The sequence below is a fragment of the Streptomyces sp. MNU76 genome, assembly GCF_020982545.1.
Lineage (GTDB): Bacteria > Actinomycetota > Actinomycetes > Streptomycetales > Streptomycetaceae > Streptomyces.
The window spans coordinates 1-230686 of record NZ_JAJKLK010000008.1 but is presented as its reverse complement, the minus strand read 5'-3'; the positions used below and the strand labels follow the sequence as shown (position 1 = coordinate 230686).

Below are 230686 nucleotides of genomic sequence, written 5' to 3'. Positions count from 1 at the left end.
CCGGCGCTGGCTGGAGGAACTGCTGATGCGTCCGCTGGACATCCTGATCGCCGTCCCGTCGCTGCTGCTGATCCTGCTGGTCGCCACCGTCCTCACCCCGGGCGCCGTCGGCCTCGCGCTGCTCGTCGCGCTGGTGAACGTGCCCGACGCGGCCCGCCTCGTGCGCGCCGCCGCCACGGAGGCCGCGGCCCGGACGGTCGTCGAGGCGCTGCGGCTCCAGGGCGAGAGCTGGTGGCGCACGGCCGTCGGCTACGTCGGCCGGACGATCCTGCGCACCCTCGGCGCCGACGCCGGCACCCGGTTGACCGGGGTGCTGTACCTGGTCGCCACGGCCGCCTTCCTCGGCGTCGGGGTGACCCCGGACGCCGCCGACTGGGCGGTGATGGTCGACCGCAACCGCACGGGCCTGTTCGTGCAGCCGTGGGCCGTGGTCGTTCCCGCGCTGCTGATCGTCGCCCTCACCACGGGCACGAACCTCCTCTTCGACGCGGCGCTGCAGAGGCCCGCCGGCCGCGTCGGCCTCGGCCGCCTCGGTCGGGGACAGGCACGGAAGGAACGACGCTCGTGAAGCGGTACGACGACGGGAGCGGCGCGGCCGTGCGGCTCCCTGGCCGAGCTCAAGGAGCTCCGGGTCGAGGTGGGCGGGCGGGCGATCGTCGACCGGGTCAGCCTACGGGTGCCACCCGGCAGGGTCACCGCGCTGGTGGGATCCTCGGGCAGCGGGAAGACGACCACCGGGCTGGCACTGCTCGGCGAGTTCCCGGTGGGCGCGCGCGTCACCGGCGAGGTCCGACGGGCGACCGCGGTGCTCGGTGCGGCGGACGGGTCCGGCGGAACCGAGGGCCTGGTCGGTTACGTGCCCCAGCATCCGGCCGCCGTCCTCAACCCCGCCCGCAGGATCAGCGCCCTCCTGACCGACATCGCCCGCCCCCGGGTACGCCATCTGCCACGCCGTCTCCGTCGGGACGCCGCTCGGGCCCAGGTGCTCCAAGCCCTGGCCGACGCGCGACTCCCGGACGCCGAGACCCTGTTGCGCCGCCACCCGCATCAGCTCTCCGGTGGCCAGCAGCAACGCGTCGTGCTCGCCCAGGCGCTCCTGCTCGGTGCCCGGATCATCGTCGCCGATGAGCCGACCACCGGCCAGGACGCCCTGACCAAGGGCCTCGTCGTCGAACAGCTGGCGACGCTCGCGGCGCGCGGCATCGCCGTCGTGCTGCTCAGCCACGACCTCGACGTCGTCCGCTCGCTCGCCGACGAGGTCCATGTCATGCGAGCGGGACGGGTCGTGGAGTCGGGCCCGACACAGCACGTGTGGTCGGCGCCCCGCCACGAATGGACCCGCCGCCTCCTGGCCGCTCGGACCCCGCTCCCCGCCCGCACGGCGGCGACCGCGCCCGTCGAGCGACCCGTCCTGCGCGTACGTGATCTCGTCGCCCGCCACCGCGACGGCTCACGCGGCTCCGCGGTCACCGTGCGCGCCCCCGAACTCGACCTACGCGCAGGGGAGTTTCTGGCAGTCGTCGGCCGTTCGGGCAGCGGCAAGACCACGCTGGCCCGCTGCCTCGCCGGGCTCCACCGCGACCACGAAGGCGAGGTCCTCCTCGACGGCACACCGCTGCCCCGTAGCCTGCGCGACCGCACCCGGGGGCAGTTGGCGGCCGTGCAGTACGTCTTCCAGGACGCCCGCGCCGCGTTCGACGAACACCGCCCGGTCCTGCGGCAGGTCGCCCGCACGGCGGTCCGCCTGCGCGGAGTCGACACGGTCATCGCCGAGACCGAGGCGCAGGCGACCCTGACCCGCCTGGGCCTCCCACCGGAACTGGCCCGGCGCCTCCCCACCCAGCTCTCCGGCGGCGAACTCCAGCGCGCAGCCCTGGCCCGCGCGCTGCTCGCCCACCCCCGCGTCCTGGTCTGCGACGAGATCACCTCGGGCCTGGACACGGTCAGTCGGCGGGGCATCCTCGATGTCCTCATGGGCCTGCTCAGCGCCGACGAGGACCCCGGGCCGGCCTCCGTCGGACCGGCGCTGGTCCTGATCACCCACGACCTGGAGACCGCCTCCGTCGCGGATCGCATCGCCGTCGTGGACGCGGGGGAAATCGTCGAACAGGGCCCGGCCCGCCGGCTCCTCACCGCACCACGGCACGCCTTCACGGCGTCGCTCGTCGCCACGGCGGCCCGGCCGCGCGTCCCGCAGGGATGAGGCCCGCGTCAACGGGTCGTGCCGGCGGCTCCCCCCTCGGGCCACCGCCGCCCCGGTCCGGGACCGCGCACCCCGTATACAGGGACACGTCCCGTGAAACGGGGAGCAACGGGGCATGCGGGCGGACGAGCTGAAGGGCTGACGCATGGGCACGGGCAGGGGCCGGTTCGGCGTCGCGGTGGCGGCGTCCCTGGTGTGGGCGCTCACCGGCTGCGGCGGGGGCGGCGTTCCGGACGGCGACGTGGGCGACGGCGGCAGGGACGGGTCACGGTCGGAGGAACGACAACGGCCGACGACGGCCCCGCCCACGGGCCCGGCCTCCGCCCGCCGACGAGCGCGACCGCGACGCGGGACGAGGCACGGCAGACGACACCAGCACGGGCACCGGCACGGGCCGTGGCACCGACACCGGCATCGGCACCGGCACCTGCTTCGACGGCCGGTGCGTACTCACCGTGTCCGGGCCTCGGGAGCGGGCACCGTCCTCAGCTCCTCGCTCGGCGCGGGCGGCACCGGCGGCCTCGACGGCCTCGGCTTCCGTGTGAAGTCGCTCCAGGGCGGCACAGCGGTGCTGGAGTTCTTCCCCCGCGCCTGAACCGTGCGGCGTCAGGCGATCTCGACGAGCAGGTCGCCGCCCTCCACCTGCTGGATCTTGTTGATGGCAAGGCGGGAGACCCGTCCGGCCTTCGCGACCGTGATGGTGGCCTCCATCTTCATGGCCTCGATGGTGGCGACCGTGGCACCGGCCGCGACCTCGTCGCCCTCGGCGACCGCGAGGGTGACCACCCCGGCGAACGGGGCGGCGACATGGCCGGGGTTGGAGCGGTCGGCCTTCTCCGTGACGGGGATGTCGGTGGAGGCGGCCTTGTCGCGGATCTGGATCGGCCTCAGCTGGCCGTTCAGCGTCGACATCACCGTGCGCATACCGCGTTCGTCCGCCTCGCCGACGGCCTCCAGACCGATGAGCAGCCGCACACCGGGCTCCAGGTCGACGGCGTACTCCTTGCCGGGGCCGAGGCCGTAGAAGAAGTCCTTGCTGTCGAGGACGCTGGTGTCGCCGTAGGTCTGGCGGTGGTTCTCGAACTCGCGCGTCGGGCCGGGGAAGAGCAGCCGGTTGAGGGTGGCGCGGCGGTCCTTCTCCAGTCCGGCGCGGTCCTCGGCGGTCAGGTCCTGGACGGGCTTGGCGTCGGCGCGGCCCTGGAGGGCCTTGCTGCGGAACGGCTCGGGCCAGCCGCCGGGCGGGGTGCCCAGCTCGCCGCGCAGGAAGCCGATGACGGAGTCGGGGATGTCGAACCGGTCGGGCGTGGCCTCGAAGTCGGCGGGTGACACCCCGGCGCCGACGAGGTGCAGCGCGAGGTCGCCGACCACCTTGGAGGAGGGCGTGACCTTCACCAGGTGGCCGAGGATCCGGTCGGCGGCCGTGTACATGGCCTCGATGTCCTCGAAGCGGTCGCCGAGACCGAGTGCGACGGCCTGGGTGCGCAGGTTGGAGAGCTGGCCGCCGGGGATCTCGTGGTCGTAGACGCGGCCGGTCGGGGAGGCGAGGCCCGCCTCGAAGGGGGCGTAGATGCGGCGGACGCTCTCCCAGTAGGGCTCCAGGTCGCCGACGGCCTGGAGGTCGAGGCCGGTGGGGCGGTCGGAGTAGTCGGTCGCGGCGACGATCGCCGACAGCGACGGCTGGGAGGTGGTGCCCGCCATGGAGGCCACGGCCCCGTCGACGGCGTCGGCGCCGGCCTGGATCGCGGCGAGGTAGGTGGCGAGCTGTCCGCCGGCCGTGTCGTGGGTGTGGATGTGCACCGGCAGGTCGAACTCGCGGCGCAGCGCGGTGACCAGCTTGGTGGCGGCGGGGGCGCGGAGCAGTCCCGCCATGTCCTTGACGGCGAGGACGTGGGCGCCGGCCTCGACGATCTGCTCGGCCAGCCGGAGGTAGTAGTCGAGCGTGTAGAGCTGCTCGGCGGGGTTGGACAGGTCGGAGGTGTAGCAGAGGGCGACCTCGGCGACGGCCGTCCCGGTGGCGCGTACGGCGTCGATGGCGGGCCGCATCTGGCCCACGTCGTTGAGCGCGTCGAAGATCCGGAAGATGTCGATGCCGGTGTCGGTGGCCTCCTGGACGAAGGCGTCGGTCACCTCGGTCGGGTACGGCGTGTAGCCGACGGTGTTGCGGCCGCGCAGCAGCATCTGGAGGCAGAGGTTGGGCGCGGCGGCCCGGAAGGCGGCCAGGCGCTCCCAGGGGTCCTCGGCGAGGAAGCGGAGGGCGACGTCGTAGGTGGCGCCGCCCCAGCACTCCAGGGAGAGCAGCTGCGGCAGGGTCCTTGCCACCACGGGCGCGACGGCGAGCATGTCCTTGGTCCGGACCCGGGTGGCGAGCAGCGACTGGTGGGCGTCACGGAAGGTGGTGTCGGTGACGCCGATGGTCGGCGACTCGCGCAGCCAGCGGGCGAAGCCCTCGGGGCCGAGTTCGACGAGCTTCTGCTTGGAGCCGGCCGGGGGTTCGGCCGTGGTGGGCCTCGGCAGCTTGGAGGACGGGTCGATCAGGTCGGGGCGCGGGCCGTTCGGTTTGTTGACCGTCACGTCGGCCAGGTAGGTGAGCAGCTTGGTGCCCCGGTCGGCGGAGTGCCGGGAGGTGAGCAGGTGCGGGCGCTGCTCGATGAACGAGGTGGTGACCTGTCCGGCCTGGAAGTCCGGGTCGTCGAGGACGGCCTGCAGGAACGGGATGTTGGTGGCCACGCCCCGGATGCGGAACTCGGCGACCGCGCGCCGGGCCCGGTTGACGGCGGTGGTGAAGTCCCGGCCCCGGCAGGTCAGTTTGACCAGCATGGAGTCGAAGTGGGCGCTGATCTCCGTACCGGCGTGGGTGGTGCCGCCGTCGAGGCGGATGCCGGAACCGCCGGGCGAACGGTAGGCGCTGATGCGGCCGGTGTCCGGGCGGAAGCCGTTGGCGGGGTCCTCGGTGGTGATACGGCACTGGAGGGCCGCACCGCGCAGGGTGACGCTCTCCTGGGAGAGCCCGAGGTCGGCGAGGGTGGCCCCGGCGGCGATCCGCAGCTGGGACTGGACGAGGTCGACGTCCGTGACCTCCTCGGTGACCGTGTGCTCGACCTGGATGCGGGGGTTCATCTCGATGAAGACGTGGTTGCCGTCGCGGTCGAGGAGGAACTCGACGGTGCCCGCGTTGCGGTAGCCGATCTCACGGGCGAAGCGGACGGCGTCGGCGCAGATGCGGTCGCGCAGGGCCGGGTCTAGGTTCGGGGCCGGGGCCAGCTCGATGACCTTCTGGTGGCGGCGCTGTACCGAACAGTCGCGTTCGAAGAGGTGGATGACGTTGCCGTGGCCGTCGGCGAGGATCTGCACCTCGATGTGGCGGGGCTCGACGACGGCCTTCTCCAGGAAGACGGTCGGGTCACCGAAGGCGGAGGCCGCCTCACGGGACGCCGCCTCGATGGACTCCCGCAGCGCCGCCGGGTCCTCGACGCGCCGCATACCGCGTCCGCCGCCGCCGGCGACGGCCTTGACGAAGACGGGGAAGCCGATCTCGTCGGCGGCGCGCACCAGTGCGTCCACGTCGGTGGAGGGCTCGGAGGAGCCGAGGACCGGTACGCCGGCGGCGCGGGCCGCGGCCACCGCCCGCGCCTTGTTGCCGGTCAGCTCCAGGATGTGCGCGCTGGGGCCGACGAAGGTGATGCCGGCCTCCTCGCACGCGCGGGCCAGCTCGGGGTTCTCGGACAGGAACCCGTAGCCCGGGTAGACGGCGTCGGCGCCCGCCAGCCTGGCGGCGCGCATGATCTCCTCGACGGAGAGGTACGCGCGCACGGGGTGACCGGGTTCGCCGATCTCGTAGGCCTCGTCGGCCTTGAGCCGGTGCAGCGAGTTGCGGTCCTCGTGGGGGAAGACGGCGACCGTCCGCGCGCCCACTTCATAGCCTGCGCGGAACGCGCGGATCGCGATCTCGCCACGGTTGGCGACCAGTACCTTGCGGAGCATCCCTGATCCCTTCGAGCTGCCATGAGGACACCATGGTCCCGGCAATGATGCCGTCGCACCACAGGAATCGTGTCACTCAGTGCCATGTGAGCCCCGTCACTTCCCGACCCGGAGTGCACACCAGCCGGACATTCCACCCGCCCGACGCGCGCATGATCAGCCACTCCCCCAGGCTTCCCGCGACTTGTGTGACCCTCAGTGCCACACGAGCCGCCACGCAGATTCCTGAGATGCCGAGGGGCCGGAAGTGACCGAAACCCGGACCGCGGGCCCGCGCTGAGCTAGCCTCAGCTCCAGGGGGCGAACTGACGTACGCCAAAAGTTATTTCGGGGGTGTTGTGTCAGACCAGCGGCCGGGGCCACCGGGATCAGCGGACAGGGCTCCGGCGCTACGGCAGGCGGGGGCGCTGCCGCTGCGTCCCGGCGACCCGGACCGGATCGGCCCGTACGTGTCGCTCGGGCTGCTCGGCAGCGGCGGTATGGGGCGCGTCTATCTGGCGCGTCCCACCGACGGCGGTCCCGACCTCGTCGCGGTGAAGGTGATCCGGCCCGAGTACGCGGAGGACGAGCGGTTCCGCCGCCGGTTCGAGCGGGAGGCGGCGGTCCACGGCCGCGTGCGCACACCGCGCATGCCGCGACTGGCCGGGACGGGTTTCCGGGACGAACTGCTGTGGATGGCCACCGAGTTCCTGCCGGGCCTCGATCTGGCGGCGGCCGTCCACGAGGACGGTCCGCTGCCCGTGGCCGCCGTCCGACGGCTGGTGGCGGAGCTGGGGCAGGCGCTCGCAGCCCTCTCCGCCGCCGGGATCGTGCACCGTGACCTGAAGCCGTCCAATGTCCTGCTGTCCGAGTGGGGCGCGCACGTCATCGACTTCGGCATCGCGAAGGCCGCCGACGCGAGCGCGATCACCGGCACGGGCAACCGGGTCGGCACCCCGGCCTACATGTCGCCGGAGTATCTGCGTACGGGCGACTGCGACACGGCCTCGGACGTCTTCTCGCTGGCCTGCGCGCTGATCTTCGCGGCGACCGGCAGCGCGCCGTTCGGTGACGGCACCGGCGTCGACGTCATGCACCGGGTGGCGTTCGAGGAGCCCAACCCGAAGGTGCTCGCCGAGATCGCGGCGGCCGACGCCCCGCTCGCCGCCCTCCTCGACGCCTGCCTGGCCAAGGAGCCCGGAGAGCGGCCTGCGCCGGAACAGCTGATCGAGGAGATGGCCTCTGGGGGCAGTGGGGCGCAGCCCTCGCTGCCCCCAGAGGGGCGCGGGGACCTGCGCGACCAGCCCCCACAGGACGCGCCCACGGAGGTCACAGGGGCACAGCCCCTGAGGGATGGGACGGGTAGGGGCGGCGGGGGCGAGAGCGTTCCATGGCCCGAACCACTGGGCGGCAAGACCCTCGCCCGACAGCGGGCCTACGAGACACTGCGCAGCCTCCCCTCGAACAGCCCGGCCCCGAGCGGGCCGGGCGGGCACCGGCCGCCGGCCCGCCCCGAGTCCCGCCCCGAGTCCCGCGGGCGAAGCCTCGGCGCAGCCGTCACCGCCCGCACCGCCCCGGTCCCGGCTCCGCCGCAAGCGGGTGCTGGTCGGGGCCGCCGGTGCGGTCGTCTGCACGGCGACCGCCGGTCTCGTCGTCCTCACTCTGTTGAGCCCCTCCACCACGACCGCCTCGCCGCAGCGGGGGACGACACGGTCCGCCGACGCGCTCCCCGACGACGACGCCACGGTGTCGGCGGACCCGGGCCGAAACGGTGCGGACGCCGCACCCGACGGCGGGTCGAGCGACGCGGAGGTGTCCGGCAAGGACGAGCGGGCCTCGGCCGAGGGCGGTTCCGAGCGCCCCGACTCCGATCCCTCCGGCTCGGGCAAGGACACGGGCACGGACGACGACCCGCACCCCGACGCGTCCGCGCCCGCTCCGGGGAGCAGCGCCCCCACCGAGCCGTCCCAGGAGCCGACCGACACGCCCACCGAGCCCTCGACCCCGGCCTGGCTCACGGACTGCACGTACTACTACGGCAACGGACGCACCCGCCTCGGGGACAGCGGCGACCGCGTGCTCCAGGCGCAGTGCATGCTGAGCAAGCGCGGCTACGGCCTGGCCGTCACCGGCGAGTTCGACGCCGACACGGAGGCCGCGGTGCGCCGCTTCCAGCAGGACAAGGGGCTGTTGGCCGCCGACGGCGTGGTACGGCCGCGCGTGTGGAAGGCGTTGCGCTCCACCGAGTGAGCCGCGCCACCCGGTGAGCCGGGCCCGTCCGTCGGCGCGGCCGGGCCCGTCAGTCGACGAACAGGCCGCGCGTGGCGGCTTGGGCGTCGAAGCCCTCCAGGTGGGCCTGGGCGTCCGGCAGCGCGTCGCACATCGCCTCCAGGAGGACCTGGCCCAGGATGTGGGGGGCGCCGGCGGTGTCGAAGACGAGACCGGTGCCCACGGCGGCGGGGAGCAGCACGTCGCTGTGGGCTGCCACCGGGGCGAAGGTGCCGTCGGCGACGGTCACCACCGTCAGGCCGATGGTGCGGGCCTCGGCGAGCGTGTCGAGGAGTTCACGCGGGTGGCGGGGCAGCGCGAAGCACAGCAGCGCGCTCGCGCCGGCCCGGCGGGCGGCGTCGACGCGGTCGGCGAGCAGGGAACCGCCCTCGTCGAGGAGGCGTACGTCGGGGTGGACCTTCGCCGCGAAGTAGGCGAAGCCGCGCGCCTGGGCCGCGGAGGCACGCAGGCCGAGCACCGGGAGGGGCCGGGAGGCAGCGAGCAGACGCCCGGCGCGTTCGACGGGTTCGGGGTCCGTGAGCAGGGACGCCAGGTGCCGCAGGTTGTCGATCTCGGCCTGTACGGCGCGTTGATAGGGGTTGGCCGAGGGCCCGTCGAAGCCGTGCCCCGTGGCCGCGACCGCCCGCAGGTGGTCGCGCAGGGCCGGGTAGTTGTCGAAGCCGAGGGCGACCGCGAAGCGGGTCACCGACGGCTGGCTGACACCGGCCACCCGGGCGAGTTCCACGCTGGACAGGTAGGGCGCGTCCGCGGCCCGCCGGATCAGCCAGGCCGCGATGCGGCGCTGGGTGGGGGTGAGCCGACGTCCTTCGAAGAGCCCCTGAAGCCGCGCGGCCGCGCCGACGGCGTCCGTCATCCGGTCCTCCAGCCGGTCGTCGTGCTCGGTCCCCTCCCCCCGCCCGGCGGGGTGCGCGGTGCCGGGCGGGGTGGGGTGACCGGTGGTGGAGCAGCCGACCCTGTCGGCGCGGCTCACTTCACCAGGCCGGCCGAACTCAGCCACTCCTCGGCGACGGAGTCGGCGTCCTCCTTGTCGTTGACGAGCTTCTTCATCATCTCCAGCAGGTCCTCGGTGGTGAGCTTGGCGGAGACGGCGTTGAGCGCCTCCTTGGCCTTGTCGTCCACCGCGGCCTTGTAGACGAGCGGGGTGACGTTCTGCGAGGAGAAGAGGTTCTTCGGGTCCTCCAGGACCACCAGCTTGTCCGCGACGATGGCGGGGTCGGTGGTGTACAGGTTGGCGGCCTGCACCTTGTCGTCCTTGAGCAGCTTCACCAGGGTGCTCTGTGCACCCGCGTCGAGCGGCTGGAACTTGCCGAACTTGACGCCGTAGACCTTCTCCAGGCCGACACCGCCCTGCGTACGGGTCTTGAACTCCGATCCGGCACCGAGCGTCATGTCGCCCGCGACGGGCTTGAGGTCGGCGAGGGTCTTGAGCTTGTACTTGGCCGCGATCTCGGCGGTGACGGTCACCGAGTCCTTGTCCTCGGCCGCTGCGGAGTCGAGGATCTCCACCGAGGACGGGAGTTTCTCCTTCAGTTCGGCGTTGATGTCCGCGGTGCTGGTCGCGGTGCTGTTCTTGTCGACCGCCACCGACAGCAGGGCGCCGTTGTACTCGGGGAGGACGCCGATGCCGCCCTTGACGACCTGGTCGTAGTAGACCTCGCGGGCCCCGATGTCGAACTTGCGGGTCACCTTCAGGCCCTTGCTCTCCAGGGCCTGCGCGTAGATCTCGGCGAGCAGCTGGTTCTCGGGGAAGTTCGCCGAACCGACGACGATCGACCGGCCGCCGCCGTCGGCGCCCCCGGCCAGCGGGTTGTCGTCGCTGTCGCCGCCCCCGCCGCAGGCGGTCAGCGTGAGCGCGGTGATGAGGCCGAACGCGGCGCCTCGGTACATGCCTCGCATGGAATGTTCCTCTCTGGTTTCAGGACTTCGACGCCGAGACCCGAAGGCCCGGCGAGACGACGACGCGTCGCAACGCGGTGAACACGAGCTGGACGACGAGCGCGAGGACGACGACGACCGTGGAGCCGCCGATGACCAACTCGTAGTCGTTGCGGGAGAGTCCGTCGACGATGTAGCGGCCCAGACCGCCGAGGCCCGGGTACGCGGCGACGGTCGCGGTGGCCACGACCTGGATCGCGGCGACCCGCAGCCCCAGGAGGATCAGGGGCAGCGCCATCGGCACCTCGACCCGCGTCAGGACCTCCCACTCGGTCATGCCGACGCCGCGCGCGGCGTCCCGGGTGGCGGGGTCCACGCCCCGTACGCCCTCGAAGGTGTTGATGAGGATCGGCGGTACCGCGAGCGCGACGAGGGCGACCAGGACGGGCGCGGTGCTGAGCCCGGCGAGCGTGACGACGAGGACGACCAGGCCGAAGGTGGGGATCGCGCGGGCGAGGTTCGCCACGCTGGCCACGGCGAAGGCGCCCCGGCCGGTGTGTCCGACGAGCAGTCCGAACGTCAGCCCGATGAGGGCGGCGAACAGCAACGACAGTCCGCTGTAGGTGAGATGTTCCAGGAGCCGCCGGGGGATGCCGTCGTCGCCGTGCCACTGCGCCGACGAGGCCAGCCAGTCGCCCACGAGCTGCATCTGGTTCAGGAAGTCGTTCATGCCGACGCCACCTTGTTCCGGGACCACGGGGTGAGCAGGCGCTGCGCCAGGACCAGCAACGCGTCGGTGACGAGGGCGAGCAACATGATCAGGGCGATCGCGGTGACGATCGGGGTGGGGAAGTCGAGTTGGAGGCCGCGGGTGATGTAGTAGCCGAGGCCGCCCTGGCCGATCAGCTGTCCCACGGCGACGAGGCTGATCGAGGAGACCGCGGCGACGCGCACGCCGGCGATGACGACGGGGACGGCGATCGGCAGCTCGACCTGGACGACCCTGCGTACGGCGCCGAAGCCCATGGCGGTCGCCGCGAGCCGGACGTGCTCGGGGACCGAGGCGAGGCCGTCGACGACGTTGGGCACCAGCACGGACAGGGTGTAGAGCGTGAGCGGGATCATCACGGTCTGCTCGGTCAGCCCCGTGTACCGCACGAAGATCATGAACAGGGCGAGCGACGGGATCGAGTAGAGGATGTTGGACACGGTCAGCACCGGCGGGTAGAGCCAGCGCCAGCGGTGGCACAGGATGCCGAGCGGCACGGAGACGATCAGTCCGAACAGCACGGGCAGCAGGCCGAGTCTGAGATGGATGCCGGTGTACTCGGCGAGTTCGCCGGTGTGATCGACGATCCACTGCCACCTGACGAGCGGTTCGTCGCCTGTCATCGGTCCTCACCGCCTCGGGTGTCGACGGCGCCGGGCTTGTCGACGGCGGCTGACTTGTCGATGACACCGGGCTCGTCCACGTCCGGGACTTCCGCCCCCGTCGGTCCCTTCGCCGTGGTCGCCGTGGTCGCCGCGGTGGAGAGTTCATGCGCGTCCACGACTCCGGCGACCGCGCCCCGCGCGTCGACGGCCACGGCGAGGCGGGCGGGTGAGAGGAGGGCCGAGTCGAGGGCGGCTCGCGCGGAGTCACCGGCCAGGCTGAACGAGTGGCCGAGGGGGGTCAGGGTGGCGTCGGCGAGGGTGCCGGCCGTCGGGAGGTCGGCGGTGGCGGCCCAGCCGAGCGGTCGTCGCGCATCGTCCACGACGAGCACCCAGGGCGTCTTCGCCGCCCGCGCCTCGCTGACGGAAACGGCGGACGACAGCACCGGGCCGTCGCGCAGCGGCAGTCGGGTCGCGTCGACGAAGGAGAGCCGGCGGATGCCCCGGTCCTGGCCCACGAAGTCGGCCACGAAGTCGTCGGCAGGGCTGCCGAGGAGCCGCTCGGGGGTGTCGAACTGGGCGAGTCTGCCGCCGGTGCGGAACACGGCGATGTTGTCGCCGAGTCTGATCGCCTCGTCGATGTCGTGGGTGACGAACACGATGGTCTTGTGGAGTTCCTTCTGCAGCCGGACGAACTCGGCCTGCAACTCCGCCCGCACGATCGGGTCGACCGCGCTGAACGGCTCGTCCATGAGCAGTACCGGCGGGTCGGCGCCCAGCGCCCTGGCCACGCCGACGCGCTGCTGCTGCCCGCCGGAGAGCTGGTTGGGGTAGCGCTTGGCCATCTCGGCGGGCAGGCCCACGAGTTCCAGCAGTTCCGCGGCCCGGGCCCGGGCCTTCTTGCGGCCCCAGCCCAGCAGCAGCGGAACCGTGGCTATGTTGTCCAGGATGGTGCGGTGCGGGAACAGTCCCGCGTGCTGGATCACATAGCCGATGCCCCGGCGCAGCTCGGGCGCGTTGACCTCGCGAATGTCCCGGCCGCGCAGGCTCACCGTGCCGGCGGTCGGTTCCACCATGCGGTTGATCATGCGCAGGGTGGTGGTCTTGCCGCAGCCGGAAGGACCGACCAGGACCGTGATGCCGCCCTCGGCCAGCTCCAGGGACAGGTCGTCCACCGCTGTCGTGCCGTTGGGATACTTCTTGCTCACCGCGTCGAATCTGATCAAGACTGCCCCTTACCCGACTGCATATGGCCATTCAGAGTTGTCGGTGCCTGAATGGCAGTCAATGGAATTACGTGAACAGCACGTTACGTTCACACCGAACCGCGCTCGACGCGCCCGATTCACCCGCCTTTCACGCCTCTGCCCCGTTGCGCGAAGGGCCACGACGACACGGCAGGGGAGGTACGGTTCGGGGTGGGAGGAGCGTCATGACCAACTGCGACGTGCACCAGCATCTGTGGCCCCCCTCACTGGTGGCGGCCCTCAGGTCACGCCGCGAGCCGCCGTTCCTGGACGACTGGACCCTCTTCCTCGACGGTGAGCCGCCCTGCGAGCTGCCACCCGCCGACCACGACGTCGCCCGCCGCGCCGCACTCGCCGACAGCGACGGCCTGGGCCGGGCCCTCGTCTCGCTCTCCTCCCCCATCGGTGCCGAGTGGCTGCCGGCGGCCGAGGCACGCCCCCTGCTCGACGCCTACCACGAGGGATCCGCCGCGCTCCCCGAACCGTTCGGCGCGTGGGCCGCGGCCTGCGTACGGGACGTCGACGCGAAGGCCACCGCCGAGGTCCTGGAGCAGGGCTTCGTCGGCCTCCAACTCCCGGCGAACGCCCTGGCCGACGCGGTCGGTTACGCCCGCTGCGCCCCACTCCTCGACCTCCTCGAAGAGCGCGACCTGCCCCTGTTCGTCCATCCCGGTCCCGCACCCGGCGGCGCCGAGGGGCCCGGCTGGTGGCCCGCGATGGTCCCCTACGTCCAGCAGATGCACTCCGCGTGGTTCGCCTTCCGCGCCTTCGGCCGCCCCCGCCACCCCCGGTTGCGGGTCTGCTTCGCCCTGCTGGCCGGACTCGCCCCGCTCCACGGGGAGCGCTTCGCCGCGCGCGGCGACGGCCGTGACGCCGAAGTGGACCCGGGCGTCTTCGTGGAGACGTCCTCCTACGGGCCGACCGCCGTCGAAGCCGTGGTCCGCGCCCTGGGCGTCGACGCCGTCGTCCAGGGCTCCGACCGCCCCTACGCCGAGCCCCCGCAACAGCCCGGCTTCGGCCTGGGCGGGCCGACCGCGTACGCCTTCCGCATCACCAATCCCCGCCGCCTGCTCACGGGCACGGCCGACTGAGGCCGACGAGGGTGCCCCTCCAGCGCGTGCCCTGCCGTCAGGGGCCGGTCGGTGCGGCCCGGCGGGGCGCGGGCGGCGGTCAGCGGCCGGGGCGGATCAGGCCCGTGAGGTAGCGCCACAGCGACGACCGCTGGCGGGCGGACGCGTCCGGCGTCACCGTCTCCGCCGTACTCGTGTCCCCCTCCCCCGTCGGTTCCGCCGCCGCGCCGTCCGCCGGTCGTTCGGCCGTCGGCGCGAGTTCGTACCGTACGGGCAGCGAGCGCAGACCCCGCATGAAGGGCGAGGAACGCCAGGGCAGTTGGTCGACGGGGAGGGCGAGGTCCAGGTTGGCGAACCGTTCGAACAGGCGGCCCACCCCGACCGCCGCGACCGTGGAGGCCAGCTCGCGGGCCGGACACTGGCGCGGGCCGGCGCCCCAGGACAGGTGCGCCCGGGTGCTGACCGCGGTGCTGGGGGCCACATGGTCGGCGAACAGCGGGTCCGCGTGCGCGGCGGCGGAGGAGACCCAGACCGGGTCGCCCGCGCGGATCGTGTAGTTGCCGAGCTTGGTGTCCTCGGCGGCGAACCTCGGCACGAAGTTCACCAGCGGCGGCTTGCGCATGACGACCCGGTTCATGGCCTCCCGGACCATGCCGGCGGAGAGGCTGGCCCGCACGCTGTCCTCGCCGGAGAGCACCTCGACGACCGTGTTGGAGACGAGGATGCCGACGTGGTCGGAGGTCATGCCGAGCAGCATGAAGAGTTCGCGGGCCAGTTCGTCGAGCGAGAGGTCGGGGTGGGCGGCCAGCAGATAGGAGGGGAAGTCCTCCCCCGGCGTCCTCAGCTTCAGCTCGGCCAGTTCCGCCAGCGCGCCGAGCAGCCGGTCCAGGGCGGGCCCCGCGTCGGGACCCGCGTCCAGCACCCGCCACATGTCCATCAGGGCGTCGTCGCCCTGGGAGCCGGGGAAGCCCAGCAGATGGCTGGCCACCATCAGCGGCAGGGGCCGGGAGAACTGGGCGGACAGGTCCGCCAGCCCCGTGCCGCCCGCCTGGCCCATCAGGGTGATCAGCTCGTCGGCGTAGACGGTGACGGCCGTCTTCAGCCGCTTGGCCTGGGGGTTGCGCGGGTCCTGGAAGGGCTTGAGCGCCTGGTCCCACGCGGTCCGCAGGGTCCGGTAGCCGGGGCCGCCCTGGATGAGGACGTGGTTGACCTCCAGGGAGGGGCCGAGCGGCCAGTCGGCCGGGACCCGGCCCTCGGTCCTGGCCCGCCAGTTCTCCAGGCCCTTGGGCCAGCCGGCGCCGTCCTGGAGCACCTGCAGCGCCTCGCGGTAGCCCAGCACCAGCCAGGCGGGGACGCCCAGCAGATCCACCGGCGCCACCGCGCCGTGCCGCTGCCTCAGCCGCTCGTACACCAACGACGGACGCGTCTCGTAGTCCCGGGTCAGCAGCGGTTCGGGAGACATCTCCTCCAACCCCGCCCCGTCCAGCTCCACGGACACACCCTCACCCGACTGGGTTTCCCTCACCATGCCGCCCCTCCGACACTCCCCGTACCGGACCACCTTCAGTCGGTAGCCGGGACCGTGGGGACCTTACCCCAGGGTCACTTCTGGGGGAACGGCGGGCGGCACCACTCAGAGCTCCCGTCTCGTGACGCACAGCCGTCGATGTGGCGCCCTTGCCGCCGTCCGTCACCTCGCGGAGCGGGCCGCCTTGATGAACTCCCTGATCAGAGCGGGGTCCTTGACGCCTCGGCGCTGCTCCACGCCGCTGGAGACGTCGACGCCCCACGGGTCGGTGGCGGCGACGGCGTCGCGCACGTTCTCCGGGGTGAGGCCGCCGGCGAGGAGCCATTTGTCCCCGGAGGCCGCCAGCGGCTTGCTCGCCCAGTCCCAGGCGATGCCCGAGCCCGGGACGGGGGCGTCGAGCAGGAGCATGTCCTCCCCGAACTCGCCGCAGCGCGGTACGGCGTCGTCGAACGCGGCGGCGCGGATCAGTGTCCGGTCGTCGGCCGCCAGCTCGTCGTAGTAGGCGCGGCCGTCGGGACCGTGCAGCTGGATCGCCCGGATCCCGGACTCGGCGGCCAGGGAGCGCACGTCGTCCAGGGGCTCCTGCCGGAAGACGCCCACCGTCAGGACGTGCTCCGGCACGCGGCGGCCCAGCCGTGCGGCGGTCGCGGCGTCGACACGACGCGGGCTGGCCGAGAAGACGAAGCCGATGGCGTCGGCGCCGGCCTCGACCGCGGTGTCGACGTCCTGCTCGGTCCGCAGACCGCAGATCTTGATGAAGAGGGAGTCACTGTTGCTCACGGCCCCAGCCTGCCGTATCGCGGACGGCACCGGGAACGGCGGCTGCGGGGTCGGGTGGGTCCGTGGTCAGCGCCATGCTCCCGACTGGTGCCGGGCGACGGCCGCGCTGAGCGCGCGCACCCCCCGGGTCGAGCCCGGGTCCATGCCGGTGAGCTCCCGCACCCGGCGCAGGCGGTAGTCGAGGGTGCGGGTGTGGACGTTGAGGGCGGTCGCCGTGGCGCCGCGGTGCATGTCGTTGCGGTAGTACATGTCGAGCGTGACCAGCAGGTCCGGGCCGGCGGCCAGCCGGTCGGACAGTGCGCGCAGCCAGGCGTCGACGAACGGCACGTCGGCGACGGCGAGTTCGACGAAGAGGTCCGCCAGGGTGTGCGGCCGCAGACGCGCGGAGGCCCGCCGCAGCGGGGCGGCGTCACTGATCCGCCGGGCCCTGTCGAGCGCGTCGGACAGCTCGGGCAGCGGCGCGTCGGCGGTGCCGACGGCACAGGGGCGGCCGAGGGCCTGGGCCACGTCCCGAACGAGGTCCGCGACATGCTCCGGGGCGAGCTCGGGCAGGAGGTCGGGAACCGTGTGCGGTGGCACATTCTCCGCCCGCGCGGCGTCGGAATTCACGGGGACTAGCGCGATGAGCTCACCGCTCCCGTCGCCGCTCCGCGCACCCCATACGATCGGGGCCCGGTGGCTCTTCACCAGTGTTTCGATCTCGTTTTCCAGGACGCGGTCGACCTGGGGAGGATCAGGCAGCCGGAACACCGTCACCGCATACCGGTCCGGCAGTTCCATGTCGACTGCCTCGGCGAGTTCCGCAGCTATGGGATCCCCGTTCAGCAATGACCGGGCCAGCAGGGCGATCTGTTCGACGTACGGCATTCGGCGGCGCAGCACACGGACGAATCCCTGCCGGTAGGCGCCGATGCCGCGCTCGCCCTGTGGGGCGAACCAGGTCATGATCCGCATGAGTTCGTCCACGCCGGCGGCACGCTGGGCCTCGGTCGCCTCGTTGATCTCGCGCAGCATGAGCGCGGTGTGCACCCGCAACACCTGCTGCCGTGCGTCGAGCGACATGCCCGCACCGGCCCGCAGCTCTCCCATGGACGCGATGTACTCGAGATCGCTGTCGCTCAACTCCTTGTTGTGTGGCGAGAGTTCGACGGTTCGATGGCGGAGCCAGACCGCTTGGTCCAGCGTCTGCGCACGCGCCCGGGGGTCCTTGTCCAGGAACCCGAACTCCGCGATCTCACGTGTGTACGTCTCGACCTCCCGGCGGGCGTTGGTCGGCGCCTGACGGGCCAGTTCGGCGAAGAGGCTCCCCATGGACGCGAGCATGTCATTCCGGACGAACGGACCGACAGTCGAGATCCGGACGGCGTTCATCACTCCGCATAAAACGGCGGCAAGTGGGCCGACCGGGTTTTTGTCACCGTGCGCAAAATTCCTGGATCGGGTCGTTCCCGTCATCGCTTCCGCTTGTGTAGGAGTCGTAAAGCGTCCTTAATGAGAGCCGCGTACCCACCCGTGGGGGAAGAACGCCGCATGCATTCCGGCTCCACTCCGGAACCGTTGCGGCTATCAGTACGGGCAGGGGTACGGAAATTCCTCGACCGAGCACCGGACACGGGCGCACGCCCAAACGGGAGGGAAACTCCGATGAAAGCTGGCACGCGAAAGAGAATCATGGCGGCGATGGCGGTCATGGTCACGTCGACCGCGCTCATGCTCGGGACACCGGGCACCGGTTCCGCCGCCCCCGCCGCCGCCCCCAGCCTGCGCGCCTACGGGATCACCGGTGACGGCACCCTGATGGCCGCGTTCTGGACCGACCGGGCGGACGTGCTCAACTGGGTCAGGGCCGTCACCGGCCTCAGCGGCGACACGGCGCTGATCGGCATCGACTTCCGGGTACAGAACGGCACGCTGTACGGCGTGGGCAACAAGGGCGGCATCTACACGATCAAGATCCCGACGGGCACCCAGGACGTCGTGGTCACCAAGGTGTCCCAGCTCCAGTACGCGCTGCACGGCACGAACTTCGGCGTCGACTTCAACCCGGCGGCCGACCGGCTGCGCGTGATCAGCGACAACGGCCAGAACCTGCGGCACAACGTCAACAACAACACGACCATCCAGGACCTGAACCTCACCACCCCGCCGACCGAGGGCACGACCAAGGGCGTGTCGGCCGCCGCCTACACCAACAACGACCTCGACGGGACCACGGCGACCACGCTGTTCGACATCAACACGACCAGCGACCAGGTCGTCATCCAGTCGCCGGCCAACAACGGCACCCTCGCCGCGACCGGTAACCTCGGCCTCGACGCCCAGATCAACGCCGGGATGGACATCTACAGCACGCTGAGCGGCGGCAAGACGGTGGACAACACGGCCTTCGCCAGCCTCACCGCCTACGGCGCGAGCACGCCCTCCCTCTACACCCTCAACCTCTTCACGGGGCAGGCCACGCTCGTGAACGACGCCGCCAAGTCCAAGTTCCCCCTGAACATCACGGACGTGGCCGTCTCCCTCACCGGCACCTGATCCCCCGTCACGCCTCGCCGCGGCCCGGCCACCACCGGACCGCGGCGAGTCCGCGCGTCACCCCGACCGTGTCACCGCGGCCGTGTCACCGCAGCTTCTCCGGATCGAGATCCGACCCCACCACCAGCGTCACCACTCCAGCCGCCGCCTCCGTGGACCGTGCGGCCTTGACGTCGGGCAGCCGTGAGGCGAGCACCCGCGCCTGCTGGGCGAGTTCGGCCGGATGGGCGACCGTGGTGGTGTCGGTGTTCTCGGGCGCGTTTCCCGTGCCGACGACCGTGAAGCCCGCCTCGCGCAGCTTCTCGGCGACCGCGGCGGCCCGACCGGAGACACCGGTGCCGTTGAGGACCTGGACGCGCACGTCGGAGGCGTAGATCAGATCGTTCTTGGCCTGCGCCTGGAGCTTCTTCTTGTCGACCTCCTTGTCGTTGGCCAGGGAGGTGAACAGGTCGGCGGCCTGCGGGTACTGCCAGACGATGTTGGCCCTGTCGGCGGGGACGTCGGCCTCACGGGGGTAGTTGGGGACGGTCAGGAAGGTCAGCCGGTCGCTCGCGATGTCCTTGAGCTGGGAGGCGAGGTCGTAGAGCGGGTCGATACCGTCGAGATCCTCGTCCGTGGTCAGCGACTTGGTGGCGGACTGCAGGAAGTCGTAGAGCGAAGTGGGGCTGGTCAGGCGGGACTTGGCCTTGGCCGCCAGGGTCTCCATGAACTCCTGCTGCCGGCCGATGCGCCCGATGTCGGAGCCGTCGCCGACGGCGTAGCGGGTACGCACATAGCCGAGGGCGGTCTCGCCGTCGACGGTCTGGCAGCCGGCCTCCATGTCGAGGAGGGCGTTGTCGTCCTTGATGGCCTGCTCGGGGCAGACCTCTATGCCGTCCAGGGCGTCGACCATCCCCTTGAAGCCCTGGAAGTCGACGGACATGAAGTTGTCGATGCGCAGACCGGTGTTGGCCTCGACCGTCCTGATCGAGCAGGCGGCCGCGCCGGCGACCTCACCGCTGGAGCCGCCGATCGCGAACGCCTCGTTGATCTTCGCCAGGTGCCGGCCCGACGTACTGCCGTCGCCCTTCTCGCACGCCGCTATCTCGACCCACGAGTCACGCGGGAACGACACCACGGTGGCCCACTCCCGGTTCGCGGGGAGGTGCAGCACCATGAGCGTGTCGGACTGCATGGTGGTCAGGTCCTTGCCGTACTTCGCGTTGGCCCCGTCGCGGCTGTCCGAGCCGACCACCATGATGTTCTTCGAACCCGGGCTCAGATTGACCGGGCGGTCGCCGCCGAGCTTGCCGTCGACGTCGGCGCCTGTGATGTTGTTGTCGAGGTCCTTGTAGACCCAGGCCCCGACGCCGCCGACACCGAGGACGAGCAGGGCCGCGCCGCCGGCGAGCCAGCTCACCGTCCGGCCCCGCCGCGTCAGCCGCGTCCCCGCCTCCGGCACCCGCGCGCCGCCTACCCGTACCACTCACCGGCCCTCCCCACCTCGGCCGCACCCGGCCGGTCGACTGCCCCCCAACACATCCGGCGGTCGTGATCACCGAACCCGCAGGACTCTACATGCAGGTAGATATACGGATCGGCGTCTCACACGACTCACCACGCCCCGCACCCCGGACGTCACAGAGGCGTCGCAGCGTACAGAGAGACGACCGTCGGCACGCCCGAGTTGCCCGGGGACACGAACGGACCGACGGCAACCGGTGCCGGGCGGTGGTGAGTTGGGAACACCCGTGGGCGAATTCCGTCCGCCGGGCGACGCCTTGGGGGCGGCATACGTCCCTCCTCCGTGACGCGACTGTGGCGGCGCGGCACTGTTCGGCCGCGCCGCTCTGCACGAGCTGTCTCCACCGAGGACCGCTCGCTCAGCGGAGCTCGGAGCCGGAATCGTCCCACCTGGTCACGCACAGAGCCCAGATGATGAAGGCCGAGAAGGCGATCATCACGATGGACCAGACGGGGTAGTACGGCAGGGACAGGAAGTTGGCGATGATGATCAGGCCCGCGATGGCGACGCCGGCGACCCGGGCCCACAGGGACTCCTGGAAGAGGCCCAGACTGACCAGCACGGCCACGGCGCCGAGGGCGAGGTGGACCCAGCCCCAGCCGGTCAGATCGAACTGGAAGACGTAGTCGGGCGTGGAGACGAAGACCTCGTCCTCGGCGATGGCCATGACGCCCCGCAGGATGTCGAGAACGCCCGCGATCATGAGTATGACGGCGGCGAAGACCGTCAGCCCCTCGGCGAAGGGCCGTGACCGCTTGGCCGAGTGCATGTGTCCGGTGTGTGTGGTCATACCGTTGCCTCGATTCGGTGTCGTCGTGCGGTGCGTGTCGGATCGGCCCTCAGTGCCCGGCGGCGGTCGGGCCGACGCCCGTGCCCGCCGAGGCTCCGTGGCCGCTCAGGACCAGTTCCTTCGCGCGGCGGAACTCGTCGTCCGTGATGTCGCCGCGCGAACGGATCTCGGAGAGCCTGGCGAGCTCGTCGACGCTGCTGGACCGTCCGTCGCCGCCCTTGGCCGTCTGCCGGATGTAGTCGTCGAAGGCCGCCTGCTGCGCACGCGCCTGCGCCACCTCGCGGCTGCCCATGTTCTTGCCCCGGGCGATCACATAGACGAACACGCCCAGGAACGGCAGCAGGATCGTGAAGACCAGCCAGCCCGCCTTGGCCCAGCCGCTCATGTCGTCGTCGCGGAAGATGTCGACGACGACCCGGAAGAGCAGCACGAACCACATGATCCACAGGAACAGCAGGAGCATGGACCAGAAGACGCTCAGCAGCGGGTAGTCGTACGCGAGGTACGTCGGACCACTCATGTCTCTCCTCCGTCCCGGGCATTCGCCCGGCAGGTGCCCTGCCGTCCTCGGCGCGCCCGTGGGCGCCACGGTCGGCGCCGATCCCAGCGTGCCCACGACCGGAGCCGCCCGGCCTCACCCCGGGCGGGTGAGACCGGCCGCCTCCTCCGGGACCGGGTCCGCCGCGGCGGCGACCAGGACGACCGCGCCGACCGTGGGGCGGTTCCAGAGCAGCAGGGCCAGCGCGCCCGCCCCGAGGACCACACCGGTGGTCCAGCGGGGGTGGGCCGCCAGGCCTCGCCCGGCGCGCCCGGTGCTCAGTCCCGCGCTCCGCAGCGACCGCCCGGCCGCCGCGGTTCCGCGCCGGGACAGGGCCCGCACCCTGCGGGCGAGCCGCCCGGGACCGTACAGATAGGCGGCGAGGGCCGTGGCCAGGAAGAGGACGAGCAGGGTGCGCGTACTGTCGCGCAGGAAGCGCAGGAAGCGCAGGAAGGTGTCGAAGATGGCCGCGGCCGCGTCGGGCGGCAGGGTCGCCGCAGGTACGGCGTCCAGGTAGACACGGCGGACGACGGCCAGCGCGACGAGCAGCACCCCCATCATCAGGCTGATGCCGAGGGACGCGATCAGCAGCATCACCCGGTGACCCGGGGCGGTCCACACCGCCAGGGCGGCGAGGGCGATCGTGATCACGGGCAGCCAGGTGCCGAGGATGTTCAGCAGCCGCATGGCGTCCTGCGCCTTGCCCAGTTCGTCGGTGTGGAACAGGGTGATCGTCCGGTCGCTGTCGGGGATGGCGGCGGCCTTGTCGAAGCCCGCGTCCACGAGACACTCCCGCACCTGGTCGACGACGGCGCCCACGTCGAGCTGGATCGTGTCGCCGGTGGCGCGCAGCGCGCCCTCCCGCTCGCCGGTGAGCATGTGCACCACGGCCGCGTGCGCCCGCCGGTTCGAGCCCTCCCAGACCTGCTGGAAGAGCTCGCTGGTGATCACGCGGGTGACGTTGCGGTCCACGACGGTCCTGACCACGGAGCGCAGCGGGCCGTCGAGAGCCTCGGCGCCGGCCACCACCTGCGGCGGCGCGCCGTTCTCGGCGAGCACCTTGGTGAGAGCGTCCGTCACCGCTTTGACGTCCACGTTCTTGACGACCTCGTCGGTGAGCCGCTCGATCACGACGTTCTGGATCGCCGGGTCGGACGCCAGCGGAGCGACCGTCTCGACGTACCGGTCGGTGTCGGCGACGGTGTCCTCCACCCAGGCCGCGACGACGGCGAGCGGAGCGAGCAGCAGGGTCACCACGAGCAGAACAGCGGCCCCTGCCTTGCGCAGCCGCCGATGCCGCACGCCGGCGTGCCGCCGCAGCCGCTCGTACTCGGCCCGCTCCTCGGCACTGATCACATACCCACCGCCCCCGGCGCCCGCGGCCGCCGGGCCGACCCACCGGCCGCCCGGCCCCTCGCCCGTGCCGGTCCCACCGTCCCCGGCGCCCGCGCCGATCACGCCGCCCGCCGCGGCCCCTCGCCCGGTTCGGGCTCGTCGACTGCGTCGGGCTCGTCGGCTGATCCGGTCGCTCCGCCCGGGCCGCCCGCCGGGTACGTCATCCGGCCCGACCGACGACACCCGCCCGGGTTCGCCGGCCCGACCGGGCTGTCCGCCCCGCTCGGTCCCCACCCCTGGCGGCGGCCCCGCCACCCGAGCCGGTGTCGTCGGTCGGGCCACTGTCGCCGGGCGGGTCGGTGTCGCCGCTCGGGCCGGTGTTGTCGGCCGGGCCGGTTTCGCCGCTCGGACCGGTGCTGTCGGTCGGCGGGTCTGAGTTCGGTGGTACGGAGTCGTTGCCCGGGAACATGGCCTCTCCTCGGGGTGTGCGGGAGGCTCAGACGGCGCCCGTGGTCGGATGGGCGTGGGAGCCCGTGAGGCCCGCCCGGCGGAGGGCGGCCCGCCAGGCGAGGGCGACCGTCGCCTCGGCCAGGCCGAGCAGGACGAGCCACAGGCCGAGCAGCCGGGTCAGTGCCGTGGCCGACTCGGTCGGCAGGGCCAGCACCACGATCCCCGCGACGATGCCGAGCACCGCCACGCCGAGGACGAAGCCCCGGTGGGGCAGGCTCTTGGCGGCGAGGGCGGTGTAGAGCGTGAGGATGCCGGTCGCCAGCCAGACGATCCCCACGATCAGCGAGAGCGCGGTGATGGTCTGCAGCGGGTTCCGCAGGCACAGGACACCGGCCAGGACGTACAGCAGCGCGAGGAGGAGCCCCGGCAGCCGCTCGCCCGCCTCTTCCCGGGCGAAGACGTCGACGAACCGGAACGCCCCGATCGCGAGCAGGTACAGCCCGAGCAGAACCGCGATGACGTGCAGGGTCCCGTCCGGCCAGACCAGGAGGATGACGCCCGGCACGAGCGTGGCCAGCGCCGAGCCGAGGATCCACTTCCAGGACCGGCCGACCCTCCCCAGCGCCTCCGCCGGATCACCCAGCACCGCGGAGGCGTCCCCGCCCGGTATGCGGCCCGCCTCCCCGGCCTACGGTCCGCCGGACCGGGCGCTTCGCCCGCGCCACCGGGCACACCGCCCCCCGCCCGGGACCGGCCCCGGCCCCACCAGGCCTGTAGTCGTCCGCCCGCTACGCGGTGCCGGGCCAGGGGACTCGGTCATGGCTCCTCCTCGCGTCCTCGCGTCGCGTCCTCGCGGCCGAGCGGGCCGCTTCCGCACCGTCGGCGCACGGCGGTGCGGTGACCTCACCGGGCCAGCGTCCCGCCCCCGCCCCGCCGGTCGGATCACCCCCGCGGGTGATCCCCGGGCACGCACGGCCGAGGAGGGTGGACGGAACGCCGGCCCGGCGGTTCAGGAGGTGTGTGTCATGACCAGCGCGAGCGCATCCAGGACGTCACCGACCGTGGCCGAGAGGGCCGCGCACGGCCGGGAGGCACGCAAACGCGCCTCCCGGTCCTGCCACGGCTGGTTCGAGTCGGACGCGGACGCCGACCGGACCGACCCCATCGAGGTGATCGAGCGTCAGTCGGCCACCCGGGTACCGGAGTTGGTGCCCATCCGCTACGGCCGGATGCTCGAATCCCCGTTCCGCTTCTACCGGGGCGCGGCGGCCCTCATGGCGTCGGACCTCGGCCCCCTCCCCAACACCGGCCTGACCGTGCAGCTCTGCGGTGACGCCCATCTGCTCAACTTCCGGCTGCTGGCCTCGCCCGAACGCCACCTCGTCTTCGACATCAGCGACTTCGACGAGACCCTGCCCGGCCCGTTCGAATGGGACGTGAAACGGCTGGCGGCCAGCTTCGTGATCGCGGGCCGGGCCAACGGCTTCTCGACCGAGGAGCAGGACAGGGCGGTACGGACGTGCGTGAAGACGTACCGGCGCCGCATGCGCGAGTTCGCCGGGATGCCCACCCTGGACATCTGGTACGCCCAGGACGACGCCGACCGGCTGCGGGAACTGCTGGCCTCGTCGATGGACAAGGAGAGCCGACGCCGTACGGCCGAGGCGACCGCGAAGGCCCGTACGCGCACCCATCTCCAGGCCTTCGAGAAGCTGACCCGGGTCACCGCCGAGGGCCGGCTGATCGCCCCCGACCCTCCGCTGATCACCCCGCTCCGGGACCTGCTGGCGGACTCCGCCGTGGAGGGCCAGGAGAAGGAGCTGGGGAAGGTGCTGGACCAGTACGCACGGACCCTTTCATCCGAGCGCCGGCATCTGCTGCGCCGCTACCACGTGGCCGACATGGCCCGGAAGGTGGTGGGTGTCGGCAGCGTCGGCACGCGCTGCTGGATCGTGCTGCTGCTCGGCCGCGACGACACCGACCCGTTGCTGCTCCAGGCCAAGGAGGCGCAGGAGTCCGTGCTCTCCGCCCAGCTCGGCGGCGACAGCTTCGACAACCAGGGCCGCCGGGTGGTGTCGGGGCAGCGGCTGATGCAGACGACCAGCGACATCTTCCTCGGCTGGACCCATGTCCTCGGCCTCGACGGACGCGAACGGGACTTCTACGTACGGCAGTTGCGTGACTGGAAGGGCATCGCGCGCCCGGAGACCTGGGACCCGGGACTGCTGCGGCTCTTCGCCCGGGTGTGCGGCGCCAGCCTGGCGCGGGCCCATGCGCGCTCCGGCGACCCCGTCGCCATCGCCGCCTACCTGGGCGGCAGCGACCGCTTCGACCGGGCGCTCGCCGAGTTCGCGCAGTCCTACGCCGACCGCAACGACCGGGACTTCGAGGCGCTGGGCGTGGCCGCGCACACGGGCCGGGTCCGCGCGGAAAGCCTCTGACGTACCAGCGGCCCTTCGGGGTTCATTCCGGCAGCTGACGCATCTCCAGGACGCGCAGCCCCAGGGACTGGCAACGGGCCAGCAGCCCGTACAGATGCGCCTCGTCCACGACGTGCCCGAACAGGACGGTGTGGCCGGACATCACCACATGGTCCAGTTCGGGGAAGGCACCGGTCAGCGCCTTCGACAGCTTTCCCTCGACGCGGATCTCGTAGCGCATGAGCGGTGTACCCCCATTCGTCGTCTCTTCGATCGTCGGTCCTGCGGCACCGGCCCGGCCTCACCCCGGAGAGGTGAGTCAGTGGGTCGGGGAGTCAATGGGTCAGGGAGTCAATGGGTCAGGTAGAGCTTGAACGCGGTGATCAGGAGGCCGAGCAGCAGGTTCACCGAGGCCGTGACGGCGACCAGGCCCCACGGGGCGTGGACGCGGCGGGCCGCCGCCACCGACCAGCCCACCTGTCCGACCACGGCCACCGCGAGCGCCAGCCAGAGGGCGCCCGGCACATCGAGGCCGAGGAGCGGACTGACCGCGACGGCGGCGGCCGGCGGTACCGCGGCCTTGACGATCGGCCACTCGTCGCGGCACACCTTCAGCACGATCCGGCGGTCCGGATACCGTTGCGCGAGCCGCGCTCCGAACAGTTGGGCGTGCACATGCGCGATCCAGAACGCCAGGCCGGTGAGCAGCAGCAGAAGGACGAGTTCGAGGCGGGGGTACTCCCCCAGGGTCCCGGCGCCGATGATCACGGAGGAGGCGAGCATCGATCCGTAGACGCCGCCGGTGTAGTCGGCCCGGGCCCGTCGCTCCGCGTGGCGCTCGTCCCGGGACGCGGCTCGCCCTGTCGTGGACATCGTCCCCACCTCCTCTCGACGCCGGCCGATTCAGTGTTCCGAGCGGCGCGGGGCGGCCGGGTCGCCCCGGGTGCCGGTGCCACGCGGCTGGGACCGGTCCGGCACCGGTGGCGTCTCCCGGTCCGTTCCCGGAGGTACCGGACGGCCGGTTCCAGGTGCTGCCGGACGGTCCGACCGTCCGCCCGGCAGGCCTGGGGTGACCAGGAACGCGGCTAGGGTGATGCCTCCGGTGGCGAGGATCGCCGCCTTCAGGCCGTCCAGCTGGGCCGAGGCATAGGAGTCGGCCAGGGCGTCGACCTCGGCCGGCGGCAGCCCGGCGCGCTCGGCCGCCGTACGCACCTGGTCGGTGGGGACGAAGCTGATCCCGGCCTCGAGCGCGACACCCGTCTGCTGCCTGGCCTCCTGCGACAGCGCCGGGTCGTCCTCGACCTGTGAGGTGACGGCCTGGGCCAGGGCGCCGACGAGCAGCGATCCGATGAGCGCGGTGCCGAGGGCGGAGCCCAGGTTCTGGGCCGTGAACTGCAGACCGCCGACCTCGCTGCGTTCCTCCTCGCCCGCGCTGGACTGCACCACGTTGCCCAGCTGTGAGGCGAGCAGCCCCATGCCGATGCCGAGCAGTGCCATGGCGAGCGCGAACTGGGTGTCGTCGATGACGGGGTCGATGGTGGACAGCAGCCACACGATGGCCCCGGCCAGGGTCGCCAGCGCCAGCCGTACCACCCGGCGCGGTCCGGCCCGCCGGCCCAGCCGGGAGGCCACCAGGGAGGCGGCGAGCATGGCGACGGACACGGGGAGCAACCGGAGTCCGGTCTGGAAGGCGTCGAAACCCTGCACGACCTGGAGGTAGAGCGGGATGGTGAAGAACAGCCCGAGCAGGATCAGGTTCTGGCCGAGCAGGGCCAGCAGACCCGAGCGCAGCGGGGGCCGGTGCAGGAGGGGCAGGTGGACCAGGGGTTCGCTGCCACGGGCCGTGCGTCGGCGCTCCCAGCGCGCGAAGGCGGCCAGGACCAGCACCCCCGCACCGACGACGAAGAGGGTCGGGGCGAAGCCCATGACGGTGAACGGCGGGTTGCGGGGCTGCACCCAGCCCCAGGTGCTGCTCTGCAGCACAGCGAGCACGCCGAGACCGAGGCCCGCCGCCGACAGCGCGGCGCCGACCCCGTCCATCGAGGGCCGGGGCCCGGTCCGGGGTGCTTCGGTGATCGCCCGGCGGAAGCACAGGACGGCCAGGACGACCACGACCTCGCCGGCGAAGACCAGTCTCCAGGTGAGGTACGTCGTCACCCAGCCGCCGAGCAGCGGGCCGACGGCGATACCGGCCCCGGCCAGTCCGCCGATGACGCCGTAGGCGACAGCCCGGTCCCGGCCCCGGTAGGACTCGGCGACGAGGGCGGCCATGGCCGGCAGCACCATCGCGGCGCCGAGGCCCTCGATGACCGACCAGCCGAGGGCGAGGACCCACAGGGTGGGCGCGACGGCGGTCAGGGCCGAGCCGGTGCCGTAGACCACGAGCCCGAGGAAGAAGAGCCGACGGCGGCCGAAGATGTCGCCCAGTCTCCCTCCGATGATCATGAAGGCAGCCATGACCAGGGCGTACAGCGTGATGACGGCTTGGATGGCGGTGACCTCGGTGTCGAAGTCCTCGACCAGTTGACTGATCGAGACGTTCATGACGGACGTGTCCAGCACCATCAGGAACTGCGCCGTCCCGAGGACGATCAGAGCCCGCCACTGCTTCACGGTGTCCTCCTCGCCGAGACCGAGTGGGTCCGGAACGCCACCGCCGCCCTCGGACGACGACCGTTCCACACTCTCCATCGCAGCTCAGAAGCCGTGGCGGCGCCTCACCCGCCACGGGCGAGGCAGCCATGACACGGCCGACGACCACTATCCACCGGAGCTGCGGGTAGGTCCTGCCAACGGAGCCCGCGCGCCCGGCGCAGCGCCGAGCGGGCGCAGTAACGGAGCGTGCCCCTTGGCGACGAGACGCGGGCCCTTTGGCTCGTGGGCCACTCTCGTGCACTGCCTCAGTAGACGGTTGCCCGTCTCAGGACTGAACGGCCGAGCGCAGCTCGGGCAGGGACAGGACCTCGTCCAGCACGTCGACGTAGAGATCCACGTGCTCGCGACGGAAGGTCATGGGCGGTTTGATCTTCAGTACGTTGTCGTGCACGCCATTGGGGAAGACGATGACGCCTCGCTCCTTCATGAGCTCGGTGACCATGAAGACCTGCTCGGTGGCCGGCATCTTGGTGGTGCGGTTGCGGACCAGTTCGACGCCGAGGTAGAGCCCTTCCGCCCGTACGTCACCGATGAGCGGTTGGCGCTGTTGGAGTTCTCGCAGCGACTGGGCGAAGTACCCGCCCACGCTCACGGCGTTCTCCCTCAGCCCGTCCTGCTCGACGATGTCGAGCACGGCCTCGCCGATCGCGCAGGAGACCGGGTTGCCACCGAAGGTGTTGAAGTACTTCATGCCCGTGTCGAACGCGTCGGCGATCTCCCGGGTCGTGACCACCGCCGCGAGGGGATGCCCGTTCCCGAGCGGCTTGCCCATCGTGACGATGTCCGGGACCACCCCCTGGAGCTCGAAACCCCACCAGGGCCCGAGTCGTCCGACGCCGACCTGGACCTCGTCGGAGATGCACAGGGCGCCCGCCCGCCTGGCAGCGGTGAACACGCCGTCGAGGTAGCCGTCGGGGAACACGATGTTCCCACCCGATCCCATCAGGGACTCGGCGATGAAGGTGGCCGGGGGTCGGCCGTCGGCCGTGATCCGCTCGATGACAGCGGCGGCGTCGCGCGCATACTTGGCTCCGGCGTCCGCGTCGTCGTACCCGTAGGTGCTGCGGTAGCGGTCGGGGATGACGACCTCGTGGGTGGTCGCGGGTGCCCCGGCGCCGCCGGGGCCCTTGTAACGGTTCGGGCTGATCCCGGTCACCACGCCGGTGTTTCCGTGGTACGCGCCGTCGATGTTGACGATGTGCCGGCGCCCTGTCACCTGGCGGGCGATCCGCAGCGCCAGGTCGTTCGCCTCGCTGCCGGTGCACACGAGGAAGACGACCTCGAGCGGGTCGGGCAGGGTGGCTACCAGCTTCTGCACGTAACTGGCGATCTGCGGGTAGACGAAACGGCTGTTGGTGTTGAGCTTGCGCAGCTGTCGGGTGGCGGCGGCCGTCACCCGTGGCTCGGCATGGCCGACGTGGGTGACGTTGTTCAACGAGTCCAGATAAGCCAGGCCGTTCTCGTCGTGGAACCACACGTCCCGCCCACGCACGAGGTTCATCGGGGTGCGGTAGTAGTTGCGCTGGGAACGAGCGATGTGGCGACGGCGCACTGAGACGACGTCGTCAATGGTGGGGACCGCGGTGGGGGATTGGGTGAATCCGAGGAGCCGGGCGGGGTCGGGTGACAGGTGGCTCCACACCTGCCGTGCGGAAGGCGGCACGACACGAGGCGGCGGCCACGTGGCCATCCGCGCGGTGCGGTGGACCTGCACCTGGACGCAGGGCCCGAGCGGGTCCTTCTCGTCGCTCGCGCCGACGCGTCCCAACAGCGCCCCGGCCGGGACCGTCGCCGCGACGGGCGGCGTGTGGTCGAGTCCCCACCAGCACGTCCAGAACTCCAGCCCCTCGACCGCATGTCGCAGCACCAACGGCATCCCGGCGCCACCGCGGGCTTCGACGACTCCGGACAGCGGGCTGGCAACCTCCTCGGCGTCTGCCAGGATCAGCGAGCCGCCGACCTGGACCGTCGCGGGCTCGTCGGCTCCCGGACGGCGTCGGCCCCCCAGGAGCAGCGATGCGCTGAGGTGGGGCACATAGCCCCGTCGCTGTCGCCCGTCGAGGACATCGTCGATGCTCGCCCGCACCACCCTGGCGTCGTGCCAGTCGACTTCGTCGAAGAGATCACTTGCGGGTCGCAGGTCGAGCGGCTGGAGGGCCGGTGCGTACGGGGCACCGTCTCGGGCCGCCTCTGCCAGGACCTCTTCCAGACCCCGCTGCTCCCGCGTCGGGGGGAGCCCGCACGCGACCGGGAACGTCGCCTCGGCGACGTCGGGGCAGACCTCGGCGACCTGCCTGATCGCGGGCCAGGTGTGTTGCATGCGGGTCCGCCCGTACGGCGTGTCGCTCTCGGCGACCCGGCGCGTCCACGTCACGGCGTTCATGCACAGCCGGGCGGCCGCCAACGGATAGACAGCCGCCAGTTCCTCAGCCGTGAGGGGGAGCACCGAGTGGAAGCCGGCCACGACTTCGGCCGCCGCAGCGAGCGGGTCGGCCTTGCGGACCATGGCGTAGCCCGCCGCGATCGCCACCTCCGCCGCGCGCACGCTGTAGAGCGAGTCGCCCAGGTCGACGATGCCCGAGATCCGCAGCGCCCCGTGCGCGTCGGCGTCGGCCAGGACGTTGGCGTCATTGAGATCCTGGTGTACGACGCTCCGCGGCAGTCGGTCCCATGCCGGCAGGAGATCGTCGTACCAGCCCATGATCGTGCACACCGACTCCCGCCGGTCCGCATCCTGTACGGCGTGCAGCGACGCCTCGACGATCTCAGCGGCCCGGCGCATGTCCCAGTCGTGCGGTTCCAGGCCCACCGGTGGCTCCATGCTGGAGAGTCCGAGGCTCAGCCGCCCGGCGGCTTCTCCCAGTTGACGTAGAAGCGCCGCGGGGTGGTCGTCGAGTTCCGCCAGGACCCGGCCCTCGAGCCAGCTCATCACGCGAACCACGTGCGTTCGGCCCTCGTGGACGACGGCGGCAAGGAACTTCCCCTCGCGTGTCGGGACCAGCCGTGGCACCGGAAGGTCGGGAACGGTGGCGGCCAGATGCTGGAAGAGCGAGTTCTGCCAGAGGACGTCGGCCGAGTCCGGCTCCGCGCGGGTGACCCGTACGAAGTAGCGCATGCCGTCGTCGCCGGCGATCCGGACGTTCTGGTCGATCTCCCCTCCCAGTGGATGCTGGACATATCCCTCGAGTCCGAAGGACTGCCGCAGCACGTGATCGATGAGCGAGCCCGGCAGTTGGCCGTTGTGACCGGGGACGGTCGTTCCGTCCTGGCCGGTGGTGGACGCTGAGGTCATCGGTCGTTCTCTCTCTCGTCGTCAGGTCGCGATCGATCGCGGTTCCCGGGAGGGGTGACAGGCAGGGCTGCCGCGGCTGTGTCTCGATCGCTGTACGGGCTGCGCAGACTTCGGCCAAGTCGGCGACCGACAGGCCCAGAGCGAACTCCCCCGTTCGGTCCTTCCCCTCGATGCCCCACTCCGACGGCCGCAGGGGCCCGGGCCAGGACGCGCTTCAGCACCTGGTCGGGCGATCAGGTCCGAGGTGGGCCGTCCGTCAAAGGCGGAGGGCCGCGGCGGGTTCCAACGGTCTCCTCATGGTCATCGGCCCTCGCCTTGAGCTCGGCGTAGTCTCTGGGGGAAGTCCTGGGTGATCGCGATCCCGCTGCGCCTGGCGAACCGCCGACACTGACCCGGGGGACGCGGCGCCCATGTCACGAGCTTTCTTCAGGTGATGCGTCAGATGAAACACCGCGGAGAATCCGGCCACAAGGGACGCGAGGCCGCGAGATCGACCCCGTATTTTGTGCCTGTGCACAATTACTGCCAGGGAGCCCCACCGGCATTGCAGCGCCATCACCCGGAAACGGCCCCGGATCCGTGCGGTGACGGCTGTCGCCGGGAGAGGCGGTCCTCGTGAGCGGGCCGGGACGCCGTCAGGGCCGGGCCCGCCACGACGCCGTGCAGGCGATCGCGCGCCGGCTCCTCGATGAGCGGCTCGACGAACTGACCTCTCGCGCTCTCGAACAGCTGGAAGCCGAGGAGCCTGCCTACGCGTCGGTGGACTGGGACCCGGTCCGGAAAAGGGAGGGGATGCGACGAACCCTCGAACTCGCCCTGACCCGGCTCGCCGGCGATCCCGTGCCCCGGACCGTCTCGCGCGCCACCGAGGACGTGGGACGCGAGCGAGCGGAGCAGGCTTTTCCCCTGACCGCTCTGATGCACTCCTTCCAGCTGGACCTCAGGACCCTGTGGGAGGCCGTGCTCGCAGAGGGGCGAGCACGTGGCATCAGCGCCGATCCCGACTTCCTCGACGGGCTGATCCGCGTCTGGGAGGCGACGGACGCCAACAGCGTCGAGGTCGTCGACGCCTACCGCCGCACCGAGCGCGACCTGGCGAGCCGTCGTACGGAGGTGCGCAACCGAGCCTTCAGCCGCCTGGTCCTGGAAGGGGAGCAGGATCCCTCCACCGTCGCCGAGGCCTCCACGTTGCTGGGCTTCTCCGAGAACGTCGCCCTGACCGTGGTCGTGGTCGAATCCGTTCCTACCGGGGACCCGGCTGTGTCCCAGGTCGACGATGCGCTGCGTCGGGGCGGACTGGTACGTCACTTCGGATGGATGGGCGACGAGCTCCTCGGCATCATCGGTCACGGACGGTGCGATGAAGAGGCCATGCTTGCCATGCTCCGGCCGTTCGCCCCGTGGCGCTGCGGCGTCGCGGAAGTCCCAGGGCTGGCGCTGACGGCGCGGGGCATCCGGTTCGCACGTGCCGCGATCCGCAGCTCCGCGCAGCCCGGAGTACGGCACGTGGAGGGCCACTGGATCGGGGCGATCATGTCGACGCAGGAGGAGCTCACCGGTGCGATGGCCGCCGACGTGCTGCGCCCACTGCTCAGGCTGCGCGACCGCGACAGCATCGTAGAGACCCTGCGCTGGTACCTCGACCTGGGCTCTGTCGCCGAGGTGGCCGCACGCACCTACCGTCACCGGAACACGGTGGGCAATCGCCTGCAGGCCGCGGAAGAGGCGACCGGGCTGAAGCTGTCCCGACCGAACGAGGCCGCCCGGCTGGTCCTCGCCCTGGCCTGGCTGGAGACGGACGCCGGCGCCCGCTTCCGGGCGACGATGTCCTGATCCACCGATCGTTGGACGGGCCGGGGCGACAACCGGGCCGGGGCCGCGACCGAGGGAGCTTGAGCCGAAGCGTGACGGTCAGAGGCGATATGCGTTTCATGAGGACTGCAGCCTTGGCCGCCGAGCAGAACTACATCGGAACCCTGACAGGGAGATTGTGCACAGGCACAAAATACGCGGTCGATCTCGCGGCCTCACGTCCCTTGTTGCCGGATTCTCCACAGTGCTTCACTGACGCATCGCCTCGAGCCGGAGAGAGGCTCATCGCATCAGCATTCGCCGTGACAGGTCGCCGCCCCAACGCCTCGGCAGCTCCTGAACTTCCCATGCGGCCGACCTGGCCGCACTCGACCAGATCGCAACTCCCGTTAAAAAGAATGCCCTTTACGCCCGAAAAGAGGTTGAATATCATGCGTCAGATCGTCACCTTCGATGCCTACGGCACTCTGGTCGACTTCCAGCTCGGCCCCACCACCCTGAAGGTCCTGGCCGACCGGTTGGACCTGGACCGTCTGAACGTCGACGAGTTCCTCGACGACTTCCGCATCATGCGGTTCCACGCCGTCCTGGAGGCATACCGCCCCTTTCGCGAGCTGCTGCCCGCCAGCCTGGAAACAGCGATGCGGCTGCACGGCCTGGAGTACCGGCAGTCCGACGGCGAGGCCCTGGTCGCGGCCGTGCCCACCTTCGGCCCCCACCCCGAGGTCCCGGCCGCCCTGCGGGCGCTGAAGTCCCGGTACGAGATCGCCATCATCTCCAACACGGACGACGACCTCATCGCCCAGAACCTGGCCAACATGGGCGTCGAGTTCGACCATGTCATCACCGCCCAGCAGGCCAAGGCGTACAAGCCGTCCCGGCAGACCTTCGAGTACGCCTTCCAGACGATGGACATCGACCCCGCCCACGTCATCCACGTCGCCCAGGGCTGGGAGTACGACCTCATCCCGACCCGCGACCTCGGCCTCGCTCGCCGCGTGTGGATCAACCGCTACGGCCACAACGGTTCCATGGGCGCCCGCGGCAGCGCCGACTACCAGCCCTTCGACGAGCTGCCCGACCTGTCCGGCCTGCCGGCCCTGCTCGGCTGCTGAGCCGGGCCCCAGACAAGACACCCCAGCATGCGCCCAGGGCATCACCATCAGTCCCGCCGAGGCGCGAAAGCGCTGTGGAGGAGCTGACGGTCAAGGAGCAGATCGACTGCGGCTTCCACCGCGTAGGACGTCTGGGCGTCGCGTTCAAGCCGCAGCACTTCGAGAGCATGCGGGCCAAGCAGAGCGACCTGACCGACTACTTCGGCCACGACACCACGCTGCTGAGCAAGAGCGATCTACGTGCCGAGCTGGGCTCCGACTACTACCACGGAGCCCTGCTCGACGCGCTCAGCGCGCATCTTCACGTCGGCACATACGTCCATGGCCTGGCCGAGGCCGCCGAACTCGCCGGGGCTCAGATCCACGAACGCAACGCCGCCACCGCGCTGCACCGCCTCCCCGAGGGCGGTTTCCTCGTCGAGACCCTGCACGGCACCATCCGCGCCACGCAGGTCATGGCGGCCACCCTCAGGCCAACCCCATGCGCGGCTTCGGCTTCCCCAGGGTTCCGGTGCCGTTCTACAACGGCACCGCCTGGTTCCCGCCCTTCGCCGGGGCGTACTACAAGGCCAAGGACCGGCTGCGCTGGCCCTCAAACAAGAGACAGCCCGATCGTGCGGTACCGCATGCCCGCGGCGCTCGAGCCGGGCGAGTAATCGGGCGAACGGCGAAGTCGGTGTCCCCTGACGGCGTGCGCCAGGAGCCCTGACCTGCTGCGCACCCGTGAGCGGCTGATGTCCGCGTTGGAGAGGTTGACCGGGCTCGCAGCGAGGCCGTACCTCGGTCGAGGGGATCCGCCGAGTCCGGCGCCTGATCGCCCAGGTCAAGGCCTACCTCGGCGACCTGAGTTCCGAGGAACGGGCAGAGATTCAGGAGGCCGTCGCCGTGGTCCGGCGCAGCCGCAGCGTGATGCTCGACGTGCCCCGTATCGGAAGCCCCTGCCCGACGTCCGCCCCGGAAGTACGCATGATGCGCCAAGGCCGCCAGGACAGCACTGACCGCCGACAGCAGCGGATGGTCGGCGCCCTCGAAGCAGCGGCCCAGAATGGCTCACCCGTCAGCGTCTCCGGCGTCGCCCGACAGGCCGGGGTGGACCGCATGGAGAGGCTCGGTATCACTGACCTCGCCACCCGCCAACTCGGAGAACTCTCCGGCGGACAGCGGCAACCCGCCCTGATCGCCCAAGGAATCGCCCAGGAGTCGGACCTGCTCCTCCTGGACGAACCGACCACGGGCCTGGACCCCGAAGCAAGGGACCGGATCGCTGCGCTGCTGACGGAGTTGGTCGCCGACGACAGTACCGTCGTTCAGGCCACCCACGACCTGGAAGCCGCACGCTCGGCGGACGCCTGCCTCCTGCTCCACGACGGTCGGCCGGCGGGGCAGGGACACCCCGAGCAACTCCTCACCGCCTCAACGCTCGCCCATATCTGGCAACCGGTGTGAGACGGCGACCCTCTTCCCCTCTCGTGGCGATGGTGCGCAGCGAGCCGGCGCAGCGGAATGGAGTCCTCTCTGACGCGCCGGTAGGCAGCGGGGCGGGACGCCGCTGCCAGCAGTCCAGCCCGCTCGTGGAGACGACTGCCGATAACGCACGTGAGCTGCTCAACAACAACCAACTGAGCGCGTTCCTGGTCATGAAGCACCTGATGCCGCTTGATGCTCCGGTGACACGGCGTTGACGTTCTGGAGTCTCATGTTCGTTCCCTGTCGGGCCAGCACCTGACCGCGGCCCGCCACGGCCTCCGGCCGCAGCAGGTCGGCGAGTGTCTCGGCGGGCAACAGGCCCTTTTCCAAGACGAGTTCGGCCACGCCCCGGCCGGTGGCGAGGGCCTCCTTGGCGATGTCGGTGGCCGCCGAGTAGCCGATGTGCGGGTTGAGGGCGGTGACCAGGCCGATGGAGTTCTCCACGGTCTGGCGCAGTGCCTCGGTATTGGCGGTGATGCCGTTCACGCAACGCTCGGCCAGCGTCAAGCAGGCGGCCCGCAGGTGGGTGATGGACTCCGAGAGGGAGTGCAGGATGATCGGCTCGAAGGCGTTGAGCTGGAGCTGTCCGGCCTCGGCGGCCATGGTGATGGTGACGTCGTTGCCGATGACCTCGAAGGCGACCTGGTTGACGACCTCGGGGATCACCGGGTTGACCTTGCCCGGCATGATCGACGAACCCGCCTGCACCGGCGGCAGGTTGATCTCACCCAGGCCCGCGCGCGGCCCGGACGACAGCAGCCGCAGGTCGTTGCAGCTCTTGGACAGCTTCACCGCGATCCGCTTGAGCACACCCGACATCTGCACGAACGCACCGCAGTCCTGGGTGGCCTCGACCAGGTTGGCCGCGGTGACCAGCGGCAGCCCGGTGATCTCGGCGAGGTGGCGGCGCACCGACTCCGCGTACCCCGCAGGGGCATTGAGGCCCGTGCCGATGGCCGTCGCACCCAGGTTGATCTCATGGATCAACTCGACCGCCTCGGCAAGACGGGACCGGTCCTCCTCGATCATGACGGCATACGCCGAGAACTCCTGCCCGAGCGTCATCGGCACCGCGTCCTGCAACTGGGTCCGGCCCATCTTCAGCACGTCACGGAACTCGACCGCCTTGCGCGCGAACGCGTCCTGGAGCACCGACATCGCCTTGAGCAGCCCGCGCACCGCGAACACCGTCGCGATCTTCACGGCGGTCGGATAGACGTCATTGGTCGACTGACCGAGGTTGACGTCCTCGTTGGGATGCAGGTACCGGTACTGGCCCTTTTCGAACCCCAGCAACTCCAAAGCCCGGTTGGCGACGACCTCGTTGGCGTTCATGTTCGTCGAGGTGCCGGCGCCGCCCTGGATCACGTCGACGACGAACTGGTCGTGCAGCGAGCTGTCACGGATCTCCCGGCACGCGGCGACGATCGCGGCGGCCTTCTCCGCCGCCAGCAGCCCGAGTTCCTCGTTGGCGAGAGCGGCGGCCTCCTTCACGGCGGCCAGGGCGTCGATCAGATGCGGATAGGCGGAGATGGGAGTGCCGGTGATCGGGAAGTTCTCCGTGGCGCGCAGGGTGTGCACACCCCAGTAGGCGTCGACGGGGACATCCCGGTCGCCGAGCAGGTCGTGCTCGATGCGGGTGACGGCGTTCATGAGGCTGAGGGCTTCTCTCGGGGGGCATGGGGGGCCTTCCGCGCGGCTGCGCGGAAGGCCCCGTGGTGTCGCCGGTGTCGGTACCTGCTCAGAGCAGGCGGTCCTTCGCCTTGTAGTAGGCGCCGCCGAACGGCAGGAACCAGGGAGTGCCGTTGTAGAAGGGGACGGGCACCTTCGGGAAGCCGAAGCCGCGCATCGGGTTGGCCTCCGGATTGCCGTCCATCATCTCGGCGACCGCGCGGCCCATGTACGTGGCCATCTGGACGCCGTGGCCGCAGTAACCCATGGAGTAGTACAGGCCGTTGACCTCGCCCGCGTGCGGGATGCGGTCCCAGGAGAAACCGACCATGCCGCCCCACACGTAGTCGATGCGCACCCCCGCCAGCTGCGGGAAGATCTCCGTCATCTCCCGCTTGAGGATGTCACCGCTCTTGACGTCGGACGCCGGGTTGGACGGGGCGAAGCGGGCCCGGCCGCCGAAGGCGAGGCGGTTGTCCGGCGTGAGACGGATGTAGTTGCCGACGTTCTTGTGGGCGACCAGCAGGCGGCCGTTGGGGATGAGCTCCTTGGCGCGCGCCTCCCCCAGCGGCTCGGTGACGATGATGAAGCTGCCGACGTTGATCAGCCGCTTGCGGAACCACGGCATCGACTGGTCAGTGTAGGCGTCCGTCGCCGCCATGACCTGCTTGGCACGGATGGTGCCGCGCATGGTCTCCACCACGAAGCCGCCGCCAGGGAGGCGGGTGAGGCCGGTGGCGGCGTTGCGCTCGTGGATCTCGGCACCGGCACGCTCGGCGGCGTCCGCCAGGCCGACGACGAACTTGCCCACGTGCAGGGCTGCGCCGAGCGGGTCGAGCAGGGCGCCGTGGTAGTGGTCCGAGCCCAGCTCGGCGCGCAGCTCGCTCTTGCTCAGGACGACCGTCTCGTGGCCGAAGTTCTCTGCCAGGTCGCGCTGCTTGGCGTGCATGCCCTCGAGGTGCTTGGGCTTGCAGGCCAAGCCGAGGCGCCCGGCACGGTGGAAGTCGCAGTCGATCTTCTCCTTGACCGCGATCTCCTCGACGAGGTCCACTGCGACGCGGAACGCGTCGTAGAGCTCGCGAGCACGTTCCTGCCCGTAGCGCTGGCGGGCCTGGGCCGGGCTGATGGTGATGCCGGGGTTGCAGTGGCTGCCGTTGCGCCCGGAGGCTCCCGAACCGACCTGGTCCTTCTCGACCAGGACGACCCGGGCACCCTTGCGGGCGGCGTGGTAAGCGGTGGACAGGCCGGTGAGGCCGCCGCCGATCACCACCACATCCGCCTCGTCGGGCAGGTCCTTCCCGGAACGGTCGGGCAGGGCGGGGGCTGTGTCCATCCAGTAGGGGATCTGCTTCATGGCGTGCGTCCTCTGTGTTCTCGGTCTGTTTCGCCGTTGCGCCGTCGGTCAGCAGCCGAGCAGCTTCGGCAGACCCGACAGGTCGGGCAGCTCGTCGTACGGCTGGTAGTCGGCGCTGCCCTTGCGGCCGTAGCGGTTGATCCACACCCGGCGCTTCAGGCCCAGGTCGCGGGTCGGGATGTGGTCGTACTCCCAGCCCTGGGCGACGTGGATGACCTGCGACGACTCGACACCCATGGTCCGGAAGGCGTGCTTGAAGGTCTGGCGGTCCGGCTTGTAGGCGCCGGCCTGCTGGGCGGTGATGACGTAGTCGAACTCGACGCCGATGTTCTCGACGTTCCGCGCGATCAGGTTGTCGTCGGAGTTGGAGATGATGGCGATCTCGTACTTGGTCTTCAGCTGCCGCAGGGCCTCCGGGACCTCCGGCCAGGGGCCGAAGGTGGGGACGGCGTCCACGAGGGCCTCGCCGTCGGTCTCGCGGTACTCCAGGCCGTGCAGGCGCATGGCGTTGCGCAGGCTGGAGTGCAGGACCTCGTGGTAGGGGCGGTAGGCCTCCAGGACGGCCTGGAAGCGCATGACGCGGAAGTCGTCGAGGAACTCGTCGACATCCAGGTTGTCCAGGTCGAGCCGATCCTCCAGAACCTTCAGGGTGGTGGGACCGAGCTCGAAGTTGATCAGGGTGGCGTAGGCGTCGAAGGTGACGATCTCTCGCATGGTGTCCAGCCTTGCTCTCGCGGTTCTCTCAACAGGGGTGGGGACTTCAGACGACGCGTTCGCCAGGGGCGACGATCGCGTCGAGTACGGCCAGGTCGGCCGGGCTCGGTATCCAGTCGGCCGCCGCCGCGTTGGCGGTGACCTGGTCGGGGGTCATGGCGCCGCAGATGACGGAGCCGACGGCGGGGAGGGCCGCCAGTGCGCCGACCGCGACCTGGAGGAGGGTCAGGCCGCGATCGGCGCCGTACTCGGTGAGCGCCTCGACCTTGCCGAGGGCCGCGTCGGTGAGCCAGCCCTGCCGCCAGGACAGCCGGCTGCCCGGCGGGGGCTCCTCACCGCGCCGGTACTTGCCGCTGAGAAGGCCGTTGGCCAGCGGGTAGTACGGCAGCAGACCTACGCCGTGGCGCAGGCAGGCCGGGATCAGGTCCCGCTCCACGCCGCGGTCGAGCAGGTGGTAGCGGTTCTGAGTGGACACGAAGACGTCCGTGACGTACTCGGCGGGGAGGTTGGAGCAGCCGATGTACCGGATCTTGCCCTCGTGGACCAGCTCCTGGAGCGCGGCTTGCGTCTCCTCCAGCGGCGTGACGCCGTCCGGCTCGTGGTACTGGTACAGGTCGATCCGGTCGGTGCCGAGCCGGCGCAGTGACGCCTCCACCGCGTACCTGATGTAGGCGCGGGATCCACGCGGACCGTACAGGTCGGCGTCCCGGCTCATCTCCATGCCGAACTTGGTGGCCAGCACCACGTGGTCACGGCTGCCCTTGAGCGCGGCACCGAGGAGCCGTTCGCCGTCGCCGCGGAAGCCGCCCCGTTCGCCGGCCCCGCCGTACATGTCGGCGGTGTCGAACAGCGTGATCCCCGCGTCGAGCGCGGCGTGGACGACGGCCTTGGTGCCCTCCTCGTCGAGGCGGGCGCCGAAGTTGTTGCCGCCGACGCCGACCGCGGAGACGATCGGGCCGCGCTCGCCGAGCGTCCGGTATCTCATGACCGGTTCCCGAACCCGATGCAGACGTTCTTGGTCTGCAGGTAGCTGGCCAGGCCTTCCAGACCCTTCTCCCGGCCCCAGCCGCTGTGCTTGTAGCCGCCGAAGGGCAGCTCCACGCCGGTGCCGACGCCGGTGGCGTTGACATAGACCTGGCCTGCGCGGATGCCCTCGGCCAGCCGCATCGCCTTGTCGATGTCGCGGGTCCACACGTACGAGGCCAGGCCGTACGGGCTGTCGTTGGCGATCTCCAGTGCCTCGTCCGCGTCGTCGAACTCGATGACCGTGACGACGGGGCCGAAGATCTCCTCGCGGGCACAACGGGCCTGGTTGTCCAGTCCGGTGAGCACGGTCGGCTGGACGTAGTAGCCGTCGGCCAGTTCGGGGTCGGCGGGGGCACCTCCGCCGACTCGCGCCACGGCGCCCTCCTCCCGCGCCAGCTCCAGGTAGCCAAGGACCCGGTCCCGCTGCCGTGCGGCGACGAGCGGGCCGACGTCCGGGTCGGTGAGCCCCGGGCCGAGGCGCAGGGACGCGACGTGCGCGACGAGCTTGTCCAGGAACTCCTCGGCACCGCGCTGGAGGAGCAGCCGGGTGCCGGCCGAGCAGGTCTGCCCGGCGTTGCCGAACGCGGAGGCGGCTACCGCTCCGAGCGCCAGGTCGAAGTCGGCGTCGGCGAAGACGACGACCGGCGACTTGCCGCCCAGTTCGGTGACGGAGGGCACCACGTTGGCGGCGGCGGCCTGGGCGACCTTGATGCCGGTGGGCACGGACCCGGTGAAGGTGACCTGGTCGATGTCCGGGTGCCCGGCGAGGGCCGCGCCGGTCTCGCCGTCCCCGGGGACCACGTTGAGCACGCCCGGCGGAAGGCCGCACTCCAGGGCGATCCTGCCGATCTCCAGCGGGGTGAGCGGCGCCTCGGGGGACGGCTTGAGCACCACCGTGCAGCCGGCGGCCAGTGCCGGGGCAGAGCCCCTCGCCGTGTTCTGCAGCGGGTAGTTGAACGGGATGATGTGGCCGGAGACGCCGATCGGCTCGCGGACGGTGTAGTCGAGCAGGCCGGGGCCGAGGGGGACCGTCGAGCCGCCGAGCTTGTCGGCGACGCCCGCGTAGAACTCGAAGTAGCGGGCGGCCGCTTCGACGTCGGCCTTCGCCTGGCGCAGCGGCTTGCCGACGTCCTGGCTCTCCAGGCGGGCGAGCCGTTCGCTCTGGTAGCGGATGGCCTCCGCGATGCGGAACAGGATCCGGCCCCGGTCGGCGGCACGCATCCCGGACCACTCGGGAGCGGTGAAGGCCGCACGGGCGGCGGCCACCGCCTGATCCACGTCCGCCTTGCCGGCCAGCGCCACCTGGGCGATGGCCGTGTCGTTCGACGGGTCGAGGACCGTGAAGAAGCGTCCGTCGGCGGCCGGGAGGTGCTTGCCGTCGATCAGCAGCTCGGTCAGTTGCAGTCCGGTCGGTTGCAGTTGGTCGCTCATGGCTGGATCTCTCCCAGCACCTCGCCGAAGATGACGACCTCGTCGCCCGGGCGGACCGTGCGGATCCGGCGGACCCAGAGCACGATGCCCTCCTGCGGGGCAATGACCTCTTCCAGCGTGTTGCCGTAGTGGTCGGTGATGGTGGCGATCAGGTCGCCTTCCTTGCAGGTCTCCCCCGGCTCGGCGCGGGCGACGAAGAAGCCGCCGGCGGCGGAGCGGGCGAAGGTGCCGGAGACCGTCGTGTAGGTGTCCCGCAGCTCCGCCTCGCCGTCGATCATGCCGAGGCTGCGCAGGATGTTGCGGATCGAGTGCATGTGGTGCTCGACGTTGGTCTCGCGGTAGGTGGCGCCGCCGCACTCGATGGTGATGGCGGGCTTGCCTGCTTCGAGGACGGGGTGGCGGACCGTGCCGCCCCACTTGCCGCCCTTCCAGACCAGCTCGTGCCCGGCGGCGAGGGCCAGGTCCGTCGCCAGGTCCTCGTAGCCGCCCTGGAGGATGACCAACGGGGCGATCTCGCCGTAGGCGCCACCGGTGTGCAGGTCGACCACGGCGTCGACGGCGGGGACGACCTGCTCGACGAAGGTGGCGGCCAGACGCTGGGAGTAGGAGCCCTCCGCGTCGCCCGGGAAGATGCGGTTGAGGTTGAGGTGGTCGATGCCGCTGGCACGGGCCGCCGCCTCGAAGGCCGGGGTGTTGAGGCAGGGGATGCCGACGACGGTGCCGCGCAGGGTGGCCGGGTCGATCTCGGCGAGCACGCGGCGGATGGCCTCCTGGCCGTCGTACTCGTCGCCGTGCACGCCCGCGTCCACACACAGGACCGGGCCGTCCTGGACGCCGTTGACGACGATCAGCGGGATGCCGAGCTCCACGCCGTAGCTGCTGGTGCCGACCGGGATCAGGCCCTGGGCGCGCTCGCCGGGGGCGACGGTCAGCGGACCGATGGAGTACATGTGGATCCTTTCCAAGATGTGGATCAGATGCGGGCCGATGCCTCGGCGAGGACGCCCGCGATGATCGCGGCGATACGGTCGAGGACGGCGCGGTCGCTGATCAGCGGGGGCGCGATCTGGACCAGCGGCGCGGAGCGGTTGTAGACGCGGGCCAGCAGGCCGGCCTCGCGCAGCCGACGAGGGATCAGGTCGCCGATGAGTTCGGTTCGGGCCTTGGCGCTGAAAGCGCCGTCGTCGAGGTCGCCGACGAGTTCGCAGGAGTAGAAGAACCCGGTGCCGCGGACGTCGCCGACGATCGGCAGATCCTTGAGCGCCGTCATGCGCCTCGCCAGGTTGCCCTGGAGACCGCGGACGTTGTCCAGGATGCGGTCCCGCTCCATGATCTCCAGGTTGCGCAGGGCGATGGCTGTGCTCAGCGGGTGGCCGGCGAAGGTGTAGCCGTGGTTGAGGACCGCGCCGGGCCGGTTGATGACCTCGGTGACCTTGGTACCGACCAGGGTCGCGCCCAGGGGGGCGTATCCGGCGGTGATGCCCTTGGCGACGGTGACCATGTCCGGGCGGGCGCCGTAGCGGTCACCGCCGAACCACTCGCCGATCCGGCCGAAGGCTGTGATGACCTCGTCGGCGACGAGCAGGAAGCCGTACCGGTCGGCGAGCGCCCGCAAGCCCTGCCAGTAGCCCTGGGGCGGGGTGATGCAGCCGCCCCGGTTCTGCACCGGCTCGGCGATCAGCATCGCGACGGTCTCGGGGCCCTCGGTCAGGATCGCGGCCTCCAACTCCGCGAGCAGCCAGGCCGTGTACACCTCGTCGTCCGCGAACTCCGCTGCAAGTCCCATGCGGTTGGTGTTCGACACGAACCTGGTGTCGATCGCCGGCGGGCCGTACGGCTCCGTCAGCCCGGGGTCGTCGTTGAACGACAGCGTGCCGATGGTCAGTCCGTGGTAGGCGCCGCGCCGGGCGATCGCCTTGACCCGGCCCGGCTCCCCGCGCAGGGCGTGGTAGCGGCGGGCGATCTTCCAGGCGGTCTCGACGGCTTCGGCGCCGCCGCTCGAGAAGAAGGTGTGCTCGATGTCGACGGGGGCGATCCGGGACAGCCGCTCGGCGAGCTCGATGGCCGAGGGGTGCGCGGACCCGGTCCACAGCGGGCTGTAGCACAGCTCGCGCAGTTGCCGCTCGGCGGCCTCGGCGAACTCGGGGCCGTAGGAGTAGCCGAGTTGGCAGCAGTACAGCCCCGACAGGCCGTCGATGTAGCGCCTGCCGTCCGAGTCCTCGACGTACGGGCCCTCCCCTCGCCGGATGACGAGGAGGTCTTCGCCCTCGTCGCCGAGCGATCCGTTGGCGGTCATGTGCAGCAGCAGGTGCCGCTGAGCGGTGGCCGCGGTCAGCTGAGCGGCGGCGGTGGTCATACGGCTTCGCCTCCCGGGTTGGCGACGCCGACGGTGTTCTCGACCGAGAGCAGGGATTCCTGCCGTCCGGAGCCGAGCCAGCGCACCAGGGCGACCAGGCCGAGCGCGAGGATGGCGAAGGCGATGAGGATCGCGCTGACCGCGGTGACGCTCGGGTCGATCTCGAAGGTGAGCGAGTTGTAGACCTGCACCGGCAGAGTGACGGTGTCGACCGAGGAGAGGAACTGGGAGATGTAGAACTCGTCGAAGCTGGTGATGAAGGAGAAGATCGCCGCGGCGATCATGCCGGGTGCGGCGAGGGGGAAGGTGATCTTCCGGGCGATGGTGAGGCGGCCGGCGCCCATGCTGGCGGCGGCGTCTTCGAGGCGTTCGTCGATGCCGCGCAGCGTGGCGATCAGGATCAGCACCGCGATGGGTGAGGCGAGGACGGTGTGCCCGAGGGCGATGGCGATCGGGCTGCCCAGCATCGCGGCCGGTTCGAAGAGGAGGAACAGACCCAGGGCGGTGACGATCTGCGGGATGACCAGCGGGCCGAGGACCAGCGCGAAGACCGCGGAACGCAGCGGGAGTTCACTGCGGACCAGAGCAGTCGCCGCAGTCACCCCGATGATCAGGGAGAACACGGTGCTCAGCGCGGCGACCAGGGCGGACAGCGAGAGCGCGGCGGGCCACTTGCTGCCGTCGGCGAACAGGGCCTTGTACCAGTTCAGCGTCCACGCCTCGGGCGGGAACGCCGCGAAGGCGTTGTTGCTGAAGGAGGTGACGAGGATGACGACGATCGGCAGCGCGAGGAAGAGGAGGATGACGGTGGCCACGGCGGTGAGGGCGATGCGGCCGGTGAGGGACTTGCGCAGTTCCATCATGTGGCGCTCCTCTTCTTACGGCTGGCGCCGAGCGAGGTCACGGCCTTGACCAGGAGCAGTCCGGCCAGGGTGAGGACCAGCAGGATCACGCCCTGCGCGGCGGCCCCGTTCCACTGGTTCTCCTTGGTCACCTGCTGGTTGATGAGGGTGGCGATCATCGTCTGGTTGGGGCCACCCATCAGGGCCGGGGTGATGTAGTAGCCCAGCGAGAGGATGAAGCTGAGCAGTCCGGCACTGGCCAACCCTGGGGCGACCAACGGCAGATACACCCGCCGGAAGATGGTCACCTTGCCCGCGCCCATGCTGGACGCGGCCGCCAGCAGCCGGCGGTCCACCCCGCGCATCACCCCGTACAGCAGCAGCACCGTGTAGGGGAGCATCATCGAGGTGGTACCGATGACCACACCCAACTCGTTGTAGAGCAGCTGGAACGGCGCCCCCGGGACCGACATCGCGGCCAGGGACTCGTTCACCAGGCCCTTGTCACCGAGCATGATGATCCAGCCGTAGGTGCGCACCAGCGCGGACACGAAGTGCGGGACGACCACGACCAGCATGGCCAGACCGGCCAGGATGGGCTTGAGCCGGGTGATCGCCTGGGCCAGGACGAACCCGAAGACCAGGCTCAGCACCGCTGTCTCGGCGGAGATCCGCAGCGTGGTGAACAGCACCGACAGGTTCACGCCGGTCAGTGCGTCGGCGTACCAGTGCAGGGTGAACGAGCCGTCGGCGTCCTTCAGGCTGAGCAGCAGCGTGGAGAAGATCGGGTAGACGAACAGCAGCAGCAGATAGACGACGACCGGCAGCGCGTAGAAGATCCCGACCCGCGTCCGACGCGAAGCCAGCAGCTTGCGCGGACGGGCGGGAGCCCCCGCGGTGAGGGTGGCTGCCATGGCTCACCCCGCCTTTTCGTCGGTGGGGAAGAGGTTGACATCCTCGGGGTCCGCACTGATCCCGACCCGCTCACCGGCCACAGGGCCCCGGCCGGCGGGGACCTCCAGGCGCAGCAGCGGCCCGTCACCACCGTCGATCCGCACCCCGGCGCGCACCAGCGTGCCCACGTAAGTGGCGTTCTCCACCGTGCCGGTACAGAACCCGTCATCACTGGCACAGGCCCGCAGCCGGCCCGGCTGCACCGCAACCTTCACCTCGGTACCGGAGGGCAGCTGGTGGCGGCGCGCCTTCAGCAGAGTGCCGCCGGCATCCAGGCGGACCAGGGTGTGCTCGTCGGTGTGCTGCTCGATGCGGCCGGGCAGGAAGTTGGCCGCGCCGAGGAAGTCGGCCACGAAGGGGGTCCTCGGCCGTTCGAACAGCTCGCGGGGGGTGTCGAACTGCTCGATCAGGCCGTTGCGCATCACCGCGATGCGGTCCGACATGACCAGCGCCTCTTCCTGATCATGCGTCACATAGATGACGGTCAGGCCGAGTTCCTGCTGGATGGTCTTGATCTCCACCTGGAGCTGGTCGCGCAGCTTCTTGTCCAGGGCACCCAGCGGCTCGTCCATGAGAATCACCGGCGGGCGATAGACCAGCGCCCGGCACAACGCCACACGCTGCTGCTGACCACCGGACAGCTCACGCGGCTTGCGGCCGCCGAAACCGGACAGGCCCGCGATCTCCAGCGTCTCCCCCACCCGACGGCGGATCTCATCCTTGCCCACACCACGCAGCGTGAGCGGGAAGGCGACGTTCTCCTGCACGGTCATGTGCGGGAACAGGAGGTACTGCTGGAAGACGAAGCCCAAACCCCGCTTCTGCGGCGCCAGCCGCGTCACATCACGGTCCCCGACGGTGATGGTGCCGGAGTCGGGTTCGCAGAACCCGGCGATCATCATCAGCGTCGTGGTCTTGCCCGACCCCGAAGAGCCCAGGAAAGTGACGAACTCCCCCGCGGCAATGTCCATGGACGCCTCGTCGACGGCCACGACATCGCCGTAGGTCTTGCGCAGGGCCACCACCGACAGCGATTTGCCGGTCGCGGTGGCCGGCTTGTTGCCGGCCACCTTCACCGACGGTACGGCGATACCGAACTCAGCCACGAGCCCACTCCAACCAGCGCTTGGTGACGGCCGATTCGTTCTTCAGCCACCAGTCGATGTCCGCGTCGAAGCCCTTGTCGTAGTACTGCGGCGCACCCGCGAGCGCGTTGCGCTCGTCCTCGGTGAGCTTGGCGTAAGCCAGCGGGGAAGCCGGGTTCGACGGGAACGCCTTGGCCAGAGCGGCCTGGCTCTCCGCCCGCAGCGAGAAGTCCATGAGCTTGTAGGCGTTGTCCACGTTGGCCGCGTCCTTGGCGATGGCATAGCCCTGGAACTGCCGACGCATCCCGTTGAGCTGCCTGGTGACCGGGACACCCTGCTTCTCCAGATCGGCGATACGGCCGTCCCACACGGTGGACATCGTCACTTCCTGGCGGCTGAGCAGCACACCGGGGAGCGGGCCGCTGTCCCAGAACTTCTTGATGTCACCCCGCAGCCGCGTCAGCACCTTGAAGGCACGGTCCACATCCAGCGGGTACAGCTTGTCCATGGGAACGCCGTCGGCCAGCAGCGCGAACTCCAGCTCCGGCAGGTCACCGTCCGGGTTGCACATCGAACGGCCGCCCTGGAACGCCTTGGTGTCCCAGAAGTCCGCCCACGACTCGGGCTTCTTGCCCCCGAAAGCATCCGTGCGGTACGCCATACAGGCGCCGTAGAAGCTGTTCCCGATGGCATGGTCGGTGACCTGGCCCTCGGGGATCTTCGCGCTCTTCACGCTCTTGACCCGGTCGAGGTCCAGCGCCTCCAGCGCGTCCTGCTTGACGTACTTGGTGTGCGACATCATCGAGTTGTTGATCAGGTCGCACTGCGGCCGGCCCTGCTTGATCTGCGCCAGCAGCGGAGCGTCGTCCAGGTTCAGCACCTTCACCTGGATACCGGTCTCCTGCGTGAACGGCGTGTAGATCGCCTTCTGCAGCGCAGCGCCGTAGGAACCGCCGCTGTCACGGACGACCACCGTCTTGCCGCCGCCCTTGCCCCCGCCGGACGACACACGGCTGGTGCCGGTACCGCAGGCGGAGAGGGTGGTCGCGGCGGCGACACCCGCCGTGACCCCTCCTATTCCTCGCAGGAACAGTCTGCGGTCTATTCGGGCATCTTTCATTTGGTGCCTCCTGGTGGTACTGGCCGTGAGAAGGGGCGGCTGGGGACGTGGGAAGGGGCGGCTGAAATGGGGGTCTAGGGGCGGGGATCCGCCTCATCGGATCCGGCACCGAGGCCGGGGGCCCGGAAGGTGTCGGCCCGCGCGGCCGTGTCGGGGTCCCACGGGAGCGCGAGGGCGGCGAGTTCCTTGCCGGGGGCGACGGTGAGGCCGTGCATGCCGTAGAAGATCCGTCCGTCGGCCGGGGCGTGGACGGTGTGTTCCGTGCCGTCGACCGGGTCGATGATGCGGCCGAGGAGGTCGCCTTCGGCGACTTCGCCGATGATGTCGGCGTCGAAGGAGAACTCCGGGTACCACAGGCCGGTGGCCTCGGCGGTGACGCCGGCGGACCAGACCCACTCGCGGATCGGTGCCGGAGCGGAACCGTCCTGGTCGAGGACGCCCAGATGGCGCAGTGCCCTCAGCAGGCCGTCGACGCGGCGGAGGGCGGTGGCCTCGTCCCGCTGGCCGAGCTGGCCCACCTCGACGAGGACCGCCGAGATGCCCCGGCGGGCGGCGGCCGCGTGGCTGTTGCCTCCCTCGGGTGTCAGCCCGAGGATGACGTCCTCGATGCCGAAGGAGCCTGCCAGTTCGGCGGTCGCCTTGTCGAGGTCCGGGTCACCGGTGAGGCGGTAGCCGACGAAGTCCCGCAGGACCTGGTCGATGGCGCCGCAGTGCAGGTCGATGTAGACGTCGGCGCCGTCGAGTAGGTGGGCGAAGAGCCAGGCGGCCAGCCGCTCGGTGGGGCCGCCGGCCGCGTCGCCGGGGAAGACGCGGTTGAGGTTGACGCCGTCGACCGGGGAGATGTTGAGCCGGCCCTGGTAGACGGCGGGCGGGTTGGCGACCGGACAGATGATCACCTGTCCGTGCACCTCGTCGGGTTCCAGCCCGTCCGCGAGTCGCACGGCGGCGTCGATGGGCGGGAACTCGCCGCCGTGCACACCCGCGGTGATGACGACCCGGGGGCCGGGGCGGGTCCCGTTGACGAGGGTCAGCGGAATGTCCGCGGTGAGAGTGCCCAGGTCGGCGCGGACGGTGCCGCGGACCTTGGTTCCCGGCTCGGCCACCAGGGTGCCGACGGAGAGCGTGGTGTCGTTCATGGTCATGCCTCCGTACGGCCGACGGTGGAGAGGAAGTCGATGGGCTGGGGCGAAGCGCCGTCCAGCGCGAGGTCCGCGGCGATGTCGCCGAAGGCGGGCGAGAGTTTGAAGCCGTGGCCGGAGAAGCCGGCGAGGAGGATGACGTTCTCGGCGCCGGGCAGGGGGCCGACCAGGGGGCGGCTGCTCTCGGTGTAGCCCTCCATGTAGACGGAGAGGCGGGTGGGGTCCGGGTGCAGGTCGGGCAGGTATCGCCCGATCAGCTCGGAGAAGATGTCCAGCTCGTCCGGGCGCACGGTGCGATCCAGCTGGTTGGGGTCGTCGGCGAGCCGGTGCAGCGCACGGGACAGTCCGAGCTTGACCGAGATGCCGTCCGGGGAGGGCAGGCCGTAGCAGTGGGTGGGGGCGGTGCGGATGAAGGCCGGGCGCTCCTCGCCGAACCAGGCGTCGGGGTCGGTCGGCACGTACCAGGCGCTGACGAGCCGGCGGACCTCCACCTCCCAGGGCAGGTCGGGCAGGAGGTCGTTGACCCAGGGACCGGGGCTGACGACAGCGGTGTCGAAGCGCTCGCTGCCGGAGTCGGTGCGGATTTCCACGCCGTCGGCGACAGGGACGATCTCGCGGACCGTGCTGTAGCGGTGGATCACGGCGCCCAGCTGTTCGGCGCGGCGCGCTGCGGTCTGGATCGTCAGTTCCGGGCGGATGAACCCGGCGCGGCGGTCGAGTACGGCTGCGTCGCCGTCCTCGATGCGGTACTGCGGGAAGCGCTTGGCGAGCGTGTCGGCGTCCAGTACCTCGTGGTCGAGGTCGTGGTCGGCGATGGACTCGAGGACGGTGGCCATCTGCTGGTGTTCGGTCGGCCCCATGAGCAGGCATCCGGTCAGACGGCGCAGCTCGCGGCCGGTCTCCTGCTGAAGCTGCTCCCAGAGGGCGTCGGCGTGCTTGAGGAGCGGGACGTACCGGGAGTCCTCGAAGTGCGCGCTGCGGAAGATGCGGGTCTCACCGCCGGCAGCGCTGCGGTCGTGGCCGGGAGCGTATCGGTCGTATCCGACGACCTCGGCGCCGCGGGCCGCCAGCCGCCAGGCGGCCTGGCTGCCCATCGTTCCGACGCCGACCACCGCGACGCGCTTCCTGGCAGCTGACACAGGACTTTCCTTTCGTATCGCCGAGGCGCATGCTGGCCCTTCGACGTGAGGATTGTTCGATTCGAGATGGTTTGGCGGGAGCCAGGTCCCCCATGTGGACCCGCGGCTCGCAACCGCCGCGTCTCGCAGTCCGGCTCACTTCCGGGGATCTCTCCGAAGGCCGTGCCACCATGTGGAATGCCGTGCTAGAATCTGGCACAGAGAATGACAGCGGCTTCAGCGAGGAGTCAAGAGGGTGTCCAGCAGAAATTTCGAGGATTAACGGGGGGAAACCGGATGGAAATGAAGAGCGTCACCAGGTCGCTTCGGATCCTGGAGGCGGTCGCCCAGCATCAGCCCGTAACCGTAGGGGAGTTGACGAAGCTCTTCGGGCTGCCGAAGTCCACGGTGCAGCGCACCTTGGTCTCGCTGGCGGAGGCCGGCTGGCTGCGCGCCAACCGCAAGGACACCACTCGCTGGGAGATCGGCGCCCGAGTCCTGGCCGTACGGCCCGCCGCACTACAGGGCTCCAGCCTGTTCGCCGCCGCCCGCGAACCCATGATCCGGCTCCGCGACGCGGTGAACGAGACGATCCACCTGTCGGTGCCGGACGCCCTCCAGTGCATGGTCGTGGTGGACCGCGTCGACTGCGACCACCCGGTACGCACCTTCCACACGATCGGCGACACCTCACCTCTGCACGCCACAGCCGTCGGGCGCGCCGTACTCGCGCACCTTCCGAGGCGGGACGTGGAAGACCTCGTCGCGGCCGGGCTGGAGCGGTTCAGCGACACGACGCCCGGTGACCCCGACGAGCTGCGTGCCGAGCTGGACCGGATCCGCACCGACGGCTACGCGGTCAACCGCAACCAGTTCCGTCCGGGCGTCTGCGCCGTCGCCGCCGCCGTGCTCGACGAGGACGGCACCCCGCTGGCGGCCGTGGCCATCTCCATGCCCGAGGCGCGCTACCACGAGGACCAGGCACCCAAGTGGGGCCGCCTCGTCGCGGACACCGCCGCGGAGATCTCACAGCGCCGCCTGGGCGCCTGAACGGCGGACGACGACCGCACCGCACGCCCCGTCGACCCGAGGGCCGGCCTCGCATACGTCAGCGTGCGAGGCCGGCCCTCGGTTGGGAACCCCGGCACACCCCAGGGCCGGTCCACTGATCCACCAGATCCCAGCCGTGTGCCATATTGTGGCATCCTATGCTGGAGTCCGGCACGGATCATGACCGTGACTCCGTGCTGGAGTCGAGAAGTGAGAATCAGGGATCCACGGGTCCGAGGGGGCATCGCATGGAAATGAAGAGCGTCACCAGGTCACTGCGGGTACTGGAGGCGGTCGCCCGACACCAACCCGTGACCGTCGGGGAGCTGACGAAGATCTTCGGGCTGCCGAAGTCCACCGTGCAGCGCACGCTGGTCACCCTCAACGAGGCGGGCTGGCTGCGGGCGAACCGCAAGGACACCACCCGCTGGGAGATCGGCGCCCGAGTCCTGGCCGTACGACCGACCGCACTACAGGGCTCCAGCCTGTTCGCCGCCGCCCGCGAACCCATGATCCGGCTCCGCGACGCCGTGAACGAGACCATCCACCTGTCGGTGCCCGACGCACTGCAAGGCATGGTCGTCGTCGACCGCGTCGACTGCGACCACGCCGTACGCACCTTCCACGCCATCGGCGACACTTCGCCCCTGCACGCCACCGCCGCCGGAAACGCCGTCCTCGCCCATCTGAGGAAGTCCGAGATAGACGAGGTCACCGCGGGGACGCTGGAGGGCTACGGCGAAGAGACCATCACCGACCCGAAGCAACTACGGGCGGAGCTCCACCGCGTGAGAGAGCGTGGCTACGCCGTCAACCACAACCAGTACCTGCAGGGTGTCTGCGCGATCGCGGCACCCGTGCTCGACGGCGAGGGAACTCCGCTGGCCGCCGTGGCAGTCTCCCTGCCCGACTCCCGCTTCGACCCCGTACGGCTGCCCGAGCTGGGCCGGCTGGTCGCCGAGACGGCCGCGGAGATCACCGCCCGGCACCTGGCCTGACGACGCTACCGGCATCACTTCACGATCACGTAGATCTTGCGCACGGTTTCAACGGTCTTCCAGACACCGACGAAGCCCGGCTTCATGACAAAGCTGTCGCCCGCCTTGTAGACCACCGGCTCGCCGCCTTCCGGCGTGAGTTCCACGACGCCGGCGAGGATGTGGCAGAACTCGAAGGCCTCGCCCTTGATCGAGCGCGTCTCGCCGGGCGTCGCTTCCCAGACGCCCGTATGGATCATCTCCCCGCGGGCGATGTCCTGGGGCCAGGTCATGAACGCGGGGTCTCCGGAAACCAGACGCTCCGGGAGCGGGCCGGACTTGTACGGCGCGAAGGAGGGATTGGTGTCGATGGTCTTCAGGAACGACATGTTCTTTCTTTCCTAGGAGTCGAGAATCTGATGGCCGCCCACCCGTGCCCGGCGGCGTGGAAGGCCGGGCACGGGTGAGGCCCGTCGCGGTGCGTGCTGCGGCGCGGTCAGGGCATGACCGCCGTCAGCTCACGGGCACCGCGAGGTACTGGTACTCCAGGAACTCGTCGATCCCGACCCGGCCGCCCTCGCGGCCCAGCCCGGACTGCTTGACCCCGCCGAAGGGTGCGGCCGGGTTGGACACCAGGCCCGTGTTCAGCCCGACCATGCCCACCTCCAGCCGCTCGCTCACCCGCAGGGCGCGGTCGAGGCCCTCGGTGAAGACGTAGCCGACCAGGCCCCAGGGGGTGTCGTTGGCCCGGCGGATCACCTCGTCCTCGTCGTCGAAGGTGAGGATCGCGGCGACGGGGCCGAAGATCTCCGTGTCCATCAGGCGGCTGCCGGGATCGACGTCGGCCAGCACGGTCGGCGGGTAGAAGCAGCCCGGGCCTTCGGGGGTGCGGCCGCCCACGAGCACCTGCGCCCCGCGCTCCACCGCGTCGGTGACGAGTTCCTCCACCTTGGCGCGTCCCCGCCTGTCGATCAGCGGGCCGACGTCGACGCCGTCCCGGGTGCCCGGACCGACGACCAGCGCGCCCATGCGCTCGGCCAGCCGCCGCCCGAACTCCTCCGCCACCGAGCGGTGCACGAAGAAACGGTTGGCGGCCGTGCAGGCCTCGCCCATGTTGCGCATCTTGGCGACCATCGCGCCGTCCACGGCCTTGTCCAGGTCGGCGTCCTCGAAGACCACGAACGGCGCGTTGCCGCCCAGTTCCATCGACGTCCGGACCACCGCATCCGCACTCTGGGCGAGGAGCAGCTGTCCGACGGCCGTGGAGCCGGTGAAGGAGAGCTTGCGAATCCGCCCGCCGCGCAGGAGCGGTTCGCACACCTCCCCCGCACGGGAGGTGGTGACGACGTTCAGCACGCCGTCCGGCAGCCCGGCCTCCTTGAGGATCGCGGCGAGGGCAAGGCTGGAGAGAGGGGTCTGCGGGGCCGGCTTGAGCACCATCGTGCAGCCGGCGGCGACCGCCGGGCCGATCTTGCGGGTGCCCATGGCCAGCGGGAAGTTCCACGGGGTGATCAGCAGGCAGGGGCCGACCGGGCGGCGGGAGAGCAGCATGCGGTTGCGGCCGTCCGGCAGGGTGGCGAGGCCACCGTCGATGCGCACGGCCTCCTCGGAGAACCAGCGGAAGAACTCCGCCGCGTACGCCACCTCTCCCCTGGCCTCGGCCAGCGGCTTGCCCATCTCGGACGTCATCAGGTGGGCGAGCTCGTCGGTGCGCTCGATGATGATCTCGTAGGCGCGGCGCAGGATCTCGCTGCGCACCCGGGGCGCCGTACGCGCCCAGTCCTCCTGCGCCCGCACGGCCGCTTCCTCGGCGAGCTTCGCGTCCTTGGCACCGGCGTCGGCGACGTGGCAGAGGATCTCGCCGGTGGCGGGGTCGTCGACGGGCATGGTGGCGCCGTCCGAGGCGTCCACCCAGGCACCACCGATGAACAACTGCGTGGGCGTGTCGGTCATGAGTTCTCTCCTGGTTGTCCGGGTCGGTCGGCGGCGGGGTCGAGCAGTTCCGCGAGGTGCAGGGCGCGGATGCCCCGGTCTCCGGCGAGGTGGTCGATCTGGGTGGCGCAGCTGAAGCCGTCGGCCACGACGACGGCCGGTGCGCCCGGGTCGATGTCGTCGAGGCGTGGCTTGAGGGCGAGGTCGGCAACGGCCATCGAGGTGTCGTAGTGCTGCTCCTCGAAGCCGAAGTTGCCGGCGAGTCCGCAGCAGCCCTCGGCCTCGTCGACCTTCGCCACGCCGAGGCGGCCGAGCAGGTCGCGGGGGTGGCGGCCCTTGAAGGTGGCGTACTCGTGGCAGTGGGTCTGCAGCACGACGTTGTCCGGCAGCTCCGGGGGCGTCCAGCCGGGCTCGGCGAGGTCGGTGAGGGCTCCGGTGAGGGTGTGGACGCGGGCCGCGACACGCCGGGCGGCGTCGGTGCCGAGGAGTTCGGGCACGTCACGCTTGAGTGCCGCGGCGCAGCTGGGTTCGGCCACGACGACGGGCCGTTCGTCGCCGTTGTCCAGGCGGGCGACGGTACGGGCCATGATGCGGCGCGCGAGGGACAGCTGTCCGGTGCTCACCCAGGTCAGTCCGCAGCACAGATCGTCCTCGGCCGTGCAGGGGATGCCCGCGTCTGCGAGTACGCGGCTCGCGGCCCCGGCCACCTCGGGGCGGAAGGCGCGGGTGAAGCTGTCCACGAACAGCAGCGTCTTCGCCGGTTCGCCGGTCCTCGACGCCCGCAGGGCCCGGCGCACCGCGCGGCGGGAGGCGAAGGCCGGGATCCGGCGCTTGGTGGTCACCCCGCCGAGGCGCGCGAGCAGCTTCCCGGCGGGTCCGCGCAGCAGCGCGTTCAGCGGGCGGGCCGCGTACCCGACGAGCTTGGACGTCAGGGGCAGCCAGCCGAGGGAGTAGTGGGAGCGGGGTCTGAGCCTGCCCTTGTAGTGCTGGTGCAGGAACTCCGCCTTGTACGTGGCCATGTCGACGCCGACCGGACAGTCGCTGGAGCAGGCCTTGCAGGACAGGCACAGGTCGAGGGCGTCACGCACATCCGTGGAGCGCCAGCCGTCCTGGACGGTGCCGCCCCGCACCATCTCCTGGAGCAGGCGGGCCCGGCCGCGGGTGGAGGCGTTCTCCTCCCCGGTGGCCCGGTAGCTCGGGCACATCACGCCGCCCGCGTCGCTGCGGCAGCGGCCGACGCCGACACAGCGGCGTACCGCGCCCGCGAAACCGTCCTCGTCGTGCGGGAAGGAGAAGAGGGTCTCGACGGGCAGCACGTCGGAGGGGGTGTGCAGCGCCAGATCGGCGTCGAGGGGGGCCGGGGCCACGACGACGCCCGGGTTGAGCAGGCCTTCGGGGTCGAAGATCTCCTTGAAGGCGGCGAAGGTCCGGATCATCCGGTGGCTGTACATGACCTCCAGCAGTTCGCCCCGGGCCCGTCCGTCGCCGTGTTCGCCCGACAGGGTTCCGCCGTGCTCGACGACCAGGGCGGCGGCTTCGGAGAGGAACCGCCGGGTGGCGGCCCGTCCCGCGTCCGTGGCGAGGTCGAAGTCGATGCGTACGTGGACGCAGCCCGCGCCGAAGTGCCCGTACAGCACGCCGGTCAGGCTGTGCGCGGCCAGCAGCTTGCGGAAGCCGCGCAGGTAGGCGGCCAGGTCCTCGGGGGCGACGGCCGCGTCCTCCCAGCCGGGCCATGACTCCCCGCCGTCGACGAGTCGGGCGGCGAGCCCCGCTCCGTCCTCGCGGACCCGCCACAGCGAGCGCCGTTCGGCCGGGCTGTGCACGACCCGCCCGCCGGTCATCCGGCCCTGTGCCTTGAGCACGTCCAGCAGTTCGCCGGCGCGGGCGTCGACGGCCGCCTGGTCGTCGCCGTCGAGTTCGACGTACAGCCAGGCACGGCCCTCGGGGAGACCGGTGACGGAGTCCGGGCCCCGCCGGGCCCGCATGGTGGCGACGATCGCCTCGTCCATGCCCTCCACGGCGGTGGGGTTCCAGCGCAGGATCTCGGGCACGTCCTCGGCGGCGTCGACCACGTCGTCGTAGCCGAGGGTGAGGAGGGTGGAAGCCTGTGCGGTCGCCACCAGGCGGACCGTCGCGGCGGTGATGACCGCACAGGAGCCTTCGGTGCCCACCAGCGCACGGGCCATGTCGAAGCCGTGCTCGGGCAGCAGGTGATGCAGCTGGTAGCCGGAGACCTGGCGCGGGATACGGCCCAGTTCGGTGCGGAGCAACGCAAGGTCGGCGTCGATCAGGCGGCGCAGATCCGCTTCCAGACCTGCGACACGCTGGACGGCCTCCCTGTCCTCCGGGTCGGCGGCCCGCAGTCCGGTCCGGTCGGCGACGGCCCGCACGCCGCCAGCCGTCACGATCTCCAGCGCCTCTACGTGCCCGCTGGTGCGCCCGTGCCGCACGGACCGGTTGCCGCACGCGTCGTTGCCGATCATGCCGCCGATCGTGCAGCGACTGTGCGAGGAGGGGTCGGGGCCGAAGGTGAGCCCGTGCAGGGCGGTCGCGGACCGCAGCACGTCCAGGATCACTCCGGCCTCGACGCGCGCGGTACGCGCCTCGGGGTCGATGTCCAGGATCCGGTTCAGGTACCGGGAGAAGTCCAGTACGACGCCGGGTCCGACGGCGTTGCCCGCCATGCTGGTGCCGCCGCCGCGTGCGGTGACGGGGATGCCGGTCTCACGGCAGGCCCGCAGCACCGCGACGACGTCGTCGGCGCTGCGGGGAAACACCACGGCCCTCGGCGGCACCCGGTAGTTGGAGGCGTCGTAGGCGTAGGGACCGGTGGAGCCGGGGCCGGTCTCCACCCGCAGGCCGGGAGCGGTCTCGGCGAGCCGCGCGACCAGCGGCTCCAGGGCCGTGGCGGTGTCCGTCATCGCTCGGCCGCTCCCGATGTGCCGGCCTCGACCGCGGTCGCCCACGCCTGGAGGCCCTCGTCCACCGCGGTCTCGTCGATGACGAGTGCCGGGATCATGCGGACGACCTGGTTCCAGGCGCCGCACAGCAGCAGGAGCAGGCCCTGGTCGACGGCGGCGCGCTGGACTCGGGCGGCGGTTTCGGGGTCGGGGCTGCCGTCCTCGTTGACGAACTCGGTGGCGAGCATCAAACCGAGGCCGCGCACGTCTCCGATGCCCGGCGTCCGGTCGGCGACCGCCTCAAGGCCCTGCCGCAGCCGCTTGCCCATGGCCTCCGCGTTCTCGACGAGCTTCTCGTCGCGTACGACGTCGAGGGTGGCGCAGGCCGCGGCGCAGGCGACGGCGTTGGCGCCGTACGTCCCACCCTGCGAGCCGGGCCACGCCTTGGTCATCAGCTCCTCGGAGGCGGCGATGCCCGACAGCGGGAAGCCGCTGGCCAGGCCCTTGGCGGTGACGAGGATGTCCGGGGTGACGCCGAAGTGGTCGTGGCCCCAGAAGCGGCCGGTGCGGCCGACGCCGGTCTGCACCTCGTCGTGGATGAGGAGGAAGCCGTGGCGGTCCGCGCGCTCCCGCAGGCCCTCCATGAAGGCGTGGTTGGCGGGGACGTAGCCGCCCTCGCCAAGGACCGGCTCGACGATGATCGCGGCCGTGTCGGCGGGCGAGGAGATCGTCTGGAGCGTGTAGTCGAGCTCCTTCAGGGCGAAGCGGGTGGCCGTCTCCTCGTCCCAGCCGTACCGGTACGCGGACGGGAAGGGGGTGACGACGACGCCGCTCATCAGCGGGGAGAATCCGGAGCGGAAACGAGTACCGGAGGTCGTCATGGAGGCGGCGGCGACGGTACGGCCGTGGAAGCCGCCGTGGCAGACGATGACGTTGGGGCGGCCGGTGGCCTGGCGGGCCAGCCGCAGCGCGGCTTCGACGGCCTCGCTGCCGGAGTTGGTGAAGAACAGGCTGTCCAGGCCGGCCGGCAGCACCTCGCCGAGCTTGTCGACGAGGCGGCGCAGCGGCTCGTGCATGACCGTCGTGTACTGGCCGTGGATCAGCGTGCCCACCTGCTCCTGGGCTGCCGCGACGACCTTGGGGTGGCAGTGCCCGGTGCTGGTGACGCCGATGCCGGCGGTGAAGTCGAGGTAGCGGCGGCCGTCCTGGTCGAAGAGGTGGACGCCCTCGCCCCGGGCCGCCACCACGGGCGTGGCCTGGCGAAGGTGCGGCGACAGTGCGGTCATGTTCGTCTCCCGGCCTCGGTGTTCGGTCTGCTGCGGTTCTGCGTCGGTTCTACTGGGGTTCTGCTGCGGTCTGACGAGCATCTCGGCGGACCGGGGCCGCGCCAACGCGCGATCTGTCCGGCCGGGACGCGGTATCCGGACGTTGTGTCAGGCGGGCCGGGCCCTCACCCCCCGCCCCTGCGCCTCGTAGCTGCCGTCTCCGGGCTCTTGCGCAGGTCAGCGACGCTTGTCAGAGTGACCGGGCACGTCCCCAAACTCCGTGGCTGCACCGGAGCCGGGACCCCCATGGAGGCACCGTGAACGAGAACCACCCCACGGCTCCAGGGCCGGGCGCCGACGGCCCCGAGGCCTGCGTGCCGGGCCGCGAGATGAACACCGTCGGCCGCCCGCTCACCGTGGCCGACGTGCTGGCCCTTCCCGTCCTGGCCGCCGGACAGCCACAGGTGGTCACCGGCTTGTCCCGGCTCGACAGGCCCGTCCGCTGGGTCCACATCACCGAGCTGACCGACCCCGCCTCCTTCCTGAAGGGCGGCGAACTCGTCCTTACCACCGGCATGCCTCTGCCCGAGGAGCCGGCCGGCGTACGTCGTTACGTCGACGAACTCGCCGACATCGGCGCGGCGGCCCTGGTCATCGAACTGGTCCGCCGCTACCACCGCCCGCCCGACGCCCTGGTCCACGCCTGCCAGGCCCGCGGCCTGCCCCTCGTCACCCTGGCCAAGGACGTCAACTTCCTGGAGGTCACCCAGGTCGTCCACGCGTTCATCCTCGGCAACCAGGCCGAGGTGATGCGGCGGACCCAGCGCGTCCACGAGGCGTTCACCGCCCTCACCCTGCGCGGTGCCGGGCCCGAGGACGTCGTACGCGCCGCCGCCGAGATGAGCGGCCGCACCGTTGTACTGGAGAACCTGGTCCATCAGGCCCTCGTCTGCGAGCCTTCCGGTGACACGGCAGAGACTGCACTCGCCTCCTGGGAACAGCGCTCCAGGGCAACACCGCCCGCCGACCACACCACCGTCTCCGGCCCCGAGGGCTGGCTCGTGGCGCCTGTGGAGTACCAGGGCGAACGCTGGGGCAGGGTGGCCATGCTCCCGCCTCCGCCCAGCCCGGCCCCTCACTCGCCCTCCGGCCCGTTCGGCCCGGAAGCCGTCACCGTCCTGGGGAGAACCGCGATGGCTCTCACCATCGCCCGTCTCACCCATCCCACGCCGTGGGAACGCGCCGCTCACCGCAGCGTGCTGCGCGACCTCGTCGAACAACGCCACCGCTCTCCCGACGACGCCGGGACCCGGATCGCCGCGCTGGGCCTGCCCACGGCGGACTCCCGCTTCATCGCGGTACTCGCCGACGTCCCAGGCGAGGACGACACGGTCAAGGCGGAGGAACTCCTCTCCGAGGAGCTGAAGAAGAAGGGAACACAGGCCCTCGTCGGCCTCCTCGGACCGACCCGCGTCGGCATCCTCCTGTCCCTGCGTCCCGAGCAACCGTGGCGACCTGTCGTCGAACACCTGAGCCGCACCACACTCGACCTGGTTCCCGGGACAACGGTGAGCACGGGCAGCGAGGCGACAGACCTCCCCGCCGTCGCCCGCTCCTTCCGTGAGGCGACCCGCGTCGCCGAAGCCACCGAGCCCGGTCAGCCTCTCCCTCCGGAACGCTCTTACCACGAACGATCCGACATCGGCCTGCGCCGCCTCCTCTTCGCCCTCCGCGAAGACACCCGCATCCAGGACTACGCCGAACGCCGACTCGGCCGGCTCGCCGACCACGATGCCCGCCACGGCACGGACCTGCTGACCACCCTGCGCCACTACCTGGACGCGGCAGGCAACAAGACGGTGGCCGCCCGCTCCGGTGGTCTGTCCCGCGAGACCGTCTACCAACGTCTGCGCGCCGTCGAGCGAATCCTCGACTGTGACCTCGAGTCCGGCGAACAGCGCACCGAACTGCACGTGGCACTCACGGCCCTCGACGTCCTACGGGTCCGCTGAGGGGTGTGCCGGCCGGTGGACTCGTACGGGCTGGGGTGAACGAGCCACGATCCTGATCGGTCGGCCTGCCGGAACGCCGCGTGCGCCCCCGCTCACCCGTAGCTGCTGCTGGGCCCTGTCGTCACATTCCCGTTGTCGCCCGAAGGGCGGCCCCGCGGCGTCGTGGGGGTACCTCCCGGTCGAGCGCAGCCGAGACTGGGGGAGCGTGCTCTCGGCGTGCCGGGCACTGACCCGCGTACTGGACGTACTCGGGTCAGTGCCCGGTGCGTCGAGAGCGCGTGCATGGCGTCGCGGGGCAGGCGGGAATTCGACGACAGGGCCTAAGGCGAATCGCCCTACGACACAGCAGATCGGCATGCCGTGTGGTCGTTGTGGCATGGAGCAGGTGACAGGCACAGAAGCGAGGCTCTGAGCAGCCGCACCGTGAAGGCGGCGGACTGTGAAGGAGCGATCTCATGGGCCGATACGATCTCGCCCTCATCGGCTTCGGCGGCGTCAACCGCGCGCTTGCCGAGCTGATATCCCAGAGAGGGGAGCGCCTGGCCGAAGAGCTGGGTTTCGCCCTGCGGGTGGTGGCGATCACCGATCTGCGGGCTGGTTCCCTGGTGGACACCGACGGCATCGATCTGACGCCGCTGCTGGCCGCCGAGCCCGGTGAGCTGAGCTTCGCGGGCCTTGCCGGCGGCAGCGCTGATCCGCGCAACGAGTGGGTGATCCGCGAGGTGCCGGCCGACATCGTCGTGGAGGCGACGTTCACCAACCCCGGCGACGGCGAGCCCGCCCTCTCCCATGTGCGCTGGGCCCTGGAATCGGGCAAGCACGTGTGCACCACCAACAAGGGACCGGTCGCGCTCGCCGGCCGGGCGCTGAAGCGGCTGGCCGCCGAGCGTGGTGTCAACTTCGAGTTCGAGGGCTCGGTACTCAGCGGCACCCCCGTCCTGCGCACCGCCGAGCGCATGCTCGGCGGCCTGGAGATCACCGGCGTCCAGGGCATCATGAACGGCACCTCGAACTACGTCCTGGGCCGCCTCGAAGAGGGCATCGACCTTTCGACGGCCATCGCCGAAGCCCAGGAGCTCGGGTACGCCGAAGCCGATCCCACCGCGGACATCGAGGGCCACGACGTCCAGCTCAAGGTCATGATCCTGGCCAACGAGGTCCTCGGCGCCGACCTGCGCCGCGAGGACGTCTTCCGCGAGGGAATCTCCGCGATCACCCCCCACGAGGTACGGGACGCCGCCGCGAAGGGGCTGCGCTGGAAGCTGGTCGGCTCCGCAACCCGCCACGAGGACGGCAGGGTCGATGCCCGCGTCGCCCCGCTCGCTCTGCCCGCCGATCACCCGCTCGCCGGGATTTCCGGTCCGGTCAACGCGGTCGCCTTCCACACCGACCTCCTCGGCACCGTCACGGTCTGCGGGCCGGGCGCCGGCCGCATCGAGACCGCCTACGCCCTGCTGTCGGACATCATCGCCATCCACCAGCGCCACGCGGACGACGACACCGCCCCCATCCGCCCCGCTCTGAAGGAGACTCACCGTGTCTGACACCGCCGTGCCCCCCAGCCTCGAACTGGGCACTGACACCACGCCCGTGCGCAACCCCTACACCGGCGAGGTCATCGCCTCGGTCCCCACCGCCGACGCAGGCGCCATCGACAGCATCCTGCAGCAGGCCAGGTGCGGGCGCCGCACCGCGGCCGCCCTGTCCCGCGCCTCCCGGGCCTCCTTCCTGGAACGCGCCGCCCGGCTGATCGAGCGGCGCGCCGAGTCCTTCGCCCAGCTGATCGTCAGCGAGGCCGGCAAGACCATCACCCAGGCCCGCAAGGAAGTCGCCCGCGCCGTCAACACCCTGTCCCTGTCCGGAGCAGAGGCACGGCGCAACGCCGGCGAGGTCATCCCCTTCGACTCCCACGAGGGCTCGGAGAAACGGCAGGGCTGGTTCACCCGCGAACCGCTGGGCATCATCGCCGCCGTCACACCCTTCAACGACCCGCTCAACCTGGTCGCCCACAAACTCGGCCCGGCCATCGCCGGAGGCAACGCCGTCATCCTCAAACCCTCCGCGCTCACACCGCTGTCCGCACTGCGGCTGGTCGACACCCTCATCGAGGCCGGCCTGCCCGAGGAGATCGTCACCGTCGTCAACGGCGACACCGACATCGCCGCCGCGATCGTCGCCGCCCCCGACGTGCGCATGGTGTCCTTCACCGGAGGATTCGCCACCGGCGAGGCCATCTCCCGCACCGCCGGCCTGAAGAAACTCGCCATGGACCTCGGCGGCAACGCCCCCGTCATCGTCATGGACGACGCCGACCTCGACGAGGCCGTCGCCTCCTGCGTCTCCGGCGCGTTCTGGGCCGCGGGCCAGAACTGCATCGGCACCCAGCGCATCCTGATCGCGGCCGAGGTCTACGAGCGCTTCCGCGACGCCTTCGTCACCCGCACCAAGCTACTGCGCGTCGGCGACCCCCTCGACGAGCGCACCGACGTCGGACCCATGATCACCCAGCAGGCCGCGGCCGCCACCCGCGCCAAGGTCGACACGGCGGTGGCCGAGGGCGCCGTGCTGCTGTGCGGCAACGACGCCACCGGCGCCCTGTACACGCCGACCGTCCTGGAAGACGTTCCGGCGACCTGCTCGATCTGGCAGGAGGAGGTGTTCGCCCCGGTGGTCGTGCTGCAGCCGTTCACGTCCTTCGAGGACGCCGTCGAGCAGGCCAACGCCATCGACTACAGCCTCCACGCCGGCATCTTCACCTCCCGCCTGGACCGCGCCCTGACCGCGGCCCGGCTGCTGGAAGCCGGCGGAGTCATGATCAACGACTCCTCCGACTACCGCCTCGACGCCATGCCGTTCGGCGGGTTCAAGTACGGCAGCATGGGCCGCGAAGGCGTGCGCTTCGCCTTCGAGGAGATGACCCAGCCCAAGGTCGTCTGCGTCAACCACATCAGCGAAGTGGTTCAATGACCGCCTTCCGCACCCGGACGAACCCCTGGACCGCTGGAGCCGGAAGTCGATCGGCAGAGCGAGCATCGGCTGTCCCGGATGCGTCACTCCGAGGGCGCGGACACGGGTCAGCACCGCGCCCCGTGACGCAAGGCCTGACTGCGTGCACTTAAGCCGCCGAACTCACGCCCCCGCGCAGGCCCCGAGGCGCTGGGGAACGGGTCCGCCGTCGAGCTGCCGCGATACGGCGGCGTCATACAACCGACCGGGGTTCGGTTCGCCCGGCACTGACCTTGTCCTCCTCCCCCTGCACACCTCTCCTACGGGACCGACGGGACGTCCGAACCCGGACTGACGTCGGGCGGCGCATAGCCGCGGCGTCCGTGCCGGAGAGGGCGAGGACGGAGAACAGGACGAGTGCGCAGGCCGGGCCGAGTACGGTCCAGGGCGCCAGTTCCGCGTACTGCTGGTTCTCCGACAGGAGGCGACCCCACTCTGCGGTGGGCGGCTGCTCACCCAGACCGAGGAAGCCGAGGGAGGCCAGTACGAGGACCGTTGTGGGCAGGCGCAGGAGCGCGTTGCGCAGGACGCCGGGCAGTACGGCGGGCAGCAGGTGGTGGCGGAGCAGGTACCGCGGGCCGGCGCCGAAGGAGATGGACGCGAGCATGTGGCCGCTGGCCCGTTCCTGTTCCAGCAGGGCCGCGGTCTGGGCGGCGTACGGGGTCCAGCCGACCAGGCATACCGCGAGGGCGGCACCCGGGGCCGACGGGCCTGTCACCGCCGTGGTCAGCATCCCGGCGAGGACCGCCGGCATCGTCGACACCACTTCCGTGAGCCCCGCGCCGACCTGTGCCGCCATGCCGAGCAGCAGCCCGGTGAGCGCGCACAGCGCGGTCACCACGAGGGCCACACCCACCGTGCGCAGCGCCCCGTGGCCCAGCCGTGCCAGCAGATCGCGGCCGAGGGAGTCCGTACCCAGCGGGTGCGCGGCCGAGGGCGGGAGCAGTCGGGCCGCCGTGTCCACGTGCAGGGGGTCGCGGAGCAGTCCGGCGACGACCAGGATGAGGAGCGCGACGGCACAGACTCCCGCGACCCAGCGGGTGGAGCGCCCTCGCGGGAGGCGCGGTGCGTGCAGGGCGGGCAGAGCCCCGTCCCGCAGAGCCGGGCCGAGCAGCGCGCGTCGCAGGGCATGGATGAGGAGGCCGGCGACGACGCCGAGCAGGATGAGGGCCAGGGTCGCGGTCTGCAGGGGTGGGAGGTCCTGGGCAATGGCGGCGTCCAGGGCGAGGCGGCCGAGTCCGGGAATGTTGAAGATCTTCTCCACGGCGACCGCGCCGCCGACCAGGGCCACGACGGTCGGCAGGAGTTGCGGGAGCACACCGGCCAGCGTGCGCCGCAGCGCGTGCCGGGCGACGTGGTTGGGTGGGAAGCCGTAGGCGTGCCAGGTCCGGGCCCACGGTTCGTTGAAGGCGGCGGGCAGCGACTGGTCGAGCAGGCCGCCGATCATCGCCCCGGACGGGACGCCGAGGGCGAGCGCGGGCAGCACCATCGACGATGGTCCCTCCCACCCACTGGACGGGAACCAGCCCAGCCACACCCCGCACACGGTGGCGAGGAGCGAGGCGAGCAGGAACTTGGGCAGCGCGGCGAGTACGGCGACCCCGATGGCGCCGCTCCCCCGGTGCAGCCGTCGCCGGGAGCCGAGATACAGGGTGCGGGCGCTGACCAGTGCGGAGACGGCGATGGTGACGACAAGCGCTCCGAACATCAGCGTGACGGAGACCGCGAAGGCGCTCGTCACCTGGGGCAGAACCGCCTCACCTGACACCCAGGATGTGCCCGCGTCGCCCCGCGGCAGCCCGCCCAGCCAGTGCACGAGGTGCGTGAACGGTCCCTCGTCCAGACCCAGTTGCTCCCGAACGGAGACCAGCTGGGCGGGCGTGGGATCCTGGTCGGCGGAGCGGGCCCGCAGGACGGTCAGTGCGGGGTCGTTGCCGGACAGCCAGGGCAGCAGGGCCACGGCCGTCAGCAGCGCGGCCCCGGCGGTGAGGCGGCCGAGGCCCGCGCGCCACCGGGACGGGCGGGCCTCGGTACCGGCCGACATGACGCTCATCGGCCGCTACTTCAGGTGGGTGTCGACGTCGATCAGGGAGCGCTCGCGCGGGTCGAGGAGCACGCCCTCGACGTCGGCGGCGATGCCCTGGACGACCCTCTCGTGGACCAGCGGGACGACGGCGTCGGTGCGCAGGATCTGCGCCTCGGCGGCCATGATCTTCTGCCGGCGCTTCGTCGTGTCGCCTTCCTCGGCGGCGGACTTGATGGCTTGGTCCACCTTGGAGTCCTTCAGACGGGCGATGTTGTACACGCCGTCGCTCGTGTAGTCGCTCGCCAGGTAGGCGACCGCGTCGCCGGTGTCGAGGAGTACCACCCGGGACATGACCAGGGCGTCGTACTTGCCGGCGAGGAGGTCGGCTTCCATCTGTGTGTACTCGCGGACGTCCTGCTTGACGGTGAACCCGGCCTTCTCCAGCTGCTGCTGCAGCACGGTGGCGGTCTCGGGCAGTTCCGCCCGGTTGGTGAAGGCGGCCAGACGCAGGACCTTGCCCTTCGTCTTGGACCTGACCTGTGCCGGTGTCGCGGCCTTGGCGCGGCCGGTGACCTCGACACGCTTGTCGGCCGCCCAGGAAACAGCGGGTCCGAACAGGCCCTGAGCGGGGTCGGCGTAGCCGCCGAAGATCGAGTCGACGAACGCGGAGCCGTCGACGGCCTCGCGGGCGGCCGCGCGCAGCGCGGGGTCGGTGAAGATGCCGTTGCCGGTGTTGAGGATGAGGCTGTCGGTCCGTACGGACGGCACCTCATGCCGGGTGTTCGCGTCCAGCAGCTTCGCCTGGGCGGTGGGGATCCACTCGGCGATGTCGACATCGCCGCCGCGCAGGGCGTTGGCGCGGGCGGTGCCGTCGGCTATCCACGTCACGTCGATGCCGGACGCCTTGGCCTTGCCGCCCCAGTAGCCGTCGTAACGGTCGAGCGTGGCCTTGGACTTGCCGATGAGCTTCGTGACCTTGAAGGGGCCCGTTCCGGTGCCGATCGCGCTGGCGGTGCCGTCCTTGGCGTAGGCCTTTTCGGAGAGGATGGCCAGCACCGGGCTGGCCAGTCGCAGCGGGAGCACCGGGTCCGCGGCCTTGGTGGTGACGGTGACGGTGTTGGCGTCCTCGACCTTCGCGGTGAGGGTCACGTCGCTGAGGACACGTGGCTTGGGCGTTGCGGCGTCCGCGTGGTCGAGGGCGCTCACGACCGCGTCGGCGGTGACCGGCGTGCCGTCCTGGAAGGTGGCCTTGCGCAGCTCGAAGGTCCAGGTGGTGGGGCTGTTCTGCTTCCAGGACTTCGCCAGCGCGGGAGCTGCGGCGCCGTTCTTGTCCAGGGCGGTGAGGCCTTCGACCACGGAGAGCTTGCCCAGCAAGGTGGCGTCGTCGCTGTATGTGGACAGCGCCTGCACCGGCGGCCGGGCGAGCGCGACCCTCAGCCGACCGGCCGACCCGTCTCCCGTGTCCGAACCGGATCCTGCTGCGCCGGACACGAAGCAGCCGGCCAGCAGCGGAGTGAGGGCAAGCGTCAAGACGAGACCGCGGGAGGTCGTACGCATGGGAGTCCTGTCATGCGGGAGAGAGTGGTACGAGCCCGTGCGCGCTCAGATGGGCCGGGCTCGATCAGCATATAAGGCAACCCTTACTTGATCTACCTCGATAGGTGAATTCTTAACCAATGAGATTGCCGGGTACGAGGTAACCCACCACAGGACAGGGACGAGGCATCGGCGCTGCTCACCCCGGCGCCGTGGAACTCCGCCCTCCTCGCGGGCGGTTGACGACGCTGGACAGCGTGAGCGCCGTGACCGTGTCCCGTACGCCGGGCATCTTGGCGATGTCCTCCCAGATGCTCCGTACACGTTCAAGCGAGGCGGCCTCCAGGCGCACCATGATGTCGAAGTCGCCGCTGAGGATCTCGCAGAGAACGACCTCCGGAATGCGTTTGAGCGCGGCCAGGACGTCGCCGCCACGCATGCGGTCCTGGCGGTAGACGAGGACCAGCGCCGAGACGACATCGCCGGTGCCCTCGCCCGCGCGGACGATGGTGTACCCGGCGATGTGGCCCTGCCGCTCCAACCGTTCGATGCGCTGGCGCACCGCATTGCGGGACAGCAGCACCTTGCCGGCCAGCTCCGAGTGCGGCATGCGGGCGTTGCGGGTCAGCTCGGCGATGATCTTCTCGTCGACGGCGTCCACAGCGGACCATCTCCTTCGCGATCGGTCGAGGTGGCAGACCTCCACGGCAAGCGGGGGTGGCGGCAGACCATGAGGCGCCACGACCGCGACAACCGCGTGGGCCGGCTCACCCGGGGTGTCGAACTGCTCGATCAGGCCTTTGCGCATGACCGCGATGCGGTCACACATGAACCAGGGCTTCTTCCTGATCAGGTGTCACATAGATGAGGGTCAGGCCGAGTTCCTGCCCAAGGCTCATTTCAATCTCCATGGCTGCTCTTCGACGGCGACAGCGTCCCCGCAGGACAGCGCCTTGCCTGTCGCGGTGGCCGGCTTGACGGCGGCTCACCTCGACAGACGCTGTGGCGACGCCGAGTTGAGCCGCGAGTCCACTCCAACCGGCATTGGTGACGACCGCTTCGTTCGTAAGCCGCCAGTCGATGTCCGTGCGTCGTGCCGGGCGCGCATGAGGCCCGTCAGTGGTGCGGGGTGGCGATGGCGGCGAGCTCCGTGCCGGGGCGCACGGTCAGCCCGTTCATGCCGTAGATGATCTTCCCGGTGGCCGTGGCGGTGATCTTGTGCTCGGTGCCGTCGACCGGGTCGACGATGCGGCCGATGGTCTGGCCCTCGGTCACCTCGTCACCGGTCACCGCGTCGGGGTACCAGAGGCCTGCGGCCGGAGATTCGACCTCGCCCGTCCAGATCCAGTCACGCGGCTGCACGGTCACCGGTGCGAGGTGGTGTGGCGCCTCGATGACGCCGAGGTGGCGCAGGAGCCGGCGCAGGCCGTCGAGGAGCCTGCTCACGGCGGCCGGGTCCCGGTCGCCGAGCTGGCCGGTCTCGACGAGGATCGCGGGGATACCCTGCCGGTTCGCCGCGGCGTGACTGTTGCCGCCGTCCGGGCTGGTGCCGAAGATGACCCGCTCGTATCCGACCGCGTGGGCCATTCCCTTGTTCTTCGCGTCGAGTTCGTCGTCGCCGGTCAGGCGGTAGCCGACGAAGTCGAGCAGGTGTTGGTCGATGCCGCCGCTGTGCAGGTCCACATAGGCGTCGGCGCCGTCGATCAGGTACGCGAACAGCCAGGCCGCCATCCGGTCGGTGGGACCGCCGTCCTTGTCGCCGGGGAAGACGCGGTTGATGTTGACGCCGTCCAGCGGGGAGATGTTGAGCCTGCCCCCGTAAACGGCCGGCGGATTGGACACGGGGCAGATCACCAACTGGCCGGCGACCTCGTCCGGTTGCAGCAGCCCGGCCAGGCGGGTGACGGCATCGACTCCGATGAACTCACCGCCGTGGACACCACCGGTGATCACGACCCTGGGGCCCGGGCGGGAACCGTTGACGAGGACCAGGGGCACCTCCACCGTCGTGGTACCGAGGTCGGCGAGCAGGCTCCCGCGGGTCTTCTGGCCGGGCTCGGCCCTCAGCGCGCCCATGGTCAGGGGCATGTGTTTCCTCGTTCGTGCTCAGGCCGCGGTGCGGCCGTGTGTGGTGATGAAGTCGATCGGCTGGGAGGTACGGCCCTCCAGGGCGAGGTCCGCGGCGATGTCGCCCATGGCGGGCGAGATCTTGAAGCCCTGGCCGGAGAAGCCGGCCAGCAGGACGATGTCGTCGCAGCCCGGCAGGGGACCGACCAGCGGGCGCGTGCTGTCGGTGTAGCCCTCCATGAAGACGGACAGGCGCACCGGGTCGGGGTTCAGGCCGGGCAGGTGGCGTCGCACCGCCATGGTGAAGGTCTCCAGTTCCTCCGGTGCGACGGTCCGGTTCAGCCGGTTGGGGTCGTCCACGGGCTTGTGGTGCGGCTGTGGCAGGCCCAGCTTGACGGCCAGGCCGTCCGGGGACGGGATGCCGTAGAAGGGGGTGTGGCCGCAGCGGATGAAGGCGGGACGCTCGGCGTCTGCCGGGTGGTCCTCGTGGGGCAGGAACCAGGCGCTGATCGTGCGGTAGACGCTCACTTCCCACGGCAGGCCGGGCAGCAGGTCGCCCACCCAGGGGCCCGGCGTGACGACCGCGGCGTCGAAGCGCTCGGTGTCGGTGTCGGTGCGGATCTCCACGCCTCCCCCGACGACGGGAGTGACTTCCCGTACCGGGGTGTAGCGGCGGATCCGGGCGCCCAGCTCCTCGGCACGCCGGGCCGCGGTCTGAACCGTCAGCTCGGGGCGGACGAACCCCGCGTGGGAGTCGAGGACCACCAGGTCGCCGCCGTCGACACGGAACTGCGGGAAACGCTTCGTCATCGCCTCGGTGTCGATCACCTCGTGGTCGAGGCCGTGCTCGGCGATGCCATCCATGACGGTACGCATCTCGGGGTCGTCGGCCGGCCCCATGACCAGGGCTCCCGTCAGACGGCGCAGTTCCCGCCCGGTCTCCGCCTGCAGCTGCTTCCACAGGGCGTCGGCGTGCCGGACCAGCGGCACATAGCGGCCGTCGTGGGTCTGCACACTGCGGAAGACGCGGGTCTCGCCGCCTGCGGCGCTGCGGTCGTGGCCGGGCGCGAACCGGTCATAGCCGACGACCTCGGCACCCCGGGTGGCCAGCCGCCAGGCGGCATGGCTGCCCATCGTTCCCACGCCGACCACCGCGACGCGCTTCCTCGCAGCTGACACAGGATCTTCCTTTCGTATCAGCGGGCCGCAAGCTGGACCCCCGAGCATGCGGATGCTTTTGTGGCGACTTGGAGGGGGCGCCCCCTTGGGCCCCAAGGCTCGCGTTCGCCCGGGTTCGGGGATCCACCCCAGCTCCCGGATGGGTTGTGCCACAATGTGGCATGTTGTGCTATTATCTGGCACAGAGAATGGCAGCGGCTCAGGGGGGAGTCAAGAGGCCCAGTGGATGGCCGCGCACTTCGACCTCGCACAGGCAGAGTCGTCGGCACGAAGAGGCCCCAGCGCAGCAGGGAATCTCGCTTCGACATGAAGCGTGGATTCACTTGGCGGCCGAGTCAGAAGGCGGGCGCGGATCGCTCTGCGGGTTGACCCTGTCGACGCGCCCCGAGCACAGCGTTCCGTAGCCGGTCCTGAGCCAAGGCCAGGCACGTGTACACCGCTCCTTGCGCCGTCGACAGGCCGATCACCTGCGTCACCGCCCTGACCTCTGGCACCGCCGGAAGGATCTGGTCCAGTCGCCTGCGCACCTCGGGAAGCACTTCTTCGACGAGCGGGCGCAATCGACCCACGAAGTAGACCGATTCAGGGTCCAGCATCACGGCGACGACGCCGACAGCGGTGGCGACTGCCATGGTGAACGCTTCCAGCACCTCGGCGCGCGGCATCTCTTCGTGCGGTTCCAGCCAGAGGTCTTCGATGCGTTCCAGGTCGAGTCCACGCCCACGAGCAAAGCGCAGAAGACCTCTTGTGCTCAGCACCTCACCCAGGATCTCATCGTCAACCCCGGAGGAGAGCACACCGATGTCCCCGAAGGCAGGTGTCCGCCCGCGGGCGAGCTCGCGATCTGTGCAGCTGGCGAGGTTCAGGTTGGTGCTGAGGCTGAAGAGCGCGGCGTTCCTGACAGTGGCGTCGTCGGTGAGGATCCCGAGCAAGGACGCATTGGCGTCACTGTCGAGGAGCACGGGAGCATTGACCAGGTCTGCGACGGCTCGCTGAAGATCAGAGCCGGCGAAGATTTTCATCGACTCCGCCGGGCCGAAAATCTCCTTGCCGTTCCGGACCCGGCCTGGCACTGCGGCGACGACCTGGCGCAGTGGCCCCTGTGCGGACTCACTGGCCTTCGCAATCAAGCCGACCAGCCATTCTGCGCCGGCCCTGACCTCGTCGTGGTCCGCGGTGGGAACCATCACGTGGTCGACCTCGCGGCCCCTCAGATCGGTCACGAGGACACAGGTGGTCTGCGCTCCGAAGCCGATACCGACGACGTGCCCGGTCGTGGCGGGCACGTCCAGGTAGGTGGACCGTCGGCCACGGCCGACAACCTCGTCGACTCCGCCGTCGATGACGAAGCCATCCGCCCGAAGCTCCTCTACGGCTCGGGACACCGTGGCCTTGCTCAAGCCCGTGAGCTCGATGAGCTCGTTCCGCGTCAAGGGCGCCCGGGTCAGGACCACATCAAGGACCGAGGCCTTGTTGTAGTCGCGCGATGTGGGGTTGCTGGTCACCTCATGACCATAGCGAGCCCGATACGTCGAGCGAGCCGGATCCGGCTTGGGGACCGTTTTTGTTTCAGGTTGGAACTGGAACTAAAAATGGATAGAGTCTCAGCCACAGCAGCGAGCAACTCCGACGGAACCAGGCCGAAAGGTGTGCCCACGATGACTTCGACGGTGAGTCGAGCCCTCGCCCACTACCCCAACCGGTTCGACCCGGGCGGACTGAGCGAACTCTCCGAACACCTCCAGGAGACGATCCGACGCCGGAACAAGGTGCTCGGTCCTGGCTATACGCTCATCTACAAGGAGCCGGTCGAGTTCGTCTCCGGTCACGGAGCCCACCTGATCGACCGCGACGGCAACGACTACCTCGACGCGTACAACAACGTTCCGTGCGTCGGGCACGCCCACCCGCACGTGGCCGAGGCCGTCTCCCGCCAGATGACGGCAGTCAACACCAACACCCGCTACGTCCAGGAGTCGCTGGTCGACTACGCGGAGCGACTTCTCGCAACCTTCCCCGAGGAGCTGTCGAAGCTGAGCCTCGCGTGCAGCGGGTCGGAGGCGAACGACCTCGCGGTGCGGGTGGCGAGGTTCCACACGGGCGGTGAGGGAATCATCGTGACTCGCTGGGCCTACCACGGCCTCACTCGTGAGGTGGCGAGCTTCTCGCCGACCCTGGGCACAGGATCACCGCTGGGACCGAACGTCCGGCTCATCGATCCTCCCGACCCGCGCCTCGTCGCGCCCGGGTCCACGCTCGCCGAGCACATGCGCAACCAGGTGCGCGGCGCGATCGACGACCTGGAGCGCCACGGTTACCGGCTCGCGGCGCTGATCACCGACTGTGCCTACTCCAGCGATGGGATCTTCACGGACCCGGTCGGTTATATGAAGGCCGTGGTGGAGGAGGTGCACGCGTCCGGCGGTGTCTACATCGCGGACGAGGTGCAGTCGGGATTCGCCCGGCTCGGGGATTCGATGTGGGGCTTCACCCGCCACGCTGTGCTGCCGGACATCGTCACCATGGGTAAGCCGATGGGCAACGGATTGCCGATCTCCGGTGTGGTTTTCCGCCCCGAGGTCTGCGAGGCGTTCGGACAGAACGTTCGCTACTTCAACACCTTTGCCGGCAGCTCGATCCCTGTGGCCGCCGGCGCCGCGGTCCTGGACGTCTTCGAGAACGAGAACGTGCAGCAGCGCGCCCTCCAGAACGGTACTGCTCTGCGTGCCGGGCTCCAGGAGATCACGAAGAATTCCCCTTACGTAGCTGAGGTGCGCGGCAGCGGTCTCTACGTCGGTGTGGAACTCGTCAAGGACCGGAAGACGCTCGAGCCCGACCGCTCACGCACCGAAGATGTCATCAACGACATGCGCGACCGTCGGATCCTCATCAGCGGCACGGGCAGGGCGGCGAACGTTCTGAAGATCCGCCCCCCGCTGGCCTTCACCTCCACCGATGTGACCCGATTCCTGGAGACCTTCTCCGAGGTCGCGAAGGACCGTCTGTAGCAGGCTGGCCAAGGAAATGATCATGAACAACTCACTGGCGATGAGAATCGCTCAACGGCTCTTCGAGGAGAGCGGCCTGGCATCGTCTCACGAGCCCATCGACGTCATGCTGGTGAGCGCCCTCCTCGAGAGCCGATACCACATCGGCGGACGTCTCGAGCGACTGGCGACGGAGAAGGATGACACGTTCAGGCTCAGGACCGACTCGGACGACTGCCTCGTGAAGGTTTCACCTCCTGACGAGGCAGAGATGGCTGTCGCTCTACAGACCGCCGTGATGCGTTTTCTCCAAGGTGCCGCTCCGGAAGTGCCGGTCCAGCGGGTGAAGCTGACCGTGGGCGGAGACGACCGCGTGCCCATCAAGACGGACGACGGCAGGACTCGAGTCCTGCGGGTGTTCGACTTCGTCGAAGGTCCGGTCCTGGCGCGAACGAATCCCACCGCGGAACAGCTCGCCAAGGTGGGCGAGATGCTGGGACGAGTCGACGTGGCGCTCAAAGCATTTGAGCACCCTGCGGACCGACGAGGGCTGGTATGGGACATTCGGCATTTCCACCAGCTGACCGGACTCGTGGAACACACGCCGAATACCGAGCACCGTCAGTTGGCTCAGGAGGTCTTCCGACTTTTCGACGGAGCCATCGTCCCGAGGCTGGATGATCTCGAAACGCAAGTGATCCACGGCGACTACAGCCCTTACAACGTCGTGGTGGATCCGCAGAGCGACGACTTTGTCACCGGCGTCATCGACTTCGGTGACACCATGCGCAGTGCCGTGATCTTCGACCCCGCTGTCTCCCTGGCGAACCTGCTCGGCCGCGCACCGGATCACCCCTGGCTGGATGCCTGCGCCTTCGTCGCCGGCTACGAGCGGGCACGCGCCATCGCGGACTGGGAACTTCCGCTGCTGCCGATTGCCGCGCTCGCACGACTCACGCTGCGCGCGCTGATCACGAACTGGCGCGCGGAGCGCGTACCAGAACGGCGCGACTACCTCCTCGGCCACGCCAAAGACGACTGGATCAACGTCGGGCGGGCCATGGCCGTACCCCTGGACGACGTCATCGCGCAACTCCGGGAAGGCCGTCATGACCTCGCCTGAACGTCTGCGTCGACACCCAGGAGTTCCTCAACACCACACCGGATCAACCGACGGCGCCTGCCTGGGGCCCTCCGCCTACCCATCGATCGCCGCTCGGGGCGCGTGTTCGCCGTGGATCGAAGTTCCCGACGGCCTTGTCGCCGGGGCGACGTCGGCTGGGTGACCGGGTGAGCGGCGATGGGAAGAAGGGGGGCCGGAACAGCAGGTGACCGGCGGAGGGGGTGGTCATCAGCAGAGCCGGAGCATCAGCTCCGGTGAGAGATGAAGCAGATCCTGGCCTGCGGCTGCGCGACGGGCCGAGCGGTCCATCGGCCGCGGCGACGTTGCTCGGCAGGTGGCTTCGCGTGGGCCCAGGAAGTCAATCGGTGCCGGGTATCGCATCACGTCACGGTCACGTAGATCTTGCGCACGGTTTCGATGGTCTTCCAGACGCCGACTTAGCCCGGCTTCATGACGAAGCTGCCGTCGGCCTTCTAGGGGGTGTTTCGGAAGTCCCTTCGTCGCCCGAAGGGTGGCTCTGCGGCGAGAGTGCGTGCCGGGCGTCGCAGAGCAGAAGGGACTTCCGAAACACGCCCTAGGGGGTGTTTCGAAAGTCCTGTGCGGTGCCCGCGGTGTCCGGTGCGTGCTCTCGGCGTGCCGGACGAAAGCCCTCGTACTGGACGTACTTGGGGTTTCGGCCGGTGCGGCGAGAGTGCGTGCCGGGCGCCGTGGGTGCTGTGCGGGACTTTCGAAACACCCCCTAGATCACCGGCTCGCCGCCTTCGGGTATGAGTTCGCCAATACGGGCGAGGATGTGGCAGAACTCGAAGCGCTCGCCCTTGATCGGGCGCATCTTGCCGGGTGTCGCTTCCCAGACGCCCGTATGGATCGACTCCCCACGGGCGACGTCTTCAGGGAACGACGTGTTTTTCCTTTTGGCACTCGGGAAATCGGTGGCCGCGGCCACGGTCGATGAGGTGCCGCCCAGCCGCTTCTGACACACGCTCACGGGTACGGCCCGTTCCTGATGTGCGGAGGCCGACGAGGCATCATGGCTGGCGGGCACGATGGTGCTACCCGGCAGGGGGTTCAGCCGGCGGTGTACCCGCCGTCCACGGTCAGGACCGATCCGGTCACGTACGACGACTCCCGCGAGGCGAAGAAGAGCACCGCGTCAGCAACCTCTTCGGGGGTGGCGAGGCGTTGGAGCGGGATCGTGCTCTCGCGCTGGCGGCGGTAGGCCTCGGGGTCGGGCCTGCGCTGGAACGCCGCTTCGATGATCGGGGTTGCTGTCAGGCCCGGAGCGACGACGTTGACCCGGATGTTGCGCGGGGCCCATTCGATCGCGGCGCCCTTGGCGAGCATGATGAGGCCCCCCTTGGCAGCGGAATACAGGACCTGCCCGGACATGCCGACCATGCCCAGCCGTGAGCTGACGCAGACGAACGAGCCGCCGGTCTCGGGCATCAGCGGGGCGAAGTGCTTCATCACCAGGAACGCGCTGAGCAGGTTGCTCTCGAGCACGTTCCTCGCGTCGTCGCAGGCCATCTCGGTGAGCGGACCGTCGGCCTGCAGGCCGTGGTTGAGGACTACGACGTCAACGGTGCCGAAGGACTCTGCGGCCTGCTCGGCCAGGTGCTCGACGAACGTCTCGTCGTTGAGGTCTCCGGGTACGTACAGATCGTCGGGCTCAGCGCTGTGGAGCCGCTCCCTGCGGCCGGTGAGCAGAAGCCGCCCGCCCTCGCGGCGGAAGTGCGAACTCACCGCCTGCCCTATGCCACTGCTGGCGCCTGTCACCAGGGCCGTGACGTTCTTGAGTCTCATGTCGGGCACTCCTCTTGAGGGGAGGTCGGTCGGGGGTGGGGCTTGGGGAGGACGGGGGTCTGGTCCCGTGCCGGTCAGTTGAGGAAACCGCGGGCGTCGACCGGCCACCGCTGCAGCGACGTGCCCGTGCTGTCGGTGACGACCAGTTCCTCGAAACCGAGGACGACCGGGCATACGTGGTTCGGCACCACGGGGACGACGGTGCCGACGCTGGGGCGGAAGTCGCCGTCCGACAGTGCAAGGAACCCGTGGTACTCGTTGACCTTGGACAGGAGCGCCTTCGTGCCGGCGATGCCGCCGTAGCCGATCTCGGGGCTGCCTTCTTTACTGAGGGCCTTGTTGCCCACATCGACGATGACCTGGCCGGGGACCCAGTCACTGACCACGGTCCCGGCGACGAACAGCGCGATCTGGTCCTCCGTGCAGGCGCCCAGCCGGGCGTTGTTCAGATCTCCGAAGACGTACTCGCCGGGACGGATCTCGGTGATCACGCTGCTGCTGGTGGAGAACTCGACAGTGGGCGTGGAGCCCGCGCTGACCACCTCTGCGGTGACACCGACGCCTTCGAGGCTGCGTACCGCGGTGGTGAGCGCGGCCTCCTGGTCCTGCGCGGCACGCCGGCGAGCGTCCCGGTCGGCGCAGCCGTGACCGGGATAGGTGAAGACGCCCACCGGCACCAGACCGCGCTTGCGGGCGGCGAGCGCGAGGTCGCCCGCGAGCTCGGGCGGCGCCCCGGAACGACGGGCGCCGCAGTCGATCTCGACCACGACCTGCAGCCGGTCGGGTTCGTCTCCCATCGCGTCGGCGAGGGCCTCGATCGCCGCGACGTTGTCGACGCCGACCCGCAGCCGGGCGGACTCGGCGAGCCGACGGATCCGGGCTCGCTTCGTTCCCGCGGCCCAGATCGGGTAGGCGAGGAAGATGTCGTCGAACCCGGCCGCGGCGAAGACCTCGGCCTCACCGACGTTGCCCGCGGTGATCCCGACCGCACCGGCCTCGATCTGGCGCCGACCGATCTCCACGCACTTGTGTGTCTTCACGTGGGGCCTGACCTTGATGTTGTGCTGGTCGGCGAAGCCCTGCATGCGGTCGATGTTGCCCTGCATGACGTCGACCAGCACGATCGGCGCGGGGGTGTCGATCCGCTCGACCAGAGCGTCGAGTGCTCGTTGCAGCTGATTCACGCTGCCCTCCTTGTGGTTCTGCCTGGCACGATCGAGGAGAAATGATCGACGGGCGAGGATACAGACTCCCCTGGATGCCGAGCGCGCGGGGCCTGCCATAGAGCGCGCACTCGGGTACACCGCCGTCGGGGCCGCCCTACGCAGCGGTGCAGATCATCTGGATCTCGACCGGACTGTTGAGGGGCAGCCCGGCGGCTCCGATCGCGGTGCGGGCGTGCCGTCCGTTCTCACCCAGGACTTCGATGAGCAGTTCACTGGCCGCGTTGGCGACCTGGGACTGCTCACCGAAGTCCGGTGTGCTGGCCACGAAGACCAGCATCTGCACGATCCGGACCCGGTCCAGATCGCCCACCGCCTGCACAGCGGCCGCAAGGCAGTTCAGCGCGGCATGGCGCGCGAGCTCCTTCGCGGTCTCCAGCTCCACGTCCCGGCCGACAACGCCCTGCCCCAGCAGCCAACCGTCCTTGTAGGGCAGCTGGCCCGAGATGTAGATGCTGGAGCCCACGGTCCGGTGGTGCACGTAGTACGGGTTGTCACGCAGCTCGGGAAGGGCCAGCGCCGTGGCCTGAAGCCGATCGGAAGCCGAGTCGGTGTTCGCTGCCGAAATCTCATGCGACTTGATCATCTGCACTCGGCGCTCCTCTCGAACAACGGTGGGCGAACAACGGTGGCGACAAAACGCCTTAGGGTGGCTTAAAACCGTTGACTATTGTCGTTTGTCGACCATATAGTTGCCCGTCGAACACTGTCAATACGAGCTTCAACCTCGAACGCGGCCGCGGAATCAGTTCGAGGGTGCGATGTCGCGGTTCAGGGCGGTCCCTTCACCGTGCTGGGACGAAGGCCAAGAACGGGGCGCCCGGACGGCCGGCGCACGTTCGGCCAGCGATGATGCGGTGCGACAAGCGCACCATGCGGGTCAGCGCACCGCCGCTTGCCCCCCTTGACCCGCCGGCCCGTCCGACCTGACCACCAGTCAACGCTTGCCGTTCAACGGCACAGCGAACGCGGTCCGCGCCCCCGAGCCCCGCGACACCGCACCCAGGCAGAGTCGCCCGCAGATACGTCGGCACGGCACGGACGGCGCCGCCGGAACGCATGCCGATCAACGGTTACGCATGCGCCTCACCGGCCGCGACCGGACGCGGCCGCCCCACGCCGAACGGCGTCGGTGGCAGCGGCGCATGACCGGGTCGCGGTACACGATCGAGTCCGCCACCGAACACGGCACAGTCGACGCCGCGGCGAGCGGGCTTGGACGTTTCACGCGGGCGGCACGGTCTCAGACATGTCGGGACGTACGCTCCCCCGGATCTTCCGCCCTGGCCCCCAGCCCCACGGGGAAATGGGCAGCCAGTTCCCGGCGGAACCTGTCGATGTCCCCGTCCAGGGCGACCGCGGCCAACCTCTCGTGCTCGACGACCAGTTGCTGCGGGTCGTCGCTGTAGGTGCGGTGGTCGACGCTGAGGTGGAGGCGCAGTTTGGTCTCCCAGCCGTTCCAGAGACTCTGCAGGACGCCGTGACCCGAGAGATCGTAGAAGAGCCTGTGGAATCTGAGGTGCGCGTCAATGCTGGCCGGGATGTCGTCCTTCTCCATGGCCCGGCGGAGATCCTCGACGGTTTGCAGCAACTGGGGCCGCTCAGGACCGCGCAGGGCTTCGGCCGAGAGCTCGGCGGCGTACGGCTCGACACGCAGCCGGACCGAGTCGATCTCGGCGACCTCCCGAGCGCTCACCTCTACGACGAACGCCCCGCGGTAGGGAAACTTTACGACGAGGCCTTCCTCCTCCAGCTTGGTCAGCGCCTCGCGCAGCGGGGACCGGCTGATCCCGAGATCCGCGGCGATGTGCGCCTCGCGCAGTTGGCCACCAGGAGGCACGGTCCCATCGAGGATGGCGGCCCGCAGTGTGCGGTAGACGCCTTCCGGCGTCGTCGTCCGCTGCTCCTGCCACTCGAACTTGTGCTCCACCCCGTGGCCCTCCCTCAGTGATTGCCGACCACTTGGTCGTTTGTCGACTATACCGCCGCCGGTTGCGTCAACGCCGCCGAAGAGGCTGCGCCGACGGATCACCTCGTGCGCACAGAGCGGGGTCGGCGCCGTCCCGCCCCGGGCATTCCACTGTTGCTGTTGACAGCCGCGAGATATTTGGTCGACAATCGACCAAGCAAATGGTCGACAATCGACCGAAGCGAGCTGCTCCACTTAAGCACCCAGGAGGACCAGTGAGATTCGACATCACGCCCAAGTTCGCGACGTTCGACATGAACGGGACGCTGATCAAGTTCAGCATCAACGACACGATGCGCGAGATCCTGGGCGACCGGCTGCCGGCCGAGGTCGCTGACGAGTACCTGCGGATCTGCAAGGCGTACCGGATCGACGAGTGCACGGGCGCCTACCAGCCGTTCCACCAGGTCGTCGCACGCTCGATGGAGCGCGCCTCGCGCAGCGTCGGCATCGAGTACCGCGAGGACGAGGCGCGGGCGGTGTACGAGCGCATCCCCACCTGGGGCCCGTACCCCGGCGTCACCGAGGCACTGAACCGCCTGGCCGAGGAAGTCCCGCTGGTCATCATCACCAACAGCGACACCGCCCATGCCGTGCGCCTCGCGGAGAACCTCAAGGCCCCCTTCGAGGTCATCATCAGCGCCGAGGAGATGGGCGTCTACAAGCCGCGGCTCCGCGCCTTCGAGTACATGTTTGACAAGCTCGGCGTGACACCCGACGAGATCGTCCACGTCTCCGCGAGCCCGATGTACGACCACCGCTCCGCGGCCATCATGGGCATCGAGAACAAGGTGTACGTCGACCGCGGCTGGGAGCACGACGAGCACTGGCTCGGCTACGAGCGGATCACCGACATCGCCGACCTTCCGGTTCTCTTCGGTCTGCCGCGCCCCTGACGCCCGAGCGGAGAACTGGAGAACTCGAGAACAGGAGAACTGAGGAAATGGTCCACAGCAAGGCGGTGGCGGCATGAGTCTGCCCCTGCCTCAGACCGTCAGTGGCGACTCGGCTTCGGAAAGGCTCCAGAACCTCGGACTGGAGCTGCCCGACCTCCCCGGCAACGCATACTTCGTGCACCACAGGGCGGTGGACTCCAGCATCCACATCTCTGGCCAACTCCCTTACAGGGAAGGTGCGTTGCTGGGGCAGGGCGTTGTCGGCCGGGACGTGGAGCTGGAGACCGCGAAGGAGCTCGCGCGCCATGCCGCGCTGAACTGCCTTGCGGCCGCTGTGCAGGCGGTGGGCGATCTGGACCGGGTCCGGATCGTGCAGATGCTGGTCTTCGTGGCCAGCACACCGGACTTCGGTGAGCAGTCCCAGGTCGCCAACGCGGCCAGTGAACTGCTCATCGAAGTCCTGGGTGAGAACGGACGGCACGCCCGCACCGCGATCGGAGCCGCCGGGCTACCGCTCAACACACCTGTTGAGATCCAGATGATCTGCACCGCGGTGTAGCGGCGCGTACCGAAGCGCCGATGGTGCCGGTCGGCGTGATGCGGGTAGTCACGTGATGCGGGAGTCACGTGATGCGGGAGTCATCAGCCGTGCGCAGAACGCCGGCGCCGAGCACAGCCTCGACTCCGGGCCGTACGTCACAACGCGCATATCAAGGCATCCTTCCAGCGCAGGTCCCGAGCCCCGAGGCCCCCATCCGTGGGCGTGGGAGGCCTCGGCGCCGGCGTCGGCACCCGCTCAGGCACCTCGCCACTCCCCCGAGGAAATCGCCGCCGCCGTCCTCTTCCTCGCGTCGTCCGAGTCCTCGTACATCACCGGGGCAGCCCCGCCCCGTCGACGGCGACCACACCGCCTTCCAGCACCGGCCCACACGGTTCCCAGACACAGAGAAGGACACGCCATGAACGCGCTTGCGGCACCACCCCGAAACGGAGAGCTCGGCTTCTGGGTGGCCCAACTGGCCGACAAGAAGCCCTCGTTCCCCCGGTTCACCGGACAGGACTCCGTCGACGTGGCCATTGTCGGCGGCGGCTACACCGGCCTGTGGGCGGCGTACTTCGCCAAGAAGCTCGAACCGTCCCTCTCGGTCGCCGTCTTCGAGGCCGAACAGGTGGGCTACGGCGCATCAGGACGCAACGGCGGCTGGCTCTCGGCCATGCCGCCGGGAAACCGTGCCACCTTCGCCCGCGCCGGCGGAGGGCTGGAGGCAAGCCGGGCACTGCAGCAGGCGTTCGTCGCCGGCATCGACGCGGTCCTGGACATCCTTGAGGCCGAGGGCATCGAGGCCGACCAGCACAAGGGTGGCGCGCTCGTCGCCGCCCATACTCAGGCGGGGCTGGGCCGGCTGGTGGCCAGACGTGATGCCGAACTGAAGTACGGGCTGACCGACGACGAAGTCCACCTGCTCGACCGGGACGAGTTCCAGTCACAGATCAACATCTCCACCGTCCACGGCGGGCTCTTCTACAAGCACTGCGCACGAATTCACCCCGCGAAGCTCGTCTACGGCCTCGCCGACACCCTGACCTCCATGGGGGTCAGGATCTACGAGGGCAGCCGCGTGGACAGCGTCGCGGACAAGACCCTCACCCTGGCCGACGGGCGTGTCACCGCGGCGAAGACGTTCATCTGCACCGAAGGCTATTCGGGACAGCTGCTGGGCCGCCGGAGCCTGATCCCGGTCAATTCCTCGATGATCGTGACCAAGCCCCTGCCGGAGGAGGCGTGGAAGCAGATCGGCTGGGACGGTCCCCAGTGTCTCAACGACTCCGCGCACACGTTCATCTACGCCCAGCGGACGTCGGACGGCCGTATCGCCATGGGCGGCCGCGGTGTCCCGTACCGCTTCGGGTCCGGCACGGGGGGAGCCGGTGCGACCGCCCAGTCCACCATCGACCTCATCTCGCACAAGCTCAGTACCTTCTTCCCGGCCATCCCCTTCGAGGTGGATCACGCCTGGTCGGGAGTCCTGGGCGTCACGCGGGACTGGAACGGCGGCGTGCACTGGGATCCGGCATCGGGTATCGGGTCGTCCACCGGCTATGCAGGACACGGTGTCACGGCGGCCTATGTCGGCGGCAGGACTCTCGTGGAGCTCGCCTTCGAGAAGGAAACCGAACGGACCGCCCTTCCCTGGGTCGGCTACCGGGCGCGGAAATGGGAACCGGAACCCTTTCGCTGGCTGGGTGTTCACGCCATGTACCGGCTCTTCGGTATCGCCGACCGGTGGGAAGAGCGCAGGGGCTCCAGCACGACCTCACTACTGGCCCGATTCGGCAGCAGGCTCGCCGGACTTCACGAGTAGACGAAAAGGGAACTGCTCTCATGGACGCACAACTCGCAGTCATCGGCCTGGGCAGCATCGGGAGCATGGCCCTGTGGCAGGCCTCCCGGCTGTCCGGCTCGGTGGTGGGCTTCGAGGCAGCCACCCCTGCCCACGGCCGCAGTGCGGTGGGCGGGGACACCCGCCTGTTCCGCATGGTCTACCTCGGCAGGCCGGAGTACTACCGCATCATCGAACGGTCCCGCGGCCTCTGGGCCGAGCTCGAAGCCGAAACCGGGCGGCGGGGCATCCTCACGCCTACCGGGGGCCTGTCCATCGGGACGGCGAACGGCAGCTACATCAACAGCCTCCTCGAGGCAACGCGCGTCACCGGAGCCGAGCACCGCGTCCTCAGCCGGGAGGAGTTGGCCAGGCGCTACCCCCAGCACCACCTCCGCCCGGACGACTGCGCCGTCTACGACCCCCACGGCGGCGTTCTGCGCACCGACCGCGCCGTCAGCGCTGCCGTCGCGGCGGCCCAGGCCAACGGCGCCACCGTTCTTCAGAACACACCCGTGGACAGCATCGCCGAAACCGACCACGGCGTCGTCGTCACCTCGGGCGACAGAACCTGGACGTTCGAGAAGGTCATCGTCGCCTCGGGCGGCTGGTCCCGCAGGCTCATGCCCGACCACCTCAAGGCCGTCACGGAAACCCACCGGATCGTCCTGACCTGGTTCATCGCCCAGGACGGCACACAGTTCTCGCCGGAGAACTTCCCCGCCTTCAGCCGGTGGTACGAGGACCGCTCCATGTACGGCGCACCCGCCGTCGACGGCGTGACGGTCAAGGCATCAATCGACGGACCGCTGGCCGGACGCGCGAGGGCAACCCCCGACCCGGACGCCGTGCCCAGGGAACTCACCCGGGAAGAAATCGAAAAGGTCACCGAGATCGTCACCGAGTTCTTCCCCGGCCTGATCCCCACCATCGCGCGCTCCGATGCCTTCCCCGACCTTTTCACCGAGGACAGGCATCCCCTCGTCGGCTGGCTGAACGAGAACAGCAGGATCTACTGCGCCACCGGATTCTCCGGAAAGGGCTTCAAAATGGCCACCGGCTACGGCCACATCGCCGCACACGAGGCACTCGGCAAGCAGACCGTCGAAGGCCTGGACTTCGTGCGTCCGGACCGGTTCAGGACCAGGTAGCCGCCCACTCCGGCCGCCTCGGCGCGGGGGCCTCGGTATCGCCATCCGGCTGACGGTCGTTGCGGAACTCATCTCCTGATGTCCCGCAACGATGCCGCGAACCAGCCGTATGCCGAACGCGCCCGCTGGGCCGAGCGGGCCCGACGGCCGTCCCGTCCCTGCTCGGAGGCTCGCGGTCACGACGGCCGGTGGAGTACGTATCCCGCAGCCGAGGCGGCGGGCGTCGGCCTCTACACCGGCGCGCTGTCCTGCGTCTCCGGCCTGATCGTCCTCATCGGCAGCTCAGTCACCGGCTCCCGGCTCGACCTCGACCTGATACCTGCCGTGCCCTGGCTGGTCCTCGCCGCAGTGCCGACGCTAGTACTCCAGCAGTACTTCGTGGCTTGACCTGGGGAAACGTCGAGCGGTGGGAGTGTAGCGGGCGGGGAGTCGTCACGGACGGCTTCTGCCCGCACGCCCCTCGAAGGAGTGCCCCCGACGTCGGTAGTGGCAGCGGCGGGCCACCGCTTGGCGTCGTCGGCGCCAGTGCGACCAGCTCAACACGTGAGTGAGGGTGTGAACGTCTCGGGGTGTGTGAGCTGCCAGGAGTCGCCGCACTTCTGCCACGGTGAGCTCGATGACCACGGCATCCTCACCGGTGGATCCCCTTTTTCGGCTGCTCGCGCGCTCATCGCAACGAGGAAGGTGTGGGCGAGCATGGCCAAGGTGACGTGCCGGTACCAGCCGACGTAGCGGCGGACTTCGTACTCGTCCAGGCCGCACTCGTTCTTCGCTGCCTGGAAACACTCTTCGATCGCCCACCGGGCGCCGGCGACGCGCACCAGTTCGTCCACGCCGACATCCAGCGGTGCGTAGCCGAGGTAGTAGGCGATCTCGTCCGGCCGACTCAAGCTGCGCCGTGCCAGCGCCCACCGTCGACGGATCAACACGCCGTCCTGGTGGTCGTACTCGGACACTGGGCGCAACTGGACGGCTGCCCAGTCGTATTCGCGCTGTCCCTTCGCGCCCGTCCCGCAGGAACGGCGTTCCCATGCCTGGTCGGGGGCCTGCTCGAAGGCCTTGTCGATGCGTGGGCCGGCCAGGGAGAACTGGGACTTGGGGACGGCGAGGACGTAGCCGACGCCGGATGTTTCCAGCATCCGGCGGAAGCGGTTGTCCTGTCCGTAGGCGGCGTCCGCCGTGACCCAGGCGACCGGCAGCGGCGAGGCCAGCGCCCTGCGGACGATCGTCGCCGCGAGGGTGTTCTTGGTGGCGAACTCCCGCTCGTCGGGGACCTTGGCGGCGCGGCAGCGGTCACGGTCGTCCGTCCAGGACTTGGGCAGGTAGAGCTCCCGGTCCACCAGGGCGCGGCCGGCTGTGCTGGTGTAGGCGGCGAAGACGCCGATCTGGCAGTTCTCGGTGCGGCCGGCGGTGCCGGAGTACTGCCTTTGGACTCCGGCGGATGTAGTGCCCTTCTTCAGGAACCCGGTGTCGTCGATGATCAGCACGCCGTCGGGGCGGCCGAGGTGTTCGGCGACGTAGGTCTGCAGGTCGTCGCGGATGTCAAGTTGCCAGCTGTTTTTTCGGGCCACCGGGGCGAGCAGTGCGCGCACGTAGTCCCGCATGCGGCGGCGTGGTTCGACACGGCCGAAGTGGCGCCCGATGGTGGTGAAGAGGTGGTCCAGGTCGCGGTCCCAGGTCTCGGCTGCCTGTTCGGTGATCACGACCCGAGGCTTCCCAGGCCCGGGGCGACCTTGCCATCGGGGGCACTCCTTCGAGGGGCGTGCGGGCAGAAGCCGTCCGTGACGACTCCCCGCCCGCTACACTCCCACCGCTCGACGTTTCCCCAGGTCAAGCCACGAAGTACTGCTGGAGTACTAGCCCAGTTGGAGACCCTCGACCGGGGCCAGCCGTGGACATCTCGCGGATGGTGAGCGTCACCTGCTGGACGACTTCATGACGGACGTGTCCAGCACCATCAGGAACTGCGCCGTCCCAAGGACGATCAGAGCCCGCCACTGCTACACGGTGTCCTCCTCGCCGAGGATGCCAGGAACGCCACCGTCACCACTCGCGCGACGGCCGTTCCACCATCTCCATCGCAGCTCAGAAGCCGAGTCGGCGCCTCACCCGCCACAGGCGAGGCAGCCGTCACACGGCCGACGACCACGATCCGCCGAAGCTGCGGGTAACTCCTGGGGCAGGCCATGGACGCAGTCCGTCACAACGCCCGTACCCGGCCCGAGCCCTCGCACCGGCCCACCGCCCACGGCTACTGCTTCACCAATGACGTGGATATGACGTGGACCAGTACGCGTTCGTGCTGCCCGCGTCCTGCCGTGACGCCGACCAGGCCCTGCTGATCGACACCGTCATCCGGCTGCTCACGGCCAAGGGCTGCGGCGTCAGTTTCCACCACGCCGCCCCACCGACCTCCGCCCGGCCGACCCGTCCACCCACGCCCACGCTGCCACCGACGCCCGCGAACCCGCCGCCCACAGCCCGGCGGTGGCCCCGCCGTTGTCCGATCTCGGAGGTGTCGCTGTCCGACCTTGATCAGCGGATGCTGCTGCACTCCATGGCTGACCGGCTCAACACCATCGCCGATCGTCTCCCGCTCCCCGATCAGTTCAGGCCACCCCCTGTATCCGGGGCTGAGCAAGATCCTCGACGACGAGGTCCGCCACCTCGGCCACCTCACCGGCCTGACGGCAGTTGCGGGCCGCCGACAGCCGCATGCCGCCGACCCCGACCGCACCTCCTCGGCCCCCGGCGTCCACGCCTGCCAAGCGGCACCGCTGAACCCGAACTCGTCCCGAAGCACTGGCCCGGCCAACCGCCAACGCCGGGCACACCACACCGGTACGTCGATCCTGATCGGCTACCGATGCCGCAGGACGGATGGCGCCTCGGGGCACGACCACCGCCTCGTGACCATCACCGCCCAGCCCTCGCACCACACGCGGAAACGGCCCGGTCGAGCAGAAGCCTCTGCGGAGCTGGGCGCCGGTGGCGCGGCGAACGAGACAGTCGTGTTCCCCCCTGCCGGTGGGCCTCGGGGTCGCGCTCACCATGCATGCGCGATGGAAGGGCGGGTCATCGGACATGCCTACCGCATCAGACAGGGACGCTTGCCGTCGAACTTCCAGTCGCGGATGAGGTATTGCATGGGGACGGCATCATCGCGTGCCCCCAACGCCTTCTCCCGGTAGAGGTCGTGGGCCGCGAGCAGCCGGTCCATGTCGAGGTGGACGCCCAGCCCCGGGCCGTCCGGGACGGCGATCTCACCGCCGACGATGCGTGGCGGGGCGGTGGTGATCCGTTCCATTCCCTCCTGCCAGATCCAGTGTGTGTCCAGGGCGTTGTACTCACCCGGGGCCGCGGCGCCGCAGTGGGTCACCATGGCCAGGGAGATGTCGAAGTGGTTGTTGGAGTGGCAGCCCCAGGTCAGGCCCATCGCGTTGCACAGCTGCGCTACCCGCACAGAGCCCTGCATGGTCCAGAAGTGCGGGTCGGCCAGCGGAATGGAGACCGACTGAAGGGCCAGGGCGTGGGCCATTTGACGCCAGTCCGTGGCGATCATGTTGGTCGCTGTGGGAAGGCCGGTGGCGCGCCGGAACTCGGCGAGGATCTCCCGTCCGGAGTAGCCGCCTTCGGCTCCGCAGGGGTCCTCGGCGTAGGCGAGCGTGCCGACCAGGGGCCGGCACAGCTCGATCGCCTCGCGCAGGGACCACGCGCCGTTCGGGTCGAGGGTGATCCGCGCCTCGGGGAAGCGGTTCTTGAGCGCGCGTACGGCCATGACCTCCTCGGCCCCCTCCAGGACGCCTCCCTTGAGCTTGAAGTCCCGGAAGCCGTAGAGATCGTAGGCCGCCTCGGCCTGACAGACGATCGCTTCCGGTGTCAGGGCCTCCTCGTGCCGGACCCGGTACCACTCCACAGGGGAGTCGGGTTCGCGAACGTACTCCAGGTCGGTCCGGTCCGGGTCGCCGACGTAGAAGAGATAACCCAGCACTCGCACGGAATCCCGCTGTTGGCCGTCGCCCAGGAGCGCCGCGACGGGCACGTCGAGGTGCTGCCCCAGGAGGTCGAGCAGGGCCGACTCGACGGCGGTGATCGTGTGGACAGTGGTCCGCAGGTCGAAGGTCTGGACGCCCCGTCCACCGGCGTCGCGGTCGGCGAACCGGTCACCGATCTCGCGCAGAACGCGTTTGTAGTCCCCCACCTTCGCCCCGACGACCAGCGACTCGGCGTCACGCAGCGTCTGCGTGATCTTCTCCCCGCCGGGCACCTCCCCCAGCCCGGTACGCCCCTCGGAGTCGGTGAGGACAACGACGTTGCGGGTGAAGTAGGGGCCGTGCGCGCCGGAAAGGTTCAGCTCCATGCTGTCCCGGCCGGCGACCGGGTAGACGGAGAACGCCGTGACGGTCGGTTGTCCGACGCTCATCGGGTGCCTTTCTGCGGTGAGGTGGTGCGGGGAACGAAGATCTCCGGGTCCGGGAGAATGGCGGGCTCGGGAGAATGGCGGGCTCGGGGGATTTGCGAGTCCGGACGCTTGCGAGTTCAGACGTTCAGGACGTCGAGGGCCCACTCGGCCATCAGGACGCCGCCCAGGCCGAGGACGGCGAGCACCGTCGTATAGGTGGTACGGACCTTGATCGCCTCGATGACGGAGAGGTTGAAGTACTCCTTGAACAGCCAGAATCCCGGGTCGTTGACATGGGAGCACGCAATGGAACCGCAGGCGACGGCAAGCACCGTCATCTCCGGGTGGACCCCGCCGCCCGCCAGGAGCGGCAGCACCACGCCGGAGGCCGTGACGACGGCGACCGTCGCCGAGCCGAGCGCTACACGGAGGATGACGGCGACGAGCCAGGCGAGGACGATCGGCGAGATGGACCAGCCCTCCGTGGCGTCCTTGATGTAGTCGGAGATCCCGCCTTCGACGAGGACGTTCTTGAAGGCGCCGCCGACGCCGATGACCAGGAGGATCATCGCCATCGCCCGGGCCGCCGAGGTGCAGGAGGCGCCGACGTCGTTCAGGCTCCGGCCGATCCGCGGTCCGAAGGCCCAGATCGCCAGGCACAGGGTGAGCAGCAGCGCGATCGGTGCCGAACCGATGAAGGTGACGAAGTGCAGGAACGGGCTCTCGGCGGAGGTGGCCATGTCGGTCACGGCGGCGGCCACGATCAGCGCCACGGGGAACAGCGCCACGAACAGCGACCAGCCCAGCCCGGGCATCTCCTCGTCGGTGAACTCGCGCTCGCTGACCAGGCCCTTGGGGATGGACGGGGTCATCGCCCTAAGAACTCTCCGGTCCCGCAGGCCGGGAACACCGCGCCAGGTGCGGTGTCCAACGGGGCGGCGAGGTACGCCCGGTACGCGTCCAGGTCGAGGCCGCCGTCCTCCCGGAAGCTCGTGAGGGGGAAGGACAGCACCCCGCCGGCCATTCCGTCATGGAGCCGCTGGGCGATCCCTGCGACCTGCGCACTGATCCCTGCCATGGATCCCATCCCTGCATGCAGACGTTGTCCATATATGCAGATGGAGGTTAGGGTGGTGAACGGGATGGGTCAATGGGTGTGCAGACACAGGTTGAGGCGGATCTACGATGGGCCCATGTCGGAGGGGAGAGGTGTCCGCGGCGTGAAGTCGGCGTCCCGGACCGTCGCACTGCTGGAACTGCTCGCCGCGCGGGGCGAGCAGCCCTCGCGCCTGGACCAGCTCGCGGAGGACCTGGGCGTGCCACGCAGCAGCATGTACCAGCTGCTCCGGACTCTCGTCGATTGCGGCTGGGTCCGCACCGACGCCACCGGCTCCCTCTACGGCATCGGGATCCGCGCGCTGCTCACCGGGACCAGCTACCTTGACGGCGACCGGCGCATCCGTGCGGTCCGCCCGTACCTCGACGAAGCGTCGGACGCGCTGGGCGAGACGATCCACATGGCACGGCTCGACGGCCCGGACGTCGTCTACCTCGCCACCCGGGAGTCCCACGAGTACCTGCGTACCATCAGCCGAGTCGGCCGCCGCGTCCCGGCCCATGCCGGAGCCCTCGGGAAGGCGCTGCTCGCCGAGCGCGCCGAGGACGAACTACCGGGCGCGGACGGGCCCTTGTCGGCCCTCACGGAGAACACGCACACCCACCGCGCCGCACTGCTCGCCGACCTGGCCCAGGTGCGCGAGCGCGGCTACTCCATCGACCGCGAAGAGACGGTGACCGGTATCGTCGGCTTCGGCTTCGCCCTGAGGTACGACACACCGGCCACCGATGCCATCAGTTGCTCGGTTCCGGTGGCCCGGCTGACCCCGGAACACGAGGCCCACATCGTCTCCGTGATGCGGGAGACACGAGCGAAGATCGAAACTCACCTTCCGCCCGTCTCAGGGGTACCCGACTGGCACTGAGGCTGCGAGCCCGCCCGGTCCTCGCTGCTCGACGCCGCAACCGGCCGCACACGGCGCATCAGCGTTCCGGCCTTCAGAGGTTTGATCTCCGCGGCCTCCTCTGAGGTCACACCGGGCCGTCGGTCTTCATCGACCGGCGCTTTGCGGACCCATGTCCGCACCGTCTCGACGGCACCGATACCCGGCTTCGCCGCGACCGCCCTCATCGCGGCCCACTCGGTCGAGCAGTGGGGACGGATCTCCGCGAACCATGGTTCACGCGTTCAGTGAGAAATCGTCGGCAACCTTTTCGCTTCCCGCGGTCACCGAGTAGTGCGACACCAGCTCGATCTTCCGAAACGGACAGGCAATGAACACACCAAGGCAGGCCGCACGGCAGCGCAGACACAGACGCACGCTCTTCATGGGCACCACGGTGGCGTTGACCGCCGTGAGCGTTCTCGCCTACCTGCTCATGGGATCGTCACCCGACCACACCGCGGATGCGGGACCTGCCGCGGCCTCACCCCGCGTCACCACCCAGAAGAAGACCGCCACCGCCGGCGAGACAGGCGCTCCGAGCGCCACGGCGAGCCCGAGCGGCTCCCCCAGCCCGAAGGCCTCCCCGACCACCACGACAGCCAAGCCCTCGCCCAAGGACACCCCGCGGCCCCAGCGGGAGGCGCCCACCACGCCTCCGTCAGCAGGACGGATCAAGCCCAACACGACCCACCAGGGCGTCGCCACCGCCTACAAGGCCGGAGTCGGGGACGGCGCCTGTCTCTTCGGCCCGAGCCCCGACCTCATGGTCGCGGCCATGAACACCACCGACTACGAGACGTCCAAGGCGTGCGGCGCGTACATTCTCGTCCGCGCCGCCAACGGCAAGTCCGTCACGGTGCGGATCACCAACGAGTGCCCCCTGCCCTGCGCACCCGGACAGATCGACCTCAGCGAACAGGCCTTCGCGAAACTCGCCAACCTCAAGCTCGGCCGACTTGCCATCACCTGGAGCCTGGTGAGCCCCAGCACGGCCGGCACGATCTCCTTCAGGTACAAGACCGGGTCCAGCCAATACTGGTGTGCCATCCAGGCGATCAACCACCGGAATCCGGTCACCGGTCTGGAGGTCCGCACCGCGGGCGGCTGGCGGCAACTGCCCCGCACCGCCTACAACTACTTCATCTCCGCCGACGGCAGCGGGTGCGGCGGAGCGATCAGAATCACCGACATCTACGGCGAACAGCTCACCGTCTCGGGACTCACGGTGCGGCCGAACGTCGTCCAGCCCACCCAGGTCCAGTTCGCCCGGCACTGAACCCAGCGCCCCTGTGCCGCCGCCCGCGGTGCCGGGTGCGGCGGCGACGAACTCCGGGGGCCGCGACCTGAGCGAGGACCAGCGGCACCTGCTGCGCCGTCTCGTGGCCCTCTACACCGGACGGGAGTTCGAGCTGGGCGAAGCGGTCCGTGGCGGCCTGGGGAGCGTAGTCCTGTCCGCACACCGACCACACGGCGCCCATACTCGCGGCGGCGAGGAACGCGACGATCGCGTGCGGGGTGTTGGGCAGGTAGCCCACCACCCGGTCGCCCGTGCCGACACCGAGGTCGCGCAGGGTGGCGGCGACGGAGGCAACCTGGGAGCGCAGGCGTCTGGCGATCACCTCGTAGCACGAGCCGGTCTCGTCGAGGGCCATGATCGCCACGGCGGCCGTCGTCGCCGAGGTCGCTCACGATGATCGCCCGGATGCCGAGTGCGTGGGCGAGGGCGTTCAGCGAGGGCCCGGGTTCGGTGGCGGTCAGGATGGTGAAGGAGTCGCCGAGCACGTCGTCGAGGCGGGCACGCCGTCCGTCGGCGGCGATCCACGGCTGTGGGCAGTGCGTGCCCACGAGGCGGCCCTTGCGGAAGCGGCGGCGGACGAGGGGGCCCGTGGTCAGGGGCGGGCTGAGGTCGCGGCCGGCCGCCGTTGTGAGCCGGGGCATGCGGCAGGCCGCGGCGGATCGCGGCGGCACTGTCCTGGCCGCCGGTCATGGCCCAGCCCATGGCGACCGCGAGGCGGATCACATGCCGGGCGTGCGGCTTGCGCTCACTCTCGTAGGTCTCCAGAATTCGCTCCTCAGCGCCCTGCTGGAGGACGCGGGCGAGCTTCCAGGTGAGGTTGTAGGCGTCCCGCAGCCCGGAACTCAGTCCCTGGCCGATGAACGGCGGGGTGAGGTGGGCGGCGTCGCCGAGGAGGAAGACCCGTCCGCCGCGCCAGCGGTCGGCGAGGCGCGCCCGGAAGGTGTGCACGGCCGGGCCACAACGCGGCCAAGGCGGTGCGACAGGAACCCCGACTTCACCGGCGCGCCGAGTGACATTCCGAATAACATCACGAGCCGACAAAGGTCTTCACACTTTCTCCATGTGAATGTTCAAGTGGCATGGGTAAGTTGCCGCCATGAAAGATCGGAGAGCGTTACCGGGCTCCCGCTCGCGGCCTGCCGTGAGCCTCGCCGACCTCGCACAACTCGTCCGGGCCCCGGCCGCGTTGAGCGTCCCCGGTGACGTCCTCGCGGGCGCCGCCGCCGCGGGGCACCCGCTGGGTGTGCGGACGGTCGGCGTGATGGGTTCGTCCGTCTGCCTCTACTGGGCCGGCATGGCCCTCAACGACTACGCCGACGCCACGGTCGACGCCGTCGAGCGCCCCGAGCGCCCCGTCCCGTCCGGCCGTGTCCCGCGCCGCACCGCCCTCGCCGTCGCCGGCACCCTGACCGCCGGGGGCCTCGCCCTCGCCGCCGCCTCGGGGGGCCGCCGCAGCCTGCTGGGAGCGCTTCCGCTGACCGCCGCCGTCTGGGCCTACGACCTGAAGCTCAAGTCCACGCCGGCCGGCCCGGCCGCCATGGCCTCGGCGCGCGCCCTCGACGTCCTCGCGGGTGCGCTCGCCGCCGGGCGCGGACCGGACCGCACGACCCGGACCGGGACCGCCCTGCTGCGCGGCGCCGTCCCCGCCGCGCTGGTCGGCGCCCACACCTACACCCTGACCGCCCTCAGCCGCCACGAGGTCTCGGGCGCCCCCGCCCGGCTGCCGGCCGCGACCCTCGCCGCCTCCACCACCACCGCCCTCGCCACGGCACTCCGGCCGCCCGCACGGCTCTCGCCTGGCGTGCCGGACGACTCCGGGGCGTCTTAGGCACCACCACCGCCGCCGCCCGGGCCGGCGTGGTGACCGCGGGCGCCCTCGCCTACCTCGGCAGCTACGGAACGGCTCAGGCCCGTGCCGTACGGGAACCGTCGGGCGAGAACGTCCGACGGGCCGTCGGGGCCGGCATCCTCGGCCTCGTGCCCCTGCAGGCGGCGTTGACCGCCCGCAGCGGAGCCACGGCAGCGGCGGCGGCCCTCGGCGTCGTCCACCCCCTCGCGCGGCGGCTCGCCCGGCGCATATCCCCACTGAACAGCGCGGATTTCCGTAGGAGAAAGCCGGAATGACCCCGCCCCCACCCCCTCAGATTCGGCTACGGTACCAACGGCTTCACCAACCATCGGCTGAACGACGTGCTCGCGGTCCTCGCAGACCTCGGCTACGACGGCGTCGCCCTCACCCTCGACCACGGCCACCTCGACCCGTACGCGGACGACCTGTCCCGGCGGGTGGCCGCCGTCGCCCGGGACCTGGCCCGCTACGGACTGGACGTCACCGTGGAGACCGGCGCGCCCTACCTCCTCGACCCCTGGGGCAAGCACCACCCGACCCTCATGGCGGACGGGGCCGAGCGCAGGGTCGACCTGCTGCGGCGGGCCGTGCGCGTCGCGGCCGACCTCGGCTCACCCACCGTCCACCTGTGCAGCGGCCCCGCGCCGGACGAGGGGCTTCCCGAGCGGAACGCGTGGAAGCGGCTCGCGGCGGGCGTCGAGACCGTCCTGGAGACGGCGGAGAAGTACGGCGTCTCGCTGGCCTTCGAACCCGAGCCCTACATGTTCGTCGACACCGTGGAACGGTGCCTCGACCTCGCCGAACTGGTCGGCGGGCACGAGCTGTTCGGGATCACCCTCGACATCGGGCACGCGCACTGCGTGGAGGACCGGACCGTGCTGGAGTGCGTCCGCCTCGCCGCCCCGCGTCTGCTGAACGTGCAGATCGAGGACATGCGGCGGGGCGTCCACCAGCATCTCGAACTCGGCACCGGAGAGATCGACTTCCCACCCGTGCTCGCTGCCCTCCAGGACCTCGACCACCGAGGACTGGTCTCCGTGGAGATCCAGGGCGGTTCCCTCGACGCCCCCGAAGTGGCCCGCCGCTCGCTCGACTTCCTGCGCGCGGCGACGGCCTGACCCGACCACGCCGGAAACCGCCCGACCCCACCTCGCCGCCTCTCACGTCCCTCACCTCCGGCGTTCGTCGCCCCTGGTGTCCCTCACCACTCGCTTCCCTCACCCCCACCCCTCACGTCCTTCACTCCACCGGAGGTTGTTCCGTCATGGTTTCCACCGGTACGTCGTCCTCCGGGACGGCCGAATCCACCGACCCCCGAGCCCTCCTCGCCCGGCACCCGCTGGACCCGGCCGCCCGCGCCTGGCTCGACCAGGCCGTGGCCCGTGTCACCGAGCGCCCCGCGGCGTTACGCGCACTGTTCCCCGCCGCCCGAAGGCACTGCGGACGTGCCCTGCTGGACGCGCGCCGGACCGTCGACGAGGCCGCCCGCGCCGTCCTGCTCACCGCGCTGCCGCTGGGCGGACAGCCGCTCGCCGACGAACTGGCGGGTCTGTACCGCCACGGTGACCCGGCCGAACAACGGGCGATCCTGCGGGCCCTGCCGCTGCTCGCCGCCCCGGACGGCGGTGACGCGAAACGGGAACCCCTCGGTGACCTCGCGCTGCCGCTCGTCCGTGAGGCACTGCGGGGCAACGACAGCGGCATCATCGAGGCCGCCCTCGGCCCGTACGGGGCTGCCCGACTGCCGGATGCGGAGTACCGGCAGGCGGTGTTGAAGTGTGTGTTCCAGGAGATCCCCCTGACCGGGATCGACGGGCTCCCCGCCCGCGCCGACGCCGAACTCGCCCGGATGCTGGCCGACTTCGCGCACGAGCGGGTCGCCGCGGGCCGTGACGTGCCCGCGGACATCTGGCCCGTCGTCCGCCCCTTCCCCGCCGCCGACCGGCTCAGCGAGCGACTCACCGCCGAGACGCGGACCGCGGCCCCGAGCGCCGGGAGGCCGCCGAGCGGGCCCTCGAGGCGCTCCACCGGGACCACGGCGGCGCCACCGCCCGCCCTCCGACCACCCCGCCCTCCCTTGACCGAGCCGTACATCCACACAGCGTCACCGCCCTGGCCACAGCCGGAGCGCCTCACCGGACCGCCCGAGGGAAAGGCCTGCCCGTGCGCATCTTCGACCCCCACATCCACATGACCTCCCGCACCACCGACGACTACGAGGCGATGCACGCGGCCGGGGTGCGCGCCGTCGTCGAGCCGGCGTTCTGGCTGGGCCAGCCCCGCACGTCGCCCGAGAGCTTCTACGACTACTTCGACGGGCTGCTCGGCTGGGAGCCCTACCGGGCCGCCCAGTTCGGCATCCAGCACTTCTGCACGATCGCCCTCAACCCCAAGGAGGCCAACGACCCGCGCTGCCGGCCGGTGCTGGACGAACTGCCGCGCTACCTCGCCAAGGACCGGGTGGTCGCGGTCGGCGAGATCGGCTACGACTCCATGACGCCGGAGGAGGACGAGGCGCTCGCATCCCAGCTCCAGCTCGCGATCGAGCACGAACTGCCGGCCCTCGTGCACACCCCGCACCGCGACAAGGCCACCGGCACCCGCCGGACCCTGGACGTCGTACGCGAGTCGGGCATCGCCCCCGAACTCGTCGTCCTCGACCACCTCAACGAGCTGACCGTCGGCATGGTCCTGGACAGCGGCTGCTGGGCGGGGTTCTCGATCTACCCGAGGACCAAGATGAGCGAGGACCGCATGGTGACCATCCTCCAGGAACACGGCACCGAGCGCGTCCTCGTCAACTCGGCCGCCGACTGGGGTCGTTCGGACCCGCTCAAGACCCGGAAGACCGCCGACGCCATGCTTGCCGCCGGGTTCGACGACGACGCCGTGGACCGGGTGCTGTGGCGCAACCCGGTCGGCTTCTACGGCCAGAGCGGACGGCTGGACCTCGACGAGCCCAAGCCGGACGAGGGGTCGAGCTTCCAGGGCAACTCCGTCCGGCGCGGCGGGGAGTGAGGGAACCCCCGTGCGCTTCCGTCACCCGGACGGCTCCACCGTCCACCTCGGCTACTGCAGCAACGTCCACCAGGCCGAAGACCTCGACGGCGTCCTCACCCAACTCGCCGACCACGCCGAACCGGTCCGGGAGCGCCTGGGCGTGGACCGGCTGGGCATCGGACTCTGGCTCGCCCGTGACGTGGTCACCCGGCTCACCTCCGCACCGGGCGAGGTACGGCGCCTGAAGAGCGAGCTCGACACCCGAGGTCTGGAGACCGTCACCCTCAACGCCTTCCCCTACGCCGGGTTCCACCGCGACGTGGTCAAGAAGGACGTCTACCTCCCCGACTGGGCGGACGAGGCCCGCCTGGCGCACACCCTCGACTGCGCCCGCGTCCTCGCCGCGCTCCTGCCCGACGACGCGGAACGCGGCAGTGTCTCCACCCTGCCGCTGGCCTGGCGCACGCCTTGGCCGCCGGACCGCGCCGACGCCGCCCGCCGCGCCCTGGACCGGCTCGCCGCCGGACTCGCCACGATCGAGTCGGACACCGGCCGCCGTATCCGCGTCGGTTTCGAACCGGAGCCCGGCTGCGTGGTGGAGACCACCGCCCAGGCCGTACGGGAACTGCGCGGCCTCGACCCCGAACGGCTCGGCGTCTGCCTCGACGCCTGCCACCTCGCCGTGCAGTTCGAGGACCCCGGCGCCGCCCTGCGCCGCCTGGCCGAGGCCGGGCTGCCGGTCGTCAAGCTCCAGGCGTCCTGCGCGGTCGAGGCCCCCGACCCGTCCGACCCCGCCGCTCGCACGGCCCTGCACCGCCTCGCGGAACCCCGCTTCCTGCACCAGACCCGCACGGCGGCGGGGTGGGACCAAAAGGCCGAGGAGCTGAGCCGGGCGGGAGAGGTGCCGCGGACGGCGGACCGGCGGGCGGAGCCGGAGGTGCGAGGTGTCGACGATCTGCCGGACGCGCTGGACGGGGGCCTGCCCACCGGCAGCGGCCCCTGGCGCGTCCACTTCCACGCCCCGCTGCACGCCGACCCCGAACCGCCGCTGCGCACCACCGCCGACCAGTTGGGCCAGGTGCTCGCCGGACTCCTCGGCGGGCCCTCGGCCGACTGCGACCACATCGAGGTCGAGACCTACACCTGGTCCGTCCTTCCCGACCCGCCCACCGACCTGCCCGGCGGTATCGCCGCCGAACTCTCCTGGGCCCGCGACCGGTTGACCGGCCTCGGCCTCAAGGACGACCGGCGATGACCCGGACGACGCGGCCCCACCGGGAAGCCCCCGGTCGGCTCCCGGCCCACCATCGAGGAGAACCCGCGATGAACCTCCGGACTAGGGGGTGTTTCGAAAGTCCCGCACAGCACCCACGGCGCCCGGCACGCACTCTCGCCGCACCGGCCGAAACCCCAAGTACGTCCAGTACGAGGGCTTTCGTCCGGCACGCCGAGAGCACGCACCGGACACCGCGGGCACCGCACAGGACTTTCGAAACACCCCCTAGCACCGAGGAGAACCAGCGATGAGTACCCGACCCAACCGGCTCGTCGTTCTCGACATCGTCGGTCTCACCCCCAAGCTGCTCGCGCACATGCCCGCCGTGGCAGCCCTCGGCGAGCGCGGCTTCCGGGCCCGGCTCGACCCCGTCCTGCCCGCCGTGACCTGCACGGTCCAGTCCACCTTCCTCACCGGCGAACCGCCCTCCGGGCACGGCGCGGTCGGCAACGGCTGGTACTTCCGCGACCTCGGCGAGGTGCTGCTGTGGCGCCAGCACAACGCACTGGTCGGCGGGGAGAAGATCTGGGAGACCGCCCGCAGGACCGACCCCGACTACAAGGTCGCCAACATCTGCTGGTGGTACGCGATGGGCGCGGACGTCGACCTCACCGTCACCCCGCGCCCGGTCTACTACTCCGACGGCCGCAAGGAACCCGACTGCTACACCTGGCCGCCGACCCTGCACGACGAACTCACCGACCGCCTCGGCCCGTTCCCCCTGTTCACCTACTGGGGCCCCAACGCCGGCATGCCCTCCACCCAGTGGATCCTGGGCGCCGCCCGCCAGGTCTTCGACGAGCACGACCCGGACCTCACCCTCGTCTACCTCCCCCAACTCGACTACGAGCCCCAGCGATCCGGCCCGGACTCACCCGCCACGATCCGCGCCGCACGCGAACTCGACGACGCGCTGCGCCCGTTGCTCGACCACTTCCTGCGCGAGGGCGCCACGGTGGTCGCGCTCAGCGAGTACGGCATCACGCCCGTCTCCCGCCCCGTGGACATCAACCGCGCCCTGCGCCGGGCCGGACTGCTCCAGGTGCACACCCAGGACGGCATGGAGTACCTCGACCCCTGGACCTCACGGGCCTTCGCCGTCGCCGACCACCAGGTGGCCCACGTGTACGTACGGGACCCGGCCGACACCGCGGAGGTCGCCAAGCTCCTGGCCGAACTCGACGGTGTGGAACAGGTGTTGGACGCCGAGGGCAAGGCCTCGCACGGCTTGGACCACGAACGCTCCGGCGAACTCGTCGCAGTCGCCGACCCGGACGCCTGGTTCACGTACTATTACTGGCTCGACGACGAGCGTGCCCCCGACTTCGCCCGCCAGGTCGAGATCCACCGCAAGCCCGGCTACGACCCCGCCGAGCTGCTCTACGACGAGACCGTCCCCGCGGTGAAGCTGCGCGCCGTCGGCCAGGTCGCCCGCAAGAAGCTGGGCTTCCGCTACCGCATCAGCACGGTGCCGCTGAATCCCGCCGGCGTCAGCGGCAGCCACGGCCGGCTCCCCGCCCACCCCGACGACGGCCCCGTCCTGCTGTGCTCCACGAGCGAGCCGGCCCGGGAGGCGTACGCCGCCACCGAGATCAAGTCCCTGCTGCTGGGCCTCGCGGGCCTGTCGGAAGAGGAGCCTCACGCATGACCACCCACCCGTCTCTCCCCACCCTCCGCCCGCTGCTCGACCCCTCGCCCGAGTACGCCAAGTGGCGTACCGAGGAGCCGATCCGCCGGGTGACTATCTGGGGCGACAACAGCCCCTGGCTGATCACCCGGCACGAGGACGCACGCGCCGTCCTGGCCGACCCCCGCTTCAGCGCCGACGCGACCCTCGACGGCTTCCCCGGCTTCCGCTCGCAGTCGCCGCCCCGGGCGCCGGGCCAGTTCTTCATGATGGAACCGCCCGACCACACCCGTCTGCGCCGCGTCCTGATCCCCGACTTCACCTTCCGCCGCATCGAGCAGCTGAAGCCGGCGATCGCCCGGATCTGCGGCGAACTGCTCGACACGATGACGACGGACGGCGCCACGGCCGCCGACCTGGTCGAGGCCTACTCCCTGCCGCTGCCGTCGCTCGCCATCTGCGAGCTGCTCGGCGTGCCGTACGAGGACCACGACTTCTTCCAGAGGCAGGCCAAAGCGTTCAGCAGTCTGTCGTCGGGGCCGGACGAGATGATGGCCGCCCGCAAGGCCCTCCACACCTACCTGGGCGAGCTGCTGGCCCGGCGCGGCCGGGAGCCCGCCGACGACCTCCTCTCCCGGCTCGCACGGGACCGGGTGGCGACCGGCGAGATCAGCGCGCCCGAGGCCGTCGGCATCGCCTCGCTGCTGCTGGTGGCCGGCCACGAGACGACCGCGAACATGTTCCCGCTGGCGGTCGTGGCCCTGCTGCGCAACCCCGCGCAACTGGCCGCCCTGCGCGCGGACCCCGGCCTGTGGCCCGGTGCCGTGGAGGAACTCCTGCGTCATCTGACCGTCGCGCACTCTGGGCTGCGCCGGGTGGCCACCGAGGACGTGGAGGTGGCCGGTGTCCGCATCCGCGCGGGCGAGGGCGTGGTCGTGGCGCTCCAGGCCGCCAACCGCGACCCGTCCGTCTTCGCCCAGCCCGACACCCTGGACGTGCGCCGCGGTGCCTCCGGCCATCTGGCCTTCGGCCACGGACTGCACCAGTGCATCGGCCAGTCCCTGGCCCGCGCGGAACTCCAGGTCGGCCTGCCCGCGCTCTTCGACCGTCTGCCGGGCCTACGCCTGACCGCACCGCCGGAGGACTTCGCGCTGACGATGACCACGGTGCACGGGGTGCGGTCGCTGCCGGTCGGCTGGTAGCCGGCGCGGTTTCGGCGGAGGCCGGTGAGGCCGGTGAGGCCGGGGCAGGAACGTCGGCCTCACCGGCCAGTTCGCAAGCCGACAGGGGGAGCTGCCCCGGCCGGCCCCGGTGCTGCTGATGGGCACCCGCGTGCTCGGCGAACTGACCATGCGGGCCGAGTGGGCCTCCACCCGGCCCGCGCGGTCACCGGCCTGGAGGCCCGTCACGAGGTCGGGCTCCGCGACCTTTCGCTGCCCGGCTGCCGAGTCCTGCAGGAGCACCTGGTCGGCTGCGGGCCGGGACGAGCGCCTCCGCACTGCTGCGGCCGGCCTGCGGGGTGCTGCTCTTCCCCGCCGCCGATTCCGCGGCGCCGGTCAGCTCCCCTGGGGCTGCACCGCTGGTTCGGCACCCGTGCCGACCCGCCCCCAGGGGATCCCGGCGTCACAGGCTCTCCTCCTTCGAGCGGATCGGCGCCGATCCGCGGTCCGTCATCGACCGGACGACCCCGCGTGGCTGATCCCGTCGGACGCGATGGGTGAACTCGCCGAGACGGCGGAGCTGCTCAAGGCGCGCCAGGCTCTGACCGGGAGCACCGACTTCCTGACGGCCAAGTCCCTGCACGGCGTGGACCCGGACGGCAACGAGTTCGAGGTGCTGTGGCGCACCCCACGCGCCGACTGGCCGATCTCGGACGAGAACCAGAAACCGCTCCCGCTGGACCTCCGGTCGGCGATCGACCGATGGGGCCCCGATCTCAGAACGGGAGCGGCCGCCGGGGCGGTCACGTGACAGCGCGTCGGACCCGGCGGCGCGAGACCGGTCGGCGGGCAGGGTGCCGTGACATGCACCCGTTCAAAGGACTTGCCGGCCGGATGGTCTCTCGACCACCGGCCCAGCGGTGAAGCCTTCTTCCCCACCCAACTCGCACGTCCACGCGGGACTGCGCTGGCCGGCCGCGCGCTGCGAGGACCTCGAACTCCACCTCGACGTCGCCGGTGTCGTGCTCTGGGGACGAGCACCATGCGCCAGCCCGCCCGCGCGCTGTCGTCGCGGACCGTGGTCCCCGGGGTTCGGGGGCCCAGCGCGTCGCCGGCCGGATCGGAGGCCCGCTCGCTCCGGAACAGTCCCAGCCCGTGGAAGGCGAAGGCCGCGATGGCGGTGGAGGTCAGGGTGCCGAGTCCGACGCAGTACCAGAGGCCGCGCCAGTTGCCGGCGCCGACGAACGACGGGACCAGGAGACTGTTGACGAAGACGCCGTAGCTGGTGCCGCTGGAGATCAGGCCCAGCACCTTGCCGCGGTGTTCGTAGTCGATGGTCCTGCCGACGATCTCGACCAGCGGTACATAGACGGAGGCCGCCGTGCCGCCCATGATCGTGAGCAGCACACCGATGACGACGATGCTGTCCGTGAGCGGTATGAGCACCAGGCACAGACCGCACAGGGCGGCCGAGCCGATGGTCACCTGACCGCCGCCCACTCGGGTGGAGAGCCAGGTGCCGAGCAGCGCGAACAGCAGGAATCCGAGCTGTCCCGACGCCGTGACCGTACCGACGACGGTGTAGCCGAAGCCGAGGTCCTTGCGCATGTCGGTGACGATCTGCGCGAAGAGATAGAACCCGAATCCGTAGGTGGCCGCCACGAAGCTGGTCAGCAGCGCCGTGATGACGAACGCGGCGACGACGCGTGAGCGTGGTGTGGGTGGCGAAGTCTCGGTTGCCACAACCGGTGCCTTTCTCTACCTGTCCGACCAACTGGTGTGGGCCGGTCGTGTCAGGGCTTCCTGGCGACGTGGATGATGAAATCGGTGGTGTCGTCGTCGAAGTTCCGGTCGAAGTCACCGAATTCCTCGACCGCCGCGAATCCGGAGTCCACGAGCAGGTCGGACAGTTCGGCGGACAGGATCGGGTACACCTCCAAATGGTGGGTGTCGCCGCCGGGGAAGTCGTAGCGGAAACGGCAGAGCCGGTCGTCGATGTGCGCGACCGAGACCGAGGCCCCCGTCCCGCAGTAGTAGTAGTTGCCACTGCTGCGGTAGCGGTGGCGGCGGATGGCGTCGAAGTTGCGGTGGTCGACGACGAGCACACCGCCGGGGTTCAGCGCCTGATGGAACTCGGCGAGGACCGCTCGGCGCTCGGACTCCTGGAAGAGATGGGGGAAGGAGCTCCCGAGGCAGACGATCGCGTCGTAACGGCCGTCGATGTTCTCCCGCAGCCGTCTCCAGTCCGACTGGACGATAGGAAACGACTGGCCGTGACGGGCGGCGTTGACACGGGTGCGTGCCTGGCAGATCGCCGGGATCGTGGCGGTCGTGCTCGCCTCCATCGGCAACACGCTGGCGTCCGGCCGGAAGTGAGCTCGGCGCCCCCGGCGCGCCGCTCAGTCGTTCCAGTGCGCGGGCGGGGGCGCCGGCCGCAGCCCGTGACGGATCGCGTGGGCCGTGTCGATGCCGTACACCACGTCACGGAAGAAGCGCTTGAAGGCGATACCCGGTGCGTACATTCCGTCTCCACCTCTCTTCATCCCTGCGTCTCTGCGCCGATACGTCTCTGCGTCTCTTCGTCCTGCTGACATCACCAGCCTTCCGTGAGCGCACGACGCGGACCAGTGGCGGCAATGACACCCTTCGATAAGATTCCGCCAGGGACTCCGTCATACCGAGGGAGGAGCGAGCGATGAGAGAGCGGCGGGCAGAGGCCCCTTACCGGGTCGCCGTGCTGGTGACGGACGAGACCTCGGCCTTCGAGGTCGGCATGGCCACGGCCGTCTTCGGCCCGTACCTGGGCGACCTGATCCCCGGACGCTACGAGCTGCGGCTCTGCGCGGAGCGGCCCACCTCCGTCCCCCTGGCGGGCGGTGCCGTGCTGACCACGCGCTATGGGCTGCGGCAGCTGCGCACCGCCCACACCGTCATCGTGCCCAGCAGCGCCGATCTGGACGCACCGCCGTCCGACGCGCTGATCGAGGAGCTGCGCGCCGCGCACCGGGCCGGTGCGCGCGTAGTCTCCACGTGCACGGGCGCCTACAAGCTGGCGGCGGCCGGACTGCTGGACGGCCGGCGCGCCACCACGCACTGGCGGTGGGCCGGTCTGCTGCGCACCCGCCACCCGCTGGTCGAGGTGGATCCGAATCCGCTGTACGTGGACGAGGGCGACGTCCTGACCGGTGCCGGCAGTGCCGCCAGTCTGGATCTGTTCCTGCACCTGGTGCGCAAGGACTTCGGGACGGAGCTGGCCAATACGGTGGCACGCCGCCTGGTGATCCAGCCGCACCGGGACGGCGACCAGGCGCAGTACATCGAGGCGTCGGTGGCGGCCCCGCCGGAGGACGACGGACTCGCGCGGAGCATGGCGTGGGCGCTGAAGAACCTGGGCGGACCGATCACGGTGGGCACGCTGGCCCGCGAGGCGCGGATGTCCGAGCGCAGCTATCTGCGGCACTTCGCGAGGAGCCAGGGGATCTCACCGATCCGCTGGCTGATCTCACAGAGTGGTGTGCATCGTGAAGTCGCAGGTCGTGGGCCTGGTGTGAATGACGACTGGGGTACTCGCGCCGGTCGGCGGCAGATGACCTTGGTGTAGATCATCGGGCGAGTCTGGTTCCGGCGGGATGCCGGGTTCGGCTGCGCCCACGACCTGCCCCCGCCTACGATCCGTCGGCAGGTCGGCACGCCATGAGATCGCGGGAGGGCCCGGGATGCAGGAGCGGCAGTGGATCACCGCTCGCCGGAACGAACCGTACGCTCTCGCCGAGGAGTTGACCAAGCAGCTTCAGGAGGTCTAGGTCGAGCGGGACGAACTGGCGATCGCGGAGCGGGTGTTGAACCGCCTGGCCGAGCAGGCTCAGGCCGACGCCGAGGCTGTCGCTCCGGTATCGGCGAAGGTAGCCGGGCGGGCAGTCCTGCTCATCCCGCACCGCAGCGACGCGGCCGATGAGGGCGCGCTGCCCGGCGACTACCGAAAGATCCTGGCGATCGTGCGGGAGGCCGACGGCCCGGTGCAGGTCAGGGCGGTCGGCGAGCGGCTGGGCCTGGACGCCTCGGTGCGCGGCAAGCTGGAGCCGTTGCGGGCGAAGATGACCAAGCTCGCCGACCGCGGCTGGCTGCACAAGCGTCCCGACGGGCGGTTCACCGCACGTTCGTAGCCGCGCGGGGCTGGCCGTAACTGGCGGGCCTTCGGCGGCAGTTGAGTTTGGTGTGAAGAAAAAACAACAGTCTCGCCGAGAGTCCTGACGGCCTTGTTTACACCGCCCGCCTGCCGTTGTCGAGCGCGACCTTGAACTGGCTCGCCGACCTGATACGCGGTCATCTGAAGAAGATCGGCTCGCGGTGGCGGGCGCTGCCCGCCGGGAAGATCGCCGGCATCGTGCTGGCGGTCCTGCGTTGTGACCAGCGGCCCGGCGACCTGGCCGGTGGCAACGGCATCCACCGCACCACCGTCACCCGGTGGGTGCGGGAAGTCGTCGGCCTGCTGGCCACCCGTGCCCCGCGCCTGGACCGCGCGCTGAAGAAGATCGCCCGAAAGGGTGGCGGAGTCGTACTGCTGGACGGCTCCCTGATACGCACCCGGCGCCGTACCGGCATGGCGAACCGGAAGAACTATTCCGGCAAGCACAAATGCCACGGCCTGCTCGTGATCGCGCTCACCGATGACAAGGGCCGGCTGATCTGGGTCTCCGCCGCACGTCCCGGACGCACCTCGGAGATCACCGCCTGCCGTCACGGCAAGCTCACCGCCCACCTGCGGGCTGCCGGCCTCGGTGCGATCGCCGACCTGGGGTTCGTCGGCCTCGACGACAGCGGTCCGGACGCCGACCCGGCGGTGATCACCGGCTACAAGGCCGCCCGGAACCGGCCTCTGACCCGAGGTCAGAAGCTGTCCAACAAGGCGCTGGCCGCGGTCCGTGCCCCGGTCGAGCACGGCTTCGCCCACCTGAAGAACTGGAGGGTCCTGGGCAAGGTCCGCACCGACCCGAAGTGGGCGACCACGCTGGTCAGGGCTTTGTTGGTACTGACGAACCGTGAAGTTGCCCGCTGACCGGTGATCTACACCGAAGTCATCCGCCCGCGACCAGCACGAGCCTCCCGAGCACAGTGCTCAATGGTCGGCAATGGCCCCGGAAGGCGGAACAGGCTGCCCAGCAAGTCCGCTGGTGCGGGCTGCGGCGCGGGCCCGGTGACCTGCACACGGGCGGGCCAACCGGGTTGCATAGGCGCCTGCGCTCCCGGTTGCAGCGTACTCCACAAACAGGGCTGGGCCTTGGCGGCCGTCCACACAGGCCCTGTCAGCGACGGGCGCGGTCGAGGCCGTCCAGGAGCAGGTCGAGCGTGAACTCGAACTCCGCCTGACTGTCACACCAGCCGAGCGTCGGGTCGTCGGCATCGTGCAACTCGGCCGACACCATGGCCGTGAGGTGCGGAAATGCGTCGGCCATCACGGCGAGGTCCTCCTCGGCGGCGTCGGTGTCGACGTCGCCGTCAGCCGTGGCAGGGCTGAACAGCTCCTGAGCGAACCCGAGCACCATGCTGCCGAGGGCGTGCAGCGCCCGGTGGCCGAGGTGGTAGGAGAACCCGCCACAGATCAGGGTCGCCAGAACCTCCTCGAAGTAGCCGTACAGACTGACCGGGATGACCCGTCGCGAGCCTATGAGCCCCGGAGCCCACGGGTGACGGAGCATCACCTCGCGCGCGGTCAGGCACCGGCTCCGCAGCTCCGAGCGCCAGCCGCCTCCCTCCTGCCCGGCCCGTACGGTCTCGGCCCGGACCTCCGCGACCACTGCCTCCACCAGCCCGTCGAGCAGCCCTTCCTTGCCGGGCAGGTGATGGTAGAGCGACATCGCCTCCACTCCGAGTGAGGACGCGAGGCGGCGCATGGTCACCGCGCTCAGGCCCTCGCTGTCCGCCAGCCGCATAGCCGCCGCCAGCACACGCTCGCGGCTCAGGGACTTCCGCGCCGGTCTCGGGGTCACGCCGTCGTACTCCTCACTCAAGCCTCTTGCCGTCACCTTACAACGTATGGTGTCCTTACACGGTAAGGCTTCTCTCACCTGGAGATACGATGGCTCTTACCGCCACCCCGGATACGAGTACGGCAGCACAGCCCGACCCTGCCACGGCTCGCGTCACCGGCCTGCTCTACCTCGGTCTCGGCATCAGCGGCATGCTTGGCTTCCTGGTCATCCGCCCACAGCTCTTCGACCAGGACGACCCTGCGGGCACACTCACCCAGCTCCTCGAACACGAGACCCTCGCCCGGACCGGCATCGCCCTGGAGCTGGCGATTGTGGTGACCCAGGTGCTGGCCGCGCTGTGGTTCTACCGGCTCTTCCGGCCGGTCGACCCGTTCGCCGCCGGGGCAACCGCCGTCTTCGGCACCGTCAACGCCGTGGCCATACTCGGCAGCGCCGCGTTCCTCGCCACTGCGCTCGACGCGGCACTCGACCCGGTCGGCGAGGACACCAGCCAGCTCATGTACCTCATCAGCGAGAACATATGGGGCGTCGGCAACGTCTTCTTCGGACTCTGGCTCATCCCCATGGGCCTCGCGGCTCTACGCTCCGGCTGGACACCGCGACCGCTGGGCTGGATCCTCGTCGCCGGCGGAGTCGGCTACCTGCTGAGCGTGTTCGTCACCTACCTCGCCCCGTCCGCCGGTCCGATTGCGGAACTCCTCGTTGTGCCCGCCACGGTCGGCGAGTTCTGGATGATCGGCTGGCTCCTGCTCCGCGGTCTACGCCGCCTCACCTGACAGCGCGTACGAACCGTTCCGGTGCGCTGCGTGGTTGCTGGCCGCCGCCTTACTTGACGGCTGTGATGACACGCAGCCCCCGCGGGTCGGTGGTGTCCTGCCCGACACACAGTCGGCCGAGGACAACATCGTCCTCGTGCTCTGCCGCGAACCCTGCTGGTCCTGACGAACCGCGAGGTCGCCCGCTGACGGACGATCTTGTCGGTGGACTGCCGCCCCGGACCTGCCCGAGCCTCCCGATGCCTACGCACACCAGGCCGATTGACGTGCAGTTTTCACGATGCACAGGGCTCACAGCGGGTCCGCGCGAGCCTGCCGCTGCTGGAGACCTCACAGGCCTCCGTGGAGGAGGTCTCGGCCGCTGTCGGCTTCGAGTCACCCGTGACCTACCGACACCACTTCACCAAGATCATGCGCACCTCGCCGTCGGCCTACCGCCGAGGCTTCCGCACGGTCCAGGTGGGCAGGGAGGCGACTGGGCCCGATGCGCTCCGTACGGTAGCGCCATGAGCGATCACTCAGAAGCAACTGTCGCGCCCGTCGAGGCCTACGAACCCCCTTACTACGTGGCTGTGTTCACCACCGTGCGGACCGAGGATCAGGAGGGCTACGCGGAGACGAACGCGCGTATGGAGGAGCTGGTGAAGTCCCTCCCCGGTTACCTCGGGATGGACCATGCGCAGACCCCCGGCGGGCTGGGCATCACCGTCAGCTACTTCCGTGACGCCGACGCGCTGACGCGGTGGCGTACCGACGTCGAGCACCGCACGGCGCAGAAGCGCGGGCGTGCCCAGTGGTACCAGAGCTACTCGCTGCATGTGGCGAAGGTGGAGCGGAGCCACGGGTTCACGCGAGCGGGGGCCCCGCGGAACCCGGCAGTGGACTGACCGGCGGACCGGGGCGGGCGGCGGTGCCGTCGAGCACCGCCGCGAGGTCGTCCGCCGACTCGGGCGCGAGCCGGTAGAACCCCTGGAGGCTGACCGCGCGCTGCAGTCGTCCGTCCGCCACGTACTTCAGGTTCCGGGTCTGTCCTCGGCGGTTGCGCCAGGTCAGGCGTCCGAGGAGGTCGCCGGGTATCGGCAGGTCGAAGCGCACCGGTGTGGCGTCCACGTGCACGGCCTCGGCCCCGCAGCCGCCCGCGCCGAGCGCCGACCATGCGTGGTGTCCGGGGAACCCCGGGTCGCTCCAGGTCGCCGGAGCGGCGCCGCAGCAGTCGCGCCGCTCCCTGTCGACCACGCGCATCCGGCTCACCACCAGTACCTCGCCCCGGTTCACGTGCAGCGCGTACACCTCGTCGTCGGGGCGGGCGCCCGACCAGGCGGGGAGCGAGGAATGGACACCGCTGAAGGCGACGGGCGGGCGCTCGCCCTCGCGCCCCGCCGTGCGCAGGGCACGGCACGTGTCGTGGGTCCACAGGACCGTGAAGGCATCGGACATGCCGAGATCCTACGAACGGGCGCTGACAACGCATGGTCAGCCTTCGGCCGCCTCGCGGGCGATCTGCTCGAACTGTGCGCCCATCGCCTCGGACAGCGCCTGGGCGGCGGAGAGCGGTCGGACCATCACCGTGAACTCGTCGATCTTCCCGTCGTCGTCGAAGTGCAGGAAGTCGCAGCCCTGGAGCCGCTTGCCGGCGACGGTCGCGGTGAAGACGAAGGCGTGGTCGCGCCCGTCGGGGTTGGCGATCTCGCGGACGTACGTGAGGTCCTCGAAGACCCGGGACACACCCCGCAGGATCGCGGCGGTGATCGCCTTGCCCGGATACGGCTTGAACGCGACCGGGCTGGTGAAGACGACATCGTCGGCCAGCAGGGCGGCGACGGCCTCCATGTCGCCGCTCTCCACGGCCTTACGGAAGGCGTGCATGAACCCACCTCTCACAGAGATTCATATTCAACGAGTTGAGTAAGCCATGAGGAGACTAGAGGGGTGCGTCACCCTTGTCCACACGGCGAAAGGGCAGGGAATGGTCACCCCGTTGAGTGATCACCGCGCTGCTAGCGTGTGCCCATGGCTTTGCGGAACGCGGTGATGGCCGCGCTGCTGGAGGGCGAGGCGTCCGGATACGACCTCGCGAAGGCGTTCGACGCGACGGTCGCCAACTTCTGGATGTCGACTCCCCAGCAGCTCTACCGGGAGCTGGAACGCATGGAGGCCGAAGGGCTGGTCACGGCCCGCGTCGTCGAACAGGAACGCCGCCCCAACAAGCGCCTGTTCTCGCTGACCCGGGCCGGGCGCGAGGCCGTGCGCGCCTACACCGCCGAGCCGCCCGGGAAGCCGGAGGTGATCCGGGACGAGCTGATGGTCAAGGTGCAGTGCGTGGACGTCGGCGACAGCGAGGCGGTTCGGGCCGCCATCACCCAGCGCATGGAGTGGGCCACCACCAAGCTCGCCCACTACGAGAGGCTGCGCCAACGCCTCCTCGACGGACGCTCGGAGGAGGCCTACTTCACCGAGGCCGAACGCGTCGGCCCGTACCTCACACTGCTGCGCGGGATGTCCCTGGAGCGGGAGAACCTGCAGTGGGGGGACATGGCCCTGCGCAGACTCGACCAGCGCGCGGCCGCGGCGCGCCCTCGCGTCTAGGCCCTGCCGGACAGGCCCTGGCGGGGGTCCTGGCCGGACGCCTGGTCAGTGGGTGTGGTCAGGGGCGTGAGGGTGGGCCGCTTGGCCTGACGGCCGTCGCCCGAGGACCGGCCGCGCAGACGGCGGCCGAGCCAGGGGCCGAGGAAGGTACCGATCCAGCGCGCCTCGGCACCCACCGCCCGCCAGGCGGCGACGGGAGCCTCCTCGACGGGCAGGGGCAGGGTCCAGGTGTCGTCGCTGCCCGGCAGGTCGAGCGCCTGGGCCACGGCGGCCGCGATGCGCTCGTGCCCCAGCGGGCCCGCGTGCAGCCGGTCGGCGCTCCACAGTCGTGGGTCGGCCGCCGCGGCGTGCACCGCCGTCTCCGCGACCACCACGCCGTGACGGCCTGCGGCCTCCCGGACGCGGTCGTTGAGGGCGAGCACCCGGCGGCCGATCGGGCGGGCCAGCGGGGAGATGCGCCCCACGTCGGGGAAGGTGAGGGTCGCGACCGTGGCGCCCTGGGCGGTGAGGGCGGCGAACATCGCCTCCAGATGGCCCGCCACCTCGTCGAGGTCGACGCGCGGGCGCAGCACGTCGTTGACTCCGGCGACCACGGTGGCGAGGTCGGGGCGCATCGCGAGCGCCGGGGCGAGCTGCTCGGCGCGCACCTCGCCGGCCTTGCGGCCACGGACCGCGAGGTTGGCGTACCTGAGGCCGGGACGGTGCCGGTCGAGCCGCTCGGCGAGCCGGTCCGCCCAGCCCCGCGGACCACGGTCGTCGTCACCGTCCCCGAGCCCCTCGGTCTGACTGTCGCCCAGGGCGACATAGCGCAGATACGCACCGCTCGGCACGGAACGACCGCCTCTCGTCGACGCCGTCGGCACAGCGACGGCCCCTCGTCATAGTCAACGATGAACCTAGGTGCATCGTTGACTATGAAGATAGCAGCAGGCTCACGGCCGCACAGGGGGTGCCGGGACGCGGGGCCCGCGGACGGCGCCGCCCTGCACGCCGTTGCGCGCTTGCTGCTGCCCTGGTTCGTCCGGCACCCCGAGTCGGTCTGCCGGACGGTGAACATGTTCGGCGTCACCGAGACGTGCAGCGGCACAGGTGTCACAGGAGTCGCAGCTCGCGGGCACGGCGTACGGCGTCGTTGCGGCGGTTGACCGCGAGCTTGCGGAAGACGCTCTTGAGGTGCGTCTTGACGGTGTTGACCGACAGGCACAGGTCGGCGGCGATCTCCTCGGTGGACATCATCCGGTCCAGGCGCCGCAGCACATCGCGTTCGCGGCCGCTGAGCTCCTCCACGACCCGCGGGCGTTCCTCCGGTGCGGGCGGGCCGGTGCGCGTGGGCTGTCCGGCGGGCTGGGGGGTGAGCCAGCCGGCCGCGAGGCTCCGCAGCGGGGCGGTGTCGAGCAGCGGCCGGAGCCAGCCGCCGGCCTCGGCGAAGGGCCGGCGCAGCCGCTCGCGCCGGGCCTCCTGGATCGCCTGGGCCACGAGTCGGCGCACGGCGGCCTGGTCGCCCAGGGCGTGCGCGGCCTCGGCACGGACCAGCAAGGCCCGTACGGTCACCGCCGGGCCGGTGGGGTTCTCGGGGCGCAGCCCGTCCAGCAGCTCGATGGCCGCGAGGGGCGCGCCCGCGGCCAGGCGGGCGCGTGCCTCGCCCACCGCGCACACCGGCTGGTGGCCGGGTACGGCGTGCAGCAGTTCGGCGGCCGCCTCGGGCCGGCCTCGGGCGAGGTGGGCGGCGGAGGCGACCAGGGCCGTGTTGCCCTCCGCCCAGGGGGAGGCCACATCGGCGGCCACGGCCGGTTCGGCCGCCGCCAGGGCGGCCCGGGTGTCGCCTCGGGCCAGCAGCAGACGAGCGGTCGCGAGGGCCCGGCCGGCCTCGGTCACCGGGTCCCGCGTCGCGGGTGGGGTGTCGGCCGCCGCGTCGAGATGGGCGCGGGCCAGCCGTAGTTCGCTCCGGTCGACGGCCACGGCCGCGAGGACGAGCCGTGCGACGCCGAACCCGGACGGCTGCGGCAGGCTGTACCGCTCGGAGACGGTCAGTGCCGCCATGGCCTTGCGTTCCGCTCTGCCGAGCCAGCCGTTCAGATAGTCGATGAGGGCCAGTCGGCCGAGGGAGTCCTCCCGCGGGAGCGCGGTCGACACGCCGTCGGAGCCTTCGGCGACCAGCGACAGGACGGTGCGCGCCTCCTCGAAGCGCCCGGCCCACAGCCGTGCGGAGCCCAGATGGGCGAGGAGCAGGGCGGTGAGTTCGGGGTGCCGGTCCAGGAGGTGGGCGGGGACCTGGTCGCGCAGCCGCTCGGCGGTCCCGGCGGCCTGTTCCGCCCTGCCCGGTGAGCCGGTGAGCCGGGCGGCCAGCGTCTCCAGCAGCAGGCAGCTCAGGCGGGCCGCCGCCGGGCCCGGTTCGTCCTGGGCCCGTGCCCGGTCCTCCTCCCCCGCGAGGCTCCGTTCGGCGTGCCGCAGGTGGGTCAGGCCCCGGTCGAGCTCGCACCGGGAGAGCTCACGGGCGGCCCGTACGAGGTCCGCGGCGGGGCTCGTGGCCCCGGGGTCCATGTGGGAGAACAGGTCGGTGAGGTCGTCGGAGCGCAGGCCGGTGAAGAGCTGGCCGATGGCGAGGTCGTCGACGAGGGCTCCGGCGGTGAACTCCCAGTCGCCCGCGTCGGCGCCGTGCCCGAGCGCCTCCGGGAGCATGTCCGAGCGGAGCAGCCACTGGGCGGCCCGGCGGTGGAGCACGGGTTCCAGGCCGGGGTGGCGCATGCGCAGGTGGGCGCGGAGGATCTCCCCGAAGAGGGGGTGCAGGCGATACCAGGCGTGCCCGAGGTCCTCGACGAACGCGTTCCCCCGGTGCAGCCCGGCCAGGATGCCCTCGGCGTCGGCGCGTTCGGTGAGCGCGTCGGCCAGTTCGGGGCGGAAGCGGTCCAGGACGCTGACCCGCAGGAGGAGGTCCTGGGTCTCGGGGGTCTGCCGTTCGAGCACTTCCGCGAGCAGGAAGTCGGCGACGGCCGTGCGTTCCGCCTCGAACCGTTTCAGATAGGTCTCCGGGTCCGGGTTCTCGCTCGCGGCCAGCGCGCACAGCCGCAGACCGGCCGCCCACCCCCGGGTGCGCTCCACGAGCGCCTCCGCGGCGGGTACCGGGTGCCGCAGGCCGTGCTGGTCCAGCAGGACGGCCGCCTCCTCGGGCGTGAAGGCGAGTTCGGCGTTCCTGATCTCCGTGATGTCGCCGGCCGTCCGGTGGCGGTGCAGCGGCAGCAGGGGTTCGGTGCGGGTGACGAGGATCAGGCGGAGACCGGACGCCGCGTGGTGCAGGACGAACTCCAGCTGGTCCGCGATCTCCGGGTCGGTCACCCGGTCGTACTCGTCGAGCACCACGATGACGGGCCGCTCCAGGGCGCCCAGTTCGGCGGCGAGCCGGGTCAGCAGGGTGCGGTCCACGCGGCCGGCGTCGGCCGGGCAGCCGATGTCGGCCGGCAGGGGCACGCCGGCCGCGCGGAGCGCCTGGAGGACGTACGCCCAGAACATGCCGGGGCCCTGGTCGCCGGCCTCGGTGGTGAGCCAGGCGACCGGCCGGTCCCGCCGGGCCGCCCAGTCGGCGACCAGCAGGGTCTTGCCGGCACCGGCGGCCCCGTTGACCACGGTCAGCGGTGTGCTCAGGGCCTGGTCGAGGTGGTCGTCCAGACGTGCGCGCCGCAGGAACGTGGCGGGCCGGGCCGGTACCGCGAAGCGGGTCGGCAGGAACGGGTCGCCCTGGGGATCGGCGCGGGATGCCGACCCCTGCCCCCTCTCCCCGGACCTCACCATGGCGTTCACCACCACCAGCCGTCGGAACTCGGGCAGCGTTCCTCGTTCAGCATCCCAGCGATCCCCCGTGTCCGCCCGTCGCACGGCCGCGGAGGGCGCACGGGGGCTCGGCGGAGCGCCGTCCGGCGTCAGTGGGACTCGCGGCTCACCTCGGAGCCGCTGGAGCCGAGGAGGAAGTCGAGGTCGGCGCCGGTGTCGGCCTGGAGGACGTGGTCGACGTAGAGGCGTTCCCAGCCGCGGCGCGGTGCGGCGAACCCGTCGTGTGTGGCCCGGTCGGGCGTGCGCGCTGCCAGCTCGTCCGCGGGCACGTCGACGTCGATGCGGCGGGCCGCCACGTCCAGGGTGACGACGTCACCGGTCCGGACGAGGGCGAGCGGGCCGCCGGCCGCGGCCTCCGGCGCCACGTGCAGGACGACCGTGCCGTACGCGGTGCCGCTCATCCGGCCGTCGCAGACGCGGACCATGTCACGGACGCCCTGTTCGAGGAGCTTCTTCGGCAGCGGCATGTTGGCGACCTCGGGCATGCCCGGGTAGCCCTTGGGGCCGCAGCCGCGCAGGACGAGGACGGAGTCGGCGTCGACGTCGAGGTCCGGGTCGTCGATACGGGCGCGGAAGTCCTCGATGGAGTCGAAGACGACGGCCCGGCCCCGGTGCCGGAGCAGGTGCGGTGAGGCGGCGGCGGGTTTGATCAGCGCGCCGTCGGGGGCGAGGTTGCCGCGCAGGACGGCGATGCCGCCCTCTGCGACCAGCGGTTCGGAGCGGGTGCGGATGACCTCGGCATCCCAGATGGGGGCGTCGTCGAGGAAGTCGACCAGCGGCCGGCCGGTCACGGTCAGCGCGTCGGGGTCGAGCAGATCGCGGACCTCCCGCAGGACGGCGAGCAGCCCTCCGGCACGGTGCAGGTCCTCCATCAGGAAGCGGCCGGCGGGCTGGAGGTCGACCAGGACCGGCACCCGGGAACCGATGCGGTCGAAGTCGTCCAGCGTCAGGTCGACGCCCGACCGGCCCGCGATCGCCAGGAGGTGGACGACCGCGTTGGTGGAACCGCCGATCGCCGCCAGGGCGACGATCGCGTTGTGGAAGGACGCCTCGGTCAGGAAGGTGCCCGGCCGCCGGTCGGCGCCCACCATGTCCACGGCCAGCCGGCCGGTGTGGTGCGCGGCCTCCAGCAGCCGGCTGTCGGCGGCGGGGGTCCCGGCCAGACCGGGCACCACCGTGCCCAGCGCCTCGGCGACCAGCGCCATCGTCGACGCGGTGCCCATCGTGTTGCAGTGGCCCCGGCTGCGGATCATCGCCGACTCGGAGCGTACGAACTGCTCCTGGGAGAGCGTGCCCGCCCGGACCTCCTCCGAGAGCTGCCACACGCCGGTGCCGCAGCCCAGCAGGGCGCCGCGGAAGGTGCCGTTGAGCATCGGTCCGCCGGGGACCACGACCGCGGGGAGATCCACCGAGGCGGCGGCCATCAGCAGGGAGGGGATGGTCTTGTCGCAGCCGCCGAGGAGCACCACGCCGTCGACGGGGTTGGCCCGCAGCATCTCCTCCGTGGCCATCGCGGCCATGTTCCGCCACAGCATCGCGGTGGGCCGCACGTTCGTCTCGCCGAGCGACACCACCGGCAGGTCCAGCGGGATGCCGCCCGCCTCGTACACGCCGTTGCGCACCGAGGCGGCGACCTCGTCCAGGTGCGCGTTGCAGGGGGTGAGGTCCGAGGCGGTGTTGGCGATGGCGATCTGCGGGCGGCCGGTGAAGGCGTCGCCCGGCACGCCCCGTCGCATCCACGCCCGGTGGATGTAGGCGTTGCGGTCCTGTCCCCCGTACCACTGCGCGCTGCGGAGCGTCACCCGGAGCCCCTTCCGACTATCGGTACGGCGGTCTACAGTCTGGAACGCGATGAAGCATACGCAGGCGTACGGGAGCGCGACAGACCCCGCGGAGGATGGCCCGACGGGTGCCGGGGGCGGCCGTCTCGTGGGGGCGGACCGGGTGTTGGCGGTCCTGAAGGAGCTGGCCGGATATCCGGGCGGGGTGGGTCTGGAGGAGCTGACCCGGGTGGTCGGCAGCCCCAAGCCGACGGTGCACCGGGCGCTGGTCGCGCTGCGCCGGGCCGGGCTCGCCGACCAGGACGCGCGGGGGCGTTACGGGCTCGGCGACGAGTTCCTGCGCATGGCCTTCGCGCACCACGAGGCGCGGCCGGAGCACGTCCGCGTCCGCCCGGTGCTGGAAGCTCTGGCCCACCGTTTCGGGGAGACCGCGCACTACGCGGTGCTCGACGGCCGGGAGGTCGTGTACCGGGCCAAGGTCGACCCGCCCGACGGCGCCGTCCGGTTGACGTCGACGGTCGGCGGGCGCAACCCGGCCCACACCACCGCCGTCGGGAAGCTGCTGCTCGCCGGGCGGTTGGGCACCCCGACGGAGGTGGACGCGTGGGTCGGCGGCTCGTCCCTGGAGCGTCGTACGCCCCGGACGCTGTGCACGGCCGCCGCGCTGCACCGGGAGCTGGCGGCCACCCGCGCCCGGGGCCACGGCGTCGACGACCAGGAGACCGAGACCGGGGTCAACTGCGTGGCGCTGCCGGTGTTCCTGACCTCGCCGACCGTCCCGTCCGGGGCCGTGAGTGTCAGCGCGCTCACCTACCGGACGCCCCTGGCGGCCCTGGTCGGCGCGCTCGACGAGATCCGCGCGCTGCTCGGGCCCCTGGGCGAGCCGCACCGATGAGGTCCCACCCGATACCCCGCTGACGACCCTGCCCACACCCACGCCCACGCCCACGCCTGTCCCCGGCCCCGGCCCCGGCCGCCCGGCATCCGACCAGCCCTGGAGAAAGACCCGTGGACCTCATGCGCGCGTTCGTCCTCACCGCCCCCGGCTCGTACGAGGTCCAGGAGCTCCCGGCGCCGGTGGCCGGGCCCGGGGAGGTCGTCGTCGACGTGGAGCGGGTCGGCGTGTGCGGTACCGACATGGAGTTCTTCACCGGCACGATGGCCTACCTCCACCAGGGGCACGCGGCCTATCCGATGCGCATCGGCCACGAGTGGGCCGGGCGGGTGTCGGCGGCCGGGGACGGTGTCGACCCGGGCTGGGTCGGCCGGCGCGTCATGGGCGACACGATGCTGGGCTGCGGCGGCTGCCGCCGGTGCCTCCGGGGCGACCAGCACGTCTGTGAGCGGCGCCTGGAGGTCGGCATCCGCGGCGGTCTGGCCGGTGCCCTGGCGGAGCGGCTCGCCGTACCGGCCACGTCCCTGCACGGCCTGCCGGACTCGGTGGACGCGGTGCTCGGCGCACTGGTGGAGCCGGGCGGCAACGCGCTGCGCGCGGCGGAGGCGGCCGCGCCCCGGCCGGGGGACCGGGCCCTGGTCCTGGGCCCCGGGACGATCGGGCTGCTGGTCGCGCTGTTCCTCCGGGCCGCGGGTGCGGAGGTCCACCTCATGGGCGAGAACGCCGCCTCCCTCGCCTTTGCCCGCGGTCTGGGATTCGAGCACACCTGGACCGAGGACTCCCTCCCGGACCTCCCCTTCGACGCCGTCGTCGACGCCACGAACGCGGCCCGGCTGCCGCACCGCGCAGTGGAGTGGGTGGAGCCGGGCGGCCGCGTGGTCTACATCGGGCTGGCCGCCGTGCCCAGCCGGATCGACACTCGCGCGCTCGTCCTCAAGGACGTCACCGCCGTCGGTGTCCTGTCCGCCTCCCCCGGACTCGACGCCGCCATCCGCGCGTACGCCACCGGCGTGATCGACCCCCGGCCGCTCGTCGCCGCCACGGTGACCCTCGACGACGTCGGCCAGGTGCTCGCCGGTGAGCGCCCGGCCGGGGCCGGAGCCGGGCCGAAGGTCCATGTCGACCCCCGGCTCCGGCCGCTCCGGCGGGGCGGTTCCCGGCCGTGGGAGGACCCGGCTTAACGTACGGGGAGATCACGATCTGCCCGGGAGTTGGCATGGCCGGTATCCGCCGGAAGAGACCTGTCGAGGCCGTCGACGCCTTCGAGACCATCGAGCCGCCGCGCAACGCCGAACTGATCCTCGGCGTGCTGGCGGTCACCGCCGTGGTGGAGGCGCTCGGGGCGCTGTCCGGGTCCGAGGTGTGGCTGCTCGGTCTGCTGGTGTTCCTGCCGGGCACGGCCTCCGCGCTGTGCACGGTCCGCCAGACGGCGTTCGTCGCCGCGTGGACCACGCTCGTGGTCACCACCACGGCGGTGGTGCGCGACGTCGACGCCGACCGCTGGCTCGACCGGCTCCTCCTCGTGCTGCTCACCCTCGCCCTGGGCGTGGCGTCGGTGTACGCCTGCCACCGGCGGATCCGGCGCGAGCACGAGATGTTCCGGCTGCGTTCCACGGCCGCGGCCATGCAGCGGCACATCCTGCACCCTCTCCCGCTGCTCACCGGCGACGTGCTGGTCAACGGCGTCTACGAGCCCCTCCAGGAGGACCGGCTGGTCGGTGGGGACATCTACGACGTCGTCGACTCGCCCTGGGGGACCCGGGTGCTGATCGGAGACGTCCAGGGCAAGGGACTGGCCGCCGTGGGCGCCGCGTTCGCCGTGATCGGCACCTTCCGTGAGGCCGCCCATCGCGAGCCCACGCTCACCGCCCTCGTCGACGCCCTGGACGCGGCGGTCGTGCGGCACAACTCCTACGCCGAGCACACCGGTGACGACGAGCGCTTCGTCACCGCCCTCGTGATCGGCATCGACGCGCACGGCGACGAGGTGCAGGCCGTCAACTGCGGGCATGTCCCGCCGCATGTGCTGCACGAGGGCACGGTCACCACGGCCGCGCTGGACTCCGGGGTCCCGCTCGGCCTCGCCGAACTGGCGCTGGAACCCACGATCGTGGGCTGGTTCGCGTTCCCGGAGGGCGCGACGCTGCTGCTGAGCACCGACGGCCTCACCGAGACCCGGGCCGCCGACGGCACGTTCTACCCGGTCGACGAACGCCTCGCCGAGCATCTCGACCTCTCCCCCACCGAGCTGCCCCGGGCCCTGTACGAGGACGCCCGCGCGTACGCGGGCGGCGGCGGCCGGCACGACGACGTGGCCGTCCTGACGGTGCGCCGGTCACCACGCCACTGAACCGGACCGAAGCCGACGGCACACCCGACTTCGGCACTCCGGTCGGGACGGGGGTCGGCCTGACGGCGCCGTCGGGCGAGTGGTCGGTTCGGCGGGCGGACGTTTTCTCCGGATCGTCCCAAACCGCTTGCCCGGTGCGGACGCCCTGCTCATCCTTGAGCGGTGACCGATGAGCAGGAGCGGGCCGCCCCCGGTGGCCCGACGGTGTTGCACAGGCTGGTGGACGAACTGGGCCGGGTCCGCGCGCTGGGGCTGCTGCGGCTGCACGAGGCGGAGTTGGAGATGCTGCACGCCTGCGTCGCGGGCCGGACGCCCGGTGCGGAGACAGCGGAGACGGCGGAGACGTCCGCACCGGGCGTCCGGGTGGAACCGGAGGCCGTCGAGCGTCTGCTGCACACCGTGGTCCTGGGCCTCGACGGGGCGCTGCTGCGCGACGCGGCCCTCCACTCGTTCGGTTTCGCCTCCGGCACCCGCGACCTGTCGGGCAAGGAACGCCGGCAGCGGGCGGCCCATGTCTACCGGGTCGGGGCGGAGCGGTTCCGCAAGCATCAGGAGAAGCTGATGCTCCAACAGGTCGCGCGGGCGCTCCTGAACGGGGAGGGCCGAGACGCCGCGGCCGTGCCGGGAACCCGGGAGGGTCCCTCCGAGGGTGTCGGCGCGGCACCGCCGGCGGATGCCGTCCTTCCCGTCCGGGCGGGACGCCACGTGGTGCGGACCGCTTTCTCCCACGGGGACGTCCTGCTCACCGTGCATGTGGCGCCCATCGAACTCGTCACCGGCGTGGACGTCCTGGTCTCCTCGGAGAACATCTACTTCGAGATGTCCAAGACGTTCCGTCGCACGGTCTCCGGCAGTCTGCGACGGGCCGGTGCCACCAAGGACTCCGTCGGCCGTATCACGGACGACGTGATAGCACGCCAACTCGCCGCCTGGATGCGCAAGTTCGGGGTGCCCGGGCTGCCGGTGGCGGCGGGCACGGTGGCCGTCACCTCGCCGGGAGCCCTGTCGGCGCAGGGGGTGCGGCGAATTCTCCACGCGGCGGTCGCCACGCCCTCGGCGACGGGCGACGGGTACGAGACCGCGCCCGATGCCGTCGCGGCCGCCGTCCGGCGCGTGTTCCAACTGGCGGCGGCGGAACGCCGTGCGGGCCGTGTCCCGCTGCGGTCCATCGCCCTGCCCCTGCTCGGGGCGGGCCGGGGCGGTCTCGACGCGCGGACCAGCGCCGAGACGGTCGTCGGAACGCTGGAGCAGGTGCTGGGGGCCGATCCCGACTGGTCGGTGCATCTGGTGACACGCAATCCGGTCAGTGCCCGTGCGGTGTTCGACGTGCTGAGCGACAGGCGGCCCTGAATCCGACGTGCGTTTCGGCCGACGCGAGGGAGCACGGTATTCGAATTCTCTCGCCCGGGAATCTCGAATACCGTGCTCTGTTCCTGCCGCATTCCCCCGACTTTCCCCCGCCATTCCCCCGTGTTCTCACTGCGGCCTTCCGATCAGAAGTATGCACGGACGCCAGGGACGCCGGAACCCCTTTTACCGATCCCCGGGGAAATCCGGAAAGCTACCGGTTCCCGCCCGGAAAGCGCCCGGGAGGGACGGGCGGGGGCGGGGTGAGGGCGGGCGGTGTCAGGAGCCGACGCCCGGCGCGGGTCGGCCGTCCCGATCTCGACGCGGTAGTCCTCCAGGGTCTCGGCCAGCCAGTGCAGACCGTCCGCGTCGTCGAGGATCCTCGGCGGCTCGTCGGTCTCCGTCAGCAGGTCGTTCTCGGCGGCGGGCCCGAAGAGGACCAGGGACTCGTTGGGGCCGTCCAGCCGCGACCGCCAGACGAAGCCGTCCGCCCAGTCCGCCTCGCCGCGCAGCCAGTGCCCCCAGCGCCGGGTGAACGCGTACTCCGTGGGGTCGGACTCCACCAGCCACCAGTCGCTCTGCAGCACCGCGTTGAGATGGACGATGCTGCACAGGGAGACCAGTTCGACGTCCCGGGTGAGCCGCACCTGGGACAGGAGTCTGCCGTCCAGTTCCTTCCGCGGCAGGACGCGGGAGTTGCCCTGGCCGTCGAAGCGCAGGGTGCGCACGAACCTCTCGATGATCGCGGTCTCGGGTTTGGGGGCCGCGTACAGGTACGCGTAGGAATCGTTCGGAGTGCTGTCGAAGCGACCGCCGCCGAAGTGGTGGTCCTGCGGCTCCGGGTTGAAGTGGTGCGCCCTGCGGCGCCGTGAGTGCACCCGGTAGAAGACCTCGCCCGCCCGGCGGACCACCTTCCTGGCGTTCGCCGTGCCCTTCTCGGGCAGTTTCGCTCCACGAGCCATGTCAGTCGTCCTCCCCCACCACGCTCGCGGCGGCGAGCAGTTGATCGTCCAGCCCCGTGCCGAGCAGGGTCGCCGGCACGGCGTCCAGCCACGGATTGGGCCCCAGCCACCAGTCGGCCACCCCCCACGGGTCGGCCGCCGCGCCGAGCATCGCGTTGATGGCGAGCACCAGCGGCCGGGGGCGGCCCTCGCCGTCGAACTGGAACGCGGGCAGTTGCTCGGGCCCCGCCGCCGCGCGGAGCCTGATCAGTCCGGGCTGATCGGCCGCGACGCCGAAGAGTTCCGTCAGGTCCGTCTCCGTCAGGGCGGGTTCGGCCAGCAGCCGCTCGCGCGCCGAAGCCCACCGCACCGCGCCCGGCGGTGCGCCACGGGACCCCCGGGGCCCCTCGGGGCCCCTGGCGGGCAGGTCCGTCCCGCCCGGTGCGAAGCGGTCCAGGAGCACGTCGTGCGGCGGCCGCCGGACGATCGACGAGGAGGTGTAGCGCCGACTCACCGCCCGCCCCTCGTCGCCCGGCAGGGCCGCGCGCAGATGGGCGGCGACGGCGCGGGTGATCCCCCGCAGCCGTTCCTCGCTCCCGCCCTCGGCGACGAGGTCCAGCAGGACGTCGAGTTGTTCCCGGTCCTCCGGGGCGAGTTTTTCCCGGATCGACTGCGGTTCCGACACGAGCGCGGCGATCAGTTGCTGCTCGTACTCGTCCATTCGTTCCCCTCCTGGAATCCGGAATCCGGATGCGGCCGTACGCTAGTGAGCTACGATCCGATTGGCAATTCGAGAGCCGGTGCGGGGAGCATTCCCCGAAGCGGGCAGGGGGATTTCGTGTACACCGGGAATCAGGGAATCGATGATCACGCCGGGGAATCCGGGATGTCGGATCGTTTCGCTCGGATCGATCTCGTCGTACAACTCCTCGAAGCGGCCGAGGACGCTTTGGAGGGGGAAGGCCGGGAGCACGTCGTGGACCTCCTCGACGAGGTGGAGCGGAACCTGACGGAGCTGACCGACTCCGCCAACGGCCCGGCCGAACTCCGGCTGCTGCTCGGGATGTCCGCCGACGCGGCCAGGCTCCGCTACGCGTACGGCCAGGCACCCGCGGACCTGGACGACACGATCGCGCGCCTGGACCTCGTACATTCCCTGGCCACCGAGGCGTACTCCTCCACCGGGCCCGGCACCCCGCCCGACCGCGCCGACCTGGTGCTCGTCCGCCGCGAACTCGCCCTCGACCTCGCGGAACGCTGGCGTACGAACGCGCCCGGCACCCGGCGGTCGGCCGACGCGGACCGGGTCGTCGAACTGCTCGGCCCGATCCTCGGCGGCCCGGACGTGCGCCACCTGCCGGATGCCACCTTGTGCCGGGCGGTGCTGGGTCTCGTCCTCTCGGACCGCTGCCGCTGCCCCGACCACGACAGTCCGGAACGGCTCGCGGACCGCCGCGCCGCCGTCGGACTCCTGCGGTCGGCACACGACTCCGGCGACCTCTACGCGGACCTGCGCCCCGACGTGGCCTTCGACCTCGCGATGCTGTCCTTGCTCGAACTGGGTGACCGCTACGAACAGTCGCCCCCTTCGGACACTCAACCCCCGGATGCATCAGCCGAGTTCGGTGGCGTGCTCGACGTGTTGCGGCCGCTGCTGAGCGACCCCGGCCCCGGGGGCGGCGACGCGGCCGAGCTGGGCGCGGACGCGTGCGACGCGCTCACGCAGTACGACACCGGTCAGCGGGCCCAGGCGATCGCCGTGGACTGGTACCGGACCGCCCTCGCCCATCCCGCGCTGCCCGAGGAGGCCTCCCACCGGATCGCGACCAACCTGGGGCTGGCCCTGGCGGAACGGTCCGAACGCAATCGCGCGGCCCAGCACCCCGACGACCCGGCACCGGCCCATGACCGCGCCGAGGCGGGGGCCCTGTGGGAGGAGGCACTGACCCGCCTCCCCGGGACCGGCGAGGCGAGGGTGGCGTGTCTGGCCGGGATCGTCGACCTGCTCTGGATCGAGCTGTCGAACGGACTGCTGGACGACGACGGCGTCGACCGGCTCACGGCCCGCGCACGTGAACTCGCCTCCCTCGTCGCGCCGGACGACACCGACCGGGCCGAACTCGTCCTCAAGGCCGCGATCACCCTGAATCAGCGGGCGATCGACCGCGGAGCGCCGTACGCGTACGACCTGTCCAACAACGCGCTCACGACCGGCACCGCGGACCCGGCCCTGTCACCCGCCCGGGCCGAGCCCCGCATGGTGGCGGACCTCCGCGAGGCCATCGGTCTGCTGCGCACGGCGACCGGCCTCTACCACCACGAGGACGAACTCCACCTGGCCGCCCAGTGTGTGCTGGGCGTCGCCCTGCTGCTGGACTTCGCCTGCGCGCTGCCGCAGGTCCGGCACGAGTCCCTCCGCGACGCCCTGCGCATCCTGCGCGTCGTCCTGGAACGCGCCCCGGCCGACAGCGAGTTCCGCGACGAGAACCTGCACGCCTCGTTCCGCACCGCGATGCTCTACCGCGTCTGGTACACGGACCCGTTCACCGCGCCCCAGGATTCCGGGAACCGGCCGGTGCCGGACGTCACCGGGTTCCCCACCGTCGAGGACGATCTGCACCTGCTCGCCGGGCTGCTGGACCCGGCCGCCACGGAGCAGGAGCCGTACTTCGTCTTCCTCTCCGTCATGGTGGGCTTCCTGCGCTCACCGGACGGGATGCCGTCGGCGGCGGACTGCCGTGTCTGGGCGGACCGGTTGCGGCGGGCCGCACCGCTGCTCGAACCGGAGGCCTGGGGCCTCAAGGCCATGATGCTGGCCGTGGCGGGCACCCTGGGGCTCGTCCTCGACCGTTCGGGAGAGGCCACGTTCACGGACCGGGCCACCACCACGGCGACGCTCCGTCAGGCCCGAGCCCTGCTGCCGCCGGGAGCCGCGACGCGGGTGATGATCGACGGAGCGCTGCGGCAAGGGGCGGTGGCCGACGTCCGCACACTGCTGGGCACGCTGTTCCCGGCCGCCGCACGCCAGGACCGGGCGGACCCGGCACCGGAGACCCGGCCGGAGAACCCCGCATCCGGCGCCTCCGGCCCGGCGGAGCCGCAGGAGGACGAGGGCGTGCTCACCCCGCCCACGATCGACCCGGCGGCGACCGTACTGCTCGGGGACGGCACGCCCGACCCGTTCGCGCTTCCGTCCGGCCGGGTCGCCGAGATCCTCGGCGGCGACGAGGCCCCGGCGAGCGCGGCCGTGGCAGCCGCACGGGCGCTGCTGCACTATCGCCGCTGGCTCCGCGAGCGCGACGGCCAGGACCTGACGAGCGCGATCGCCCTCGTCCGGCAGGCCCTCTCCGCCCCGGACACGGCGGGGGACGCGACGACGGCCGCGCACGCCACGGCATCGGGCGACGGCAACGGCAACGGCAACGGCAACGGCAACGGCAACGGCAACGGCAACGGCAACGGCAACGGCAACGAGCACGGGGCGCCACCGGCCTCCCCGGCGCTGGCCGACCGGTGTGCCGAGTTCCTGGCCCATCTCCTCCTCGACCGGCATGTCCTGCTGGGCGACCACGCCGATCTCGACGCCGCCGTGCACGAGTACGACGTGCTGCTCGACCGCACGCCCGAGCACCTCGTCCGTCCGCCGCTGCACACCGTGCTGGCCGAGGCCGGGGATCCGCGCGTGCCGCCGCACATCTTCCGCGCCTCGGAGCCGACGAGCGGCCACGCCCCCTTCAGGGGTGAGCTGTTGTCCGCCGCGGGGACGGCGTGGCTGCTGCTCGCGCGGTCCCGTCGGCGGCCCTCCCCGACGCTGGCCGCCGACGCCGTGCGCGCCTGGCAGGAGGCCGGGCGCACCCTGCCCGCGGACCATCCCCGGATGCCGGCGGTCCGTACGGAACTGGCGGCACACGCCCTGCGCGAGGCACGCGAGACGGGGAACACCGAGGCGGTCGAGGCCGCCGTGGGCGCCCTCGTCGAGGCCGCGACGGCCTGTCCGGCCGGGAGCCCGCACCGCCCCGCGCTGCGTCTGCGCGCCGCGGCGGCCCTCGCACGGCGCACGGCCGTCGCGGGGCAGGCGGCGCCGGACCGGCTCGACGCCCTCGGTCGGGGCATCGCCCTGCTGAGGGGTGCGGCGGAGGAGGATCCGCACGAGTTCCACGGGTCACGCGGGCGGTGTCTGTACGGGCTGGGCACCCTGCTGCTCACCCGGCACCTGGAGTCGGGGCGACGCGAGGAGTTGGAGGAGGCGGTCGCCGTCCTGCGCGAGGCGCGGGTGGTGCTCAACGCGAGCCCGGGTGACCCCTTCGCCATCGCGCTGATCCGGACGATCGCCCTCGCCCATCGCGCCTTCGGCCCGCAGGAGGCCGAACACCGGCGGCAGTCCCGCGAGACGGGCAGATCGGCGCTGACCGCGTACGGCCGCTCCGTGCTGCTGCAATCGGGCGCGGACCACGGGCTCGAAGCCGCGCGGGCCATCGCGCCGGACATGCTGCGGCTGGTCCGCTGGAGCCTCGCCGACGGGCTGCCCGAGGCGGCGTTCGAGGCACTCGAACTCGGGCGCGGACTGGTGCTGAACGCGACCACGATGAACGTCACCGTCCCCGACCTGCTGCGCGAAGCCGGTCACGCGGAGCTGGCCGACGCCTGGGGGCGGGCCGCCGTCGGCAGCAGCCGGCTGAACGAGGTGCCCGACGATCTGCGGCGCCGCGTCCTGGAGGCGCTGGCGGGCGGCGCCGCCGAGAAACGGCTGCTGTCCGCGCCCCGTCCGGGGGTGCTCGGGCGCACACTGCGCCGGATGGGGACCGACGCCCTGGTCTATCTCGTGCCCGGCGAGGACGGGGCCTGCGGCCACGCGGTGATCGTCATGGCGACCGGAGTGGTCCGTTCGCTGCGGCTGCCCGGGCTGACCTCGGTGCCCACCGGCCCCGTCGGCGCGTACGACGCCGCTCTGCAGGCCTTTCAGGAGGAGGGTCGTCGGGTGCCGCCCGCGCCGCACCACCCGCTGGTCATGCACGCACGCCGTCGCAAGGCGCTGCTCCTGCTGGAGGGCAGGTGGCGGTCGGCTCTGGGACGGCTGTGCTCATGGGCCGGAGACGTCGCGATGGAACCGCTCCTGGCGGCCGCCGAGGCCTGGTGGCCGGGCCGCGTCCCTCGGATCGTCCTCGCGCCCGTGGGCCCCCTCGGCATCGTCCCCTGGCACGCGGCCCGCCGGCCGGTGTCCACGGCCTCGACCCCGGGTGGGCGGGAGGCGGCGAAGGCCGGCCACGCGTGCGAGCGGGCCGTCATCTCGTACTGCGCCAGCGCCCGTCAGCTCATCGAGGTCTCCGCCCGCCCCACAGCCGTCCTCGGCCGGGGCCACGTGGCCGTCGTGGTCGACCCGGACGGCTCGCCCACCATGCACCGTGAGGCGGCGCTCGTCGCCTCCCTCCATCCGCGGGTCACCGTGATCGGCGGCATGGGCGGGGGCCCGGGCACCGGCGGGGCGGCGCTGCCGCCGGAGCCGCGGTCGCTCGAACCGTTCCTGCCGGGGCGGGGGCCCTCGCCGACCGCGCTGCTGCACGTCAACTGTCACGCGGACACCGGCACGACCTCCAACGACTCCGTCCTCAAACTGGACGCCACGCACACGGTGTCGGTGCAGGACCTGCTGACCGGCGCCGCGGGCCGCGACCCCGCGATGCCCGGTGGCACGGTGCTGCTCGCCAACTGCACGAGCGATCTGACCCTGAGCGACCACGACGAGGCCCTGACCCTGGCGACGGCTTTCCTGGGCGCGGGCGCCACGGCGGTCGTCGGCTCCCGCTGGGCCATCGCGGACGACCCCCGGACGACGCTGCTGGTGCTCCTCGTCCACCACCACATGAAACAGGGCACGCCACCCCGGGACGCGCTGCGGGCGGCCCAGTTGTGGATGCTGGACCCCGACCGGATGCTGCCCGCCGAACTGGGCGCGTGCGAGGCGCTGTTGGCGGACACCACGACCGGGCGACCGGACGAGCTGGAGATCTGGGCGTCGTTCACGCACCACGGTCAGTAGGGGGCGTCAGCCAAGGGTGTCGTCGACGCCCAGATCGCGGCGCATCTCCTGGCGCATGTCCGCCAGGAGTGTCCACGCCTTGCGGACCTCCGGCTCGAACGCGTCCAGCGTCCCGGCGTCCACGGGCACGGCGGCGAGGAACTTCCGGAGCGTGCCGTACCCGCTGTTGAGCTGCCTGCTCGCGGCGCCCGCGGAGACCAGTACGGCGGTCGGCAGGATCAACTGGGCCTCGGCGTAGGCCTCCCGGTGGGCGGCGCGGCGCTCGTCCAGTCGCTGTGCGCAGTCCTCCACCTCGGGGCCGTCCCGCAGGGCGTGCCACAGGTTGACCTGGGCGGTCTGGTACTGCCGGGCGGCAGTGTTGAGGGCGACGCAGCAGGCACGCCGCAGCTCGTGCCGTTCGCGTCCCCGGGCCGCGGCCAGCTCGGCCCGGCGCACCCGCTCGGCGTGCTCGCGCTCCTCGCCCTGCTGCCGGGCCAGCGCCTGGAGTTCCAGTCGCTTGGTGCGGTCGGCCCGGCTCTGCGTCAGCAGGGCGGCGCCCAGTGTGCCGACGACGCCGACCGTGGCGACCGCCAGGGCCACCCACGCGTCCCCCATCTCAGGTGTCGCCGAGGACGACCACCCTGCGCGCGGTGCCCGCTCCGGGGGTGGTGGTGGCCGGGCCGGACCGTCCGGCGGGTACCGCGCGTTCCCGGCCCCAGGCGCGGATCTCCTCGATCTGTTCGGGGTTGCTGCGGCTGAGGGGGGCCGTGTTGGCGAAGGTGTCCTCGACGAACGACGCGTCGAGCCGCTCCACCCCGCCGCCGAGCAGGACCTCGGCGCCCACGTCGTGGAGGGCCGACTCGATGTCGGAGCCGGCGAAGCCCTCGGAGAGGTCGACGAGCCGGTCGAGCTGGTCCGGGTGGGGTTCGGCCTTGACGTAGCGCCGGTAGTAGAGGGCGATGATCTCCCTGCGGTCCTGGTCGTCCGGCAGGTCCACGAAGAACAGTTCGTCGAAGCGTCCCTTGCGCAGCAGTTCGGGCGGCAGGCTGCGCACGTCGTTGGCGGTGGCGACCACGAAGACCCGGGAGTCGGACTCCTGGAGCCAGAACAGGAACTGCCCGATGATGCGCTGCTGGACGCCGGAGCTGTCGTGGCTGCCGGCCAGTCCCTTCTCGATCTCGTCGATCCACAGGATGCAGGGAGCGACCCGGTCGGCGGCGTCCAGCGCCTCGCGCATCCGTCCTTCGGACTCGCCCAGGTAGCGGCCGTGGATGCTGGCCATGTCCAGTCGGTACAGCGGCAGCCGCCACTGCTGGGCGATGGCCTTCGCCGACAGGGACTTCCCGCAGCCGGGGACGCCGACCAGCAGGACACCGCGCGGCGGGCGCAGCTGGGTGCCGCGCAGGTCGGTGTGGATGAGCCGGTGTTTACGCTCCAGCCAGCCGCGCAGGTTGGTGAGGCCGCCGACGGAGTAGTCGACGTCCTTGAGGGCGAGGCGTTCGAGTCCGGCGAGGTTGTTGAAGATGCGGTCCTTGGAGCTGGCGAGGGTCAGCACGTCGGCGGCCTCCACGGACCCCTTGGCGATGAGGGTGGCCATGAGGTTCACCGCCTCGCCCTCGGTGACGCCCTGGAGGAACTCGGCGGCCCGGCGGGCGTCGTGCTCGGTCCAGGCGATGGAGACCACGCCCCGGTGGTCGGTGAGGAAGCCGCTGATGGTGGCGTACATCTCGTCGGCGTTCGGCAGGTCCAACTGCAGGCTCATACCGAGTCGTTGCAGACCGCTCCAGATCGGGTTGTCCGTGATGAGGACGACGCATCCGGCGTGGGTGTCGGCGATCCTGGCCAGTTCGGCGACGTTACGGGTGAAGGGGGTGTCGGACTCCAGCTCGCCGGGGTCGACCAGGACGAGGGTGGCGTGGGGGCGGGCCGCGAACTGGGCGGCGGCGAAGTCCATGGCGCCGGTGAGCGACCGGTCGTCGAGGACGGCCGCTCCCGACCGCAGATCACGCAGTCCGGTGGCTCTGGTGTGGATCCAGAACTGCTGGTTCGCGCGTCTCGGCTGGGTCGCCACCTCTTTGAGCATGCGCAGGGCGCGGGCCTGTTCGATGGTGCGCAGTCCGACGACGGGCACCCGGGCGGTGAGGTAGTTGTCCAGGTCACGCTTGCTGTCGGAGTAGTTCGCCATGGTGGGTCTCCGGGGTGCCGTTGCCGTCAGTCGGGGGTGACGATGCGCCGTCGTCCGGTCGGCTCGTACCAGCCGGCCGGGGGCGGGGCGGAGGGTTCGGACAGGACGGCGGTGAGGGGGTTGTCGCGCAGGGTGCGGCGCCGGGTCTCGACGGCGTGGGGATCGGCGCCGTCCGCGAGCAGGGCCCGCACACCCCGTTCGAGTTCCTCCTGCAGTCGGCGGGTGTGCTCGTCCATGAGGGTCGCCATGCGGGCGCGGAAGTCGGCGGGCAGGCTCGGGTGGGTGACGACGGAGCGGACGGAGCGCAGCACGTCGCGGCCACGGGTGAGGGCGCGGCCCACCGAGAACTCGTCGGCCGCGTCGTTCACCTCACGCACCATCAGGTCCAGTCCGCCCTGGAGGCGGCGGTCGACGGCGGAGGCGATGCGTGCGAGCAGCCGCTGCCAGGTGTCGGCGGGCAGGTCCTCGGGGACAGCGGGGGCAGCTGGAGGGGTCGGGGCGGGTGCCGTCGGCCCATTCGTCCAGGGTGCGGGCCCAGCTCAGGTAGTCGCTGCCGCCTCCCCACCGGGCGCGGTTCACAGGTCCCTCTGGGGTCGGCGTACGAGTTGTTCACCGGGCGGCAGGGGTCCCAGGCCGGGAGGTCGGTCACGGTCCGCCGCAGCCGTCGGGTGACGGGCTCGGGCGTGGGCTGCCCCGGCGGCCGGGCCGGTCCCGAGGCCCAGGGGTGGGTGCGGGGACGGTGCCGCGGGGCCGGGCGGCGGGGTGGCGGGGTCGCGCTGTTCGGGGAGGTCCGGCGGCTGGGCCGGCCTGAGGGGCGCGGCGAGCGGGCGCAGGTGCTCCGGGATCTCCGGTCTGAGCCAGGGCGGCGTCCCGTCCGGCGAGAAGGCGAGATCGTCACTCATGGTCGTTTCCTCTCGGTGGTCTCGGCCACTCCGGGTGGTTCCGGTGGTCTCAGTCGCCGGTTCCGACGACGCGGCCCTCGAACGGGGAGGGCGCGTTGGTCGCGGTGTTCAGGGACGCGATGAAGGTGCGGGCCTCGGCCTCGACGAAGTCGGCCGCCCAGTACTGCTGTTGCCAGTCGGTGAGTTCGGCGTGGGCGCCCCGGAGCCGGCCGAGTGCCTCCGCCATGTGCCAGCTGAGCAGTTCACGGGCCTTCTCCTGCGCGGTGCGCCCGGCTTCGGCGCGGTTGTACAGGACGATCCCCCAGATCCCTCCGACGGCGATCGCCGCGAGGAAGGCGAAGCCGACGTGCACGCCGAGGAAGACCATGAGGATGGCGGCGACCGTGGCACCGAGGAGGGCGAGCTGGGAGGTGTAGTTGTAGGCGAGCGACTTGACGTACAGGTCGACGTAGCCGCTCCAGTGCCGGGTCAACGACGCCTCCAGGTCGGGCAGGTCGTCGGTGAGCGGCTTGGTCCAGGTGGTGAGCTTGAAGCGCTGGGTGCCGTGGCTGACGCCGTAGGTGTTGCGCAGGGAGATCTCGATCTTCGGGGGCATCGCGGCCCGGTAGTCGCGGCTGAATCCGGCGTGCGCCTGGGCGAACCACTCCTGGCACGACGCGACGGCCATGCGCTGCGCCGCCGGCGAGGCGCCCACGGCCGTGGGGTCGAGGGCGGCGACCGACTGCACGCTCAGGTAGTTGCGGGTCTCGTCCAGCGCCTCGGACCGCATGTCCACCTCCTGGCGGGCGGCGTCCTCGTCCCCCGCGTGGCGCACGATGGCCTCGTTGAGCAACAGCTTGCGTTGCAGGGGGAGTTCTTCCTCGTCCGAGTTGCGGACCAGACCGTCGAGGATGTCGTCGACGGTGTCCTCCAGGTGGGAGGCGGGCAGGAGTTCACTCTCCATGAGGGCGCGGAAGCGGGCGAGGAGTGCCTCGTGCGCGCGGGCGCGGGCGAGAAGGTCGTCCAGCACCTGCCACTGCGGGCACACATCGGCCAGGCGCGGGAAGTCTTCGGCGGCCGAGGGGGCGCGCAGGGCGTCGATCTCCTGACGCCAACGCGCCACCTGGGCGGCGCGTACGGCGTCGTCGTCGAGCAGGCGCTGCCGCCACTCCTCCAGGGTCTCGCCGAGCAGTTGACGTCCCCGCGCCCCGAAGGCGCCCTGGGAGACGCACTCCAGGACGACCTGGAACTCCCGGCCGAGCACCCGGGGGTCCTGGCCCTCCAGGTAGTGCCGCAGCCAGCGCACGGACGCGTCCTGCCGCCCCTGTCTGCGCAGGATCAGGGCGAAGAAGAGCGAGGTCTTCGAGGTCGAGCGCCGGAACGCCTCCTCCACGGCCCGCGCGCACAGCGCCTCGTCGTCGCCCGCCCAGGCGGCCAGCCCGACCAGGGCGGGGGCCAGCCAGTAGCGCGGCGTCTGGATCATCAGCTCCTCGCTGACCTGCCGGACCGTCTCCTCCTGGACGAGCCCGGTGTCGAAGGCCTGGAGGATGCCGGTGGCGGAGCGGCGGACGACCTTGTGATGGCCGTAGGTGTGCTCGATCTCGTCGTTGATGCGGACGATCCGGGTCTCGGCGCGCTGGGCGGCGGCGATGCGTTCGGATCTCCCGACGAACTCCAGGAATTTCTCGTAGAGCACGTCCAGGCGGTCCTTCGTCTGCGCCTGTACGGCCTTGACGTCGCGGACCTCTTCGTCCACCTGCTCGATCTGACCGCCGAGCGAGCGGACGGAGCGGTCGAGCTGGCGCTCCAGGTTGTTGAGGCTCCTGACGATCGGGCCGAGGTTGATGTCGCTCACGGGGGTCTCCGTTCCGTGCCGTGTCGTTCTGGTGAAGCGCGGTCCGCCGGTGCGCCGCTCAGGGCCTGACGACGCTGCCGTCGGGCAGCACGGGCAGCACCAGTCCGTCGGCGTACACCTCGACGAACGCGTACGCGCCCGAGCGGGCCAGCATGCGGGCGCCGTCGAACGGGGGCGGCATCACGTCGTGTGCCGCGCAGTGCCCCAGGATCCGCCCGTCGAGGCCGAGCCGATGGTCCACGTAGGGGGAGCCGAGCAGGCAGGGCGCGACGAAGCCCACGGGCACCGGCGCGCCCCGGCTCACGTACTGCTCGTGCAGCCAGGAGGCGATGTCCCGGACCGAGGCGTCGTCCACGGCGGCGTCCAACCGGCGCAGCCGGCCGAGGAGTTCCGGCGTCCGGGTGGCGAACAGTTGCCGGGTCGCGGCCGGTCCGGTCGTGGACGGCGCGGCGATCCGGGCGCCGCTGTGCGGGACGAACGTGCCCGGAGGGACGACGACGCGGCGAGGCCGCTCAACGGAACCCATGAATGCCCCCTGCTGAACATGGACCGACAGGCGTCCCTTCGGTGACGCTCGGTATCCGAAGGGTAGTGACGCCTCGTCAACTGCGCCTAAGTTGAGCGGAATCCATCGACAATGACCGTTTACTACCCGGATAAGTACCGGATAACTACCGGGCGGCCTACCGCGACCGACGCCGGCTCAGTGCGGGACGAGCTGATCGGCCAGGCGGTGGGCCTGGGCCAGCAGCGTCCCGTACGTCACCAGCGCGTCGGGGTCGTCGGCGACGGCGGGCAGCCGGCCGCGGAAGTCGTCGAGGGTGCGGTGGAGTTCCCCGACGGCCTCGCGCAGCTTCTCCGCTCCGGCGTCGTCGTGGCCGCCCGGGGCGAACCGGGTCCGTCCGTAGAGGCTGACGGCGCGGGCGGTGCGGTGCAGGAAGTCCGCGTAGGGCCGGGCGATCGCCTCGGCCGGGCGGGCGGCCTTCCCTCCGCCGTCGGCGGCCTCCCACACCGTCCGGGTCACGCCCGAGGTGTGGACGGCCACATGGTCGAGCACGACCAGTGCGTCGGCGTACGCCTTGCCGGGCGGGGCGACGGCGTGCCTGCGGCGCCCCCACGGGTTGACCCGCATGCTCTCCTTGCTCCAGCCGATGGCCTGCCGCGCCTGGTCGACCAGCCGCCCGAGCCGCAGTGCGCGCTCGTGCCACTCCCCCGCCTGGTGCCCTTCCCACTCCCCGGCGGCCAGCCCTTCCGCCACCGCGTCCAGGATCGCCTCGGCCTCCCGGGCCGCGTCCCGGAGCGCGGCGCGGGTGTCGCGCAGATACACCGGGGGCCTGATCAGCGCGTTGACCGCGACGCCCACCACCGCGCCGAAGACCGCCTCCGCGATGCGGGCGGCCGACGCGGCGACGGTGACCTGGCCGCCGGTCAGCACGAAGAGCGCGCCCGTGGCGGCGTAGACGCCCTGGCTCCCCAGCCGTTGCCACTGGCCCAGCACCAGCACCGTCGGCAGCACCAGGGCCATCGTGACCAGCGCGTGGTCCACTGCCAGGGCCACGCCGGTGGCCACCACCGTGCCCACCGCGATGGCCCCGAGCTGCTGCAACCCGTGGGCGAGCGACCGGAACACCGTGGACTCCACCAGGACGACCGCCACCCAGGGCGCCACGAACGCCATGGGGGCCGCGAGCCACCAGCCCGCGACCGCCCACGCCAACCAGGCGGCCAGCGCCGCCTTGCCGGCCTGCGCCACCAGATCCCGTTCCCGCCCCGGTCCGGCCCACGCCAACCGCACCGTCCGTACGGCCGCCGCGCCACGCCGCCGTGTCGCCCGCATCACCCTGCCGGTCCACTCCATGCCCCACCAAGTGCCACGACAGCGGCGACCCGCACCTCCCGACGCCCCGCATCTGGCCGAGCGCGGCGTCCGCGCCAACGTGGTGGCCCCGGGTCCGACCTGGACCCCGCTCAACGAGGCGGACCAGCACATGCCGCCCGAGGGTCTGGCTCGGATCGGCAGCGAGGCGCCCCTGGGCCGCGCGGCCCAGCCGGAGGAGATCGCGCCGACCTACGTCTACCTGGCCTCCGACGCCGACGCCAGCTACACGGTCGGCGAGGTCATCGCCGTGACCGGCGGCATCGTCGACACCCGGTGACCCGGGCCCACCGTGAAGACGGTGGCGTACCGCGCGCCGCCCCGGGAAGGCGGCTGTCGCAGCCGCCTCTCCACGGGGTCGCGTGCGAGGCTTGGGACGTCGGAATCTCCCAGGCCGGGCGAAACGGAGGACGGTGTGGACTGGGATCGGTTCGCCCAGCAGATGGCGTCGATGGCGCGCGACCTGCTGGCACAGCCTTCGGTCGACTCCACACTGGAGCGGATCACGGCCTCGGCCACCGAACTGGTGGAGGGCTGCGACGCGGCCGGCATCCTCGTGCTGCACGGCACGTCCGCGGAGACTCTCGCTCCCACGGACCAGCTGGTCGTCGACAGCGACCGGCTGCAGGAGCGGCTGCGGGAGGGGCCCTGCTTCGACGCCGCCCGTGATTCGGAGGGCGAGCGGGTCTTCCGTATCTCCGACTTCTCCGCCGAGCAGCCGCGCTGGCGGGCCTACGCCCCGCAGGCCCGCCGTCTCGGGGTGGGCAGCATGATGGGCTTCCTGCTCTTCACCGAGGAGGAGGACCTCGGCGCCCTGAATCTCTACTCGCGCAGGCCCGGCGCGTTCACCGAGAACAGCGAGTTGGCCGGCTGGCTGCTGGCCTCGCACGCGGCGGTCGCCTTCTCCAGCGCGCGCACCCATGCCCAGCTGGAGCGGGCCGTCGCCACCCGCCATGTGATCGGCGAGGCCATGGGCATCCTCATGGGCAGCCACCAGCTGACCGAGGAGCAGGCGTTCGACGTGCTGCGCCGCTTCTCGCAGGAACACAACATCAAGCTCCGCGAGGTCGCCCGCCGGGTCTGCGAGCAGGGCGGCCTCTGATGCCACGGCGCGTGGGCCGGCTCGTGACACCAGGGCGGATGGGCCCCTGACGCGTCCAGGGGACGGCTCCTCCGGCACGTTGTCAGAACCAGAGAAGCCTGACCGGGCCGACCCCCAGGGGAGCGCCGTCGAACCCGGCCTTCCCACCAAGTCCCCCGCCTCGGCTCCCCACACCCCGGAACCGCCGACCAATCCGACGGGTTCGGCCACAGCCCGGGCCGCCGGTCCGCACGGCGTCGAGCAGGCAGGTTCGGGTACCCGGCACGGGCACGCGGGGGCGACCGTCTCCGCCCACCCACCCACCCGACGAAGGGCCGTACCCATGAACGACGACGACGTGCGAAACCCGGTCGAGCGGCATCCCCGGCCGGATCTCCCCCAGCAGGACCAGGACCATCCCGGCTGGACCGGCCCGATGGACCCGCCGCCCGACCACGGGGAGGACTCCTACCGGGGCAGCGGACTGCTCCAGGACCGCAGGACGGTACTGACCGGAGGGGACTCCGGTATCGGCCGCGCGGTCGCCCTGGCGTACGCCCGGGAGGGCGCGGACGTCCTCTTCACCCATCTGCCGGAGGAGGCCGAGGACGCCCGGGAGACGGTCCGGCTCGTCGAGGAGGCCGGGCGGAAGGCGATCGCCGTCCCCTGCGACGTACGCGACGAGGAGCAGTGCCGTCGCCTGATCGAGCGGGCGGTCGACGAGTTCGGCCGGATCGACGTGCTGATCAACAACGCCGCGTACCAGATGGCGCAGTCCGACGGCATCGGCGCGATCACCACCGAGCAGTTCGACCGGGTGGTGCGGACGAACCTCTACGGCATGTTCTGGCTGTGCCGGGAGGCCCTGCCGCACATCCCGGCGGGCGGCTCGATCATCAACACCACGTCCGTGCAGGCGTACAAGCCGAGTCCGCACCTCCTCGACTACGCCATGACCAAGGGCGCGATCGTGACGTTCACCCAGGGGCTGGCGCAGATGGTCGCCGCGGACGGCATCCGGGTGAACGCGGTGGCGCCGGGGCCGGTGTGGACACCGCTGATCCCGGCGACGCTCCCGGACACGAAGGAGTTCGGCAAGCAGGCGCCGCTCGGCAGGCCCGCCCAACCCGCCGAGATGGCACCGGCGTACGTGTTCCTCGCCTCCGACCGGGCGAGCTTCGTCACGGCGGAGATCCTCAACGCCACCGGCGGCACCCCGCTGCCCTGAGGGCCGTTTGGGCACTCCGGCACCGGGCACCCGTGGGCGCGACAGCAGGAAGCGGTTCGCATTCGGGTTCGGAAAGAAGATGAGATGCCGTGAGCACGCACACCGTCGAAAAACTCGTCGTCCGCGAGAGCGGCTGGGCACAGGCCCGGCGCCGCCGCGGGAAGGGTGTGCGCCTGTGCCTGCCGGCCGTGACGGACCGGGAGCGCACGCAGGCGGCGGGGGCCGGGACGGACTCGCACATCGTGAAGGGTGACGACTGACGACGGACGTCGACCCACGTGACGTCGACCGTGACGTCGACCCACATAGCGAGCGCGGCGAGTCCCGAACGAGGTGGACGAGGTAGACGAGGTAGACAAAGGCGGACGGCGGCGGGCCGGTGGCCACCAGGTGATCCTGGTCCCCACCGGCCCGCCGCCGTCCGCCTCGTCGGTCGCGTGGTCAATCGCGTGCCACGTCAGTCGTCCTTGCCCCGGCCGGACAGCGCGTCCCGCATGCGGTCCACAAGGCCCATTCCGGGGGCGAGCAGCTTGTTGGCCGGCGGAGTGTCCGGGGCCGCCGGGTGCGGCCGGGTCGGGGCCGTCTTCTTGGCCGAGCGGACCTTGTCCCCGAGACTGTCCAGGGCGTCCACCGAGCAGGCCGCGCGCAGCTTGGGGAAGAGGTTGTTCTCCTCGTCCTGGATGTGCGACCTGATCTCGGTCATCAGCTGGGTGGCCAACAGGTCGAAGTCCGGGTCGTCGGCCTCGCACCGCTCCAGCGCCTTCATGGTGCGCTCGGCCTCGGCGTGGTCCTCCAGCTCACGGTCGGCGATCGCGTCGCCGTCCGGCAGGTGCTCGCGTACGGCCGGGTAGAGGTACGCCTCCTCGGCGACCGAGTGACGCACCAGCTCGATGGTGACCTGGTCCATGTGCTGCTTGCGCCGGGGATCGCCGGAGGGCAGTGCCTCGATCCGGACGAACATCTCCTCCACTTCCCCGTGGTCCGCGGTCAGTTCGTCGATGACATCTCCGCCGTGTCCCATGTCTCGCGCTCCTCTCCTCGATACGACGCTTGCGCCATCCGTACCCGCGAGCCTCGTCGGGCCCGCGGCGCGACCCCGAGTACCCGCGAACGGCCCAGCCACGCGGCCCTCCTGCAATGTCCCCCGACGGACGTTCGCCGAGCTCAGTGCCGTGGCGGCGGGCGGCCCGCACCGGCACGGCGGTGGCCGGCTGTCGACCGCTACGACCGGGCGGGCTGGTCGGCGATCAGCAGGGTGCAACCGGCGGGGCGGAAGCCCAGTCGGGAGTAGATGCGGGCCACGGCGTCCTCGGCGTAGGCGAGGAAGACGGTGCGCACCCCGTGGTCGCGGGCGTGTGCGACCAGGGCCGCCGTGACGGCTGCGGCCAGGCCCTGCCGGCGGGCGGTGGGCAGGGTGCCGACGCCGCCGATCTCGGTGGTGCCGTCCATCGGATGGAAGTGGCCGACGGCCAGCGGCGTACCGTCCGGGGCGACGGCGGCGACGAGCGCCTTGTGCCCGGCGCGGAGCACGGGGCGGACCGTCTCCACGGTGCCGTCCGCGATCAGTTCCCGGGCCACCGCCGCCAACTCCGCTCGGCCGGCCGCGCCGACGGCGGTGCCCTCCTTCGCGAAGGCCAGCCGCGGCAGGGCGAGGGCCGCGGGCAGCACGGGATCGTCGGCGGTCAGCGCCCGGAGGGTCACACCGTCCGGCACCGGGTGCGGGGCGACTCGGTGGGACGGGTCCAACGCCATCAAGGGGCGTTCCAGCACCGGCAGTCCGGAGTCCTCGATCGCGGCCCGCAGCGTCGGCGCCGACTCGGCCAGCCACTCGAACGCCTCCGGGACACCGAGTTCACGCTGTCGGGCCCGGACCCGTGCGATGTCGGCGGCACCGATCGCCGCGGCCCTTCCCACCGTGGGCTGGGCGTGACCGGGCCCGCCGTAGTAGGGAGCGCCCGGCTCCTTGCGTACGAAGAGCCGCAGCGGCCCGAACTCCTGGACCTCCGCGAACCGCGACGGCACGGTGGTGTAGTACCGCTCGATACGGGCCCGCAACGTTTCGCTCACGGGCCGCATCCCACCACGGGTCGGCGCCGTCCCGCATCCGGATTCGTGGGCGGTGGTGGGCAGTTGGTCGTCGGGGGGCCGTTGGCGTGCGAGACGCACCGGCCCGATGGGACCGAACGCGCGCCCATTACGATCTCCGGAGACGAACGCGCGGGGGGTGCGTGAGCGGGTGCACCACTCCGCGTGAGCGGCGAGGCCATGTTCGTACACACTCTCGAAGGACGCTGTCACCGCGATGCTCCACGGCCCCCGTCCGACGACGGCGTCCCTCGACCGGATCGACCGTCTGCGCCCGTTCGGGTACGTGGGGCGGCCTCTCAGCGACCTGCGCGAACGGCTGGTGCCGCCCTTCCCGGAGCCGGGGACCCGGATCTGGGAGCGGGTCGGGCTCGGGCCCGCGTCCGCGTACCGGATCGCGCGTGCGACGGGGTGGCTGGGGCCGCTGTTCGTGGCCCTGCTGGCGGGGTCGATCCGCTTCTGGCGCCTCGGACAGCCGCACGAACTCGCCTTCGACGAGACGTACTACGCCAAGGACGCGTGGTCGCTGCTGCGACTGGGCTACGAAGGCACCTGGCCGGACCGCAAGGTCGCCGACCCTCAGGTGCTGGCCGACCCTCAGGTGATCCCGCTCTCCGACGCCGGCGCCTTCGTCGCGCACCCGCCGACGGGCAAGTGGGTGATCGCCGTCGGGGAGTGGATGCTCGGTCTCGAACCGTTCGGCTGGCGCTTCATGACGGCCCTCCTCGGCACCCTGTCGGTCCTGATGCTCTGCCGCGTCGGACGCCGCCTGTTCCGTTCCACGTTCCTGGGCTGTCTGGCCGGCGCGCTGATGGCGGTGGACGGTCTGCACTTCGTGATGAGCCGCACCGCGCTGCTCGACCTGATCGTCATGTTCTTCGTCCTGGCGGCGTTCGGTTGCCTGCTGCTCGACCGGGACCACGCCCGGGCCCGGCTCGCGGCGGCGCTGCCGGTGGCCCCGGACGGGCATGTCCGCCCGGACGGGGACACCGGGGACCACGCCGGTACGGGACGGCGCCCTTGGCGGCTCGCGGCGGGTGTGTGTCTGGGGCTCGCCGCCTCGACCAAGTGGAACGGCCTGTACTTCCTGGCCTTCTTCATGGTCCTGACCGTGCTGTGGGACGTCGGCGCCCGCCGCGTCGCGGGGGCACGCCGCCCGTACCGGACGGTGCTGCGCAAGGACCTCGGCCGGTCCGTGCTCTCCCTCGCCCCGGTCGCCGCGGTGACGTATCTGGTGACATGGACCGGCTGGTTCCTGTCCGACGACGGCTACGGCCGGCACTGGGCGGACGGCCGCGGCGGCGTCTGGTCGTGGATCCCGGCGCCGCTGCGCAGCCTGTGGCACTACGAGTCCGCCGTCTACCGGTTCAACGTGGGGCTGGAGACCTACCACAAGTACGAGTCCAACCCGTGGAGTTGGCTGGTCCTCGGCCGCCCCGTGCTGTTCTCGTACCGGTCACCCGAGCCCGGTGAGGCCGGCTGTCACGCGCTGACCGGCTGCTCCCAGGCGATCCTCGCCCTGGGGACGCCGATGCTGTGGTGGACGGCGTGCTGCGCCCTCGGGTACCTGCTGTTCCGGTGGGCGCTGCGCCGGGACTGGCGCGCGGGCGCGGTGCTGTGCGCGGTGGCCGCAGGCTACCTGCCCTGGTTCCTCTACCAGGACCGCACGATCTTCGCCTTCTACGCCGTCGTGTTCGTGCCGTACGTGTGTCTGGCCGTGGCCATGACGCTGGGCGCGCTGCTGGGTCCGCCGGGGGCGGGCGCCGACCGCCGCAACCGGGGGGCGGTGGCGGTCGGGACCCTCGTCCTGCTGATCGTCTGGAACTTCGTCTACTTCTTCCCGATCTACACGGGCCTGACGATCCCGTATCCCGACTGGCAGGTCCGGATGTGGCTCGACACCTGGATATGAGCCCCGACTCCGTGCTCCCGCCGCCGGCCCGGGCGGCTACCGTCGCGGGCCCGCGAGGGCGTACACCGTGGTGCCGGTGACCGCGAGGGCCACGGCCGTCCAGGTGGCCGCGGGCGTGCCGGGCGGCAGCAGCATCCAGGTCGCGATCTCCGTCGGCACGCTCGTCGGGGGCGGGGCGAAGACCGAGAACGACAGCCAGCCGACCGCCGGGGTCCACGCGTACGGTGCCCCGCACACGACCGCTCCGAGGGCGACGAGCCCCGTCAGCCCCGCGCTGTCGCGGACGACGAACGCGGTGGCGGCCAGATCGGTGCCCGTCGCCCCTACCGCGAGGAGCACGGCGGCGACGACCGTGCCGATGAGCAGCACATGGCCCGCCCTGCGGGGCCGCCAGCCGATCGCGGCCGTGCGGTCCAGCGCGAGGTCCTGCCCGCCGAGCCCGATCGAGGCGGCCGTCACCCCGGCGACGAGGACGAACACGGGCGTCCTCGGATCGACCGCTCCCCCGCCGCCGTCCCGGGCGACCAGCGCCCACACCGCGGCCGCGCTGAACAGGACGGCGGCGAGCGACACGGGCACCTGCCGGGAGCGCGCGTACAAGGTCAGCCATCTCATCGGGCCGTACCGCCGTCCAGGATGCTGAGCGGGTCACCCGAGCAGGAGACCGCGGCGGTGTGCGCGGCCTTGACGCGGGCGACCTGCTCGGACCACGGCAGGGCCTTGAGTTCCTTGAACACCGGTCCGGCCGTGGCGAGTTGGGCGCTCTGCGGGTGCATGGCGCCCTCGAAGGGCCGCAGCTCGCCGAGGACCCAGCCCGCGACGACGCCCTGTGCGGCGAGTTCACCGACCGTGCCGCTCTCGCCGGCGCTGCGGGCGAAGCAGACCGGCGCCATGCCCTGCCCGAGGAGGGCCCGTGTCAGCTGCTCGCCCTCGGCGTCGGCGATCACGCTGTCGTCGAAGTCGAAGAGGACGGCCGTGCGTGACCGTTCCGGCGCGTCGAAAATCCCCCGTTGCGCGGTGCTCTCCCGGACGGTGGTCGGTGCCTCGCCGCCGAGAACGTCCCGCAGGTGGCGCAGCGCCTTCTTCCCCGGGTCCGCGAAGTCCGACAGGCGCTCCTGGTGGACGGCGGCCACGCACACCGGTCCGTCGCACACCTGGGCCGCGGCGGCCTCGTCGACGACGTACACCCGGCGGGGGTCGGCGGGCAGGACGAGCAGGGCGATCACGGCGCCCGCCAGGACGGGTGCGAGGGCGAGCAGCCGGGCGCGCGGCGTGGCAGCGGCCAACAGGGCGAAACCGGTCACGGCCATGCCGAGCAGCCAGACCGTCTGGCCCAGGTGCACGGGGGCGGAGAGGGTCAGGAACACGTCGAGCGTCTCGTCCACCGCCGGTGACAGCAGGGTGACGCCGGTCGGCCCCGAGATGGCCGTCGGCACGGCCGTCTCCGTCGACATCCGCAGCAGGTTGACGAAGACGAAGGCGGTCACGGCCAGTGCGGGCGGGGTCAGCGGGGAGGGGAGGTTGCGTCCGATCCCCATGCCGAGCAGGGCCCCCGCGACGAGCGCGAGCACGGCGACCAGCGAGATCGGCAGCCAGCCGAGGTGCGTGTACTCGGTGTTGCCGATCACCTGGACCGCGCCCAGGAGGACGACGAGTGTGAAGGCCGCGGTCAGCGTGATCGCCGTGGCGCCCGCGGTCGTGGCCGCTCGGTGCCGGGCGGGCCGTGAGGTGCTCGTCAGCAGCTCGGTCATGCGGGAGCGGTGGTCGCGCAGCCCCTGCAGGGCGCCGAGCGCCAGCGCGAGCGGCCACAGGACGGCCAGCAGGAACCGGGTCCACAGGGCCAGGGACGTCCACTGGCTCGTCCACAGCGCTGAGCCCTTCCACCACGGTCCGCTCACCAGGTACAGGAACGCCAGGGCGACGCAGAGGGACACGACGCCGGCCCAGGGGGCGACGGAGCGCCTCAGCTCGATGCGCAGGACACGGTCGTTCACCAGGTGCCCCTCTCCTGGCGGGGGTCGAGCAGCAGCGCCGAGTAGCCGCGCTCCAGCGGGCTGTCGCCGACGTGCTCGGGCCCGCCCGCGGCGGCCAGTTCGTCGGGGGTGCCCTGGAAGACCAGGCGGCCCTCGGCGAAGAGGACCACGTCGGTGCAGGCGGCGGCGACGTCCTCCACCAGATGGGTCGAGACGACGACACAGGTGTCCGTGCCCAGCTGCTGCAACAGCTCACGGAAGCGCAGCCGTTGGGCGGGGTCCAGGCCGACGGTCGGCTCGTCGAGGAGCAGGATCGCCGGGTCGTTGACGATGGCCTGGGCGATCCCGACGCGCCGCACCATGCCGCCCGAGAGGGCCTTCATCCGCTCGTCGGCGCGGTCGGCGAGGCCGACCCGCTCGATCGCCCGCTGTACGGCGCCGGGGATGTCCGCCTTCGGGACCTCCTTCAGCCATGCCATGTACTCGATGAACTCGCGCACGGTGAAGCGCTTGTAGTAGCCGAACTCCTGCGGCAGATAGCCGATCCGGCGGCGCAGTGCCCGGTGTTCGCCGAGCCCGCCGGCGAACTCGCCGAGCAGTTCCAGGGTGCCCTCGGCGGGGCGCAGCACGGTGGCCAGCGCCCGGATGAGGGTGGTCTTGCCGGCCCCGTTGGGTCCGAGCAGGCCGTGCACGCCGGTGCCGAGCGACAGGTCGAGCCCATCGACGGCCATCCGTTTCCGCCCGGCCCTCACCTTCAGCCCCGTGGCCCGGATCTCCCAGGCGTAGGGCGTCGGCGCGAGGTCGGCCGCGGTCAGCGCGGTCATCACGTGTGGTTCCTTCCCGCCGGTGGTCGTCTTGGTGGTCATCGATGGGCTCCCAGCACGGAGTAGGCACCCCTGCGGGCGATCACGACGCCGATGCCGAGCGCGAGGATCAGCCCCCACACGGGCATGCCGTCCGTCCGGAGAGCGAGGGGTGTGTGGCCGGTGGCCAGGGTCGGCGCCACGACCACGGCGGCCCACACCGCGACCAGCGCGAGGGCGGCTCGGGTCACGCCGACGAGTCCGCCGAGTGCGAGGGTCGTCGAGGTGAACGCCAGACAGGGCAGCAGCCACTGGGCGGCCGTCACCCCTGTCGCCCATCCGCCCACGAACAGCGCGGGCACGACGAGGACGAGCACGGCCACGGTGCGCCGCAGTACCAGGGGGAGCCCGGCCCGGGGCACGGAGGCCGTCAGCTCGTACGCCGGGTCCAGGCCGCGTGCCCAGGAGGCCGCGACGCCGAGCACGGGCAGGACGGGGGAGAACAGCAGCACCAGCGACACCTCGCCGTGGCCGGAGCCGGGTCCCGCGCCGGGGTCGGCGAGGTCGAACAGCAGCGCGAGCAGGGTCACGCTCATGACCATGGCCAGCCACGGCACCGTCGTGGGCGTCAGCCAGGTCGACAGGCGGGCACCCAGCCGTCGCCGGCGGGGCATGGTGGCCGTGGTGGACAGCCGGGGTTCGAGGTCGGCCCATACGGTGCCGACCAGGGCGGCCACGGCGGGCGCGTTCGCCGTGACGGCGGCCGACAGCCGGTCCCGGCAGGTGCGGCAGGCCTCCAGATGTGCTTCCAGGGCCCAGACCTCGTCGGTGGCGAGGCCGGTGTCCCCGCGCGCGTAACCGTCGATGAGCCGCGTCGACGCGTGTTCCACACTCATGCCAGGGCCTTTCGCATCTCGGTCCGGGCCCTGCGGGCACGGGTCTTGACCGTGCCCTCGGGCACGCCGAGCAGGACCGAGGTCTCCCGGACGGTGAGCCCGTCGAGCACCATGGCCTGCAGTACCGCCCTGAGTTCGGGCGCGAGACGGCGCAGCGCGTCCCCGACGTCGCCGCCGACGGTCGCCGCGAGCGCCTCGTCCTCGGCGGCGGGCGCCACGGGGTGCGCGGCGGCCGCGGGCGGGGGTTCCGCGTGGTGGGCCCTGCGCCGGAAGGCGTCCACGAGCCGGCGGGCGGCGATGGTCCACAGCCAGCCGACGGCGGTCCCTCCGACGGCCGCCCCGGCGAACGCGCCCGCCGCGCGCCACACCGCCAGGTACGTCTCCTGCATGACTTCGGCGACGATCTGCTCGTCGGCGCAGCGGCGCCGCAACCGCACCGCCAGCCATGGCGCCGTGCGCCGGTACAACTCGTCGAACGCCGCGCGGTCGCCCTTGGCCACGAGCCGGACGAGGCGTTCCTCGTCCGGCTCTCCCGCTGCCTTCCTGACTGATCTCACACCCCCTAGACGTGGCGCCCGCGCGACGGGTTTTCCGTCCGGAGTGATCCCCGTCACATACCCCAGGGGGCTTCGAGGTCTCGGTGGCGGGAGCGCTCGTCCGGCAGCCCGATCACCGCACGAAGCGGTACTTCAGGTGGGTGGCGAGCGGGGTGTGGACCACCCCGACCGTCTCGAGGTCGCGCCGTCCGGCGGCCGGATCGTCGAAGAGTCGCAGCCCGTCCCCGAGGAGTGCGGGCACGACGTGCAGGTGCAGTTCGTCGATGAGCCCTTCCCGGAGGTACTGCCGCACGGTGTCCGCTCCGCCCGCGATGTCGACGTTGCGGCCCCCGGCCGCGGCCCGCGCCCGGTCGAGGGCGCCGTGGACACCGTCGGCGACGAAGGTGAAGGTGGTGCCGCCCTCCTTGACCAGGGTGGGCCCCGGGCGGTGGGTCAGCACGAAGACGGGGGTCCGGAACGGCGGGTTGTCGCCCCAGAACTCCTCGCCCAGGTCGTACATCGTGCGGCCCATGATCACCGCCCCGGTGGCATCGAACCATTCGCGCATCAGTTCGGAGTCCCGGTTCTCCTCGCCACCGGTCATGCCCTGGCGCTCGCGCCAGCTCGCCAGGCTGTGGATCCACTCGAAGAGCGGCTCGGCACCGTCGCCGCCCGGGTTGTCGGGTGAGACGCCGGGGCCGGCGAGGTACCCGTCGAGGGAGATGGCCAAATCCGCAGTCACGGTCACGGTCACGGTGAGGTACTCCTGAAGTCCTGGGTCGTACTGCTTTCACTCTCACGTCGATCGGCGAACGCCGCTTTCGACACCGCCCGCCCCATCCGTCGCCAGGACCGGCGGAGCACCGCTGACACATGACGCATTGGCGGCGGACGTGCAGAGATGGGACTATTTGTGCGTTTGTCGGGAACTCGCACCACGCAGCGGTCGTCGAAGGGCCTCGGCCCGGCAGGCGATCTCGGGTACGGATGAGGGAGAAGCCGTGACCGTTCGTGTAGGCGTAGAGGAAGAGTTTCACGTTCTGGACGCGGAGAACGGGCGACTGGTCCCCGGGGCCGGCGCGGTCCTCGGCAGACTGCCCGGCCCCGAGTTCAAGGCCGAGCTCCAACGGTCGGCGGTGGAGTGGAACAGCCCCGTCCACTCCGCGCTCGACTCCCTGCACACGGATCTGAGCGGGGCACGGCGGCGGCTGGACGAGGCGGCCACCGGGCTCGGTCTGGCCGTCGTGGCGGCCGGGACCGTGCCGTTCGCGCGGGTGACGCCCGGTGACGCCACCCCGGACTTCCGCTACCGGGCCCTGGTCGACGAGTACCGGAAGGTGGCCGACGAGCAGCTCGTGTGCAGCGCGCAGGTCCATGTCGACGTGCCCGACCGGGACACGGCCGTGCGGATCATGTGCGCGGTGTCGCCGTGGCTGCCCCCGCTGCTGGCCCTGTCCGCCAGCTCGCCGTTCTGGCTCGGCTCGGACACGGGCTACGCGAGCTGGCGCACCATGCTGTGGCAGCGCTGGCCCACCGCGGGACCGGTCGGCTGCTTCGGCGGGGCCGCCGAGTACGACGCCGCCGTCGAGGACCTGATCCGCTCCGGCGTGATCAAGGACCCGGGCATGGTCTATTACGACCTGCGGCCGAGCGAGCACCAGCGGACCCTGGAGCTGCGCATCTGCGACGCCTGCCCGCGCGTCGAGACGGTCGTCCTGATAGCCGGTCTCTTCCGCGCCCTCGTGGAGGACGCCAGGGCCGGCCTGGAACGGCCCGGCGCGGGCTGCGACGGCAGGCACGAGTGGCTGCGGGCCGCGGTCTGGCGGGCGGCACAGGCGGGCTTGGAGGGCACCCTCGTCGACCCGGTCACGCGCGCCGCCACGCCCGCCCCCGAGGTCGTGCACACCATGGTCCGCAGGCTGCGCCCGGCCCTGGAGGCCCTCGGCGACTGGGACACCGTCCGCACGCTCACCGAGGAGGCCCTGGCCCGGGGCAGCGCCGCCCACCGGCTGCGCCAGGTCGCCGAGCGGGAAGGCCTGCTCGCCTGTGTCAAGGCGGCGGTCGCCGACACCCGGGGCGACCACGGGCAGGGCACCGGCCCCGGAGCCGTCCGCCGGCCCGTCGCCGCGGCCGGTGGGGCCGGACCGGCGGGGACCTCGGCGGCGTACTCGGTCGAGTCCATCGGCGGCTGACCCCGCGGGGCGGTGCGGAGAGACAGGCACCGGCCACCGCCCCGCGACAGGTCACGGCGCGGAGACCCGGACGGAGAACCCGTCGTCCGCCCCGTGGAGCCGGTGCCACCGTGATCAAGGAGTGGCTCGTATGCCCAGCAGCAAGACGGAGACGCACCCGAAACGCACCGGCTCCTGCCCGATCGAGGTACCGCCCCCGGGCCCGGCCGACGGCCACCCCCCGCGAGGAGGTGCGGTCTGATGTGCGGTCTCAGCGGAGAGATCCGCTTCGACGGCGGACGGCCCGACCTGGCCGCCGTCGAGCGCATGACCGACCGACTCTCACCCCGGGGCCCGGACGGCAGGGGCCTGTGGTCGCAGAACGCCGTCGCCCTGGGTCACCGCAGGCTGAAGATCATCGACCTGTCCGAGTGCGGGGCCCAGCCGATGACGGACCCGGCGGGCCGCATCGCCGGTGTCTTCAACGGCTGCGTCTACAACTACAAGGAGTTGCGCGAGGAACTGCGCGGCCTCGGCCACCACTTCTTCTCCGGCTCCGACACCGAGGTGGTGCTCAAGGCCTACCGGCAGTGGGGCACGTCCTGCGTCGACCACTTCTACGGCATGTTCGCCTTCGCCATCGTCGAGCAGGCCACCGGACGCCTGGTGCTGGCCCGCGACCGGCTGGGCATCAAGCCGCTGTACCTGGCCCAGGCGCCGGGACGGCTGCGGTTCGCCTCCTCGCTGCCGGCGCTCCTGGCGGGCGGCGGCGTCGACACCTCCCTCGACCCGGTCGCGCTGCACCAGTACCTGAGCTGGCACGCCACGGTGGCCGCACCGCACACCGTGCTCGCGGGCGTGCGCAAGCTTCCCGCGGCGACCGTGCGGGTGGTGGAGCCCGACGGCAGCCACCGCGACATCCGCTACTGGCAGCCGCCGTACACCCGTCGCCCCGGGGACGCGGGGATGGACGCGGACGACTGGCGGGACGCGGTGCTCGAAGCGCTGCGCACCGCCGTCCGCCGGCGCATGGTCGCCGATGTGCCCGTGGGCGTCCTCCTGTCGGGCGGCCTGGACTCCAGCCTGATCGTGGCGCTGCTGGCCGACGAGGGGCAGCGCGATCTGGCGACGTTCAGCGTGGGCTTCGAGTCCGAGGGCGGCGAGGAGGGCGACGAGTTCCCCTACTCCGACCTGGTCGCCCGGCACTTCGCCACCGACCACCACCAGCTGATGGTGCCCTCGGACCGGGTGTCGACGGCCCTGGACGCGGCGATCGAGGCGATGAGCGAGCCGATGGTCAGCCATGACGTGGTGGCCTTCCACCTGCTCGCCGAACAGGTCGCGAAGGAGGTGAAGGTCGTGCAGAGCGGCCAGGGCGCCGACGAGGTCTTCGCCGGCTACCACTGGTACCCGGACATCGCCCCCGCCCCGAGAGAGCGGGCGTCCGAGGCGTACACCGAGACGTACTTCGACCGCTCGCACTCCGACCTCGCCGGCATGCTGCAACCGCACGTGCTGCCCGATCACGACGTCTCCGGCCGTTTCGTGCGCGCCCACATGGCGAGCCCCGGCGCCGAGACCGCGCTCGACGCGGCGCTGCGGCTCGACGCCGAGGTGATGCTCGTCGACGACCCGGTCAAGCGCGTGGACAACATGACCATGGACTGGGGCCTGGAGGCCCGCGTCCCGTTCCTCGACCATGAGCTGGTGGAGCTGGCCGCCGTCTGCCCACCGGAGCTGAAGCTCGCCGACGGCGGCAAGGGGGTGCTCAAGGCCGCGGGCCGCGAGGTCCTGCCCGCCGAGGTCGTCGACCGGCCGAAGGGGTACTTCCCGGTCCCCGCCGTCAAGCACATGGCGGGACCCGTGCTGGGGCGGGTCCGTGAGGCCCTGTCCGCGCCCGAGGCCAGGTCACGCGGCATCTTCCGGGACGCCTACGTGGCCAGGCTGCTGGCGGCCCCGGACGAACACCGCGCCAGGCGTGGGGCGAACGAGCTGTGGCAGATAGCTTTGCTGGAGATATGGCTGCAAACGCACGGAATCAGGTGACCGGGGCGCACCCCTCACGGGCTCCCCGCCCCTCCCCGTCGGCGAGGACCTCGTCGACGGGACCCCGTGGCGCCCGAGGAGCACGGCCCGACCGCCGCGGCCCCAGGGACACCGGGAACGAACGGACAGGCAGGCACGGCCCTCGTGCCGACGCCGGCCACAGCCACGGCCCCGGTGCCGGTCCCGCTGCCGGACACCGCCGCCCCGCTGGACACGCCACAGCCCTTGCGATCGCACGGCTGCTGGTACCCGTCTGTGGACCCGAGCGGTCAGTACGTCGCGTTCATCTGCGACCGGAGCGGGGTCCCCCAGCTGTGGACCGGGCCGGTCGGCGGGGACGAGGTCCATCTGCTGGACTCCGATCCGCACCCGGTCAAGGAGGTGGCCTGGTCGCCCGACGGTCGCTGGATCGCCTACACCACCGCCCCGGGAGGCGGCGAGCACACCAGGGTGCTGTGCGTACGGCCGGACGGGACCGGTCGGCGCATCCTCGCCGGTGCCGAACCGGGCAGCTCGGCGTATCTGGGCTGCTGGCAGCACGACGGTACGGCCGTCGCCGTCACCGTCGCCGAGCCGGTCCGCACGCCCGGCGGGGCCGAAGGGGAGGAGTGGGCCGCACCCTCGGGCCCCGGCCTCGCCGATCCGGACACCTACACCGCGCCCCGCCCGCCGGGCTGGGCCACCCGCGACGGCCGGGCCGTGCTCCTGGGCGGCCCGTACCACGGCGCGGCCGGCCCCGGGTCCGGCCGCGACACGCGGGGCCCCGAGGACCGGGGCGACGCGGGGACGCCCGGCGCCCACGAGAGGGACGGCGAGACGGCCCGCGAGAGGACGTCGGGCGGAGGGCTGGCCGCCTATCTGGTCGACCCCCTGGGCGTGGCGGCGCCCACCCTGCTGGCGGTGGAACGCGGCGCGGCGACCCTGCGCGTGTGCGACATCAGCAGGGACGGGCGGCTGGCCCTCCTGCGCCGGGGGCCGCGCGGCCGCCGCGAGGCCCTCGTCGTCCGGACCGGCGATCTGCGGACCGCCTTCGCCCTGCACGTCGCCGACGGGGACCCGTGGATCGGCCGGTTCTCCCCGGACGGCAGAACGCTGTGGCTGCGCAGCGACGCGGCCCGTGAGTTCGCCGCGCTGTTCGCCGTCCGCCTCGACGCCGAGGGCACGGCCCTGGGGCGGAGCGTCGCCGCCGAGCGCGCGGACTGCGGACTGGAGCTGCTGGCACTCGGTCATGACGGGTACACCGCTGCCCTCGCCTGGAACGTGCGCGGCGCCACCGAGCTGGAGGTCACCTCCGTGTCGCCGACGTCCGCCGGGGAGGCCCGGGTGGGGCCGTCGCGGAGGGTGTCGCTGCCGCACGAGGTCGTGACGCGCATCCCGCGCGTCGACGGGCGGGCGGGACTCGTGCTGGCCCTGTCCGGCTCGCAGCGCCGCCCCCGGGGTGTGGTGGTTCCCCGACGGCACCGCGCGACGGACCGCGTGGTCGTCCCGGGACGAGGACGCGGTCCCGCCCGGCCGCCCGCCCGTACGGCCCGTGCCGCTGCGGCCCGTCGCGCGGGACGGACTGCCGCTGAGCGGCTGGTACTACCGGGCTCCCGACCGGGGAGCCGGGGAGCCCGCGCCCTGTGTGATCCATCTGCACGGCGGACCGGAGGAGCAGGAGCGGCCGGTGTTCAACCCGCTCTACCACGAGCTGCTGGGCCGGGGCCTCGACATCTTCGCGCCGGACGTGCGCGGCTCGTCGGGGCACGGCCGGTCGTTCGTCGACGCCGACCTCGGGACGGGCCGGTTCGCCGCGATCGAGGACGTCGCCGCCTGCGCGGCCCATGTCGTCGTCGCCGGTCTCGCCGATCCCCGGCGGCTGGCCGTGATGGGGCGCTCCTACGGCGGCTACCTGGTGATGGCGTCCCTCGTGTGGCACCCGGACCTCTTCCGCACCGGCGTCGCGGCCTGCGGCATGTCCGACTTCGCGACCTTCTACGCCGGTACGGAGCCGTGGATCGCGGAGTCGGCCGCGCACAAGTACGGCCACCCGGAGCACGACCGTGAACTGCTGCACGCGCTGTCCCCGATGACCCGCGTGGACGCCCTGCGCGTCCCCGTCCTCACGGTCCACGGGGAGCACGACACCAATGTGCCGCTCGGCGAGTCCGAGCAGTTCGTCCGTGCGGCCCGGGAGCGCGGTCTGCGGGCGGAACTGCTGCTGCTCCGCGACGAGGGCCACGACTTCCTGCGCGCGGACAGCCGCAGGATCTTCCGCCGGACCGCCGCCGACTGGCTCCAGCGCCACATCGCCGAGTAGACCGCCGACCGGTCACACCGGTCATGCACTCCTCGTGATCCGGCACGCCCTTGCGCGTCAGGGCAGTCGGCGGACGGCGAGAAGCAGCAGGCGTGGGAGGCGGCGGGCGCTCCAGGCACCGGCCAGGCCGATCACGGCGCCCGCGGCGACATCGCTCGGGAAGTGGGCGCCGCTCGGCACCCGCTCGACGGCCACGAGCACGGTGGGGACCGCGCACACGGCGCCGACCGCGGGCCAGGTGGGCCAGGCGGCGGCCGTGAACGCGACCGCGCCTGCGGTGTGGCCGGACGGGAGCGACGACGACGCGGGACGCTCGTCGGCCTCGGCGTGCGGGAACCACTCCCTCGGCGGCCTGCGCCGGTCGATCAGCTGCTTGCCGAGCGCGTTGGAGCCGACCTGTGCCACCGTCAGCGCCGCCAGGCCCACCGCCGCCGCTCGCCGGCCGCGCCCACCGCCCCGGCCGCCGCGAACCGCCAGCCGCCTGGCAAGCCACCGATCCCCGCGCGCAGCCCGGCCGACACCTTCATGCTCCGTTGTGCACCGCTCGCCCCGCGGCCGCGACAGGGCCGCGTGCGGAGCGGCGGAGCGGCGGTCGGCACCGAGCCGAGGCGCGGGCCGACGCGCGGGCCGAAGGGTGGGCCGACGCGCGGGCCGAAGGGTGGGCCGAAGGGTGGGCCGATGCGAGTCCTTCAGACCTCCGGCGGGTCCGTCGTGAACAGCGCGTCGTCGGGGACGACGTGCATAGCTGCCTCCTCCGCGCCCGCCGCGCCGCCGTCGATGCCCTCGTCCTCGGCGATCAGTTCCTTGGTGGTGTCCGTCCGGGCGCCCTCGTCGGGTGCGACGAGGCGGCCGGCGCGGTCCGCTCCGACCTCCGGATCAAGGGGTTCGCCCTCTCCGCCAGGGAGGTCTCCGATGCCGTCCCCCGCCGGGACCTCCACATCGGGCACCTCCTGCCGCAGTCTGTCGTCGAGGGACTCGCCCTCGTGCTGCTCGGCGGCCGTGGTCCCGCTCTTGGTGACGCCGAGCGGCCTCTCCGGCGGCGAATAGCCCTCGTCCAGCATGTCGTCGTACGTACGTTCGTCGAGCGCGTCCTGGAGATCCAGGGGAGCGGCGTCCTCCTGCTCCTCATTGCCACCGGTGGGCTGGTAGGCGTCGTCCGCCATGTTCTCGTCGCTCATGCTCGCCTCCGGGGGTGTTCGACCGGTTGGTGGTCTCCGTGCGGAGTACCGAGTTCCGTGGGGTGTAACACCTCTGTGCCGCGACCGCCCTCTCGTCGGGGGCGCGAACGTCCCCTCGTCGGGGTCGCACGAGCCCCTTGTCACGACGGTCTGCGGCGCGCTTTCGACCATCCGTGCGGTGCCCGCGCTCCCCGCGTTACCGGCGGACCGGTGCGGGCACTCGGGTCGGCATGAATCCCAGTCCTCGCACTCCGCTGGTCGACAGTTCACTCGCGGCCCTGCTCAAGGGGTACACCTGGCTCCCCGACCGTCGGCGCCGCACCGCCGGTCCCCTGGTCCGCGCCCGCCTGACGGGACGACACACCGTCGCCCTGTGGGGCCCGGAGGCCGTCCGGTTCTTCTACGACGAGCGGCACGTGGAACGGGCGTCGGCGCTGCCCGGCCCGGTGCTGAGCACCCTCTTCGGCCACGGGGCGGTGCACACCCTGGACGGTCCGGCCCATCGCGTGCGCAAGGAGATGTTCCTTTCGCTGCTCACCGGTCCGAAGGCGGTCGGCGACCTGGTCGAGCAGGTCGCCGACGCCTGGGACACGGCCGTACGGTCATGGCCCGGCTGGAGTACGAGGTGCCCGCGCAGGACCTGCGGATCCCGCTGACCCGGATGCCGGCACGGGTGCGCAGCGGCTTCGTCATGGAGTCCGTCCGGGTACCGGCGCGGCAACCCGCGTCGCGATAGGTCGCGCGGCGCCCGCCGAAGTGGAACCGTCGCGCTGAGAGTCCGCGGCTGAGAGTCCGCGTGGGTGCGGGCCGTTCGCCCGCCCCCACGTCTCGTCCGCTCGGCCGGGCCGAGCAGCCCGGTCGGGTCCGCTCAGGCGGTCAGCCCGTCGGTCAGCCCGGTCAGGCGGCCGTCTCACGGCTGATCCGGCGTCCCGCAGCGACCGCGCCCAGCACCGCGCCGACCGCCCCAGCCGCCGTGCACCGCTCCCTCGCCGGGAGCGGGGACGTGCAGCGTTCCGTGCGTGGCCGGGGCCGCCTCGTCGTGGGACAGATGGGTCTTGTCGGTCTGCTTGGCCATCACCCGCTCCGCCAGGGCCGGGTTCTTCCGCGCCCTGCGCACCAGGGCCCGCCCGGCCGGGCCGACCACCACTTCCCGGTGCGGATGCCGGACCAGGTCGACGACGGCCTTGGCGACCCGCTCAGGGCTGTAGTCGGGCGGCATGGCGACGACCTTGCGCCCGGTGTAGTTGGCCGACTGTTCGAAGTGCGGGGTGTCGATGGTCGCGGGCATCACCGTGCATACCCGCACGCCCTTCACCCCTTCCACCCACGGCCGCAGGTCTGTGTCTCCGACCCGCACCGCCCCTGGCAACGGGGCACCTGACCTGTGGCGTGGCCGACGCATCGAGAGCCGGCCGCGCGGGAGCCGGGCAGGGCGTTACCCTTCGGGCTTGATCCGTCCACGCCAGGCTCCGGACTCACCTCCGCGGCTCTCGATGTACTCCTTGAACCGCTGCATGTCGCCCTTCACACGCCGATCGATCATTCCGAGCATGTCACCGGCCTTCTCCGCGGCGCCGGAGGGCTCGATGTCCATGACAAGCTCCACCCGGGTGCGCGTGTCGTCCAGGCGCTGGAAGCGGACCGTGCCCTTCTGCCTGGTGTCACCGGTAGTGGTGCGCCACGTGATGCGCTCGTCGGGGAGCTGGTCGACGATCTCGGTGTCGAATTCGCGCTTCTTCCCGCCGATCTTGGTCGTCCAGTGGTTGTGACGCTCGTCAAGCTGCCTGACTTCCTCGACTCCTTCCATGAAGTGCGGGAACTGCTCGAACTGGGTCCACTGGTTGTAGGCGGTGCCGACCGGGACCTCGACTTCGACCGCTTCCTTGACCGTGCTCATGAGAGCCTCCGTGTCTGTATGTCGGCGGGCATCCACGTCAGCCGACTTCCTCTGTGCCCGGAGTTCACCGGTTGATACCAGGGCGAAGTACCCAAACTACCTACAGTTAACCAATACGTCCGCCCAGCGTGAAGGGTTCACGCCGAGGGCCCGCGTTGCGAGGCGCAGGCCGCTGACGCGTAAATAGGTGCAGGTCAGGGCGGTGGTGGGCAGGTCTGGGTGCCCGGTGGCCGTGCTGGCCACCGGGTGTCCGGGTTTCTTGTGTCAGGCTGCGTGCTCCCTCGGGTTGAGGGTGACGGTGTAGCCGAGTTGATTGAGCTGGTTGATCGCGCGGCGGGTGGCGCGTTCGGGGTCGCGCTGGGTGAAGTAGGTGCCGCCGAGTTCGTGGTAGGGGAGGTGGTTGGTGAGCATGTGCCAGATCGCGGTGATGATCGAGTGTTCGACGGCGACCAGGGCCCTCAGGGGGCCGCGGCGGGCGGTCAGCCGCTTGTAGCGGGCCTGGAGATAGGTGTCCTTGGTTCTGACCGCGCCGAAGGCGGCCAGGCCGAGGGCGCCCTTGAGGTAGGGGTTGCCGGGCCGGACCTTGGTGTTCTTGGTGCGGCCGGCGGACTCGTGGTGGCCGGGGCAGACGCCGGCCCAGGAGGCGAGGTGTTTGGCGGTGGCGAACCGGGTCATGTCGCCGCCGGTCTCCGCGATGATCACTTCGGCGACGGCCCGGTTGATCCCGGGGATGGTGTCCAGGAGGTCGAGCGCAGGACGAAAGGGGGGCCATCGCCTCCTCGATCCGTGCGTCCAGCTGCCCGATCGCGTCGGTGAGCTGGTCGTAGTGGTCAAGGTGCAGCCGGGTCAGGAACGCGTGGTGGGCGCGGAAGCGTCCGGTCAGGGCTTCGGTGAGTTCGGGGATCTTGTTGCGGAGCTTGCGTTTGGCCAGCTCAGCGAGGGCCTGCGGGTCGCGTTCCCCGGCGATGAGGGCTTCGAGCATGGCCCGGCCGGAGACGCCCATGATGTCGGCGGCGACCGCGGCAAGCTTGATCCCGGTGTCCTCCAGCAGCTTTTCCAGCCGCTGCACGATCTGGCCGCGCTCGCGGGTCATCTGGGTCCGGGCCCGGGTCAGGTCCCGCAACTCGCGCACCGGCTGCGGCGGGACGAACGAGGCACGGACCAGGCCGTGGGCGCCGAGCTGGGCCAGCCAGGCCGCGTCCGAGACGTCGGTCTTGCGGCCGGGCAGGTTCTTGACCTGCCGCGCGTTGACCAGGATCACGTTCAACTCGTCGGCCAGCAGGTAGTAGAAGGGCTTCCAGTAGTCCGAGGTCGCCTCGATCACCACCAGGGTGACCTGGGCGGCGAGCAGGTGATCGCGCAGGGCGAGCACGGCGTTCGTCGTCGCGCCCCAGGTCGTGGTCTGGTTCGTGAACGACCCACGCCGTTTCGTACTCGGGGTGCGGATGCACGCCTTGGCGTCCTTCTTGCTGACGTCCACACCGGCGCAGCGTTCGTGCAGTACGTCCATGTCCAGAGCCCCTCCCTCAACGGCCGAGCGGTACGCCGTTCCGGGAGGGCCAGGGTGAATCAGGAATTCTGACGCACGTGCTCACAGCAACACTCCACGGTTCCCGCGGACGGCCCTCGGCACCATGCTGACCTGCGAGCTCACCGGCATCACAGAGACCTCGGTTTCGGCCGGAACGAACCCCACCAGCCTCCCGGACCGGCATCAGCCCACGTCAGGGCACACAAGGAGCACCTCGGCGCGCGCCACGGCATTTACCACGCCCCCGGCGCGCACCGAAGGCGCGCTGCGCTGCTGACCTGCGGTTTCCAGCTATGAGGCCGCGCACACGGCAAGGCCGGGGCCCTTACCACGCCTGACCTCACTACCGCACCGAGGGCACGCCCACGCTCACCGGTCGGCCCCGGCCGGTGACACCGGCCGGGGCCGCTGCGCCGGACGTTGGGCGGTGACGGCGGGGGGCCTGAGCCACCCAGTACGGCGCGCTGGCTCTCCTCGAGTCGCGCGGTGAGGAGACGGAACGCGGCGGCGGCCTCACGGAACTGGTTGCCCGGGAGATACGCGCGGAAGCGCTGGAACGAGGTGGTTGTCTCCCGGAGTTGGCAGCCGATGTCGAGGCACGGGGGGAACGTCTGGTTGCTCATGCCGGGGGAACTGCTGCCGCAGGCTGGATCCGAAGCCCTGCACGGCGTGTTTGGACATGCTGTACGGGTGGCTGTAGGGCTGGGCGACGGCTCCCACGATCGAGGAGATGTTGACGAGCTTCCCGCGCCCCTGCGCGCGCATCACCGGCAGAGCCGCCCGCGCCCCGTGGACGTAGCCCATCACGTTGACGTCCAGGACCCGCCGGAAGTCCTCCAGCGGTACGTCCTCTAACCGGCCGAAGGCGTTGACGGCCGCGTTGTTGACCCAGACGTCGATCCGGCCGAACTCCTCCACCGCGCGCCTCGCCAGGTCCTCGACGGCCTTGGCGTCGGTCATGTCGGTCGGCACGACCAGCGTCCGCGCCCCGCGGTGCGTCTCGCACTCCCGGGCGTCGCCTCCAGCGCCTCCTCACGGCGGGCCGCCAGTACCACGGCGCACCCCTTGCCGGCGAAGGCCTCGGCCGTGGCCCGGCCGATCCCGCTGGACGCTCCCGTCACCACCACGTGTTCCCGCAGTCGCATCGCGTACCTCCTCAGGTCCGACGTCCCGGACGCGTCGGGTCCGGCTCCGGGCCCCGAGTACCCGAAACCGCCGATTCACCTCGGCGATGGCGGAGTACGACCCTCCGGAAGGCGCCCGGCCGCGGGGATGGCGCCGGAGCGGTCGTGCGGTGACGATGCTCCCTCGCGCCACGCATCCCGCGGTGGGACGAAGGGGGCTGTCCGATGGGTTCGCACGCGGCACCGAAACGTCGTGGACGCGCGGTGTGGCCCTCCGTGGGTCTCCTGCTGCTGGTGGCGCTCGTCGGCGTTCCCCGTGCCGAGGGAGCGCCGGTGTCGGCCGACGCCTGCCGTGTCGCCGACACCGACCTGCCCCGGGGCGACTGCGGGCCGTTCTGGCAGGTCCTCGCGGAGGACTTCGACGGCGACCGGGTGCCGCTGGGCGGGTTCAGCGACTGCGAGCACCGGGTCGACACCTCCGCCGCCCACTGCGGGGGCCTCACCGGCGCGTACCGCGACAACTGGTGGGCGTACCCCACGGGTTGGCGCGACACGGCCAACGACCGGGGCCGGGACGTCGTGGGTGTCTACCACCCGGAGGACACCGTGAGCGTGGGCCCTGCGGAGAACGGCGACGGCCGGATGTTCATCCGGATGTGGCGGCCCGCCGACGGGGGTCCCGTGCACGCTGCGGCGGTGGTACCCCGTGCGGTCATGCAGATGAAGTACGGCAAGTACAGCGCCCGTATCAAGGTGACGAAGCTCGCCCCGGGATACAAGTCGGCCTGGCTGCACTACGGCGGGGGCTGCGAGATGGACCATCCCGAAGGTGAGTGGACCGGCGACCTCACCGCTTTCCACCATCCCTGCGGCGGCGGTGAACAGGGGTACTTCCCGGGGAGCGACGACTGGACCCGGTGGCACACCGTGTCGACGGAGTGGACGCCGGGTCATGTGCGGTTCTTCGTGGACGGGCGGCAGGTGGGCCACGACACCCGGGACGTGCCGGACCGGCCGCTGTCGTGGGTGCTGCAGAACGAGAGCGCCCTGGAGGGACCAGGCGCGGCACCGGGCAGCAGTGCCCAGCTCGACATCACCTGGGTCGCGGCCTACGCGTACGGGTGGAAGTGATCGTCCCGGGTCGAGGAGCCCCCCGGCGCAGTTGCCCGGCCCGGGCGAGCTCGCCCGGGCGGAGCTTGCCCGCGTCGCGTGCCCGGCGCACGCTGGTCGTATGGCTGCGCACGAAGGCCCCGGCCCCACCCTCATCACCTCCGTGCAGCGGGCCTTCCGCCTGCTGGAGGCGGTGAGCGCCCACGAGAACGGCGCGCCCGCGAAACAGCTGGCACGGGAGACCGGGCTGCCCCTGGCCACCGCATACCACCTGCTGCGGACCCTGGTCCACGACGGCTATCTGCGGAAACTGGCCGACGGCGGCTTCGTCCTGGGCGACAAGGTGACGGCCCTGCACAGCACCGGCCGGGGGCAGGCCCTGCTCAGCCGGGTCCGGCCGACGCTCGCCGCGCTGCGGGACGAGCTCACCACCGCCGCGTACCTCACCTTCTACGAGGACGGTGAGATCCGGGTCGCCGAGATCGTCGACAGCGCCCGGGCGCCCCGGGTGGACCTCTGGGTGGGGTTCGAGGACGCCGGGCACGCCACCGCGCTGGGCAAGTCGGTACTGCGTGAGCTGGACGAGGAGTCCCGCCGGGACTATCTCTCCCGGCACCACCTGGCGGACCTCACCCCGCGGACCATCACCGACGCCCCGGAACTGCTCCGCCGACTGGACTCCTCCCCCATCGCACCGGCCGTCACCGATCTGGAGGAGTACTCCCTCGGCACGGTCTGTGTCGCGGTGCCCGTGTACAGCGGGGACACGCTCGGTTCGCTCGGGGTCTCGCTGCGGGCGGACCGGCTCTCCCGGCTCGACGAGGTCCGGGCCAGGCTGCTCCCGACCGCGAGCCGGGTCACCAGGGGCCTGTCGCTCACTATCTGAAAATCGGCTCCTTGTGGCGCCCGCGCCCATCCTTTTTCCTGGATCAAACGGACAATTCTGGAGCGCATGCTCCACGCACAGGTGAGGACTGCGGGCGAAACATGAGTCACACCCGAGAGCTCGGCGGCAACCAGGAGCCCATCCGGCCGTCCCGGGGACGAGCGGCCGCCCCGGGGGCGGCGGCCCGGAACCGGGTCGCCGCGCAGCTCGCCTCCGGTACGCCCGTCCTGCCCGTCGTGCTCGTGCTGATCGTGTCCGTCATCGTGGTCGTCGGCCTGTTCGGCGGGGCCGGACACACCTGGCTGCCGCTGCTCGCGGCCGGGCCGGCGCTGGCCGCCACCACCAGCGGGCCGGGCGGCGTCCTCTGTGTCGGGCTGCTCGCCGGAGTGCTGGGCACGATGCTCGGCGTCCGGGACGGCGCGCGGGGACACGAGCTGGCCGCGGTGCTGTCCGCGCTGGCGGCCGTCACCGTGGCGAGCGGACTGGCCGGTGCGCTGCGCGGGCACCGCGAGCGGGTCCTGGCGGCCGTCCGCTCGGTCGCCGAGGCCGCCCAGCACGCGCTGCTGCAGCCGGTGCCGGCGGTCGTCGGCCCGTTCCAGGTGGCCGTCCGGTACAGCGCGGCCGCCGCCGAGGCCCGTATCGGCGGGGACCTGTACGCGCTCGTGCCCACCCCCTACGGGGTGCGGCTGATCGTGGGCGACGTGCGCGGCAAGGGGCTGCCCGCGGTGGGGGTCGCCGCCCTGGTGGTCGGGGTGTTCCGGGAGGCGGCGTACGAGGAGCCCGACCTGCTCGCCGTGGTCGACCGGATCGAGCGGAGCCTGGCCCGCAATCTGCGCAGCGACGACTTCGTCACCGCCGTGGTCGCCGGGCACCCCGAGCCGGATCGGCTGGAGCTGGTCAACTGCGGACACGCGCCGCCGCTGCTGGTGCGCGGCGCCGACGTGGTCCCCGTGGAGCCGGCCCTGCCGGCGCCGCCCCTCGGGCTGCGCGCTCTCACCGGCGAGACCCCCGCGCTGCAGACACTGCCCTTCGCCGACGGTGATCAGCTGCTGCTCTACACCGACGGCGTCACGGAGGCCCGGGACCGCGACCGCGAGTTCTACCCGCTCCCGGAGCGACTGGCGCACCATCTCTCCGAGGAGCCGGCCCACACCCTCACGGCCCTGCACGACGAACTGCTGAAACACGTGGGCGGCCGCCTGCACGACGACGCGGCCCTCCTGCTGCTCCGCAAACCCGCTGCTGCTGCCCCGGGACCGGGCCAACACCTCCCGGGGCTTCCTCGTCACAGCGGTTCCGGCGAGAAGTCGTACCCGGCGAAGTCGCCGACCGGAACATGACCGAGCGCAGGTAGAGCGCGTTGGCCGTGGCGTTGTCGAGGTTGGTGAACAGCAGGACCTGCCGGGCGCCGGCGGCCGACGCGGCACGGCTCGCCTCGGCGGTCACGGCACCCGCGTATCCGCGCCCGCGCAGGTGCGCCGGGGTGTGGACGGTGGTCACCCGCACATGCCCGGCGATCACCGGGGTGACCCCGGCCAGGGAGACGGGCATACCGTCCGGGTTCCCCCACAGGGTGACACGCCCGTCGGCGAAGCGGGCGGCGGCGGCCTCGGAGGGCACCTCACCGACGTCGGCGGCGAACTCCAGGTACCACCGCACGAGTCGCTCGCGGTCCCGCGGCCCGGCCACCCGGCTCCGGCCCGGCAGCGGCCGTGGTTGCCGGATTCAGCCGGTCGGCCACGACCGCCGCCCTCCTTGGAGCCGGGGATCAGATAGAGCAGGCCGGGTGCGGGGATCGAGGATGTTGTGGAAGCTGCCGCCGCGCCGACTGCCCGGTCGGGCGGTCGGGCGGTCGGGCAGGCGGGCAGGCGGGCAGGCGGGCAGGCGGGCGGGCGGGCAGGCGGGCAGGCGGGCAGGCGGGCAGGCGGGCAGGCGGGCAGGCGGGCAGGCGGGCAGGCGGGCAGGCGGGCAGGCGGGCAGGCGGGCAGGCGGGCAGGCGGGCAGGGCTATCACGCCGGCGTCGACGACATGGGATCTCCACCGGCCAGGGCTCGCCCAGCAGTTCGCGCAACGCCTCGCGCGGCTCCAGCTCGACCCGCCTCCTCACGCCGCCCGTCGGCGGTGAACAGCCCCCGCCCCTCTCCGGTACTGGTCTCGATCGTGCGCGGCAAGGCCGACCCCCGAGGTGTACGCCAGAAGACAGGTGCACCCCGCACGTTGATCGACCGGCACGACCGACCGTTCCGAGCCGCATTCAGTCAGAGAAACGTCGCCCTGCCAGGGCCCTCCTCGACGAAGCTGCGCATCCCCCGCTCGCGGTCCTCCGTCGCGAACAGGCCCGCGAACCAGTTGCGCTCGATGGTGAGACCGGTGTCGAGGTCGGTCTCCAGGCCCCGGTCGATCGACTCCTTGGCGGCCCGCAGCGCGAGTGCGGGGCCCTTCGCCAGCCGGGCGGCCCAGTCCCGCGCGTGCGCGTACACCTCGGCGGCCGGAACCACGAGGTCCACCAGGCCGATCCGAACGGCCTCGTCAGCCTTGATCGTCCGGCCGGTGAGGATGAGGTCCTTGGCCTTGGAGGGGCCCACGAGCCGGGACAGGCGCTGGGTACCGCCCGCGCCGGGGATCAGTCCGAGCAGGATCTCGGGCTGGCCGAGCTTGGCGTTGTCGGCAGCGATCCGATAGTCGGCGCAGAGGGCCAGCTCGCAGCCACCTCCGAGTGCGTAACCGGTGACCGCGGCGACGACCGGCTTGGGGATGCGAGCGACAGCGGTGAAGGCATCCTGGAGCGGCCGCGAGCGCCTGACCATTCCCGCGTGGTCGAGGAGCTTCATCTCCTTGATGTCCGCGCCGGCCGCGAACACCTTTTCGCCGCCGTAAAGGATCACCGCCCTGACGTCGTCTCGCTCGGTCACCTCCGCGGCGAGTTCGCCGAGCCGGTCCTGGGTGGCGATGTCGAGGGCGTTCATCGGCGGGCGGTCGAGGCGGATCGTGCCGACGCCTTCGGCGACTTCCAGGTGGACGGACATGGGCTTCCTCAGCTGTCGAAGTCGACGGTCAGCGTCTCGGAGACGGGGAAGGTCTGGCAGGTCAGCACATAGCCGGCCTCGACCTCTGCGGCTTCGAGGGCGAAGTTGCGGCGCATGTCGCCCTCCCCTTCGGTGACCAGGGCGCGGCAGGTGCCGCACACGCCGCCCTTGCAGGCGAAGGGCAGGTCGGGGCGCGTCTTCTGGGCACCGTCCAGCACCGTCGCCGCGCGGGGCAGCGCGGCGGTGGTGGACCGGCCGTCGAGCGTGACGGTGACCAGGCTGACGGGGCCCTCGGCGACGGCTTCCTCGTGCCGTGTCTGCCGTACCGGTGCGTCGTCCGCGTGGAACAGCTCCTGGTGGATACGGGTGTCGGGCACCCCCAGGTCGGCCAGGACCCGTTGCGCGTCGCGGACCATGCCGTGGGGTCCGCACAGCCACCAGTGGTCCGCCGCGATGACGTCGACGAGGCCGCCGATGAGGGCGGAGAGGCGATCGGCGTCCAGGCGGCCGGAGAGCACCTCGGCCTCGCGCGGCTCGCGGGAGAGGACGTGGGCGAGCTGGAAGCGGGCCGGGTGGAGGTCCTTCAGGTCGGCGAGTTCGTCGGCGAACATGACCGATCCGGTGCGGCGGTTGCCGTAGAACAGCGTGACCCGCGAGCGGTCGTCGGCGGCGAGAACCGACTCGGCGATGGAGAGCATGGGTGTGATGCCGGACCCCGCCGCGACGAGGACGTGGTGGCCGGGCGCGGTGAGTTCGGGGGTGAAGGCACCGGTCGGGGCCATCACCTCCAGGGTGTCGCCGGGCCGTACGTCGTGGACCAGCCAGGAGGAGAACAGCCCGCCGGGCACTTCGCGCACCCCGATGCGGGGCCGTGCGCCCACCGGCGAACAGATCGAGTAGGAGCGACGCTCGTCCCGCCCGTCGACCTCGCGGCGCAGGGTGAGCGACTGGCCCGGGGCGAAGGCGAACTCCTCCGCCAGGTCGTCCGGGATGTCGAAGCCGACCGCGACGGCGTCCTCGCACAGCCGCTGCACGGCGGCCACGCGTAGGGGATGGAAAGCCGGGCGGCGTCGCCGCACGGGCGCGGGGGCGGAGGTGCCGGGTGGCAGCAGGTCCTCCATCAGATCTCCTTGACGTACTCGAAGGGTTCGCGGCAGGCGCGGCAGCGCCACAGTGCCTTGCAGGACGTGGCGCCGAAGCGGGAGGTCTCCTGCGTGTCGGCCGAGCCGCACAAGGGGCACCGCACTGCCGGGCGGATGGGTGACAGCGTCAGCGGCACCGGGCCGGAGGAGGATCGCGGCGCCGGTCCGGGGGGCGCGATGCCGTGCTCGGCGAGGGTGCGGCGGCCGCTCGGCGTGATCCAGTCCGTGGTCCAGGGCGGATCGAGCACCGTGCGCACCTGGACGTGCGCGTATCCGGCGGCTGTGAGGCGCGCGGCCACGTCGGCGCGCATCTCGGCCATGGCCGGGCAGCCGGAGTAGGTCGGGGTGAGGCTGACGACGACCGTCCCGTCCTCACCGGCCTCGACGCCCCGCAGCACGCCGAGGTCGGCCAGGGTCAGCATGGGCAGCTCGGGATCCGGCACGGACGCGGCGATGCGACGGGCACGGCGCACATCCGTCAGTACGGTCACCATGTCGCGTCCGGGTGGGCACGGGCCACGCTCTGCAACTCGGCCAGCAGCGGGGCGAGGTGCGCGCCGTGCTTGCCGTCGCGGCCGGCGCCGGACAGCGGCCGGTAGACCGGCATCGACAGTCCGGCCGCCTCCGTGACCTGCTTCAGCACCGCTCCGACTTCGTCCCGGACGTCATACGCGGTGAACAGCTCTTCCATGTACGGCGCGACCTGCTCCAGCGCGTCCCGCATCCGGTGACGCGACTCGGCGGTGCCGTCGCCCAGCCGTACGGCCCATTCGGCGGCGTACTGCCGGTGGTAGCTCAGCTCCTTGACACCCTTGGCGGCGATCGCGGCGAGCACCGGATCGTCGGAGGCGGTGAGCCGCTCGAAGTGCGCGAGGCGCCAGGCGGAGAGCACCAGCAGCCGGGCGATCGAGAACGCGAAGTCTCCGCAGGGGAGTTCGGCGAGGCGTACGTTGCGGAAGTCGCCGGCGTCGCGGAAGTAGGCGTAGGCGTCCTCGCCACGCCCGGTGCCGTCGACCTGCCCGGCACGGGAGTACAGCAGACGGGCCTGGCCGAGCAGGTCGAGCCCGATGTTCGCCAGCGCCACCTCCTCCTCCAGCTCGGGCGCGCGCGTGGTCCATTCGGCGAGCCGCTGGGCGCAGACCAGGGCGTCGTCCGCCAACGCCACACAGACAGCGGCCAGTTCGCCGCTGTCGACGCCGCCGGGCACCGTGGTGTCCACACCGTGCAGGGGGTCCTCGAAGCCGGTGCCGTACGCCCAGCGGGTGTCGTCCTCATGTCCCTCGGCGAGGGTCAGGTAGACGTGGTCGTCACTCATTCCCTGCTCCTCAGATGTGCGGGACGTCGTCGGGGATGTCATAGAACGTGGGATGGCGATACACCTTGTCGGCGCTCGGCTCGAAGAAGGGGTCCTTCTCGTCACGGGTGGAGGCGGCGATGTACTCGCTGCACACGACCCAGATCGACACGCCCTCGTTACGGCGGGTGTACAGGTCACGGGCGTGCGTGAGCGCCATACGGTCGTCGGCGGCATGCAACGAGCCCACATGGACATGGTTCAGACCGCGCTTGCCGCGCACGAACACCTCGTACAGCGGCCAGTCGTTCTTCTCGGTGGTCATGCCACCGCTCCCTTCTGCGTACGGGCCGCCTGCTTGGCGGCGTGGGCGGTGGCCGCCTCCCTGACCCAGGCGCCCTCCTCATGGGCAGCCCGGCGCCGGGCGACGCGCTCGGCGTTGCAGGGCCCGTCGCCGGAGATCACCCTGGCCAACTCGGCCCAGTCGGGGGTGCCGAAGTCGTGGTGGCCGCGCTCGGCGTTCCAGCACAACTCGGCGTCGGGCAGGGCGACGCCGAGCTTCTCCGCCTGCGGGACCGTCATGTCGACGAACCGCTGCCGCAACTCGTCGTTGGAGTGCCGCTTGATCTTCCACGCCATCGACTGCGCCGAGTTCGGCGAGTTGTCGTCCGGCGGACCGAACATCATCAGCGACGGCCACCACCAGCGGTCCACCGCGTCCTGCACCATCGCCCGCTGCCCGCCGGTACCGCGCATCATCGTCAGCAACAGCTCATAGCCCTGCCGCTGATGGAACGACTCCTCCTTGCAGATCCGCACCATGGCGCGCGCGTACGGCCCGTAGGAACTGCGGCACAGCGGCACCTGGTTGCAGATCGCGGCCCCGTCCACGAACCAGCCGATCACCCCGACGTCGGCGAAGCTCAGGGTCGGGTAGTTGAAGATCGACGAGTACTTCTGGCGGCCCTCGATGAGCCGGTTCGTCAGGTCGGCGCGATCGGCACCCAGCGTCTCCGCCGCCGAGTACAGATACAACCCGTGCCCCGCCTCGTCCTGCACCTTGGCGAAGAGGATCGCCTTACGGCGCAGCGACGGCGCACGCGTGATCCACTCCCCCTCCGGCTGCATGCCGATGATCTCCGAATGCGCGTGCTGCGCGATCTGCCGCACCAAGGTCCGGCGATACCCCTCCGGCATCCAGTCACGCGGCTCGATCCGCTGGTCCCGCGCGATCGTCGCCTCGAAATGCTCCTGGAGCTCCGGCTCTGCGCGGCCCGCCGACGCGTCGGCGTATGTCGCGGACATCTCCCCTACCTTCCCTATCGAACATTCGTTCGACCTGTGTCATGGTTGAGTTCCCCGTGCTACGGCAGGTGCCGCAGTCGGGTCAGCGTCCGGCGAAGGACGGCTGCCGGCCTTCGAGGAAGGCCCGTACGGCAGCCCGGTGGTCCTCGGTGGAACCCAGTCGCTCCTGGGCCGCCGCTTCGCGTTCCAGGACGACGGGCAAGGGCGCTCCGTCGGCCCGGAGGAGCGCCTTGACCTCGGCGTACGCGGCGGTGGGACCGGCGGCGAGGCGCTTGGCCAGAGCCAGGCCCTCCGCAGCGGCGCCGCCGTCCGGCGCGACGCTGTGGATCAGGCCCCACCGCTGCGCCGCTTCCGCGTCGAAGCGGTCGCCGAGCAGCATCAGGGCAGCGGCCCGCGACGGACCGACCGTCTGCGCCAGGGCCCCGCTCAGACCGCTGTCGGCGGCCAGGCCGATCCCGGTGAACGCGGTCGCGAAGCGGGCGCCGGCTCCGGCGACCCGTAGGTCGGCACAGAGCGCGAGCCCCAGTCCCGCTCCGACGCAGGCACCCTCGACGGCCGCGACCACGGGCTGCGGCAGCGTGCGCAGTTCCTCGACGAGCGGGTTGTACTCGTCCCGGACGATGGCGAAGGCGGAGGCGGGTGCGCTTTCCAGCGCCCGTGCGTGCTCCTTGAGGTCCTGTCCGACGCAGAAGTGCCGGCCCTCGGCGGTGAGCAGCACCGCCCGGACGAGGTCGCCGTCCTGGCGCACCCGGCGTACCGCGGCGATCAGTCCGGCGCGCAACGACACGTCCAGGGCGTTTCCCGCGGAGGGCCTTCGGAGTTCGATGACGGCGACGCCGCCGTCCAGGGTGTAGCCGATGCCGTGCCCGGTCTCGTCGGCCGAAGGCCGGTTCGTGGCGCTCATTGCCATGTGTAGAACCCCTTTCCGGTCTTGCGGCCGAGCTCGCCAAGGGCGACCTTCTCCCGCAGCAGCCGGGGCGGGGCGAAGCGTTCGCCGAGCGTGGCGTGCAGGTGCTCGGCGATGGCGAGGCGTACGTCGAGTCCGACCAGGTCGGTCAGGCGCAGCGGCCCCATGGGGTGCTTGTAGCCGAGCCGCATGGCGTCGTCGATGGCGTCCGGTTCCGCGACGCCCTCCTCGACCATGCGGATCGCCTCCAGACCCAGGGCCAGGCCGAGGCGGCTGCTGGCGAAGCCGGGCGAGTCCCGGACGACGACGTCCTTCTTGCCGAGGCAGCGCGTCCAACCCAGGGCCGCCTCCACGGTGTCGGTCCCGGTGTCGGGCGTGACGACGATCTCGACCAGTTCCGAGGCGGGCACCGGATTGAAGAAGTGCATGCCCAGGAAACGGTCGGGCCGGGTGAGGGCGGCGGCGAGATCGGTGACCGAGAGGGAACTGGTGTTGCTGGCCAGTACGGTGCCGGGGCTCACTGCCCGCTCGGCGGCGGCCAGGAGCCGGGCCTTGAGCGCTGCGTCCTCGGGGACGGCCTCGACGACCAGATCGGCGTGCGAGGGCAGGGCGTCGACGGACGGCACCGTCGTCACCCGGGCCAGCACCTCCTCCGCGGGCTCGTCCAGTGCGCCGCGTTCGGCTGCTCTTCTCAGTCCGGCGGCGACTCGGTCCAGTGCCGCGGCCGCGGCCTGTTCGCCACTCTCCACGACGGTCACGGCCGAACCGGCCGTCGCGAAGGACTGTGCGATACCGGCGCCCATACGGCCGCCGCCGATGACCCCGACGACTGCGGGTGCTGAGGTTATGCCCGGCTCCTCTTCTCCAGGAAGCGTGTCATGCGGTCCTTCTTGTCCTCTCCCTCGAACAGCACGGCCTGCGCCAGGTCGTCGACGACGGGATGGGCGCCGGGTGCGTCGACGACGAGCTTCGTCAGCCGCAGCGCGGTGGCGGAGGAGCGGGCCATCCGGTCGAGCAGGGCGTGCGCCCCGTCCAGCAGCTTCTCCGCCGGTACGACGTCGATGACCAGCCCCGCCGCCAGTGCCGCGGCCGCGTCGAGGTTCCGCCCCGCCAGCAGCACGTGCTTGGCCACCGACTCGCCGACCAGCTCGGGCAGCCGCCGGCAGGCCCCGGCCGCGGCGAGGATGCCGAGCCCCGGCTCGGGGTTGCCGAAGACGGCGTCCGGACCCGCGATGCGCAGGTCGCAGGCGTACGCCAGTTCGGCGCCGCCGCCCAGGGCCCAGCCGTCGACGGCCGCGAGCGTGGGCATGGGGAGTCGGCGCACGCGCTCGAACAGGCGGCTGTTGATGCCCTGGAGGGCTTCGTCGCGGCCCCGTCGCAGCAGTTCGGCGATGTCTGCGCCGCCCGCGAAGACACCGCCGTGCCCGGTGAGCAGCAGCAGCTTCGGATCGGCTTCCAGCAGAGCGCACACCTCGTGCAGTTCGGCGATCATGCGGCCGCTGATGGCGTTGCGGGCCTCGGGCCGGTGCAGGGTGACGACGACCCGGTCTTCTCGCTCCTCGACGAGCAGCGTCTCGTAGGCGGTGCTCACACCCGCTCCACGAGCATGGCGACGCCCTGGCCGACTCCCACGCACAGGGTCGCCAGGCCCCGGCGGGCGTCCTCGCGCTCCAGCCGTCCGAGCAGTGTCAGCAGGATGCGGGCACCGGAGCAGCCGAGGGGATGGCCGAGCGCGATGGCGCCGCCGTCGGCGTTGACCCGCTCCTCGTCGAGCCCGAGACGGCGTGCGACGGCCAGCGCCTGGGCGGCGAAGGCCTCGTTCAGCTCGACCGCGTCCAGGTCACCGGCCTGCCATCCGGCGCGGGCCAGGGCCTTCTGCGTGGCGGGCACCGGGCCGAGGCCCATGATGTGGGGCTGGACGCCCGCCGACGCGGACGTGACGATCCGCGCCCGCGGGGTGAGCCCGTACCGCCGTACGGCTTCGGCGCTCGCGACCACCAGGGCGGCGGCGCCGTCCGACAGCGGCGAGGAGGAGCCGGCGGTGACGATGCCGTCCTCGCGGAAGATGGTCCGCAGCGCGCCGAGCCTCTCCAGCGTCGTGCCGGGACGCGGCCCCTCGTCGCGGGTGACCTCGCCGTCCTTCACCGGGACCGGCACGATCTCGCGGTCGAAGCGCCCCGCCTCCTGTGCCGCCACGGCCCGCCGGTGACTGCGCAGGGCGAACGCGTCGGACTCGAGGCGGGTGATGCCGTGCAGGGCCGCGACCTCCTCGGCCGTCTCCCCCATCGTGAGGGTCACCTTGACCGTCTCGGGACCGGCCCCCGCGGGCACGGCCCGGTCGGCGGCGGCGAAGCGCGGGTTGGTGAAACGCCAGCCCAGTGAGGTGTCGTGCACCTCCCCCGGCTTGGCCCAGGGGGTGCCGGGCTTGGCCATCACCCAGGGGGCGCGGGTCATGGACTCCACCCCGCCCGCGACCACCAGGTCCGCTTCCCCGGAGCGGATCGCCTGGGCGGCGCTCGCGAGAGCGGTCAGCCCGGAGGCGCAGAGCCGGTTGACCGTGTAGCCGGGGACGGTGTGCGGCAGCCCCGCCAGCAGTACGGCCATGCGCGCCACGTCCCGGTTGTCCTCACCCGCCTGGTTGGCGGCCCCCAGGACCACCTCGTCCACGGCCTCGGACGGGATCCCCGCGCGGCGCACGGCCTCACCCACCACCAGGGCGGCCAGGTCGTCGGGACGTACGTTGGCCAGTGCGCCGCCGTAGCGGCCCTGGGGGGTGCGCGCGCCGTCGATCAGGAAGACGTCGTCAGACATGGGCGGGCTCCTCGGCGGGGCGTGGCGGCGGGACTGGACCACCGAGAAGCGGCCGGTGACGAAGGCCGGGTCGGTGAGGGCGGCGTTGGCGGCGGGGTTGGCCGCGGTGCCGTGGAAGTCGCTGAAGGCGGCGGACTGGTTGACGAAGACGGCGCCGGTCAGGTTCTCCGACAGGTGCACGCCCGCGTCCAACGCGGCCTCGCGGGTCGCCTCCAGCACGTCTGCGTCGGTGGTGTACACCGAGGCGGTCAGCGCGCCGTGGCGGCGGACTGTCTGGTGCAGGAGCCGCAGGCCGTGCGCGGTGGAGTCGGTACCGATGACGAACGCGACAGGTCCGAACCACTCCCTGGTATACATCTTCTCGTCGGCCCCGGCGTCGAGCCGGGCCACCAGCGGGGTGCGGACGACGGCTTCGGGGTGCTCGGGGTGCACCAGCGTCCGGGAGGGGTGCGCGATACGGCCGTCGAGGACCGTCGCCGCCTCCTCCAGCCCGTTCAGGACGCCCTCGTTCACGATCGCGCCCAGGGTGCCGGCGGCGCGCGCGGGGTCGCCGAGCAGGTTGTCCAGCGCCGTGCCCAGGTCGCCGGCGAACTCGTCGGCCGTGCGCGGCCCCTGGTCGGTGGTGAAGCCCTCGCGCGGGACCAGGATGTTCTGCGGGGTGGTGCACATCTGACCGCTGTAGAGGGCGAGCGAGAAGGCCAGGTTGCGCAGCAGTCCGGCGTAGTCGTCGGTGGAGTCGACGAGGACGGTGTTCAGTCCGGCCTTCTCGGTGTGCACGGCGGCCTGGCGGGCGTTGGTCTCCAGCCAGTCGCCGAACTCGCTGGACCCGGTGAAGTCCACGATGCGCACGTCGGGGTGCGTGGCCAGGGCGGGGGCGGTGCGTTCGCCGGGGCGCTGGGCGGCGAGCAGCACCACGTCGGGGTCGAATCCGGCCTCCGCCAGGACCTCGCGGGCGATGCGCACCGTGATGGCCAGCGGCAGTACGGCCCGCCGGTGCGGCTTGACGATGACCGGGTTGCCGGTGACCAGGCTCGCGAACAGGCCCGGGTAGCCGTTCCAGGTGGGGAAGGTGTTGCAGGCGATCAGCACGGCGACGCCGCGTCCGACCGGGGTGTAGGTCTTGTCCATGGCGAGCGGGCCGCCCCGGCGCTGCGGCTTGCTCCAGCGGGTGGTGGCCGGGTGACGCTTCTGCTCGTACCAGGCGTACGCCACCGCTTCGAGCCCGCGGTCCTGGGCGTGCGGGCCGCCTGCCTGGAAGGCCATCACGAACGGCTGGCCGGTGGTGTGCTGGACGGCGTGCGCGATCTCGAAGCTCGCCGCGTTCAGCCGGGCAAGGATCTCGGCCGCGACCCCGGCCCGGGTGTCGGGGCTCGCGGCGCGCCATGCCGTGGCGGCGGCCTTGGCCGTGGTGACGGCCGTGTCGGGTGCGAGGTAGGGGTAGCTGACGCCGAGCGGGAAGCCGTAGGGCGAGAACTCGGTGGCGGGGACGGTGCCCGCGCCGGGGTGTCCTTGGAGGGGGAAGGGGTTGCCGAGGAGGGCGCGGAAGGCGGCCTCGCCCTGGTGGGGCGCCTCGGTTCCGTAGGCGGAGGTGCTGGGTGTCTCCGGGTACGGCGTCCAGTAGCCGCGGGCGGCGGCGTGCTCCACGGCCTGCTGGAGCAGGTCCGCGTGGCGGGCGTGGAAATCGGTGGGCATCGGGTACTCCTGGCCGAACGTTCGGTAGGTCGGTGGGTGCGGTCCGCCAGGGGGCGGAGGCAGGCGGGGCTGGGAGGAAGGGGCTGCGAGGCGTCGGGCCCGGAGCCGACGACGGACCGGGGTGGGCACCTACGGGTGAGGCCGGCGGATCAGACGTCCGCGAGCAGGATCGCCGGTTGCTCGACGCAGTCGGCCACGAAGCGCAGGAAGCCACCGGCCACGCCGCCGTCACAGACCCTGTGGTCGAAGCTGAAGGAGAGCTGTGTGACCCTGCGGACCGTCAACCGGCCGTCCACGACCCATGGTTTGTCGACGAGGCGGCCGACGCCGAGCAGGGCGGCCTCCGGGTGGTTGATGATCGGTGTGGATCCGTCGACGCCGAACACCCCGTAGTTGTTGAGGGTGAAGGTGCCTCCGGTCAGCGCGTACGGCGGCAGGTTCCCGCCGCGGGCGAGCTCGGTCAACCGGGCGAGTTCGGCGGCCAGTTGGACGGTCGACATGAGGTGGGCGTCGCGGACGACCGGGACGACCAGCCCGCGTTCGGTCTGGGCGGCGAAGCCCAGGTGCACCTGGTCGTGGCGGAGGATCTCCCGGCGCTCGGTGTCGACCGTGGAATTCAGCTCGGGGAAGCGGCGCAGCCCTGCGACACAGATACGGGCGAACAGCGCCAACAGCCCGATGCGCGTGCCGGAACCGGCGAACTCCAGCGCCTTCTTGGCCTCCAGCAGCTCGGTCGCGTCCACGTCGACCCAGGTGGTGGCGTCGGGGATCTCGGTCCGGCTGCGGGAGAGCTTGTCGGCGACGGCGCGGCGGACTCCGCGCAGGGGGATGCGCTCGGGACCGGCCGCCGTGGTCGGCTCCTGCGGTGCGGGGACGGGGGCCGCGGCCTCGTGGGCCGGGCTCGGGCTCGCGGCCTGCCCGGCAGCCCGGGCGACGGCCTGCTCGACGTCCCTTCTGAGGACGACTCCCGCCGGCCCCGACGGTGACAAGCCGCCGAGGTCGACGCCGTGGTCCCGGGCCATCCTCCGCACGAGGGGCGAGATCACCCGGGGGCATGCGCTGGGGCGGCGGTGGGGGTGGCGGTGGCCGAGGTGTCCCGTGCGGCGTGCGACGCGGATACGGAGTTGCTCGCCGGTGCGGCACTGTCGACCGCTCCGGATCGCTGGGCGGCACCGGCAGCACTCCCGGCGGCTCCGGCAGGCGCGGCGCCCAGGGACGGGCCCGCCGCCGCGGCGGCGCGGCGACGGCGGCGCGAGGTCGTCGGGCCGTGGCCGGTGCCGTAGCCGATCAGCACATTGCCGGATCCGGCCTGTTCCTCCTCCCGGTAACGCTCGGCCGCCGCGTCGGCCGCCCTCACCGACTCCGGTGCGCCACCCGCCTCCTCGGGCCGGGGCCCGCCCGCGGACCCGTCGGCCACGGCGGGGACTCCCGCCCCCACGGTGATCAGCGGCTCCCCCACCGGCAGCGCCGTGCCCGCCTCCGCGTGCAGCCGGAGCACCGTGCCCGCGTACGGGACCGGCACCTCGACCGCGGCCTTGGCGGTCTCGACCTCGACCACGACCTGGTCGACGGTCACGGTGTCGCCGACGGCGACCTTCCACTCGACGATCTCCGCCTCGGTCAGCCCTTCGCCGAGGTCGGGCAGCCGGAACAGCTGCTCCGGACGCGTTGCGGTGGTCATGCGACCGCTCCCTTCACAAGATGCAGGGTGTCCGGTTCGTCGCCGAATTGAAGGCGGTCGACGGCGTCGAGGATCCGGTCGACGCCGGGCAGATGTGCGTGCTCCAGCTTCGGCGGCGGATAGGGAATGTCGAAGCCGGCCACGCGCAGGACGGGTGCGGCGAGCGAGTGGAAGCAGCGTTCCTGGACGCGCGCGGCGATCTCCGCCCCGACCCCGGCGAAACCCTGAGCCTCCTGCACGACCAGACAGCGCCCGGTCCGCCGTACGGAGGCCGTCACCGTCTCGTCGTCGAAGGGGACGATCGTGCGCAGGTCGACCACCTCCAGCTCGATGCCCTCGGCCGCCGCGGCCTCGGCCGCGGCCAGGGCCACCGGGACCGACGGCCCGTAGGCGACGACCGTGGCGTCGCGGCCCTCCCGTCGTACGGCCGCCCGCCCGAACGGCAGCGCGCCGCGCCGGGCCAGGTCGGTGTCCTCGCGCGACCAGTAGAGCTTCTTCGGCTCCAGGAAGACCACCGGGTCGGGGTCGGCGATGGCATCCCTCAACAGCCAGTACGCGTCCTCGGCCGTCGCCGGGGTGACGACCTTCAGGCCGGGGGTGTGGGCGTAGTACGCCTCGCTGGAGTCGCAGTGGTGCTCGACCCCGCCGATGCCGCCCGCGTACGGGATGCGGATCACCAGCGGCAGCGAGAGCCGTCCCCGGGTCCGGTTGCGCAGCTTGGCGACGTGGGAGGCGATCTGCTCGAACGCCGGGTAGGCGAAGGCGTCGAACTGCATCTCCACCACGGGCCGGAAGCCGCCCATCGCCATGCCGACGGCGAGCCCGACGATGCCGGCCTCGGCGAGCGGGGTGTCGAAACACCTCTCCTCGCCGAAGTCGCGGGTCAGTCCGTCGGTGATGCGGAAGACGCCGCCCAGCGGGCCGACGTCCTCGCCGAAGACGAGCACACGGTCGTCCTCGCGCAGGGCGTCGCGCAGGGCGGTGTTGAGCGCCTGCGCCATGGTGACCTTGGTGGGCTCGGTGGTGGCGGTGAGCCCGGTGGCCTCGGTGGTCTCGGCCATGGGTCAGTCCTCCTGGGTCAGGGCGGTCTCGGCGAGCTCGGCCGCCAACTGGGCGCGCTGCTCGCGCAGTTGCGGGGTGGGCTCGGCGTAGACGTGGTCGAACAGCTCCAGCGGGTCGGCGGTGGTGTCCGTGTTCATGCGGGTACGCAGGTCCGCGGCCAGGGCTTCCGCCTCCTCCCGTGCGGCCGCCGTGTCGGCGTCGGTGAGGGCGCCACGGGCCCGCAGGTGCGCCTCCAGTCGGCTGAGGGGGTCCGCGGCGCCCCAGCGCTCGACCTCCTCGGCGTCGCGGTAGCGGGTCGCGTCGTCGGCGTTGGTGTGCGCGTCCATGCGGTAGGTGTGCGCCTCGACCAGGACGGGGCCGTGCCCGGCGCGGGCGTGCGCGACGGCGTCGGTGAGCACCGCGAGCACGGCGACCAGGTCGTTGCCGTCGACCTGCTCGGAGCGCACCCCGTAGCCGATGCCCTTGTAGGCGAGGGCGGGTGCCGCGGTCTGCCGGGCCAGGGGGACGGAGATCGCGTACTTGTTGTTCTGGACGAAGAAGACGACCGGCGCGCGGAGGACGGCCGCGAAGTTCAGTGCCTCGTGGAAGTCGCCCTCGCTGGTGGCGCCGTCACCGATCAGGGCCATCGCCACGCCGTCCTCGCCCTTGCGGCGCTGCGCCTCGGCCATGCCGGTGGCGTGCAGCACCTGGGTGGCCAGCGGGGTGCACTGGGGGGCGACGCGGGTGGCGGCCGGGTCGTAGCCGCAGTGCCAGTCGCCGCGCAGCAGGGTGAGTACCTCGACCGGGTCGATGCCACGGGTGACCAGGGCGACGGAGTCCCGGTAGGTCGGGAACACCCAGTCGTCCGGGCGCAGCGCCAGCACGGCACCGACCTGGCAGGCCTCCTGGCCCCGGCTGGAGGGGTAGACGGCGAGGCGCCCCTGCTTGGTGAGCGCGGTGGCCTGGGTGTCGAAGCGGCGCCCCAGGACCATCCGCCGGTAGGCCTCGCGCAGGACCTCCACCGAGGGCTCGCGGTAGCCGGCCGGGGGCTTGGCCACGGCGGTGCCGTCCTCGGCCACGAACCGCACCGGCGTGAGGGACGGCAGGAGACCCTGGACCGTCTGTCGGAGGCTCTTCACGGACATGGAGGGCACTCGCTTTCTCTGGACACTTGACAGGAGAATGGTGACGACAAGGGAATATGTGTTCAAGACTTCGCGTGAACTGCAGATGAAGTGTCGAATCCTCAGGTTCTGGAGAGCAATGTGTCTGAGATGGACTCGCCCGCGGGGCCCGTGCCCGGACGAACTGCCGTCCCGCTCGACGACACCGACCGCCAGATCCTGGCCCGGCTGCTGAAGGACGCCCGCCAGTCGGTCCGCGCCCTGGCCGAACAGGTGCACATCTCGCGTGCCAACGCCTACACACGCATCGGCAGGCTGCTGTCCGAGGGGGTGATCACCGGCTTCACCGCGCAGCTGAACCCCAAGCGGGCCGGCCTCGGCACCAGCGCCTATGTCACCCTGAGCACCGAGCAGGCCGCCTGGCGGGACATCTCGCGCGAGCTGCGCGACATCCCGTACGTGGAGCATGTCTCCCTGGTCACGGGCGACTTCGACGTCCTGGTGCTGGTGCGCGCGCCGGACAACGAGGCGCTGCGCTCGGTCGTGCTGGAGCGGATCCAGGGGGTTTCCGGGGTGCGTTCGACGCGGACCTGGCTGGTGTTCGACGAGGTGCGGGGGCGCGGGGCGGACTGGACGGGCTGACCGGGGGAACCGGCCGGCCCCGACCACGCCGACCGGTCCCCGGGCCGCCCCGACCGTGCCCCAGGTGTCCCGACCGGGCCGACGGAGTGCGGCCGGCCCGTCAGGCGCCGACGAGTTCCCCGGGGTCGCGCCCGGGCGGGCGTACGGCGGTGGCGCTGCGGCCGCGCGAGCGCACCACCCGGAACCGTCCGGTGACGAAGTGCGCCCCGCCGCCCGGCGGTTCGGGCGCGGCCGAGGAGGGATCGGCGGGCAGGTCGTCGGCGAGGTTCTCCACCAGGTGGACGCCGACGTCGAGCGCCGCCGCCTCGGTGGCCGCCAGGACCAGCGGATCGATGGAGTGCACTGCGGCGAACTGCGCACCGTGGCGGCCGACCGTGCGGCGGAAGACCTCCAGGCTGTGCGAGGTCGAGTCGGTGCCCACGAGGAAGGCAACCGGCCCGGGCCACTCCCGGGCGTAGACCCGCTCGTCCCGCACCCCCAGCCGGACCACGAGCGGGCTGCGCAGGTCGGCGTCGGGATGGTCCGGGTGGTGCAGCGCCCCGGAGGCGTGCACCACCGCGCCGTACCGCGCGGCCTGTGTCAGTCCCGTGCGCACCTCGTTGTCGACGATCGCGCCCAGCAGCCTGGCCACGCGGACCGGGTGCCCCAGCAGCCGGTCGACGGCGTCGCCGAGGTCGGCGCCGAGGTCGCGGAGGGTCTTGTGGCCCTCGTCGGTCGCGATGCCCGCCGTCGGCACCAGGATGTTCTGCGGTGTCGTACGGACCGTTCCGCCGCACAGGCACAGGGAGAGCGCGAGGCCGCGCACCAGGCCGCGGTAGTCCTCGGTGGAGTCGACGACCACGGTGTTCAGTCCGGTCCGGTGGGCGAACACGACGGCCTGTCGGGCGTGTTGCTCCAGCCAGTCGGCGAACCGGGCAGGACCGGTGAAGTCGACGATGCGCACCGCCGGGTCCGTGGCCAGCCGCTGCCACAGGGGTTCCCCGGGTGCCGCGACGGCCAGGGTGACGAGGTCGGGGTCGTGCCTGGCCTCCGCCAGCACCTGCCGCGCGACGCGCACGGTGATCGCCAGCGGCAGCACGGATCGGGGATGCGGGGCCACGATCACCGGGTTGCCGGTCACCAGGCTGGCGAACAAGGCCGGCCAGCCGTTCCAGGTGGGATGCTCGGGGCAGCCGACGAGCAGGGACACACCGCGCGGCGCCAGGGCGCAGGTGCCCGCCATCGCCAGCGGTTCCTTCCGGCCGCGCGGACTCTCCCAGCGCAGGTCCGCGGGAACGCGCTCCGATTCGGCGAACGCGCGGGCCACCACCTCCAGTGCGCGGTCCTGGGCGGGCGGCCCGGCGGCCCGGAACGCGGCCGAGAGGGACCGGCCCGTGGTGTGGTGCACCGCGAGCGCCAGCTCGTGGCTGCGGGTGTTCAGCCGGCGCAGTATCTCCACCGCCACCCCGGCCCGCTGGTACGGCCCGGCGGCCCGCCAGCCGGCCATCGCCCGGCCGGCCGCCGCCACCAGCGCCGCGGGGTCGCACCGCGGATAGCCGATGTCCATGACGACCCCGTACGGCGAGGACTCGCTGCTCACCCGGCCGAGTTCACCGGGCTGGCCGAGTTCGAAGGCGCGGCCCGACAGCGAGCCGAACACCTTCTCCGCGGTCCGTGCCGACCTCATGCCCGCGTCGGCGCCGCCCCGCCCCGCGCGAGTGAACGGTGCGCAGCACTCACCGGCCGCCACGGCCCGTACCGCCTGCTGCAGCAGCTCGCGATGCCGCTCGTACGGCCCCACACGCACGGCCGTCAGCCTCTCCAGCTCGCGGCGAGCGCGAGCAGGGCGTCGTTCTCCGCCCGCAGCCCGATGGTGGCCCGGACGCCCTCGCCGACGAACGGGCGCACGACGACATCGCCGCCGAGGCAGTGCAGGGCGAAGTCCGCGCTGTCACCGGCGAGCGGCAGCCAGACGAAGTTGGCCTGGGAGTCGGGGACTTCGAAGCCGAGGTCGCGCAACCGCAGTGTCACCCGCTGCCGTTCGGCGCTCGTGAGGGCGGCCCGCCGGACGACCTCGGCGTGCTCGCCGAGGGCGACCACCGCCGCCTCCTGGGCGAGCGCGCTGACGCTGAAAGGGATCTGGGTCTTGCGGACGTGCTCCGCGATGCCGGACGGGCCCACGCAGTATCCGACCCGCAGCCCGGCCAGGCCGTACGCCTTGGAGAAGGTCCGCAGCACCACCACGTTCGGCCGGTCGCCGAGCAGCGCGAGGGCGTCGGGGACCAGCTCCGGGTCGGCGTACTCCCGGTACGCCTCGTCGACGACGATCAGTACGTCCTGCGGCACCCGGTCCGCGAAGTCGCGCAGCGCCTGCTCGCCGACCGCGGTGGAGGTGGGGTTGTTGGGGTTGCAGACGAACACCAGCCGGGTCCGGTCGCCGACCGCCTCGGCCATGGCGTCGAGGTCCAGCCCGTGCGCACGCAGGGGGACCCGCACCGCCGTGCCGCCCGCCACCGCCGTGAGGATCGGGTACGCCTCGAAGGACCGCCAGCCGAAGACGACCTCGTCGCCGGGCCCGACGACCGAGTGCAGCAGCTGTGCGCAGACCTCCGAGGAACCGGCGCCCACCGCGATCCGCTCGGGGTCGACGTCGTGGTGCTCGGCGAGGGCCCGGACGAGCGCGGCGGCGCTCATGTCGGGATAGCGCGACACCCCCCCGGCCAGTTCCGCGAGCCGCGCCGCGACACCGGGCAGCAGCCCGTACGGGGACTCGTTGCTCGCCAGCGCGACCGCGCCGGGCAATTTGCGGCCGGGGACGTAGGCGGGCAGCTGGGCCAGGGACGAACGGACGCGCACCATGCTCGACTCGCTTCTGCAGCGACGGGGCCGGAAGTCGTGCCTCCGGGCACTGGACAGGAGAATCGTGGACAGCGATCGACAACTGTTCAACCAAATGGGAAATCAGGCGACAAACTGTCGATCGGCCGCGCCTGTACCAGCAAGTAGTCCCGCCGGACCCCCGCCAGAACCGCTCCCGCGAGACGGACGGCCCGGCCCCGCGAGAGCCTGTTGATCACAAGTCGGCCACATGCCCCTTTCCGGCCCCCCGGCCCTCACCGCGCTCCGCGAAGACTGCCTCCACCGAGCGAGGCCGCCGGCGCCTCGCCCCCGCCGATCGAGGGAGACCATGTCCAGGCCCCAGCTCGCCCACGGGTCGTTGGCGTCACTGACGGCGGCTCTTGCGCTGCTGACCAGCGGCTGCGCGGAGAAGGCCCAAAAGGCCGACGGAGTACAGGCGGGCGCCGGCGCCTGCCGGGCGGCCGACGGCTGGTCGGCCGAGAAGCGGGCGGAGTGGCTGCGGGTGTCGTTCCCCGACGAGGCGGCGGCCGAGGACGCGGCGGTGGTGATCGGTCCGCACACCGGCGCGCCCCTGTGCGAACCGATCACGGTGCAGGTCCAGTTCTGGGAGGCCACCGCCACGACGGCGGGGACGAACCTGAGGTCCGTCCTGCGCTTCCGCCTGACCACCGACGGGAGCAGCCCCCGGACCATCGGCTTCCCCGCGGGCCTCTCACCGAGGGAACGCGACGACTGCACCGGCCTCCTCATGGCGGCGTACCCGGGGAGACCTCTGGCGCGGACCGAACTCCCCTCCACCACAAGCCACTTGACGCCCGCCTCCACAACGGCGGACACGGCGTTCCGCACCACCCGAATCGCCGCCCGGCGCCTCCTCCCACCGAAGACCGCGTGCGGCACACCCGGGGGCCCCACCCCGAACCCATGGGGCATCGACCATCCGTGACCGCCTGCACGGGCGATCACGCCGACGGCAGATTGCCGATCCGATGCGCAGACGCTCCGCGCTCATCGACGCATGGACGTGCGCACCCACCTACGCCGGTTCGGTGAACTGGTCGAACACCATCACCGCGGCCCGGGTCGCCAGGGACCAGCGGTCCCGTCCTTCCGGGTCCTCCAGATTGGGATGTCCGGCGATCCAGCGCATATGGAAGCCGTCGAGCAGTGCGGCGATGGTGGTGGCGAGGTGTTCGATCTTGTAGGGCGCGCGCATGCGCAGCCCGTAGGCGTCCAGCAGCGCCTGGTACGCCTCGCAGGCGACCTCGGTGAACGACTCGCCGTAGTGCCCCAGGGCATCGCGGACGCGTGGGTTCGCGGCACTGGCGTAGAAGCCGAGCAGCACACGGTAGACCGGGTCCACACGGTGGTTCTCGTGGTTGTCCGTCAGGACGTCGTTGAGAGCCTCCTGCCAGGTCGTCCCGCTGTCGACCGCCTCCTTGAAACGCCGGATGCTCTCCGGCAGCCCCGGGACCAGTTCGGCCTGCCGGCTGGTGAGGTGGAAGAGGAGATCCGCCTGGAAGTCGGCCTGGGCGGGCCAGATCTGGTAGATGGATCCGGTCGTGATCGCCGGTGCCGTGTCGTCGCCCAGCCTCTCCCGCATGATGCGGGTGGCTTCCTCGGTGACCCGCTTGACGCGGATGTGCGCAAGGGCTGCGGAGACGGCCTCCTCGCTCGTGTCGGAGGCACCGGCGCAGACGAGCTTGGTGGCCGCTTCCAGCATGAGGGCCCGGGTCTCTTCGGGTGAGCGCCGAGGGAGCCTGCGTCTCACGGCGTGCTCCGTCATGTCCTTCCCCTCCCATTGCATGATCGTTAATTCGGTGTGAACCGGGGCGTTGACAGGGCGCCAGCGTACACCTAGATTCCCGATCCGTAAGAAAGTTACGGAACTCGAAAGCGCCGATCACCTGGCCTTTCGAAGTCCCTCGGGCTGGTCCGAGGCACCGGTCATCCCGGTGCGCCCACCTGCCTTCCTCTGCCTTCGTCTGCTTTCCCGCATGCCGTGCCGGGCAACGCCGCCCTGCCGTTTTCCGATCCAGGAGGATCCCGCATGCCCTCGATCTCACGCCCCCTGAGACTCGGCCTCGTCTCCGCCGCCATGGCGCCCCTGCTGGGCGTCGCCGCATGCAGCGGATCGGGTACCGACGCACCCTCGTCGTCCGGCGCCTCCGGAGGTGGCTCCTCCGCGACTTCGGACTCCCGCTCGGCGAGTGACGTCGTGACGGACTACCTCGACTACGTCGACGGAAAGGCGGGCAAGGCCGACGCCGGCCTCGACCCGGTCACGCTGGGCTGGGTGAACGTCGAAGGCGGCCCCGGCGGCAACCCCGAAGCCACCCTGGGCGCCCGGGCCGCCGTGAAGTACGTCAATGACGAGCTGGGCGGCATCGGCGGGCACCCGCTGAAGCTGAACGTCTGCACGGTGGTGTCCGCCGAGGAGGAGGGACAGAAGTGCGGCCAGCAACTGCTGGGCGACAAGGAGGTCTCCGCCATCGGCGTCGGCAATCTCTACCTCGGTGACGCCTCCTTCAACTCCGTGATCGCGGGGAAGAAGCCCGTGCTGGTCGGAGTGGCGACGGGCCCGACCATGCCCACCGCGAAGAACACCTTCAGCACGTTCGGCGACCTGCCGCACATCTTCGGCACCTGGGGCACGTACGCCCGTGACGTGCTGAAGGCGAAGACCGCGGCGGTGATCCACACGAGCACCCCCGGCGACAAGATCGCCTCCGGGGCGGCGGTGAAGGGTCTGAAGGCCGCCGGCCTGAAGGTGAAGTCCGTCGGATTCGACGCGCAGTCCACCGACCTGATCGGCCCGGTCACCGCGGCCGGGGCGAACACCGCGGATGTCGTGGTCCCCATCTCCATCGGTGGCGGATGTGTCGGAATCGCCAAGGCACTGAAGCAGCTCAATGTCACCAAGCCGGTGGTCTCCACGCCGCTGTGCATGTCCCCCGATGTCGCCCAGGGGCTCGGAGGGGACCTGCCCGCCTGGACGTACGGCGTCGCCCAGACACTGCCGATGGACTCCTCGGCCGCCGACTCCAAGGCGTACCTGAAGGCCTCGGCGCAGGCCGGGCTGAGCAAGGACGACCAGTCCAAGGTCTTCGCGCCGCTGGGCTGGAGCACGATCCTGACGTACGCGAAGGTGCTCAACGCCATCGGCCCGGACAAGATCACCCCCGCGTCGGTGACCGAGCAGCTCAAGAAGTTCCCCGGGCCGGTCGTCATGGGCGCCGCAGAGGTCGCGTGCGGCAAGTACCCGGACGCCCCCGCCGTCTGCAACGACCAGGCGAGGTTCTACCAGTACGAGGGCAAGGGCCAGTTCAAGCCCCTGACCGACTGGATTCGCCCGCCCCAGTGAGCCCCGCCCTCCCCGCCGCCACCGCTGAGGCTGCACGCCTCCCCGGACGCAGCCTCAGCGGTGCGGACTCCCGGACTCGCGGACTCATGACAGGAGTCATGAATTGGAACAGATCCTGCTCTTCACCGTGCTCGGCCTCGGCCAGGGGGCACTGATCGCCGGCATCGCGCTCGGCGTGGTGGTCACCTACCGGGGCTCGGGCATCATCAACCTGTCCACCGGCGCGGTCGCCATGGCCTCGGCCTATGCCTTCTGGGCCCTGACCACAGGTTTCTTCGGCTTCACCCTGCCCGTGGGACCCGCTCTCGCCGGGGCGCTCGCAGTCGCGCTGGCCGTCGGAGTCCTGACAGAGGTGGCGGTCTTCAAGCCGCTGCGCACCGTCTCGCCCCTGGCCAAACTCGCGGCCTCCCTCGGCGTCCTGCTCACCCTGCAGGCCACCGTGCTCCTGGTCTTCGGGGTGCAGCCGCAGCAGGCACCGAGCATCCTTCCGACCGGCACCGTCACCATGCTGGGCATCACCACACCCTCCGACCGCTTCGTCCTGGCCGGACTGGTCGTCGTGATCGCCCTGGCCCTCGGGGCCCTGTACCGGTGGAGCCGCTTCGGCCTGGCCACCCGCGCGGCCTCGGAGAACGAACAGGCCGCTCTGCTGGCAGGCCTGTCGCCCAACAGCGTCTCGATGGCCAACACCCTCCTGGCCGCCCTGGTCGCCGGACTGCTCGGTGTCCTGGCCGCGCCCATCGTCCAGGTCGACTCCATGACGCTCCCCCTGCAGGTGGTCCCGGCCCTGGCCGCCGCCCTCTTCGCCGGGTTCACCTCGCTGTGGATCGCCTGCACCGCGGGCATCCTCATCGGAGTGCTCCAGTCGATCGTGTACTACCTGTCCACGCAGAGCTGGTTCCCGACCGACAACGGCAACGCCATGCCCGGCCTCCAGCAGCTCCTCGTCTTCGCCCTGATGGTCGTCGCCCTGTACGTGCGGGGCGCGGGTCTGCCGCGCCGCGGTGAACTCGTCGAACAGCGACTGCCTGCGGTGCCCTTGCCGGAGCGGCTGCTGCGTCCCGCTCTGATATCCGCCACGATCGCCGCCGCCGCACTGATAGTGCTCCCGTTCGACTTCCGCCAGGCACTCACGAACTCCTTGATCGGCATGGTCATCGTCCTGTCCTACGTCGTCATCACCGGCTACGTCGGACAGATCTCCGTGATGCAGCTCGCGCTCTCCGGAACCGCGGGCTTCGTCCTCTCCCACCTCTCGGTCGGGTGGGGGATCCCGTTCCCGTTCTCCGCCCTCGGCGCGATGGTGCTGGCCACCCTGCTCGGAGTGGCCGCGGGCGTCTCCGCCCTGCGGGTGCGGGGTGTGAGCCTGGCCGTCGTCACCCTGGCCGCGGCCCTGGCCATGGAACAGGCGCTGTTCAACAACACCTGGTTCGGCGGAACGGCCGGAGTGACCGTGCCCCCGCCGCGCCTGTTCGGGATCGACCTCGGACCGAAAGCGGACTTCCGCGGCCTGGACGGCAACGAACCCAGCCCCATGTTCGGCTTCCTCGTTCTGGCCGTCACCGTGGCCCTCGGACTGTACGTCGCCCACCTGCGGCGCACCGGACTCGGCCGGCGGATGCTCGCCGTCCGCTCCAACGAGCGCGCCGCCGCGGCAGCCGGTGTCGACGTGCGGGCCGTCAAGATCGCCGCGTTCACGATCAGTTCCTTCATCGCCAGCGCCGCCGGCACCCTCTACGGCTACAACTTCGGCTCGGTCAGCGCCGCCCGGTTCACCGCGCTGGCCGCACTCGGCCTGATCGGCTTCGCCTACATCGGCGGCATCACCATGGTGTCCGGAGCCGTGATCGCGGGGCTGATGTCCACCGAGGCACTGTTGCCCCATGCGCTGGACAAGTGGTTCGGGATCAAGGGGACCTGGGCCCTGCTCTTCGGCGGCGTCTCCCTGATCGTGACGCTGATCGCCAACCCCGACGGCATCGCGGGCGCCGCCCACCGCCGGAGGGCGGCGAAGAGGGCGAGACGCGCGGCGGCCACGACGGGACCACCGGCCGACAAGGCATCCGCCGTCGGCTCCCCGGAGATCCACCTCGGCCGTACCACTGCCGAGGCCAAGGAGGTCGCACCGTGAACGTGCTCTCTGTCCAGCAGTTGGGCGTCAGCTACGGCGGCGTCCACGCGCTCAGCGATGTCTCCCTGGAGGTCGGCGAGGGCCAACTCGTGGGGCTCATCGGCCCCAACGGGGCCGGCAAGACCACCTTCGTGGACGCGGTCACCGGTCTCGTCGCCGCCCGCGGAAGGGTGGAACTGGACGGCAAGGACCTGACCGGACGGCCGCCCCATGTACGGGCCCGACGAGGGCTCGCCCGCACCTTCCAGAGCAGCGAACTCTTCGAAGACCTCACGGTCGCGGAGAACCTCCAGGTGACGGCGGACCCTTCGACGTGGTGGACCACGCTCGGCGAGACCTTCGGGCGCCGCCCGTCCCCGAACCCCGCTGTCCCTCAGGCCCTCGCGGCCCTCGGACTCGAGGACCTGGCCGACGCCTCGGCACACGAGCTGTCCCAGGGCAGACGCAAACTCGTCGGTGTGGCACGGGCCTTGGCAGCCCGCCCCCGCGTCATCTGTCTCGACGAACCCGCGGCCGGCCTGGACACCACGGAGAGCGCCGAACTCGGACGCAGACTGCGCGCGGTCGCCGACGCCGGTACCGCGCTGCTCCTCATCGACCACGACATGAGCCTCGTGATGGGCATCTGCGACCACGTCGTCGTCCTGGAGTTCGGCAAGGTGATCGCCTCCGGTACACCGGCACAGGTCCGGACCGACCCCGCCGTCGTGACCGCCTACCTCGGGGCGTCCGCCGTCCAGCCCGCCACCGCGCCCGGCACTTCGGCCGGTGGCTCCGCCAAGGCCCTCACCAGCACACCGGAGACACCATGAGCACCACAATCCTGAAGGTGGCCGGGCTCACCGCCGGATACGACGGAGCCGCCGTCATCCGCGGGATCGACCTCGAAGTGGGCGCGGGAGAGGTCGTCGCCCTCCTCGGGGCCAACGGAGCGGGGAAGACCACCACGCTCAAGACCGTCTCCGCGCTGCTGCGCCCCCTTGCCGGCACGATCACTTTCGACGGGACGGACCTCGGCAGGATCCCGGCAGCGACCCGCGCCCGCCTCGGCATCGCCCACGTTCCGGAAGGACGAGGCATCTTCTCCGGCCTCACGGTGGCGGAACACCTGCGCCTCGGGCACCGGGGCGAGCGCCTGGACCAGGCGGCCGCCCAGCGTTACTTCCCCGCCCTGTCCCGCCTCCAGGACCGCAAGGCAGGACTGCTCTCCGGCGGCGAGCAACAGATGCTCGCCATGGGGCGAGCGCTGGCCCGCGGCCCCAAGCTGCTCCTGCTCGACGAGCTCAGCCTGGGCCTTGCACCCATCATCGTCGAGGAGCTGCTGCCCATCGTCAGGCGCTACGCCGACGACACCGGCTGCGGGGTGCTGCTCGTCGAACAGCACGTCGGTCTCGCCCTCGACATAGCCGACCGCGGCTACGTCCTCTCCCACGGCGAGATCACCACGCACGCCTCGGCCCGGGAACTCCGCGCCGACCAGTCCCGCATCATCGCCGGCTACCTCGGCGAGCAGCACGCCTGAACCGGCCGGCGGCCACAACCGCCTACACCGCACCCGCCGTGAGCCTGAACCACTCGGGCCGGCCCACCCTCTGCCACTCGGCCGGGCTCTCAGGGCTGCCCGCGTACCCAAGACAAGGAACCCGATGTTCACCTTCGAAAGCGAAGACGGCGTCCAGATCCACGTGCACGAATGGAAGCCGGAGGCGCCCCCGCGAGCCGTCGTCCAGATCGCCCACGGCATGGGAGAGCACGCCGGCCGTTATGCCCCCCTCGCGGCAGCACTGACCGCCCAGGGCTACGCCGTCTATGCCAACGATCACCGCGGACACGGGCTGAGCAGGCATGCCGAGCCCGGTCAGCTCGGGGACGACGGCTGGAACCGACTCGTCGGTGACATGGTCACCCTGTCGGAGACCGTCCGCGAGCAGCACCCCGGCCTGCCCCTGGTGCTGCTCGGACACAGCCTCGGTTCCTTCGCCTCGCAGCAGTACGTCCTGGACCACGCCCACCTGATCGACGCACTCGCCCTCGCCGGCACTACTGCGGTCGACGTCATGCTCGCGGCACAGGCGCAGGAGGCCGCGGCGGGAGAAGACCCGTTGCTCGCGCTCAACAGGGCGTTCGAGCCCGGCCGCACGCCGTTCGACTGGCTCAGCCGGGACGAACCGGCCGTCGACGCCTACCTCGCCGACCCCATGTGCGGCTTCAGCCTCGATGCCCAGGGCATGGCCGACATCACCGTCGCCTCGGCGTCACTCGCCCAGCCCAAGGGCATCCCGGCGGATCTGCCCATCTGCGTCCTGGTCGGGGATCACGACCCGCTGAACGCCGAGCTCTCACGCAGCAACCTGCTCGTCGAACGCTACGGCGAGGCCGGCGTCACCGACGTGACCTACCTCATCTATCCCGCAGCCCGCCACGAGCTGTTCCACGAGACCAACAAGAAGGAGATCGTCAGCGACCTGCTGGCCTGGTTGGACCGCGTCCTCGCCCGCTGACGCCGGCGCTGGAGAAGTGCTGGTCGCGGGCCCTGGTCGGTTGCTGCTTTCCCGGAGAAGCTGCCGTGCCCGTACGGGCGATCGCACCATCCCGAGATCCCGTCACCCCCGCCGAGGGTGAGTTCCACCTCGTGGACGTCCGTTCCGTGCACCACGGCGGTGACCGAGCCCTCCCCCACGTCCAGCGCGCACACCGCATCCGGATACCCCAGCCCCCGCTCCAAGGACCCAGCCCCGGCCAGCACCTTCGGATCGTCCTCGCCGAATTCCACCACTTTCCGTGGCACACCGGCATTCAACCGCGGATCGGCAGCTCTTGGTGACCCGAGCAACCCGGCAGTCCACACGTGTGACCACATGCCACGACTGCGCACCCCATCGAGCAGGGAGGCTTACGGCGCATCAGCGATGACGGGCGGGCCCGAGCGAGGGGATCGTGGACGTCGGCCCTGCGGACGTGGGCGAGCAGTCGCGCATGAGCCCGCGCGATGTCCAGCGGGTTGGCACCCACCGGGCGCTCCCTTGGGCCAACCGGCCGTCGTCGAGAGCAGGTCGGCCGCGAGCGGTCAGGCAACCCGCCGCGGCACCGAGCAGGTCGCCGGGTCGTCTTCGACCCGTCCGCCCACATCGCCCGCGAAGGGGGCACTCTGCTGACCTGCGAACTCCCTTCCCCGGAGCAGCGGAACCACTACGCGGGCAAGGTCGGCCAGGCCGTGCGAGCAGCCGGCTACACCTTCTACGTCGGTCACCGGGCGCTCCGGCGCGTCGAGAGCTACCGGATGAGCACGCGGGTCCTGGCGGTGGCCCGTGCCCGGGCGCGCGGCGTCTACGACCGGTTGCCGGGCCTTCGGATCATTCGGGAGGTCACCCGCGCCGGGCGGGTGCACTGGTCGAGCCGGGACGGCGGGGCGGGCGAGAGCGTGCTGGGTCGGCTGACGGCCGCCACGCGTCTTGGCTCGGCCTGATCACCGGACCGCCCCCACCCGCTGGCCGGCTACGGACCTTCCCGTCCGGCCCGGACCATGGCCGTCACGCGCTGGAGCGCACGACCAGCCGCGCAGGCAGGATCAGCGGCGTGGGGTCCTGGCCGTTGACGAGGGCGACGAGCATGCGTGCCATCTCCCGTCCCAGTGCCTGTACGGGCTGATGGACGGTGGTGAGCGGCGGATCGGCGATCCGGGCGACGGCCAGATCGTCGAAGCCGACGACGGCGACGTCGGCAGGGACGTGCCGGCCTGCCTCCCGCAAGGTGCGCAGGGCGCCCGCCGCCATGTTGTCGTTGGCGGCGAACACGGCTTCCACGTCAGGGTGGTTGGCCAGCAGCACGGCCGTGGCGGCGGCTCCGCCGGGCTCGGTGAAGTCGCCCTCCAACGGAGGGATCGGATCGAGACCTGCGCTCAGCATGGCGTCCCGGTAGCCTCGGTAGCGCGCCCGCCCGACCTCGGTGTCCAGCGGCCCGCAGATCGCGGCCACGCGCCTGCGGCCGCGCGAGAGGAGGTACTCGGTCGCTTCGCGGGCTCCACCGACGTTGTCGACGTCCACGTACCACCGGGGGGCCGATCCGACCGGGCGGCCGCCGAACACGACCGGCATGTGCGCCTCTTCGGCCTTGCGGGCCAGTGGATCGTCCTCGCGCAGCGCCATCAGCATGACCCCGTCCGCGCCTCTGGAGCGGAGGAGCTCCTCGACCCGTTTGCGCCCTCGGTCGGAAGCGGCCAGGCACAGCATCAGATGCAGATCGGCCTCCTCCAAGGCTTCCGCCGCACCCACGATGACCTGGGCGAAGAAGGGATCGGCGAAGATCGACGGGTCCTCTCCGGAGACCACCAGCGCGGCGGCTCCCGTCTGCCGGGTGGCCAGGGCGCGGGCGCTCGGATTGCGTACGTAGCCGAGGTGACGGACGGCGCGTTCGACCGCCTCACGCTTGGCGCGGCTGACGTGCGGAGCGTTGTTGAGGGCCCGGGAGGCCACGGAGCGGGAGACACCGGCGTATTCGGCCACCTCGTCGAGCGTCGGCTGGCGACGCGGCGCATCTTCTGCCATGGGCCGTGAGTCTTCCACAGCCGGGCGGCTGTCGGACGGGTCACTGGTAGCGCTCCCAATTGGGTGACTTCCTTGTCCCTGCATCCCCGTGTGTATTTCTGGTTTCGCGCAGGCTATTGACAGTTAAACCAGCCGACCACACGATTGGGACCGCTTCCAGTGGGAGCGCTCCCAAGCGCCCCTCGTGCCCCCGTCCCTGCCCGGAAGTCGAGGTACTGTCATGCGCCGCAAGGTCCGCGCACTGGTGGCAGCACTCTGTGCCCTGCCGCTGGCGTTCACCCTCGCCCCGTCCGCCCACGCCGCGGACCCGACCACCCTGACCAGCGGGTTCTACGTGGACCCCAACTCCACCCCGAAGCAGTGGGTGGCCGCCAACCCCGGCGACGGCCGCGCCTCCGCGATCAATGCCTCCATCGCCAACACCCCGATGGCCCGCTGGTTCGGCTCCTGGAGCGGCACCATCGGCACCGCCACGGGCGCCTACGTCGGGGCTGCGGACCAGAGCGACAAACTCCCCATCCTTGTCGCCTACAACATCTACCACCGCGATCACTGCGGCGGGCACTCCGGGGGCGGAGCCTCCTCGCCGTCCGCCTACGCCAGCTGGATCGCCCAGTTCGCGGGCGGCATCGCGGGCCGCCCGGCCGTCGTCATCCTCGAACCGGACTCCCTCGGAGACTACGGCTGCATGACCCAGGCGCAGATCAACGAACGCCGGGCCATGCTGACCGGCGCGATCGCGGAGTTCAACCGCCAGGCCCCCAACACCTGGGTCTACATGGACGCGGGCAACCCGGGCTGGGCCGACGCGGCGGCCATGGCCCAGCACCTCCACGAAGCCGGCCTCCGCCAGGCCCGCGGCTTCTCGCTCAACGTCTCCAACTACTTCACCACCTCCGAGAACACCGCCTACGGGAACGCCGTCAACCGCGAGCTCAGCGCGCGCTACGGCTACACCAAGCCGTTCGTCGTGGACACCAGCCGCAACGGCAACGGCTCCAACGGCCAGTGGTGCAACGCCCCGGGCCGCCGCATCGGCCCCGCCAGCCAGACGGGCGGAGGCGCCGAGATGCTGCTGTGGATAAAGACCCCGGGCGAGTCGGACGGCAACTGCGGCACCGGATCGGGCTCCACGGCCGGGCAGTTCCTCCCCGAGACCGCCTACAAGATGATCTACGGCTTCTGATCCCCGAACTCCCGTGGCCCGGCACCACCACGCCCCGCGACCGGGCCACGGGCAACCCTCGCCACACCGTCGAGGGGTTCCACCACGCCCCGCCTCCCACCCGGGCGAACGGCAGTCGACCGGGGCGGCGGGCGCTTGCTCACCCATCTCATCGATCAGGAAGCACTCATGACTCCACCCACCCTACGGCGCCGCACGGCCGCCTGTGTCGCGGCCCTCGCCGCCTGCGCCGCTCTCACCGCGACTCAGGCGCAGGCACAGCCGCAGGCCACCCCCACGCAGGACGCGGTCACCCCGGCCACCAAGTTCTACGTGGACCCGCACAGCAAGGCCGCGAAGCAGGCTGTCGTGGACTTCAAGAACGGCGACTTCGGGAACGCCGCGAACATGGCCAAGATGGCGAGCTGGCCGCAGGCCGAGTGGTTCACCGAGGGCACGCCCGGTCAGGTGCGCGGCAAGGTGAGCAAGCTCGTCCACCGGGCCCGGGCCGTGGGCCGTACGCCCGTCCTGGTCGCCTACAACGTCCCGGGCCGGGACTGCACGCAGTACTCCAGCGGCGGCGCCGCGTCGTCCGCCGCCTACCGGAAGTGGATCGACGCCTTCGCCGCCGGCATCGGCAACAACAAGGCGGTGGTCGTCGTCGAACCCGACGGCACGGCCCTGCTGCCCAACGACTGCGGGCCCGACGTGGACCCGTCCGGCGAACTCACCGCCGAGCGGACCGCCGACCTCGCCTACGCCGTGAAGACCCTGAAGGCCAAGCCCCGCACGGCGGTGTACCTGGACGCGGGGAACGTGCAGTGGCGCCCGGTCGGCGACATGGCACAGCGCCTGCTGGACTCCGGGGTCGAGCACGGCGACGGCTTCGCCCTGAACGTGTCCAACACCCACCCCACCGACCACAACGCCAGGTACGGCACTTGGATAGCGAAGTGCATGTGGTACGCCACCGAGGGGCCCGAGGACGCTCGCGGCCACGCCGAGCGGTGCGCCGGCCAGCACTACTCCCACGCCGCCCCCAACGACGGCACTCCCGGCAACTCCGTCTCCGCCGACGACCCCGCCACCTGGCGGTGGACCGACCTCTGGTTCGACCAGAACGTAGGCTCTCCGTCCTCCGACCGGCTGCACCACTTCGTGATCGACACCAGCCGCAACGGCCTGGGCGCCTGGACCCCCGAGCCGGGCAAGTACACAGGCGACCCGGAGCCCTGGTGCAACGCTCCCGGCCGCGGCCTCGGCCCGCGCCCCACGGCCGACACCGGCGTCCCGCTCGTCGACGCCTACCTGTGGATCAAGATCCCCGGTGAGTCCGACGGCAGCTGCACGCGCAACACCGGTGGCACGATCGATCCGGAGTACGGCATCGTCGACCCGCCCGCCGGTACCTGGTGGCCCGACCAGGCCCACACGCTGGCCCGTAACGCGGCGCCCAGCCTGACGTTCAACCGCTGACCCTTCCGGGCCACACCAACTCCACCCGCCGACCGCGGAATTCGGTCACCGCTCGTCCCGCCGGTGTGCTCACACCGGCGGGGCGGGCGGAGGCGGCAGGGTCGACAGGTCCGGCGACGACTCGGGCCGGACCAGGAGCACGGGGCAGGGGGCGTGGTCGACGACGAAACGGCTGACGGACCCGCGGCCGTGCGGCCCGAGGTGGGTGCGGTCGCCGTCGCGGGCCAGGACGAGCAGATCGCACCCCTCGGCCGCAGCGACGACCTCGCGCTCGACACGCCCGGTGCGCTCGATACGCGTCACAGGGGGCGCTCCAGTCGGTCGGCAGCGGCGCCGAGCAGCTCGCGCGCGGAGGCGGCGGCAAGCCGCTCCACACGTGTGCCCGGGTCGCGTTCGGGGTGCCCGCGCCCCAGCAGTCCGGCGAAGGCGCCGTGCGCGGCGCCGGAGATGTCGGCCGGCCGGCGTGACGTGCAGCAGGACGATGCCGGCGTCCGGGGCGTGGGCGCGGGCGGCGTCCACGCACGCGAGCCAGGTGCCCTCGACGATCCAGACGACCACGTCCATGACATCGGCCTCCTCCGATGACGGTCAGCGAGACCCGCAGTGCCGATGTTCACCCCGAGCAGCACGGCGAGCACGGCCCCGGGCCCCGACGTGGCGATCAGCGGCAGCAACACCGGCACGGCGGAGAGGTTGTTGAGACGCCGGCGAGGACGGCGGCCAGTGTGGCGAGCGCGAGCAGTTCCAGCAGACCGGTGCCGTTGGCGTCCTCGCCGCGCCGGCGAAGTGCAAACGGTTGGGCAGGTCCGCGAACTCGAAGATGCGGAGCGCGGACTGGTTGGCCAGCCCGTCGTAGCAGCCTCCTGATGACCAAACTCCGCCGACCTGACGGTACTTGTCGAAGACCGTGACGTCGAAGCCGTTCTCCAGCAGTACCTTGGCGGTGACGATTCCCCCGGGGCCGGCCCCGACAACACACGCTCTCATCAACTGCCACTCCCCTTGGGCGATCGACGCAGCCAGCTCACTCATCATCCCCGTCGCGGACCCCTGTGCCCAGCGCATGACCAGGTGGACCACGACCCCTTCACTCGGGTCTCGGGGTGCCGCGCCGGCTTCTGCAAGGCGAGGCGGGGCGGGGCGGAAGTCGAAGATCCTCCGGTCCGGAGCCGCACGACCTACCGAAGAACCGATTGCCCGCCGTCTCGCCGTAATCATCCTGGCCCGATGGATCTCACAGAAGCGGCACAGGCGTGGCGTGAAGACGGTTTCGTGATCCTCCCTGGCTCCATTCCTCCGGACGAGTCGAAGCCCGCGGCCGGCGAGCTGAACCTGCTCTTCCCGTCCGCCAAGGGCTTCCATGACGAGACCGATCCGCGGTGCGGGCGGTCGTCGAGCAGACCGACGCACTCGGCCATCCCGGAATGCTCCGCGTCCGCCTCAAGAACCGACAGCACCGGAACCCACAGTCTGGTCCTCCGGCTCGAAATGCGCCCGTGGATCAACCCGAACACCCGCCGATTCCCCGTTAGCGCCGACATCGGCGGCATGTCCAGCACAAGGATGTGCGGGAGCCCACGGCCGCATCTCCCCGACAGGCCGCCACATGCCTCCTGAAGCCATGGGCCCATCGCCGCTCTCCCTTCTTCGACCCGAAGTCCTCCATCAGGCAGGCACGTCCGCTCCGTACGCTCACGACGTTCCTCCTCCGTGAGCGTCGACTCCGTGAACTCCGAGGATGCAACGGCCGCCAGGCTCGCGACCACACAGTCCGGGCCCTTGCACTGAGCGCGATGATCGCCCGACATGCCGCGATCACGCTCTTTGCGTTCTCGGTCGGAGTGCAACGACCGGGCCGTCGCTGCCTCGGACCGTTCCGCAGTGCCGTACAAGACGGGCAGGCACAACGACGGAGTTGTGGTCAGGGACAAGGCGCCATCGGATGGCGGCTGGACGGGCTCGCTCAACGAGAACCGAGCACGCCGTCCAGACCAGTCTTCTCCGCCTCGATGAACGCGTACACCTCGCTCATCGATCGTTCTCCTTCGCGAAGAAGACCGCCGATTTTCGCAGCACCTGGTTCGTCTCCGCATGCTCGGCGGCCGGCCTCCGCAGCCGGCGCAGCTCTTCACGTTCGGCTTCGGCAGCTCCCGGTGCGCCTGCCTACGGTCCGTCACTCAGCGAGCCCGAGAGCCCTCTTGCGGTCGGCGACGGCGAGAAGCAGTCGGGGCAGATCGGCGTCCCACCCACCTCCCCCGCGACGCGGGCAATCCGCTCACCAACCAGCGACGACGAACATCAGGAATCGAGTGGGCAACATCCCACTCGATCAAGACGTCGCGTTACACACGCGATACGCGAGGTTCCTGTCGACTGCCCGTACGGAAGCTGTCGATGTGCTGTCAGTCCAGTCATGTGACTTGTTTTCCCAGTGACGCAGCCCACATTGAACGTTGAAGCTATTGGAGCCGCCACCGCACTCCGGTGTTGCGGCCCTGCACCTCCGCACGATGCTCGACATACCGACGCACGTCAGCGTTCAGTCGCCCGAGGCATCTTCTCCCCACACAGCCAGGAGGTCTGTGAAGCATGCCCCTGAGCCATCTGTCCCTCCGAGACAGGGCCCTGTTCTGGCAGTTCGGCCAAGGTCCTGAAGTCCGCGTCCCCGACCCCCTCGTCCACCACGCCGTCGAACGGCGGGCCACCGCCGCGCCGCACGCAGTCGCCGCCGAGCACCAGGGCACGACGATCACGTACGGCGAGCTGAACCGTCGTGCCGACCGGCTCGCGGCCAGACTCGTACGGGAGGGCGTACGGCCCGGCGATCACGTCGGCCTCTTCGTACGCCGCTCCATCCCGATGCTCGTCGGACTGCTCGGCACGCTGAAGGCCGGCGCCGCGTACGTCCCGCAGGACATCGGCCTCACGCCCACCGACCAACTGCGGCACGTCATCCGCACCGCCGGAACCCGGGTCGTCCTCACTCAGTCGGAGCACATGCTGCGGGTGCCTCCGGCTGACGCCGGACACCGCCTGATCACGCTCGACGACGACGATCTCGCCAGCCTCCCCGCGGAAGGGCCGGTCCGTCTCGAGCGGCCCGTGCGCCCCGATGACGGGTGCTACGTCCTGTTCACCTCCGGCACGACCGGCAAGCCCAACGGGGTGAAGGTCACCCACCGCAACGTCGCGAACATCCTCCTCACCGAACCCGGTGACCTGGGCATTCGCCCCGGCGACCGGGTCGCCCAGCTCCTCAACATCGCCTTCGACATGGCCGCCTGGGAGATCCTCGGCTGTCTGGCCCACGGCGGCACGCTCGTAGTCCGCGGCAAGGACGTCGCGGCGGCGGCCCGTACGGCGGACGTGCTGATCGCGACGCCGACGGTGCTGTCCGGGATCGACCCGGCGGACTGCCCCCGTGTGCGGACGGTGGCGGTCGCGGGCGAGCCGTGCCCGCGCCCGCTCGCGGACACCTGGGCCCGGCGGTCCGCCTTCCACAACTCCTGCGGGCCCACGGAGACGACGATCGTCAACACGATGCGCCACCACCACGTGGACGACACACTGCTCACGATCGGCCGCCCCACCCCCAACAACACGGTGTACGTCCTCGATGAGCACCGGCGTGCGCTGCCCATCGGGGAGGTCGGCGAGATGTGGGCCGGGGGCGACTGCGTATCGGCGGGCTACTTGAACAACGAGGCGCTGAACGCCGAGCGGTACGCCCCCGACCCCTTCCTCGGCGGCGGGCACCGCATGTTCCGTACCCGCGACCTCGGCCGCTGGACGCCGGACGGCGAACTCGAGCATCTGGGCCGTACCGACGACCAGGTCAAGGTCCGCGGCTTCCGCGTGGAACTCGACTCCGTCTCCTCGGTGCTGGAGTCGGTGGCGGGCTGCTCCCGCGCCATCACGCTCAAGCGGGACGCCCGCAGCCTGATCTCCTTCGTCTGCCCGGCCGACGTCGACCCGGACGCGGCCCGGCGCGCGGTGGCCGACGTACTGCCGTACTACTGCGTGCCGGCCACGGTCCTCCCGGTGGCCGCTCTGCCGGAGACGGACCGGGGCAAGGTCGACCGGGCGGCACTGCTTCGGCTGGCGGCGGAGCGGGAGGAGGCCGCGCGGCACTCCGCGCCGGCGGTGACGGTTCATGGCGAGGGAGCACCCCTGCTGCCGGTGTCGGCGGTGCGAGAGGGGGCAGCCTGATGACGTCGTCCGTTGAGACCTCGTCCGCTGAGGCCTCAACCGTGGAGGTGGGAGGCGCCACGCGCGCAGCGCCTCCCACCCCTCCCGCGGCTCTCGCCGAACTCCCTCCGCTCACGTCCGCGCCCCGTCGCCTCCTCAAGCACCCCCGCCTGATGCACTACAACCGCCTGGCGGCCTTGGTGATACTGGCCAACATCGGCTTGCTGGTGGCGAGTTGGACGCCGAACGCCGAAGCCATCGGCTACGCGTCCCTCGTGAACCTCGCGCTCGCCGTGGTAGTACGGCAGCAGTACGTCATCAACCTCTTCTTCCGGCTCGCGACTTGGGCTCCGAACAGCTGGCCGCTGAAGGCGCGGTGGACGCTCGGGAAGGTGTACCACTTCGGCGGACTGCACGTGGGCGGGGCACTGGCCGGAGCCGTGTGGTTCCTCGCGGGGGCGGTCGTGGTGACCGTCGATGGCGCCCCCCTGCCACTCATCACGGTGAGTTGGGTCCTCGTCGTCCTGCTCGTCGTCATCGTCGTCACCGCGCTGCCGCCCTTCCGCTCCCGCTTCCACGACCACTTCGAGAAGATCCACCGCTTCGGCGGCTGGAGCGCCCTCGCACTGTTCTGGACGCACACGCTGCTGGGCGCGCAGGGGCCGGTCGCCCTCGGGGTGCTGGCCGTGGTCACCTTCAGCGTCGCCCTGCCCTGGCTGCGGCTGCGCAAGGTGGACGTACGGATCGAACGGCCCTCCACGCACGTCGCGTTGGCCCGATTCGACCACGGCGTGACCCCCTTCGCGGGGTCCTCCACCGCCATCAGCCGCAGCCCGCTCACCGAGTGGCACTCCTTCGCCAACGTGCCCTCACCCGGCGAACCCGGCTTCCGGCTGACCATCTCCCGTGCGGGCGACTGGACGGGCTCGTTCATCGACGACGCGCCCCCGAAGGTCTGGGTCAAGGGCATCACCACGGCAGGGGTCGCCAATATCGAGACCCTGTTCAGCAAGGTGATCTACGTCGCCACCGGCAGCGGTATCGGTCCCTGCCTGCCGCATCTGCTGGCCGCCGAGGTGCCTTCACGGCTCGTGTGGGCGACGCGTGATCCCCGCAGGACCTACGGCGACGGCCTGGTCGACGAGATCCTCGCCGTCCAGCCGAACGCTCTGGTCTGGGACACCTCGCAGCACGGCAAACCGGACATGGTGCGGCTCGCGTACACCGCGTACCGCGACTTCGGTGCCGAAGCTGTCATCTGCATCTCCAACAAGAAGCTGACCTGGCAGGTCGTTCACGGTCTCGAGCAGCGCGGCATTCCCGCGTACGGCGCGATCTGGGATTCGTAACAGACCGTCAGGAGAGAAGGAGAGAGGGAGAGTCGATGAATACCCTCAAGATCGAACGTCATGACCGCGTCGTCACGGTACGACTCCACCGGCCGCACGTCCTGAACGCTCTCAGCAGCGAGCTGCTGGCCGAACTCCTCGACGCACTGCGTCCGTTGGACCGCGACCCGGATGTCGGCTGCTTCGTCGTCACCGGTTCGGAGAAGGTATTCGCGGCCGGTGCCGACATCAAGGAGATGGCCGGGAAGTCTGCCGTGGACATGGCCGCGGAGGACTACTTCGCGGGCTGGGAGGAGTTCGCCGGATTCCGGACGCCGAAGATCGCGGCGGTCAACGGCTATGCGCTGGGCGGCGGTTGCGAACTCGCGATGATGTGTGACCTGATCATCGCGGGCGAGTCGGCGGTCTTCGGCCAGCCGGAGATCAAGCTCGGCGTGATCCCCGGCATCGGCGGCACCCAGCGGCTCACCCGCCTGGTCGGCCGTGCCAAGGCCATGGACCTGATCCTCACAGGCCGCACGATGAACGCCCGCGAGGCGGAGGCCTCGGGCCTGGTGTCGCGGGTGGTCCCAGACGACCGCGTCCTCGCCGAGAGCACGGAAGCCGCCGCGACAGTTGCCTCCTACGGCAGCCACGCCGTCACGGCCGCCCGCGAGTCGGTCGACCGGGCCCTGGAGACCGGTCTGCGCGACGGGCTTCTTTTCGAACGGCGCGTGTTCCATGCGCTGTTCGCGACGGAGGACCAGAGGGAGGGGATGAGCGCGTTCATGGAGAAGAGGGCGCCTGTTTTCAAGGGGCACTGACGGGGTGAGTTGACCCGGTGAGCGGGGCGGCGGACCGGGTCTCGGTCCGCCGCCCCTCGTCATGTGCGGGTTGTGAGTCCAGGTCCCGTAAGAGGAAGGCCGGGGTCGGATCAGGGCGGTGCCCGGATGTCCGAGGCGCCTTCGGACCGAGATCGTCGAGACATGATGAAATCGAGGACGAGCACGACAGGAGCGGCAGGAACGGTTCCCCTGGGGTACATCGCGGCCGCATGGAGCCGCCACATCCTTCAGTCCCGGCTGACCGGTCTGGCTGCTTCACTGCGGGATGGTCATCGTCGGCCTGGGACGCACTGCCTGCCTAGGGCGTGGCCGAGTCGACCGGTTCACAGGTCATTGCCGGCGTAGGAGAGGTTGAAGCTTTTGTTGGTCAGCGGGAAGTCCGGGACGATCGTGTCGTTCAGGGCGACCGGCAGTGCGGGCCAGTTGAAGAAGGACGGGTCGACCGGCTTGACCCGCTTCAGGGTGCCGTCGGCGGCGAGTTCGGCGCGGGTGGCGATGGTGCCGCGCCAGCCCTCGACAAGGCCCACGCCGCTGCGCGGTCCCTGCCCGGGGACGGCCGTGGGCCCGAGGACCGCGCCGGTGGCGACACAGTCGGACAGTTCCCGGATCAGTGCGAGGGAGGCGTCGATCTCCTCGGCGCGGACCAGGAAGCGGGCCAGGACGTCACCGGTGGTGTGGACGGGGACGTGGGTCGGCCGGCCGTGCGGGGCGAGGGGTGGGCGATGCGGGCGTCCAGGTTCAGGCCGCTGGCGCGGGCGATGTAGCCGAGACAGCCGAGGTCACGGGCGGCCTCGGAGGGGAGAACCGCGGTGCCGGTGAAGCGGTCGTGGACGGTGGAGTGGCCCAGCGCCAGCCGTACGATCTCGCGGATGTCGGCGCCGACGGCGTCCATCTGGTGACGGCTGGGCAGGTGGTGCAGGGCGCTGCCACCGAGAACGACGCCGCCGCGCAGCAGACGGTGCCCGGTCACCGTGTGGTTGAGGCGCAGGAGTTGTTCGCGCACGCGCTGGGCGTGAGCGTTGAGGATGCCGTATCCGACGTCGTTGCAGAGCATGCCGAGGTCGGCGACGTGGTTGTGGAGGCGCTCCAGTTCGAGCAGCAGGGCGCGGGCGCACTGGGCCTGTTCGGGGACGGATGTGCCGGTGGCCTCCTCCACGGCCAGGCAGTACGCGAGGGCGTGGCCGACGGCGGTGTCGCCGCTGATGCGCTCTGCCAGCGGCAGCCCGGCGGCCACCGAACGGCCCTGGAAGAGCTTCTCGATGCCCTTGTGGACGAACCAGAGGCGTGCCTTGAGTTTGAGGATGGTCTCGCCGACGACGGAGAAGCGGAAGTGGCCGGGTTCGATGATCCCGGCGTGCACGGGGCCCACGGGGATCTCGTAGACGCCGTCACCCGTGACCTCCAGGAAGGGGTAGGGGCCTTCCTGCTCGCCGAAGGCGGGTGCCTCCCCGGCATCGGGGTGCATCGGGTACCAGCCGCGCGGCCAGTGGAAGTGGCGGACCAGGCGGCGGGGCAGCGGGTGGTCGAGGGGCACGATGCCGTGCAGGTCGTGCATCTCGCGCTCGAACCGGCCGGCGGGGAAAGAGAGATGGGCCAGGCTGGGCACCTCGGGCCGGGCGGGGTCAAGGCGCATGTGCAGTTCGATGCGGGTGTCGGGCGGCCCGGAGACGAAGAGATACACGACCCGGACGGCGTCTGCGTCGTGGTGGGCGGCGACCAGGGCCAGGCGTCTCCCCTCGCGCAGCAGCGCCTCGGCCCGCTTGGGCAGTTCGACGGCGGGGACGTCGTGCACGGTGCGCATCGGTCAGGGCCTTTCCAGGACGGCGGCGGCCTGAGTGAGCAGGTCGCCCAGCGGGCCGGCGGCGGTACCGAGGGCGGCGCAGGCCACCAGACCCAGGGTGAGCGGCCACAGAGCGGAGGGGATTTCCCCGGTCGGCTCCCCGGGCCCGAGCAGCATGCGTGCGGTGCGGGTGGCCAGTGCCGCGAAGGTGATCAGGACCAGAGCCAAGGCGGTGGCCGTGGCCCAGCCAAGGCCCGCGCCGGCCGCGAATCCGGCGCGGGCGATGCCGAGTTCGGAGGCGAAGAGGCTGAACGGCGGGAAGCCCAGCAGTGCCACCACCGCGAGCCCGAACAGCGCGCCCAGCCAGGGTGATTGGGTGAGCAGTCCGCGCACCCGCCCGATCCGTGAGGTGCCGCGCAACTGCAGGATCTGCCCGGAGCCGCAGAACGCGGTGGCCTTGGCCAGCCCGTGCCCGGCGATGTGCAGCAGGGCGGCGGCCAGGGCCAGCGGGCTGCCGATCGCCGTGGCCAGGGCGACCAGGCTCATGTGTTCCATGCTGGAGTAGGCCAGCATCCGCTTGTAGTCCCGCTGGGCCAGCAGCAGGCCGGCCGCGAGGGCGAGGGTGAGCAGCGCGATGCCGGCGAGCAGGACGCGGGTGAAGTCCGGGCCGAGGGCGGCGTCGGCGATGACGCGGTAGCGCAGGATCGCGGCGAAGGCGACCGACAGCAGCACCCCGGACATCAGCGCCGAGACCGGGGCGGGGGCCTGGCTGTGGGCGTCGGGCAGCCAGGCGTGCAGCGGCACCAGGCCCGCCTTGGCGCCGTAGCCGAGGACGACGAGGGTGATGCCGAGCCGGGTGACCGCCGGGTCGAGGCGGTCGGCGCGGGCGAGCAGCGTGGGCCAGTCCAGGGCCCACGCCTCGGCGATGCCGGCCTGGCGGGCGGCGTAGTAGAGGAGCACGGTGCCGAGGAAGGCGAGCGCGATGCCGGCCGAGCAGATCACCACGTACTTCCACGCGGCCTCGACGGAGGTACGGGTGCGGCGGTGGCCCACCAGGAACGCCGTGACGACGGTGGTCGCCTCGATCGCCACCCACAGCACGCCCAGGTTCGCGCTCACCACGGCCAGGCACATCGCGCCGAGGAACGCCTGGACCAGCATGTGGTAGCGCCACACGGTCCATGCCGTCGCACTGCCGGCGGCCCGTTCCCCCGCCAGATGGGCGGGCGCCGAGGCGCAGGCGACGAGGGCGACGGCGCCGACGACCAGCAGCATCCAGGCCGTCAGGGCGTCGGCACGCAGCAGCCCGGAGTACGCGGACACGGACCCGCCGCCGACGCGGTCCGCGGCCAGCAGCGCCGCGCAGGTGAGAATCACCGCCGGGGAGGCGAGTGCGGCCCAGTCGGCGGTGTGGCGTCTCGGTGCCGGGGACTCGACAAGCGGCTCCCCGGCATCTGCTGCTTTCCCCGTGGGCGACGGGCCCGTAGCCACCCCCACAGCGACAGCCTTCTTGGCAAGCCGCGGTTTCTCCACGAGCTGTGGCTGAGGCACGTCATGCCTGACGAACGCGGTCAGTGCGTACGCGGCGGACGTCACCAGCGGTACGGCGGCGGGCGCGGTGAGCAGGAGCACGGTCGTGGCAGGGGTCATCAGTCGTGCAGCTCCCGCAGGTCGTCGATGTCGGTGGTGCCGAACGCCTCCCGCACCCGCAGGGTGAGCACCTGCAGGACCAGGACGGCGAGCAGCACGTCGAAGGAGACGCCGAGTTCGACGATCAGCGGCACCCCCGAGGCGGCCTGGAACGCGGTCGCGGTGATGCCGTTGTCCAGCAGCAGGAACCCGACCACCTGGGCCAGCGCGCGGCGCCGGGTGACCAGGACGAAGAAGCCGATCAGCACGACGGCCAGGCCGACCGGAAGGGCGCGGGTGGCCGGGGTCGGATCGAGCTCGACGAGGGGGCTGGCGACGGCGTAGGCGAGCAGGGTCAGCGCGGCGGCGGTGAGCAAGGACGCGGCGACGTTGACCAGCGGCTGGGTCTCGCGCGCCTCCTCGCTCCCGCCGTGCCTGCCGAGCCCGCCATCCCCGCCGTCCTGCTCCGCGACGAACGCTCTCAGGGCACGGCGGATCAGGTACGGCAGCAGGCCCGCCCGCAGGGCGCCGATCCCCACGGCCACCGCGATCAGGCCCCATCGGTCCTCGTGCAGCCCGAGCACCAGGGCGATGACCGCGAGCGCGACCCCTTGGAGGGCGAAGATCCGGACGATCGCGGCGAGTTCGCGCCGCCACAGCACCACCACCGCGGCCAGCAGAAACGCCCCGCAGGCCAGATCCAGCAACTGGGTGAACAGACCCTCGCTCATCACTGTCCCCCCTCTCCGCCCAGGAAGTACGAAACGGTCACCGCCAGCAGCGCCAGCAGGAAGGAGCCGGCCAGGAGTTCGGGTACGCGGAAGAGCCGCACCTTGGCCCAGAACACCTCCGCCGCCGCCAGCGCCATGCCCAGGACCATCACCTTGAGCACCACCAGCAGCAGGGCCAGCAGCACGGCCGTGAGGGAGGCGCCGGTGGCGATCCCCCACGGCGCGAACAACGAGGCCAACAGCCCCAGCAGCACGGTCAGCCGCAGCTGGGCACCGAACTCGACCAGCGCCAGGTCCGGGCCCGCGTACTCCAGCACCATGGCCTCGTGGACCATGGTCAGCTCCAGGTGGGTGGCGGGGTTGTCCACCGGCAGCCGGCCGCTCTCGGCCAGCACCGCCACGGCGAGCGCGGCAATCGCCAGCAGCCCGGCCGGGGAAGCCAGCCGGGCCGGCTGGCCCGCGGCCCCGGCGACGATGACCGGCAGGTTGGTCGACCCGGCCGGAATCGACAGCGCGAACACCGCCATCAAGATGGTCGGCTCCACCAGCGCGGCGATGGTCATCTCCCGGGAGGCGCCCATACCGCCGAACGCGGTGCCGGTGTCCAGCCCCCCGAGCGCCAGCGCCAGCGTGCCCAGCGCCAGCAGCGCCACCACCACGATCAGATCCGCCCGTGCACGCACCGGCGTGTTGGTGGAGATCAGCGGCACCAGGACGGCCAGCACCAGTGAGGTGGCGACCAGGAGCAGCGGCGCCCAGCGGAAAGCGGGTCCGGTGCCGACGGGGGTGATCGGTTCCTTGCGCAGCAGCTTGCGCACGTCCCGCCACGGCTGCAGCACCCCGGCCCCGACCCGCCCCTCCAGGCGCGCCCTCGTCTGCCGCATCAATCCGGTCAGCAGGGGCGCACCGGCCACCACCGCGCCCACCTGCAGGGCGATCGCCGTGTATCCGACCGTGTTCACCAGCCCACCACCAACACCAGAAGCAGGGCGACCAGCCCGAAGAAGCCGTAGCCGAGGTAGGCGTGCACACTGCCGCCCGCCAGCCGCCGCGCCCACTGCCCGGCCGCGGCCAGCAGGCCGAGGACCGGCCGGTACAGGCGGTGCTCGATGCGGTCGGGCACCCGGTTGCGGAACTTCACCCGCTCCACCAGGTACGCCGACTCGCGCACCGGAGTGACGTCCACGTCCTGCTCGGGGGCGAGCACATCGTCGAAGACCCGCTGCAGCGGCTCGGCGAACGAGGTGGCCGTATAAGCCATGCGTGGGGTCGGCGCCCCGCCCCCGCAGTCCCACAACCGGTCCTGCGTGCGCCGCTGCCGGCGCCGCGCCGCCCACCCCACCGTCGCCATGACCGCGCCCAGCGCGACCACCAGCGCCGCCACCACCCACAGCGGGGAAAGCGTGGCGGACACCTCCTCCAGCCGCACCCGCAGCCCGCCACCGGACACCGGCCGCGTCCCCGCGAACCCGACCGCCGCGACCGCGCGGTGCAGGCCCTCGCCCAGCAGGCCCGGCACCAGGGCCAGCACCGCGCACAGGGCCGCGAGCAGCCCCATCCCGGCCAGCATCAGCACGGGCGATTCCTTGGCCGCGGCGGCTCCTTCGCCGCGCGGCCGGGCGAAAAAGCCCACGCCAAGCGCCTTGACGAACACCGACGCCGCAAGGCCCGCCGACAAGGCGATCACCGCCACCGCCAGCGGCAGCACGATCGCCGTGGTCACCCCGGGCACGGCCAGCCCGTGGATCATCGACTGCAGCAGCAGCCACTCACTGATGAAGCCGTTGCCGGGTGGCAGCGCCACCGCGCCCAGCGCGCCGACCGCCAGCAGCCCGGCCGTCACGGGCATCTTGGCGCGCAGCCCGCCCAGGAGATCCAGGTTCCGCTCTCCGGTGGCCCGCAGCACCGACCCCGCGCCCGTGAACAGCAGGGCCTTGAACGCGGCGTGGTTGACGACATGCAGCAGCGCCGCCGCCAGCGCCAGCCCGGCCAGCGCCCTGTTCCCGGCGTGGGCGTACAGGCCGGCCGCGCCGACGCCGAGCACGACCAGCCCCATGTTCTCGCAGGTGGAGTAGGCCAGCAGCCGTTTGAGGTCGGAGGCCATGGCGGCCTGCAGGATTCCGTACACCGCCGAGAGGCCGCCCATGGCCATCACCAGCAGCCACCACCAGGCCGGTCCCCCGCCCAGCAGATCGAACCCGACGCGGACGAGGCCGTAGACCCCGAGGTTGACCATGGCCGCGCTCATCAACGCCGACACCGCGCTGGGCGCCTCGGGATGCGCCCGCGGCAGCCAGGCGTGCAGCGGCACCAGACCCGCCTTCGACGTGAATGCCACGGCGGTGAGCACGAACACCAGACCACGGACGGTCGGCGACATGCCGCCGGTCCCCAGGCGCAGGGCGGCGAAGGTCTCGCCGCCCGCCTGGGCGACGTACATCATGAAGCCCACCAGGAGCAGGACGAGCCCCAGGTGGGTCATGACCGCGTACCAGAGGGCCGCCTCCCGCACGGCGGGCCGGGCCCGGTGCTCGGCCAGGACAAGCAGCAGCGAGGTGAGCGCCATCAGCTCCCACAGCAGCAGGAACGTCGACACCGAGGCCGCCGCCGGCACCAGGACCAGGACCAGTGCGAACAGCGGCAGCAGTGCCTGCGCGCCGCGTGAGCCGAGGCCGTGCGCGCCGTGCCCGGCCACATAGCCGACGCCGTAGACCGCCACCGCCGCCACCACGGCTCCGGCCACCGCCATGAACAGCCCGGACAGGGCGTCCACCGCGAAGTGCGCACCGGCCAGCGGCAGCAGCCCGGGTACCTGGTCCGACCAGCGGCTCCCGCCCAGTGCAGCCACACCCGACGCACCACCGGCCACCCCCACGCCCGCCGTCAGCACCCCCACCACTGCGCCGCGCACCCGCTGTGGCAGGACCGGCCCGGCCGCAGCGCCCGCCCCGCCCAGTGCGGTGGCCGTCGCGAGGGCGGCCGGGATCATGCTCACCGCCCGGTCACCCTCCGCAGCGCAGCGATGATCTTCTCCGGCTCCGGCGGGCAGCCAGGCACGGTCAGATCCACCGGTACGACGTCGCAGACGGCGCCCTCGACGCCGTACCCGCCCGCGAACTCCCCGCAGTTGATCGCGCAGTCGCCGACAGCGACCACCAGGCGCGGCTCGCCCATCGCGGCGACCGTGCGGCGCAGCGGCTCGGCCATGTTCTTGGTCACCGGCCCGGTCACCAGGGCCACGTCCGCGTGCCGGGGGGAGGCCACCAGCCGGGCGCCGTAGCGTTCGGCGTCGTAGACCGGGTTGAAGGCACCCACGATCTCGATCTCGCAGCCGTTGCAGGAGCCCGCGTCCACGCAGCGCACCTGCACCGATCCGGCGAACTCCTCGGCCGCGGGCGGCCGTTCGCCCTCCGGCCTGGGCGGGGCGGGTTCGGCCACCCGCCCGGTATCGCGAATCTTGCGCAGCAGACTCATGACCGCCCCTCTCCCGTCGCTGGTGAGGACTTGCTTCGCAGGTGGCTAACAGGCTTTCCCCAGGCCGGAGTTACGCCACTTTCCCACTTTTTGCCGATTTTGCGTCGTTTGCTCAAGTGAGGACGTATCCCATGGACCGGGATCCGCGGGACGAAGGTGGCCGCCTCCCGCACCACGGAGCGCTGTCAACTCCCAGAAGGCGGCCACCGATCGAGGGCCGTCGCTACGACGGTGGTTTCGCCTCCGCCTGGGCCGCCTGCAGGTCGGCCAGCAGTTCGGCCTGCCCCGTGAGCACGCCGGACAGGATGGTGCGGGCGACCCCGAGCAGCTCGGCGATATGCGGGCTGGTCAGCGAGTAGTACACGGTCGAGCCCTCCTTGCGGGTCACCACCAGATTCGCCCGCCGCAGCACCGCGAGCTGCTGCGACAGGTGCGCCGGCTCGATCCCCACCACGGGCAGCATCTCCGCCACCGCGTGCTCGCGCTCGCTCAGCAGCTCCAGCACCCGGATGCGCGCCGGATGCCCCAGCGTCTTGAAGAACTCGGCCTTCAGTTGGTACAGCGGCGTGCTCATCGTGCCGTCGCCTCCCCGGTACTGCAGCGCGGCCGCACCGGCCGATCCTCGGCGCATCGCATCCACCTACACGTCAAACACATGGACCCCATCCTCGCGTGCGGCGACGGCCACGCCGAATCCGCGCACGAGAACGGAGCCGCCCGAAACCAGCGGTGACGACCTCAACAATTGCTAAGATTAGCAAGTCCATACGTTGCGTGAGGAGGGTTGCGTGAGAATCATTCCGCTGCGCGGCGCGAGCGTCGCCTGGTACAAGTGCCCCGCATGCCGCCTCAAGTGCCGGCCCATCGCCGTCGGCCCGGACGGTTCCTGCCCCCGGTGCGGGCACTCCCACATGATGCGGCTGTCCTTCGGCGGCCGGTCCACCGCGTCCACGCCGGACGGCGACAACCGGAGCTGACCCGCGCACGGCACACGGATCCGCGAAAAGGGGAGGGGCATGGGTGACTGAGCCGTCCAGTCCGGCAACGGGACCCGCTTCGAGTGGGGACCTGCCGCAGCGGGCCGCCTCGCCCGGGAGGCTGCCTGCCTGGTCATCGTCGACGTACTGTCCTTCACCACGGCGGTGAGCGTCGCCGTCGCGCAGGGCATCCAGGTCCTCCCGTTCTGGCTGCCGGAAGGTCCCCCGCCCCGTCCGAGCGGACCGCTGCGCAGAAGGCCGCCGCCGTCTGCGCCCGGCAGTCCGGTGCGCGGCGGGCCGTCGCGCGCAGCGCCGTCACGCCCGACACTCCCTGGTCTCTGTCTCCGGCCCATCTGCGCCCCGCCCCGTTCGTCGCGCGTCTGGTGCTGCCGTCCCCGAACGGCGCTGCCATCGCGGCCGCCGCACCACCGGGGGTGCAGGTGGTCGCCGCCTGTCTGCGCAACATCTCCGTGGTCGGCAGCTGGCTCACCACCCACGGCTACGGCACCCCCGAGCGTCCCGTTGCCGTGATCGCGGCGGGCGAGCGATGGCCGGACGGCAGCCTGCGCCCCGCGCTGGAGGACCTGCTCGGCGTCGGCGCCCTCATCTGCGACCTGCACTCCCAGGGCGCGGGACCACTGTCCGCCGAGTCGGCCGCGGCGAAAGCGGCCTACGAGGGCACCGCCGACCTCACGCCCGCGGTCGCCGTCAGTACGTCCGGCCGGGAGCTGGCCGCGACGGGCTTCGCCGACGACGTGGCCATCGCCACGGAGGAGGACATCTGCACCGTCGTACCCGTACGGGGCGGCGACGGCGCCTTCGCCCCCGGCTGAACCCGGTGGGCTCACTCTGCCGCGTGGTCTGCCGTCGGCCACCCGGTCGTGCGCCACTCGTGCCGGCCCTGAGGCGGCTCACCATGCCGGGTGCTGTGGGCCGCGTGCGCGCCGGCCAGGTCGGCGTGCACGGGAATGGGCGGGCAGTCCCCCACGGGCACGAGAGAGCCGTCGGCGGGAATCGCGGCCAGTTCCAGACTCCGGCCCGCCGCCGCGAGACTGCGCGCGGCCTCGGTGATCGCCACCTGCCCCTCGGTCGACCAGCTGCGCAGTTCGGTGAGGTCGACGATGACCGGACCACTCCCACGTCCCACTACCCAGCCGATGGCACCGGCAAAGCGATGGACGGCGTCCGGGCCCAGGTATCCGGAGACGGACAGGACGCCGAGGTCCTGCTCGACGGTGTAGCGCCACTCGATGGTCATCGTCGTCAACTTCCTTGCGCGGTAGGCCTGTGTGCTTCAGAGGGGGAGGGTGATCCAGATGCTCTTGCCCTTGCCGTCGGCGTCGCCGCGGACGATCGCGGTGCCGCTCAGGCCGAGGGTGAGCTCCATGACGGTGGCCAGACCGCCGCCACCACCGACATCGGTGACCGCCCCGTACAGTGCCGGCTGGTAGGGGTGGCGGTCGTGCACGGCGAAGGCAAGGCAGTCCTTGCCCGCCGCGTAGATGACGGTCACCTGCGGGGAGAGGACCGCGGCGTGCCGGACGCTGTTGGTGACCAGCTCGCTGAGGATCAGCAGAGCAGGGCCGATGGTGGGGTGGCGCGGGTTGATGCCCCACTCGACCAGGGCCTGCTCGGCGGTCTCACGGGCCGTGCGGACCGCGGACGGCATGGACGGCAGGGTCAGCACGTGCCGGTGGGGCAGGGCTTCCAGCCGGGTGCTCATCACGTCTCCGCGCGGGCGAGGCGGAACCCGGTCACGGTCTTGGGGTGCAGGCGCAGCAGCGTGTCGTGCGGGCCGTGGCTCCAGCCGGCCAGGGTGCGCTGGTAGTGGGCGGCCTCGTCGGGGTCGGTGATCACGTCGACGGGTCCGGCGACGGTGACCGTCCAGCCGGTGCCGGTCGCCGTGCGGAGCTCGTCCACGTGGTACGTCGCGGTGGACGGCACCGCGGCGGCCGGCGCGGGCGTGCGCACCACCAGGCGGCCGTACTCCCAGGTGTGCCGACCTGGCCGGATGACCGTCTGGTCCCGCTGCGTGTACACCAGCCGCCCCAGCGTGCTGCCCTCCAGCAGCCACAGGGCCTCAGCCCCGGAGACCTCGACCATGCGCAACGATGCGGGCGCGGTGCTCATCCGACGGTTTCCTCGCTGACGGGCCGGGACTTCTGGGCGGGCAGCGGCGGCATCACACCGGCGCACTCCAGGTGGGTGCGGGCGCCCTGGATCGCGTCCGGCGTGGTGGCGAACTCGCGCCCCTCCAGGCACAGCAGCTCCAGCGCGCCGACGGAATCCAGGACCTGGCGCTGGCCGGCCCGTATCCCGGAGGTCATCACGACGACGCCGCGCCGGTTCAGCTTCTCCACCACGTCCTTGAGGACCAGGGCGCCGGTGGCGTCGATGGTCGTCACCCTCGACATGCGCAGGATGATCACGCGGACGTCGGCCACCTCGGCCAGCTCCAGCAGGAAGCGGTGAGCGGCGGCGAAGAACAGCGGACCGTCGATCCGGTACGCCACGATGTGCTCGGCCAGCAGCGCGTGCTCCTCGGCGCTGTGGTCACCGCGGTCGAGGGGGACCTCTTCGAGGCGGGCCTGCTTGGCGACCGCGCGCAGGGCGAGGGCGCCCGCGACCACCAGGCCGATGATCACCGCGTACACGAGGTCGAGGACGAGCGTCGCGACAGCGGTCAGCACGAGGATCAGCGCATCGGAACGGGTCGCCTTCGCCATCGCCTTGAGCGAGCCGACCTCGACCATGCGGATCGCGGTGGCCAGCAGCACGCCGGCCAGCGCCGCCAGCGGAATCCTGGAGACAAGCGGCGCCGCCGCGAAGACGATCACCGCGAGGACCGCGGCGTGGACGAGGGAGGCCAGCCGCGAGCTCCCGCCGGTGCGTACGTTGACCGCGGTCCGGGCGATCGCGCCGGTCGCGGGCACGCCGCCGAACAGCGGGGAGGCAATGTTGGCCAGCCCCTGGCCGAAGAGTTCCCGGTCCGGGTCGTGCTTCTGCCCGACCGTCATGCCATCGGCCACCGAGGCCGACAGCAGCGACTCCAGCGCGGCCAGCGCCGCCACCGCGACCGCCGGGGCCAGCAGCGAACCGGGCGAACCGAGGTCGAGGAAGGCCAGCGACGGGGCGGGCAGGCCGGACGGCAGGTCACCGATCGGCTTGGCCGCATCCAGGCCGGCGACCTGGGCCACGATCGTCGCCGCGATCACGGCGAGGATGGAGAAGGGGATTGTGGGCCGCAGGCGGGCCCCGATGAGCATGATGGCGGCGACCGCCAGGGCGAAGGCGGCGGCGGTCCAGTTCGGATTCTGCGCGGACTCCTCCAGCGCGTGCCAGGTCACCACGAGGACGCGGTCCCCCTCGGGCTTGGGTACACCGAGGGCGTTCGGGATCTGCTGCAGTCCGATGACGCAGGCGATGCCGAGCGTGAAACCCTCCACGACCGGGGCGGGCACGTACTGCATGTACTTGCCGGCCTTGAGCACCGCGAGCGTGACGAGCATGACGCCGGCCATCAGCCCGACGGTCAGCACCCCGCCCGGCCCGTACTCGGCGACGATCGGTACCAGGACCACCGTCATCGCGCCGGTCGGCCCGGACACCTGCAGATTCGAACCGCCGAAGATCGCGGCGAGCGCACCGGCGACGACGGCGGTCGCCAGCCCCGCCTCGGCGCCGAGCCCGGAGGAGACGCCGAAGCCGAGCGCGAGCGGCAGCGCGACGATCGCCACGGTGAGGCCGGCCAGCAGGTCCCGGCGCGGATCCCGGCGTATCTCCGCCAGATCGGTGCGGCTGGGCAGCAGTGCAGTGAACCGGGCAGCGACCCTGCCAAAGGAGATCCTCATCGCGCGACGGCCTCGGTTTCCCGCAGCTCGGCCAGCAGTTCGTTCTGCCCGGTGAGCAACTCGGTCAGGATCCGGCGCGCGGCCCCCATCAGGTCCGCGACGTCCCCGCTCGCCAGCGCGTACACCACCGTCGAGCCGTCACGCCTGGAGCTGACGATGCCCGAGCGGCGCAACACCGCCAGCTGCTGCGAGAGGCTGGAGGGCTCCACCTCGATCTCCGCGAGCAGGTCCCGTACCGGCATCGGCCCGTCCTGCAGCAGCTCCAGCACCCGTATCCGTACGGGATGCCCCAGCATCCGGAAGAACTCTGCCTTGGCCTGATACAGCGGAACGGACACGGATTCCTCGACTTCCCGACAGCGCCACCCGGAGCAGACATAAAGGCTGTGCCCGCGGCTACCGGCGACGGACACAGCCATCACAGCATCTAATGAATTGCATAATTTTGCAATTCAGCATCCCGTTACGGCCTGGGCGATTGTCCTATGGCACACGGCATGCCAGGCGGCGGGGGCGGCTGGCGGTCGGCGAGTGGGGCCGACCCCCTCGCCAGTCAGAGTTCAGGCTTTCTTGACCACGCTGGACTTGAGCTGCATCGCGCCGAACCCGTCGATCTTGCAGTCGATGTCGTGGCCGTCGACCCCGTCGACCAGCCGGATGCTGCGCACCTTGGTGCCGGCCTTGATCCCCGAAGGACTCCCCTTGACCTTGAGCGCCTTGACGACGACCACGCTGTCGCCGTCCTGCAGCACATTGCCCACAGCGTCCTTCACGACCCGCACCCCGGCGGCGCCGCCCTCGGTGCTGCCGTCGGCGGGATCCCATTCGTGGGCGCACTCCGGGCACACCACGAGGGCGTTCATCTCGTAGGTGTACTCGCAGGAGCACTTGGGGCAGGGGGGAAGATTCTCGATCACCCCGTCAGAATATCCGGCCCCGGCGTCTGTCCCGACGGTCGTCGCCGAGGCCGTTCGCCCGGTTCATCCAGCTCTTGTCCGGCGCCACCAGCTCCTCATCCGCTCGGACGAGATCTACGACAAGATCCTCTACGACGGCCGGGTCCACACCTGCACCGCCCCCCCTCTCCCCGGACCTGCTGTGCCTGACGTTCAACGGCCTGTCCAAGGCATATCGGGTGGGCATTTCCGCGCCCAGCGTCTACCGGCACTTCACAAGGCCGAACTGGTGACCACAGCTCGACGTCACCTACCACGCACTGGCCGTCGTGATGAGCGAGGCCGGCGGGTCGGCCGCCGCCGCGGGCTCGGACCCGTGGGAACGCGTGCGGGCCACCGTCACCGCCTATCGCAGATTCGCCATCGACAAGCCCCGCCGCTACCGGCTGATGTTCAGCCTGGAGTACGAGCCCGACCGACCACCGACCACCCCGTCACCACCGTGCTCCAGGCATGGACCGACACGACTGACGCCTACCTCGCCGAAGTGGTCCCCGGGCGTCGGGCGGAAGCGCAGGACTTGGGCGTCCACCTGTGGACCGCCCTGCACGGTCAGTGAATCGCTCCGGGTCTGATGGAGGCTCGATTCCCTGAGAGGATCGAGTCATGGCACGTCCGTCCCCCTATCCTGCTGAGCTTCGTGAGCGTGCGGGGCGCATGGTCGCGGAGGTCCGCCCGAATTACCCGACCGAGTGGGCCGCGATGAAGGCGGTCGCCGCGCCACAGAGGATCGGGCATGGCTCGACGCAGTCGCGAAGGCTCGAAGGCAATCGGCTGACGCTGCCTGCCCCAAAGAGCGCCCCTGCGCTCCCGGTGACGCCGGGTCCGCGCATGAAACCTCCCGAGTGCGGCGGCCTGGCCGCCCCAGACCATCTGGGGCGACCTGTTCCCCGCCCATGCCTCGCGCCCGGGGAGGTTGAGACGCTGGTGGACCAAGCGGGCGAAGTGACTCAAGGCGCGCCCGGTGGCCAAGCCCTCCAAGGCGAGGCGGACGGCGAAAAGATCACGGGCGCTGACAGGTCTGCCGCCAGTTGACGGCACACGGCATCGCCACGTCCTCTCTCGGCCGCCGCCCCAGCACTCTCGTGCCGCACTCGCCCGTACCTCACAGTGCGGATATGCGGACCACCGCTTTCGGCACCGTCCACATCCTGGGGAATGGGCGGCTTCCGGCCGTCCACCGGACCGAGTGAAGGACTATGCTGCTGTGCAGGCGTCCCAGACCCCGGCGGCTTGTCGTTGCTCGACACACATGGCTGCGAGGAACGGACCTATCGTCCGTCACCCGGCGCATCCCTGGAGGGAACTGGGTGGGGCCGCTGTCCTGTCACACAGGCTGTGGGACCTACCGTTGTTCCACCTCCGCCGAACGTACGCCCCTCCCGACAGCACACCGAGAGGCCGGGAATCCCGGCGTCACGCGTGCGCTGCCGCATGGTCTTCCGAACCGAGGCGTCAAATGCCCCTTCCGCAGCTCACCGTCTACCGCCGTGCCCGAAGGCACCGGGCACTGATCACCCTGGCCGGTGAGATCGACCTGGAATCGGCGCCACTGGTGCGCGCGGCACTGGCGCGGTGTCTGGACGACGGTATCCGCGTCATCGACGTCGACCTCACCCCCGTCACCTTCTGCGACTGCAGTGGTCTCAACGCCTTCCTCCACGCCGCGCACAAGACCACCGAGGCCGGCGGGACCCTGGCACTGCACCACCCGCCACCAAGCCTGGGCCGGATACTCAACCTCACCGGCTACGGGTTCCTGCTCCTTGGCCTGCCGTTCGGGCCCCTGCCACCTCCTCTCGCGGGCGCGGGGGCCCCAGACCCGCCCGCCGAAGCTCCGCCGCACCGGCATGATCCGCCTGTGCCTGTCCTCTCGGGCGAGGGGCAGTGACGGCCCGGCCCATGCGGGGGCAGCCGTACGGGCCCAGTGGCGGCGAGTCGCCCGCACTGCACTCGGTGCGGTTGCGTCGGGTGAACCGCTGGCAAGCGCAGGGCCTCGGCGGGGAACTGGCGGATCTGTACGTGGCCTCCCGTGAGACGTCTCCCCGTGAGACCTACCGTGCTCCCGGCCGCGAGGACTTCCTGAACCGTCTCACCGGCGACATCCGCCGGCCGGGGTTCGCCATGGTGATCGCAGAAACGGATGGCCTGGTGGGATGCGCCTTGGGCTTCCCGGTGCGCGGCGACGGCCTCTGGTGGCTGGGGTTCGACGGGGCACTGCCGCGCAGCATCGAGCAACTCACCGCATCGGGCGGAGTCTTCGCGATCACCGACATCCTGGTCCGCCCGCACCCGCAGGACGAGCACGTGGCCCGCCGGTTGCAGGAGCGGCTGCTGACAGATCACCAGGCGTCGCTCGGCGCAACCTTGGTGGACCGGTCTGATCGCCCGACTCTCACTGCGCTCCGTTCCTGGGGATGGCTGGACGTGGGAGAGATCTGGAGGCCGGTCAGCACCACGCTGCTCAGGGTGCTGGTCCTTCCCGTCGGGGAACGTACCGCGGCGAGGCTGGAGGGCCTGGCGCACGATGCCCGGACGCGGCGGCCCGCGTGAGGTCCGACAGCCGCTCGGCCCGTATCCAGGCGCTGGTCGCCGAGCAGGCGGCCCGACGCGGCGCCCGGGTCGGCGTGGTGGACGTGTGCACCGCGGCCGTGGCCGCGCTCCCAGTCGGCGGGGCCGGAGTATCCGCGATGTCCCGGACCACGACGAGCCATCCCCTGTGCAGCACCGACGACATCAGCGAGCAGTTGGAGGAGCTCCAGCTCACCCTGGGCGAGGGACCCTGCGTCGACGCCTTCACACAGGGTTCGGCCATCCTGACACCCGATCTGCTGACACACGCGATGCAGGACCGCTGGCCCGTGTTCGCCGATGCGGCGTTGGAAGCCGGGGCACGCGCGGTGTTCGCACTCCCCCTGCAGCTAGGGGCGATCAGCCCGGGAATCCTGGACCTGTACGCCAACGTGCCGACCGTGCTGGACGCGGAGGAGTTGGCCGACGCGCTGGCCTTCGCCGATCTCGCAACGCTGCTCCTGCTCGATGGCCGGATCGAGGAGACGGGCGCGCCGACCGGCGGACCGTTGCCGGACCGTGGCTTCGAGGACCTGGGCGGATACCGGCCGGAGATCGACCAGGCCACCGGCATCCTCACCGTCCAACTCGGCGTCGGCATCGACGAAGCCTTCGTCAGGCTCCGCGCCTACGCCTATACCCAGGGACGCCGACTCCCCGAGGTGGCCGCCGACGTGGTGGCCCACCGGCTTCGCTTCTCCCCCGACGCGGAACCGAGAGGGACCGACGATGAAACCTGACGCACCCGTGCCGACCTACGAACGTGCTGCACTTCCCGCCCCCTCCCGGCGGGACCAGTCTCCATCAAGGGTGTTCACGATGAATCAGCAGCTTCTGGCCAAGACCTTCGTCGAGCTGGCGGACAACCTGGTCGCCGATTTCGACCTGATCGACTTCCTGCGCCTGCTCACCGACCGCTGCGTGGGCATGCTCGGCGCCAGTGCGGCCGGGGTGCTGCTCGCGGACCGCGACGGCGAACTCCGCGTCATGGCCGCCTCCGACGAACAGGTACGCCTGCTGGAACTCTTCCAACTCCAGAACGACGAGGGCCCCTGCCTCGAGTGCTTCCGCGCCGGCACACAGGTGATCGTCCCCGACCTGACCCGGGAAGTCGACCGCTGGCCACACTTCGTCGCGGCGGCCCACCGCAGCGGATTCGGGGCCGTCCAGGCCCTGCCCATGCGCCTGCGCGACGAGGTCGTCGGCGCCCTGAACCTCTTCCGCGCCGCCCCCGGCCCCTTCGACCCGTCCGCCACCCTCGTCGCCCAGGCCCTCGCCGACGTCGCCACCATCAGCCTCCTGCAACAACGCACAACCCACCGCAGCACCGTCCTCAACGAACAGCTGCAGACCGCACTCAACAGCCGGGTCCTGATCGAACAGGCCAAGGGGAAACTCGCCGAACGCCAGAGCATCGACATGGAGCAGGCCTTCACCGCACTGCGCGGCTACGCCCGCGCCCACAACCGACGCCTGTCCGACGTCGCCCGCGCCTTCATCGACGACTCCGAACCCCTCCCCGGCCTGGTGGTCTGACACCGTCGCCGAGACGGTGACCGTACACAGCCGGCCGAGCACGAACCACGCTCGGATCACGGGCCGTGCGTCTGGAGACGCGGTGCTGCTGGTGCGCCGCTGCCGGCTGACGCCCGCTGTGGTGCGCCGTCGGCTGCGGGGCTGATCCCGGGCTCCGGGCACTCGCCCTCGGCTGTCTCGCCGGACCACACCACCGTCCCCGCTGCTGTCGCTGTCCAAACGCGCAGTACAGCAGCCTGGCCATGAGGTTGATCCACAGCACGATGGCGACCGGCACGGCGAAGGCGCTGTACATGCTCTTCGCCGCAACGCCCTGCCCGGTCAGCAACCACTTGAGCAGTTCGAGGCCCGCCGCACCGGTCATCCCGGCGACTACGACCGCACGTCGGTCGGGATGCATCCGCGGCAGCCGGGTGAGCATGTAGACGAGCAGCATGAAGTCGACAACAGGACGATGGCCAGGCCGGCGAAGAACAGCAGGGCCCGTCCCGCCCGCGATACCCGGCCTTGTCGACGGCCCGGCCGACGGCACTGTTCGCGAGCATCGCACTATCGGTCGCGACCAGCCCGACCGCGCCGAGACCGACCGCGCCGAGACCGACCAGCACAGCGGAGTCCTGGAACTTGAGCAGGAACAGATTGCCCGGGTCCTGCTTTTTTCTCCCCCACCGCACGTAGGCAGCCGCGCACGGCGCCGACCCAGTTGATGCCGATCACAAGCAGCAGCGCGCCCGCGATCAGCCCGGCGGATCCGGCATGTGCGACGAGACCGTCCAGGTCCAGCAGGCCAGAGAGGCCTGGCGCCTGGGCGGCGATCTTGTCCTGGAGTTTCCCCAGCTGGTCGTCGCTCAGCAGCTTGGCACCGATCGCCGCGCCCACGGTGATCAGCGGAAAGAGCGCGACGAAGCTGGTGAAGGTGACGGCCGAGGCAAGCCGGGCCCAGTGGACGGCATCCAGCCGCTCGTACGCCCGCCAAGCGTGCGTACGCATCAGCTTTCCGAGCACAGGCAGCCCTCTCGCTGGAACAGGCACCAAGGCCATCAGCATGCCGCGCGCCTGGTCGATCACCGAACCGCTCGCCAACGCACGGCCCAACTGCTCGTCCCTGGAACGTAGTTCGAAGATCTCGGTCAGTAGAGCCGTTTTCTCCGCCGAAGCCACGGCCGTCAACAGCCGCTGTTCTTCGCGGGGGCGTGGCCAGTTGGCGCATGGTGCGTATTTCACAGGGCAGTCGTTCTGTCCGTAGGTGGTCAGCGGCACGCCAGTTGCCGTTCTCCGGCCGCACCGGGCGCGTAGGCCAGTCCGTAGTGCTTGAAGATCGCTTCCTCCTGCTCGGCGGGCAGCACGTCGTCGGTGCCGATCGAAGGCGCCTGCTTCACCAGCGTTCTGACATAGCCGACCCTGAGATAGCCCGGGCCGACGATCGCGTCCTCGATGGGAACGAAGAGCAGTCGGTGCCGGGTGGGCAGTCCGGTCCGTACCGTGGCCATGGCCGACTCGTCAGTGGTGGTGTCCACATACACCGCCTCAAGGACACCGATCTTGCGCGACTCGGCGTCGACAACATCGCGGTTGCGCCACTCGCGGACGTCGGCTGCGTGAATCATGGCCTTCCCTTTCCGGTCGGCTCGTCTGTCGGTCGTGAGTCGCGGCCCCGGTCTTCCGTGTAGAGCCGCAGCAGCGCATCCCGCAGCGCCCGCTGCATCAGCCGCGAGAGCGGCTCACCCTCCCGGGCGGCGACCACTGCCGCAGCCCACCTCCGGAAGTCTGGTGTCGCACTGCCGTGACACGTCCACCAGCAGGTTCCTGGCCGGCATGGCATCTGCCTCTCCACGATTTCCGCGCGTCCGGTGTGGCTGAAGCCGCCCTGGAATCTCCGGATGTCAGGCAACTTCAGCGCTCACCGCGGCGTTCATGGTCCCGACGGTCCTCGCGCCTCCAGCGCGCCCGGTGCCGACGGCTGTATCGACGGTCCCAGCGGTCCTGACGATCCCGGCGGTGCTCGTAGTCCCGATAGTCCCCGAGATCGGATCCGTCGCCACGGATCCAGCCTCCCCCGCGATCGCGACCGTGGCGGGTGGCGCCGAAGACCAACACTGCTGCGGCCACCCACCAGATGGGGTCGAGAAAGCCGAAGCCGAACAAGACCACGATCAGGATGAGAAGCAGAACGAACACGGCGGGCCTCCCCAGAGCGGAACAAAGCATCACTGCCGGGGGCCGGGGCGTGTACGAACAGACTAGTCCTCCCCAGAGGTTGTGGACAGCGGCCCACGTCAGCGTCTTCCGCCGGGACCGGATGGCCACTTGACGTCTGTCCAGGGAGTGCGGCGAGGGCTAGCCTGTGCGCTACGGCCCGAGCCCCCGGCAGCGTCGATCACCCTTTTCGCGCTCCTTCGAGGGCGCACCTGGCGCATCAGTGCCGGTACCTGCCCCGTTCGCCAACGGGCCGCTCTCGCACTCGCCGTCGCTACGCGATCCCGGCGCAGCCTCGATGCGCCCCATTGCGGGCACCGTCCATCCGCTGCCCGCCATGTCGCACGTATCCACCGACAGGCGATACACATGTACGCACTGATCGTTCCCGCTTCGACCCCCTTCGTCCTGCTCGCCACCGTGATGGCCCTGTCCTGGTGGGAGGACCGCGTCCTGCCTGCGCCGCCGGCCGAGTCGCTCGACGCTCCTGCCGCGGCTCCGTTCACCCCGGCCGCCGCTGCCGAGCACGCAGAATTCCCCGTGCCGACACCGCGTTGGCAAGGTAGGTTGCCAGACGTTGACTGACAACACGGCGTAGGGCCATGCCACCCCAACATCACTCGGGCGAGGATTCTTCTCCTTCTGCTGATCGCGGCAGTGTTCGGGTTCGGCTTCACCATGCAGACCCTTTGGTGGGTCGCCGCCGTCCTGCTGGTCGTCTGGATCGTTGGCTTCGCGATGCGCGGGCGCGGCGGTAGCAGCGCCGGTACAGCCTTGGGTAGTCCGTTCCGGAGCTCGATCCTGCCCGCGGGAACAGCCGCCTGTACGGCGATCACACGCGGGAACCCACTCACCGGACAAGCAGGCGGTCGACCATGAGCGTCGGACGGATAATCAAGCACAAGACACAGGCATTCAAGGGCCGGATCACCGAACCGCATCGGCCGGACCACCCGCAACAGGCGACCGCAGCGGCACGACAGGACCGACCAGGTCGCCGGAAACCTGAAGCAGTCCGGCGACAAGGCCAAGGACGCCTTCAGTCTGTGACCACGATCGCCCCGGGCCGTCTCCACGTTGCGTGGACACCGCCCGGAAGGCTCCAACACTCAATCGGCTGACAAAAATTGACGGCAATGAAACAGACCGACCTGCGCACCGAGAGCCAAAGAAGGCAGCCATGTCACGCCCTCGACGCGGCCGAGCACCACGTCGACGACGAGCAGTACGGAGCCAGTGAGGGCCAGCATCAAGACGCTCATACCCTCCCCCGCGAGCCGTGAAGAGACGCATGACGCTCTCGGGCTTGGCCCCGCGCTGAAACAGAGTGCGATGCAAGACGGCCGGCGCGGTGAACAGAGCCGCCGCGAGCACCGCGAGCAGCACCGGCGTGACGTACATGGTGCGCTGCGTCGTATCGAGCAGGGGAAGCGGGCGGTGAAGGCCAGTGTCAGCAGAAACGCGAACGGGATCTGGGCCCCGGTCTGGATGATCCTCAACTCCGCGAGCAGCTCGCCCGGCCGGGCGAGGTCCTCGTCGGCAGCGAAGACGGTGCGACGGCCCAACGCAACGGCCGCGCGCTGGAAGACGTGATCGATGAAGAGTCACAGACCCTGGACGGAGTCTCGCGGGCTCCCGTGCGGCTGGCGGGCCGGCGTACTGCTCCGGTCGCACGAGTGCGACTGTGGCCGGAGCCTCACGGGGAACCAGAGCGGACCCTGGGGTCGACCCAGCCGGGAAACGCTCGCACGCGCACGAGACTCGGCAGGCCTGGACCCTCTCCCGTCGAAGGTCCGCCTCCGGGAAGTCCGTCACGGCGCCCATCACTTCGACCAGGAACCCTTCACCGCGTACCAGGACGGAATCTCGCCGAACCCGCGGGGATGGTCCGCGTCCTGGCCGGGCGTGGCAGCCCTCGGGCATGCCACCGTCCGCTGTAGAGAATGGGCATGATTCTCAAGCATCCGTCCGACCGCGGAGGTTCGCGGAGCAAGCCATTTGAGAGGCTGGCCGAGAATGCCTCACGGTTCACCAGTTCAGCAACGTTCTTCGGGATCTGCCTGATCCTGGTCGCCGTGGCTGTCACGCTGCACGTGATCGGCCTGCCGATCACGTGGCTCCTGTTCGTGGGCGAGGCAATGTCGGCGGTGACCCTGCTCCTGGTGGCGCTGCTGAAGAACTCCGAACTGCGGGCCGAACGCGCCGTCCAGCGCAAGCTGGACGCCATCGCAGCAGCCCTGCTGGAAGGGCAGGAGGGCGGCGGCCCTGGAGAAGCACACCAGAAACTACGGTCCACCCTCGGCAGGGAAGCGAACTCCTGATGCGCCCGGCTGTCGCGCGCTTGCCCCGTTTCATGACCTGTCCGGTCCGGGTGATGCCGTGCCAGGGCACCGGGATGGGTCCGGCTTGCGAGGCACAGCTGGTGTCACCAGGAACCGCAGCTCACGCTCGGCGAAGGGCCGTGAGTGGACACCTTCATCCGCAGGGGGCGGGGCTGACGGCCGGCGAAGCGGCAGGGTCAGGCGATTCCGGTGCCGCGCAGCAGCAGCAATGCCACGTCCACCACCGCCACGGCGACCGCTGCGGCGAACGCCGCCCGCTCCCGGCGGCGTCCCAGCACCGTCCCAGCCATCGCGACCAGGACGGCCACCGCGAGCGCCGCCACTCCCCACCTGCCGGGTGGTCCGGCGGGCCCCAGCGCCAGAACCGCGGACGCGGCCACCAGCGGCACCGGCAGGAGCAGCCGGGTGCCGTCCGGGCCCAGCCGGTGCGGCCATCCCCGTACGCCCGTCGCCAGATCTCCGCGGATGTCCGGCAGTACGTCTCCCAGATGGGCGCCGACCCCCAGTAGGGCCCCGGCGGTTACCGCCCACCAGGCCGGCCACGGCTGCCCCGGCAGCCCCAGCGCCACGAACGCCGGGAGCGCGGCGAAGCCCACCGCGTACGGTGCCCAGGACCATGCGGTCGCCTTGAGCCGCAGGTCGTAGGCCCACGCCGCCGCGACTCCGGTCAGGTGAACGGCGCCAGCCCACAGGCCACAGGCGAGCGAGAGCGGCACGCACAGCGCCAGCGCGGCATACGCGGCCACCCAGACCTCCGTCACACCGACCGCCCCGTCGGCGACCGGTTTGCCGCGGCGGTCGGCGGCGATGTCCCGGCGCGCGTCGAACGCGTCGTTGCACCAGCCGACGGACAGCTGCCCGGTCAGAACGGCGGCGGCGGTCAGGACACCACGCGCGCCGCTCTGGCCGGCGGTGACGGCCAGAGCGGCCATCAGGGCGGTGACCGCCACGACCGGCCCGGGGTGGCACGATCCGGCCAGGCCGCCCACCCGGACGGCCCAACTCGCGGCCGGGCCGCCGGCCGTCGACTGTTCGGGAGTGCCCACCCGGCCGATCGTAGGCGGCCCCGGCCCCGCCCGGCTGGAGCACGCGCCCCAGGGAGGAACGGCCGGACGGGCGATTCATGGTATCGAAGCCCCGGCCCGGGGAACACGTGGGGAGCGACTCACCCGAGTTGACAACCCGACGGGAACGATATGACGCGGATCGCCGCCGTTCACGGTGCCCTCGCACCGCACCGTCGCACCCAGTCCGAGATCACCGACATGGTGGCCCGCACCTGCCTGCCAGAGGGCGCCGACCGCCGGGTCCTGGACCGGCTGCACCGCAGCGCGAAGGTCCGCTCGCGCCACTTGACGCTGCCGCTCGAACGGTACGGGGAACTGGACGGATTCGGCGCCTCCAACGACGTCTTCATCGCCTCGGCCACCGACCTGGGCGCCAAGGCCGTCCGAGACGCACTGCACCTGGCCGGGCTGTCCGCAGCCGACATGGACCTGCTGATCTTCACCTCCGTCACCGGCATCGCCACCCCCTCGATCGACGCACGGCTGGTCGGCCGCCTCGGACTGCGGCCGGACGTCAAACGGCTGCCCCTGTTCGGCTTGGGCTGTGCCGGCGGCGCCGCCGGCCTGGCCCGTATGCACGACTACCTGCTGGGCCGGCCCGACCACGTCGCGGTGCTGCTGTCGGTCGAACTCTGCTCGCTCACCTTCCAGCGCGACGACGCCTCCATGGCCAACCTGGTCGCCACCGCACTGTTCGGCGACGGCGCCGCCGCGGTCGTCGCCTGCGGCGCGGACCGTCAGGAGGAGACATCCGGCCCGACGATCGTGGACACGCGCAGCCATCTGTATCCGGACACCGGGCGCGTCATGGGCTGGGACATCAAGGACTCCGGCTTCCAGGTCGTCCTCGACCCGCAGGTTCCCGATGTGGTGCGCGGCTACCTCGCCGATGACGTCGGGGGGTTCCTCGGCGACCACGGGATCAAGCCCAACGACGTGACCGCCTGGGTCTGCCACCCGGGTGGCCCCAAAGTCCTGGAAGCCGTCACCGAGGCCCTCGGCCTGCCGGAGGAGGCGCTCGATGTGACCTGGCGTCACCTGGCCGACGTGGGCAACCTGTCCTCGTCGTCGGTGCTCCACGTACTGCGCGACACCCTGGCCGAACGCCGCCCGCCGCCGGGCACGCCGGGTGTGCTGCTGGCGATGGGGCCCGGCTTCGCCTGCGAACTCGTCCTACTGCGCTGGTAGTTCGGACCGTTGAAGGACACGAAGGGCACGAAGGGCACGAAGGGCACATGATCTGGTACGGACTGTTGGTGGCCGCCGTCGCCGGAGAGCGCGTCGCCGAACTCGTCGTCGCCCGCCGCAACGAGCGGTGGAGTACCGCCCGCGGCGCGAGGGTGACCGGGCAGGGCCACTACCCGGCGATGGTCGCCCTCCACACAGGCCTGCTGATCGCCTGCCCGGCCGAGGTGTGGCTGGCCGACCGGCCCTTCGTACCCGCCCTGGCCTGGCCGATGCTGGCCGTGCTGGCGGCCTCCCAGGCACTGCGATGGTGGTGCATCAACGCCCTGGGACCCCGCTGGAACACCCAGGTGATCGTCGTACCCGGCCTGCCGCTGGTGACGAGCGGCCCCTACCGGTGGCGGTGGCTGCGGCATCCGAACTACGTGGCCGTCGTCGCCGAGGGCGTGGCCCTGCCACTCGTCCACACCGCCTGGATCACCGCGGCCGTGTTCACCGTACTCAACGCCGTCCTGCTCACTGTGCGCATCCGCTGCGAGAACCGGACGCTGACCGCCGCGGCCAGACCGACCACACCCGCTCCGGCGTGATCGACGTACTGGTGGCCGGCGGTGGGCCGGCCGGTCTGGCCACTGCCATCCATGCCGCGCTCGCCGGCCTGGAGGCCGTCGTCGTCGAGCCCCGGACCGGGCCCGTGGACAAGGCCTGTGGCGAAGGAGTCATGCCCGGCGGTGTCGCCGCGCTGCGGGCACTGGGCGTCGAGGCCGGTGGCCGCGAACTGCGCGGCATCCGCTACGTGGACGGCGCCGTCCGGGCCGAAGCGCCCTTCCGCGACCACAGCGGGCTGGGGATCCGCCGTACGACGCTGCACTCCGCCTTGTACGAGCGCGCTCTCGGCCTCGGCGTGCGCATGCTGCCGGGCAAAATCGGCGAGGTGCGCCAGAGCGCGTACACGGTCACCGCCGCCGGGATCACGGCCCGTTGGCTGATCGCCGCCGACGGCCTGCACTCCCGGGTGCGCCGCCGCCTGGGGCTGGAACTACCGGGCCGCCCCCACGGCCGCTACGGACTGCGCCGGCACTACCGCGTCGAACCGTGGACGGACTTCGTGGAGGTTCACTGGTCCCGGCACGGCGAGGCCTATGTGACACCGGTCGGCGACGACCTGGTGGGCGTCGCGGTCCTCAGCCGCAGGCGTCGCGGGTACGACGAGCACCTGGCCGCCTTCCCGGCTCTCACCGCGTCGCTGCGCGGCCCGGCCGCGACGGAGGTACGCGGCGCCGGACCACTGCGGCAGCGGGTGCGGCGCAGAACCGCCGGCCGTGTCCTGCTCGTCGGCGACGCCGCAGGGTATCTGGACGCCCTCACGGGCGAGGGCATCGCCCTCGCGCTGGCGACGGCCGGGGCAGCCGTCCGCTGCCTGGCCGCCGGGCGACCGGAGGAGTACGAGCGCGCTTGGGCCCGGTTGACCCGACGCCACCGACTGCTGACCGGAGCCCTGCTGACCGCGAGCCGCCGTCCTGGCACGGCCCGCCTCATCGTCCCCGCAGCGTCCCGCATGCCTCCGGTGTTCTCAGCCGCGGTCCACGCACTGCAGTAGTGGTCCGGCCTTGGACTCACGAGCAGCGGATTCCATCCTCTGAACCGAAGTTGGAGCTCCGACACCCCTCAAGGAACGTTTCCGTAGTTCAGAGCACGTCTAGAGTGCGGCGGGTCGGACGCGAACCCACGGCCGACGGATTATGAGCCGCTGCCCTGCTCCACGCCGAAACTCGCTCCCTCCAGGCTTCCCGGTCGTCGGCATGCAGCCAGCCGACCGTGAAGGCGCTGACAGACCTCCTGCAGGATTCAGCAAGCGCGCCAAGCCCAGGGGGAACAGTTCCCCAGCCCCGCTCCTTGCCCCATTCGGTGCGGCCGGACTTTTCCCCTACAGTCCCACCAGGGCACCTAACCGAGGAAGCTCAACCGAACCAGACGGTCAGGATTGTCCCGGTTCGTGTCCACCAGGCACACCGACTGCCAGGTCCCCAGTTCCAGCCTGCCGTCGATGACCGGCAGTGTCGCGTGGGGCGGGACGATGGCGGGGAGGACGTGGTCGCGGCCGTGGCCGGGGCTGCCGTGGCGGTGCTGCCAGCGGTCGTCGGCGGGCAGCAGGGTGCGCAGAGCGGCGAGGAGGTCGTCGTCGCTGCCGGCGCCCGTCTCGATGATGGCGATGCCGGCCGTGGCATGCGGGACGAAGACGTTGAGGAGGCCGTCCCGGCCGGCCGCGGCCTCGCGGAGGAACGCCTCGCAGTCTCGGGTGAGGTCGACGATCCGCTCGCGAGAGCCGGAGGCGACGTTCAGTACTCGGGTGGTGAAGGCATCGGACATGGTTCCATCCTCGCGCACCGAGTGGGTGTCGGCGGGGACACTCCGACGCGGGAGTGACCAGCCGCCGTGACCAGCCGCCCCGCAAACGGCCCACACCTTGAAACACGGCGCCCACTTCGCGAGACCCCATTGACCATGTGGGGACCGGCTGGCTGACTTCCCCGCATGTCGCGTTCAGCCCTGCTCACTTCGCGCGGTCACATCGACCTGCTGCGGGTGGCCTTCGCCGCGTGTCGTCGCGGCCGCTGACGCCTCTTCATTTCGTTCCCGGCGCCCGGAAGACCTCCCGCGCACCCACGTACCTTCGCCGCCGGCATTGCGCGCAGGGCGCCTCCCTCCCTCCCCAGAGCTGGATTCCCGCCACAGGAGTCCCCCGGAAGGCTGCTGCCATGGCATCCGCGCGCCACGCCGTGCACGTAGAAGGCCTCACCCGTTCCTTCGGCGGCCGAGCCGTCATCGGCGGGCACCGACTCCACGTCCAGTACGGCGAGTTCGTGGCCCTGCTGGGCCGCGACGGCTGCGGCCGGTCCACTCTGCTCCGTGTCCTCGCCGGGCTCGACCGCGACATGACCCGAACTGCTGCTCATCGACGAGCCGTTCGACGGGCTCGACGGCGCGGCCCGTGGCAGGGTGCGGCGTCGGGTGAGCGAGTTGTGGCAGCGGCACGGCTGAGCTGTGCTCCTCGCCACGCAGGACGTCGAGGACGCGTTACTGCTCGCCGACCGTGTCCTGGTGATGGACGCGGGCGTCATCGCGTACGAGACACCGGTCGGCCTGGGGCGACCCCGTGACCTCACCGACCCCCGCTTCGCCGAGCTGCTCGGACAGCTCCTGGAACGGCCGGCCACCACGGCGGCAGGACCCCCGGGAAGATCCGGCACCCTCTCCCCGTTGGTAGAAGCATGAACGACATGCGTGAGGTCGAGGTGGTCGTCATAGGTGCCGGCCAGGGAGGTCTGGCCGGTGCCTATCACCTGCGCCGCACCGGTTTCGAGCCGGAGCGCGACTTCGTGGTGCTGGACCACTCCCCCGCGCCGGGCGGCGCCTGGCAGTTCCGCTGGCCGTCGCTGACGTACGGCAAGGTGCACGGGATGCACGCGCTGCCCGGTATGGAGCTGACGGGAGCCGATCCGGACCGGCCGTCCTCCGAGGTCGTCGGGGAGTACTTCGCCGCCTACGAACGCACCTTCGACCTGCGGGTACGGCGCCCCGTGGACGTCCGCGCGGTGCGGGAGAGCGAGGGCGGGCGGCTGGTCGTCGAGACCTCGGACGGTTCGTGGTCGACACGGGCGCTGGTCAATGCGACGGGGACGTGGGACCGGCCGTTCTGGCCGCGCTACCCGGGACAGGAGACCTTCCGGGGACGGCAGTTGCACACCGCCCAGTACCCCGGACCGGAGGAGTTCGCCGGCCTTCGGGTGATCGTCGTCGGCGGAGGCGCGTCCGGGACCCAGCACCTGCTGGAGATCGCGCCGTACGCCGCCGCGACGACCTGGGTGACGAGGCGTCCGCCCGTGTTCCGCGAGGGACCGTTCGACGAGGGTGCGGGACGGGCCGCGGTCGCCCTGGTGGAGGAGCGGGTGCGGCAGGGGCTGCCGCCGAGGAGTGTCGTGTCGGTGACGGGGCTGCCGCTCAACGACACGATCCGGCAGGGCATCGCGGACGGCGTCCTGGAGCGGTTGGCGATGTTCGACCGGATCACCCCCGACGGCGTGGAGTGGGACGACGGTCGTCGGGTGGACGCCGACGTCATCCTCTGGGCGACCGGTTTCCGCGCCGCCGTCGACCACCTGGCCCCGTTGCGGCTGCGCGAGCCCGGTGGTGGCATCCGCGTCGACGGCACCCAAGCGGTCACCGACCCCCGCATCCACCTGGTCGGCTACGGCCCCTCGGCGAGCACGATCGGCGCCAATCGGGCCGGCCGTGCGGCCGTACGGGACATCCGGCGGCTCCTGGCGAACGAACCGGCCGCCGCCTGACATCCCGACCGGCCGGCCGGGGCTCTCAGCTCGGCCGCCCTCTCGGCTCGGCCGACCTCTCGGTTCAGCCGGTCGCGGGTGAGGTCGAGGCCGAGGGTGATCCGCTGACCGCCCCGGCCCCCGGTGACGCCGCCTTCCTGCGGTTCTGGTTGAACTCGGCGACGTTGCGCAGGTGTTCCTGGTAGTTCGCCGTGAAGCGGGTGTCGCCCGGCTTGACCGTGACGAAGTACAGCCAGTCGCCGGACGTCGGGTTGACAGCCGCACGCATCGCCGCCTCACCCGGGTTGGCGATCGGGGTGGGCGGCAGCCCCATACGCCGGTACGAGTTGTAGGGGCTGTCGAACTTCGTGTCGTCGACGGTGGTGTTCAGCGTGGAGCGGTTCAGGGCGTAGTTGATGGTGGAGTCCATCTGCAGCGGCATCCCGCGCTCCAGCCGGTTGAAGATGACCCGGGCCACCCGGCCCATGTCCTCCTCGGTGGCCGCCTCGGCCTGGATGATGCTCGCGATGGTGACCGCCTGGTAGACGTTCATCGCGTTGCGCTGGGCCCCGGCCGTGACCTGGCCGCCGTTGAACTTCTTGTTCGCGGTCTCGACCATGACCGCCAGCAGGGACTCGGAAGTCGACTTCTCCCGCAGCGGATACGTCGCCGGGAAGAGATAGCCCTCCGGGTTGCCCTCGGCGTCGTCGGGCAGCATCAGGCTGGCCTTGGACAGCGACTTCCGGGTGGATCCGGCGGGCAGCGCGAGGGCCTTGTCGACGGCTTCGTAGACCTGGCCGGAGCGCCAGCCCTCCGGGATCACCAGGGACGTCGGGCGCTCGTCCGCGCCGCCCCCTCCCCCCACGCTCAGCAGCGGCACCGCCACGGCGGTGGCCGCCACGACGGCCCCGGCCGCGATGAGGGCGGTCCGGCCCCGACGCGTCAGTCGAATCGTGCTCCGTGGCGAAGTGTTCATCTGCATGCGGGCACGGTAACCCGCATATCACTTCAAAACCGGCATAACCCGGCATATCTTCATCTTGTCGGCTCCAGTTTCGGCACCTTGGCCACTTCCCGGGCCGGCTTCAGCCGCGCGTCCCTCCGGACCAGCGCCGCGTACCGCCCACCGCTCTCCAGCAGTTCCTCGTGCGTACCGCGCTCGACGGCACGCCCGGAGTCGAGCACGACGATCTGGTCGGCACCGCGGACGGTGGAGAGCCGGTGCGCGATGGTGACGGTGGTGCGGTTGGCGGAGAGGGCGTCGATGGCCTCCTGCACCGCATGCTCGGTACGGGTGTCCAGCGCGCTGGTCGCCTCGTCCAGGATGAGGACCGGCGGGTCGCGCAGGATGGTCCGGGCGATGGCGAGCCGCTGCTTCTCCCCGCCGGAGAAGCGGTGGCCGCGCTCACCGACGACGGTGTCGTAGCCGTCGGGCAGGGCCGCGATGTGGTCGTGGATCTGGGCCGCCCGCGCGGCGGCGTACAGCTCCTCGTCGGTGGCGTCCGGCTTGGCGAAGCGCAGGTTGTCGGCGACCGAGGCATGGAAGAGGTACGTCTCCTGCGAGACGACGCCGATACCTCGGGCCAGCGTGTCGAAGTCCAGGTCGCGGACATCGACGCCGTCGAGGGTGACCCGGCCGCCCGTGACGTCGTACAGCCTCGGCACCAGCGCGCCGAGCGTGGACTTGCCGGCACCGGTCGGCCCGACGACGGCGAGACTGCCGCCTGCCGGAACGGTCAGGTCGATGCCGTCGAGGATGGGGCGCGGCTTCGCTTCGCCGCCGGAGCCGCCGGGACTGCCGGGGCCGCCGTTCTTGCTGAGGCCACCGGGGCTGCCGGGGCCGCCAGGGCCGTCCGCGTCGTAGCGGAACTCGACGTTCTCGAAGCGGAGTTCGCCCTTGATCCGGTCGAGGTGGACCGGGTGCTCGGACTCGGTGATGTCGATCGGCAGGTCGAGGTACTCGAAGATCCGCTGGAAGAGGGCGAGCGAGGCCTGGATCTGGACACCCGTGGACAGCAGGCTGACGGTCGGCCGGAACAGGTTCTGCTGCAGCGAGACGAAGGCGACGAGCGTGCCGACGGAGACGGACGGGCCGCCGAGCTGGAGCGCGATGCCGGCGGTCCAGTAGATGACGGCCGGCATGGCGGCCATGACGACGGTGATGATGGCCATGCGCCAGCGCCCGGCCATGTTGGCCCTGACCTCCAGGTCGACGAGCCCCTCGGACTCCTCGGCGAAGGACTTGGTGAGCGAGTCGGCGCGGCCCATGGTGCGTCCGAGCAGGATGCCGCTGACGGAGAGCGACTCGGTGACCGTCGCGGCCATGGCGGCCATCTGGTTCTGCCGCTGGGTGGTGATCTTCTTGCGCTCGTCTCCGACCCGGCGGCTTATCCACACGAAGAGCGGCAGCAGGAGCAGGGTGACCACCGTGAGCCGCCAGTCCAGGGCGACCATCGCGACTACGGTGGCGACCACACTGGTGGTGTTGGACACCAGGGAGGTGGCCGTGGAGGTGACGGTCGCCTGCATACCGCCGATGTCGTTGGCGATGCGGGACTGGACCTCACCCGTCCGGGTCCGGGTGAAGAAGGCGAGCGACATCCGCTGCAGTCGGCCGTAGACGGCGGTGCGCAGATCGTGCATGACCCGCTGGCCGACGGTCGTGGAGATCAGCGTCTGCAGGACACCGAAGATACTGGTCAGGACGGCGCTCAGGATCATTCCGAGGGCCAGCAGGCTCAGCAGCCCGGTGCGGCCCTCGGGGATCGCGGTGTCGAGGATCTCCTTGAGGAGGAAGGGCGTGGCGACCGACGCGAGCGACGCGGCGCCGACGAGGAGTCCGACGATCGCGAGCCGACCCCGGTAGGGGCGAAAGAGCTTCAGGATGCGGCGCACCTGTCGGGGCTGGTCGCGTGTGTCGGCGGACGGCGCCCGGGTGGGTTCGTGGTCGGGATGCATGGGCTCCTACGGGAGGTGACGCGGATGGGGAGGTGCGAGGTGAGTCGTGATGACGAGGACGACTTCCGAACCTTGCGGAGCCTAGCTCATTGTTACCTATACTCACAATGAACATCGTCCTGATACTGTTCCCGGTATGACCGACCCCGACGGCGACGGACCGCTCGCCGAGCAGTTGCTGCGGCTCACCCGCCGTGTGCACCGCATCCAGAAGCGCCATCTCCAGCAGAGCGGGTTGGAGATCACCCCGGCGCAGTCGCGATTGCTGCGCGCCCTCGCCCACTACGACACGCCGCCGCGGATGGCCGATCTCGCCGAGCGGCTGGAGGTCGTGCCGCGGGCCGTGACGACCCTGGTCGACGCGCTGGAGGAGAGCGGGCGGGTGCGCCGGGCGCCCGATCCCACCAACCGGCGAGTCATCCGGATAGAGGTCACGGACGAGGGCCTCAAGGTCCTGCAGGAGCTGCACCACGCGCGCCGCTCGGCGGCGGAGGAGATCCTGGCGCCGCTGTCGGACGATCAGCGGGGGGTGCTCGAAGGCTTGCTCGACACGCTGGTCGACGGCGCGCCGACGGCGGAGCGGCGCTGCTGAGCGGCAGCGCTGAACAGGCGTACACGAAAGGGCCCGGCACGGAGTTCTGCGGAGTTCTGCGCCGGGCCCTTTCTATGCGGAGTGTGGGGAGTGTGGAGCAGGAGAGATCAAGCCTCCGCTTTGGAGAGAGCGGGAGCCTCGGGCTTCGCGGAAGTGGTCCCGGACGCGTCGCCGTCCTCCACGAACTCGATCTCGTCGTCGTCCTCCTCCACGAACTCGATCTCGCCGTCGAGCATCCTCTTGGCCCGGTCGGTGTCCAGCGCGCCTTCCCACTTCGAGACCGCGAAGACGGCGACACAGTTGCCGAGCAGGTTGGTGGCGACGCGCATCGAGTCCATGATGCGGTCGACCCCCAGGAGGAGGGCGACGGCACCGGCCGGGATGGCGCCGAGCGAGGCGGCGGTCGCCGACAGTGCGAGGAAGGCCGAACCGGGGATGCCCGCCATGCCCTTGCTGGTCAGCATGAGGACCAGGATGACGGTGACCTGCTGGCTCAGACTGAGGTCCACTCCCACGGCCTGCGCGATGAACAGGGTGCCGATGGAGAGGTAGATGGACGCGCCGTCCAGGTTGAAGGAGTACCCGGTGGGCAGCACCAGTCCCACGGCGTCGTCACGGGCTCCGGCCTGCCTCAGCTTCTGCATCATGCGCGGCATGACGGACTCACTGGAGGCCGTACCGAGCGCGAGCAGCATCTCCGCCCGGGTGTAGCGGACGAACTTCCACAGGCTCAGCCCGGTCATCAGCTTCAGCGCGACGCCCAGCA

General features: G+C 71.3%; 199 protein-coding genes and 15 pseudogenes (1 of these 214 cut by a window edge). 85 read left to right on the top strand and 129 right to left on the bottom strand.

What is annotated here, in order from left to right; translation table 11 throughout:
* The 3 genes from E4N62_RS21255 to E4N62_RS21245 form a co-directional block, all read left to right on the top strand.
* Positions 1-568, top strand: partial view of an ABC transporter permease gene (locus E4N62_RS21255; RefSeq protein WP_230216691.1) — the 3' portion only. The gene continues 335 nt to the left of window position 1, outside the view; 568 of the gene's 903 nt are visible here — the last part of the coding sequence; its start codon lies off the left edge, out of view; its stop codon occupies positions 566-568.
* Positions 569-637: 69 nt separating this feature from the next.
* Positions 638-2203: an ABC transporter ATP-binding protein gene (locus tag E4N62_RS21250; RefSeq protein ID WP_374117028.1), complete on the top strand. Its 1566-nt coding sequence runs from the start codon at positions 638-640 to the stop codon at positions 2201-2203.
* Positions 2204-2645: 442 nt separating this feature from the next.
* Positions 2646-2798, top strand: a complete 153-nt coding sequence (locus tag E4N62_RS21245; protein WP_230216689.1) for a hypothetical protein — start codon at positions 2646-2648, stop codon at positions 2796-2798.
* Positions 2799-2809: 11 nt separating this feature from the next.
* On the opposite strand, the gene E4N62_RS21240 is transcribed toward E4N62_RS21245, so the two are convergent.
* Entirely contained in the window at positions 2810-6184 is a 3375-nt protein-coding gene (locus tag E4N62_RS21240; RefSeq protein WP_230216686.1) for a pyruvate carboxylase, read from the bottom strand.
* A gap of 413 nt (positions 6185-6597) precedes the next feature.
* Here E4N62_RS21240 and E4N62_RS49535 point away from each other — a divergent pair.
* Positions 6598-8413, top strand: a pseudogene (locus E4N62_RS49535) (protein kinase).
* A 49-nt stretch (positions 8414-8462) separates the two neighbouring features.
* Here the strand turns inward: E4N62_RS49535 and E4N62_RS21225 are convergent.
* From E4N62_RS21225 to E4N62_RS21205, 5 genes are all read right to left on the bottom strand, one after another.
* The gene (locus E4N62_RS21225) at positions 8463-9305 is read right to left on the bottom strand and encodes a MurR/RpiR family transcriptional regulator (RefSeq protein ID WP_230217063.1); all 843 of its coding nucleotides are present in this window, start codon (positions 9303-9305) and stop codon (positions 8463-8465) included.
* 113 nt (positions 9306-9418) lie between these two features.
* The gene (locus E4N62_RS21220; protein WP_230217060.1) at positions 9419-10339 is read right to left on the bottom strand and encodes an ABC transporter substrate-binding protein; all 921 of its coding nucleotides are present in this window, start codon (positions 10337-10339) and stop codon (positions 9419-9421) included.
* Positions 10340-10367: 28 nt separating this feature from the next.
* Entirely contained in the window at positions 10368-11057 is a 690-nt protein-coding gene (locus tag E4N62_RS21215) for an ABC transporter permease (protein WP_230216682.1), read from the bottom strand.
* Positions 11054-11719 (bottom strand): ABC transporter permease, encoded by a 666-nt coding sequence (locus E4N62_RS21210; protein ID WP_230216679.1) that lies wholly within the window; start codon positions 11717-11719, stop codon positions 11054-11056. Before E4N62_RS21210 ends, E4N62_RS21215 begins: the two co-directional genes overlap by 4 nt.
* On the bottom strand, positions 11716-12924 hold the full coding sequence (locus E4N62_RS21205) for an ABC transporter ATP-binding protein (protein WP_230216677.1): 1209 nt from the start codon (positions 12922-12924) through the stop codon (positions 11716-11718). The genes E4N62_RS21210 and E4N62_RS21205 overlap by 4 nt, the downstream gene beginning before the upstream one ends.
* A gap of 206 nt (positions 12925-13130) precedes the next feature.
* Here E4N62_RS21205 and E4N62_RS21200 point away from each other — a divergent pair, with 206 nt between their 5' ends.
* A complete protein-coding gene (locus E4N62_RS21200; protein WP_230216675.1) occupies positions 13131-14036 on the top strand; it encodes an amidohydrolase family protein in 906 nt (301 codons plus the stop codon).
* Positions 14037-14115: 79 nt separating this feature from the next.
* On the opposite strand, the gene E4N62_RS21195 is transcribed toward E4N62_RS21200, so the two are convergent.
* The 3 genes from E4N62_RS21195 to E4N62_RS21185 all read right to left on the bottom strand — a co-directional run bounded on the left by E4N62_RS21195 (position 14116) and on the right by E4N62_RS21185 (position 17634).
* A complete protein-coding gene (locus E4N62_RS21195; protein ID WP_230216673.1) occupies positions 14116-15543 on the bottom strand; it encodes a cytochrome P450 in 1428 nt (475 codons plus the stop codon).
* A 162-nt stretch (positions 15544-15705) separates the two neighbouring features.
* On the bottom strand, positions 15706-16323 hold the full coding sequence (locus E4N62_RS21190) for a phosphoribosylanthranilate isomerase (protein WP_230216671.1): 618 nt from the start codon (positions 16321-16323) through the stop codon (positions 15706-15708).
* A 66-nt stretch (positions 16324-16389) separates the two neighbouring features.
* Positions 16390-17634 carry a CdaR family transcriptional regulator gene (locus tag E4N62_RS21185; protein ID WP_230216669.1) on the bottom strand — a complete coding sequence of 415 codons (1245 nt, stop codon included), beginning with the start codon at positions 17632-17634 and terminating at the stop codon, positions 16390-16392.
* Between the two features lie 360 nt (positions 17635-17994).
* On the opposite strand from E4N62_RS21185, the gene E4N62_RS21180 reads away from it, so the two are divergent.
* On the top strand, positions 17995-18858 hold the full coding sequence (locus E4N62_RS21180; protein ID WP_230217058.1) for a DUF4394 domain-containing protein: 864 nt from the start codon (positions 17995-17997) through the stop codon (positions 18856-18858).
* 85 nt (positions 18859-18943) lie between these two features.
* On the opposite strand, the gene E4N62_RS21175 is transcribed toward E4N62_RS21180, so the two are convergent.
* From E4N62_RS21175 to E4N62_RS21155, 5 genes are all read right to left on the bottom strand, one after another.
* A complete protein-coding gene (locus E4N62_RS21175; RefSeq protein WP_230216667.1) occupies positions 18944-20257 on the bottom strand; it encodes an LCP family protein in 1314 nt (437 codons plus the stop codon).
* A gap of 463 nt (positions 20258-20720) precedes the next feature.
* Positions 20721-21152, bottom strand: coding sequence for a hypothetical protein (locus tag E4N62_RS21170; RefSeq protein ID WP_230216665.1), 432 nt, complete (start codon positions 21150-21152; stop codon positions 20721-20723).
* Positions 21153-21201: 49 nt separating this feature from the next.
* Positions 21202-21672 (bottom strand): SHOCT domain-containing protein, encoded by a 471-nt coding sequence (locus E4N62_RS21165; RefSeq protein ID WP_230216663.1) that lies wholly within the window; start codon positions 21670-21672, stop codon positions 21202-21204.
* Positions 21673-21786: 114 nt separating this feature from the next.
* Positions 21787-23046 (bottom strand): hypothetical protein, encoded by a 1260-nt coding sequence (locus E4N62_RS21160; protein WP_230217056.1) that lies wholly within the window; start codon positions 23044-23046, stop codon positions 21787-21789.
* 475 nt (positions 23047-23521) lie between these two features.
* Positions 23522-24121, bottom strand: coding sequence for an HdeD family acid-resistance protein (locus tag E4N62_RS21155; protein WP_230216661.1), 600 nt, complete (start codon positions 24119-24121; stop codon positions 23522-23524).
* 379 nt (positions 24122-24500) lie between these two features.
* Between E4N62_RS21155 and E4N62_RS21150 the strand changes: the two genes are divergently transcribed.
* On the top strand, positions 24501-25916 hold the full coding sequence (locus tag E4N62_RS21150) for a DUF2252 domain-containing protein (protein WP_230216659.1): 1416 nt from the start codon (positions 24501-24503) through the stop codon (positions 25914-25916).
* A gap of 22 nt (positions 25917-25938) precedes the next feature.
* On the opposite strand, the gene E4N62_RS21145 is transcribed toward E4N62_RS21150, so the two are convergent.
* From E4N62_RS21145 to E4N62_RS21130, 4 genes are all read right to left on the bottom strand, one after another.
* Entirely contained in the window at positions 25939-26136 is a 198-nt protein-coding gene (locus E4N62_RS21145) for a hypothetical protein (protein WP_230216657.1), read from the bottom strand.
* Positions 26137-26246: 110 nt separating this feature from the next.
* Positions 26247-26768: a hypothetical protein gene (locus E4N62_RS21140; protein ID WP_230216655.1), complete on the bottom strand. Its 522-nt coding sequence runs from the start codon at positions 26766-26768 to the stop codon at positions 26247-26249.
* A gap of 30 nt (positions 26769-26798) precedes the next feature.
* Positions 26799-28508: an MFS transporter gene (locus E4N62_RS21135; protein WP_230217054.1), complete on the bottom strand. Its 1710-nt coding sequence runs from the start codon at positions 28506-28508 to the stop codon at positions 26799-26801.
* A gap of 307 nt (positions 28509-28815) precedes the next feature.
* Positions 28816-31842 (bottom strand): aminotransferase class III-fold pyridoxal phosphate-dependent enzyme, encoded by a 3027-nt coding sequence (locus E4N62_RS21130; RefSeq protein WP_230216653.1) that lies wholly within the window; start codon positions 31840-31842, stop codon positions 28816-28818.
* A 615-nt stretch (positions 31843-32457) separates the two neighbouring features.
* On the opposite strand from E4N62_RS21130, the gene E4N62_RS48795 reads away from it, so the two are divergent.
* The 4 genes from E4N62_RS48795 to E4N62_RS21110 all read left to right on the top strand — a co-directional run bounded on the left by E4N62_RS48795 (position 32458) and on the right by E4N62_RS21110 (position 36215).
* The gene (locus E4N62_RS48795; RefSeq protein WP_230216651.1) at positions 32458-33675 is read left to right on the top strand and encodes a helix-turn-helix domain-containing protein; all 1218 of its coding nucleotides are present in this window, start codon (positions 32458-32460) and stop codon (positions 33673-33675) included.
* 410 nt (positions 33676-34085) lie between these two features.
* Complete coding sequence (locus E4N62_RS21120) at positions 34086-34769, top strand: haloacid dehalogenase type II (RefSeq protein WP_230216649.1); 684 nt, start codon at positions 34086-34088, stop codon at positions 34767-34769.
* Positions 34770-34843: 74 nt separating this feature from the next.
* Positions 34844-35425 carry an FAD-dependent oxidoreductase gene (locus E4N62_RS21115; protein ID WP_230216647.1) on the top strand — a complete coding sequence of 194 codons (582 nt, stop codon included), beginning with the start codon at positions 34844-34846 and terminating at the stop codon, positions 35423-35425.
* 253 nt (positions 35426-35678) lie between these two features.
* Positions 35679-36215, top strand: coding sequence for an ATP-binding cassette domain-containing protein (locus E4N62_RS21110; RefSeq protein ID WP_308185411.1), 537 nt, complete (start codon positions 35679-35681; stop codon positions 36213-36215).
* A 189-nt stretch (positions 36216-36404) separates the two neighbouring features.
* On the opposite strand, the gene aspA is transcribed toward E4N62_RS21110, so the two are convergent.
* The 13 genes from aspA to solA (E4N62_RS21045) all read right to left on the bottom strand — a co-directional run bounded on the left by aspA (position 36405) and on the right by solA (E4N62_RS21045) (position 51067).
* Positions 36405-37889 (bottom strand): aspartate ammonia-lyase, encoded by a 1485-nt coding sequence (gene aspA / locus E4N62_RS21105; RefSeq protein ID WP_230216645.1) that lies wholly within the window; start codon positions 37887-37889, stop codon positions 36405-36407.
* Between the two features lie 88 nt (positions 37890-37977).
* A complete protein-coding gene (locus E4N62_RS21100) occupies positions 37978-39261 on the bottom strand; it encodes an FAD-binding oxidoreductase (RefSeq protein WP_230216643.1) in 1284 nt (427 codons plus the stop codon).
* Positions 39262-39309: 48 nt separating this feature from the next.
* Positions 39310-39975 (bottom strand): haloacid dehalogenase type II, encoded by a 666-nt coding sequence (locus tag E4N62_RS21095; protein ID WP_059085101.1) that lies wholly within the window; start codon positions 39973-39975, stop codon positions 39310-39312.
* Positions 39976-40021: 46 nt separating this feature from the next.
* The gene (locus tag E4N62_RS21090; RefSeq protein WP_230216641.1) at positions 40022-40960 is read right to left on the bottom strand and encodes an aldo/keto reductase; all 939 of its coding nucleotides are present in this window, start codon (positions 40958-40960) and stop codon (positions 40022-40024) included.
* Positions 40957-42432 (bottom strand): aldehyde dehydrogenase, encoded by a 1476-nt coding sequence (locus E4N62_RS21085; protein WP_230216639.1) that lies wholly within the window; start codon positions 42430-42432, stop codon positions 40957-40959. Before E4N62_RS21085 ends, E4N62_RS21090 begins: the two co-directional genes overlap by 4 nt.
* Positions 42429-43382: a succinylglutamate desuccinylase/aspartoacylase family protein gene (locus E4N62_RS21080; RefSeq protein ID WP_230216636.1), complete on the bottom strand. Its 954-nt coding sequence runs from the start codon at positions 43380-43382 to the stop codon at positions 42429-42431. Before E4N62_RS21080 ends, E4N62_RS21085 begins: the two co-directional genes overlap by 4 nt.
* Before the next feature lie 23 nt (positions 43383-43405).
* Complete coding sequence (locus tag E4N62_RS21075) at positions 43406-44788, bottom strand: aminotransferase class III-fold pyridoxal phosphate-dependent enzyme (protein ID WP_230216634.1); 1383 nt, start codon at positions 44786-44788, stop codon at positions 43406-43408.
* On the bottom strand, positions 44785-45651 hold the full coding sequence (locus E4N62_RS21070) for an ABC transporter permease (protein WP_230216632.1): 867 nt from the start codon (positions 45649-45651) through the stop codon (positions 44785-44787). Before E4N62_RS21070 ends, E4N62_RS21075 begins: the two co-directional genes overlap by 4 nt.
* Complete coding sequence (locus E4N62_RS21065) at positions 45648-46544, bottom strand: ABC transporter permease (RefSeq protein WP_230216630.1); 897 nt, start codon at positions 46542-46544, stop codon at positions 45648-45650. The genes E4N62_RS21070 and E4N62_RS21065 overlap by 4 nt, the downstream gene beginning before the upstream one ends.
* Before the next feature lie 3 nt (positions 46545-46547).
* Complete coding sequence (locus tag E4N62_RS21060; RefSeq protein WP_230216628.1) at positions 46548-47690, bottom strand: ABC transporter ATP-binding protein; 1143 nt, start codon at positions 47688-47690, stop codon at positions 46548-46550.
* Positions 47683-48789 (bottom strand): ABC transporter substrate-binding protein, encoded by a 1107-nt coding sequence (locus E4N62_RS21055; RefSeq protein WP_230216626.1) that lies wholly within the window; start codon positions 48787-48789, stop codon positions 47683-47685. The genes E4N62_RS21060 and E4N62_RS21055 overlap by 8 nt, the downstream gene beginning before the upstream one ends.
* A gap of 74 nt (positions 48790-48863) precedes the next feature.
* On the bottom strand, positions 48864-49925 hold the full coding sequence (locus E4N62_RS21050; RefSeq protein ID WP_230216624.1) for a succinylglutamate desuccinylase/aspartoacylase family protein: 1062 nt from the start codon (positions 49923-49925) through the stop codon (positions 48864-48866).
* 2 nt (positions 49926-49927) lie between these two features.
* Entirely contained in the window at positions 49928-51067 is a 1140-nt protein-coding gene (gene solA / locus E4N62_RS21045; RefSeq protein WP_230216622.1) for an N-methyl-L-tryptophan oxidase, read from the bottom strand.
* Positions 51068-51349: 282 nt separating this feature from the next.
* Between solA (E4N62_RS21045) and E4N62_RS21040 the strand changes: the two genes are divergently transcribed.
* Both E4N62_RS21040 and E4N62_RS21035 read left to right on the top strand, forming a co-directional pair.
* Positions 51350-52096 (top strand): IclR family transcriptional regulator, encoded by a 747-nt coding sequence (locus E4N62_RS21040; RefSeq protein ID WP_230217050.1) that lies wholly within the window; start codon positions 51350-51352, stop codon positions 52094-52096.
* A 254-nt stretch (positions 52097-52350) separates the two neighbouring features.
* Entirely contained in the window at positions 52351-53094 is a 744-nt protein-coding gene (locus E4N62_RS21035) for an IclR family transcriptional regulator (protein WP_230217048.1), read from the top strand.
* A 14-nt stretch (positions 53095-53108) separates the two neighbouring features.
* On the opposite strand, the gene E4N62_RS21030 is transcribed toward E4N62_RS21035, so the two are convergent.
* The 4 genes from E4N62_RS21030 to E4N62_RS21015 form a co-directional block, all read right to left on the bottom strand.
* Positions 53109-53462 carry a cupin domain-containing protein gene (locus tag E4N62_RS21030; RefSeq protein WP_230216620.1) on the bottom strand — a complete coding sequence of 118 codons (354 nt, stop codon included), beginning with the start codon at positions 53460-53462 and terminating at the stop codon, positions 53109-53111.
* Positions 53463-53586: 124 nt separating this feature from the next.
* Entirely contained in the window at positions 53587-55026 is a 1440-nt protein-coding gene (locus E4N62_RS21025) for an NAD-dependent succinate-semialdehyde dehydrogenase (RefSeq protein ID WP_230216618.1), read from the bottom strand.
* Complete coding sequence (locus E4N62_RS21020; RefSeq protein WP_230216616.1) at positions 55023-57926, bottom strand: FAD-binding and (Fe-S)-binding domain-containing protein; 2904 nt, start codon at positions 57924-57926, stop codon at positions 55023-55025. The genes E4N62_RS21025 and E4N62_RS21020 overlap by 4 nt, the downstream gene beginning before the upstream one ends.
* Positions 57923-59191, bottom strand: a complete 1269-nt coding sequence (locus E4N62_RS21015; protein WP_230216614.1) for an aspartate aminotransferase family protein — start codon at positions 59189-59191, stop codon at positions 57923-57925. The genes E4N62_RS21020 and E4N62_RS21015 overlap by 4 nt, the downstream gene beginning before the upstream one ends.
* 296 nt (positions 59192-59487) lie before the next feature.
* Here E4N62_RS21015 and E4N62_RS21010 point away from each other — a divergent pair, with 296 nt between their 5' ends.
* From E4N62_RS21010 to E4N62_RS21000, 3 genes are all read left to right on the top strand, one after another.
* On the top strand, positions 59488-61182 hold the full coding sequence (locus E4N62_RS21010; RefSeq protein WP_374117027.1) for a PucR family transcriptional regulator: 1695 nt from the start codon (positions 59488-59490) through the stop codon (positions 61180-61182).
* A 455-nt stretch (positions 61183-61637) separates the two neighbouring features.
* Positions 61638-62726 (top strand): homoserine dehydrogenase, encoded by a 1089-nt coding sequence (locus E4N62_RS21005; RefSeq protein WP_230216611.1) that lies wholly within the window; start codon positions 61638-61640, stop codon positions 62724-62726.
* Positions 62719-64149 (top strand): aldehyde dehydrogenase family protein, encoded by a 1431-nt coding sequence (locus tag E4N62_RS21000; RefSeq protein WP_230216609.1) that lies wholly within the window; start codon positions 62719-62721, stop codon positions 64147-64149. Before E4N62_RS21005 ends, E4N62_RS21000 begins: the two co-directional genes overlap by 8 nt.
* Positions 64150-64381: 232 nt before the next feature.
* Here the strand turns inward: E4N62_RS21000 and E4N62_RS20995 are convergent, their stop codons facing one another.
* From E4N62_RS20995 to E4N62_RS20970, 6 genes are all read right to left on the bottom strand, one after another.
* Positions 64382-66241, bottom strand: a complete 1860-nt coding sequence (locus tag E4N62_RS20995; protein WP_230216607.1) for an ABC transporter permease subunit — start codon at positions 66239-66241, stop codon at positions 64382-64384.
* Between the two features lie 6 nt (positions 66242-66247).
* A complete protein-coding gene (locus tag E4N62_RS20990; RefSeq protein WP_230216604.1) occupies positions 66248-67771 on the bottom strand; it encodes an ABC transporter substrate-binding protein in 1524 nt (507 codons plus the stop codon).
* A 178-nt stretch (positions 67772-67949) separates the two neighbouring features.
* Positions 67950-68579 carry an Lrp/AsnC family transcriptional regulator gene (locus E4N62_RS20985; RefSeq protein WP_230216602.1) on the bottom strand — a complete coding sequence of 210 codons (630 nt, stop codon included), beginning with the start codon at positions 68577-68579 and terminating at the stop codon, positions 67950-67952.
* Positions 68580-68866: 287 nt separating this feature from the next.
* Positions 68867-69838 carry a succinylglutamate desuccinylase/aspartoacylase family protein gene (locus E4N62_RS20980; protein ID WP_230216600.1) on the bottom strand — a complete coding sequence of 324 codons (972 nt, stop codon included), beginning with the start codon at positions 69836-69838 and terminating at the stop codon, positions 68867-68869.
* Positions 69839-69856: 18 nt separating this feature from the next.
* The gene (gene solA / locus E4N62_RS20975) at positions 69857-70996 is read right to left on the bottom strand and encodes an N-methyl-L-tryptophan oxidase (protein ID WP_230216598.1); all 1140 of its coding nucleotides are present in this window, start codon (positions 70994-70996) and stop codon (positions 69857-69859) included.
* 335 nt (positions 70997-71331) lie between these two features.
* Positions 71332-72501 (bottom strand): ROK family transcriptional regulator, encoded by a 1170-nt coding sequence (locus E4N62_RS20970; protein WP_230216596.1) that lies wholly within the window; start codon positions 72499-72501, stop codon positions 71332-71334.
* Positions 72502-72654: 153 nt separating this feature from the next.
* On the opposite strand from E4N62_RS20970, the gene E4N62_RS20965 reads away from it, so the two are divergent.
* Positions 72655-74004, top strand: coding sequence for an aspartate aminotransferase family protein (locus tag E4N62_RS20965; protein WP_230216594.1), 1350 nt, complete (start codon positions 72655-72657; stop codon positions 74002-74004).
* Positions 74005-74026: 22 nt separating this feature from the next.
* The gene (locus tag E4N62_RS20960; protein ID WP_230216592.1) at positions 74027-75106 is read left to right on the top strand and encodes a phosphotransferase; all 1080 of its coding nucleotides are present in this window, start codon (positions 74027-74029) and stop codon (positions 75104-75106) included.
* Between the two features lie 739 nt (positions 75107-75845).
* Here the strand turns inward: E4N62_RS20960 and E4N62_RS20955 are convergent.
* From E4N62_RS20955 to E4N62_RS20935, 5 genes are all read right to left on the bottom strand, one after another.
* Positions 75846-76094 (bottom strand): cupin domain-containing protein, encoded by a 249-nt coding sequence (locus E4N62_RS20955; RefSeq protein WP_230216590.1) that lies wholly within the window; start codon positions 76092-76094, stop codon positions 75846-75848.
* 80 nt (positions 76095-76174) lie between these two features.
* Positions 76175-76909: an SDR family NAD(P)-dependent oxidoreductase gene (locus E4N62_RS20950; RefSeq protein WP_230216587.1), complete on the bottom strand. Its 735-nt coding sequence runs from the start codon at positions 76907-76909 to the stop codon at positions 76175-76177.
* 74 nt (positions 76910-76983) lie between these two features.
* Positions 76984-78093, bottom strand: coding sequence for an alanine racemase (locus E4N62_RS20945; protein ID WP_230216585.1), 1110 nt, complete (start codon positions 78091-78093; stop codon positions 76984-76986).
* A gap of 136 nt (positions 78094-78229) precedes the next feature.
* Complete coding sequence (locus E4N62_RS20940; RefSeq protein ID WP_230216583.1) at positions 78230-78718, bottom strand: RidA family protein; 489 nt, start codon at positions 78716-78718, stop codon at positions 78230-78232.
* A gap of 657 nt (positions 78719-79375) precedes the next feature.
* Complete coding sequence (locus E4N62_RS20935) at positions 79376-80062, bottom strand: GntR family transcriptional regulator (protein WP_230216581.1); 687 nt, start codon at positions 80060-80062, stop codon at positions 79376-79378.
* A 254-nt stretch (positions 80063-80316) separates the two neighbouring features.
* Here E4N62_RS20935 and E4N62_RS20930 point away from each other — a divergent pair, with 254 nt between their 5' ends.
* From E4N62_RS20930 to E4N62_RS49530, 5 genes and pseudogenes are all read left to right on the top strand, one after another.
* Positions 80317-80997 carry a haloacid dehalogenase type II gene (locus E4N62_RS20930; RefSeq protein WP_230216579.1) on the top strand — a complete coding sequence of 227 codons (681 nt, stop codon included), beginning with the start codon at positions 80317-80319 and terminating at the stop codon, positions 80995-80997.
* Between the two features lie 73 nt (positions 80998-81070).
* Positions 81071-81556, top strand: coding sequence for a RidA family protein (locus E4N62_RS20925; RefSeq protein ID WP_230216577.1), 486 nt, complete (start codon positions 81071-81073; stop codon positions 81554-81556).
* A 400-nt stretch (positions 81557-81956) separates the two neighbouring features.
* Positions 81957-83360, top strand: coding sequence for an FAD-binding oxidoreductase (locus E4N62_RS20920; RefSeq protein ID WP_230216575.1), 1404 nt, complete (start codon positions 81957-81959; stop codon positions 83358-83360).
* A gap of 20 nt (positions 83361-83380) precedes the next feature.
* The gene (locus tag E4N62_RS20915; protein ID WP_230216573.1) at positions 83381-84529 is read left to right on the top strand and encodes an FAD-dependent oxidoreductase; all 1149 of its coding nucleotides are present in this window, start codon (positions 83381-83383) and stop codon (positions 84527-84529) included.
* Positions 84530-84736: 207 nt separating this feature from the next.
* A pseudogene (locus E4N62_RS49530) lies at positions 84737-84916 on the top strand (hypothetical protein); the annotation flags it as partial.
* 149 nt (positions 84917-85065) lie between these two features.
* On the opposite strand, the gene E4N62_RS20905 reads toward E4N62_RS49530, so the two are convergent.
* From E4N62_RS20905 to E4N62_RS20885, 5 genes and pseudogenes are all read right to left on the bottom strand, one after another.
* Positions 85066-86229, bottom strand: coding sequence for an IS701 family transposase (locus tag E4N62_RS20905; RefSeq protein ID WP_374117036.1), 1164 nt, complete (start codon positions 86227-86229; stop codon positions 85066-85068).
* Between the two features lie 909 nt (positions 86230-87138).
* Positions 87139-87297 (bottom strand): hypothetical protein, encoded by a 159-nt coding sequence (locus tag E4N62_RS20900; protein WP_230216571.1) that lies wholly within the window; start codon positions 87295-87297, stop codon positions 87139-87141.
* Positions 87298-87617: 320 nt separating this feature from the next.
* The gene (locus E4N62_RS20895; protein ID WP_230216568.1) at positions 87618-88952 is read right to left on the bottom strand and encodes an enolase C-terminal domain-like protein; all 1335 of its coding nucleotides are present in this window, start codon (positions 88950-88952) and stop codon (positions 87618-87620) included.
* A gap of 116 nt (positions 88953-89068) precedes the next feature.
* Positions 89069-89812: pseudogene (locus E4N62_RS20890) on the bottom strand (gluconate permease); the annotation flags it as partial.
* Positions 89812-90009 (bottom strand): annotated as a pseudogene (locus E4N62_RS20885) (5-dehydro-4-deoxyglucarate dehydratase); the annotation flags it as partial. The pseudogenes E4N62_RS20890 and E4N62_RS20885, both read right to left, overlap by 1 nt.
* A 115-nt stretch (positions 90010-90124) precedes the next feature.
* Between E4N62_RS20885 and E4N62_RS20880 the strand changes: the two are divergent.
* The gene (locus E4N62_RS20880; protein ID WP_230216566.1) at positions 90125-90913 is read left to right on the top strand and encodes an IclR family transcriptional regulator; all 789 of its coding nucleotides are present in this window, start codon (positions 90125-90127) and stop codon (positions 90911-90913) included.
* A gap of 255 nt (positions 90914-91168) precedes the next feature.
* Here the strand turns inward: E4N62_RS20880 and E4N62_RS20875 are convergent, their stop codons facing one another.
* The gene (locus tag E4N62_RS20875) at positions 91169-91318 is read right to left on the bottom strand and encodes a hypothetical protein (RefSeq protein ID WP_230216564.1); all 150 of its coding nucleotides are present in this window, start codon (positions 91316-91318) and stop codon (positions 91169-91171) included.
* On the opposite strand from E4N62_RS20875, the gene E4N62_RS20870 reads away from it, so the two are divergent.
* Entirely contained in the window at positions 91317-92210 is an 894-nt protein-coding gene (locus E4N62_RS20870; protein ID WP_230216562.1) for an expansin EXLX1 family cellulose-binding protein, read from the top strand. The genes E4N62_RS20875 and E4N62_RS20870 overlap by 2 nt on opposite strands.
* 127 nt (positions 92211-92337) lie before the next feature.
* Here the strand turns inward: E4N62_RS20870 and E4N62_RS49525 are convergent.
* Together E4N62_RS49525 and E4N62_RS20865 are read right to left on the bottom strand one after the other, a co-directional pair.
* Positions 92338-92598 (bottom strand): annotated as a pseudogene (locus tag E4N62_RS49525) (AMP-binding protein); the annotation flags it as partial.
* Positions 92546-93176 (bottom strand): annotated as a pseudogene (locus E4N62_RS20865) (FAD-dependent monooxygenase); the annotation flags it as partial. The pseudogenes E4N62_RS20865 and E4N62_RS49525, both read right to left, overlap by 53 nt.
* A 151-nt stretch (positions 93177-93327) precedes the next feature.
* Between E4N62_RS20865 and E4N62_RS20860 the strand changes: the two are divergent.
* From E4N62_RS20860 to E4N62_RS20825, 8 genes are all read left to right on the top strand, one after another.
* Positions 93328-94059, top strand: coding sequence for an SCO3242 family prenyltransferase (locus tag E4N62_RS20860; protein ID WP_230216559.1), 732 nt, complete (start codon positions 93328-93330; stop codon positions 94057-94059).
* 29 nt (positions 94060-94088) lie between these two features.
* Positions 94089-94355, top strand: a complete 267-nt coding sequence (locus E4N62_RS20855; protein WP_230216557.1) for a hypothetical protein — start codon at positions 94089-94091, stop codon at positions 94353-94355.
* A gap of 57 nt (positions 94356-94412) precedes the next feature.
* Entirely contained in the window at positions 94413-95198 is a 786-nt protein-coding gene (locus E4N62_RS20850) for a sugar phosphate isomerase/epimerase (protein WP_268269674.1), read from the top strand.
* A 146-nt stretch (positions 95199-95344) separates the two neighbouring features.
* Entirely contained in the window at positions 95345-96274 is a 930-nt protein-coding gene (locus tag E4N62_RS20845; protein ID WP_230216553.1) for an EboA domain-containing protein, read from the top strand.
* On the top strand, positions 96244-97098 hold the full coding sequence (locus E4N62_RS20840; RefSeq protein WP_230216551.1) for a TatD family hydrolase: 855 nt from the start codon (positions 96244-96246) through the stop codon (positions 97096-97098). Before E4N62_RS20845 ends, E4N62_RS20840 begins: the two co-directional genes overlap by 31 nt.
* 10 nt (positions 97099-97108) lie before the next feature.
* Complete coding sequence (gene eboE, locus E4N62_RS20835; protein WP_230216549.1) at positions 97109-98335, top strand: metabolite traffic protein EboE; 1227 nt, start codon at positions 97109-97111, stop codon at positions 98333-98335.
* A 268-nt stretch (positions 98336-98603) separates the two neighbouring features.
* Positions 98604-100004 carry an alkaline phosphatase family protein gene (locus E4N62_RS20830; protein ID WP_230216547.1) on the top strand — a complete coding sequence of 467 codons (1401 nt, stop codon included), beginning with the start codon at positions 98604-98606 and terminating at the stop codon, positions 100002-100004.
* Positions 100001-101185, top strand: coding sequence for a cytochrome P450 (locus E4N62_RS20825; protein ID WP_230216545.1), 1185 nt, complete (start codon positions 100001-100003; stop codon positions 101183-101185). The genes E4N62_RS20830 and E4N62_RS20825 overlap by 4 nt, the downstream gene beginning before the upstream one ends.
* 468 nt (positions 101186-101653) lie before the next feature.
* On the opposite strand, the gene E4N62_RS48790 is transcribed toward E4N62_RS20825, so the two are convergent.
* Genes E4N62_RS48790 through E4N62_RS48085 form a run of 3 tightly spaced genes read right to left on the bottom strand, consistent with a single transcriptional unit; the run spans position 101654 to position 103665 of the window.
* Positions 101654-102886 (bottom strand): MFS transporter, encoded by a 1233-nt coding sequence (locus E4N62_RS48790; RefSeq protein ID WP_308185338.1) that lies wholly within the window; start codon positions 102884-102886, stop codon positions 101654-101656.
* Positions 102887-102936: 50 nt separating this feature from the next.
* Complete coding sequence (locus E4N62_RS20810) at positions 102937-103488, bottom strand: class I SAM-dependent methyltransferase (protein WP_230216543.1); 552 nt, start codon at positions 103486-103488, stop codon at positions 102937-102939.
* A 54-nt stretch (positions 103489-103542) separates the two neighbouring features.
* A complete protein-coding gene (locus tag E4N62_RS48085; RefSeq protein ID WP_268269643.1) occupies positions 103543-103665 on the bottom strand; it encodes a hypothetical protein in 123 nt (40 codons plus the stop codon).
* Positions 103666-103838: 173 nt separating this feature from the next.
* On the opposite strand from E4N62_RS48085, the gene E4N62_RS20805 reads away from it, so the two are divergent.
* The 3 genes from E4N62_RS20805 (at position 103839) to E4N62_RS20795 (ending at position 106199) form a co-directional block, all read left to right on the top strand.
* Positions 103839-104744 carry a DJ-1/PfpI family protein gene (locus tag E4N62_RS20805; protein WP_230216541.1) on the top strand — a complete coding sequence of 302 codons (906 nt, stop codon included), beginning with the start codon at positions 103839-103841 and terminating at the stop codon, positions 104742-104744.
* A gap of 235 nt (positions 104745-104979) precedes the next feature.
* Positions 104980-105306: a hypothetical protein gene (locus tag E4N62_RS20800; RefSeq protein WP_230211612.1), complete on the top strand. Its 327-nt coding sequence runs from the start codon at positions 104980-104982 to the stop codon at positions 105304-105306.
* Between the two features lie 110 nt (positions 105307-105416).
* Complete coding sequence (locus E4N62_RS20795; RefSeq protein WP_230217041.1) at positions 105417-106199, top strand: transposase family protein; 783 nt, start codon at positions 105417-105419, stop codon at positions 106197-106199.
* A 247-nt stretch (positions 106200-106446) separates the two neighbouring features.
* Here the strand turns inward: E4N62_RS20795 and E4N62_RS20790 are convergent, their stop codons facing one another.
* A complete protein-coding gene (locus tag E4N62_RS20790; protein WP_230211610.1) occupies positions 106447-107130 on the bottom strand; it encodes a TetR/AcrR family transcriptional regulator in 684 nt (227 codons plus the stop codon).
* An 89-nt stretch (positions 107131-107219) separates the two neighbouring features.
* On the opposite strand from E4N62_RS20790, the gene E4N62_RS20785 reads away from it, so the two are divergent.
* The 3 genes from E4N62_RS20785 (at position 107220) to E4N62_RS20775 (ending at position 108796) form a co-directional block, all read left to right on the top strand.
* On the top strand, positions 107220-107909 hold the full coding sequence (locus tag E4N62_RS20785; RefSeq protein ID WP_230211609.1) for a DUF4386 domain-containing protein: 690 nt from the start codon (positions 107220-107222) through the stop codon (positions 107907-107909).
* A gap of 204 nt (positions 107910-108113) precedes the next feature.
* The gene (locus E4N62_RS20780; protein WP_230216539.1) at positions 108114-108419 is read left to right on the top strand and encodes a helix-turn-helix domain-containing protein; all 306 of its coding nucleotides are present in this window, start codon (positions 108114-108116) and stop codon (positions 108417-108419) included.
* Complete coding sequence (locus E4N62_RS20775) at positions 108416-108796, top strand: antibiotic biosynthesis monooxygenase (protein ID WP_230216537.1); 381 nt, start codon at positions 108416-108418, stop codon at positions 108794-108796. The genes E4N62_RS20780 and E4N62_RS20775 overlap by 4 nt, the downstream gene beginning before the upstream one ends.
* On the opposite strand, the gene E4N62_RS20770 is transcribed toward E4N62_RS20775, so the two are convergent.
* Positions 108756-109346: a hypothetical protein gene (locus E4N62_RS20770; protein ID WP_230216535.1), complete on the bottom strand. Its 591-nt coding sequence runs from the start codon at positions 109344-109346 to the stop codon at positions 108756-108758. The genes E4N62_RS20775 and E4N62_RS20770 overlap by 41 nt on opposite strands.
* Before the next feature lie 36 nt (positions 109347-109382).
* Positions 109383-109775, bottom strand: coding sequence for a nuclear transport factor 2 family protein (locus E4N62_RS20765; RefSeq protein ID WP_184897599.1), 393 nt, complete (start codon positions 109773-109775; stop codon positions 109383-109385).
* A 144-nt stretch (positions 109776-109919) separates the two neighbouring features.
* On the opposite strand from E4N62_RS20765, the gene E4N62_RS20760 reads away from it, so the two are divergent.
* Complete coding sequence (locus E4N62_RS20760) at positions 109920-110495, top strand: PadR family transcriptional regulator (RefSeq protein WP_230216533.1); 576 nt, start codon at positions 109920-109922, stop codon at positions 110493-110495.
* Here E4N62_RS20760 and E4N62_RS20755 read toward each other — a convergent pair.
* The 3 genes from E4N62_RS20755 to E4N62_RS20745 form a co-directional block, all read right to left on the bottom strand.
* Positions 110492-111325: an SGNH/GDSL hydrolase family protein gene (locus E4N62_RS20755; RefSeq protein WP_230216531.1), complete on the bottom strand. Its 834-nt coding sequence runs from the start codon at positions 111323-111325 to the stop codon at positions 110492-110494. The two genes, E4N62_RS20760 and E4N62_RS20755, sit on opposite strands and share 4 nt — an antisense overlap.
* 262 nt (positions 111326-111587) lie before the next feature.
* Positions 111588-114281: a LuxR C-terminal-related transcriptional regulator gene (locus tag E4N62_RS20750; protein ID WP_230216529.1), complete on the bottom strand. Its 2694-nt coding sequence runs from the start codon at positions 114279-114281 to the stop codon at positions 111588-111590.
* Between the two features lie 128 nt (positions 114282-114409).
* Positions 114410-116122 carry an IlvD/Edd family dehydratase gene (locus tag E4N62_RS20745; RefSeq protein WP_230216527.1) on the bottom strand — a complete coding sequence of 571 codons (1713 nt, stop codon included), beginning with the start codon at positions 116120-116122 and terminating at the stop codon, positions 114410-114412.
* A gap of 49 nt (positions 116123-116171) precedes the next feature.
* Here E4N62_RS20745 and E4N62_RS20740 point away from each other — a divergent pair, with 49 nt between their 5' ends.
* From E4N62_RS20740 to E4N62_RS20725, 4 genes are all read left to right on the top strand, one after another.
* Complete coding sequence (locus E4N62_RS20740) at positions 116172-116996, top strand: IclR family transcriptional regulator (RefSeq protein ID WP_230216525.1); 825 nt, start codon at positions 116172-116174, stop codon at positions 116994-116996.
* A 122-nt stretch (positions 116997-117118) separates the two neighbouring features.
* Positions 117119-118177 carry a zinc-binding dehydrogenase gene (locus tag E4N62_RS20735; RefSeq protein WP_230217039.1) on the top strand — a complete coding sequence of 353 codons (1059 nt, stop codon included), beginning with the start codon at positions 117119-117121 and terminating at the stop codon, positions 118175-118177.
* 35 nt (positions 118178-118212) lie between these two features.
* Positions 118213-119346 carry a PP2C family protein-serine/threonine phosphatase gene (locus E4N62_RS20730; RefSeq protein WP_230216523.1) on the top strand — a complete coding sequence of 378 codons (1134 nt, stop codon included), beginning with the start codon at positions 118213-118215 and terminating at the stop codon, positions 119344-119346.
* 162 nt (positions 119347-119508) lie between these two features.
* Positions 119509-120696, top strand: a complete 1188-nt coding sequence (locus tag E4N62_RS20725) for a macro domain-containing protein (protein ID WP_230216521.1) — start codon at positions 119509-119511, stop codon at positions 120694-120696.
* 143 nt (positions 120697-120839) lie between these two features.
* On the opposite strand, the gene E4N62_RS20720 is transcribed toward E4N62_RS20725, so the two are convergent.
* Together E4N62_RS20720 and E4N62_RS20715 are read right to left on the bottom strand one after the other, a co-directional pair.
* Positions 120840-121655 carry an RES family NAD+ phosphorylase gene (locus E4N62_RS20720; protein WP_230216519.1) on the bottom strand — a complete coding sequence of 272 codons (816 nt, stop codon included), beginning with the start codon at positions 121653-121655 and terminating at the stop codon, positions 120840-120842.
* A gap of 1 nt (position 121656) precedes the next feature.
* Complete coding sequence (locus E4N62_RS20715) at positions 121657-122355, bottom strand: DUF3168 domain-containing protein (RefSeq protein WP_230216517.1); 699 nt, start codon at positions 122353-122355, stop codon at positions 121657-121659.
* 165 nt (positions 122356-122520) lie between these two features.
* Between E4N62_RS20715 and E4N62_RS20710 the strand changes: the two genes are divergently transcribed.
* Complete coding sequence (locus E4N62_RS20710; protein WP_230216515.1) at positions 122521-127671, top strand: CHAT domain-containing protein; 5151 nt, start codon at positions 122521-122523, stop codon at positions 127669-127671.
* Positions 127672-127677: 6 nt separating this feature from the next.
* Here the strand turns inward: E4N62_RS20710 and E4N62_RS20705 are convergent, their stop codons facing one another.
* The 7 genes from E4N62_RS20705 to E4N62_RS20675 all read right to left on the bottom strand — a co-directional run bounded on the left by E4N62_RS20705 (position 127678) and on the right by E4N62_RS20675 (position 134429).
* The gene (locus E4N62_RS20705) at positions 127678-128265 is read right to left on the bottom strand and encodes a hypothetical protein (RefSeq protein WP_230216513.1); all 588 of its coding nucleotides are present in this window, start codon (positions 128263-128265) and stop codon (positions 127678-127680) included.
* 1 nt (position 128266) lies between these two features.
* On the bottom strand, positions 128267-129835 hold the full coding sequence (locus E4N62_RS20700; protein ID WP_230216511.1) for an AAA family ATPase: 1569 nt from the start codon (positions 129833-129835) through the stop codon (positions 128267-128269).
* 26 nt (positions 129836-129861) lie between these two features.
* Positions 129862-130215, bottom strand: coding sequence for a hypothetical protein (locus E4N62_RS20695; RefSeq protein ID WP_230216509.1), 354 nt, complete (start codon positions 130213-130215; stop codon positions 129862-129864).
* A 195-nt stretch (positions 130216-130410) separates the two neighbouring features.
* Positions 130411-130737: a hypothetical protein gene (locus tag E4N62_RS20690; protein WP_230216507.1), complete on the bottom strand. Its 327-nt coding sequence runs from the start codon at positions 130735-130737 to the stop codon at positions 130411-130413.
* Between the two features lie 49 nt (positions 130738-130786).
* The gene (locus E4N62_RS20685; protein WP_230216505.1) at positions 130787-132571 is read right to left on the bottom strand and encodes a hypothetical protein; all 1785 of its coding nucleotides are present in this window, start codon (positions 132569-132571) and stop codon (positions 130787-130789) included.
* 58 nt (positions 132572-132629) lie between these two features.
* Positions 132630-133097: a hypothetical protein gene (locus E4N62_RS20680; protein ID WP_230216503.1), complete on the bottom strand. Its 468-nt coding sequence runs from the start codon at positions 133095-133097 to the stop codon at positions 132630-132632.
* 177 nt (positions 133098-133274) lie between these two features.
* On the bottom strand, positions 133275-134429 hold the full coding sequence (locus tag E4N62_RS20675) for an aromatic acid exporter family protein (RefSeq protein ID WP_230216501.1): 1155 nt from the start codon (positions 134427-134429) through the stop codon (positions 133275-133277).
* On the opposite strand from E4N62_RS20675, the gene E4N62_RS20670 reads away from it, so the two are divergent.
* From E4N62_RS20670 to E4N62_RS20655, 4 genes are all read left to right on the top strand, one after another.
* A complete protein-coding gene (locus E4N62_RS20670; protein WP_374117026.1) occupies positions 134428-134727 on the top strand; it encodes an SDR family oxidoreductase in 300 nt (99 codons plus the stop codon). The two genes, E4N62_RS20675 and E4N62_RS20670, sit on opposite strands and share 2 nt — an antisense overlap.
* 135 nt (positions 134728-134862) lie before the next feature.
* Positions 134863-135549 carry a GAF and ANTAR domain-containing protein gene (locus E4N62_RS20665; RefSeq protein WP_374117025.1) on the top strand — a complete coding sequence of 229 codons (687 nt, stop codon included), beginning with the start codon at positions 134863-134865 and terminating at the stop codon, positions 135547-135549.
* Between the two features lie 322 nt (positions 135550-135871).
* The gene (locus E4N62_RS20660; protein WP_184897561.1) at positions 135872-136756 is read left to right on the top strand and encodes an SDR family oxidoreductase; all 885 of its coding nucleotides are present in this window, start codon (positions 135872-135874) and stop codon (positions 136754-136756) included.
* An 89-nt stretch (positions 136757-136845) separates the two neighbouring features.
* The gene (locus E4N62_RS20655; protein ID WP_230216499.1) at positions 136846-137016 is read left to right on the top strand and encodes a hypothetical protein; all 171 of its coding nucleotides are present in this window, start codon (positions 136846-136848) and stop codon (positions 137014-137016) included.
* A gap of 197 nt (positions 137017-137213) precedes the next feature.
* Here the strand turns inward: E4N62_RS20655 and E4N62_RS20650 are convergent, their stop codons facing one another.
* Together E4N62_RS20650 and E4N62_RS20645 are read right to left on the bottom strand one after the other, a co-directional pair.
* Positions 137214-137777 (bottom strand): hemerythrin domain-containing protein, encoded by a 564-nt coding sequence (locus tag E4N62_RS20650; protein WP_230216497.1) that lies wholly within the window; start codon positions 137775-137777, stop codon positions 137214-137216.
* 200 nt (positions 137778-137977) lie between these two features.
* Positions 137978-138832, bottom strand: coding sequence for a GNAT family N-acetyltransferase (locus tag E4N62_RS20645; protein WP_230216495.1), 855 nt, complete (start codon positions 138830-138832; stop codon positions 137978-137980).
* Between the two features lie 226 nt (positions 138833-139058).
* Here E4N62_RS20645 and E4N62_RS20640 point away from each other — a divergent pair, with 226 nt between their 5' ends.
* Positions 139059-140753, top strand: a complete 1695-nt coding sequence (locus E4N62_RS20640) for a dolichyl-phosphate-mannose--protein mannosyltransferase (protein ID WP_230216493.1) — start codon at positions 139059-139061, stop codon at positions 140751-140753.
* Positions 140754-140789: 36 nt separating this feature from the next.
* Here E4N62_RS20640 and E4N62_RS20635 read toward each other — a convergent pair whose 3' ends face one another.
* The 6 genes from E4N62_RS20635 to E4N62_RS20610 form a co-directional block, all read right to left on the bottom strand.
* Complete coding sequence (locus E4N62_RS20635) at positions 140790-141368, bottom strand: hypothetical protein (RefSeq protein WP_230216491.1); 579 nt, start codon at positions 141366-141368, stop codon at positions 140790-140792.
* Positions 141365-142747, bottom strand: coding sequence for a hypothetical protein (locus E4N62_RS20630; protein ID WP_230216489.1), 1383 nt, complete (start codon positions 142745-142747; stop codon positions 141365-141367). The genes E4N62_RS20635 and E4N62_RS20630 overlap by 4 nt, the downstream gene beginning before the upstream one ends.
* Positions 142744-143550, bottom strand: coding sequence for an ABC transporter ATP-binding protein (locus E4N62_RS20625; protein ID WP_374117035.1), 807 nt, complete (start codon positions 143548-143550; stop codon positions 142744-142746). Before E4N62_RS20625 ends, E4N62_RS20630 begins: the two co-directional genes overlap by 4 nt.
* Positions 143551-143588: 38 nt before the next feature.
* The gene (locus tag E4N62_RS20620) at positions 143589-144425 is read right to left on the bottom strand and encodes a zf-HC2 domain-containing protein (protein ID WP_230216485.1); all 837 of its coding nucleotides are present in this window, start codon (positions 144423-144425) and stop codon (positions 143589-143591) included.
* Entirely contained in the window at positions 144422-144982 is a 561-nt protein-coding gene (locus E4N62_RS20615) for an RNA polymerase sigma factor (protein ID WP_184897548.1), read from the bottom strand. Before E4N62_RS20615 ends, E4N62_RS20620 begins: the two co-directional genes overlap by 4 nt.
* Positions 144983-145094: 112 nt before the next feature.
* Complete coding sequence (locus E4N62_RS20610; RefSeq protein ID WP_374117034.1) at positions 145095-145709, bottom strand: dihydrofolate reductase family protein; 615 nt, start codon at positions 145707-145709, stop codon at positions 145095-145097.
* Positions 145710-145962: 253 nt separating this feature from the next.
* On the opposite strand from E4N62_RS20610, the gene E4N62_RS20605 reads away from it, so the two are divergent.
* The 3 genes and pseudogenes from E4N62_RS20605 (at position 145963) to E4N62_RS20595 (ending at position 151477) form a co-directional block, all read left to right on the top strand.
* Positions 145963-147153, top strand: coding sequence for a glutamate--cysteine ligase (locus E4N62_RS20605; protein ID WP_230216481.1), 1191 nt, complete (start codon positions 145963-145965; stop codon positions 147151-147153).
* 240 nt (positions 147154-147393) lie between these two features.
* Positions 147394-149178, top strand: a complete 1785-nt coding sequence (locus E4N62_RS20600) for an N-acetylglutaminylglutamine amidotransferase (protein ID WP_230216479.1) — start codon at positions 147394-147396, stop codon at positions 149176-149178.
* A 144-nt stretch (positions 149179-149322) separates the two neighbouring features.
* Positions 149323-151477, top strand: a pseudogene (locus tag E4N62_RS20595) (prolyl oligopeptidase family serine peptidase).
* A 57-nt stretch (positions 151478-151534) separates the two neighbouring features.
* Here the strand turns inward: E4N62_RS20595 and E4N62_RS20590 are convergent.
* Entirely contained in the window at positions 151535-151903 is a 369-nt protein-coding gene (locus E4N62_RS20590; RefSeq protein WP_230216477.1) for a phosphatase PAP2 family protein, read from the bottom strand.
* 263 nt (positions 151904-152166) lie between these two features.
* Entirely contained in the window at positions 152167-152655 is a 489-nt protein-coding gene (locus E4N62_RS20585; protein WP_230216475.1) for a DUF5709 domain-containing protein, read from the bottom strand.
* 230 nt (positions 152656-152885) lie between these two features.
* On the opposite strand from E4N62_RS20585, the pseudogene E4N62_RS20580 reads away from it, so the two are divergent.
* Positions 152886-153269, top strand: a pseudogene (locus tag E4N62_RS20580) (cytochrome P450); the annotation flags it as partial.
* 296 nt (positions 153270-153565) lie between these two features.
* On the opposite strand, the gene E4N62_RS20575 reads toward E4N62_RS20580, so the two are convergent.
* From E4N62_RS20575 to E4N62_RS20560, 4 genes and pseudogenes are all read right to left on the bottom strand, one after another.
* A complete protein-coding gene (locus E4N62_RS20575) occupies positions 153566-153961 on the bottom strand; it encodes a hypothetical protein (RefSeq protein ID WP_230216473.1) in 396 nt (131 codons plus the stop codon).
* A 129-nt stretch (positions 153962-154090) separates the two neighbouring features.
* Positions 154091-154552, bottom strand: coding sequence for an SRPBCC family protein (locus E4N62_RS20570; RefSeq protein ID WP_230216471.1), 462 nt, complete (start codon positions 154550-154552; stop codon positions 154091-154093).
* Between the two features lie 264 nt (positions 154553-154816).
* Positions 154817-156062, bottom strand: a pseudogene (locus E4N62_RS20565) (IS110 family transposase).
* A 534-nt stretch (positions 156063-156596) separates the two neighbouring features.
* A pseudogene (locus tag E4N62_RS20560) lies at positions 156597-157228 on the bottom strand (SDR family oxidoreductase).
* Positions 157229-157432: 204 nt separating this feature from the next.
* On the opposite strand from E4N62_RS20560, the gene E4N62_RS20555 reads away from it, so the two are divergent.
* The 3 genes from E4N62_RS20555 to E4N62_RS20545 all read left to right on the top strand — a co-directional run bounded on the left by E4N62_RS20555 (position 157433) and on the right by E4N62_RS20545 (position 160543).
* Complete coding sequence (locus tag E4N62_RS20555; RefSeq protein ID WP_230216469.1) at positions 157433-158338, top strand: glycoside hydrolase family 16 protein; 906 nt, start codon at positions 157433-157435, stop codon at positions 158336-158338.
* 100 nt (positions 158339-158438) lie between these two features.
* Positions 158439-159203: an IclR family transcriptional regulator gene (locus tag E4N62_RS20550; protein ID WP_184897535.1), complete on the top strand. Its 765-nt coding sequence runs from the start codon at positions 158439-158441 to the stop codon at positions 159201-159203.
* Between the two features lie 101 nt (positions 159204-159304).
* Positions 159305-160543 carry a PP2C family protein-serine/threonine phosphatase gene (locus E4N62_RS20545; RefSeq protein WP_230216467.1) on the top strand — a complete coding sequence of 413 codons (1239 nt, stop codon included), beginning with the start codon at positions 159305-159307 and terminating at the stop codon, positions 160541-160543.
* A gap of 918 nt (positions 160544-161461) precedes the next feature.
* On the opposite strand, the gene E4N62_RS20540 is transcribed toward E4N62_RS20545, so the two are convergent.
* The 14 genes and pseudogenes from E4N62_RS20540 to pdhA form a co-directional block, all read right to left on the bottom strand.
* Positions 161462-162229 carry an enoyl-CoA hydratase/isomerase family protein gene (locus E4N62_RS20540; RefSeq protein WP_230216465.1) on the bottom strand — a complete coding sequence of 256 codons (768 nt, stop codon included), beginning with the start codon at positions 162227-162229 and terminating at the stop codon, positions 161462-161464.
* 8 nt (positions 162230-162237) lie between these two features.
* Positions 162238-163350, bottom strand: a complete 1113-nt coding sequence (gene paaE, locus E4N62_RS20535; RefSeq protein ID WP_230216463.1) for a 1,2-phenylacetyl-CoA epoxidase subunit PaaE — start codon at positions 163348-163350, stop codon at positions 162238-162240.
* On the bottom strand, positions 163350-163865 hold the full coding sequence (paaD, locus tag E4N62_RS20530; protein ID WP_230216461.1) for a 1,2-phenylacetyl-CoA epoxidase subunit PaaD: 516 nt from the start codon (positions 163863-163865) through the stop codon (positions 163350-163352). Before paaD ends, paaE begins: the two co-directional genes overlap by 1 nt.
* Positions 163859-164686, bottom strand: coding sequence for a 1,2-phenylacetyl-CoA epoxidase subunit PaaC (gene paaC, locus E4N62_RS20525; protein WP_230216459.1), 828 nt, complete (start codon positions 164684-164686; stop codon positions 163859-163861). Before paaC ends, paaD begins: the two co-directional genes overlap by 7 nt.
* A gap of 10 nt (positions 164687-164696) precedes the next feature.
* Positions 164697-164990, bottom strand: a complete 294-nt coding sequence (gene paaB / locus E4N62_RS20520; protein ID WP_230216457.1) for a 1,2-phenylacetyl-CoA epoxidase subunit PaaB — start codon at positions 164988-164990, stop codon at positions 164697-164699.
* The gene (gene paaA, locus E4N62_RS20515; protein ID WP_230216455.1) at positions 164987-165970 is read right to left on the bottom strand and encodes a 1,2-phenylacetyl-CoA epoxidase subunit PaaA; all 984 of its coding nucleotides are present in this window, start codon (positions 165968-165970) and stop codon (positions 164987-164989) included. The genes paaB and paaA overlap by 4 nt, the downstream gene beginning before the upstream one ends.
* 82 nt (positions 165971-166052) lie before the next feature.
* Complete coding sequence (locus tag E4N62_RS20510) at positions 166053-166880, bottom strand: enoyl-CoA hydratase/isomerase family protein (protein WP_230216453.1); 828 nt, start codon at positions 166878-166880, stop codon at positions 166053-166055.
* Positions 166871-167725: a 3-hydroxyacyl-CoA dehydrogenase family protein gene (locus tag E4N62_RS20505; RefSeq protein WP_308185405.1), complete on the bottom strand. Its 855-nt coding sequence runs from the start codon at positions 167723-167725 to the stop codon at positions 166871-166873. The genes E4N62_RS20510 and E4N62_RS20505 overlap by 10 nt, the downstream gene beginning before the upstream one ends.
* Complete coding sequence (locus tag E4N62_RS20500) at positions 167722-168468, bottom strand: enoyl-CoA hydratase/isomerase family protein (RefSeq protein WP_230216449.1); 747 nt, start codon at positions 168466-168468, stop codon at positions 167722-167724. Before E4N62_RS20500 ends, E4N62_RS20505 begins: the two co-directional genes overlap by 4 nt.
* A complete protein-coding gene (locus E4N62_RS20495) occupies positions 168465-169688 on the bottom strand; it encodes a thiolase family protein (protein WP_230217035.1) in 1224 nt (407 codons plus the stop codon). The genes E4N62_RS20500 and E4N62_RS20495 overlap by 4 nt, the downstream gene beginning before the upstream one ends.
* Positions 169689-169706: 18 nt before the next feature.
* A pseudogene (gene paaN / locus E4N62_RS20490) lies at positions 169707-171380 on the bottom strand (phenylacetic acid degradation protein PaaN); the annotation flags it as partial.
* 149 nt (positions 171381-171529) lie between these two features.
* Positions 171530-173061 (bottom strand): annotated as a pseudogene (locus E4N62_RS20485) (dihydrolipoamide acetyltransferase family protein).
* Entirely contained in the window at positions 173058-174122 is a 1065-nt protein-coding gene (locus tag E4N62_RS20480; protein WP_230216447.1) for an alpha-ketoacid dehydrogenase subunit beta, read from the bottom strand. Before E4N62_RS20480 ends, E4N62_RS20485 begins: the two are co-directional and overlap by 4 nt.
* Before the next feature lie 3 nt (positions 174123-174125).
* Positions 174126-175247, bottom strand: coding sequence for a pyruvate dehydrogenase (acetyl-transferring) E1 component subunit alpha (pdhA, locus tag E4N62_RS20475; RefSeq protein WP_230216445.1), 1122 nt, complete (start codon positions 175245-175247; stop codon positions 174126-174128).
* A gap of 129 nt (positions 175248-175376) precedes the next feature.
* Here pdhA and E4N62_RS20470 point away from each other — a divergent pair, with 129 nt between their 5' ends.
* Positions 175377-175868, top strand: coding sequence for an Lrp/AsnC family transcriptional regulator (locus E4N62_RS20470; protein WP_268269665.1), 492 nt, complete (start codon positions 175377-175379; stop codon positions 175866-175868).
* Between the two features lie 100 nt (positions 175869-175968).
* Here E4N62_RS20470 and E4N62_RS20465 read toward each other — a convergent pair whose 3' ends face one another.
* Positions 175969-177672 carry an aldehyde dehydrogenase family protein gene (locus E4N62_RS20465; RefSeq protein WP_374117033.1) on the bottom strand — a complete coding sequence of 568 codons (1704 nt, stop codon included), beginning with the start codon at positions 177670-177672 and terminating at the stop codon, positions 175969-175971.
* Positions 177660-178706 carry a histidinol-phosphate transaminase gene (gene hisC, locus E4N62_RS20460; protein WP_230216439.1) on the bottom strand — a complete coding sequence of 349 codons (1047 nt, stop codon included), beginning with the start codon at positions 178704-178706 and terminating at the stop codon, positions 177660-177662. The genes E4N62_RS20465 and hisC overlap by 13 nt, the downstream gene beginning before the upstream one ends.
* Before the next feature lie 328 nt (positions 178707-179034).
* Here hisC and E4N62_RS20455 point away from each other — a divergent pair, with 328 nt between their 5' ends.
* Positions 179035-179652 (top strand): hypothetical protein, encoded by a 618-nt coding sequence (locus E4N62_RS20455; protein WP_230216437.1) that lies wholly within the window; start codon positions 179035-179037, stop codon positions 179650-179652.
* Positions 179653-179742: 90 nt separating this feature from the next.
* On the opposite strand, the gene E4N62_RS20450 is transcribed toward E4N62_RS20455, so the two are convergent.
* A complete protein-coding gene (locus E4N62_RS20450) occupies positions 179743-180477 on the bottom strand; it encodes a hypothetical protein (RefSeq protein ID WP_230216435.1) in 735 nt (244 codons plus the stop codon).
* Between the two features lie 279 nt (positions 180478-180756).
* On the opposite strand from E4N62_RS20450, the gene E4N62_RS20445 reads away from it, so the two are divergent.
* The 6 genes from E4N62_RS20445 (at position 180757) to E4N62_RS20420 (ending at position 187667) form a co-directional block, all read left to right on the top strand.
* Entirely contained in the window at positions 180757-182070 is a 1314-nt protein-coding gene (locus tag E4N62_RS20445; RefSeq protein WP_230216433.1) for an ABC transporter substrate-binding protein, read from the top strand.
* A 103-nt stretch (positions 182071-182173) separates the two neighbouring features.
* Positions 182174-184201, top strand: coding sequence for an ABC transporter permease (locus E4N62_RS20440; protein WP_230216431.1), 2028 nt, complete (start codon positions 182174-182176; stop codon positions 184199-184201).
* Entirely contained in the window at positions 184198-185013 is an 816-nt protein-coding gene (locus E4N62_RS20435; protein WP_230216429.1) for an ABC transporter ATP-binding protein, read from the top strand. The genes E4N62_RS20440 and E4N62_RS20435 overlap by 4 nt, the downstream gene beginning before the upstream one ends.
* Complete coding sequence (locus tag E4N62_RS20430; protein ID WP_230216427.1) at positions 185010-185723, top strand: ABC transporter ATP-binding protein; 714 nt, start codon at positions 185010-185012, stop codon at positions 185721-185723. Before E4N62_RS20435 ends, E4N62_RS20430 begins: the two co-directional genes overlap by 4 nt.
* A gap of 124 nt (positions 185724-185847) precedes the next feature.
* Positions 185848-186702 carry an alpha/beta hydrolase gene (locus tag E4N62_RS20425; RefSeq protein WP_230216425.1) on the top strand — a complete coding sequence of 285 codons (855 nt, stop codon included), beginning with the start codon at positions 185848-185850 and terminating at the stop codon, positions 186700-186702.
* 488 nt (positions 186703-187190) lie between these two features.
* Positions 187191-187667: a hypothetical protein gene (locus E4N62_RS20420; RefSeq protein ID WP_230216423.1), complete on the top strand. Its 477-nt coding sequence runs from the start codon at positions 187191-187193 to the stop codon at positions 187665-187667.
* Between the two features lie 64 nt (positions 187668-187731).
* On the opposite strand, the gene E4N62_RS20415 is transcribed toward E4N62_RS20420, so the two are convergent.
* The gene (locus E4N62_RS20415; RefSeq protein WP_230216421.1) at positions 187732-188745 is read right to left on the bottom strand and encodes a LacI family DNA-binding transcriptional regulator; all 1014 of its coding nucleotides are present in this window, start codon (positions 188743-188745) and stop codon (positions 187732-187734) included.
* A gap of 220 nt (positions 188746-188965) precedes the next feature.
* Here E4N62_RS20415 and E4N62_RS20410 point away from each other — a divergent pair, with 220 nt between their 5' ends.
* Positions 188966-189931, top strand: coding sequence for a glycoside hydrolase family 6 protein (locus E4N62_RS20410; protein WP_230216419.1), 966 nt, complete (start codon positions 188966-188968; stop codon positions 189929-189931).
* 168 nt (positions 189932-190099) lie between these two features.
* Positions 190100-191386, top strand: coding sequence for a glycoside hydrolase family 6 protein (locus E4N62_RS20405; protein WP_230216417.1), 1287 nt, complete (start codon positions 190100-190102; stop codon positions 191384-191386).
* Positions 191387-191455: 69 nt separating this feature from the next.
* On the opposite strand, the gene E4N62_RS20400 is transcribed toward E4N62_RS20405, so the two are convergent.
* Positions 191456-191950: a universal stress protein gene (locus E4N62_RS20400; protein WP_230216415.1), complete on the bottom strand. Its 495-nt coding sequence runs from the start codon at positions 191948-191950 to the stop codon at positions 191456-191458.
* 24 nt (positions 191951-191974) lie between these two features.
* Complete coding sequence (locus E4N62_RS49520; protein ID WP_374117032.1) at positions 191975-192373, bottom strand: NAD(P)-binding protein; 399 nt, start codon at positions 192371-192373, stop codon at positions 191975-191977.
* Between the two features lie 1602 nt (positions 192374-193975).
* Here E4N62_RS49520 and E4N62_RS20390 point away from each other — a divergent pair.
* The 3 genes from E4N62_RS20390 to E4N62_RS20380 are packed head-to-tail and all read left to right on the top strand — an operon-like array spanning position 193976 to position 197726.
* A complete protein-coding gene (locus E4N62_RS20390) occupies positions 193976-195595 on the top strand; it encodes an amino acid adenylation domain-containing protein (RefSeq protein WP_230216412.1) in 1620 nt (539 codons plus the stop codon).
* Entirely contained in the window at positions 195595-196923 is a 1329-nt protein-coding gene (locus E4N62_RS20385) for a hypothetical protein (protein WP_230216410.1), read from the top strand. The genes E4N62_RS20390 and E4N62_RS20385 overlap by 1 nt, the downstream gene beginning before the upstream one ends.
* A 35-nt stretch (positions 196924-196958) precedes the next feature.
* Positions 196959-197726, top strand: coding sequence for an enoyl-CoA hydratase-related protein (locus tag E4N62_RS20380; RefSeq protein WP_230216408.1), 768 nt, complete (start codon positions 196959-196961; stop codon positions 197724-197726).
* Positions 197727-198070: 344 nt separating this feature from the next.
* On the opposite strand, the gene E4N62_RS48080 is transcribed toward E4N62_RS20380, so the two are convergent.
* The 8 genes from E4N62_RS48080 to E4N62_RS20340 form a co-directional block, all read right to left on the bottom strand.
* The gene (locus E4N62_RS48080; protein ID WP_268269661.1) at positions 198071-198394 is read right to left on the bottom strand and encodes a hypothetical protein; all 324 of its coding nucleotides are present in this window, start codon (positions 198392-198394) and stop codon (positions 198071-198073) included.
* Positions 198355-199548: an NADH-quinone oxidoreductase subunit C gene (locus E4N62_RS20370; RefSeq protein WP_268269641.1), complete on the bottom strand. Its 1194-nt coding sequence runs from the start codon at positions 199546-199548 to the stop codon at positions 198355-198357. Before E4N62_RS20370 ends, E4N62_RS48080 begins: the two co-directional genes overlap by 40 nt.
* A 3-nt stretch (positions 199549-199551) precedes the next feature.
* A complete protein-coding gene (locus E4N62_RS20365) occupies positions 199552-201177 on the bottom strand; it encodes a proton-conducting transporter membrane subunit (protein WP_230216406.1) in 1626 nt (541 codons plus the stop codon).
* Positions 201177-201887 carry a hypothetical protein gene (locus tag E4N62_RS20360; protein ID WP_230216404.1) on the bottom strand — a complete coding sequence of 237 codons (711 nt, stop codon included), beginning with the start codon at positions 201885-201887 and terminating at the stop codon, positions 201177-201179. Before E4N62_RS20360 ends, E4N62_RS20365 begins: the two co-directional genes overlap by 1 nt.
* Positions 201887-202849: a respiratory chain complex I subunit 1 family protein gene (locus E4N62_RS20355; protein WP_230217033.1), complete on the bottom strand. Its 963-nt coding sequence runs from the start codon at positions 202847-202849 to the stop codon at positions 201887-201889. Before E4N62_RS20355 ends, E4N62_RS20360 begins: the two co-directional genes overlap by 1 nt.
* On the bottom strand, positions 202846-204876 hold the full coding sequence (locus E4N62_RS48075; protein WP_268269659.1) for a proton-conducting transporter membrane subunit: 2031 nt from the start codon (positions 204874-204876) through the stop codon (positions 202846-202848). Before E4N62_RS48075 ends, E4N62_RS20355 begins: the two co-directional genes overlap by 4 nt.
* A gap of 2 nt (positions 204877-204878) precedes the next feature.
* On the bottom strand, positions 204879-205361 hold the full coding sequence (locus tag E4N62_RS20345; protein WP_230216402.1) for an NADH-quinone oxidoreductase subunit B family protein: 483 nt from the start codon (positions 205359-205361) through the stop codon (positions 204879-204881).
* A gap of 223 nt (positions 205362-205584) precedes the next feature.
* A complete protein-coding gene (locus E4N62_RS20340) occupies positions 205585-205935 on the bottom strand; it encodes a metalloregulator ArsR/SmtB family transcription factor (protein WP_230217031.1) in 351 nt (116 codons plus the stop codon).
* 214 nt (positions 205936-206149) lie between these two features.
* Between E4N62_RS20340 and E4N62_RS20335 the strand changes: the two genes are divergently transcribed.
* The gene (locus E4N62_RS20335) at positions 206150-206338 is read left to right on the top strand and encodes a hypothetical protein (protein WP_230216400.1); all 189 of its coding nucleotides are present in this window, start codon (positions 206150-206152) and stop codon (positions 206336-206338) included.
* A 383-nt stretch (positions 206339-206721) separates the two neighbouring features.
* Positions 206722-207171, top strand: coding sequence for a 2-phosphosulfolactate phosphatase (locus E4N62_RS20330; RefSeq protein WP_230216398.1), 450 nt, complete (start codon positions 206722-206724; stop codon positions 207169-207171).
* A gap of 11 nt (positions 207172-207182) precedes the next feature.
* On the opposite strand, the gene E4N62_RS20325 is transcribed toward E4N62_RS20330, so the two are convergent.
* From E4N62_RS20325 to E4N62_RS20300, 6 genes are all read right to left on the bottom strand, one after another.
* Positions 207183-207596, bottom strand: coding sequence for an STAS domain-containing protein (locus tag E4N62_RS20325; RefSeq protein ID WP_230216396.1), 414 nt, complete (start codon positions 207594-207596; stop codon positions 207183-207185).
* A 36-nt stretch (positions 207597-207632) separates the two neighbouring features.
* The gene (locus E4N62_RS20320; protein ID WP_230216394.1) at positions 207633-208061 is read right to left on the bottom strand and encodes an ATP-binding protein; all 429 of its coding nucleotides are present in this window, start codon (positions 208059-208061) and stop codon (positions 207633-207635) included.
* A complete protein-coding gene (locus tag E4N62_RS20315; protein ID WP_230216392.1) occupies positions 208061-208468 on the bottom strand; it encodes a pyridoxamine 5'-phosphate oxidase family protein in 408 nt (135 codons plus the stop codon). The genes E4N62_RS20320 and E4N62_RS20315 overlap by 1 nt, the downstream gene beginning before the upstream one ends.
* Entirely contained in the window at positions 208465-210189 is a 1725-nt protein-coding gene (locus tag E4N62_RS20310; RefSeq protein ID WP_230216390.1) for a SulP family inorganic anion transporter, read from the bottom strand. The genes E4N62_RS20315 and E4N62_RS20310 overlap by 4 nt, the downstream gene beginning before the upstream one ends.
* Positions 210186-210527 (bottom strand): metalloregulator ArsR/SmtB family transcription factor, encoded by a 342-nt coding sequence (locus tag E4N62_RS20305; protein ID WP_230216388.1) that lies wholly within the window; start codon positions 210525-210527, stop codon positions 210186-210188. The genes E4N62_RS20310 and E4N62_RS20305 overlap by 4 nt, the downstream gene beginning before the upstream one ends.
* A gap of 222 nt (positions 210528-210749) precedes the next feature.
* A complete protein-coding gene (locus E4N62_RS20300) occupies positions 210750-211106 on the bottom strand; it encodes a zinc ribbon domain-containing protein YjdM (RefSeq protein WP_308185317.1) in 357 nt (118 codons plus the stop codon).
* Between the two features lie 73 nt (positions 211107-211179).
* Here E4N62_RS20300 and E4N62_RS20295 point away from each other — a divergent pair.
* The 5 genes and pseudogenes from E4N62_RS20295 to E4N62_RS20275 form a co-directional block, all read left to right on the top strand.
* Positions 211180-211327 (top strand): annotated as a pseudogene (locus E4N62_RS20295) (pyridoxal phosphate-dependent aminotransferase); the annotation flags it as partial.
* Positions 211328-212604: 1277 nt separating this feature from the next.
* Entirely contained in the window at positions 212605-213036 is a 432-nt protein-coding gene (locus E4N62_RS20290) for an STAS domain-containing protein (RefSeq protein ID WP_230216386.1), read from the top strand.
* Positions 213037-213047: 11 nt separating this feature from the next.
* Positions 213048-213698 (top strand): hypothetical protein, encoded by a 651-nt coding sequence (locus E4N62_RS20285; protein ID WP_230216384.1) that lies wholly within the window; start codon positions 213048-213050, stop codon positions 213696-213698.
* Positions 213695-214456 (top strand): GAF and ANTAR domain-containing protein, encoded by a 762-nt coding sequence (locus tag E4N62_RS20280; RefSeq protein WP_230216382.1) that lies wholly within the window; start codon positions 213695-213697, stop codon positions 214454-214456. The genes E4N62_RS20285 and E4N62_RS20280 overlap by 4 nt, the downstream gene beginning before the upstream one ends.
* Before the next feature lie 79 nt (positions 214457-214535).
* Positions 214536-215252 (top strand): GAF and ANTAR domain-containing protein, encoded by a 717-nt coding sequence (locus tag E4N62_RS20275; protein WP_230216380.1) that lies wholly within the window; start codon positions 214536-214538, stop codon positions 215250-215252.
* A gap of 549 nt (positions 215253-215801) precedes the next feature.
* On the opposite strand, the gene E4N62_RS20265 is transcribed toward E4N62_RS20275, so the two are convergent.
* The 3 genes from E4N62_RS20265 to E4N62_RS20255 all read right to left on the bottom strand — a co-directional run bounded on the left by E4N62_RS20265 (position 215802) and on the right by E4N62_RS20255 (position 217430).
* Positions 215802-216512, bottom strand: coding sequence for a YhjD/YihY/BrkB family envelope integrity protein (locus E4N62_RS20265; RefSeq protein ID WP_230216378.1), 711 nt, complete (start codon positions 216510-216512; stop codon positions 215802-215804).
* Positions 216503-216859 carry a PRC-barrel domain-containing protein gene (locus E4N62_RS20260; protein ID WP_230216376.1) on the bottom strand — a complete coding sequence of 119 codons (357 nt, stop codon included), beginning with the start codon at positions 216857-216859 and terminating at the stop codon, positions 216503-216505. The genes E4N62_RS20265 and E4N62_RS20260 overlap by 10 nt, the downstream gene beginning before the upstream one ends.
* A gap of 286 nt (positions 216860-217145) precedes the next feature.
* Positions 217146-217430: a hypothetical protein gene (locus E4N62_RS20255; protein WP_230216373.1), complete on the bottom strand. Its 285-nt coding sequence runs from the start codon at positions 217428-217430 to the stop codon at positions 217146-217148.
* Between the two features lie 387 nt (positions 217431-217817).
* Here E4N62_RS20255 and E4N62_RS20250 point away from each other — a divergent pair, with 387 nt between their 5' ends.
* A complete protein-coding gene (locus E4N62_RS20250) occupies positions 217818-218033 on the top strand; it encodes a hypothetical protein (protein ID WP_230216371.1) in 216 nt (71 codons plus the stop codon).
* Positions 218034-218632: 599 nt separating this feature from the next.
* Here the strand turns inward: E4N62_RS20250 and E4N62_RS20240 are convergent.
* Positions 218633-219013, bottom strand: a pseudogene (locus E4N62_RS20240) (DUF6328 family protein); the annotation flags it as partial.
* Between the two features lie 378 nt (positions 219014-219391).
* Here E4N62_RS20240 and E4N62_RS20235 point away from each other — a divergent pair.
* Positions 219392-219769, top strand: coding sequence for a low affinity iron permease family protein (locus E4N62_RS20235; protein ID WP_308185313.1), 378 nt, complete (start codon positions 219392-219394; stop codon positions 219767-219769).
* Between the two features lie 197 nt (positions 219770-219966).
* On the opposite strand, the gene E4N62_RS20230 is transcribed toward E4N62_RS20235, so the two are convergent.
* Positions 219967-220836, bottom strand: a complete 870-nt coding sequence (locus E4N62_RS20230; protein WP_230216369.1) for a UbiA family prenyltransferase — start codon at positions 220834-220836, stop codon at positions 219967-219969.
* A gap of 150 nt (positions 220837-220986) precedes the next feature.
* On the opposite strand from E4N62_RS20230, the gene E4N62_RS20225 reads away from it, so the two are divergent.
* From E4N62_RS20225 to E4N62_RS20215, 3 genes are read left to right on the top strand one after another with little or no spacing between them, the layout of a single operon-like run.
* A complete protein-coding gene (locus E4N62_RS20225; protein WP_230216367.1) occupies positions 220987-222045 on the top strand; it encodes a type III polyketide synthase in 1059 nt (352 codons plus the stop codon).
* 47 nt (positions 222046-222092) lie between these two features.
* Positions 222093-222632, top strand: a complete 540-nt coding sequence (locus tag E4N62_RS20220; protein WP_230216365.1) for an isoprenylcysteine carboxyl methyltransferase family protein — start codon at positions 222093-222095, stop codon at positions 222630-222632.
* Complete coding sequence (locus E4N62_RS20215) at positions 222629-223642, top strand: NAD(P)/FAD-dependent oxidoreductase (RefSeq protein ID WP_230216363.1); 1014 nt, start codon at positions 222629-222631, stop codon at positions 223640-223642. Before E4N62_RS20220 ends, E4N62_RS20215 begins: the two co-directional genes overlap by 4 nt.
* Before the next feature lie 347 nt (positions 223643-223989).
* On the opposite strand, the gene E4N62_RS20210 is transcribed toward E4N62_RS20215, so the two are convergent.
* Positions 223990-224412 (bottom strand): secondary thiamine-phosphate synthase enzyme YjbQ, encoded by a 423-nt coding sequence (locus E4N62_RS20210; RefSeq protein WP_230216361.1) that lies wholly within the window; start codon positions 224410-224412, stop codon positions 223990-223992.
* Between the two features lie 389 nt (positions 224413-224801).
* Between E4N62_RS20210 and E4N62_RS20205 the strand changes: the two are divergent.
* Together E4N62_RS20205 and E4N62_RS20200 are read left to right on the top strand one after the other, a co-directional pair.
* Positions 224802-225318, top strand: a pseudogene (locus E4N62_RS20205) (ATP-binding cassette domain-containing protein).
* Positions 225315-226391, top strand: a complete 1077-nt coding sequence (locus E4N62_RS20200; protein ID WP_230216359.1) for an NAD(P)-binding domain-containing protein — start codon at positions 225315-225317, stop codon at positions 226389-226391. Before E4N62_RS20205 ends, E4N62_RS20200 begins: the two are co-directional and overlap by 4 nt.
* A 64-nt stretch (positions 226392-226455) precedes the next feature.
* Here the strand turns inward: E4N62_RS20200 and mltG are convergent, their stop codons facing one another.
* Complete coding sequence (gene mltG / locus E4N62_RS20195; RefSeq protein WP_230216357.1) at positions 226456-227352, bottom strand: endolytic transglycosylase MltG; 897 nt, start codon at positions 227350-227352, stop codon at positions 226456-226458.
* Positions 227353-227405: 53 nt separating this feature from the next.
* Positions 227406-229328 carry an ABC transporter ATP-binding protein gene (locus tag E4N62_RS20190; protein ID WP_230216355.1) on the bottom strand — a complete coding sequence of 641 codons (1923 nt, stop codon included), beginning with the start codon at positions 229326-229328 and terminating at the stop codon, positions 227406-227408.
* A 136-nt stretch (positions 229329-229464) separates the two neighbouring features.
* Here E4N62_RS20190 and E4N62_RS20185 point away from each other — a divergent pair, with 136 nt between their 5' ends.
* Complete coding sequence (locus E4N62_RS20185; RefSeq protein WP_230216353.1) at positions 229465-229920, top strand: MarR family winged helix-turn-helix transcriptional regulator; 456 nt, start codon at positions 229465-229467, stop codon at positions 229918-229920.
* 107 nt (positions 229921-230027) lie between these two features.
* On the opposite strand, the gene E4N62_RS20180 is transcribed toward E4N62_RS20185, so the two are convergent.
* On the bottom strand, positions 230028-230686 hold a 659-nt coding region (locus E4N62_RS20180), incomplete at its 5' end, for a cation:dicarboxylate symporter family transporter (protein ID WP_230216351.1).

Coding starts and splice junctions, on each gene's coding strand:
- E4N62_RS20425 (WP_230216425.1), top strand. CDS start 185,848: ATGTTCACCTTCGAAAGCGAAGACGGCGTCCAGATCCACGTGCACGAA.
- E4N62_RS21025 (WP_230216618.1), bottom strand. CDS start 55,026: ATGACCGACACGCCCACGCAGTTGTTCATCGGTGGTGCCTGGGTGGAC.
- E4N62_RS20705 (WP_230216513.1), bottom strand. CDS start 128,265: ATGGGGGACGCGTGGGTGGCCCTGGCGGTCGCCACGGTCGGCGTCGTC.
- E4N62_RS20690 (WP_230216507.1), bottom strand. CDS start 130,737: ATGAGTGACGATCTCGCCTTCTCGCCGGACGGGACGCCGCCCTGGCTC.
- E4N62_RS21120 (WP_230216649.1), top strand. CDS start 34,086: ATGCGTCAGATCGTCACCTTCGATGCCTACGGCACTCTGGTCGACTTC.
- E4N62_RS20310 (WP_230216390.1), bottom strand. CDS start 210,189: ATGAGGATCTCCTTTGGCAGGGTCGCTGCCCGGTTCACTGCACTGCTG.
- E4N62_RS21080 (WP_230216636.1), bottom strand. CDS start 43,382: ATGTACTCCATCGGTCCGCTGACCGTCGCCCCCGGCGAGCGCGCCCAG.
- E4N62_RS21040 (WP_230217050.1), top strand. CDS start 51,350: ATGAAGAGCGTCACCAGGTCGCTTCGGATCCTGGAGGCGGTCGCCCAG.
- E4N62_RS20870 (WP_230216562.1), top strand. CDS start 91,317: ATGGGCACCACGGTGGCGTTGACCGCCGTGAGCGTTCTCGCCTACCTG.
- E4N62_RS20285 (WP_230216384.1), top strand. CDS start 213,048: ATGCGGGGGCAGCCGTACGGGCCCAGTGGCGGCGAGTCGCCCGCACTG.
- E4N62_RS21180 (WP_230217058.1), top strand. CDS start 17,995: ATGGCGGCGATGGCGGTCATGGTCACGTCGACCGCGCTCATGCTCGGG.
- E4N62_RS20370 (WP_268269641.1), bottom strand. CDS start 199,548: ATGCGCACCGTGCACGACGTCCCCGCCGTCGAACTGCCCAAGCGGGCC.
- hisC (WP_230216439.1), bottom strand. CDS start 178,706: ATGGTGCGCGTCCGTTCGTCCCTGGCCCAGCTGCCCGCCTACGTCCCC.
- E4N62_RS20895 (WP_230216568.1), bottom strand. CDS start 88,952: ATGAGCGTCGGACAACCGACCGTCACGGCGTTCTCCGTCTACCCGGTC.
- E4N62_RS21145 (WP_230216657.1), bottom strand. CDS start 26,136: ATGCGCTACGAGATCCGCGTCGAGGGAAAGCTGTCGAAGGCGCTGACC.
- E4N62_RS20830 (WP_230216547.1), top strand. CDS start 98,604: ATGAGTACCCGACCCAACCGGCTCGTCGTTCTCGACATCGTCGGTCTC.
- E4N62_RS20880 (WP_230216566.1), top strand. CDS start 90,125: ATGTCGGAGGGGAGAGGTGTCCGCGGCGTGAAGTCGGCGTCCCGGACC.
- E4N62_RS20325 (WP_230216396.1), bottom strand. CDS start 207,596: ATGACCATCGAGTGGCGCTACACCGTCGAGCAGGACCTCGGCGTCCTG.
- E4N62_RS21075 (WP_230216634.1), bottom strand. CDS start 44,788: ATGACCACCGCCGCCGCTCAGCTGACCGCGGCCACCGCTCAGCGGCAC.
- E4N62_RS20765 (WP_184897599.1), bottom strand. CDS start 109,775: ATGCACGCCTTCCGTAAGGCCGTGGAGAGCGGCGACATGGAGGCCGTC.
- E4N62_RS20810 (WP_230216543.1), bottom strand. CDS start 103,488: ATGGAGGCGAGCACGACCGCCACGATCCCGGCGATCTGCCAGGCACGC.
- E4N62_RS21015 (WP_230216614.1), bottom strand. CDS start 59,191: ATGACCGCACTGTCGCCGCACCTTCGCCAGGCCACGCCCGTGGTGGCG.
- mltG (WP_230216357.1), bottom strand. CDS start 227,352: ATGCAGATGAACACTTCGCCACGGAGCACGATTCGACTGACGCGTCGG.
- E4N62_RS20720 (WP_230216519.1), bottom strand. CDS start 121,655: ATGGCTCGTGGAGCGAAACTGCCCGAGAAGGGCACGGCGAACGCCAGG.
- E4N62_RS21095 (WP_059085101.1), bottom strand. CDS start 39,975: ATGCGAGAGATCGTCACCTTCGACGCCTACGCCACCCTGATCAACTTC.
- E4N62_RS20770 (WP_230216535.1), bottom strand. CDS start 109,346: ATGTCCGATGCCTTCACGGTCCTGTGGACCCACGACACGTGCCGTGCC.
- E4N62_RS20760 (WP_230216533.1), top strand. CDS start 109,920: ATGGCTTTGCGGAACGCGGTGATGGCCGCGCTGCTGGAGGGCGAGGCG.
- E4N62_RS48085 (WP_268269643.1), bottom strand. CDS start 103,665: ATGTACGCACCGGGTATCGCCTTCAAGCGCTTCTTCCGTGACGTGGTG.
- E4N62_RS20290 (WP_230216386.1), top strand. CDS start 212,605: ATGCCCCTTCCGCAGCTCACCGTCTACCGCCGTGCCCGAAGGCACCGG.
- E4N62_RS20740 (WP_230216525.1), top strand. CDS start 116,172: ATGAAGCATACGCAGGCGTACGGGAGCGCGACAGACCCCGCGGAGGAT.
- E4N62_RS20320 (WP_230216394.1), bottom strand. CDS start 208,061: ATGAGCACCCGGCTGGAAGCCCTGCCCCACCGGCACGTGCTGACCCTG.
- E4N62_RS20960 (WP_230216592.1), top strand. CDS start 74,027: ATGAACAACTCACTGGCGATGAGAATCGCTCAACGGCTCTTCGAGGAG.
- E4N62_RS49520 (WP_374117032.1), bottom strand. CDS start 192,373: ATGAGAGCGTGTGTTGTCGGGGCCGGCCCCGGGGGAATCGTCACCGCC.
- E4N62_RS21100 (WP_230216643.1), bottom strand. CDS start 39,261: ATGAAGCAGATCCCCTACTGGATGGACACAGCCCCCGCCCTGCCCGAC.
- E4N62_RS20470 (WP_268269665.1), top strand. CDS start 175,377: ATGGACTCGCCCGCGGGGCCCGTGCCCGGACGAACTGCCGTCCCGCTC.
- E4N62_RS20275 (WP_230216380.1), top strand. CDS start 214,536: ATGAATCAGCAGCTTCTGGCCAAGACCTTCGTCGAGCTGGCGGACAAC.
- E4N62_RS20235 (WP_308185313.1), top strand. CDS start 219,392: ATGGGCATGATTCTCAAGCATCCGTCCGACCGCGGAGGTTCGCGGAGC.
- E4N62_RS20965 (WP_230216594.1), top strand. CDS start 72,655: ATGACTTCGACGGTGAGTCGAGCCCTCGCCCACTACCCCAACCGGTTC.
- E4N62_RS21065 (WP_230216630.1), bottom strand. CDS start 46,544: ATGGCAGCCACCCTCACCGCGGGGGCTCCCGCCCGTCCGCGCAAGCTG.
- E4N62_RS20510 (WP_230216453.1), bottom strand. CDS start 166,880: ATGGCAATGAGCGCCACGAACCGGCCTTCGGCCGACGAGACCGGGCAC.
- E4N62_RS21020 (WP_230216616.1), bottom strand. CDS start 57,926: ATGACGGACACCGCCACGGCCCTGGAGCCGCTGGTCGCGCGGCTCGCC.
- E4N62_RS20540 (WP_230216465.1), bottom strand. CDS start 162,229: ATGTCCGTCCACCTGGAAGTCGCCGAAGGCGTCGGCACGATCCGCCTC.
- E4N62_RS20845 (WP_230216553.1), top strand. CDS start 95,345: ATGGTTTCCACCGGTACGTCGTCCTCCGGGACGGCCGAATCCACCGAC.
- E4N62_RS21055 (WP_230216626.1), bottom strand. CDS start 48,789: ATGAAAGATGCCCGAATAGACCGCAGACTGTTCCTGCGAGGAATAGGA.
- E4N62_RS20625 (WP_374117035.1), bottom strand. CDS start 143,550: ATGACCGCGCTGACCGCGGCCGACCTCGCGCCGACGCCCTACGCCTGG.
- E4N62_RS20805 (WP_230216541.1), top strand. CDS start 103,839: ATGAGAGAGCGGCGGGCAGAGGCCCCTTACCGGGTCGCCGTGCTGGTG.
- E4N62_RS20920 (WP_230216575.1), top strand. CDS start 81,957: ATGAACGCGCTTGCGGCACCACCCCGAAACGGAGAGCTCGGCTTCTGG.
- E4N62_RS20985 (WP_230216602.1), bottom strand. CDS start 68,579: ATGTGTGACCGCATCGCGGTCATGCGCAAAGGCCTGATCGAGCAGTTC.
- E4N62_RS48075 (WP_268269659.1), bottom strand. CDS start 204,876: ATGATCCCGGCCGCCCTCGCGACGGCCACCGCACTGGGCGGGGCGGGC.
- paaC (WP_230216459.1), bottom strand. CDS start 164,686: ATGAGTGACGACCACGTCTACCTGACCCTCGCCGAGGGACATGAGGAC.
- E4N62_RS20260 (WP_230216376.1), bottom strand. CDS start 216,859: ATGATTCACGCAGCCGACGTCCGCGAGTGGCGCAACCGCGATGTTGTC.
- paaA (WP_230216455.1), bottom strand. CDS start 165,970: ATGTCCGCGACATACGCCGACGCGTCGGCGGGCCGCGCAGAGCCGGAG.
- E4N62_RS20700 (WP_230216511.1), bottom strand. CDS start 129,835: ATGGCGAACTACTCCGACAGCAAGCGTGACCTGGACAACTACCTCACC.
- E4N62_RS20730 (WP_230216523.1), top strand. CDS start 118,213: ATGGCCGGTATCCGCCGGAAGAGACCTGTCGAGGCCGTCGACGCCTTC.
- E4N62_RS20340 (WP_230217031.1), bottom strand. CDS start 205,935: ATGAGCACGCCGCTGTACCAACTGAAGGCCGAGTTCTTCAAGACGCTG.
- E4N62_RS20915 (WP_230216573.1), top strand. CDS start 83,381: ATGGACGCACAACTCGCAGTCATCGGCCTGGGCAGCATCGGGAGCATG.
- E4N62_RS20405 (WP_230216417.1), top strand. CDS start 190,100: ATGACTCCACCCACCCTACGGCGCCGCACGGCCGCCTGTGTCGCGGCC.
- E4N62_RS20455 (WP_230216437.1), top strand. CDS start 179,035: ATGTCCAGGCCCCAGCTCGCCCACGGGTCGTTGGCGTCACTGACGGCG.
- E4N62_RS20430 (WP_230216427.1), top strand. CDS start 185,010: ATGAGCACCACAATCCTGAAGGTGGCCGGGCTCACCGCCGGATACGAC.
- E4N62_RS20495 (WP_230217035.1), bottom strand. CDS start 169,688: ATGTCTGACGACGTCTTCCTGATCGACGGCGCGCGCACCCCCCAGGGC.
- E4N62_RS20225 (WP_230216367.1), top strand. CDS start 220,987: ATGACGCGGATCGCCGCCGTTCACGGTGCCCTCGCACCGCACCGTCGC.
- E4N62_RS21130 (WP_230216653.1), bottom strand. CDS start 31,842: ATGACCTCAGCGTCCACCACCGGCCAGGACGGAACGACCGTCCCCGGT.
- E4N62_RS20750 (WP_230216529.1), bottom strand. CDS start 114,281: ATGGTGAGGTCCGGGGAGAGGGGGCAGGGGTCGGCATCCCGCGCCGAT.
- E4N62_RS20875 (WP_230216564.1), bottom strand. CDS start 91,318: ATGAAGAGCGTGCGTCTGTGTCTGCGCTGCCGTGCGGCCTGCCTTGGT.
- E4N62_RS20640 (WP_230216493.1), top strand. CDS start 139,059: ATGCTCCACGGCCCCCGTCCGACGACGGCGTCCCTCGACCGGATCGAC.
- E4N62_RS20400 (WP_230216415.1), bottom strand. CDS start 191,950: ATGGACGTGGTCGTCTGGATCGTCGAGGGCACCTGGCTCGCGTGCGTG.
- E4N62_RS21150 (WP_230216659.1), top strand. CDS start 24,501: ATGACCAGCGCGAGCGCATCCAGGACGTCACCGACCGTGGCCGAGAGG.
- E4N62_RS21005 (WP_230216611.1), top strand. CDS start 61,638: ATGGGCCGATACGATCTCGCCCTCATCGGCTTCGGCGGCGTCAACCGC.
- E4N62_RS20570 (WP_230216471.1), bottom strand. CDS start 154,552: ATGAGCACGGTCAAGGAAGCGGTCGAAGTCGAGGTCCCGGTCGGCACC.
- E4N62_RS20940 (WP_230216583.1), bottom strand. CDS start 78,718: ATGATCAAGTCGCATGAGATTTCGGCAGCGAACACCGACTCGGCTTCC.
- E4N62_RS21170 (WP_230216665.1), bottom strand. CDS start 21,152: ATGACCACACACACCGGACACATGCACTCGGCCAAGCGGTCACGGCCC.
- E4N62_RS20365 (WP_230216406.1), bottom strand. CDS start 201,177: ATGACCCCTGCCACGACCGTGCTCCTGCTCACCGCGCCCGCCGCCGTA.
- E4N62_RS21225 (WP_230217063.1), bottom strand. CDS start 9,305: ATGACGGACGCCGTCGGCGCGGCCGCGCGGCTTCAGGGGCTCTTCGAA.
- E4N62_RS20315 (WP_230216392.1), bottom strand. CDS start 208,468: ATGAGCACCGCGCCCGCATCGTTGCGCATGGTCGAGGTCTCCGGGGCT.
- E4N62_RS21220 (WP_230217060.1), bottom strand. CDS start 10,339: ATGTACCGAGGCGCCGCGTTCGGCCTCATCACCGCGCTCACGCTGACC.
- paaD (WP_230216461.1), bottom strand. CDS start 163,865: ATGGTGACCGTACTGACGGATGTGCGCCGTGCCCGTCGCATCGCCGCG.
- E4N62_RS20675 (WP_230216501.1), bottom strand. CDS start 134,429: ATGGAGTGGACCGGCAGGGTGATGCGGGCGACACGGCGGCGTGGCGCG.
- E4N62_RS20220 (WP_230216365.1), top strand. CDS start 222,093: ATGATCTGGTACGGACTGTTGGTGGCCGCCGTCGCCGGAGAGCGCGTC.
- E4N62_RS20660 (WP_184897561.1), top strand. CDS start 135,872: ATGAACGACGACGACGTGCGAAACCCGGTCGAGCGGCATCCCCGGCCG.
- E4N62_RS20925 (WP_230216577.1), top strand. CDS start 81,071: ATGAGTCTGCCCCTGCCTCAGACCGTCAGTGGCGACTCGGCTTCGGAA.
- E4N62_RS20345 (WP_230216402.1), bottom strand. CDS start 205,361: ATGAGTCTGCTGCGCAAGATTCGCGATACCGGGCGGGTGGCCGAACCC.
- E4N62_RS20550 (WP_184897535.1), top strand. CDS start 158,439: ATGGCTGCGCACGAAGGCCCCGGCCCCACCCTCATCACCTCCGTGCAG.
- E4N62_RS20635 (WP_230216491.1), bottom strand. CDS start 141,368: ATGAGATGGCTGACCTTGTACGCGCGCTCCCGGCAGGTGCCCGTGTCG.
- E4N62_RS20415 (WP_230216421.1), bottom strand. CDS start 188,745: ATGGCAGAAGATGCGCCGCGTCGCCAGCCGACGCTCGACGAGGTGGCC.
- E4N62_RS20385 (WP_230216410.1), top strand. CDS start 195,595: ATGACGTCGTCCGTTGAGACCTCGTCCGCTGAGGCCTCAACCGTGGAG.
- E4N62_RS21035 (WP_230217048.1), top strand. CDS start 52,351: ATGAAGAGCGTCACCAGGTCACTGCGGGTACTGGAGGCGGTCGCCCGA.
- E4N62_RS20210 (WP_230216361.1), bottom strand. CDS start 224,412: ATGTCCGATGCCTTCACCACCCGAGTACTGAACGTCGCCTCCGGCTCT.
- E4N62_RS20990 (WP_230216604.1), bottom strand. CDS start 67,771: ATGCGTACGACCTCCCGCGGTCTCGTCTTGACGCTTGCCCTCACTCCG.
- E4N62_RS20410 (WP_230216419.1), top strand. CDS start 188,966: ATGCGCCGCAAGGTCCGCGCACTGGTGGCAGCACTCTGTGCCCTGCCG.
- E4N62_RS21070 (WP_230216632.1), bottom strand. CDS start 45,651: ATGATGGAACTGCGCAAGTCCCTCACCGGCCGCATCGCCCTCACCGCC.
- E4N62_RS20600 (WP_230216479.1), top strand. CDS start 147,394: ATGTGCGGTCTCAGCGGAGAGATCCGCTTCGACGGCGGACGGCCCGAC.
- E4N62_RS20860 (WP_230216559.1), top strand. CDS start 93,328: ATGAAAGATCGGAGAGCGTTACCGGGCTCCCGCTCGCGGCCTGCCGTG.
- pdhA (WP_230216445.1), bottom strand. CDS start 175,247: ATGTCCGTGAAGAGCCTCCGACAGACGGTCCAGGGTCTCCTGCCGTCC.
- E4N62_RS20545 (WP_230216467.1), top strand. CDS start 159,305: ATGAGTCACACCCGAGAGCTCGGCGGCAACCAGGAGCCCATCCGGCCG.
- E4N62_RS20445 (WP_230216433.1), top strand. CDS start 180,757: ATGCCCTCGATCTCACGCCCCCTGAGACTCGGCCTCGTCTCCGCCGCC.
- E4N62_RS21215 (WP_230216682.1), bottom strand. CDS start 11,057: ATGAACGACTTCCTGAACCAGATGCAGCTCGTGGGCGACTGGCTGGCC.
- E4N62_RS20585 (WP_230216475.1), bottom strand. CDS start 152,655: ATGAGCGACGAGAACATGGCGGACGACGCCTACCAGCCCACCGGTGGC.
- E4N62_RS20200 (WP_230216359.1), top strand. CDS start 225,315: ATGAACGACATGCGTGAGGTCGAGGTGGTCGTCATAGGTGCCGGCCAG.
- E4N62_RS20650 (WP_230216497.1), bottom strand. CDS start 137,777: ATGGGACACGGCGGAGATGTCATCGACGAACTGACCGCGGACCACGGG.
- E4N62_RS20980 (WP_230216600.1), bottom strand. CDS start 69,838: ATGCCCCTGACCATGGGCGCGCTGAGGGCCGAGCCCGGCCAGAAGACC.
- E4N62_RS20710 (WP_230216515.1), top strand. CDS start 122,521: ATGTCGGATCGTTTCGCTCGGATCGATCTCGTCGTACAACTCCTCGAA.
- aspA (WP_230216645.1), bottom strand. CDS start 37,889: ATGAACGCCGTCACCCGCATCGAGCACGACCTGCTCGGCGACCGGGAT.
- paaE (WP_230216463.1), bottom strand. CDS start 163,350: ATGGAGGACCTGCTGCCACCCGGCACCTCCGCCCCCGCGCCCGTGCGG.
- E4N62_RS20735 (WP_230217039.1), top strand. CDS start 117,119: ATGCGCGCGTTCGTCCTCACCGCCCCCGGCTCGTACGAGGTCCAGGAG.
- E4N62_RS20645 (WP_230216495.1), bottom strand. CDS start 138,832: ATGCGGCCCGTGAGCGAAACGTTGCGGGCCCGTATCGAGCGGTACTAC.
- E4N62_RS20190 (WP_230216355.1), bottom strand. CDS start 229,328: ATGCATCCCGACCACGAACCCACCCGGGCGCCGTCCGCCGACACACGC.
- paaB (WP_230216457.1), bottom strand. CDS start 164,990: ATGACCACCGAGAAGAACGACTGGCCGCTGTACGAGGTGTTCGTGCGC.
- E4N62_RS21050 (WP_230216624.1), bottom strand. CDS start 49,925: ATGAACGACACCACGCTCTCCGTCGGCACCCTGGTGGCCGAGCCGGGA.
- E4N62_RS20555 (WP_230216469.1), top strand. CDS start 157,433: ATGGGTTCGCACGCGGCACCGAAACGTCGTGGACGCGCGGTGTGGCCC.
- E4N62_RS20695 (WP_230216509.1), bottom strand. CDS start 130,215: ATGGTGCGTGAGGTGAACGACGCGGCCGACGAGTTCTCGGTGGGCCGC.
- E4N62_RS20620 (WP_230216485.1), bottom strand. CDS start 144,425: ATGAGTGTGGAACACGCGTCGACGCGGCTCATCGACGGTTACGCGCGC.
- E4N62_RS20390 (WP_230216412.1), top strand. CDS start 193,976: ATGCCCCTGAGCCATCTGTCCCTCCGAGACAGGGCCCTGTTCTGGCAG.
- E4N62_RS21200 (WP_230216675.1), top strand. CDS start 13,131: ATGACCAACTGCGACGTGCACCAGCATCTGTGGCCCCCCTCACTGGTG.
- E4N62_RS20995 (WP_230216607.1), bottom strand. CDS start 66,241: ATGAGCGTCATGTCGGCCGGTACCGAGGCCCGCCCGTCCCGGTGGCGC.
- E4N62_RS21085 (WP_230216639.1), bottom strand. CDS start 42,432: ATGAGCGACCAACTGCAACCGACCGGACTGCAACTGACCGAGCTGCTG.
- E4N62_RS20360 (WP_230216404.1), bottom strand. CDS start 201,887: ATGAGCGAGGGTCTGTTCACCCAGTTGCTGGATCTGGCCTGCGGGGCG.
- E4N62_RS20785 (WP_230211609.1), top strand. CDS start 107,220: ATGGCTCTTACCGCCACCCCGGATACGAGTACGGCAGCACAGCCCGAC.
- E4N62_RS20420 (WP_230216423.1), top strand. CDS start 187,191: ATGTCCAGCGGGTTGGCACCCACCGGGCGCTCCCTTGGGCCAACCGGC.
- E4N62_RS21110 (WP_308185411.1), top strand. CDS start 35,679: ATGCTCGACGTGCCCCGTATCGGAAGCCCCTGCCCGACGTCCGCCCCG.
- E4N62_RS21195 (WP_230216673.1), bottom strand. CDS start 15,543: ATGGTGAGGGAAACCCAGTCGGGTGAGGGTGTGTCCGTGGAGCTGGAC.
- E4N62_RS21185 (WP_230216669.1), bottom strand. CDS start 17,634: ATGGGGAGCCTCTTCGCCGAACTGGCCCGTCAGGCGCCGACCAACGCC.
- E4N62_RS20950 (WP_230216587.1), bottom strand. CDS start 76,909: ATGAGACTCAAGAACGTCACGGCCCTGGTGACAGGCGCCAGCAGTGGC.
- E4N62_RS21165 (WP_230216663.1), bottom strand. CDS start 21,672: ATGAGTGGTCCGACGTACCTCGCGTACGACTACCCGCTGCTGAGCGTC.
- E4N62_RS21090 (WP_230216641.1), bottom strand. CDS start 40,960: ATGAGATACCGGACGCTCGGCGAGCGCGGCCCGATCGTCTCCGCGGTC.
- E4N62_RS20480 (WP_230216447.1), bottom strand. CDS start 174,122: ATGGCCGAGACCACCGAGGCCACCGGGCTCACCGCCACCACCGAGCCC.
- E4N62_RS20715 (WP_230216517.1), bottom strand. CDS start 122,355: ATGGACGAGTACGAGCAGCAACTGATCGCCGCGCTCGTGTCGGAACCG.
- E4N62_RS20825 (WP_230216545.1), top strand. CDS start 100,001: ATGACCACCCACCCGTCTCTCCCCACCCTCCGCCCGCTGCTCGACCCC.
- E4N62_RS20775 (WP_230216537.1), top strand. CDS start 108,416: ATGAGCGATCACTCAGAAGCAACTGTCGCGCCCGTCGAGGCCTACGAA.
- E4N62_RS21240 (WP_230216686.1), bottom strand. CDS start 6,184: ATGCTCCGCAAGGTACTGGTCGCCAACCGTGGCGAGATCGCGATCCGC.
- E4N62_RS20380 (WP_230216408.1), top strand. CDS start 196,959: ATGAATACCCTCAAGATCGAACGTCATGACCGCGTCGTCACGGTACGA.
- E4N62_RS21030 (WP_230216620.1), bottom strand. CDS start 53,462: ATGTCGTTCCTGAAGACCATCGACACCAATCCCTCCTTCGCGCCGTAC.
- E4N62_RS21210 (WP_230216679.1), bottom strand. CDS start 11,719: ATGACAGGCGACGAACCGCTCGTCAGGTGGCAGTGGATCGTCGATCAC.
- E4N62_RS20670 (WP_374117026.1), top strand. CDS start 134,428: ATGCCCCACCAAGTGCCACGACAGCGGCGACCCGCACCTCCCGACGCC.
- E4N62_RS20185 (WP_230216353.1), top strand. CDS start 229,465: ATGACCGACCCCGACGGCGACGGACCGCTCGCCGAGCAGTTGCTGCGG.
- E4N62_RS21140 (WP_230216655.1), bottom strand. CDS start 26,768: ATGTCCACGACAGGGCGAGCCGCGTCCCGGGACGAGCGCCACGCGGAG.
- E4N62_RS20680 (WP_230216503.1), bottom strand. CDS start 133,097: ATGGGTTCCGTTGAGCGGCCTCGCCGCGTCGTCGTCCCTCCGGGCACG.
- E4N62_RS20250 (WP_230216371.1), top strand. CDS start 217,818: ATGTACGCACTGATCGTTCCCGCTTCGACCCCCTTCGTCCTGCTCGCC.